Source organism: Methylorubrum populi, from assembly GCA_036946625.1.
Classification (GTDB): domain Bacteria; phylum Pseudomonadota; class Alphaproteobacteria; order Rhizobiales; family Beijerinckiaceae; genus Methylobacterium; species Methylobacterium populi_C.
Genome location: JAQIIU010000002.1, coordinates 168,271 through 396,734 on the forward strand (window position 1 = coordinate 168,271; position 228,464 = coordinate 396,734).

The window sequence follows — 228,464 nt, forward strand, 5'->3', positions numbered from 1 at the left end:
CGCGGCGGAATCCTTCGGCGAAGCGCCCGACCCGGGGGCCGGCCTTGCGCCGGATCAGGTCGCCGGCGGCGCAGCGCCCAACCGAGAACACGATCGCCGCCCCCGCCGTTGCCGAGCCGATCGCCATCAGCGCGCCCGTGACCGGGCCGAACAGCAGCCCGGCCAGCACCGTGAGCACCAGGGTGGCGGGCAGCGAGACCACGACCGAGCCGACATAGGCGAGGCAGGCGAGCGCGATCGCCCGCACCCGGTCCTCGGCGATGAGCGCCTGGAGCCAGACCCGCGATTGGGACAGCCGGTCGAGGTCGAGCAAGCGGGCGCCGCCCGAGGCGAGGATGCCGATCGAGAGCGCGGCGAGCGCGAGCAGCGGCAGCCAGCGCAGCCAGGCGCGGCGCGGGGCCGGCGGCCCGGCCTCGCCCGGCCCCCCCTCCCCGCCCCCTGGCGTCATCGGTTCGCCTCCGCCAAGGTTGATCGTGATCCGTGATGGCGAACCGTCCCCGGGCCTTCTCGTCACGTCTTCTTGCGCATCCGCAGGATCTTGAAGAAGCCGCCGGGGAAGGTCGGCGACAGGCCGACGACCTCGACGCCGTTGCGCCGCGCCCAGGCTTCGATCCGGGTCGCCTTGAAATCCGAGGACCAGCCGATCTTGGTGCAGAGCGGCGCGACGATCTCCTCGACCCGGGCGACCGGGCCGTCGGACTGGCCGAAATGGTTGGCCAGCACGATGCCGCCGCCCGGCCGCACCACCCGCAGGAACTCGGAGAGCGCGGCTTCCGGGTTCGGCACCAGGGTGATGAGGAACTGCGCCACCACCGCGTCGAAGCTGGCATCGGCGTAGCCGAGGCGGCACACGTCCATGACCTGGAGGCCCATGACGTGGGTCAGCCCCCGGCGGCGCACCTTGCCGCGGGCGCGCCGGAGCATGTCCTCGGAGAGGTCGACGCCGCAGACGACGCTGTCGCGGGGATAGTAGCCGAGGGACAGGCCGGTCCCGACGCCGGCCTCCAGCACCCGCGGCCCGTGGGCGACGGCCGCCTCGACCGCGGCGCGGGCGGCGGGCTCGGTCAGCTTGTCGTAGACGACATCGTAGACCGGCGCCCAGCGGGCATAGGCCTTGCGCATCAGCTCGGTGGTCGGCCCGGCCTCGGGCGCCCGCTCTCTCAGCATGTAACCGTCACCCTCTCGATGTCTCCGGCCTCGAGCGCCGGCCGGGCGGCGCCATCGCTCTGCGAGCGACGACCCTGTCCGAGAACGCTGAAAATGAAATCCGCGCGGTGCGAGACATCCGTCAGGCCGCCTCGGCGGCGCCTGCCTGCAACGCGCCGATGCGCCGGATGGTGCCGCCGCCGAGCACCCGCGCCCGCGGGCCGTCGTCGGCGTAGATCACGCAGGCCTGACCCGGCGACACGCCGTCCTCGGGCGCGACCAGTTCGACCTCGGCGCAAGCCTCGGCCGCGTTCCACGACAGGCGCGCGGGCCGCGGCGCGCGGGTCGAGCGCACGCGCACGGCCACGGTCAGGTCGGCGAGGTCTTCCGGCGCGCCGTCGCCGAGCCAGTTGAGGCCGGTCAGGCGGATGCGCCGGGTGGCGAGCGCCGCGCGGGGGCCGACGACGACGCGGGCGGTCTCGGGCTCCAGCCGCACCACGTAGAGCGGCTCCCCGACCGAGAGCTTGAGGCCGCGGCGCTGGCCCACGGTGTAGTGGATGATGCCCTCGTGCTCGCCGAGGGGCCGGCCGTCGAGATCCACGATCTCGCCGGGCCGGGCCGCCTCGGGCCTGAGCTTGGCGATCACGTCGGCGTAGCCGCCTTGCGGCACGAAGCAGATGTCCTGGCTGTCGGCCTTGTCGGCCACCGCGAGGCCGAGGTCCCGGGCGAGCGCGCGGGTCTCGTCCTTGGGGCGTTCCCCCAAGGGAAAGCGCAGGTAGGCGAGCTGCTCGGGCGTGGTGGCGTAGAGGAAGTAGCTCTGGTCGCGGGCCGGATCGAGGGCGCGGTAGAGGCCGCGTCCGCCCGCCGGCAGGGCCCGGCTCGCCACGTAGTGTCCGGTCGCCAGCGCCTCGGCGCCGAGGTCGCGGGCCATCCCGAGCAGGTCGCGGAACTTGACCGAGCGGTTGCACTCGACGCACGGGATCGGCGTCTCGCCCGACAGGTAGCTCTCGGCGAAGCGGTCGATCACCGATTCGCGGAAGCGGTCCTCGTAGTCGAGCACGTAGTGCGGGATGCCGAGCGTCTCGGCCACGTTGCGCGCGTCGTGGATGTCGCGGCCGGCGCAGCAGGCGCCCTTGCGGTGGGTCGCCGCGCCATGGTCGTAGAGCTGGAGCGTGACGCCGACGACGTCGTAGCCCTCGCGCTTCAACAGTCCGGCCACCACCGACGAATCCACGCCGCCCGACATGGCGACGACGACGCGCGTCTCGTGCGGGGGCTTCGGGAGATCCAGCGAGTTCATGGCCGGTGTTCGGGGCCGGGTGCCGGCCGGTGGCGGGGCCTTTTCGGGGCGCGCAGGCCTGCGGAACGCGGGCGCATGCCCGTGTCTATAGCGATCCCGGTCTCGACTTTCCAGGGATCGACCCGACCGTCAGGGCTCCGAACCCGGGGCAGCCCAGCCGGCCTTCAGGATGCCGATCCGCCCCCTCCTGTCTTCATTCCGGGGTGCCGGAGGCGAACCCGGACCCGAAGGGGCGCGCGAAGCGTGCAGCCCATGACGGGCCGCGACGCCGGGCTGCGATCGCGCATCACGGGTGGATTTTCGGGTTTCGCTGCGCACCCCTCGGAATGACGGGCAAGTGCAAGAGGAGCGGGAGGCGACGGGCACGATGGGCAAAAGCCGTGAGCCCGCGTTCGGAGCCCCACCCGGACATCGGCCGGGCAAGGGACGGTGAACCGGCACCGCGGGGCCGGCAAATCCTGCCGGGGGCCCGGCAGATCCGTCCGGTCCGGCGGGGGGCGGCTTCCGGGCGCTCTGATTTTTTTGTTTTAGGACAATGGCTTGTCCAGGTGGTCCGGTTGGTGCGCGGCTTGCTCGGGCCGGGTCCGGCTTCGGCGCCGAGAGGACGGACGGCATGGCGGTTTCACGCGCGGATCTGGCGGAGGTGTTTCTGAGGCAGCCCGTGCGCGCCTCGTCCTCCGCGGCGCGGGGGAGCGAGGGCGCGGCGCGCTTCTCCCTGGAGAGCGCGGAGCGGAAACCGACGGCTCCGGCACGTCCGACGACCGCCCGCCGGGCGCAGACGGACGCCACCGCGACGGCCCGAGCCGGTTCCGGCGAGACGGACAAGGCGAAGGATACGGCCTCGGCCGAGCCCCGACGTTCCGGGACCGCGCGGGAGAACGCCGCGGCGACGAAGCCCGCGCAGAACAAGCCCATTCCCCCGAAACAGGCGCGCGACGGCACCGAGGCCGCCTCGGGCCGGACGCCGGGAGCCGCGGAAAAGCCCGCGGTGCCACGACCGGAGCACCCGCCCGTCGACGGTCCGGGCTCGGTACAGGAAGCCTCGGCGGAGGAGGCCGCCGCCGGGCAGGCCGGCGCCGTGCACGGTGCGGAGGCCGAGGATGGGACGGACGAGACGGAGGCTGCCTCGGAGGAGGCCGCGGCGAGCGCCGATCCGGGCGCGCTCCTCGCACCGCCCCCGGCTCCCTCCCCTCCCCCGGCTCCTTCCCCATCCCCCGCCGCGAGCGCCGCTTCAGGAACCGGAGAGGGCGGAGCCGTCGCAACGGGCGCCGAGGCGGGCCGTGCGGTGGCGTCGGCCGCCGAGGCAATCGCCGCCGCAGGCTCGGGCGAGGCCGGTTTCGAAGCGGTTGCCGCCGGGACGCAGGACGCGGCCCGGGCCCCGACCGGTGCCGATGTCGCGGCCGCGCTCGCGCCGCCGGGGGCCGCGACGGGCGGCACCGGGACGGCGGCCGTGCAAGCCGCGCAACCCGCCCAGCCGGCGAGCGCCGGGCCCGCGATCCCCCTGAGTGCCGTGCCGATGACGATCGGGCTGCGCTCGCTGTCGGGCATGAACCGCTTCGCGATCCGCCTCGACCCGGTCGAGCTCGGCCGGATCGACGTGTCGCTCGACCTCGACAAGGAGGGGGGCAAGGCCCGCGCGCATCTCGTCGTCGACCGCCCGGAGACCCTCGCCCTGCTCCAGCGCGATGCCGGCACCCTGCAGCAGGCCCTGGCCCAGGCCGGTTTCGACGTGGCCGCGGAGGCGGGCGGGGGCGGGATCGACCTGTCCCTGCGCAACGAGGCGGGCGGGGGCGGCCGCGACGGCGAGCCCGCCCGCGACCGTCGCGGCGCGGTGCCGGGCGGGCGCGACGACAGCCCCTCCCCCCTCGACCTCGCTCCCCTGCGGCCGATCCGTGCCGTCGGCGGCCTCGACATCCGAATCTAGGACGACACCATGGCCTCCGGGATCAGCAGCACCAGCACGACCAGCATCAGCAGCGCCAGCGCCGCCTCGACCACCGACACCCAGTCGATCGCCGGCAACTTCACGCAGTTCCTGACGCTGCTCACCACGCAGCTCAAGAACCAGAACCCGCTCGACCCGCTCGACACCAACCAGTTCACCCAGCAGCTCGTGCAGTTCGCGGGCGTCGAGCAGCAGCTCAAGACCAACGCCTCGCTCGACACGATCCTGACCAATTCCAAGACCTCGGCGGCGTCCTCCGCCTCCGGGCTGATCGGCAAGACGGTGACGGCGGACGGCGTCACCACCGATCTCACGGGAGGCAAGGCGACCTGGACGCTGACGCCGGAGCGGGCCGCCGCCAAGGCGGTCGTCACCATCAAGAACGCGAGCGGCACCGTGGTCGCCACCAAGACCACGACGCTCAAGGCCGGCGCGCAGTCCTTCGAATGGGACGGCACCTCGACCTCGGGCCTCAAGGCCGGCGACGGGCAATACACGATCACCGTCGATGCCCTCGACGCCACGGGCAAGCGGGTGAGCGTCGACACCAAGGTGTCCGGCAAAGTGGACGGCGTCGATCTCAGCGGCTCCGAACCGGTGCTGACGATCGGCGCGGCGCGCGTCCCCGCCTCGAGCGTGAAAACGCTTTCGTCCCCAACCACTTGATGCGCCGCGGCATCCGTGGGAGCACATTTGTCCACACCTGCCAACAACAATCGAGTCGCATTCGAGCGACCGACTTCAAGAACTTTTAAGCGGGTGCAAGTAGCTTGCCTCTCGACAGGTCAGTCGAGTGTAGAGCGTATCATGACCGAAACTCCCCGGCCCCGCGTGAAGTATGTGATCGGGCCCGACGGCAGCCCCCTGACGATCGCCGATCTCCCCCCCGTCACCACCCGCCGCTGGGTCATCCGCCGCAAGGCCGAGGTCGTGGCCGCCGTGCGCGGGGGCCTGCTCAGCCTGGAGGAGGCCTGCCAGCGCTACACGCTGACCACGGAAGAGTTCCTGAGCTGGCAGTACTCCATCGACCAGCACGGCCTCGCCGGCCTGCGCACCACGCGCATCCAGCATTACCGGCACTGATTTTTCATCAGCATCATCGATAAGTTACGCGTGATACCGTTTCGGATCGATCGCTTCGGGTTTCGCCCCACGCCGTCCTCGCGAGCGGCCGCGAAGCGATCCGGGGCGCGGGCATGTCCGGCAAGGTCGCGCCCTGGTTTGCCACGGCTTCGCCTCGCAAGGACGTGAGGACAGGCCGAACGCATCGACCGGATGGCGGATGATCTCTCGCGCGACGCATGAGGAGCCGCCTGCGGAGACAGGGGCGACTCCGGTCGTTTTCGAGCCGGTTCGGCGAACCGTGACCGCGGCGGATTCGTGAAGGGCCCGACCCCGGCGTTAACGCCGCGCTAACCACGCACCGGGCAATTCTTGCCGGGCGGACGCGCCTTCTCGCATCCGCTGTCCTCAGGCGTGCCCGGCCGTGAAACCCATCCTCGATCTGGTGACGAAGCTCGGGCCCGCGCGCATCGCCGCGATGGCGGCCGTGACGCTGACGCTGGTCGGCTTCTTCGCCTTCGTGATCCTGCGCGTCTCGCGGCCCGACATGGGCGTGCTGTTCTCCGACCTGTCGATGCAGGACTCGGCCGCGGTGATCCGCGAACTCGACGCGCGCGGCATCGTCTACGAGACCAAGGGCGAGATGGGCCAGACCGTGCTCGCGCCCCGCGCCGACCTGGCCAAGCTGCGCATGGATCTGGCCGGCAAGGGCCTGCCGACGCAGGGCGGCGTCGGCTACGAGATCTTCGACAAGGGCGACGCCTTCTCCTCGACGAGCTTCGTCCAGAACGTGAACCACCTGCGGGCGATGGAGGGCGAGCTCGCCCGCTCGATCCGCGCCATCGGCCGGGTCCAGGCGGCGCGCGTCCACCTCGTCATCCCCGAGCGGCGCCTGTTCGAGCGCGACCGCGAGGCGCCGTCCGCCGCCATCGTCGTCAAGCTGATGGGCGATCTCGATCCGGGGCAGGTGCGGGCGATCCGGCATCTGGCGGCCTCCGCGGTCGAGGGGCTGAAGCCCGAGCGCGTCTCGATCGTCGACGAGCGCGGCCGTCTGCTCGCCGACGGCGCCCGGGGCGCCGAGGCCGAGGGGGCGGGGGCCCTGGAGGAGCGGCAGGCCGGCATCGAGCGGCGGATGCGCTCGCAGATCGAGGAGATCGTGGCCGGCATCGTCGGCCAGGGCCGCGCCCGGGTGCAGGTCGCCGCCGAACTCGACCTCAACCGGGTCGAGAGCCGCTCCGAGAGCTTCGACCCCGAGAGCCGCGTCGTCCGCTCCACCCAGACCCGGACCGAGAATTCCCTCACCGGCGGCGCCGAGGGGCAGGTCAGCGTCGGCAACGAGCTGCCCGGCGCCAACCAGAACCAGGCGCCGCCCGCGCAGAAGGATTCCTCGCAGAAGAACGAGGAGACCACGAACTACGAAATCTCCCGCGTCACCAAGGTCGAGACCCTGGAGGGCGGGCGCCTCAAGCGGCTCTCCGTGGCGGTGCTGGTCGACGGCGTCTACGCGCCCGGCGCGGACGGCAAGCCCGTCTACCAGCCGCGCTCGGATGCCGAGATCGCACGCATCGCCGCCCTGGTGCGCACCGCGGTCGGCTACGACAAGGCCCGCGGCGATCAGGTCGAGGTGGTCAACCTGCGCTTCGCCGAGAGCCCGACCGCCCCCGAATTCGCCGAGCCCGGCCTGATCCCGTCGCTCCTCAGCCCGACCAAGGAGGACGTGATGCGCCTCGTGGAACTCGCGGTCTTGAGCCTGCTCACCCTGATCGTGCTGATGGCGGTGGTGCGCCCGCTCCTGCGCCGCGTGCTCGAATCCGACGCCCCGGTGGCGGCGCTGGCGGGCCCGGCGGGCGCGCTGGCGCTCGCCGGCGCGGCGGGGGGCGAGATTCCGGTCGAGACGGTGATCCGCGAGAACAGCACCAACAAGTTCCTCGAATCGGCGAAGATCAACGGCCAGATCCAGGCCGAGACCGTCGAGCGCGTGGTCGACATGGTGCGGGCGAGCCCGACCGAGACGGTCGAGGTGCTGCGCAACTGGATCCACGATTCCTGAGGCGCCCGAGATGATCCGCAGCCGGGAGAAGAGAGGAGGACATTCGTGTCCGCGGGCGTGAACTTCACCGCCGCCATGCAGAGCGTCGACGCCTCGCAGGCCTTCGCGCAGATGCCGGGCCCGCAGCGCGCCGCCGCCCTGCTGCTGCTGCTCGGCGAGGACGAGGGCGCGCCGATCTGGCAGCGCCTCGACGAGGACGAGGTCAAGCTCGTCAGCCACGCGATGGTGCAGCTCGGCTCGCTGGAGGCCGGCACCGTCGAGCGGCTGATCGTCGATTTCGTCTCGCGCCTGTCCTCGGGCGGCGGCATGACCTCGAATTTCGAGCGCACCGAGTCGCTGCTGCTCAAGATCTTCCCGCCCGAGCAGGTCTCCTCGATCATGGCGGAGATCAAGGGCGCGAGCGGAAAGCGCGTCTGGGCGAGCCTGACCCAGATCGACCCCGAGATCCTCGCCAACTTCCTGCGCAACGAGTACCCGCAGACCGTGGCGGTGGTGCTCTCGAAGGTGCGCGCCGACTACGCCGCCAAGGTGCTGACCATCCTGCCCGAGGAGTTCGCCATCGACGTGCTCAACCGGATGCTGCGCATGGAGACCGTCCAGAAGGAGGCCCTGCGCCACATCGAGGAGACGCTGCGCACCGAGTTCGTCTCGACCATCGCCCAGACCACCCGCCGGGACGCCCACGAACTCATGGCCGAGGTGTTCAACGCCTTCGACCGCCAGACCGAGACCCGCTTCCTCGCGGCGATCGACCAGGCCAATCGCGGCTCGGCCAAGAAGATCCGCCAGCTCATGTTCACCTTCGAGGACCTGCTCAAGCTCGATCCGGGCTCGGTCCAGACCCTGATGCGCAAGGTCGACAACGACACCCTGTGCCGGGCGCTCAAGGGCGCGGACGAGCGGGTGCGCGGCTTCTTCATGCGTCAGATGTCGACCCGCGCGGCCAAGAACCTCAACGACGAGATGGGCTCGATGGGACCGATCCGCCTCAAGGAGGTCGATGAGGCGCAGGCCAAGATGACGGAACTCGCCAAGGAACTGGCCGAGAAGGGCGAGATCATGATCGCCAAGAACGGCGGCGAGGAGGAACTGGTCTATTGAGCGCGAAAGCTTCCCGCCCCTTCCTGTTCGACACCGATTTCGGCCGCCCGCGCGGGCCCTCGCCCGCCGACGCGGAAGCCTCCGCCCGGGCCGAGGCCGAGCGCGCGGCGGGCGAGGCGGCGGCCTATGCGAACGGCCTGCAGGACGGCCGGGCCGAGGCCGCCCTACAGGCTCAGGGACGGCTCGCCGACGCCCTGACCCGGGTCGGCCTCGCCGCGGCCGGCCTGCTGAACCAAGCCGACGAGCGCGACCGTGAGCGCGAGGCGCAGGCCCTGGCCTTCGCCGGAGCGCTGGCGCGGAAGATCGCCGGCGAGGCCCTCGCTGCGCGCCCGCTCGCGGCGGTCGAGGAGGCGGCCCGCTCGGCGCTCCGGCAGCTGCGCGGCGTGCCCCATCTCGTGCTCCGCGTGAACGAGGCGCTGGTCGACGAGGCGGAGACGCTGATGCGGCACCTCTCGCGCGAGCACGGCTTCGAGGGCCGCCTCGTGGTGCTGGGCGAGCCCGACATGGAAGCGGGCGACGCCCGCCTCGAATGGGCCGACGGCGGCGTCGTGCGCGAGCGCGCCCGCATCGAGGCCGCGCTCGACGCCGTTCTCTCCCCCGATTTCGCAACCGCCGAGGCCTGAGCCCGATGTCGAGCGACGATTTCAGCCTGCCCCAGCTCAGCGAGGGCGACCTGCCCTACGACGAGGGCGGTTCGGGTTCCGTGCGCGACGCGCCGACGAGCCCGAAGAGCGCGGCCGACCTCGAACAGGTCTTCGACGTGCCCGTGGTCGTCTCGGCGGTGCTGGGCTCGTCCCGCATGCCGATCGGCGACCTCCTGCGCCTCGGTCCCGGCGCCGTGCTCGAACTCGACCGCAAGGTCGGCGAGGCCATCGACGTGTTCGTCAACAACCGCCTCGTCGCCCGCGGCGAGGTCGTGCTGGTCGAGGAGCGCCTCGGCGTCACCATGACCGAGATCATCAAGAACGACCATTAAGGCCTCGTCCCACACTCGCCCTCATCCTGAGGCGGCGGGTGGGAGGCCTCCTATCGGGTCAGTACATCGTTTTCGGAGAAACCACGCCATGCGGCTGCTCATCGTCGGACGGCTCTCGGGCGAACTCGTCACCGCCTCCAAGATCGCCATGAACCGGGGGGCCTCGGTCACCCATGCGGACGGGATCGATCAGGGCCTCGCGGCCCTGCGCGCCAAGGGCGGCGACCTCGTCATGGTCGATGTCGGCCTCGACATCCGCCGGCTGGTGCAGGCGCTGTCCGACGAGCGCATCCGCACGCCGGTGGTGGCCTGCGGCATCGCCTCCGACGCCCGCGCGGCGGTGGCGGCGATCCAGGCGGGGGCCAAGGAGTACATCCCCCTTCCCCCCGATCCGGACATGATCGCGGCGGTGCTGGAGGCGGTGGCGGCGGATGCCCGCAGCTTCGTCTGGCGCGACCCCTCGATGGAGCGGGTGGTGCGGCTCGCCGAGCAGGTCGCCCGCTCGGAGGCCTCGGTGCTCATCACCGGCGAGAGCGGCACCGGCAAGGAGGTGCTGGCCCGCCACGTCCACGCCAAGTCGGGCCGGGCGAACCGCCCCTTCGTCTCGGTCAACTGCGCGGCGATCCCCGAGGCCCTGCTCGAATCCGAGCTGTTCGGCCACGAGAAGGGCGCCTTCACCGGTGCGGTCGCCCGGCGCGTCGGCCGATTCGAGGAGGCCAACGGCGGCACGCTGCTCCTCGACGAGATCTCCGAGATGGACGTGCGGCTGCAATCGAAGCTCCTGCGCGCCCTGCAGGAGCGGGTGATCGACCGGGTCGGCGGCGCCGCGCCCGTCAAGGTCGATATCCGCGTGCTCGCCACCTCGAACCGCAACCTCGCCGAGGAGGTGAGGAAGGGCACGTTCCGCGAGGATCTGTTCTACCGCCTCAACGTCGTGCACCTGCGCCTGCCGCCCCTGCGCGAGCGGCTGGCCGACATCCTCGAACTCGCCGCCCATTTCGCCCGCAAATACGCCGAGCTGAACGGGCTGCCGCTGCGGCCGCTCGCCCGGGAGGCGCAGGCGCTGGTCGCCCGCAACCCCTGGCGCGGCAACGTGCGCGAGCTGGAGAACACGCTCCACCGCGCGGTGCTGCTGGCGCATGGCGCCGAGATCGGCCCGGAGGCGATCCTGAGCCCGGAGGGCGAGTCGCTCGCCGCCCCACCGTCCTCGGGACCGGCCGAGCGGGCGGCGAGCGCCGCGGAGGCCGCCACCCGCGGGCTGGTCGGGCGCACCGTCGCCGAGGTGGAGCGCGACCTGATCCTCGACACCCTCGACCATTGCCTGGGCAACCGCACGCACGCGGCGCGCATCCTCGGCATCTCGATCCGGACGCTGCGCAACAAGCTCAACGACTATGTCGAGGCGGGCGTCACGGTTGCCGAGCCCGGCGGCGTGCGGGCGGTGGCGGCCTACGGTTGAGCCGCCCTCACCGCTTCTTGGCGAACTGCGCCTCGTACTCGGCGTTCTGGGCGCTGCGCGCCTGCTCGATCCTGCGCAGGGTCAGGAACCGGGCGATGTCGAACTCGACGTCGCGGATCGTCTCCTCGATCAGGTGGCGCTGGAGCAGGATGCGCGGATCGTCCGGGCCGAGGTTCTCGCGGTCCTGAAGCCGCTGCACCGCCTGCCGGACCACGGTGTAGACCTGCTCGCGCTCCTCCCGGCTCATGGACGGGGTGACGGCGCGGGCGATGAGGTCGGTGAAATCCGCCATGGGAGCCGGTCTTCGTCCCGGGCTCAGAGCCGGTTGTCGTTGATCGCCGCCGTCACCAGCGAGACCGAACTCCAGATCACGGTGAAGCAGAACAGCGCCGCGAACAGCGCGTAGAAGGGCGCCGGGTACTCGGAGTAGGTCGGCAGCAGCGGGGGCACGAAGGTCGCGAGGTAGATCTGCTGCTTGGCCGCCGCGATCCGGGCCCGGTCGAGGATCAGGCTCATCGAGGCGTTCAGCTTCTCCGCGACCGTCTGCTCGACCATCAGCCCCTCGTATTCGAGCAGGGCCTGGGTGAGGTTGTGCTCGGAATTGGTGACGATGCCGTCGGTGGTGAGGCGGCTCTGCAGATCCTTGATCTGGCCGTCGAGGGCGCCGACGGTGGCCACGAGCACCTGGATGCCGCGGGTCTTCTCGTCGAGCTTGGAGTCGCGCAGGACGCGCAGGTCGTTCTCCGCCTTGATCTTGTCCTTGCGCAGCAGCTCGATCGTGGTCATCGCCGTCTCGGCCGACTTCACCGGATCGATGATGCCCCAGCGGTTGCGGAATTCCTGCAGCGCGATCCGCGCCTGCTTGAGCCGCTCGGCCGACTGCTCCACCTCCCGCTTCGACTGGGCGATCATGTCGGCCTGGGCGCGGCGCGAGATGTCGTTGATCAGGGTCTCGGACCGGGCGATCACCTCCTTCGAGATGGCGACCGCATCCTCGGGCCTGAAGGCGCGCACGCGCAGGTGGATCACGCCCGAGACCACGTCGATGTGCGGAACCACGTGCTTGTGCCAGTAGCGCACCAGCTTCTCGATCGGCTGGCCCTCGCGGTAGCGGGCCCAGAAGTCGATCCCGTCCCGCGAGAACATCTTCTCGACGCCGAGCTCGGCATCGACGCCCTCGACCATCGGCCGGCTGGCGATGTAGTCGCGCAGGATGAAGCTGTCCTGGCTGTTGTGCTTGTGGATCAGGTCGGTGTGCAGGCCGAGATCGGCGCTGGCCATCGGCTCGACGTTGCCGCGCACCGCGAACTGCGACTCGACCATGTATTGCGGCGAGGCGATCACGAAGACGTAGAGCCCGATCACCGCCGTCGGCGCCAGCACGAACAGGGCGTAGCTGCGGAACAGCCGCTTCGCCATCCGCTCGGGCGGCCGGGCCTCCCGCGGCCGCAGGCCGGGCAGGCGGGTCCAGTCGAGGGTGCGGCGCGCCCGCTCCAGCGCGCCGCCGACGAGGGCGCGGCCCCGCCGCGGGGAGAGCGGCTCGATCGTCTCGGCATGGCGCCGCAGATCCGGCACGGAGCGCCGGGCCAGGTCCATGAGCGACTGAACGCTCGGGTTCGGCCGGACCCGGGTCTCCTGCTTGACCTCGTCGGACTTCATCGAATGGGGGCCCTCACGGATCCGCCGAAGCGCGCCCCTTCGACACCCAGGCCCGCGCGAAACAGGCTCGGGCAGGGCGCTCGGGGCGCGCTATCCCGTCTGCCGGTTCAGGTCACGTTCTTTTCGGCCCTTTTTAAGGCGCGGCGATCGGTCGGGATTGCGCCCCGGGCGGCGTGGCTGCGATACCGCCCCGGACACGGGGGGCGGCCCGAATCGATGCGGGCCGGTACGGGAGGCGTCTTGGGACGGCGGCAGGATCCGGGTGGGGCGCCTCGCACGGCCAAGGCGGGGTTTTCCGACCTCGTTCTGGTCTGCGGCAAGTGTGCCAAGCGACAGGGCGTGGCGCGCAAGCGGCTCGGCCGGGCCCTGAAGCGGGCCCTCGAGACGGATTCGGGCGGCAAGGGTCAGGCCAAGGATAAGGCCAAGGGCAAGGTGCGGGTGCTGGAGACGGGCTGCCTCGGCCCCTGCCCCAAGCGGATGCTGACGCTGGCCACGCCGCAATCCCTGGCGCGCCGCCGCGTCCTCCTGGTCGATCCGGCGCTCGACGCCCTCGGCCCCGGGGCGCTGGGCCTCGACCGCACGCCCTCGCCTCTCTCCGGCCCCGCCGCGGTGGCCGACCTGCCGGCCGGGCTTCCGCCCGACGGAGGGCGGGATGGCTGAGGCGCCGACCCGGAGCGGGAACGGGTGCGAAACGCCTCCCGCCGACCGGCCGCCGCGGCGCATCCTGAGCGCGCTGCTGCGCCGGCTGCCCCTCCTCGGCACGCTCGCCGGGCTGGGGCTCGGCGTCTGGCTCGTCGCCACCAACGACCTGACGGCGATCGGGGCGGCCTTCGGGCGGATCGGGCCGGCGGGACTCGCGGGCATCGTGCTGGCGCGGGCCCTCATCGTCGGGCTGTGCGGCCTCGCCTGGGCGCGCGTGCTCGCCGGCCTTCCGCCGGCGGGCCGCGCGGACGACGCGCCCGCGCGGCCCGTCGAGACCGGCGCCTTCGTGATCCTGCGCTTCGTGCGCGAGGGCGTGAACGTGCTGCTGCCGGTCGCCTCGGTCGGCGGCGAGGTGGTGGGCGGGCGCCTGCTGACCTTCTGGGGCGTCGCGGGCAGCCTCGCGGCGGCTTCGCTCCTGGCCGACATGCTGATCCAGGTCGCGACGCAGGTGGCCTTCACCGGGCTCGGCGCCGCTCTCCTCTGGCGGCTGCCGGGCGAGGCCGCGGCCTCGCTCGCCCGCTGGACGACCCAGGCCGCCGCGGTGGCGGTGGCGGCGGTGATCGCCTTCTTCGCCCTGCAGACCCTCGGGGCCGCCCGGGGGCTGGAACGGCGCCTCGCCGGCCTCGGGCGCCGCTTCCTGCGCTCGGCGGCGCCGGACGGGACGGGAGCGGAGGCGCCCGCGGCGCGTGCTCCCTCCGTGCAGGAGGCCCTCGACGCGGTCTGGGCGCGGGGCCGCCGCGGGCGCATCGCCCAGTCGGTCGCCCTGCACGCCGCCGCCTGGGCCCTCGGCGCGGCCGAGATCTGGATCGTGCTCGCCTGCATCGGGATCGAGGTCGGCCTGACCGAGGTGCTGGTGCTGGAATCGCTCTCCCAGGCGATCAAGTCGGCGGCCTTCCCGGTTCCGAGCGGGCTCGGGGTGCAGGAGGGCGGCTTCGTGGTGGTCGGCGCCCTGTTCGGGCTCGACGCGGGCACCGCCATCGCCCTGTCGCTCGCCAAGCGCGTCCCCGACGTGGCGCTCGGCCTGCCCTCGCTGATCGTCTGGCAGACCCTGGAGGCGAAGCGCGCGCAGGTGCTGGCACCGCGGTGAATCCGGGTTTCGAAAGGACGGGTCCTTTCGCGGGTCCAGGGCGGAGCCCTGGAGGAAGGCCGCCGCTCAGCCTTCGCCCGACACGAGCCAGCCCCGCATCGCCTCGAAGGCGCCGATGCCGGCGGCGAAGGCCGCCCGTCCCTCCGCTTCGGCCAGGCCGTCCAGCCGCTCCCGGAAGGCGCGCCAGAGCGGACCGGTCGCCGGCCCGCGGCCGGCATAGTAGGCGAGCGGCGCGGCCTGCCCGTGCAGCCGGGCGACGCGGCGGCCGATCACCGCGCCGCCGAGGGTCGAGCCTTCCAGCACGTAGAGCGCGCCGAGCGCCGCCCCCGCACCGTCGAGGCGGGGCGCGGCGGGCGCCGGCAGGGTGTCGAGGGCCGTCCCGTCGGGCGCGAGGGCGCAAAGGTCCGCGTCGAGGGCCGCGAGCCGCCTTCGGGGATCGAAGAAGGCCGGGTCGGCGAGCGCGGCGGCGATCGCCGGCTCGTAGGCGGCGTGGAAGCCGCGCAGGCGGGTCAGCAGATCCCGGTAGCCGGGCAGCGTCGCCACCCGCGCCTCCCAGTCGAGGTCGCGCTCCAGCGCCGCGTGCGCCGCGGCCGTGGCCTCCCGCAGGCGGGCGTGCAGGCTGTCGGTCAAGCAGGGCTCAGGCGTGGACGGTGAAGCAGGCGCCGTCGGCGTTCTCGACGTCGAGGCGGGCGCCGATCTGGTCGAGCATGGCGCGGATCAGCTTCATGCCGAGGCCGGTGCCCTGCGCCTTGGCGTTCTCCCAGCCCGGCGGCATGCCGATACCGTCGTCGCAGACCTTGAGGCGCACGGCGCCCTCCCCGGCCGCCACGGTGATGCTGACGCGCGCGCCCTTGTCGGGCCGCCCGGCATACTTGAACGCGTTGGTGACGAGTTCGGTGGTGATCAGCGAGAGCGCCACCGCGTGGCGGTAGGGCACCATCAGGCCGGGCTCGGCGGTCAGCTCCACGCTGTGTTCGTCGCCGGCCATGCCGGCGAGGTCGTTGCACAGGGCCTGGATGGTCTGGCCGAGATCGACCTGCTCCATGCTCTCGCCCTGGTAGAGGCTGTCGTGCACCCGCGCGACGCTCATCACCCGGGCCGAGGTCTCCGAGAAGGCCTGCCGGGCGCTCGGGTCGGAGATCTGGCGGCGCTGCATGTGCAGGAAGGCCGTGACGATCTGGAGCGAGTTCTTGACCCGGTGGTCGATCTCGCGGGTCAGCAGATCCTTCTGCTCCAGCAGGCGTTCCTTGTCGGCGAGCAGCCCCGTCAGCTCGTCGATCTTGCGGCGCTGGCGCAGCACCACGCCGTCGACGGCGTCGGCGAGCTGCGCGGCGAGTGCCACCTTCCAGGTCGCCCAGGGGGTGGAATGGCCGCGCCGCTCCTCGATCCAGCGCTCGAAGGAGCGCCGGGGCAGCACCGCCACCGGGCCGCTGCCCGGCAGGACGGGCTTGCGCGGGTCGCCGCCCCAGGTCACGGTGCTCGGCACTTCCGGCTTGAACCACAGCAGCAGGTGCTGGCGCGAGGTGCCGACGAAGGCGGCGAGCACGCCGCTGGCGATCTCGGTATAGGCGGCGGCCGGCGCGTGGTGCATCACCAGCGTGTCCGTCACGAAGGTGGTCTCGCCCGGCGGCAGCTCCGCCCGCAGCCAGCCGGTCAGCGCCCGCACCGCGTCTTCCGCGGGGGGCGTGCCGACGAGGCAGATGGCCTCGTCCGAGACGATGCCGGCGCCCGACGCCCCGAACAGGTCGAGCAGGGTCGGGTTGCCCTGGGTCAGCGCGGCCACGAAGTCGTCGGAACGGGTCAGGCCGCGCACCATCCGGCCCTGCACGTCGAGATGGCGCTGCCGCTCGCTCCACAGCGCCTTGCCCTCGATCTCCTGCACCCGCATGGCGAAGGCGTCGGTGAGCACGGTCGCCGCGGCCCGGGTCTCCGGCGCGACGTAGTGCGGCCGGCGATGGTGGCCGATCATCAGGCCCCAGAGCCGGTTCTCGACCATGATCGAGATCGACATCGAGCCGTCGACGCCGAGATTGCGCTGATATTCGAGGTGGATCGGCGAGAGCGTGCGGTTCTGGGCGAAGGTGAGGTCGATGGGGGCGTTGCCCGCGGCGCGGTCGGCCACCAGCGGCACCGGCACGCAGTCCCGGTCGATCACGAAGCGGCTCTTGGCCTTGGTGTAGAGGGCGCGGGCCTGGGCCGGGATGTCGGAGGCGGGGAAGCGCAGTCCGATCAGCGGGCGCTGCCAATCCGGCACCATGTCCTCGGCGATGGCCTCGCCGTTCCACTCCGCGTCGAAGCGGTAGACCAGCACGGATTCGAAGCCGGTCATCGCCCGGATCTCGAGGGCGGCGATCTGTGCCGCCTCCGTGAGGGTCTCGGCGGCCCGCAGCCGCATCATGGCGAGTTCGGTGTCGAGGGGGCTCGCCGCGAGGAAGTCCTCGGGCCGCTCCGGCGCCAGTTCCAGCTCGACGACGACCCGGCCGAGATGGGCGTGCGCCACCAGATGAAAGTGCTCGCCTCGCGGCGGCAAGGTGAGGGCGCGGCGCATGAGCCGCCCGTCGGTCAGGGTGTGGGCGGCCAGCCCGTCGCGGATCGCCGCGACGATCTCGGGCGGGAGCACCGCCTCCAGGCTGAGCCCGTTGGGCGGGAACTGCTCGGGCGCCAGCACGTCGGCGGCGTTGGCGCTGAAGGCCAGGATCTCGAGGCTCGCCGCATCGGCGGCGAGCATCACCGCGTTCGGCTGGATCGAGCCGGGGATGTGGATCGGCTCGCGCTCGCACAGGCTCGGATCGACCGGCTCGGCGCGGCTGCGCTGCGCGATCGCGGCGAGGACGGCCTCGCGTGAAGGGCCGCCGACGATCTGCTCCAGGGGGCTGATCGTCAGCCAGACGCGCCCGCCCGCGCCGGTGCGCAGGCCGATGCGCGCCCGCACGGGGGCGGGGATGCGGCCGAACACGAACTCGAACGTCTGGTCGCCCGAGCCCCGGCGTACGGTCCCGAGGAAGCGCCCGTAGAAGCCGGGCACGTTGGTGCTCGGCACGAGGTCGCGGAAGAAGTTGCGCCCGATCATCGCTTCGGACGGCAGACCGCACAGCACCTCCGCCGCACGATTGAAGGAGAGCACCTGCCCGGCGCCGTCGAGGGCGAGAATGCCCGCGCCGCATTCGTCCCGCTGCTCGGGCGACAGCGCATCGAGATCGACCGAGGGGTCGATCGGGGCGTCCTTCCGCCCCTCGGCGTGCATCTGCGACGGATCGACCATTACGGAAGCCGGTATGCCTGCCGCGGCCCGGTTGTGCAATGCCACGGCGGCCTTTGTCCCCGATTCGGATTGCGGAAAAGACGGGCCAAGTCCCTGTCAGATCCACACTTTGTCTGAAACCATACAATCCCCGCGACACGGTGCGCAGCCTCCGCCGCCCCGTTCGGGGCAGCGGCGGTCGGGCTCCCGCGCAGGGGCCGGGACGTGCTCGGCGGGTCATGCCCGGGGCAGCCGGCCCGCGAGATCGGAGAGCGCGGTTCCGAGCCCTTCCTCCAGGGCCGGGTGGTAGAACGGGCGGTCGCGCAGGCGCCGCAGGTCGAGCCCGTCCTGCACCGCGTAGGCGAGGATGTGGCCGAGATGCTCCGCCTCCGGGCCGATCAGTTCGGCGCCGGCGAGGCGCCCGTCGGCTTCCGCGTAGAGGCGGATGCCGCCCTGGGCCCGGTCCATCACCTGCGCCCGGCCCTGGTCGCAGAAGTCGGCACGGCCGACGACGTGGCCGGCATCCGGATCGAAACCATTGCCGATCACGGCGATCTGCGGCTGGCTGAACACCATGGCGAGCGCGACCCAGCGCTCCGGCCGCTCGGCGCCCTCCCCTTTCGCGATCCGTGCGGCGTTGCGGCCGGCGATGCGGCCCTGCCGGTTCGCCTCGTGCAGCACCGGGCGGTCGGCGTTGGCGTCCCCGGCGATCAGGATGCGGGTTCCCTCGCACAGGAGCGAGCGGGCGTCGTAGGCGGGGCTTCCCCGGTCGTCGAGCCGGGCGCCGGTCCGATCGAGGCCGATCCCGTGCAGGTTCGGCGGGCGGCCCGCGGCGGCGAGCACCCGGGCGAAGGTCTTTTCTTCCTCGCCCCCGGCGCCACGCCAGCCGAGATGGACGCCCTCGCCGTCCGGCGCGCCGGATTCCACCTTGGCGCCGAGATGCAGGTCGAAGCTCCGCGAAAAGATCGCGCGGGCCGCCGCCTTCAGGTCGGGGTCGCTCAGGCCCCCGAGGCTGTCGCCGGGATCGAACACGCTCGTCGCCACCCCGAGCCGGGCCATTCCCTGCGCGAGTTCCAGCCCGACCGGGCCGGCGCCGAGCACGGCGAGCGAGGGCGGCAGGTCCTCGATCTCGAACACGGTGTCGGTGGTGAGCACCCGGGCGCCGAGGCCCTGCAGCGGCTCGGGCACGCTCGGGCTGGAGCCGGTCGCCAGCACCGCCGCCTTGAAGCGCAGGCGGGTGTGGTCGTCGATGCGCAGGAGGTCCGGTCCCTCGAAGACCGCCCGGCCCGTCAGGCGCGATTCCTCCGGCAGCGTGTCCAGCCCCTCGAAGACGGAGGCCACGAAGCGGTCGCGCAGGTGCCGCATCCGGCCGAGCACCGCGCGGCCGTCGACGCGCACCGGGCCGGCATGGATGCCGAGACGGTGCGCCTCGCGGGCGTCCTGCGCGGCCTCGGCCGCGGTGATCAGGAGCTTCGAGGGCATGCAGCCGACCCGGGCGCAGGTGGTGCCGCCGGGGCCCTGCTCGATCAGCACGGCCTTCGCGCCCCCAGCGAGCGCGGCCCGGTGGGCGGCGATGCCGGCGGTGCCGGCACCGATCACCGCGACGTCGCAGGCGATGTCCCGCATCGCCTCAGGCCGCCATGGTGAGGACGGCGCCGCCGTCGACGCGCAGGTTCTCGCCGGTGACGAAGCTCGCCTGCTCCGAGCAGAGGAAGGCCACCGCCGCGGCGACCTCGTCCGCCCGGCCGCGGCGCCTGGCCACCATGCCGGGGCGCTTCTCCGCGAGGAAGCTCTCGATCGCCTCGTCGAAGGAGACGCCGAGGTCCTCGGCGCGCTTCTCCATCATCGCGTCGGTCATCGGCGTGGCCACGAAGGCGGGCGCCACCGAGTTCACCAGCACGCCGTCCGGCCCGTAGGCCTTGGACAGGCCCTTGGTCAGGTTCATCAGGCCGGCCTTGGCGGCGCAGTAGGGCAGTTCCTCGACATAGGGCTGCACCGCGTCCTCGGAGGTGAAGAACACGATCCGCCCCCATTTCTGCGCGCGCATGCCGGGAATGAAGGCGCGGGCGACGCGGACCGAGGCCATCAGGTCGGCCTGGATGGTCGACATCCAGCCCGCGTCGTCGATGTCGAGGAAGTCGCCGGTGGCGCCGGTGACGCCGGCGGCGTTGACGAGGATGGCGGGCTGTTGGCCGAAGGCCGCGTCGGCGAAGTCGCGCAGCTTGCGCGCGCCCGCGTCGCCGGCGAGGTCCGCTTGGCAGGCCTTCACCGCGCCGAGGGGGCTGAGCCGGCCGGCCGCCTCTTCGAGTTCCTTCTCCTTCACGTCGGAAAGGACGACCTTCACGCCCTCGCGCAGCAGGTACTCCGCGCTCGCGTAGCCCATGCCGGAAGCGCCGCCGGTGATCACCGCGACGCGACCGCTGATGCCGAGATCCATGAATCGCCCTTTTTCGGTTGTCGGCGTCCGGTTCGACCGTCCGGTGTCGGCGCGGCGACCTTTCGATAAAGCCGCGTGCCAACGGAGGGCATGGGGGATCGTTCCCCTCCGGTCCGGGCCTGCGGCGATCCGACCGGTTTCGGGCGGGATCGGCGGCGGGCGCCGCACGTCGCGAGGTGGTCGCCCCCGAGAAAACCTTTGCGCGGACCGTCGCCGCGCGGCACGGGCCCGCCACTGGACGATGGAGGATCGCCGAGCCCACGAGGCGATGGGGTTCGCGGAGGGCTGGGGCTCTGCGCCGATCAGCTCACGGAGGTGGTGAAGGGGTTAGGCTGACGGCTTCCGGAAAACCCTCCCCCCTCTTCCGCAGAGGGGAGAGGGGGGGATGCGCGGTGATTGTCGCGTCATACCATCCGGTCGATGCGTTCGGCCTGTCCTCACGTCCTTGCGAGGCGAAGCCGTGGCCATCCAGGGCGCGGCCTTTCCGGATCTGTCGCACCCTGGATCGCTTCGCGGCCGCGCGCGAGGACGGCGTGGGGCCAAACCCGAAGCGATCGATCGGAAACGGTATGATCTGTCCTCAGGCGGCCTCGCCCAGGCACCACGCCAAAATCCCCTTCTGCGCGTGCAGACGGTTCTCGGCCTCGTCGAACACGACCGATCGCGGGCCGTCGATCACCTCGGCCGTGACCTCCTCGCCGCGATGCGCCGGCAGGCAGTGCATGAAGATCGCGTCCTTGGCCGCCGCTTTCATCAGGGCCGCGTCGACCCGGTAGGGCGAGAGCAGGTTGTGGCGGAAATGCTCGTCGTCGTCGCCCATGGAGACCCAGCAGTCGGTGACCACCGCGTCCGCCCCCTCGACCGCCGCGTAGGCGTCGGTGGTGGCGTTGACGCGCGCGCCCTCGCGCTCGGCCCAGGCGACGAGCGCCGGCGGCATCGCCAGCTCGTTCGGCGCGGCGACGTTGAGGGTGAAGTCGAACCGGGCGGCGGCGTGGACCCAGCTCGCCAGCACGTTGTTGGCGTCGCCCGACCACGCGACGGTGCGGCCCCTGATCGGCCCGCGATGCTCCTCGAAGGTCAGCACGTCGGCCATGATCTGGCAGGGATGCGAGACCTTGGTCAGGGCGTTGATCACCGGCACGGTGGCGTGCTCGGCCAGTTCCACCATCAGGGTGTGGTCGAGGGTGCGGATCACGATCGCGTCGACGAAACGCGAGAGGACGCGGGCGGTGTCGGCCACCGTCTCGCCGCGGCCGAGCTGCATCTCCTTGCCCGTCAGCATCAGGGTGTCGCCGCCGAGTTCGCGCATGGCCACGTCGAAGGAGACGCGGGTGCGGGTCGAGGGCCGGTCGAACACCATCGCCAGCATCTTGCCGGTGAGCGGTCGCTCCGCCGCACGCCGGCCCTTCACCCGTGCGCGCTTCATCGCGGCGGAGGCGTCGAGGACGCCGCGCAGGGTCTGCGCGGAAAAGTCCTTCAGGTCGAGGAAGTGGCGGACATGCGGGCCGCTGCCGTTCAGAGTGGTGGTCATCTCGATATCTTCGCTCGCGGTGCTGCCTCAAGCAGCGCCGCGCATCTGCGCCTCCAGATCGGTCGCCGCGGCTTCGAGTCGGGCCACGGCCTCGTCCACTTCCGCTTCGCCGACGATCAGCGGCGGAAGCAGGCGGACCACGTTGTCGCCGGCCGGGATCACCAGCAGGTGCCGCGCGCGGGCGGCCGCCGTGAACGCGGCGTTCGGCAGGTTGAGCTTCAGGCCCCGCATCAGCCCCTGCCCGCGCAACTCGGCGAAGACGTGGGGATGGCGGTCGATCAGGCCCGCGAGTTTCTGGGTCAGCAGCAGGCCCATGCGCTCGACATGGGCGAGGAAGCCGTCGCCCAGCACCACGTCGAGCACGGCGTTGCCCACCGCCATGGCGAGCGGGTTGCCGCCGAAGGTGGTGCCGTGGGTGCCGGCCGTCATGCCGCGGGCGGCCTCGGCGGTGGCGAGGCAGACGCCGAGCGGGAAGCCGCCGCCGATGCCCTTGGCCGCGCTCATGATATCGGGGGTGACCCCCGACCATTCGTGGGCGAAGAACTTTCCGGTGCGCCCGACGCCGGTCTGCACCTCGTCCATGACGAGGAGCAGGCCGTGCGCGTCGCACAGGGAGCGCAGGCGGCGCAGCATCTCGCCGGGAATCACCCGCAGGCCGCCCTCCCCCTGGATCGGCTCGATCATCAGGGCGGCGGTCTCCGGCCCGATCGCGGCCTCGAGGGCCGTGAAGTCGCCGACCGGCACCTGATCGAAGCCCTCCACCTTCGGGCCGAAGCCCTCGATGTATTTCTGCTGGCCGCCGGCCGCGATGGTCGCGAGCGTGCGGCCGTGAAAGGCGCCCTCGAAGGTGACGATGCGGTAGCGCTCGGGGTGGCCGCCGGCCGCGTGATACTTGCGCGCCGTCTTGATGGCGGCCTCGTTGGCCTCGGCGCCGGAATTGGCGAAGAAGGCGACGTCGGCGAACGTCGCGTCCACGAGCCGCCGGCCGAGCCGTTCGCCCTCCGGGATCTGGAACAGGTTCGAGGTGTGCCAGAGCTTTTGCGCCTGCGTCGTCAGCGCCTCGACGAGGTGCGGATGCGCGTGGCCGAGGGCGTTGACGGCGATGCCGGCGCCGAAATCGAGGTAGCGGTCGCCGTCCTCGGCGACCAGCCATGCGCCCGCGCCTCGCTCGAAGGCGATCGGGGCGCGGGCGTAGGTCGGCAGCAGGGCGGAGGTCACGCGGGTCCGTCTCCTCGGGCTCGATCCAGGGGAAGTCGCCAAAAGAAAGTGCCGCCTCGGGGGACGGGCGGCACGCGCGCGATTACTAAGAAAAGGGGCGCTCCTGTCAATCTCGGGAGCGGAGGCGACAGGGCCATCGCTCGAAGCCGCGTCCGTGGCTTCGCGGCGCGAAGAGCATCGAGCGGAGCGAGAGCCCAAGGGGCCGAGATGTCCGCGGAAGCCGGCGCCGGCGACCGAGGCCTGCAAAAAATCGGGGCGAGCGCTTCAAGCGATCGCCCTGCGGAGGCGACGGCATTGATTCGCAACGCGCCGGTGCCGTCCGGCACAAGGCTTTTCGGGGTCAGGCCCGCTGCAGCCGCGCCGATCCCGTCGGCGAGCGGCCGATGATCTTGCGGAAGGTCCGGCCCATCCGCCGCGCATCCGGGAAGCCCGCGCGGGTGGCCGCCTCGCTGAGCGAGACCGTGCCGGAGCGGATCAGCGACTGGGCCAGGGTCACGCGCTCGCGCAGCACGTACTGGTAGGGCGTCACGCCGAAGCTGCCCTTGAAGGCGCGCACGAAGTAGCCCTCGCTCAAGCCCGCCGTCTCGGCCATCTCGCGCAGCGAGAGCGGCGTGCCGATGCGCGCGGCGACGAGGTCGCGCACGCGCCGCGCCTGCCGGTGGCTCAGCACCGCGCTCCTGCGCGGGGCCAGGGCCGACAGAGCGCCGGAGGCGCGCAGAACCGCGAGCGCCACGCTGTCGACCAGGAGCGCGTCCGCGGCGCTGTCGTGGCCGCTCGCCTCCTGCCCCAGGGCGGCCAGCAGGTGGGACACGGTCATCCGCTCGGCGAGGTCGCAGGTGACCGCATCGATGGGGAGGTGAGAGAGCGACGCCTCGGTCATCCGCTCCACCGCCGCCGGCATGAAGGCGAGGTAGCGCCCGCGGCACGGCCCGCTCCAGCGCGTCGAGCCGGCATAGCCGGGCCCGCGCAGCACGAAGGCCTCGCCGGTGTGCTCGTCGCGCCTCCCGTTCCCGGTGGGGGCGCCGCCGCTGAAGGTGAGCGTGGTCCGGCGCAGGCCGTGCCAGCCGCCGTGCCACGTGCCGACGAGGAGGCCGTCGATCCGGTGCGTGCTGCGGCCCGCCGCCTCGTAGGCGAAATCGAGGAAGGCGATGCCGTCGAGACCGCTGGCCGGGATCTGTCCGAGGATCGCGTCGGGCGGGGCGCTGAGTTCACCCTGCACGGAGGCGTTGACGAACGGAACGCTCATCGGCCGCTTCGGTCTCCTCGGTCGTTCGCGCTTGCGTTGCGCGCATCGTCATCCCTGCCGTGCTCCCGCTCCCGGGGCGCGCGGCCATGCCGAAAGGTCGGCCCATCGAAACAGTTCATCGGCCGCTCCTGTTCCCTCGGGTCCACGGTGGACGGCGAACGGGGCAGGGCGGCACGGGAGGACGAGGCTCGGCCGGCGCAGGGCCGGAGAGCCCCGCGGAAGCGGTGGGGTCGGGCGCTTCCGCGGGAGGGCGAAGCCTTTGCGAAGGCTTACTTGCCGAGGAGGCCGCCGAGCAGGCCGCCCACCGCGCCGAGCACGGTGTCGAGCGTGCCGCCGACGAGGCCGCCCACCTGATCGATCACGCCGGACACGGCGCCGAGTTCCTGGCTGAGGTCGAGTTCCACGCCGACGCCGAGAGACAGACCGCCGCCGACCTGATCCAGCTCCGCGGCGTTCAGCTCACGGATGGTGCCAATGTTCTGCTGCATGTTATTCTCCTCTTCGTCCATGCGATATTGGAAGATCGTTCTATATTTGTGTCTTCCTGTGGAATAAGAGCGGCGTTGCTGCGCTGCTCTGCTGGATAAGGTACGGATATTATTCCGGCAGGCAACCCGGCCTGCACTTACGGTTTCGGAACCGATCGGGATGGAAACGCGCGGATGGCCATATCTTGCTCTCCAAAACCGCTGCCGGTGGCCGTGGAAGCGTTGCAGCAATCGCCCGTGGGTGATTTCATGCGTTCGCTCTACGCCTTTCGGCGGTCCCGTGAGGCTGGCCGAGCGGACCGCCCGACCGGCGCCGGGCTGGGGAGCAAAAATTGACCTGGCCCGTCCCGGGAAGGTCCTTCGATCTTGGGCATCGGGTAAAAAGTTGAAATTATTGCGGATTATGACATCCATGCGTCAGAATATCGCACATCGCCGGATTGTCGCAGGCCCGGGGGAGGCTCGGCTTTGAACGCGCCGCTGTTCCGTCACGAGGTCGTCGAGGCGCGCCGGAGCGCGTGGCTCGGCGAGGCCCAGGTGATGCAGCCGCTGCCCGTTCGCGTGGTGGTCGGGCTCTGCCTCGCCTTCGTCGTCCTGGTCGGCCTCTACGCCTGGCTCGGCAGCTACACCCGCCGCGTCCATGCCGAGGGGATGCTCGCCCCCGATATCGGCCTCATCACCGTGGCGAGCCCGCTCGCCGGGCGGGTCAGCGCGTCGGGCGTCAAGGAGGGCGACCGGGTCGAGCGCGGGCAGCTTCTCTTCTCGATCGATCTCGACGCGGTCTCGGCGAGCGGGCCGACCCAGGAGCGGGTGATCGCCCAGCTCGGCCGGCAGAGGGAGAGCGTCGAGCGACAGCGCGCCGCCCGCGCCGCCATGGCCGAGGCCGAGAAGGAGGGGCTGAGGGAGCAGATCGCCAACCTGGAAGCGCAGCGCGCCAAGATCGAGGAGCAGCTCGCGCTCCAGGAGAAGCTCGTGCCCCCGCTCAAGACCCGCGCCGACGAACTCGCCGACCTCGTGACGCGGGGCTTCGCCCGCGCGGCCGACTTCCAGAGCCAGAACTACCTCTACCTCCAGGCCACCTCGCAGCTCGCGCAGTTCCGCCAGGGCGGGCTCCAGGTCGAGGGCAAGCTCGGGGATCTGAAGGCCAAGCTCTCGACCTTCGACGAGACGCTGGCGCGCGACCTGGCCGAACTCGACCGCAGCGCCGCCCAGCTCGAACAGCAGCGGGCCGAGAGCGAGGCGCGCCGCGCCATCGAGGTGCGCTCCCCTGAGCGCGGCATCCTCACCTCGATCCGCGCCCAGGCCGGGCAGACGGTGGCGGCGGGCGCGAGCCTGCTCACCCTGCTGCCGAGCGACGGGCGGATGCAGGCCAACCTGTTCGTCGATTCCTCGGCCATCGGCTTCATCGAACCCGGCGCCAGCGTGATGCTGCGCTACGCCGCCTTCCCGTTCCAGCGCTTCGGCCTGCACCGGGGCACGGTGACCGAGGTGACCCGCGCGCCGCTCGAAGGCGACGGCAGCGCCCAGCCGGAGGCGGCGAGGGACGCGGCCAAGAATGCGGGGAACGGCGGGGTCTACCGCATCATCGTGCGGCCGGACGAGAACAGCGTGACGGCCTACGGCGAGCAGCGCCGGCTCGAGGCCGGCATGCGGGTCGAGGCCGACATCGCGCTCGAAAAGCGCGCGCTCTACCGATGGCTCCTCGACCCCCTCTACCACGTCAAGCGCAGCGTCGATCTCGTCACGCAAGGAGGGGAGCGTTGAGCCTGCTGTCGGATCTTCAGTTCGGGTTCCGGCGGCGCCTGCCGGTCCTGCTCCAGGCCGAAGCCGCCGAGTGCGGCATGGCCTGCCTCGCCATGGTGCTGGGCTATCACGGCCGTCAGGTCGATCTCGGCACCCTTCGCGCCCGCCATGCCCTCTCGCTGAAGGGCATGACGCTGCGCAACCTGATGGACCTGTCGGGGACCCTGGGGCTCACGACCCGGGCGCTGCGGGTGGAACTCACCGATCTCGGTCGCCTGCGCCTGCCCTGCATCCTGCATTGGGGGCTCAACCACTTCGTCGTGCTGGCGCGTGTCGGGCGCCGGGAGATCGTGATCCACGATCCCGCCCGCGGGCGCCGGACCTTGAGTCTCGCGGAGGCCTCGCGGGAGTTCACCGGCGTCGCCCTGGAGGTGGCGCCGAACCAGAGCTTCGTGCGGGAGAAGGCGGCGCGGGGGCTCGCCCTGTCCGACCTGTTCCGGGGCATGGCCGGCATCCGCTCGGCCATGGCGCAGATCCTGGTCCTGTCCTTCGGGATCGAACTCGTGGCGATCCTGATGCCGATCGCCTCGCAGATCGTCATCGACGAGGTGATCGTCAACGGCGATCTCGACCTGCTGCTGGTGGTGGCGATCGGCCTCGCCCTGCTGCTGGCGCTGCAACTGGGGCTGGGCATCGCCCGAAGCTGGGCGATCATGCTCACCGGGACGGGGCTGAACTACCAATGGTCGGGCTCGCTGTTCGACCACCTCTCCCGTCTGCCGCTCGACTACTTCCAGAAGCGGCATGTCGGCGACGTGATCTCGCGCTTCGGCACGCTCGCCACGATCCAGAAGGGCATCACCACCGACCTCGTCCAGGCGCTGCTCGACGGGCTGATGTCGATCGGCATGCTGATCATGCTGTTCCTCTACGGCGGCTGGCTCGCTTTTGTGGCGCTGGCCGCCACCGCGCTCAACGCCGGACTGCGGATCGCCGCCTACAAGGCCTACCGCGAGGGCACCGAGGAAGCGATCGTCGCGGAGGCGCGCCAGCAGAGCCACTTCATCGAGACCGTGCGCGGCATGGCGAGCGTCAAGCTCCTGAACCTGCGCGAGCGCCGCCGCGGCACCTGGATGAACCAGTTCGTCCAGGCGCTGAACGCCCGGCTGCGGCTGCAAAGGCTCGACCTCGTGTTCGGGCGCGGCAACGAGTTCCTGTTCGGCGCCGACCGGCTGATCCTGCTGGTGCTCGGGGCCCGCGCCGTGATCGACCAGTCGATGACGCTCGGCATGCTGGTGGCCTTCCTGGCCTATCGCGACCAGTTCTCGACCCGCATCGGCAACCTGATCCAGTCGGGCTTCCAGTTGCGGATGCTCAACGTGCAGACCGACCGCCTCTCGGACATCGTGATGACCGAGCCGGAGGAGGCCGCCGCACCGAGCCCCGCGGCCGTGACGCCGGTGGCGGCACCCGCCCTCCTCCCCGCCGGGGAACGGCCGCCGGCGCGTGGCGCGGCCTTGCGTGCGGTCGGGCTGTCCCTGCGCTACGGCGACGACGAGCCCTGGGTGTTCCGCAACCTCGGCCTGGAGGTGCCGCCGGGCCTGAGCCTGGCCGTCACCGGCCCCTCGGGCTGCGGCAAGAGTTCGATGATGAAGATCCTGATGGGCTTGGTTGCGCCGAGCGAGGGGGCGGTGCTGGTCGACGGGCGCGACATCCGCGCCGGCGGCCTGGCCGCCTACCGCGCCCGCATCGCCGGCGTCATGCAGGACGACGGCCTGTTCGCCGGCTCGATCGCCGAGAACATCGCCTGCTTCGACGAGCGGCCCGATCCCGGCTGGATCCGCGAATGCGCCGCCCGCGCCGCGATCCTCGACGACATCGCCCGCACGCCGATGGGCTTCGAAACGCTGGTCGGCGACATGGGCTCGACCCTCTCCGGCGGCCAGCGCCAGCGGGTGATCCTGGCCCGCGCCCTCTACCGGCGCCCGGAGATTCTCTTTCTGGACGAGGCGACGAGCGCGCTCGACGAGCCGACGGAAGCGGTCATCGCCGCTTCCCTGCGCGACCTGAAGATGACCCGGGTCATCGTCGCCCACCGCCCTGCCACCGTGGCCCATGCCGACCTGCGCTACGATTTCGCCGCCGACGCGCCGCGGGTCGTGGCGCAGGCGGCGGAGACCGCCGGTTGAGGCGGGCTCCGTTGCCTCTCCCCCCTTGCGAGTCGCCCCGCGCCCGTGCTCAGAGCCCCGCAGCATCATGCGGGAGACGGCGATGAACTCGGTCAAGGAACGTCTGGAGGCGCTCGGCCTGAAGTTGCCGAAGGCCGCGGCGCCGGTCGCGAACTACGTGCCCTACGTCCGCACCGGCAACCTCGTCGTCATCTCCGGCCAGATCTGCTTCGGGCCGGACGGCACCCTCGATCCCGCCCACAAGGGCAAGCTCGGCGCCGAGGTCTCGGCCGAGCAGGGCGTGGCGGCGGCCCGGCTCTGCGCCCTCAACGTGCTCGCCCAGGTCCAGGCGGCGGTGGGCGATCTCGACCACGGCGTGGTGCAATGCGTGCGGCTCGGCGGCTTCATCAACGCGGTGCCGAGCTTTGCCGGCCTCGCCCCGATCATGAACGGCGCCTCCGACCTGATGGTCGAGATCCTCGGCGATCGCGGCCGTCACGCCCGCTCGACGGTGGGCGTGGCCGAACTTCCCCTCGACGCGGCGGTCGAGGTCGAGGCGATGTTCGAGGTCGCGTGAGCGCGCCGGCGACCCCGCGGGCGCCGGACTGGCTCACCGCCCGTCCGATCGCCCATCGCGGCCTGCACGACCGCGCGAACGCCATCCCCGAGAACACGCTGGCCGCGGCCGAGGCCGCGGCGGCGGGCGGCTACGCCATCGAGTGCGACGTGCAGCTCAGCGCCGACGGCGAGGCGATGGTGTTCCACGACGAGGCGCTGGGCCGCCTCACGGAGGCCACCGAATCCGTGGGGTCGCGCACGGCGGCACAACTCGGCACGCTCGCCGTCGCCGGCACGCCGGAGCGCATCCCGACCCTGCCGGATTTCCTTCGAAGAATCGCCGGGCGGGTTCCCGTGATCGTCGAGATCAAGTCGCGCTTCGACGGCGACCGGCGCCTTACCCGCCGCACCGCCGAGATCGTCGCCGGCCTCGACGCGCCGGTGGCGCTGAAATCCTTCGATCCCGGCATCGTCGCGACGCTCGCCGAAATCGCCCCGAACATCCCCCGCGGCATCGTCGCGGAGGCGAGCCAGGACGATCCGGAATACGCGAAGCTGACGCCCTCGGCCCGGGCCGAGTTGTCGGGCCTGCTCCATCTGCATGTGAGCCGCCCGCACTTCCTGTCCTGGCGCGTCGACGACCTGCCGGGGCCGGTGCCCTATCTCTGCCGCCGGCTCGGCGACATGCCGGTGATGGCCTGGACCGTGCGCACCGACGCGCAGCGGGCGCTCGCCCGCGCGCACGCCGACCAGATGGTGTTCGAGGGGTTTCGCCCCTGACCGGGATTTCGAAAGGGCGAGCCCTTGTCGGAGCCTGTTTGACTGCGGTGATCCCATCTCGCCCCTCATCCTGAGGTGCCGCGCAGCGGCCTCGAAGGGTGTTCCAGCTCCCGCGCGATTCCTGGAGCACCCTTCGAGGCCTCCGCTGTGCTCCGGCCCTGTGTTTGTGGGATGATTCGAGTTGGGGATGTCGACCCGTGCTCTGCCCTCGGCCGCGGACTTTGAACATTACTTGACTTGAATTTCATACGGCATCCGCTTGATCGCTTCGGGTTTGGCCACCCTCCGTCCTCGCGAGCGGCCGCGAAGCGATCCAGGGCGCGACAGGTCCGGAAAGGGCGCGCCCTGGATCGCCACGGCTTCGCCTCGCGATGACGCAGGAGAGGCCGAACTCATCAACCGGAGTATCGTATCAACCGGATACTGTATCATTCGATTTTTGCAAAAATGCACATCGCCCCGGTGGCTTCGGCTGCCTTTCGCCGAACGGAAGCTGTCTGCCGACCGCTCGGCATATCGTGCCGGGGAAGCCGAGCGGGCACTTCCGCGCCGTCGCGATTGCTTCGGCTTCGCCTCGCACGATGACGGCAAGCGTGACCCGCATCGTCATGGCGAACCCTGGCGCCTCTACCGCGTACCCTCCGGCCGTTCCGACGAGTCCTTCTTTTCCGTCGTCGCCTCGGGCTTCCCCAGAAACTCGGCGAGGTAGCCCTTCCACAGGCCGGCGAAGCGTAAGGATTGGTGGCCATGGGTTTCGGGCGAGGTCGGCACCAGCACGAAGCGGCCGTCCTTCACCCGGGCCATGGCGCCGTTCATCACGTCGAGCTGGGGTGGGTTCAATTCGTCGTCGGCGAAGTTCACCGCGAGTACCTTGGCGGTGATCTTCTCGAGGTTCGGCGAGGGGTCGTAGTCGTAGGAGGAGTCGAACCAGTACATCCAGTCGTTGGCGTCGGCCTTGTTGTCGTAGCCGGCGATCATCCGGTCGTAGGCCTTGTCGGCCGCCGCGCGGGTCGGGGCCTGCTTCTGCAGGCCGAGCACGCTCTCGGTCATGATGTCGAAGATCGGCAGGATGCGCCCGAAATGGCGCGGCTGCTCGGTGTACGCGCCGCCCTTCCAGTCGGGATCGGTGCGGATGCCCTCGATCAGCAGGCGCCGCCACAGGGCGTTGCGCCCGCTCACCGGAATCGGCTGGCTCGCCACCGCCATCAGCAGGTCCATGCTGCCGGGATAGCGCTCGCCCCACATCCAGGCCTGCATCCCGCCCATGGAGGTGCCGAGGACGAGGCGCAGGTGCTTGACCCCGAGCGCCTCGGTGACGACCCGGTGCTGGCCCTCGACGACGTCACCGTACCCGTAGCGGGGAAAGCGCGCCCTCAGCCCGTCGGAGGGCTTCGAGGACCCGCCGCGGCCGAGCCCGTCGGGCAGGATCACGTACCAGCTTTTGGCGTCGAGCGGCGCGCCCTCGCCGAACAGCTCCGGCCCGAGCGTCGGGATCAGGAAGCTCCTGCCCGTGCCGGTGGTGCCGTGCAGGACGAGCACCGCGTTGTCGATCTCGCCGTCGGCGCCGCGATGGGGCGTGCCGAGGGTGGTGTAGTGCAGCTTGACCTTGTCCAGCTTCTCGCCGCTGGCGAACGTGAAGGTCTCGACGACGTGGTCGCCCTCCCGCTGCTCGGGATAGACGGCCGGTGCGGCGATCGCCGGCGCCGGGGCGAGGCCGGCGGCGAGCGGCGTCAGGGTCATCGCGGCGGCCAGCGACGCCGTGCGGAGCGTGGGGATCCGGCCACCTGTCCAACCGCCCATCAAGCGTTCTCCTCGATCCATCCGAACGAGCGTTCCACCGCCCGGCCCCAGCCGGCGAAGAGGGTGCGCCGTTCTTCCGCCTCGATCCGCGGATGCCAGCGTCTGTCCACGGCCCAGTTGTCGCGAAGATCTTCGAGCGTTCGCCAGAAGCCCGTGGCGAGGCCTGCGGCGTAGGCCGCGCCCAGGGCCGTCGTCTCCGAAACCTTCGGGCGCAGGGTCGGCCGGTCGAGGATGTCGGCCTGGAACTGCATCAGCAGGTCGTTGACGGTCATGCCCCCGTCGCAGCGCAGTTCGGCGAGGGAAAAACCGGAATCGCGCTCCATCGCCTCCAGCACCTCGCGGGTCTGGTAGGCGGTGGCCTCCAGGCAGGCGCGGGCGATGTGGGCCCGGTTGGCGTAGCGGGTCAGGCCGATGATCAGGCCGCGGGCGTCGTCGCGCCAGTGCGGCGCGTAGAGGCCGGAGAACGCCGGTACCACGTAGACGCCGCCATTGTCCTCGACGCTGCGGGCGAGCCCCTCGATCTCGCCCGACGCGCGGATCAGGCCGAGATTGTCGCGCAGCCACTGCACCAGGGCGCCGGTGATGGCGATGGAACCTTCCAGCGCGTAGGCCGGGGGGCGCCCGTCGAGCCTGTAGGCCACGGTGGTGACGAGCCCGGCCGAGGAGGCGACGGGCTCGGGGCCGGTGTTCATCAGCGCGAAGCAGCCGGTGCCGTAGGTGTTCTTGGCCTCGCCCGCGTCGAAGCAGGTCTGCCCGAACAGGGCGGCCTGCTGGTCGCCGAGGATGCCGCCGAGCGGCACGCCGGGGAACGGGTCGCGGGTCTCGCCGAGCACGGCGCTGGACGAGACGATCTTCGGGAGCACCGCGCGCGGAATCCGGAACACGCCGAGCATGGCCTCGTCCCAGTCGAGGCTTTCGAGCGACATCAACTGGGTGCGGCTGGCATTGGTCGCGTCGGTGACGTGCAGGCCGCCCTGCGGACCGCCGGTGAGGTTCCAGACGAGCCAGGAATCGACCGTGCCGAACAGGGCGCCGCCGTCCTCCGCCTTGGCGCGGGCGCCCTCGGCATGGTCGAGCAGCCACGCGAGCTTGGAGGCGGAAAAATAGCTCGCCAGCGGCAGGCCGGTGACCGCGCGGAAGCGGTCGCGCCCGCCGTCGCGGGCGAGCGCCGCCACGTGCCGGTCGGTGCGGGTGTCCTGCCAGACCAGGGCGTTGTGCAGCGGTTCGCCGGTGGCCCGGTCCCACAGCAGCGCCGTCTCGCGCTGGTTGGTGAGGCCGATGGCGGCGAGATCCCGCGGCGCCAGCCCGGCCCGGGCCAATCCCTCGCGCATCACCGCGTGGGTGTTGCGCCAGATCTCCCGCGGGTCGTGCTCGACCCAGCCGGGACGGGGAAAGATCTGCTCGTGCTCGCGCTGGGCCTGTGCCAGGATCGTGCCCCGGCGGTCGAACACGATGAAGCGCGTGCTCGTGGTGCCCTGGTCGATCGCCCCGACCGCATCCGGCATGGCGTCCCTCCCGGCCTGTCTCGCCGCCCGGGTCTCGCGGGGGCCCGGCTCGGTGCCGATCCTACACGAGGCGGGGCGTGCCGGAACCGGTCAGCCGGCTTGCGCCCGTTCCAATCGGGCCGGGGTGTTTTGGGCCCCCATCTGCCGGGCCATGTCGGCCGCGCTCAGCCCCGCGGCGTCGCGCAGGCCTGCGTCGGCGCCGTGGGCGAGCAGCAGGTCCACGATCTCGGTGCGGTCGAACATCGCCGCCACCATCAGCGCCGTGCGGGTGCCGTCGCCGGCTCCGTCGACCGGCGCGCCGTGCTCCAGAAGCAGCCGGACGATGCCGGCCTCGCCCTTGAAGGCGGCCCCGGCGAGCGGGGTCTGGCCGCGGTCGTTGGCGAGCGCGGGGTCGCCTCCGGCCTCCAGGATGACGCGGGCCGCCGCCTCCTGCCCGTTATAGGCGGCGAGCATCAGGAGGCTGTCGCCCTTGTCGTTGCGCAGGTTCGCCGGCAGGCCCTGGCCGAACAGCTCGGCCAGCGCCTCCGCATGGCCCATCCGGGCGTACTGGAAGACGCGGGCCGCGAAGGCGAGGGTCTCGTCGTCGAGGGCGGGGCGCGCGGCGTTCGGATCGGCCTGCATCGGGATCTTTTGAGGCTTCGTGACGGGATCGGACCCGTGCATGTGGGATTGTCGGGCCGTTCGTCCAGCGGCTCGGGTCAGGCCGCTTCCGGCACCGCGGCCGGGTTCAGCCCGCCGAACCGCCGGTCGCGGGCGGAGAAGTCGGCCACCGCGGCGGCGAGGTCGGCGGCCGCGAAATCCGGCCACATCCGGTCGGTGAAGTGGAGCTCCGCGTAGGCCGCCTCCCAGAGCAGGAAGTCGGAGAGCCGCTTCTCGCCGCCGGTGCGGATCAGGAGATCGACATCGCCCTGCCCGCACAGCGCGCCGCTCATCCCCTCGCGGCTCAGGCCCTCCGGCCCGAGCCGGGCGGCGGCGGCGAGGATCGCGTCGCGGGAGGAGTAGTCGACGGCGATGCGCAGGTTCAGGCGCGTGCCCGCCGCGGTCGCGGCCTCGGCCCGCGCGATCGCCTCGGGGATGCCCGCGGGCAGCCGGTCGCGGCGGCCGATCACCGTGAGCCGCGTGCCGGTGCGGGCGAGGCGCTCGGTCTCGCCGCGCAGATAGGCCCGCAGCAGCCGCATCAGCCCGCCGACCTCCTCGGCCGGGCGGCGCCAGTTGTCGCTGGAGAAGGCGTAGAGGGTGAGCGTGCCGATGCCGAGGTCGGGCGCGGCCTCCGCCACCCGCTGGATCGTCTTGACACCGGCCCGGTGGCCGGCCCCCCGCGGCAGGCCGCGGGCGCGGGCCCAGCGGCCGTTGCCGTCCATGATGACCGCCGCGTGCAGACGGGATCTGCGGTCGGGAGGGCTTTGCATCGTAAAGTCTCCGGGCAGCGTTCGGGACGAGGCGAGGGGGCGGGGTTCGAGGGAGGCGGGGTGAGCCGCCCTCAGGCGGGTTCGGCGAGGCCGGACCGGTCGTGGCCGGCGGGGTGGTCGCCCTCGGCTGCCGTGGACCGGCCGGCGGCGCCATTTGGCCTGCCCGCCGCTTGCGCGGCATCGCGCACCACCTGCTCCAGCACCCCGAGATAGTCGAGGAAGCGGGCACGCCCCGGGGGGGTCAGGCGGCAGAGGGTCTGCGGCCGGTTCTGGTCGTAGCCCTTTTCCAGGCTGACGAGGTCGGCCTCCTGCAGCACCGCGAGGTGGCGGCTGAGATTGCCGTCGGTGAGCCCGCACAGGCGCTTCAGGTCGGGGAAGGCGAGGCCGCGGGGATGCGAGACCAGCGAGGTCAGCACCGAGAGCCGGGCCCGCTCGTGGATGATCCGGTCGAGCCCCTCGTAGGAGAAGCGGGCGTCGGCGCGGTCAGAGGTCGGCATCGGCGTCTCCGTGACCCGACTGGCGGTGGATGATGACGGCGAGCAGTCCCTGGCCGACGGCGAAGGGCAGGCCCATCAGCCAGGGCGAGAGGTGGCGCGTCTCGCTGGCCAGCGCCAGCACGGCGAGCCCGGCGAGCAGGTACCACGCGCCCGCGAGGGGCACGGTGCGGGGCAGGATGCGGGCGGAGGCGAACAGGCCGAGCCCGACCAGCACCTGCCACAGGCCCGGCAGCATCCAGAGCTGGTCCGGCGCGAAGCGGGCGAAGACGAGCCCGAGGCACAACCCCGCCCCGCCTGCGGGCAGGAAACCTTCGATGGCGCTGAACACCATCGCGTCGGCGAGCCCCGAATGGACCCGGCGCGAGCGGCGCACCGCCTCGAAGCCGATCAGGGCGCAGGCGGTGACGGCGGCGCCGATCCACAGGCCGAAGAAGGCGACGGGCCGGGCGGTCGGGTCGGTCAGGAACAAGGCCTGCCCGCCCGCGACGGCGAGGGCGATGAGGCCGGTCGCGGCCAGCGTCGCGGTGCCGAGGCCGCGGAAGGCGGTGTCCCGCGCGATCTGCATCCGGATCGCGACGATGTCGGCGAGCGCCTTGTCGAGGTCGCCGTGGCTGTCACGCATGGGGCTCGCCTTCCCGCGTCGAGACATGCTTTGCATTGTAAAGTACACGCGGGTGCAGAGCCGTCAAGCGGCATTCGACCGGCCGGCATGACTTCGGACAGTGCTCCGGCACGGGGACGGCAGCGCCGAGGGGCGAGCGATAGGCCGGCGGTATTCGAAGAAGGATCGATTACACCCGCTGGATCGGCCCCGGATAGCGGGCGAGGAGGTCATCGGCAGTCAGGAGCGTCATCCCCTCCACCGTTGCCTGGGCGAGGAGGAGACGGTCGAAGGGGTCCTTGTGGAGTAGGGGAAGGTTCGCGACGGCGATGGCATGGGCACCGATGATGACGAGTTCCTCATACCCGTCTCGAAGCAGGGTACTCCGAACGAGATCTGCATCGATCGCGCCCTTCGTGCGCGCCAAGCTCTGTTTGATCGCGAGTTCCCAAATACTCGCTGTGCTGAATACAGGAACATGTGCTGGGTCATCGATGAGCTGGCGAGCTGTGTTCGACAATCGCTGCGGCGCGCCGAGAGCCCAGATCAGAAGGTGTGTGTCGAGGAGGAGCCTCAAGGTTCCGCTCGGCCCTTGTACTCACCTTCGAACATCCGGATGATCTCATCCTGGAACATCGTGTCGAAGTCGTCGGGCACCGAGATCTGGCCGACGAGGCTGCCGATCCGCCGGGTGCGTGGAGCTTCCGCCTCGGCCGGAACGACCCTGACCAGCGGGCGGCCGTCTCGCGTGATCACGAAGGGTTGGCCTTGGGCGGCTTCCTCGATCAGTCGGGACAGATCGGCTTCGGCTTCGCGGAGGCTGACCGTTTTCATGCCGGTCTCCTGAGGTGGGAGCGATCAGGGTAATCGGCGCGACAACGTGCGGCAAGCGCGCGGCAATCCGATCGCGCGGCCGTCTTCCGCCCGCGGCCTGCCCGGCCCATATTGGCGCCATGCCCGCACCGAAAAAGCCCCGCCCCTCCACGGGAAAGGCAGAGAAGCCCGAGCTGAAGCCGCTCGACGAGCATCTCGCCGCCCTGCTCAACCCCGCCCTCAACCGCAACCGGCCGAAGGCGGTCGAGCCCGTGCCCCCGCCGGAGCCGGTCCGGAAGGGACGCACTCGGAAGGGCGAGGCGAAAGCCTACAAGAAAATCGCGCAGGACGGCTTCGCCGAGGCGCCGCAGGCGGGCTTCGCCATCGGCGACGCGGCCGACGTCGATCCCCGGCTCGCCCAGGCGCTCGGCCTCGTTCCCCCTGATGACGGCCCAGCGCCGGAGACCGTGCCCGAGGCGGGGGCGCCCTCTCTCGCGACGGAGGGCGTCTCGGCCACCGTCGAGGCGCTGGAGAAGCTGCTGACCGAGGGCAACCCGCTGTTCAAGAACGGCGAGGCCTGGGTGCCGCACCGCCCGGAGCGGCCGGCGAAATCGGAAGGCGGCGTGACGTTCACGCTCAGATCCGACTTCACGCCGGCCGGCGACCAGCCGACCGCCATCGCCGAACTGGTCGAGGGCGTGAGGACTGCCGAGCGCGATCAGGTGCTGCTCGGCGTCACAGGCTCCGGCAAGACCTTCACGATGGCCAAGGTGATCGAGGAGACGCAGCGCCCCGCCCTCATCCTCGCGCCGAACAAGACGCTTGCCGCACAGCTCTACGGCGAGTTCAAGAGCTTTTTCCCGGATAATGCCGTAGAATACTTTGTCTCGTACTACGACTATTACCAGCCGGAGGCGTACGTCCCGAGGTCCGATACGTTCATCGAAAAGGAATCGTCGATCAACGAGCAGATCGACCGGATGCGCCACGCCGCCACCCGCGCCCTGCTGGAGCGGGACGACGTGATCATCGTCGCCTCGGTCTCCTGCATCTACGGCATCGGCTCGGTCGAGACCTACACGGCGATGTCGTTCACCGTGTCGCTGGGCGAGCGGATCGAGCAGCGCCAGCTCATCGCCGACCTCGTGGCGCTCCAGTACAGGCGCATCCAGTCGGACTTCGCCCGCGGCACTTTTCGCGTGCGCGGCGATGTCATCGAACTCTGGCCGGCCCACTTGGAGGATCGCGGCTGGCGCATCGGCCTGTTCGGCGACGAGATCGAGTCCATCGTCGAATTCGATCCCCTGACCGGCAGGAAGATCAACGAGCTGAGATTCGTCAAGGTCTACGCGAACTCGCACTACGTCACGCCGCGCCCGACGCTCCAGCAGGCGATCAAGGGCATCAAGACCGAGCTGAAGGGCCGGGTCGAGGAACTGACGCGAATGGGCCGGCTGATCGAGGCGCAGAGGCTCGAACAGCGCTGCACCTTCGACGTCGAGATGATCGAGGCGACCGGCGCCTGCAACGGCATCGAGAACTATTCGCGATACTTGACGGGGCGCAAGCCTGGGGAGCCGCCGCCGACCCTGTTCGAGTACCTGCCCGACAACGCCCTCGTCTTCACCGACGAGAGCCACGTCACCGTGCCGCAGATCGGCGGCATGTATCGCGGCGACTTCCGGCGCAAGGCGACGCTGGCCGAGTACGGCTTCCGCCTGCCCTCCTGCCTCGACAACCGCCCCTTGCGGTTCGAGGAATGGGACGCGATGCGCCCGCAATCGGTCCACGTCTCGGCCACGCCCGGCAAGTGGGAGATGGAGCGCACGGCCGGCGTCTTCGCCGAGCAGGTGATCCGCCCCACCGGCCTCGTCGATCCGGTGATCGAGATCCGGCCCGCCCGAAGCCAGGTGGACGACCTGCTGGGCGAGGTCCGCGCCGTCGCGCAGGCCGGCTACCGCACGCTGGTGACGACGCTCACCAAGCGCATGGCCGAGGACCTGACCGAGTACCTGCACGAGAACGCGGTGCGGGTGCGCTACATGCACTCGGACATCGACACCCTGGAGCGGATCGAGATCATCCGCGACCTGCGGCTCGGCGCCTTCGACGTCCTGATCGGCATCAACCTGCTGCGCGAGGGCCTCGACATCCCCGAATGCGCCCTCGTCGCCATCCTCGATGCCGACAAGGAGGGCTTCTTGCGTTCCGAGACCTCGCTGATCCAGACCATCGGCCGCGCCGCCCGCAACGCGGAGGCCCGCTGCATCCTCTACGCGGATTCGCGGACCGGCTCCATGGACCGGGCCATCGCCGAGACCGAGCGTCGCCGCCAGAAGCAGCTCGCCTACAACGAAGAGCACGGCATCACGCCGCAATCGGTCAAGCGCGGCATCAGCGACATCCTGGAAAGCGTGTATGAGCGCGACCATGTCCGCGTCGATACGGGGCTCGCCAAGGACGCGATCACCGTCGGCCACAACCTCAAGGCCGTGATGGCCGATCTGGACAAGCGGATGCGCGCGGCCGCCGCCGATCTCGACTTCGAGGAGGCGGCGCGGCTTCGCGACGAGCTGAAGCGCCTTCAGGCGACCGAGCTGATGGTCTCCGACGATCCCATGGCCCGGCAAGGGGACGTGGAGCGCGAGGCCGGGCGCTACGGGCAGAAGGGCAGCCGCATCGCGAAGCCCACCCTCGACAACATGGGTCCGGGCACCGACCGCGAATTGCCGGTCGGCGCCGTGCCCTGGCAGGAGCGGCCGAAGGCGCGCTCGACGCAAGGCCTGGGCGGCCAGAAGCCTCGCTACAAGGGCGGCGGCGGGCGCAGGCGCGGCTGAGGGGGCGGTCGGCCCGTGTCCGACGCCGGTGCCGGCAGCGGAACCTGAGCCGTGGGCCGCGGATTGGCCCCGCAGAACCCGCCCTTGCCCCCGCCCTTGCCCCCGCCCTTGCCGCACGCCGGAGCCGACCCATGCGCCCCTCTCCCCGCCGATCCGCCGCGGTGACCGTTGCCTGCCTCGCCGGCGCCCTGCTGGTGGGCCTGCCCGGTCCGACGCCGGCGCTCGCCCGGAGCGCGGCCAACCCCGACGATCAGCCGACCGCCGGCACCCTGCCCCCCGGCACCGACACCGTGCGGACCGACGACCGCGCGCACGACCGGCCGAGCGGCGACGTGTCGTCGCCGAGCGCGATCCGCTCCTCCACCTCCGTGGTGCCCGACGGCAAGAGCACCCGAACCAACCCGATGGATCACCTCTCCAAGCCGTTCCGTTCGAGCCGGGAGAACTGACAGGACACGCGAGCCGCAACCGATCCCGGCCCTCGCCGTTGCTCCGGCACGGTCAGCGAACGGCAGGAAAAGCGGGAGGAGGCTCATGGGGCTGCTCGATCAGGTCATCGGCGGTGTCGTCGGACAGGTTCTGGGAGGCGGGCGCGGCGGCGCGCTGGCCTCGCCGGTGGTGAAGGCGCTGCTGATGCTGCTTCTCAGCAAGGGCGCGGGCGGCCTCGGCGACATCTTCGGCCGCGGGCATGCGGAATCCGGCGGACGTCCCCTCCCCGGGCCGGGCACCGGCGACGGCGATCTCGGCGGGTTCGATCAGGGCCGTCGCAGTGGGCCGCCGACGCAAGGGCATGATGCCGGCAACGACCTCGGCGGCGATTTCGGCGACCTCGCCGGCATGCTCGATGGCCCCGGCGATGGCCCGTCCGGCAGCCGGTCCCCCGGCGGAGGCCCCTCTGCCGGCCTCGACCGCGAGCCGCAGGACGGCGGTGCGGCGGCCGACGGGCTCGACGGGCTGATCCACGGCTTCGAGAGGAGCGGCCTCGGCGACGTGATCGGCTCCTGGATCGGCCACGGCGCCAACCGCGAGATCGCCCCGAATCGTCTGGCCGAGGCGCTCGGCCCCGACACCGTCGACAGCCTGAGCCGTGAGACCGGCCTCTCGCGCTCGGATCTGCTCGCGCAACTGGCGCAGGCGCTGCCCGGCGTCATCGACGCCCTGACGCCCCAGGGCCGGGCGCCGAGCCGCGCGGAGCGCGGCGGCTGGTAGGAGGAGGCCAGGCGGATCCTGCCATGCCGTTTCCGCTTGATCGCTTCGGGTTTCGCCCCACGCCGTCATCGCGAGCGGCCCCGAAGCGATCCAGGGCGCGACAGGTCCGGAAAGGGCGCGCCCTGGATGGGCCACGGCTTCGCCTCGCAAGGACGCAGGACAGGCCGAAGTCATCGACCGGATGGCGTATCATGCCCTACGAACGGCATGACGGGCCGATGATCCCCGGCCGCGGCGCGCCCTCGAACGGAGGCCCCGCATCGTCGCCCATGCGGGTCGGATCGGACGGCTGCCCGCGAATCGCCGCCGATCTCGCCAGCGACCGGCGCCTCCCGTTCGACGGGCAGGGCATCTTCCGGCGCTGCCACGAGTTCGATCCGGCCTGACTTCAGGTCTGCCGGACATCGATTCTTGAGGTTGTCCGAGGCATCGTTTATCGGCCAAACGGTCGCGCTTGTGCCGCCCGGTGGCGTGCTACAAGAACCTCCGTGAGCATGACCGAGAGCCCGCTCCCCGTCGAGCCGCCGGACACCGAACCGGCCCCCATCCCGACCGCGGATCCCTTGCGCGCGGCGCAGGATCCCCTCGCCCGGGCGCAGGACGCGGCCGGGATCGGCGTGTTCACCCTCGACCTGCACGAGGGCGTGCTGCATCCGAGCCCCGCCTTCTGCCGCCTGCACGGGCTGGAGGTGCGCGAGCGCTATGCCCTCGCCGCCCTCGCCGAGCGGTTCGCGGCGGAGGACGAGGCGGCCCTGCCCTCGGGCGATGCCGCGCCCGGCGAGACGGTCTACCGCGTCCGCGACCCGCAAACCGGCACGCCGCGCTGGATCGCCCGCACGCTGGACGTCGAGCGCGCCGCGGACGGCCGGCCGATCCGGCTCTCGGGCGTGGTGCGCGACGTCAGCGAGCAACGGGCCCAGAGCACGGCGCTCGCCGAGAGCGAGCAGCATTACCGCACGCTGTTCGAGCAGATGGACGAGGGCTACTGCGTCATCGAGTTCATCGACGGCCCGCACGGCCCCCTGAGCGACTACGTCCACGTCACCGCCAACCGCGCCTACGCGCAGCATGCCGGTATCGAGAACGTCGTCGGCCAGCGCGTGCGCGACATGGTGGGCGCGGAGGCCGACGGCTGGGTCGCGCTCTACGGCGAGGTTCTGCACACCGGCCGGCCGATCCGCTTCCAGCGCGAACTGGTCGCCACCGGGCGCTACCTCGAACTCGCCGCCTTCCGCATCGAGCCGCCCGCGCGCCGGCAGGTGGCGGTGCTGTTCCAGGACATCACCGCCCGGCGCAACCTCGAGCACCTGCTCCATTCCAAGGCCGCCGACCTGGAGGCGGAGGTGGTGGCGCAACGGCGCGACCGCGACCGGGTCTGGGCGCTCTCGCCGGTGCTCAAGGTCGTGGCCTCCCCCGAGGGGCGGATCGAGGCGGTGAACCCGTCGTGGAGCCGCACCCTCGGCTGGTCGCCGACGGAGACGGTGGGCCGCCACGTGCCCGATTTCTGCGCGCCCGACGAGCGCGCCGCGGCGGCGGCGGCGCTGGAGCGGCTCGCGGCCGGCGCCTCGACCGATCTCGAACTGACCTGCCTGACCAAGGACGGCGGCACCCGCCGGGTGCTCTGGACCGTGGTCCCCGCCGACGACCTGCTCTACGGCTTCGGCCGCGACATCACCGAGCAGCGCCAGGCGGAGGAGGCCCTGCGCCAGTCGCAGAAGCTGGAGGCCGTGGGTCAGCTCACCGGGGGCGTCGCCCACGACTTCAACAACCTGCTCACCATCATCCGCTCCTCGGTCGAGTTCCTGCGACGGCCCGACCTCGCGCCCGAGCGCAAGCGCCGCTACCTCGACGCGGTCTCCGACACGGTCGACCGCGCGGCGAAGCTGACGGGTCAGCTCCTCGCCTTCGCCCGGCGCCAGGCGCTCAAGCCCGAGACCTTCGACGTGTGCGAGCGGCTGCGCGGCATCTCGGAGATGCTCGACTCGGTGACCGGCGCGCGCATCCGCGTGGTGACCGACCTGCCCGGCGAACCCTGCTACATCCGCGCGGACGCGAGCCAGTTCGAGACGGCTCTGGTCAACATGGCGGTCAACGCCCGCGACGCCATGGACGGCGAGGGCCGCCTGACCCTCCACCTCGACGGCGGCGCGCCGATGCCGCCGATCCGCGGCCATGCCGGCGCGGCGGGCCCCTTCGTCGCGGTCTCCGTGGTCGATACCGGCACCGGCATCGCCGTGGCGGATCTGGGCCGCATCTTCGAGCCGTTCTTCACCACGAAGGAGGTCGGCAAGGGCACCGGTCTCGGTCTCTCCCAGGTGATCGGCTTCGCCAAGCAGTCGGGCGGCGACGTGGACGTGAGGAGCAGCGCCGGCGAGGGCACCCGCTTCACCCTCTACCTGCCAGAGGTCGCCGCCCCGGCGCAGGCACCCGTTCCCGTCTGCCCGACGTCGCAGGCGGGGGGCGAGACGCGCCTGCGCGTTCTCGTGGTCGAGGACAACATCGAGGTCGGCCGCTTCTGCACGCAGATCCTCGAAGAGCTCGGCCACCACCCGGTCTGGGCCGAGAACGCCGAGGCCGCCCTGGTCGAACTGGAGCGCGCCGACACGCCCTTCGACGCGGTGTTCTCCGACGTGGTGATGCCCGGCATGGGCGGGATCGCGCTGGCCCGCATCCTGCGCGAGCGCTTGCCCGATCTTCCGGTGGTGCTCACCTCGGGCTACAGCCACGTGCTGGCGCAGGACGACGCACACGGGTTCGAGCTGTTGCGCAAGCCGTACTCGGCGGAGGAACTGGGGCGGGTGCTGCGGGCGATGGCGGCGCGGCGGGCCGAGGGCGAGGCGCTGCCGCGCTGAGCATCGCTGCGAAAGACGAAGACCGGCTCCCGCAAAGAAGACGATGCGCCGAAGCCGCGTCCGGCGGACGCCCGCCCCCTCGCCGTCGCGAGGGCAGCCGACGATGCGTGGCCCTCATCGCCGGCCGGTATCATACCGTTTCCGCTTGATCGCTTCGGGTTTCGCCCCACGCCGTCATCGCGAGCGGCCGCGAAGCGATCCAGGGCGCGACAGGTCCGGAAAGGGCGCGCCCTGGTTTGCCACGGCTTCGCCTCGCAAGGACGCAGGAGAGGCCGAAGTCATCAACCGGCGTCGTATCGGAGCCTGTTCGACCGGCCTGCTCTGGCGCCCCTGACGGTCCTCATCGAGGCACGGCGCCAGCAGCCTCGAAGCACGCCGCGACGCGGACCGTTCGGCGATGCGACGTCGTCATCGCCGAACGGTCCGACGGGTTCAGGCCGCGTTGCTGCCCAGGCGATCCAGTCCGGCGCTGATGCTGGCGATCTCCTCGGCCGCCGCCTGCATGCTGACGGAAATGTCCCGCGTGACCGCGGTCTGCTCCTCGATGGCGCTCGCGATCCCGGTCACGTAGGCCTCGACCTCCGTGACATTGGAGCCGATGGCGCCGAGCATCTCCGCGACTTCGTCCGACACGGCCTGCATGCCGGCGATCTGGTTCGAGATCTCGATGGTCGCGGCGGTCGTCTGACCCGCCAGCGCCTTGACCTCGGCCGCGACCACGGCGAAGCCCTTCCCGGCCGCTCCGGCCCGCGCGGCCTCGATCGTCGCGTTGAGGGCCAGCAGGTTGATCTGATCCGCGATCTTCGAGATCACGCGCACGACGTTGTCCATCGCCCGCGCCGAGTCGCGCAGTTGCCCGGTCGAGTGGTCGGCGGCCCGGGCGCGGCCGCTGATGCCGTCGACCGCTTCCTTGGAGCGGGCCATGTTGCCGCTGATTTCGAGGATGGAGGTGCTCATCTCCTCCGCGGCCGCGGCCACGGCCTGAACGTTCGCGAGCGTCTGGCGGCTGGCTTCGGTGGCCGACAGCCTGGCATCCGTCTGGACGGTGATGTCGGTGGCATGCTTCAGCACACGCTCGACCCGGCCGCTCCGATCGAGGATCGGCGCGTAGAGACCCTGTACCCAGATCGTGCGCCCGCCTTTGGCGATGCGCCGGAAAACGGCGCTCTGCTGCTGCCCACGGCCGAGGGACGCCCAGAACTGAGCATAGGCATCGGTTCCCGCCTCGCTCGGATCGACGAACAGGCGGTGGTGCTGACCGACGATCTCGGCGGCCGTGTACCCCATCACGGCCAGGAAGTTGGCATTCGCCGTGACGATCGTTCCATCGGGCATGAACTCGATGGCAGCCAACGATTGTTCGAGCGCGGTCAGCTTTGCGACCGCTGAAACCTGCGACCGAGACAAACGTATCATGGCGGTGTCCTCTGATCCTTGCCCGATCGAACGCGCCTTGCGCGGATTTTGGCTTGACCTACCTTTGCACTTCAGTCGGTTATTGTGTGGAATGATTAAATTTCCTCTAAAATTGCCTACAGTCATATGAAATGTTGTTCACCTGCCGATCGATCGAGGTGAATGTGCAATCGTAAATGAACATGGGTCGATTACTGTGATTTCAGTCCTATTTTCGCCGATTCATCAGTATTTTGCATGGATCAGAGTCTGTTTGACCGGCCGCCGTGTCTTCGTCAGGCAACGGCAAGGCAAGAGGAAAGCCATAACTCCCATCCCCACCCTCATCCTGAGGTGCCGCGAAGCGGCCTCGAAGGGTGTTCCAGATCCCGCGCGATCCCTGGAGCACCCTTCGAGGCCTCCGCTGCGCTCCGGCACCTCAGGATGAGGGGCGAGATGGGATCACCGCTGTCAAACAGGCTCTCACCGAAATGTTGTCTCGCGCAGAGAGAGTTCTGCGCGTGATCGAAAGGCTCGCGGCGCGCGCTGAGCGATGCCTCGCGACGGGTTTGCCGAGGGTGGGGCCGAACGTTCGTCGACGGGCTGCGCAGGATCGGCCGATGCCCGCCGCTGCGTGAACTGGCTGTCGATTTCGGTGCGCAGGCGCTGGCCGCCAAGGAGCTGAAGCAGGCCTTCGCCGCCGACCGCGGCACCGGCTCGGTGAAGAAGGCGCGGTAAGCGCCGACGCTCCGTCGCGCGTAAAAAAGAGGCCCGCCGGAAGGCGGACCTCTCTCGTTTTCGCTCGCGCCGGCCGGCCGCCGGACGCGCTTTCGCGATCCGAAGGACTTACGGCTGCCCGGCGGGCTTGTTCGCGGCCGGCGGCGCGGCGGGCGAGTTGGTCGGGGCCGTGGTCTGGCCGGCGGCCGGAGGCGTCGCGGGCGGCGCGGTGGTCGTGCTGTTGGCCGGCGGCGACGTCGTGCCCGTGGTGTCCTTCTTCTCGTCCTTGCAGGCCGCGAGGCCGAGCGCGAGCAGGCCGAGAACCGGAAGCAGCTTGATGGCGCGCATGTGTTCCTCCGTGGGGTTCGTTCCTCCGGGAGGGAGCCGCGGGCGGCCCTCCTCGAGCCGGAGATCGGGAACGGGCTCTGCCGTCCTGTGGCGAAGCTGAGAACGCGGCAGGGCCCGGACCCGTTCAACGTTCCGAGAGCGGCAGGCCCGGAAAGCGGGGGATCGCCGGCGAATTTCAACGAGAAATAAGGGGGATGAAACCGGCGGATCTCGAATGTCGGGTCTCAGCGCGCCGGCAGGACCTGGCAGGTCTCGCAGAAGAAGGTCGAGCGCCCGCCCTGGACGATCCGGCCGACCCGGCCCGTGCAGCCCTTGGTCGGGCAGGCATGTCCCGCCCGGTCGTAGACCCGGAACCCGTGCTGGAAGGCGCCGCGCTCGCCGTCCGGCCGGGCGTAGTCGCGCAAGGTCGAGCCCCCGGCGGCGACCGCCTCGGTCAGCACCGCCTTGATCGCCCCGACGAGTTTCTTCGCCTTGGGCGTCGGTGTCCCGTCCGGCTTGGCCAGGGCGCCGGCCGGCAGGGCCGGGTGCAGGCCCGACCGATGCAGCGCCTCGCAGACGTAGATGTTGCCGAGGCCCGCGATCAGGCGCTGGTCGAGCAGGGCGGCCTTCAAGGGCGTGATCCTTCCGGCAAACAGGCGCGCCAGCACCGCCGCATCGAGCGCGTCGGACAGCGGCTCGACGCCCATCCCCGAAAAATGGCGGCAGGTCTCGAGGCCGCGCGTGGCCACGAGGTCCATGAAGCCGAAGCGGCGGGTGTCGTTGTAGGTGACGGTGGCGCCGTTCGCGAACGCCATCACCACGTGGTCGTGCCTGGGCACGCCGAGGCTGCCTTCGAGGTAGAAGTCGCCCGGCGAGAGGTTGGAGCCGTCGGGCAGCTTCACGTCGAAGCGCCCACTCATGCCGAGATGCAGGATCAGGCTCTCGCCGGAATCGAGGGGCGCCGTGAGGTATTTGGCCCGGCGCGCGAGATCGAGCACGGTGGTGCCCTCCAGCCGCTCGGCGAAGCGCTCCGGGAAGGGGAAGCGCAGGTTCGGCCGGCGCAAGGTCACGCGGGTGAAGCGCGCACCGACCATCGCGGGGGCCAGCCCCCGGCGCACGGTCTCGACTTCGGGCAGTTCGGGCATGGTCGTCGGCAACGGAAGCGGCGGTTGACGCGAAACGCTGTAGCGCCCTCCCCCGCCCCGGCGCGAGCCCCGCCGGCCGGCAACGGGCGGCCACGGTGTCGCGCCGGGGGCTGGGCAAGGGGCTGGGCAAGGCCTCGCGCATGACGCCCGATATGACGCCCAAGCCGTCCGGGAACCCTTGCCCGCGCTGACGGCTTGCTCACCGCCCGGATTCATTCGACGCGCCCTTGTTCGCCGGGTCGGCGTTCACTGCGCCGGAGAGCGGTCCGGCCGGTTCTCGGAGACGCACGGGATGAACGCCCACCCCTACCGGTTCGGGATCGAGGAGGAATACTTCCTCGCCGATGCCGAGACCCGCGGCACGCCGCGCCGTTCGGTCAAGCCGTTCCACCAAGCGGCCGGCGAGCGGCTGCCCGAGATCGGGCGCGAGTTGCTCCAGTGCCAGGTCGAGGTCTGCACGCCGCCCGCGACGGCGTTTGCCGCCGCCCGCGACGCGCTGCTGCGGCAGCGGCGGGAACTGGCCGCGCTGGGGCGGGAGCACGGGCTCCTCGTCTTCGCCGCCGGCACCCACCCCATCGCCGATTGGGCGCGCCAACTGCCGACCAAGGGCGATCGCTACCGCGGCATCCTGCGCGATGTCGGGCTCGCCGGGCGGCGCAGCCTGATCTGCGGCATGCACGTCCATGTCGAGGTGTCCGACCCCGACCGGCGCGTGGCGCTGATGGACCGGCTGCTGCCGTTCCAGCCGCTGCTGTTCGCCCTCTCGGCCTCCTCGCCGTTCTGGCAGGGCAAACCGACGGGGCTGTCCGCCTACCGCCTCAGCGCCTTCGGCGAGCTGCCCCGCACCGGTCTGCCCGACCTGATGGGCGACGCGGCCTCCTACGAGCGCTACGTTCGGATCATGACCAATGCCGGCTCGATCCAGGATGCGAGCTTCCTGTGGTGGTCCCTGCGCCCCTCGATCAAGTTCCCGACGCTCGAACTGCGCATCGCCGATTCCTGCACGCGGCTCTCCGACGCCCTCGCGGTCGCGGCCCTGTTCCGCTGCCTCGTGCGGCTGGTCGAGCGCCGGCCGGACATCAACGCCGGCCTGACCGGCGTCTCGCGGGCGATCGCGGCCGAGAACCTGTGGCGGGCCCAGCGCAGCGGCACGGAGGCCGAACTGATCGACGAATCCGCCGAGCAGGCTTTCTCCTTCGCCGCCGCCCTCGACACCCTGCTCTCGCTGATCGCCGAGGATGCCGAGGCGCTGGGCTGCGAGGCGGAGGTGGCGGATGCCCGCCGGATCCTGCGGGACGGCACCAGCGCCGAGCGCCAGATCGCCGCTTTCGAAGCCACCCGCGGCGGCGACACCAGCAACCGACAGGCCCTCAACGCGGTGGTGGACTGGCTCGCCGAGACGACGCGGGAGGGCTGATCCGGTCTCCGGTCGATCGCTTCGGGTTCTACCGCCGTCATCGCGAGCGTCGGCGAAGCGATCCGGCAGCGCGGCCTCTCCGGTTATGGCGGCGCCCTGGATGGCTTGCGCCGAGCCTCGCGATGACGGAGGCAAAAGAGACGGAAGCGATCGAGCGGAGAATCGCCCGGCTCAAGGTCCGGCGGCGCCGGACCGGCAGACGGGAGAAAGGGTGGACACCCCCTCTGTCGGGGCTGCCCTGCGGCCAAGGCCGAGGCTCGCCGGGTCCTTCGGCAGGAGATTCAGCACCGCGAGCCCGCCGGGATCGCCGGTCGCCGTGCTGCGGGGAATGCGCGTCCCGTTCCAATCGACCATGCAGAGTTCCGGCTCGGAGACGGTTTCGTCCGGCAGCTTGCGCACGAAGGGCTCCCAGAGTGCCCAGATCGCCGGATCGGCCGCGCGATAGGTCGCGGCGATGGCCGGCAGCGCGGCGACGAGGTTGACGGGACGGTAGGGGGCCGGCCGGTTCTCCCCTTCGAAGAGGATGCCGTCCGTGCGGTTCAGAAGGTGCAGCGCGCTGACGTGGACCGCCTCTTCGATCGGATCGGCATGCGGCATCGTCCCGACGGATCTGGTGCGCTTCGCGGGCAGCGGCGGAATCTGGTTGATGCAGCGGGCCGCCCGCCGGAACTGCGTGAGGCCGCGCCAGGGTCGGTGGATCGGCGCCCCGACGGCCGCGGGCAGGTCGAGCCGCAGGGGCCGGCGTCCCTCGTCTTCGAAGGGGGCGAAGTGCAGGCCCGGCGTCAGCGCGTTGACCCGGGCGATCATCCAGGCGAGGGCGAGTTCCTCACGGCCCGTCCGGATGTCTCCGTCGCGGGTCCAGTCGGCGTAGCCGCCGCCGATATCGGCGTGGGCGCCGGGAAACCAGACCTGCTCGACCTTGGCCTGCGGATAGCGCTTGAACTTCGGTCTCTGCCAGAGTGCGGCTTCGAAGGGGCGGCGGCGCTCGTCGATGGCGACGGCGTGCAGGCTGACATCGACGATGGAGGACAGTTCGGTGCTGTGGAACGCGTATTTTTCCGCGTTCCAGCGCCGGAAGCCGTCCAGGGGGACGCCGAGGGCGCCGACGGTGTCGAACACGCCGAGGCACGTCACGCGGAGCGTCGCGCGGTCGAACACGTGCGGTTCGAGGGCGAACCACTCGGCGCAGTAGCGGTCCTGCGGTGTCCGGCGATAGTGGCGCCAGGCGCGGCGCTCGTTCTCGGGCGTGCAGGAACGCGGTTTCAGAAGTCCGACCGCGAAGAGGTAGCCCACCAGGCTCCGCGCCGTGAAGGCGCCCCGCGAGAAACCGAAGACGTAGATTTCGTCGCCGTCGGCATAGTGTTCGCTCAGGAAGCGATAGGCTTGCCGGATGTTGCGGCTGAGCCCGCTTCCGAAGACGCCGCCCCTGATGGCATCGAGTCCTGCTCCCGTGCCGACGCCTCGGTCGTAATAGACGATGTATTCGATGAGCTGGCCGTTCGTCTCGATGAACGATCCGGTCGCCTTCGGAGCGATGGCGTCGTCCGTGGACGAAGTGTGCTCGGTCAGTGCCTCATCGACGCCGATCTTCAGGATTTCGCGCATCCGCACGATATTCGTAGGCGGATGATCGTCTTCGTCCTCGTTCCAGGTTCCATCCAAGAACAGAACGAGACGGCGCTGAGGTCGCGGAATCATTGCTGCACCCCTTCGGCGCGATGGCCGAATACTGCTATCGGCAGCTTGAGGTTGCAAGGGAAATCGAACGCGCCGACGGGAACGGTGCTGGCCGGCCGGAGAGGACGATTGCTGTTGAAACGAGCGGGCGGACGGCTCGACCGAACGTCCCGGCCCGGGCCGTCACCCCTTCTCGAACGGGTTCTTCGTCGTGCGCAGGGACAGCCGGATCGGCGTGCCGGGCAGGTCGAAGGCCTCGCGCAGGCCGTTGACGAGGTAGCGGGTGTAGGATTTCGGCAGGGCGTCGAGCTGGTTGCCGAACAGGGCGAAGTGCGGCGGGCGGCTCTTCACCTGGGTGGCGTAGCGGATCTTGATGCGCCGCCCCGAGACGGCCGGCGGCGGGTTGCGCTGGAGCGCGTCGGTGAGCCACGCGTTGATCCGCGCCGTGGAGACGCGCCGGCTCCACACCTCGGAGGCGTCGGCCACCGCCTGCATCAGCCGGTCGATCCCCTCCCCGGCCAGCCCCGAGAGCGGCACCACGGAGACGCCGCGCACCTGCGGCAGCAGGCGGGTGCAGTCCTCGCGCAGGCTCTTGAGCAGCCCCGGCCGGTCGGCGACGAGATCCCACTTGTTGAGGCCGATCACCAGCGACCGCCCCTCGCCCTCGACGAGGTCGACGATGGTCAGATCCTGCTTCTCGAACGGAATCGTCGCGTCGAGGAGCACGACCACGACCTCGGCGAAGCGCACGGCGCGCAACCCGTCGGAGACCGCGAGCTTTTCCAGCTTGTCGTCGATGCGCGCCCGGCGGCGCATGCCGGCGGTGTCGTGCAGCTTGATCCGGCGCCCGCGCCATTCCCAGTCGAGGGAGATCGAATCGCGGGTGATGCCGGCCTCGGGACCGACCAGCAGGCGGTCCTCGCCGATCATCCGGTTGATGAGCGTCGACTTGCCGGCGTTGGGCCGGCCGACGATGGCGACGCGCAGGCCCTTGCCGCCCTCCGCGTCCTCGTCCGCCTCGTCGGGCTCGGGCAGGACCTCGCGCAGCGCGTCCTGGAGCGAGCCCAGGCCCTCGCCGTGCTCGGCGGAGAAGGGGATCGGGTCGCCCAGGCCCAGCGAGAAGGCCTCGTAGGCGCCGGCCATCCCGGCGCCGCCCTCCGCCTTGTTGGCGATGAGGATGACGGGGCAGCCGGAGCGGCGCACCAGTTCGGCGAAGGGCCGGTCGGCCGGCAGCACCCCGGCGCGGGCGTCGATCACGAACAGCACCGCGTCGGCTTCGAGGATGGCGGCTTCCGTCTGCGCGCGCATCCGGCCGAGCAGCGAATCGGCGTCCGCCTCCTCCAGGCCGGCGGTGTCGATGACGCGGAAGGCGACGTCGCCGATGAAGCCGTCGCCCTCGCGGCGGTCGCGGGTCACGCCGGGACGGTCGTCGACCAGGGCGAGCTTGCGCCCGACCAGCCGGTTGAACAGGGTCGACTTGCCGACATTCGGGCGTCCGACGATCGCGACGGTCGGCAGATCCATGGGAAACAACAGTCTCGTCAGGCGCGCGGACCGAAGGCCCGACGCGCGATATCCGTCTGGAGAATAGGCGGTTCCGGCCGTGCCGTCAGCGGGTGATCGGCGGCGGCGGGGCGGCGTTCTCGGGCTCGGCCTCCGTCACCGTGACGGGCCCGCCGGCCACCAGCGCCTCGTAGACCTCGACGCGCTGGCGCAGGCCCTGCGGCGTCTCGGCATCGGCGCCGATCTGGTCGAACCAGCGGCCGGCGCCCTCGACGTCGCCGCGCTTGAGCGCCGTCAGGCCGAGCGTCTCGCGGGCGGTGTGGCGGAAGGCGTTGGTCGGCGTCGCGAGTCCCTGGAGGCTGGTCAGCGCCGCGTTCGGATCGGCGCTGTCGAGGCGCAGCAGCGCCGCGCGCAGGCGGGCGAGGTCGCGCAGGGAATCGCCGATGCCGGGATCGTCGGCAAGCCCGTCGTAGGCCTTCGCGCCCGCCGCGCCGTCGCGCTTGGCGGTCTCGGCGGCGACGCGGAAGCGGGCGAGCAGGGCGTAGCCCCCCGGACCGCCGGTCCGGATCGCGGCGAAGTCGCGGTCCGCCTCCTCCGTCTTGCCGTCCTTGGCGAGGCGGTTGGCGAGATCGTAGCGCTCGGAGGCGGCCTCGGCGCGGGTGCGCTCGGCGTGGCGCCAGTAGTTGTAGCCGCCGACGCCGGCCACGAGGAGGATCGCCAGGGTGATGATCAGCGCGTTGTAGCGCTTCCAGATCCTGGCGATCTGATCGCGGCGGTAATCCTCGTCGACCTCGCGGATGAACTCGTTGTTCTCGACCATCTTAAACTTCCGGGCGCCCCCTCGCGGAGGGCGCACTCGCCTTGCCTGTCGTCGTGTCGGGCGCGCCTAGCACAACACCCCCGCTTTGGCGACTGCGGAGCGCGGATCCTCAGAGCCATGCCTTTTAAGGTGTTTTCTTAGCCATTAGCTTGGCCTTTTCGAGGACCCTGGCGGTGGCGACGTGTTTTCGGGCCGTAGCCGCCGCTACATAGGGCTTGTCGACCTTGCGCTTGGGACCACGCGGGCTGGTTGCAATCCGCCCTGGGTCGACCCGCTCCGCCAAGGCGAGCAAGCGGGCCGCGACGCTCGCCGCATCCTCCTGGCCCGTCAACACAGAGCCGTGTCCGAGCGCCACCATCAGCCCCTCGTAGCCGGCACCGATCTGACGGCTCAGGTGGAACACCGAGACCCGCGGCTCGGGCCCGTGCACCTGCTCGATGCACGCGCTCAGCAGGCTCAGCACGTTGTGGGCCAGAACGGCAGCGGCAAACCCCAGCAGGGCCGCCCGCGGACGACCCAGGCGACCGGCCTCGCTGTGCAGCACCCGTTCCATCTGCAGGAACAGACCCTCGATCCGCCAGCGTCGCCGATACACCTGCGCGATCTGCGCCGCACTGACGCTCGCCGGCAGGTTGCTCCACAGCCAGATCGTCCGGTCTCCCTCCGTCGTTGGCGCCGTCAAGCTCAGCGCGATGCGCCGCCACGCATCGCCGCTCCCCTCCAGCGTAATGCTCTGCTCACACAGTGTGCCGGTCTCGCAGGAGCCGCACGCCTGCCAATCCCCCTGCGCGCCCAGGCGGGGATGGTTGCCGTGCCGACGCACCACGAAGTGGCTGCCTGCCTCAACCAGACCCTGCAGCCAGGTCCGGACACAGAAGTGCCGATCGGCGACCCAGACCTGACCGGGCGCGGCAGCGTCCAGGAGGGCCCGGGCCAGCGCCCGTTCGTCGGCATAAGCATCTTCGGCCGCCACCAGATCGACGGCCAGGCCGGTATCGGGATCGTAGACGACCAGGGTCTGCCCCGGCAGGGCGGCGCCGCGATGCGCGCGCAGAGGCTTCAGGCGCTTGTCGCTGCCGGGCAGATGGTTGCCGTCCAGCACGCGCAGTGCGTAGCCCGGCAGGCTCGGATGGCCGGTGCCCGCCGCGGTCATCACCGGGGCCAGTCGGGTCGCGCTGCCGCGCACGAGGGCGCGCAGCAGGTCGGGCTCGGTGCGGTTGACCTTGTCGTAGAGGGCGGGCAGCGAGACGGTCAGGTCTTCGGCTTCGCGCGCAGCGGCGTGCAACGACGAGCGCAGGCCGAGAGCGACGAGCATCGTCAGCCTGACGACAGTGGAGAACAGCAACTCCCGCGTGTATTGCCGCTGGCGATGCTGCTCGAACACCTCGTCGATCCAGCCGGCCGGCAGCGCGTGTTCCAAGGCCGTGCGGGCCATCAGGCTCGTCGGCGCATAGTTCTCGAACCGTTCAATGACGGCAGACCAGACTGGATCGGATCCTTGCAATGCTTCGCTCATTGCAAGGATATAGTTAATATAAACGAACCTTAAAAGGCATAATCCTCAGAGCCTGTTTGACCGGCCGCCGTGTCTTCGTCGGGCAACGGCAAGGCGAGAGGAAGGTCCTACTCCCATCCTGAACCCTCATCCTGAGGTGCCGGAGCGCAGCGGAGGCCTCGAAGGGTGCTCCAGGAATCGCGCGGGATCTGGAGCACCCTTCGAGGCCGCTCACGCGGCACCTCAGGATGAGGGGCGAGATGGGATCACTGCAGTCAGACAGGCTCTCAGGCCTGACCCGGCCAGGCGGCGACGCCGATCAGCAGCGGGTGCAGATACTTGCCGAACACGAACCACGCCACGACGCCGACGACGACGGCGATGGCGTCGTTGCGCCAGCCGGCCGGGGCGGCCTGCCCGCCGTGCTGCCGGGCCACCGGCCCCGCCGTCAGCGTCCGGCGCTTGGCGCTGATGCGCGCGGCCACCGCCCAGGCGAGGAAGGCGCCGAACAGCAGGATCGAGCCGAGATCGCCGTTGGCCAGGAGATGGGCGGTCGCCCAGATCTTCACGCCGAGCAGCATCGGGTGCTTGAGCCGGGTGCGGAGGTGGCCCGGCAGGTAGGTCGCGGCGAGGCTGACGAAGGCGAACAGCGTCAGCAGCACCGCCAGATGCCGGGTCCAGAGCGGCGGCGACCAGACCGGGATCATGCCGTTCTGCCGGTAGAGCCCGTAGCCGTACACGGTGAGCACGAGGCCGAGGGCGGACAGAAGCGCGTAGCCGAGCTTGAACCGACCCTCGCCGATCCGGCCGATCACCTCGGCGCGCTTGGCCCGGGCCATGGAGAAGGCGTGCGTGCCGAGGAACAGCACGAGTCCGAGGATGAGAACCGGCATGGGGCAGCCTGTGGACGGCGCTCGCTCCGGCGGATGCGGACAAGCTCCCTGTAACGGTTCAAAACGCAATCTTTGCGGGATGTCCAGATCGTCCCGTCCCCTTGCCCGCCTCCTCGGCGTGACGCTCGCGCTCTCGTGCGGCCCCGTGCCGCCGGCCCGCGCCGCCTCGGAGCCGCCGCTTTCCGCCCTCACCCTGACCGGGCCGGAGCGGACGCTGTTCTCCGCGACCCGCGACGCCTGCGACGGCGCCGACGTGCCCGACGCCCCGGCCCGCGCCTTCCGCGACGCGACGGGCGGAATCGCCCTCTACGGCCTGCACTACCGCAACCGGGCCCTGCGCGGCCCCGACCTCGACAGCCTGAAGCTCGATTGCCGCGTGGTGCTCGATTCGGGCGAAAAGTCCGATCCGGCGCTCTACGACGACCGCTCGTGGATCACCGCCACCTGGACCGAGGACGGGGCCCACGTCGCCGCCCTCATCCACCACGAGTACCAGGCCAACGAGCATCCCGGACGCTGCCGCTCCAAGGTCTACAGGGAGTGCTGGTACAACACGGTCACGGCGGCCTTCTCCCGAGACGGCGGGCTCACCTTCACCCGGGCGGCGCCGCCCGCCGTGGTGGCGGGCGCCCCGTTCCGGCAGGAGGAGGGCCAGGGCCGGCACCGGGGCTTCTTCAACCCGTCGAACATCTTCGGCGAGGGGCGCTTCCGCTACTTCCTCGCCTCGACCACCGGCTGGGACCGGCCCGGCAGCGATCAGGAGGCGGGTGTCTGCCTGTTCCGCACCGAGCGGCCTGAGGACCCGACGAGTTGGCGCGCCTGGACCGGCACCGGCTTCACCGCGGCCTTCCCCGACCCTTACCGCAAGCCGGTCAGGATCGCCGATACCTGCAAGCCGGTCGGGCCGTTCCCCGCCCCCGTCGGCGCGGTGGTGCGCCACCGCGGCACCGGCGCGTGGATCGCGGTGTTCATGGCGGCCGCGGGCGGAGCCTTCCCGGAATCGGGCTTCTACTGGAGCACCTCGCGCGACCTGCTGGCCTGGGACGTGCCGCGGCTGCTGCTCGCGGGCGCCACGCTCTACGACGATCCGTGCAAGGCCGAAGGGCGGCTGATCGCCTACCCGTCCCTGCTCGACCCGGGCGCGAAGGGGCGCAATTTCGACGATGTCGGCGAGGGGGCGCTCCTCACCTTCGCCACCCTGCGCACCGAGGGCTGCGCCATCACCTCCGACCGCGACCTCGTGCGCCGGCCGGCGGCGATCAAGGTGTGGCCTTGACGCCGATGCGTGAGGGGCGGCCCACGCACGCCCTCATCCTGAGGTGCCCGCGCCAGCGGGCCTCGAAGGATCGTCCAGATCCCGCGCGATCCCTGGAGCCCCCTTCGAGGCTTCCGCTGCGCGGAGGCACCTCAGGATGAGGGGGAGGATGGGATCGGCCGTTCTCCCACCGAGGGGACGTGCCGGTCACGTCTCGGCACATGGTGACGTGCAGGCGAGGGGCGCTCACCCGATCCCGAGCGCCGCCTTCTCCTCCAGATAGGCCGCGCGCACGGCCTCCCTGCCGTAGGCGCGCTCCAGCCGCCGCACGGTGAAGTGGGCGCGGGCGGTGGATTGGAAATGGTCCATGAAGGCGGTGTTGACCGCCGCGCCGCCCAGCGCCCCGATCACCGGCACGGCCTGGGCCGCGACCTTCTGCGAGACGACGAGGCCGAAGCGGGCGGCGATCTGCGCGGTGAGCCGCACCAGCGGCGGGGCGCCGGCATCGAGCAGCGAGCGGTGGGCGGCGTAGCGGGCGGCCTCCGACATCGTCTTGGCGAGCGCCGCGCGCACCGCGAAGTAGCCGCTGTCGGCCACCGCGGCCTCGGCACCGCCCCGTCCGCCGAGGGCGAAGACCTGCACGCAGGCGAGCGCGCTTTCGGGATCGCTCGGATCCTCGCCCTCCTCCCGGGCGATCGCGGCGATGGAGCGCAGCATGAGCGTGGTGGAGATCGGCAGCTCGACCGCCACCGTCGCGAGGCCGAACACGCCGCCGACCGCGCCGGTCACCGCGGCCAGCGCCTTGTGGCGGGTCTCGCTCGATCCGAGCAGCCGGCTCAGGCGCCCGCCGGCCTCCGTCTCGACGCGTTCCAGCGCCGTGCCGGCGGGCTTCACGTCCTTGTCGGGCAGGGTGGCCAGCGCCACCCGCAGGGCCGTGCGCATCGCCCCTTCCGCGGCGCTGGCCACCGTCTCCGTGACCGGCGCGGGAAGCGACCGGCCGATCATGTCGAGGGGCGCGCCGGCCGCCGCCGAGAGCCGCGCGGCGAGCCCCGGCTTCTCCAGCACGGCCACTGCCCGGTTCAGGGCCGCGCGGTCGGCTTCCGACAGGGGCCGCGCGGCCGGCGGGTCGATCGGGACCGGCAGGGTTTCTCCGGCAACGGCAAGGTCGTTCACGTCTGCGCCCTCGCGGCTTTTGGCGAAATTTCGGGGCTGGCTTCGGCTGAGGCAAGACCGACGGGGCGGGTTGAGTTCCCCGGCGCGGTTTCGGGCGCGGCCTCTGCCGGCGCCGTGCGCTGCGGGATGCGGCCGACGGCGAAGCACAGGGCGACCACGGGAATGCCGACCGCCGCGGTCATCGCGAAGAAGGTCGGGAAGCCGTAGGCGGCGACGACGAAGCCGGAGGTGCCGGCCACGAGCTTGCCCGGCAGGGCGTAGAGCGAGGAGAACAGCGCGTATTGCGTGGCGGCGAAGCCCGGCGTGGTCAGGCTCGACATGTAGGCGATCAGCGCGATGCCGGCGAAGGAGCCGCACAGGCTCTCGATCGAGACCGCGACGGCGAGCCGCCACGGCTCGGGCGCGCCCAGCGCCAGCCACGCGAGCGAGAGGTGGGAGGCGGCGGCGATGAAGGCGCCGATCACCAGCGTCGGGAACAGGCCGAGCCGGGCGATCGACCAGCCGCCCGCGAAGCCGCCGGCGATGCCGACCCAGATGCCGAACAGCTTGACGATGGTGGCGATCTCCGCCTTGCCGTAGCCGAGCGTGATGTAGAGCGGGTTGGCCATCACGCCGGAGACGAAATCCGGCATCCGGTAGAGCGCGACCAGGGCGAGCACCGCGAACAGGGCGTTGCCCATCCGGGCATGGAGGTTGGTCAGCGGCTCCAGCACGGCCCGGCGCACGGCGGTCGGCAGGTCGCGCTTGCCCGCCGCCTCCCGCGGCCGGTCGTAGGGCGTGGCGAGCAGCGCCGCGATCAGGCCGACCCCCATCAGCGCGGCCATCGCGAGATAGGCGAGCGTCCAGCCGCCATAGGCGGCGACGTAGAGCGCGCCGGCGCCGGCCAGGATCAGGCCGAAGCGGTAGCCGAGGTTCGAGGTGGCGGCCATGATGCCCTGCAGGTCGGTGCCGGCCGCCTCGATGCGCCAGCCGTCGATCACCACGTCCTGCGTTGCGGCGCAGAAGGCGACGAGGAAGGCGCCGAGCCCGAGCAGGGCGAGCTGCTCCTTCGGGTCGGCGAAGGCCATCAGCACCAGCGCCAGGGCGGTGGCGATCTGCGTCGTCACCATCCAGGCGCGCTTGCGCCCGAGACGCCGGGCGAGGAACGGCACGTCGACCCGGTCGATCGAGGGCGCCCAGAGGAACTTCAGCGAGTAGGGCAGCGCGACGTAGCTGAACAGGCCGATCGTCTTGATGTCGATGCCGGAATCGGCGAGCCGCAGGGTGAAGGTGCCGAGCACGAGCAGCAGCGGCAGGCCGGAGGAGAAGCCGAGCGCCAGCATCTGCGCGACGCGCCGGTCCTCGGTGATGTCGCGCAGGCGCAGCTTGCGCGGCTGCACCTTCGATGCCGCTGCATCCGCCGCCATCGCGAAAAACTCCCTCATGGCCCCGGCCCGGACGGCGGGTGCGGGGTGTCGTGGACCGGGGCGCCGCGAGGCGCTGCTCGGGCGCTCGCGCATCTTCGGCGCGGAAACCGTAGAAAACATGGCGGATTTGTCTCCGCCAGCCCCGGTCGCCCCCTTGCGACGGGGCCGTGCCGTCGGAATCCTGACCCCTCTATGGGGTATGCACGGTTGACGGAAACGTAAGCGCAGGCCTCCATGGCCCGTCGCGTCCGCGGCGCGCTCCGTGCCGCGCCGCACGGAACGGTGAGGGGGCGGGCTCGTTGGAGTGGCGGGCCCGGGCGCTGCGGAGCGCGTCGGGTGACTTCGGATCGCGCCCCGCTTCTTCCCGCGGCGCGCCTGTGTCGGCGTAGAGATGACGGGTTTTCCCACAGGAGCGAGTCTGCCCTCGGGCGTCACGGTCGAGGTCTTCGCGGCGGCCTTCGAGGCGAGCCCGACGCCGATGGTCGTCACCGATCCCCGGCGCCCCGACAATCCGATCGTCTGGGCGAACGGTGCCTTCCTCGCGCTGACGGGCTTCGCGCGCGAGGAACTCTACGGCCGCAATTGCCGCCTGCTGCAGGGCCCCCTCACCGATGCGGCGGTGCTGCGGACGATGCGGGAGGCGCTGGCCGCCGGCCGGCCCTTCGAGGGCGAGGTGCTCAACTACCGCAAGGACGGCACGTCGTTCTGGAACGGCATGACGATCAACCCGGTGTGCGACGATGCGGGCGAGGTGCTGTTCTTCTTCTCGGCCCAGGCCGACATGACCGACAAGCACCGCCTGGAACTGGCGATGCGCGATGCCAACGACGCGCTGGAGCGCGAGGTCGGCGAGCGCACCGCCGATCTCCGCTCGGCCCTGGAGCAGAAGACGGCCCTGCTCCACGAGGTCGACCATCGGGTCAAGAACAACCTCCAGGTCATCTCCTCGCTGATGCTGCTGAAGGCCCGGCGCACGCCCGAGGGCGAGGCCCGCGACGCGCTCCAGGCCATGGCCGACCGGATCGGCGCGCTCTCGACCGCCCACCGGATGCTCTACTCGGCCGGCGACGTCTCCCGCTTCGACTTCAAGGAATTCACCGCCGACCTGATCGCCGACCTCGCCGCGGGGCTCGACGAGGACCGGACCCGGATCGAGACCGAGATCGAGGCGCTGGCGCTGTCGGCCGCCATGGCCGCGCCGCTGGCGCTGCTGATCCACGAACTGGCCACCAACGCCTTGCATCACGCCTTCCCCGGCGAGCGCTCCGGTCGGGTCGTGATCGAGGCGCGCCGTCGCGAGGCGAGCATGCAGCTCGTGATCCAGGACGACGGGATCGGCATGGAGGCGGCCGAGCCCAACCCCGCCGGTTTCGGGCGGACCCTGGTGGAGATGGTGGTGCGCCAACTGCGCGGGAGGATCGACTGGGCGGATGCCGGCCCCGGCACCCGGATCGCGATCACCATTCCGCTGACCGCGGCGGACGCGCCGTGACGGGCGCCGCCGACTCTTTTCGCCGTTGCGAGGCTCGGCGCAAGCAATCCAGGGCTCCGCAGGAGCCGGAGAGGTCGCGCCGCCGGATCGCTTCGCCGACGCTCGCAGTGACGGCGCGGGGTGGAACCCGAGGCGATCGATCCGAAGCCGTATCGGGGAGAGGGATGCCGCCGGGGGGCCTGCCGTGTCCGAGGTGAGGGAGGGGCCGCTGCGCATCCTCGTCGTCGAGGACGAGGTGCTGATCGCCCTCGAACTCGAATGTCTCCTGGAGGATCTCGGCCATGTCAGCGTCGGCGTGGCGGGGTGTTCGACGGACGCCATCGCGCTCGGCCGCAGCACGGCCCCGGACGTGGCGCTCGTCGACATCCATCTCGTGGACGGGCCGACCGGCGTCGAGGTGGCCCGCCAGCTCAGCGCCGACCCGCGCACCACCGTGCTGTTCATGACCGCCAACGCCAAGCGGATCCCGCCCGACTTCGCGGGCGCGCTCGGCGTGATCGCCAAGCCCTATTCCGAGCGCGCGGTGGCAAGCGCCCTCGCCTACGTCGCCCGGTGCCGCGCCGGCCGGCCCCCTTCGGCCGAGACGCTCGACGGATTCCGCCTCTCGCCCGCCGCGGGAGGCGGGGAATGGGCCGGCGGGGTGTGGTGATACGATAATCCGATTGATGCGTTGGGCCTGTCCTGCGTCCTTGCGAGGCGAAGCCGTGGCAATCCAGGGCGCGCCCTTTCCGGACCTGTCGCGCCCTGGATCGCTTCGCGGCCGCTCGCGATGACGGAGGGGGGCCAAACCCGAAGCGATCAATCGGAAACGGTATGAGACGGTGTCCGCTTCGAAGGAACGGAGCGCGGATCACGCCGAGGCCCGCTCCTGCTTCAGCCGGTAGAGCGCGTCGAGCGCCTCCCGCGGCGTCAGCGCGTCCGGATCGATGGCGTCGAGCAGGCGGCCGAGCCTGTCGTCGGGCTCGGGCCTGGCCGGTTCCGGCGGCGGAGGCGGCGCCGCGGCGAGGCTGGCGAAGAGCGGCAGGTCGTCGATCCGGCGTCGGGCGGGGCGCTCGCGCTCCGAGCTTTCGAGGCCTTTGAGGATCGCGCCGGCCCGCGCCACCACGCCCGGCGGCAGGCCGGCGAGGCGGGCGACCTGAAGCCCGTAGGAGCGCTCGGCCACCCCCGGCACGACCTCGTGCAGGAACACCACCTCGCCGCGGTCCTCGGCCACCTTCAGCGTCGCGTTGTCGAGGCGGGGCAGGCGCTGGCTCAGCGCCGTCAACTCGTGGAAGTGGGTCGCGAACAGCGCGCGGCAGCCGTTCTTCTCGTGGAGGTGCTCCAGGCAGGCCCAGGCGATGGAGAGGCCGTCGAAGGTCGCGGTGCCGCGCCCGATCTCGTCGAGCACCACCAGGGAGCGGCGGGTCGCCTGATTGAGGATCGCGGCGGTCTCGACCATCTCGACCATGAAGGTCGAATGGCCCCGCGCCAGGTCGTCCGCCGCGCCGACCCGGGAGAACAGGCGATCGACCACGCCGAGCCGGACGGAGGAAGCCGGCACGAACGCCCCCATCTGGGCCAGCACCGCGATCAGCGCGTTCTGGCGCAGGAAGGTCGACTTGCCGCCCATGTTCGGGCCGGTGACGAGGCGGATGCGCCCGGCCTCGTCGCCCGACAGGTCGCAGGCATTGGCGATGAAGGGCTCGCCCGCCTTGATCAGCGCCGCCTCCACCACCGGATGGCGCCCGCCCCGGATCTCGAAGGCGAGGCTGTCGTCGATCACGGGCCGGGTCCAGGCGAGTTCGACCGCGAGTTCGGCGTGAGCGGCCGCCACGTCGAGGCCGGAGAGCGCTTCGGCGATGTCGGCAAGGGTTTCGGACGCTTCGTTCACCCGGGCGCTCAAGGCGTCGAACACCGCCGATTCGAGCGCCAGCACCCGGTCGGAGGCGCCGGCGATCTTCGATTCCAGCTCGCCGAGCTCGACGCTGGTGAAGCGCATCGCGTCGACCATGGTCTGGCGATGCACGAAGTCCTGCATCAGGCCCTTGAGGCAGGCCTCGCCCACCGCCTGCGGCACCTCGATGTAGTAGCCCAGCACGTTGTTGTGCTTGATCCGCAAGGTCCGGCAGCCGGTGGCCTCCGCGTAGCGGGCCTGGAGCGCGGCGATGACTTTTCGCGAGTCCTGGCCGAGCCCGCGGGCCTCGTCGATCTCGGCGTGGTAGCCCGCGCGGACGAAGTTGCCGTCGCGCCGGTTGAGCGGCAGGTCGTCGGCGAGCGCGGCGGCGAGTTCCCCGGCCAGCGCCCGGTCGGCCTTGTCGAGGCGGCGGGCGAGGCGGGCGAGCCCGTCCGGCAGATCCGCGGCCGACAGCCGCTCGCCGATCGTCGCGGCGGCGTCGAGCCCGTCGCGCAGGGCGGCGAGGTCGCGCGGACCGGCGCGGTTCAGGCCGACGCGGGAGAGCGCGCGGGCGATGTCCGGCGCGGCGTGCAGCGCGTCGCGCAGGTGCGCGCGCAGCGCCCCGTCCCGGTGGAGGAAGGCGACGGCGTCGTGCCGCCGGGCGATCTTCGTCAGGTCCGTCAGCGGGCCGGCGAGGTGTTCGGCCAGCAGCCGGGCGCCGCCGGCCGAGACCGTGCGGTCGATGGCGTCGAGCAGGCTGCCCTTGCGCTCGCCCGAGAGGGTGCGGGTGAGTTCGAGATTGGCGCGGGTGGCCGCGTCGATGGCCAGCGTCGCCCCGGTCGCCTCCCGGCTCGGCGCGGAGAGCGGCACCCGCGTGCCGAGCTGCGTGCGTTCGAGATAGAGCAAGGCCGCCCCGGCCGCCGCGATCTCCGCCCGGCTGAAACTCCCGAAGCCGTCGAGGGTCTTCACCCCGAACTGCTCGCGCATGCGCCGCTCGGCCGAGGCCGGCTCCAGCTCGCCCTGCGCCAGGGGCACCACCGCCGCGCGGGTCTCGCGCCACAGCCTGGCCAGCGCCGGGTCGGCGTGGATGGCTTCCGAGAGCACGATCTCCCGCGGCTCGTGCCGGGCGATCGCCGCGGCGAGTTCCGAGCCGTCCACCTCGCTCAGGGAGAAGCGGCCGGTCGAGATGTCGAGGGCGGCAAGTCCGTAGGCCTCGCGGCTGTCCGACACCTTCCGCCGGCCGATGGCGAGCAGCAGGTTGGCGCGGGTCGGGTCGAGCAGGCGATCCTCGGTGAGCGTGCCCGGGGTGACGAGGCGGATCACCTCGCGCCGCACCACCGATTTCGGGCCCCGCTTCTTGGCCTCGGCCGCGTCCTCGGTCTGCTGGCAGACCGCGACGCGGTGGCCGAGCGCGATCAGCCGGTGCAGGTAGTCGTCGGCCCGCTCCAGGGGTACGCCGCACATCGGGATGTCGGCGCCCCCGTGCTTGCCCCGCTTGGTCAGCACGATGCCCAGCGCCCGGGAGGCGATCTCCGCATCCTCGAAGAACAGCTCGTAGAAATCCCCCATCCGGTAGAACAGCAGGCAGTCCGGATTGGCGGCCTTGATCTCGATGTACTGCGCCATCATCGGCGTGGCGCCGGGGATGTCGAGGGGCGAAGAGGTCACCGCATCCGCCGCCTGGGCACGCCGTTCGAGGGGTTGGGAACGCTGGGGTCTGGACATGCCGCAGAGGCTAGCAGCCCCGCCCCGGGCCGGCACCGCCGGCCCATCGTGAAGTCCGTGGACAAGTGGGCGCTCTCCCCAGCCGTCGCAAGCGCGGCCGGAAAACGGCGAGGGGCCCGCCCGGTGTCGTGCCGGGCGGGCCCCTCGAAGGCTGTGGGCGATCGCGAAAAAAATCAGTAGCGCGGGCCGCCCGTGGTGTTGCCGAGCTGCTGCTGGTAGCCGGGGCGCTCCGGGTTGCGGGCGTTCGGGTTGCCGTGGTGGTGGGTGTTCATGCGGCGGCGATGGCGCTCGGCCTTGGTCGAATGGTGGTGGCCGAGGACGCTCCGATGGGGGCGGTGCCAGTGGTGGTGATCGCGCACGGTCTCCATCGTGTCGCCGGCCACCACGCCGGCGGCCGGCATCGCGGGGGCGGCGGAGGCCGACACGGCTCCCAGGCCGAAGCTGCCGAGCAGCACGCCGGCTGCGAGTGTCAGGGCAATGCGCATCGTCGTCTCTCCGTCGCGTGCAAGAGCCGCGTGCAAGGGCGGCACGTCGAGCCCTCAAGTCGCGATCGCTCCGCGCGTTCCGCGAAAAAATCCGAATATGTTAACAAATCCTCTTGAACGTCGCGGGAGGCGCCGAGACCCGGCGCCGACCGTTGCGCCGGCGCCCGAACCGCGGCACCTGCGGGCGATGTCCGTCCCTCCCGCACCGCTTCCGATCGAGGCCGCTCTTCCGGCCCTGCGCACGGCCTTGTCCGCGGGCGCGTCGGCGGTGCTGGTCGCCCCGCCGGGCGCCGGCAAGACCACCCGGGTGCCGCTGGCGCTGCTCGACGAAGCGTGGCTGGGGAGCCGAAGGATCATCCTGCTGGAGCCCCGGCGGTTGGCGGCGCGGGGCGCGGCCGAGCGCATGGCCGCCACCCTCGGCGAGCGGGTCGGCGACACGGTGGGCCTGCGGGTGCGGCTCGGCTCCAGGGTCTCGGGCCGCACCCGGATCGAGGTCGTGACCGAAGGCGTGTTCACCCGGATGATCCTCGACGATCCGGAACTGGCCGGCATCGGCGCGGTGCTGTTCGACGAGTTCCACGAGCGCTCGCTCGACGCCGATCTCGGCCTCGCCTTCGCCCTCGACGCGCAAGGGGCGCTGCGGGAGGATCTGCGCATCCTCGCGATGTCGGCGACCCTCGACGGCGCCCGGGTGGCGGGGCTCCTCGGCAACGCGCCCGTCGTGGCGTCGGAAGGCCGCGCCCATCCGGTCGAGACCCGCCATCTCGACCGCGACGCGGGCGAGGAGCGGATCGAGGACGCGATGGCCGCCGCGATCCTGCGGGCGCTGCGGGCCGATCCCGGCTCGGTGCTGGCCTTCCTGCCGGGGCAGGCGGAGATCCGCCGCACCGCCGAGCGGCTGGAGGGCCGCCTGCCCGACGATACCGACCTCGCCCCGCTCTACGGCGCGCTGACCCAGGGCGAGCAGGACCGGGCGGTCGCCCCCGCCCCGGCGGGCCGGCGCAAGGTGGTGCTGGCCACCGCCATCGCCGAGACCTCGCTGACGATCCAGGGCGTGCGCATCGTCGTCGATTCCGGGCTGGCCCGGGTGCCCGTCTACGAACCTGGCAACGGCATGACCCGGCTCGTCACGGCCCGGGCCTCGCGCGCCTCGGTCGATCAGCGCCGGGGCCGGGCCGGGCGCACCGAGCCGGGCGTGTGCTGGCGGCTCTGGCCCGAGGCGGCGACCGCCGCGCTCGAACCCTTCGCCCGGCCCGAGATTCTTTCGGCCGATCTCGCCGGGCTGACCCTCGACTGCGCCGCCTGGGGCGTGACCGACCCGATCGCCCTGCCCTTCCTCGATCCCCCGCCGGCCCCGGCGCTGGCCGAGGCGCGGGCGATGCTGACCGATCTCGGCGCCCTCGAGGCCGACGGCCGGCTCACCGCCGTCGGAAAGACCCTGCGCGGCCTGCCGCTGCCGCCCCGGCTCGCCCGGATGGTCGCCCGCGCCGCCGAATCCGGCCAAGCCCGCGCCGCCGCCGATCTCGCCGCCGTGCTGGTCGAGCGCGGGCTCGGAGGCGATGCGGTCGATCTCGCCGAGCGCCTCGACCGCTTCGCCCGCGACCGGGGCGGGCGCGCCGGAGACATGCGCCGCCTCGCCGAGGGCTGGGCGCGCCAAGCCGCGAAGGCGGCCGGCGGGACGGCCGGCGGGACGGCGGAGCCCGATCCGAGGCTCGCCGGGCCCGGCGCCCTGCTGGCCTTGGCCTATCCCGACCGGGTGGCGCGGGCGCGGGGCCGCGAGGGCGCCTTCCTGATGGCGAACGGCCGCGCCGGCCTCCTCGACCCGGCGAGCCCGCTCGTCCGCGAGCCGTTCATCGTCGTCGCCGACCTGACCGGCACGGCGGCCTCCGCCCGCATCCTCTCCGCCGCCGCGATCTCCGCCGCCGCGATCGAGGCCCTGTTCGCGGACCGCATCACGTTCGCGCGCAGCGTGAGCTTCGACAGGCAAGCGCGGGCCCTGCGCGCCCGCGAGGGCCGCCGGCTCGGCGCCGTGACGCTCGACGAGTGCACCCTCTCCGTCCCGGCCGACGCGGACGCCGCGCGGGTGCTCGCCCGCGGCGTTGCCGGGCTCGGCCTCGATCGCCTGCCCTGGACGCCGGCCCTGGCGCAGTGGCGCGCCCGGGTCCGCTTCCTGCACGGGGCCGAGGGCGGGGAATGGCCGGATCTCTCCGACGCGGCCCTGGCGGAGACCGTGGAGGCGTGGCTCGCCCCGGCCATCGTCGGGCGCGCCTCGCTCGCGGCGGTCACCGCGGACGATCTCGGTCAGGCCGTCCAGGGCCTTCTGCCCTGGACCCTGCGCGCCCGCCTGGAGACGGAGGCGCCGAGCCATGTCGAGGTGCCGACGGGCTCGCGCATCCCGGTCGATTACGAGGCGGGGCCCGAACCGGTGCTGGCGGTGCGGGTGCAGGAACTGTTCGGCCTCGACCGGCATCCGACCCTCGGCGGCGGGCGCGTGCCGCTGGTGCTCCACCTGCTCTCGCCCGCCCACCGGCCGATCCAGATCACCCGCGACCTGCCGGGCTTCTGGCGCGGCTCCTGGGCGGCGGTGCGCTCGGAGATGCGCGGCCGCTATCCCCGCCATCCCTGGCCGGAAGACCCGCTGGCGGAGGCACCGACCCGGCGGGCCAAGCCGCGGGGCACGTGACGCGGACGTCTTCGATGAAAATCCGTCCACGAGCGCATGCTGGCGGCGCTCACGCAAGGAGCGCCACGCCCTGGCGCCGGACGACGCGATGCGGCGGGAGACGAGTCTGCCGGCGCCCTCTCAAGCCGCTTGCGAGAAGGCGCTGGCCGCTCTCGAACGGCTTGAACAGATGTTCTGGGGATTTCTCGGGGATCGGAAGCCGCTGGATTTCGAGTGTATTGCAGGACTGGGATCGAATCATCTACATTCTCCGCATTGCGCGGAGGGGCCGGGTGATGGAGATTGCTTTCGGTAGGCACAAGAACATCGATCAGGCCTTCAAGGCGAAGGTCATTGGTATCGCTTCAAATCTGAAATGCGATCCCAGTCATCTCATGGCGGCAATGGCTTTCGAGACGGGCGAACGCTTCAAGGCGAATACGCGAAACTCCGTCAGCGGAGCGACGGGCTTGATCCAATTCATGCCTTCGACGGCGAAGGCTCTCGGAACGACGACGGACAAGCTGGCTCAGATGACCGAGCTCGACCAGCTCGATTACGTCGAAACGTACCTCAAGCCTTACACAGGCAAGATGGGGACGGTCTCGGACGTCTACATGACGATTCTCTACCCGGCCGCCGTCGGGAAGGATGCCGCCCATGTCCTGTTCGCCGAGGGAAGCAAGGCCTACGGGCAGAACAGGGGGCTCGACGTCAACAGGGACGGGACCGTCACCAAGGCCGAGGCGGCCGCGAAGGTCTATGCGAAGCTCATCCGCGGGTTGCGGGACGACCTGCGCGGTTGATCCTCGCGGGCCGGGGGAGTGCGGTTACGCGAAGCGGCCGCCCTTCTGGATCACCTCGATCTTGTAGCCGTCCGGATCGGTGGCGAAGAAGAAGGTCGCCAGTGCCGTCTCGCCGTGCTCGAGCGTCTTGAGCGGGGTGACCGGAAAGCCCTCGCGCTCGAACCGGGCGCGCTCGGCGGCCGCATCCTCCACCACGAAGGCGAGGTGGCCGTAGCCGTCGCCGGGATCGTAAGGCTCCGACCGGTCCTTGTTGACCGTCAGTTCCAGTTCGAACGGCGAGGACGGGTCGCGCAGGTAGAGCAGCGTGAAGTCGGGGAAGTCGAAGCGGTCGGACGGTTCCAGGCCGAAGGCGCGGGCGTAGTAGTCGCGCGCGCGCGCCTCGTCGCGGACGCGGATCATGGTGTGGACGGGCTTGGCCATCGGCCCTCTCTCCCGGTTGCGGATGAGGGCCCATCTGGCGCATCCTCGGGTGAGCGGAAAGGCCTCGGCGGCTTAACGCTTCGTCAACCTTGCGAGCCGCTTGCTGCCGACGATGATGCGAGCCGCGCCCCGAGACGTCGCAGAAGATACGGACGCTCTGCCGCCGGGCGATGCGGCCCTGCGCGCGGCGATGCGCGGCTGGCGCGAGGCGCTGGTCCGCGAGCGGCGCATGGCCGCCAACACGGTCGCGGCCTACGAGCGCGACCTGCGCCAGTTCCTGATCCATCGCGCCGCCCGCGCCGGCACGCCGACCCTCCCGGGGCTGATCGCGCTCAAACCCCGCGACCTGCGCGCCTTCATGGCCGCGCGCCGGGCCGAGGGCGTCGGCGGGCGCAGCCTGATGCGGATGCTGGCGGGCCTGCGCTCCTTCGCCCGTTTCCTCGAACGGGAGGGGCACGGCAGCGTGGCGGCGCTGGGCGCGGTGCGCTCGCCCAGGATCGAGCGGCGCCTGCCGCGCCCCCTGCCCGTCCCCGCCGCGGTGGCGATGACCGTGCCGGAATCCCGCCCCGACGACGACCGCGCGCCCTGGGTCCTCGCCCGCGACGCGGCGGTGATCGCGCTGCTCTACGGCTCGGGCCTGCGCATCTCCGAGGCGCTGGGGATCGCCGCCCGCGACGCGCCGGTGCCGGGCATCGACGCGGTGCGGGTGACGGGCAAGGGCGGCAAGGTTCGCGACGTGCCGGTGCTGCCGGCGGTCGCCGAGGCGGTGGCCGCCTATCTCACCCGGTGCCCGCATCCCCTCGATCCGCAGGGGCCGCTCTTCGTCGGCGTGAAGGGGGGGGCGCTGTCGCCGCGGGTCGTCCAGTACGCGGTCGCCGCCCTGCGCGGCGCCCTCGGCCTGCCCGAGAGCGCGACCCCGCACGCCCTGCGCCACTCCTTCGCGACGCATCTGCTCGCCCGCCGGGGCGAATTGCGGGCGATCCAGGAACTGCTGGGCCACGCCTCGCTCTCGACCACGCAGATCTACACCAAGGTCGATGCCGCACGCCTGATGAGCGCCTTCGAGGACGCCCATCCCCGCGCCGGCCGGGTCCGGCCGCTCGATCGGAGGCCGGAGAGAGCCGCCGGTTCGGTGAAACCGCCGGTGCGAAGCGGCGGCGTGGATCTCAACGCCGGGCATGCTGTCGGCGACGACGTCTCCGCGGGCGTATAGAAATGCGCCCGCCCGCCCGGTTCACCTTGGTCTTGCCGCGATTGGGTGGCGGATTGTCCTCGACACGGCGGCGCGAATCCGCCGATTCAGCAGCTTCAAGGAGTGTCCGATGCGCGTGAGCGGAATCTGCCTCGCGATCCTGCCGGTCCTCGCGGTCCTCGCCGTCACGGCCACGGTGAAAACGCTGCTCCTGCCCGTGACCGCCGTGCGGCTCCTGGCCCGCGGACGCGTCGCGCGGGCCTGACGAGGCCTCCGCCCCGTTCGGGCGGAGGCCGGATCACCCCGCCCCGGAGCCGTGCAGCACGGCCGGCACCGGATCGTCGCCGTCGAGGGTGCGCGCGACCGCGCGGGCGACGTTGACCAGGGCCGTCACCATCGGCGTGGCGGGATCGCGGCGCGGGGCGACCAGGCCGATGGCGTGGCGCAGGTCCGGCTCGACGATCGGGATCGCCCGCAGGCCTTCGGTCGGCCCCAGCGCGTCGGCGAGGATCGCCGGCATCACGCTCGCCCATTGCAGCGTGCGCACATGCGTCATCAGCACGACCATCGAGTTGGATTCGAGCGTCGGCGCCGGCTCGCCGCCCGCCGCCCGTAGCTGCTGGTCGATGATCCGGCGGTTCTGCATGTTGGGCGTCAGCAGGCAGAGCGGAATCCTGGCCAGCTCCGCCCAGGTCACGCTGGCGCGGTCGTCGTAGGGGCCGCCCGCCGCGGTCAGGAGCTGATAGTGCTCGGTGTAGAGCGGCACCGCCGTGACGCGGCCGAGCGGCTCGTTGTCGAGATAGGTCAGCCCCGCATCGGCCTCGAGATCGTCGATCAGCGAGAAGATGTCCTCCGACGTCGTGGAGAGCACGCTGAAACGCACGTTGGGGTAGCGCGCCCGGTAGGGCGTGGTGAGCGCGGCCACCATCGGCAGGGCGGTTGGCACCGCGGCGATGCGCAGGTGGCCCGACAGGCCGCGGCGCAGGGCCGCCACGTCGTCCTGCATGGCGCGGGCGTCGCCGACGATGCGGCGGCCCCAGGCCAGCACCCGGTCGCCCTCCGGCGTGAACCCCTGGAAGCGCGAGCCGCGCTGGACGAGGCGCACGCCGAAGCGATCCTCCAGGCTCTTCACCCCCGCCGACAGCGTCTGCTGGGTCACGCCGCAGGCTTCCGCCGCGCGCCCGAAATGCTGCTCGCGGGCGAGCGCCAGGAGGAATTCGAGCTTGTCGATCATGGGTTCCGGCCCACCCGCGAGGGGCGGGCGGGTCCGACGGTAGGCCGGGGGGCCGGCGTGCTCAAGCGACCGCCCGAGACGCCCTGCCCTACCGGAACAGGATCAGCGCCTTGGCCAGGGTGATCCAGATGCCCCACAGGATCGGCAGCCCGACCACCGCCCAGGCCAGGAGGGCGGCGGGCGTCACGCCGCCCCGGCCGATGCCTTGGCTGCCGCCGTGCGTCGCGGCCACGGCGGCGTCCGGCTTGGCGCCGACGGTCTTGAGCCGTGCCTCGTCCATGAACCAGTGCCGGGCGAGCGGCCGGATCAGGAGATTGCAGAGGAAGCCGGCGGCGAGGAAGGCGGCGAGCACCAGCATCGTGCGGGCGTAGAGATCGAGGCCCTGCACCCCCGCATCGACCTGATGCTGGCGGATCGCGGTGACGACGAGGGGGCCGACGACGCCGGCGGTCGACCACGCGGTCAGCAGGCGGCCGTGGATCGCGCCGACGAACTGCGTGCCGAACACGTCGGCGAGATAGGCTGGAATGGTGGCGAAGCCCCCGCCGTACATCGACAGGATGATGCAGAACATCCCGACGAACAGGGCGGTCGAGCCGAGCCCGGCGGCCCAGGGCGCGGCGGCGTAGAGCACCAGCCCGACCCCGAAGAAGATCGCGTAGGTCGTCTTGCGCCCGATCCGGTCGGACATCGAGGCCCAGAAGAAGCGCCCGAGGATATTGAACAGCGACAGCAATCCGACGAAGCCGGCCGCGATCGCCGCCACCTGACCCTTCTCCGCGGCGTCGAGCTGCGCCAGGCCGAGGCCCGGGCGGCCGATCAACTGGCCGCCGAAGATCTCCTGCAGCATCGGCGAGGCGAGCGCCAGCACGCCGATCCCGGCCGAGACGTTGAGGCACAGCACCAGCCACAGCAGCCAGAATTGCGGGGTCTTGTGGGCCCGGTCGAGATGGACGTGGCCGGCCGCGATCATCGCGTTGCGGCGGGCCGGCGCGGTCCAGCCCTCCGGCTGCCATCCGGCCGGCGGCACGCGGTAGCCGAGGGCGCCGCTGACCATGAACACGAGATAGCCGACGCCCATCACCGCCAGCGCCTGCCACACCCCGGCCGAGTCGGGCGTGCGGAAGGTCTTGATCAGGGTGTCGGCCAGGGGCGAGCCGATCATCGCGCCGCCGCCGAAGCCCATGATCGCCATGCCGGTGGCCATGCCGCGCCGGTCGGGGAACCACTTGATCAGCGTCGAGACCGGGGAGATGTAGCCGAGCCCGAGCCCGATGCCGCCGATCAGGCCCATGCCGAGCCAGATCAGCCAGAGCTGGTGCAGATAGACGCCGAGCGCCCCGATCAGGAAGCCGCCGCTCCAGCAGAGCGCGGCGGCAAGGCCCGCCTTGCGCGGCCCGGCCCGCTCCAGCCAGCCGCCGAACAGGGCGGCCGAGATGCCGAGCATCACGATGCCGATGGAGAACACGATGACGAGATCGCTCACCCGCCAGTCGCAGGTCGTGGTGACCAGCGCCGTGACGAGGCTCATGTCCGGGCAGGCGGCCGGCGCCGGCGCCCCGACGCTGAGCGCCCGCGACAGCGGCAGCCAGAACACCGACAGGCCGTAGGCCATGCCGATGCACAGATGGATGGCGAGGGCGGCCGGCGGCACCAGCCAGCGGTTGAAGCCCGGCTTGGCGACGGTTCGTTCCCGGGAGAGGAATCCGGGCGGGGACGAATCGAAAGCGGCGGCCGGCGCGGCACTCTGGCTCATGAAGGTTTTCCCATGCGGCGACCCTGTCCGATCGGGCCGTCCGACTGCCGGGGTGTTAAGTTCGCGATGCGCGAAAACCTATCCCGCCAAATCGACCGGGGGACCTTTCCCGTGACAGATGCCGCGAGACCTTTCGCCGCATCGGCCCTTTGGCGGAGCGGGCGAGCGGCGGCCTCCCGATGCCGCCGAACGAGAGGCCGCCGAGGAGGCCGGTCCTCAGCCGGCGTCGCTGGCGCCCTCGCCCACGAGCTGCGGGTTGCGGGTGGCGGGCCGCACCGGGCTCTCGGCGGCCGGCTCGCTCTCCAGCGCCCGGCGCACCAGCGCGTCGAGCCGCGCGCCGGCCTCGTCGGCGTAGCCTTCGAGGTCGCGGCGCATCTTCGGCGTCCAGAACGCCACGATGTGCTTGTGGATGCCGGCCACCGCCTCCTCTTCCGGATAGGACCGGAAGAACAGGGCGATCTGGTTGGCCATCCGCACCAGCTTGTCGTTCGGATTCGTCGCGCTCATCGGCTGATGACTCGGCTTCGTCTGGTGGGGCGCGTTCCAACCCACGCCCTCATCCTGAGGTGCCGCGCAGCGGCCTCGAAGGAGGGCTCCAAGGATCGCGCGTGGTCTGGAGCCCTCCTTCGAGGCCTCCGCTTCGCTCCGGCACCTCAGGATGAGGGACGGGATCGGAAGCCCGGGAGCGAGACGATGCACGGCTCCCGAACTCCCGCAGAACTACTCCGCGGCTTCCGCGATGCGGGTCAGCGAAAAGTCCTCCTCGTAGAACTTCGCCTGCCAGTCGGAGGGCCGGTTCGTGCGCCGCACCTGCACCGCCGTCACCTTGTATTCGGGGCAGTTGGTGGCCCAGTCCGAATAGTCGGTGGTGATGACGTTGGCGCCGGTCTTGGCGTGGTGGAAGGTCGTGTAGACGATCCCCGGCTGCATCCGCTCGGTGACCTTGGCCTTCAGCGCGATGTCGCCCGAGCGGCTCTCCAGCGACACGAGGTCGCCGTCGACGATGCCGCGGACTTCCGCGTCGAAGGGGTGGATCTCCAGCACGTCCTCCTCGTGCCAGCGGGAGTTCTCGGTGCGCCGGGTCTGCGCGCCGACATTGTACTGCGAGAGGATGCGGCCGGTGGTGAGGATCAGCGGGAACTTGGCCCCGGTCCGCTCGTCGGTCGCCACGTATTCCGTGATCATGAAGCGGCCCTTGCCGCGCACGAACCGGTCGACGTGCATCATCGGGGTGCCGAGCGGCGCCTTCTCGTTGCACGGCCACTGGATCGAGCCGAGTTCCTCCAGCTTCCGGTAGGACACGCCGGCGAAGCTCGGGGTGAGCCGGGCGATCTCGTCCATGATCTCGGAGGGGTGGTCGTAGTTCATCTCGTAGCCGAGCGCACGAGCGAGCAGGATGGTGCCCTCCCAGTCGCCGTAGCCGCCGAGCGGGGCCATCACCTTGCGCACGCGGCTGATGCGCCGCTCGGCGTTGGTGAAGGTGCCGTCCTTCTCCAGGAACGAGGCGCCCGGCAGGAAGACGTGGGCGTACTTGGCCGTCTCGTTCAGGAAGATGTCCTGGATCACGATGCACTCCATGGCCTTGAGGCCGGAGGTGACGTGATGGGTGTCGGGGTCGGACTGCGCGATGTCCTCGCCCTGGATGTACATGCCCTTGAACGAGCCGCCGACGGCCTCGTCCAGCATGTTGGTGATGCGCAGGCCCGGGGCGTTGTCGAGCTTGGCCCCCCAGATCGCCTCGAAGCTCTCGCGGGTGGCGTCGTCCGAGACGTGGCGGTAGCCGGTGAGCTCGTGCGGGAACGAGCCCATGTCGCAGGAGCCCTGCACGTTGTTCTGGCCGCGCAGCGGGTTCACGCCCGCGCCCACCTTGCCGATGTTGCCGGTGGCCATGGCGATGTTGGCCATGCCCATGACCATGGTCGAGCCCTGGCTGTGCTCGGTCACGCCGAGCCCGTAGTAGATCGCCGCGTTGCCGCCCGTGGCGTAGAGGCGGGCCGCCTTGCGGATCTCCTGCGGATCGACGCCGGTGATCGCCTGCGCCGCTTCCGGCGCGTTGCGCTCCTCGGCGATGAACCGGGCCCAGGACTCGAACTCGGCGAGGTCGCAGCGCTCGCGCACGTAGTCCTCGGCGATCAGCCCCTCGGTGACGATGACGTGGGCGAAGGCGTTGATGAAGGCGACGTTGGAGCCGGGCTTGAGCGGCAGGTGATGGTCGGCCCGGATGTGGGGCGACTTCACCAGATCGATTTTTCTCGGATCCGCGACGATCAGCCTTGCGCCTTCCCGGAGGCGCTTCTTCATCCGCGAGCCGAAGACCGGGTGGCCGTCGGTCGGGTTGGCGCCGATGACGAGGATCACGTCGGAGTCCTCGACCGACTTGAAGTCCTGCGTGCCGGCCGAGGTGCCGAGCGTCGACATCAGGCCGTAGCCGGTCGGCGAGTGGCAGACGCGGGCGCAGGTGTCGACGTTGTTGTTGCCGAAGGCGGCGCGCACGAGCTTCTGGACGAGGTAGGCCTCCTCGTTGGTGCAGCGGGACGAGGTGATGCCGCCGACCGAATCCTTTCCGTACTTGGCCTGGATGCGCTTGAACTCGGAAGCGGCGTGGTCGATCGCCTCCTCCCAGGAAACCTCGCGCCACGGGTCCGTGATCGTCTCGCGGATCATCGGCTTGGTGATGCGGTCCTTGTGGGTGGCGTAGCCGTAGGCGAAGCGGCCCTTGACGCAGGAATGGCCCTCGTTGGCCTTGCCGCCCTTGTAGGGCACCATGCGGATGACCCGGTCACCCTGCATCTCGGCCTTGAAGGCGCAGCCGACGCCGCAATAGGCGCAGGTCGTCACCTCGGAATGCTCGGGCTGGCCGTACTGATGGACGGTCTTTTCCTGGAGCGTCGCGGTCGGGCAGGCCTGGACGCAGGCGCCGCAGGACACGCATTCGGACTGCATGAAGTCGGTCGGGCCGGCCGCCACGCGGCTGTCGAAGCCGCGGCCTTGAATCGTCAGCGCGAAGGTGCCCTGCGTCTCCTCGCAGGCGCGCACGCAGCGGTTGCAGACGATGCACTTCGACGGGTCGTAGGTGAAGTAGGGATTCGACTCGTCCTTGGGCAGGTAGCGGTCGGAGGACGGCTTGACGTGGTTGTCGCCGTCATAGCCGTAGCGCACGTCGCGCAGGCCCACCTGACCGGCCGTGTCCTGCAACTCGCAATCGCCGTTGGCGGCGCAGGTCAGGCAATCGAGCGGGTGGTCGGAGATGTAGAGTTCCATCACGCCCTTGCGCAGGCGGTGCAGCTTGTCCGACTGCGTGTGCACGACCATGCCGTTCTCGGCCGGCGTGGTGCAGGAGGCCGGCGTGCCGCGCCGGCCCTCGATCTCCACGAGGCACATGCGGCAGGAGCCGAACGGCTCCAGCGAGTCGGTGGCGCAGAGCTTCGGGATCTTGGTGCCCATGTGCATCGCGGCGGCCATGACCGAGGTGCCGGCAGGCACCGTCACGCTCTCGCCGTCGATGGTCAGCGTCACCGTCTGCTCGTCGAGCCGGATCGGGGTGCCGTAGTCGATTTCCTTGATGAGGGTCATCGGCTGCCTCCTCATTCCGCTGCGGCGGGCAGCGTGCCCGTGCGGGAAAAGTCTTCCGGGAAATGGGTGATCGCGCTCATCACGGGCATCGGCGTCAGGCCGCCCATGGCGCAGAGCGAGCCGTCGGTCATGATCTCGCAGAGATCCTCGACGAGCTCGAGATTGGCCTCCGGGCGGATGCCGGAGATGACCTTGTCCATGGTCTCGACGCCCCGGGTGGCGCCGATGCGGCAGGGGGTGCACTTGCCGCAGGACTCGGCGGCGCAGAACTCGAAGGCGAAGCGCGCCTGACGCGCCATGTCCACGGTGTCGTCGAACACCACGATGCCGCCGTGGCCGACGAGACCCTTCCTGGCCGCCATCGCCTCGTAATCGAGGGGCGTGTCGAGCAGCGCGTCGGGGAAGTACGCGCCGAGCGGGCCGCCGACCTGCACCGCGCGCACCGGCCGGCCCGAGGCCGTGCCGCCGCCGAACTCCTCGATCACCTGCCGGATGGTGATGCCGAAGGCGTACTCGATCAGGCCGCCGTGCTTGATATTGCCGGCGAGCTGGATCGGCAGGGTGCCGAGCGAGCGGCCCATGCCGTAATCGGCGTAAGATCGGGCGCCGTGCTCCATGATCCACGGCACCGCCGTGAAGGTCATCACGTTGTTGACCAGCGTCGGCTTGCCGAGGAAGCCCTTCAGCGCCGGGATCGGCGGCTTGGCCCGGACGATGCCGCGCTTGCCCTCCAGGCTCTCCAGCAGCGAGGTCTCCTCGCCGCAGATGTAGGCGCCGGCGCCCAGCCGCACTTCGAGATGGAAGCTCTTGCCGGAGCCCAGAATGTCGTCGCCGAGCACGCCCGCCTTGACGCCGTTGGCGATCGCGTCGCGGAGCGTCCGGAACGACTGCGGGTACTCGGAGCGGCAGTAGATGTAGCCGCGGGTGGCCCCCGTCGCGACCGCGGCGATGGTCATGCCCTCGATCAGGTTGAAGGGATCGCCCTCCATCATGATCCGGTCGGCGAAAGTGCCGGAATCGCCCTCGTCCGCGTTGCAGACCACGTATTTCTGATCCGATCGGGCCAGCATCACCGTGTTCCACTTGATGCCCGCCGGGAAGCCGGCGCCGCCGCGCCCGCGCAGACCCGAATCGCGCACCTGGGCGACCACGCCCTCGGCATCGAGCTTCAGCGCCGCTTCCAGGCCGCGATAGCCGCCATGGGCCCGGTAATCCTCGACCGAGACCGGATCGACCACGCCGCAGCGGTGGAAGGTCAGGCGATGCTGACGCGCCAGGAACGGGATCTTTTCGGGATCGCCGAGGCGGAGCGCGTGCTCGCCGCCCTCGACAAGGTTCGCGTCGAGCAGGCTCTCGACGTCGGCCGGGGTCACCGGGCCGTAGGCGATGCGGCCCTCGGGGGTCGCGACCTCGACCATCGGCTCCAGCCAGAGCAGGCCGCGGGTGCCGGTGCGGACGATGCGCACGTCGAGGCCACGCCGCTCGGCGCCGGAAAAGATCGCGCGGGCGACGCGGTTGGCGCCGAGGCCCAGGGCGACGGCATCCTGCGGGACGGTGATGGTGATGCTCACGCGCGGACCTCCTTGAGGGCGGCGTCGAGGGATTCGGCGGAGAGGCGGGCGAGCGGCTCGTCATCGACCAGGGCGGCCGGGCCGTTGGCGCACAGGCCGAGGCAGTAGACCGGCTCGACGGTGACGCCGTCGGCGCTGGTGCCGTGCCAGCCGCAGCCCATCCGCGACAGGATCTCGCCGTGGAGGCGGTCGGAGCCCATCGCCTGGCAGGCCTCGGCGCGGCACAGCTTGACGTGGTGACGGCCGGTCGGCGGCTCGCGCCGGAAGTCGTGGTAGAACGTCAGGCAGCCGTGCACCTCGGCCCGGGACAGATTCAGCGCCTCGGCGATCATCGGCACCGCTTCCGCGTCGATATAGCCGAACGTCTCCTGCAGAGCATGCAGTATAGGGAGAGTCGCACCTTCCAGAGACTGCAGCTCGGCGACGATCCCGGCGGCGCGCGTGGCGTTCCAAGGCTCGGCATTCGCCATGTTTTCCTGCCCAACTTGGTTTTGTTCTAAGGCTTGATCCAATCAGGGCCGGCACTAAAGTTCAATCAAGCTGTCTCGTGGCTCGACAAAAAATTTCGATCGAAATGAGTGGTTTGCGCTGCATCAACCGCTCAACGCGGGGCTAAAATTTTTTGAGACAGCGCCCATGCTTTTCTTGAGACGGGTGGAAGGTGGCGTGAAGCCGTCCCGCGTCGCGTTGCCGGATGAAGCCATCGCATCGAAGCCGCATCCGACAGCCGGCGCGAGCCCGTGTGCTGTCATTCGCGGCGGACGCGAGAGGACCGGCCGGGGCCGGCCTTCAGGCTTCCAGCGCGGCGTAGGTCAGCACCCGCAACTCGCGGCGCAGGGGCAGCGCCGAGGACGGGACGAGCTGCGTGAGCAGCAGCACCGCCATGTCCTCGTCGGGATCGATCCAGAACGAGGTGCTCGCCACCCCGCCCCAGGACACCTCGCCCGGGGTGCCGAGGATCTGGGCCCGGGCCGGATCGAGCATCACCGACAGGCCGAGCCCGAAGCCGATGCCGGCATAGGAGGACTCGGCGAAGCGCGGCTGGCCCATCGCGGCGAGGTCGCCGGGCAGGTGGTTCGTCAGCATCAGCTCGACGGTCTTGCGGCCGAGAAGCCGCACGCCGTCGCATTCGCCGAGGTTGAGGATCAGCCGGCAGAAGCGCAGGTAGTCGGCCGCCGTGGAGACGAGCCCGCCCCCGCCCGAGGCCAGGGGCGGCGGCGTCAGGAACCGGCTGCCGACGCCGTCGTCGTAGAGGCGCAGTTTCCCCGCGCGGTCGAAGGCGTAGTTGGCGGCAAGGCGCGCCCGCTTCTCCTCCGGCACGAAGAAGTCGGTGTCGGTCATGCCGAGCGGGCGCAGGATGCGCGCGCGCATGAACTCGGCGAAGTCGACGCCTGAGACCACCGCCACGAAATGGCCGAGCACGTCGGTGGCCACCGAGTAGTTCCACTCGGCGCCCGGCTGGGCCAGCAGCGGCTGCTGCGCGAGCCTTGCCACCAGATCGCCGAGCGGCAGGGTCGAGGTCTGGAAGTCGATCTCGTGCTGGCGATAGAGCGCGTCGACCAGCGTCGCCTCCATGAAGCCGTAGGTCAGGCCGCTCGTGTGGGTGAGGAGGTCGCGGATCGTGATGGGGCGGAGCGCCGGCTCGGTCTCGAGCCTCGCCCGGTTGCCGCCGGTCATCACCCGCATCTCGGCGAACTCGGGCAGGAAGCGGGCGACGGGATCGTCGAGCTGGAAGCGGCCCTCCTCGTAGAGCATCAGCACCGCGAGCGAGGTCAGCGGCTTCGTCATCGAGTAGATGCGGGTGATGGTGTCGGCGGCAAACGGCTTCTCCCGCGCGAGGTCGGCATGGCCGTGGGCGCGGAAGAACGCGGTCCGGCCGCCGCGGATCACGCCGACCGAGAGGCCGGCGAGGCGCCCGGTCTCGACGTAGCCGCGCATCCAGGCATCGACCCGCTCCAGGCGCTTCGGGCACAGCCCGACCTCCCGCGGATCCGTATCGACCTCGACCTGCATGCCCGGCTCCTCGCCTCGTCGTCCGCCGCCGGTGTAGCGAGACGGGCCCGGGCATCACAACCCGCCCCCGGCGCCATCGTCGCCGGTTTGTCGCGCGGGCGGCCCATGCTAGCCGGGGCGTTCCCGCCGGCTCGGCGGCGGGGACGCCCCGATTCGAACGCCCGGCGATGTCGAGCGTTCGTGTCGGGCCATTCGGGAGGAGGACGCCATGAGCGCAAGCGCAGGCCAAGATGCGGGCGACCAAGCGAATTACGCCCTGTTCCTCGATTTCGACGGCACCCTGGTCGAGATCGCCCCGCGTCCCGACGCGGTGCAGGTCGATCCCGGTCTCGTGCCCGCCCTGGAACGCCTGCGCGAGCGGCTCGGCGGGGCGCTCGCCGTGGTGACGGGACGGCCGGTCGCGGTGATCGACGCGTTCCTCGGGCCCGCCCGCTTCGACGTGGCCGGCCTGCACGGGGTCGAGCGCCGGGTCGACGGCCGGCTCAGCGGCGGCCGGCCGGAGGATCACCCGGACCTGCGCGCCGGCGTCGAGCGGCTCCACGCGGAGACGGCGCGCTACGAGGCCGTGCTGATCGAGGACAAGGGGGCCTCGGTCGCGGTGCACTGGCGGCTCGCCGCGCCGGGCGACGCGCGGGCGGCCGAAGACATCGTCAAGGCGGTGGCGGCCGATCTCGGGGCCGCCTACCGGCTCCAGCTCGGCAAGGCGGTCGGCGAGATCGTGCCGGCGAGCGCCACCAAGGGCCACGCCATCCGCGCCTTCCTGGAGACCGGCCCCTATGCCGGCCGCCGGGCGATCTTCCTGGGCGACGACCGCACCGACGAGATCGCCTTCGCCTCCGTCAACGAGGATGGCGGGATCAGCGTGCGCATCGGCGACGGGGATACCGTGGCAGCCCGCCGCCTCGCCGGCCCGGCCGAGGTGCGCGCCCTGATCGCGGCCTGGGCCGACGGCGCACCGATCGACCCCGGGGCGCTGCCCGCCGCCTGAAAGGTCGTCCGGCGCTTGCCGAGCGACGGCCGGGCCCTCTGTTAAGATCGCGGCAAAGGCTTGCGAGAAGCGAGAGGCGGATGTTCGAATTCCCGGTGCTGATCGGCGATGTCGGCGGAACGAATGCCCGCTTCGGCCTGATCGAGACGAAGGGCGCGGCGCCCCGGATCCTCTCCCGCGAAGCGACGGCTGGCCATTCCGACCCGAGCGCTGCGATCCGCGCTTCGCTCGGTGCGTGCGATGCGCCCGCGCCGCGCTCGGCGATCCTGGCGATCGCCGGCCGGGTCGATGCGCCGGCCGTGCAACTCACCAACGCCGACTGGCGGGTGGACGCGGCCGCGATCGGGCGGGATTTCGGGCTCGCACGGGTCGCCCTGGTCAACGATTACGTGCCGGTCGCGGCGGGCGCCGCCGGCATCGAACCCGACGACCTCACCCCGATCGGCCCGGAGACGAGCGACACGCGCGGGCCCCGCCTCGTGCTCGGGCCCGGCACCGGCTTCGGCGCCGCCGCCCTGATCCCCTACGAGGACCGCCTCGCCGTCGTCTCGACCGAGGCCGGCCACACCGATCTCGGCCCGACCGACGCGGAGGAGGCCGAGATCTGGCCGGCGGTCGAGCGCGTCGGGGGCCGCGTGACCGTGGAGACGCTGCTCTCCGGCTCGGGGCTGGCGCGGCTGCACGCGGCGGTCCGCGCGGTGCGGGCGGGCGGCGACGGCACCCTGCACGACCCGGCCGAGATCACCGAGGCCGGCCTGTCGGGCGAGGACCCGCACGCGCGGGCCGCGCTCGCCCTGTTCGGCAAGCTTCTGGGCCGCGTCTGCGGGGATCTGGCGCTGACCTTCCTCGCCACCGGCGGCGTCTATATCGGCGGCGGCATCGCCCCGCGGATCGTCCCGCTGCTGCGGGAGGGCGCGTTCCGCGAGGCCTTCGAGCGCAAGGCGCCCTTCGCGGCGCAGATGCGGACCATCCCCACCAGCGTCATCACCGTGAAGGACCCCGCCTTCAGCGGCCTCGCCGCGCTCGCCGGCGAGGGGAGGCGCTTCGTCTATCACGGACAGGCCTGGACGCCGGAGAGCTGACGGGACGGCACCGGCGGGAGACCCTGGCGCCCGCCGAACGGTCTGTTAACCATGGGTCGCGATAAGCTCGCGCGTCCGGCAGGCCTCGTCCCGAGGCGGGCCGGAGCGTGGAGCCGACCAGAGTCCCGACCATGCGCGCCAAGCCCCTCCTTCGCGCCCGCTTCCTCCTCATCGCCGGGGCGATCGCGCTCCCGGCCGGCGTCCAGGCCGCGCCCCGGGCCCACAGGGCCAAGGCGGCGCCCGCGGGCGTGGCGGTCGATTACAGCGTCAACCTCGCCGGCATCCCGATCGGCAACGCCCAGCTCACCGGCGCCTTCGACGGCGCGCGCTACCGCATGGACGTCTCGGCGGTGCTGACCGGCCTCGTCGGCGCGGTCACCGGCGGCCAGGGCTCGGCCCGCTCCTCGGGCAGCATCGCCGCCGCGCCGCTGCCGAGCGCCTTCGCCATCGCCACCCGCACCAGCAGTTCCGGCATCGCCGTGCGCATGGCGCTCGCGAACGGCAACGTCACCCAGGCCGAGATCACCCCGCCGCTGCTCGACACCGGCGACCGGGTGCCGGTCACGGCCGCCGCCAAGCGCGGCGTGATCGATCCGGCGAGCGCCCTGATGATGCCGGCCCGCGCCCGCGCGGACCTCACCGATCCGGAGAACTGCAACCGCACGCTTCCCGTCTTCGACGGCGCCACCCGCTTCAACGTGGTGCTCAGCTACGGCGAGACCCGGCAGGTGGAGAAGCCCGGCTACAGCGGCCCGGTGCTGGTCTGCAACGCCCGCTACGTCGCCATCGCCGGCCACCGGCCCGACCGGCCGGGGGTGAAGTTCATGGAGGAGAACCGCGACATGTCGGTCTGGCTCGCCCCCGTGGAGGGCGCGCGGGTGCTGGTGCCGATGCGGATCTCGGTGCGCACCACGCTCGGCACCAACATCATCGAGGCGACGCGCTGGACGCGGACCGGCACGGCGACCGCCACCGGCGGCGAGGCGCAGCCCGCCGCCGCGACCGTCGCCGAGGCGCGCCTGTCCCCGCGCTAGCTGTTCCCCGGAACCCGTTCGGCCCGGCAATCCCGCGCTCGCCCTCATCCTGAGGTGTCGACGCGCGGCGGCGGCCTCGAAGGGTGTTCCAGGGAGCGCGCGGGACTTGGAAGATCCTTCGAGGCCGCTTCGCAGCACCTCAGGATGAGGGATTCGGGTTGGATACGCGAAATCGAACGGGGTCCGAGGCGGTCAGGAAGATTGCCATGTCCCGCGCCACCATTGCCTCGATCGGACGATACTGCTGGCGAATGGTGTCGGATCGCTCAGAACCCTCGTCCGGCTCGCGTCGCGTTGCTGGATTGCTTCGCCTGACGGCTCGCAATGACGGTGTGAGCGATCCTCTTCGTCATTGCGAGGGGGAGCCGAAGCAATCCAGTGCGCGACGCGAGCCGGATGAGACACGCGCATCATCCGAAACCTGTTCGCCAGCCGTATCGATCAGACGGAAAAATCTCCGGATCGCCTGCCTGGCCCTGCCGCTCCTCGCGGGTACGGCCCGCGCCGGCGGCCCCCTGGAAGCCGGGCCGGATTGCGGCCCCGACGCCTTCTCCTCCGCGCAGGTGATCGAGCGCCGCCCGCCGCGCCGCGGCCCGGTGACGGTGATGCCCGACACGCTCTGCACCGACCTGACGCCGCAGCCACCGCAGCCGCGGATCGACATCTACGTCGATCCCGGCCTCGGCGCCCCGGCTGGCGTGCCGGGCGCGAGCGCCCCATATGAGGGCAGGTCGCCGCGAATCGCCCCGTCCCGCTAGCGGCCGTTCTCCGTCGCAGGGCTTGCCGGCCCGGCTGTCCTCCGCTCCTCCGACGGCCCTTGGTGCCGCAGGGATCGCCGCCCCTCGCATGACGCTCCGCACCCTTCACCGCGAGGCCCGCGCGCGCGGGGTCACGGCGGTGCTCGGCCCGACCAACACGGGCAAGACCCACATGGCGATCGAGCGGATGCTCCAGCATCCGACCGGCATGATCGGCCTGCCCCTTCGGCTCCTGGCCCGCGAGGTCTACCTGCGCGTCGTCGCCAAGGTCGGGGCGGAGAACGTCGCCCTCGTCACCGGCGAGGAGAAGATCAAGCCGGACCGGCCGCGCTACTGGATCTGCACCATCGAGGCGATGCCGCGCGACCTCGAAGTCGCATACGTCGCGATCGACGAGATCCAGCTCGCCGCCGACATGGATCGCGGCCACGTCTTCACCGACCGCCTGCTCTACCGGCGCGGGCGCGAGGAGACGCTGCTGATCGGCTCCTCGACCATGCTGCCGCCGGTCCAGGCGCTGATCCCCGGCGTGCAGACCACGACCCGCCCCCGCCTCTCGCAACTCACCTTCGCGGGCGAGAAGAAGATCTCGCGGCTGCCGCACCGCACGGCGATCGTCGCCTTCTCGGCCGAGGAGGTCTACGCCATCGCCGAGCTGATCCGGCGCCAGCGCGGCGGCGCGGCCGTGGTGCTCGGCGCGCTCTCGCCGCGCACCCGCAACGCCCAGGTCGAGCTCTATCAGTCCGGCGAGGTCGATTACCTCGTCGCCACCGACGCGGTCGGCATGGGGCTCAACCTCGACGTCGACCACGTGGCCTTCGCCGCCAACTGGAAATACGACGGCACCCGTTTCCGCAAGCTGACCCCGGCCGAGATGGGCCAGATCGCGGGCCGCGCCGGACGCCACACCTCGGACGGCACCTTCGGCTCCACCGGCCGCTGCCCGCCCTTCGAGCCGGAGATGGTCGAGGCGCTGGAGAACCACGACTTCGATCCGGTGCGCATGCTGCAATGGCGCAACCCGGACCTCGACTTCGCCTCGCTCGAAACGCTTCGGGCGAGCCTCGACGCGCACCCGCACGAACAGGGCCTGACCCGCGCGCCCATGGGGGAGGACCAGCAGGCGCTGGAAATCCTGATGCGCGAGGAGGACATCGCAGACATGGCGCGGAGCCGGTCCGCGGTGCGGCGCCTGTGGGACACCTGCGGCGTGCCGGACTACCGCAAGGTCCATCCCCAGACTCACGCCGACCTCGTGGCGCAGCTCTACCGCTTCCTGATGCGCGGCATGGCGGGGCGCATCCCCAACGACTGGTTCGCCCGCCACGTGGCGATGATCGATCGCACCGACGGCGACATCGACGCCCTGTCCCAGCGCATCGCGCAAGGCAGAACCTGGACCTTCGTGGCGAACAGGCCCGACTGGTTGCTCGATCCTCTGCATTGGCAGGGCGAGACGCGTCGGGTAGAGGACAGACTGTCCGACGCCCTGCACGAGCGCCTCGCGAGCCGCTTCGTCGACAGGCGCACCAGCGTCCTGATGCGGCGCTTGAGAGAGAAGACGATGCTGGAAGCCGAAATCACCTCCGGCGGTGACGTCACCGTCGAGGGTCAACATGTGGGCCGTCTTCACGGCTTCCAATTCGTGCCCGACCCCCAGGCCGAGGGCCAGGAAGCCAAGACGCTGCGCTCCGCCGCCGAGAAGGCGCTGGCCGGCGAGATCGAGGCGCGGGCCGACCGCTTCGCCTCGGCGGCCGACGCCGCGCTGGTGCTCTCGCATGACGGCATCGTCCGCTGGACCGGAGAGCCGGTCGCCAAGCTGACCTCCGGCGACAAGCTGTTCGAGCCGGGGCTGCGCCTCGTCGCCGACGACAGCCTGGGCGGCGCGTCCCGCGAGAAGGTCGAGGCGCGGCTCTCCGCGTGGCTGCGCGCCCACGTCGTGCGCCTGCTGGGACCGCTGATGGAGATCGAGTCGGCGGCCGACCTCACCGGGCTCGCCCGCGGCATCGGCTATCAGGTGGTCGAGGCCCTGGGCGTGCTGGAGCGGGCGAAGGTCGCCCACGAGATGCGCAGCCTGGATCAGGACGGGCGCGCCAACCTGCGCCGCCACGGCGTGCGCTTCGGCGCCTACCACATCTTCCTGCCGGCGCTCCTGAAGCCGGCCCCGCGCACGCTCGCCGCCCAGCTCTGGGCGCTCAAGAGCGGCGGCCTCGACCAGCCCGGCCTCGACGAGATCGCGCATCTGGCCGGCTCGGGGCGCACCTCGATCAAGGTCGATCCGGCCATCGCCAAGGGTCTCTACCGCGCCGCCGGCTTCCGGGTCTGCGGCGAGCGGGCGGTGCGCGTCGACATCCTGGAGCGGCTCGCCGACCTGATCCGCCCGGCCATCGCCTACCGCCCCGGCACCACCCCGGGCGAGCCCCCGGCCGGCACCGCCGACGGCGACGGCTTCGTCGCCACCGTCAACATGACCTCGCTGGTCGGCTGTTCGGGCGAGGATTTCGCCTCGATCCTGAAGTCGCTCGGCTACGTCGCGCAGGTACGCCCCGGCCCGGCCATCACCGTGCCGCTGGTGGCCGCCGCGCCGACCGTGCCCGCCGCACGGCCCGCCGAGGCCGCGCCGCAGGAAACGGTGACCGCGCAACCGTCGCAGGACACGGCTGCCGAGGCCGCGGAGCCGGCCACCGCCGAGGTCACGCTCGACGAGAGCGCCGAGGCGTCGGCGGAGGCTTCTGCCTCCGAGGCCGAACCCGCGGCGGCGGAGCCGACCGAGGCTCCCGCGGAAGCGGCGGACGTGGCCGAGGAGCTGGCGCCTCCCGAAGCCGTGACGGAGACGGGCCGCGAGGCCGCCTCTCCGATGCCGGCCGAGACCGCGGCCGCCGCGGGCGAAGCCGCGGCGGCCGGTGAGGTCGAGGCGGTGGATGCCGCGGATTCGGCCCTTCCCGCGGAGGAAGCCGCCGCGGAAGCGGCGACTGCCGAAGCCGGCGCCGAGCCGGCCGCACCGGCGGCTCCCGAGACCGTCGAGGTCTGGCACCTGCATCGTCCGCAGCGCCATACCGGACCGCGGCCCGGCCGTGGCCAGGGACGCCAGGACGGGCGTCAGGACGGCAGGCAGGATGGCCGTCACGGCGAGCGGCGGGGCGATGGTCCGCGCCGTCCCCGCGAGGATCGGCCCGAGGGCGGCCGTGCCGAGGGCAGGGGCGACGGGCGCCGGGAAGGCGAGGGCGGCCCGCGCCGCGACCACCCCGGCGGGCGCAGCCGGCCCGACCGCCGCGACGAGAACCGCCGCCCCAACGCCGAGCCGCGCCCGCCGCGCCGCGAGCGCCAGCCCGATCCCGATTCGCCCTTCGCCGCGCTGGCCGCGTTGAAGGCGAAGCTCGAATCCGACGGGGGCAAGCGCTGAGGGCGCGTCCTCCGGGACCGGAATGAGCGCGGGGCGCCAGCGCCTCGACAAGTGGCTGTGGTTCGCGCGCTTCGCGCGGACCCGCGCGATGGCGGCCCGGCTCGTCACCGACGGCCATGTCCGCGTCAACGGCACCCGCGCCGACGCGCCGGCCAAGGCGGTCCATTGCGGCGACGTGCTCACCGTCGCCGCGCCGCACGGCACGATGCTGGTGCGGGTGCTCGATCTCGGCGAGCGCCGCGGCGGCGCCCCGGAGGCGCAGCGGCTCTACGAACCGGTCGGCGAGGCTTCGTCCTGAGGCGCTGGTTTCGAGGCGTGCGTCGGCCCGCGCGGAGCGTGATCAGACGGCGTGGCGGCACTGGATTGCTTCGCTCCGCTCGCAATGACGGAGAGGGTTTCCCGCACCGTCATCGCGAGGCTTCAGCCGAAGCCATCCGGCACCGCGACGGTGGCCGGAGGCGCGCTGCACCTGACGTCGAACCTCCGCCGCACGGAGCAATCTTCCTTCCCGGCAAACCTGCCGCTTGATCATCGCCGCGCAAGCCTCTAAGCGGACCGCGCCTTTAGTGTCTCTCACAAAACTCCCGCTGCGCCGTCGCGCCCAGAGAGAGGGCTCCCGAGACCCGGGAGTTTTGCGAGGCACTCTTACGCCCGGCTCACGGCCGGTCCCGCGGTAGGATTGCACGATGGCCAAGGAAAAGTTCACCCGTTCGAAGCCGCACTGCAACATCGGCACGATCGGACACGTGGATCACGGGAAGACGTCGCTGACGGCGGCGATCACGAAGGTTCTGGCGGAGTCGGGCGGGGCGACGTTCACGGCCTACGACCAGATCGACAAGGCGCCGGAGGAGAAGGCGCGCGGCATCACGATCTCGACGGCGCACGTCGAGTACGAGACGACGAACCGTCACTACGCGCACGTCGACTGCCCTGGCCACGCGGACTACGTGAAGAACATGATCACCGGCGCCGCGCAGATGGACGGCGCGATCCTTGTGGTGTCGGCGGCCGACGGCCCGATGCCGCAGACGCGCGAGCACATCCTGCTGGCGCGTCAGGTCGGCGTGCCGGCGCTGGTGGTGTTCCTCAACAAGGTCGACATGGTCGACGACGAGGAGCTTCTGGAGCTGGTCGAGCTGGAGGTGCGCGAACTGCTCTCGAAGTACGACTTCCCCGGCGACGACATCCCGATCACCAAGGGCTCGGCCCTGATGGCGCTCGAGGACAAGGAGCCGAAGATCGGCCGCGAGGCGGTCCTGGCGCTGATGGCGACGGTGGACGCCTACATCCCGCAGCCGGAGCGTCCGATCGACATGCCGTTCCTGATGCCGATCGAGGACGTGTTCTCGATCTCGGGGCGCGGGACGGTGGTGACGGGCCGGGTCGAGCGCGGCATCGTCAAGGTGGGCGAGGAAGTCGAGATCGTCGGCATCCGCCCGACGACGAAGACGACGGTGACCGGCGTCGAGATGTTCCGCAAGCTGCTCGACCAGGGCCAGGCGGGCGACAACGTCGGCGTGCTTCTGCGCGGCACCAAGCGCGAGGACGTGGAGCGCGGCCAGGTGGTGTGCAAGCCGGGTTCGGTGAAGCCGCACGCGAAGTTCAAGGCCGAGGCCTACATCCTGACGAAGGAGGAGGGCGGACGCCACACGCCGTTCTTCACCAACTACCGCCCGCAGTTCTACTTCCGCACGACGGACGTGACCGGGGTGTGCACGCTGCCGGAGGGCACCGAGATGGTGATGCCGGGCGACAACGTGACGATGGACGTGGTGCTGATCGTGCCGGTGGCCATGGAGGAGAAGCTGCGCTTCGCCATCCGCGAGGGCGGCCGCACCGTCGGCGCCGGCGTCGTCGCAGCCATCAACGACTGATTTCTTGGGATTGGGCGCACGGCTTCGCGCGTGCGCCTTCCCGTCGCGATATGAAAAAGGGCCGGCGTTTTCGCCGGCCCTTTTTCGTTCGTTCGTTTGGTTGGGCTCGGGGCGATGCCGGTCGATACGGCATCCGCTTCATCGCTCCGGTCCCTCCTCCGTCATCGCGAGGCGAAGCAATCCAGTCCGCGCCCTGTCCGGAGATGTCGCGCCCCTGGATCGCTCCGCTCGCGATGACGGCGTGTGGCAAGAGGCGTGACGACGCTCCGGCCGAAGCGGCTCAGGGGTGCCAGGGCTCGGCCGGCGCCGCCTCGTCCGAGGCCTCCTGCCCGTCGAGCTGGGCCTGGATCGCGCGCAATGCCTCCTGCACGCCCTGGCCCGAGGCCGCCGAGAGCACGAGCGGCTTGCCGCCGGCCGCCCGCTTCAGCCGGGCGAGCTGCTGCTTGAGGGTCTCGGGATCGAGCGCGTCGGCCTTGGACAAAGCCACGACCTCCGGCTTGGCCGCGAGATCCTCGCCATAGGCTTCGAGTTCGCGCCGCACCAGCTTGTAGGCCTTGCCGGCGTGCTCGCTGGTGCCCTCCACGAGGTGGAGCAGCACCCGGCAGCGCTCGACATGGGCGAGGAACTTGTCGCCGAGGCCGACGCCCTCGTGCGCGCCCTCGATCAGGCCGGGAATGTCGGCGAGCACGAACTCGCGGGCGTCCGAGCGCACCACGCCGAGGCCCGGATGCAATGTGGTGAAGGGATAGTCGGCGATCTTCGGCTTGGCGGCGGTGACGGTCGCCAGGAAGGTCGACTTGCCGGCGTTGGGCAGCCCGACGAGGCCGGCATCGGCGATGAGCTTGAGGCGCAGCCACAGCCACATCTCCTGGCCCGCCTGGCCGGGATTGGCGTGGCGCGGGGCGCGGTTGGTCGAGGTGGTGAAGTAGGCGTTGCCGAAGCCGCCGTTGCCGCCCTTGGCGAGCCGCACCCGCTGGCCGACCTCGGTCATGTCGGCGATCATCGTCTCGCCGTCCTCGGCGAAGACCTGCGTGCCGGCGGGCACGGCGAGCACCGCGTCGTCGCCCTTGGCGCCGTGGCAGTTCGAGCCCATGCCATGCTCGCCCTTGCGCGCCTTGAAGTGCTGGCGGTAGCGGTAGTCGATCAGGGTGTTGAGGCCCTGCACGCACTCGATCCAGACATCGCCGCCCCGGCCGCCGTCGCCGCCGTTGGGCCCGCCGAACTCGATGAACTTCTCCCGCCGGAACGAGACGCAGCCGGGACCGCCGTCGCCGGAGCGGACGTAGACCTTGGCTTCGTCGAGGAATTTCACGGTGCTTCTCTCAGGTTCGGGACACGGTTGGGCGGTCACCGCGATGGGCGATGATCCCGATCATCGCCCATCGCCCGCGCGGCGGCGGTCGTCCGCCGGACGCAGGCAGTCCGACCACCGGTCGGGCTGCCTGCACCTCTCTTAACTCTCCGTGCGACGGCACTGGCCGTCGAGGTTGAGGTATTTGATGCTGCGCAGACCCGCCTCGAACCAACCGCCACTGTCCGGCCGGCGCCCGTTGGCGCCGCCGTCGCCGTAGAGGTTGATCTGGATCGCTCCGTCCGGCGAGCGCAGGGTCGGCGCTTCGCCGGTCCGGTCGTAGGTCCAGGTCGGCCGCTCGTCGAACAGGGTCTGCGATCCGTCCGCCTCCCGCTGGAACAACTGGCCGTATTCGGTTCCGCCCCCCGGAGGCCCGGCGAAGTAGAACCCGACCTTCGGCGTGCGGCCCGCGAAATTGTAGAACTCGCAGTAGAGGCGGGTTTCTCCCGAAGGTTTGGGCGCGGGCGCCGCCACGGGTTCGATCGGCGCGGGCGACACCTCGCGGGTGATCGCGACGATCAAAGCACCCAGCGCCACCGCTGTCAGACTCGCGCCGAGGCCGGCGAGCAGGCGTGTCCTCATGTCGAGCGTGCCTCCGATGCGCTCCCGCGTTGGTCGAGCCATCCCGACCGGTCGAGGCGGAAGAGGTGGCAGGGAACCTCACGCCCCCGCGCCTCGAAGAAGCGGGGTGCCTCCCCGGTCAGGTGGAACCCGCTCTTCTCCAGCACGCGCCGCGAGCCCTCGTTCCCGGCCATCGCGGACGAGGCCAGGGCCTGGCCGCCCGCATAGGCGAAATAGGCGTCGATCAGCGCTGACGTTGCCTCCGTCATCAGCCCGGCGCCCCAGTACGGCTGCCCGAGCCAGTAGCCGAGGGTGGGGCCGGCCGAGCGGTTCTCGACCGAGACGATGCCGATCAGATGACCGGGGCTCGCCCGGCGGCAGAGTGCCATCACCAGGGCCTCCCCGGCGGTGTTGAGGGCCCGGGAACGGAGGACGAATTCCTCCGCCCGATGCAGGGGCAGCGGCGTCGGAATGCGCGCCATCCACTCCGCCACCGCCGGATCGCCCGCGAGCCGCGACACGGCTTCGGCGTCGCGGGCCGTGGGCCAGCGCAGCCAGAGCCGCCGGGTCTCGATGCGGAAGACGTCGTCGCGGGTGAGGTCGGGGAACATGGCGTCCGCTCAGAATGTCGGCGCCGCGGGCGCCGTCCGGGACGACGAAGGGGGAGGATGGTGCCCCATCCTCCCCCGTGTTCCGATCCGCCGGGCTTCCCTGGAGGAGCCTTGCGCGACCGTCCGCCGGTTCGGTGCAGGACACCGGCGGGACGCTCGCTTCGTCGTCAGCGACAAGCCGTCCGCCGTTACTCCGCGGCCTGGGCCAGCGGGACCACGGTTACGAACGCGCGGCCGCGCCGGGTCTCGAACTGCACCTTGCCCTCGATCAGGGCGAACAGGGTGTGGTCCTTGCCCATGCCGACATTGGTGCCGGGGTGCCACTTCGTGCCGCGCTGGCGCACGATGATGTTGCCCGGAATGACGGCTTCGGAGCCGAACTTCTTGACGCCGAGGCGCCGGCCGGCGGAGTCGCGGCCGTTGCGGGACGAGCCGCCTGCTTTTTTGTGTGCCATGGGATTGCTCCGGAATTCTTTTCAGATCTGCGTTCGAGGCTTGCGGCCAGCCTTACTCGGCGGCGGCCGGGGCGGACTCGGCGGCCTTCCGGGCCTTGCGCGGCTCGGCCTTCGAGGACTTGCCGCCGGCGCTGATCTCGGTGATGCGCACGACCGTGAAGTCCTGGCGGTGACCCCGGCGGCGGCGCGAGTTCTGGCGGCGGCGCTTCTTGAAGGCGATGACCTTCCGCGTGCGGCCGTGCTGGACGATCTCGCCGGTGACGCCGATGCCCGACAGCAGCGGGGCGCCGACCTGGGTGGACTCGCCGTCACCGAACAGCAGCACGTCGCCGAAGGTGACGGAGGCGCCGGCCTCGCCCTCGAGGGTGGCCACGGTGATGACGTCGTTGGCGGCGACGCGGTACTGCTTGCCGCCGGTCTTGATGACTGCGAACATCGTTGTCTCTCGTGTTCTCTGCCGGCCTCCGGCGCCATCGGCGCCTGGGCCGTCTTCTTGTTCAGGTCATCCGCGCGGGGTCGGGCTTGGCCGTGAGCTGCGCGAACGCGAAACGCGCGGACTTCGTCGAGGAAGCCGCGCGGTGCCGGCCGGATAGTCGGTGACGGCCGTTGTGTCAATCCGCGTGGCCGCGCTGCCGGCCGGCCGGGGACGGTCGGGCCTCGGTCATGACGGCATCGACCAGAGCCGGATCGCGGTCGATCACCGCCAGCAGCACCCGCGTCGCCGGATCGGGCACATGTCGTCCCTGATCCCAGTTCTGGACCGTATCGAGTTCGAAGCCGAAGCGGACGGCGAAGTCAGCCTGGGACAGGTTGAGGCGGCTGCGGATCGCCTTCGTATCGACATCGGGCACCATCAACGGCTTCGCTTCGACACCGAGCGAGTGGAACCGGACGACCAACTCTTCCGGCGTTTCACTCCGAAGGCGGATTGCGACGGCTTCACCATCCGCAATCCGATTCAGGATGGCATGCGACCGCTTCAGCGACAGGCCGTGCGCGTTCAACAGGCGTGCCAGATCGATGGGCCGGTCAATCTCACCGGTCATCTTCAGGCGAAGACGGATGGGGGAACCGGAAGGGGCGCTGTCGGCGACCGCGTGTGCGCCCCGTCGTGCGAGTGCCTCCTTCAACGACAAGCCCTTGGACATCGGCTTCCACCATCATCTTCCGGGCGACCGTGTTGAGCCCGTGCCGGCCGAGGGCGCCGGGCCGCAGTCCCTGGATGTGCGCGTTCTCGACCACGAGGATCCCGGCGCGGATGCCGACGTCCCCGATCCGTTCGAAGCTGCCGACCGGGGTCGAGACGGCAATGAGCATGACGTCACGATCGACGGACGAGATCTCGATTTCGACGCTTTCGATCGTCCGCAGATACGCTTCACGCGTATGGATTGGAAGGGTTCACGACAAAATCCTACCGCTTCGTCAGCCCGCCGAGCACGTTGCGCAGGATCGCGTCGCCCACCTCCGTGCCGACCTTGCGCGCCATCGAGCGGGCGGCGTTGCCGATGACCTGCTCGGCGAGGCTCGGCGGCGGGCGGCGGGTGCGGCCCTTGCCGTTGCCCTTGCCGTTGCCCTTGGGCGCCGCCTCTTCGCCGCCTCCAAAAATGCCGCCGAGCCAGCCGCCCAGCATGCCCGGGAGCTCGCCCTCGCTCCGGCCCGCCGCCTCCGCCGGGGCCGCATCCAGATGCTTGCGCTTGGCCAGCATCTCGTAGGCGCTCTCGTTGTCGACCGCCTCGTCGTATTTTCCGCGCAACGGGCTTTTGGCGATGAGTTCGGCGCGCTCCGCCGGCGTCAGCGGCCCGACCCGCCCCTGCGGCGGGGCGATCAGCGCCCGCTCGACCACGGAGGGCGTGCCCTTGGCCTCCAGAAAACTCACCAGCGCCTCGCCGACGGCGAGTTCGGTGATCGCCGATGCGACGTCGAAGCCGGGGTTCCGGCGAAACGTCTCGGCGGCGGCGCGTACGGCGCGCTGGTCACGCGGGGTGAAGGCGCGCAGGGCGTGCTGCACCCGGTTGCCGAGCTGGCCGAGCACGGTCTCCGGCACGTCCAGCGGGTTCTGCGTCACGAAGTAGACCCCGACGCCCTTCGAGCGGATCAGGCGCACCACCTGCTCCACCGCGTCGAGGAGGGCCTTGGGCGCGTCGTCGAACAGCAGGTGCGCCTCGTCGAAGAAGAACACGAGCTTCGGCTTGTCGAGGTCGCCCACTTCGGGGAGCTGCTCGAACAGCTCGGAGAGCATCCAGAGCAGGAACGAGGCGTAGAGGCGCGGCCGCTGCATCAGCCGGTCAGCGGCCAGGATGTTGACGTAACCCCTGCCCTCCCGGTCGGTGCGCATGAAATCGTGGAGGTCGAGCGCCGGCTCGCCGAGAAACGCGTCCGCGCCCTGGTTCTCCAGCACGAGGAGCGCGCGCTGGATCGCGCCGATCGAGGCGGCCGAGACGTTGCCGTAGGTGGCCGACAGCGCCTTGGCGTTCTCCGACAGGAAGGTCAGGAGCGCGCGCAGGTCCTTGAGGTCGATCAGCGGCCACTGGTTCTCGTCGGCCACGCGGAAGGCGATGTTGAGCACGCCCTCCTGCGTGTCGTTGAGATCGAGGAGACGGGCGAGCAGCAGCGGGCCCATCTCGGTCACCGTGCAGCGGATCGGGTGGCCCTGCTCGCCGAACAGGTCCCAGAACATCGTGGGGAAGCGGTCGGGCTCGTACGCGATTCCGAGTTCTTCCGCCCGCTTGACGAAATGCGGCTTCGCCTCGCCCGCGGCGGCCAACCCGGAAAGATCGCCCTTGATGTCGGCGGCGAAGACCGGAACGCCCGCGTTGGAAAACCCTTCCGCCAGCACCTGCAGCGTCACGGTCTTGCCGGTGCCGGTGGCGCCCGCCACGAGGCCGTGGCGGTTGGCGAGCCGCAGCGCCAGCACCTCGGGCTTCGGCTGCGGCCCCGTGCTCCGGCCGACCAGAATCGTTTCCCCGTTCGCCGCCATCCCGCCGTTCCTCGCTCGAACCGTGACCGTTGTGGCTGACAGGGTATGGCGCCCCGTGCGCCCGATCCAGCGCCTCGGGCGGCGGCGGCCCTTGATTTCGCCGCCGCCGCGTCGGACAGACGAAAAACCTGCCAGAGAGGAAGCATTTCATGGACGAGCTGATTACCCGCGTCACCAACCGCACGGGCCTCGACGCGGCGACCGCCAAGACCGCGATCGGTCACATCCTGGCCTTCCTGCAGAAGGAGGGGCCGGCGACCGAGGTGAGCCAGTTGCTGGCCGCGCTTCCGGGCTCCGAGGCGGCGATCGCCGAGGCTGATGCCGGGGAAGGCGGCGGGCTGACGGGCATGCTCGGCGGCATGATGGGCGGCGGCGTGATGGCGCTCGGTCAGAAGCTGATCTCGGCCGGCGTGCCGATGAACCAGATGCAGCCGCTCGGCCAGGAACTCTTCGCCTACGGCCGCGAGACCGCCGGCGAGGACGTGATGGGCCCGATCGTCGGCTCGATTCCCGGCCTGAACCAGTTCGTCTGAGACGGCAGGATCATCGGATAAGCCGTTGCGATCGTTAGCCGGTTTTCATTCGCCGGCTAGCAGGGGAGCTTTGCGCGGAGCCTGGCCACGGCTTCGCGCAAGTCTCTGTCAAAGCAGGAAGATTTCCGTCATAAAAGCGTGCGGCCTTCGTGATGTTGTCGCCGCGCAAGAGGACGCATCGCGCGGCCTCCGCCGCGACGGGATCGTGTCGACCATGCTGCCGAATTTTTCCCCGCGCGAGGCCACGGCGGCGTGGAAGGCCGGCTGGGAGACCAAGGTCCAGGCCCCCTTCGCACGCTTCCGCCAGACCTTCGAGGGCGGCGACCTCGCCCTGGCCGGCGGCGCGCCGATCCTCCTGAAATCCCGGGCGAAGCGGGTGCTGCCGGAGCCGGGGCTCGATCCCAGCCTCGGCCGGATCGGCTCGCTCGAAGTGCGCCTCGCCACCACCAGGTCGGAGATCCGCCGGGCCCAGCGCCTGCGCTTCGGCGTGTTCTACGAGGAGATGTCGGCGGTGCCCTCCGGCCTCGCCGCGCTCAAGCGCCGGGACATCGACGCCTACGACACGGTCTGCGACCACCTCCTGGTGATCGACCACGCCGCGACGGAAGCCAAACCGTTCCGCAAGGCCCGGCCGAAGGTGGTCGGCACCTACCGGCTGCTGCGCCAGGACCGGGCGGAATCGCATTTCGGCTTCTACTCGGCCGGCGAGTACGACCTCGCACCGCTGCTGGAGCGCCATCCCGGCAAGCGCTTCCTCGAACTCGGCCGCTCCTGCGTGCTCAAGCCCTACCGCACCAAGCGCACGGTCGAGCTCCTTTGGCACGGCATCTGGACCTACGTCCTGCATCACCGCATCGACGCGATGCTCGGCTGCGCCAGCCTGGAAGGCACCGATCCGGACCGTCTGGCCCTGCCTCTGAGCTTCCTCCACCACCATGCCCGCGCCCCCGAGGCGTGGCGCGCCCGCGCCCTGCCGGAGCGCTACGTGGCGATGGACCGGCTGTCCAAGGAAGCCGTCGATCCGAAGGCGGCGCTGATGGCGCTGCCGCCGCTGGTGAAGGGCTATCTGAGGGTCGGCGCGACCTTCGGCGACGGGGCGGTGGTGGACCGCCAGTTCGGGACCACCGACGTGCTCGTGGTGCTGCCGGTCTCAGGCATCGCGGCCCGCTACATCGGCCATTTCGGCGCGGGTGCGGATCGGCACGCCGCCTGACCCGGGCGGGTTGCGGGGGAAGGGCGAAGCCTGCTCAGGCAGGCCCCCTCGACCCTCCCACGCCGCACGAAGGCCATGTCCACCGTCTCCACCCGCGACCGTCTGTCCGCGATGGCCGCCGCGATCACCTGCGTGGCGGTGGTCGGCACGGGGCTCGGCCTGTCGATCCCGCTGCTGTCGCTGGAGATGGAGCGGATGGGGGCGTCGAGCGTCGTCATCGGCCTCAACACGGCGCTGGCCGGGTTCGCGGCGATTCTCACGGTGCCGTTCGTGCCGCGGCTCGCCGCCCGCGTCGGCGTGGTGCGCCTGCTGATCCTGGCGATCGTGCTCGGCGGCCTGTGCCTCACCGCCTTCAGGCTGTTTCCCCACCTCGTCCTGTGGTTCCCCTTACGCTTCGTCTTCTCGACGACGATGGGCGTGCTGTTCGTCCTGTCCGAGTTCTGGATCAACGATGCGGCCCCGCCCGGCCGGCGCGGGCTGGTGATGGGCGTCTACGCCACGGTGCTGGCGATCGGCTTCGCCGTCGGGCCGACGCTGCTGACGCTGATCGGCACGCAGGGCCTCGCGCCGTATCTGGCCGGCTCCGCCCTGTTCTTCCTCGGGCTCACGCCCCTCGTTCTCGCCCGCAACCTCTCGCCCTCCCTCGGGCAAGATCGGGGCGCCGGGATCGTCGCCTATCTGCGCCTCGCGCCGCTGGCGGTGCTGGCCGCCGCCCTCTACGGAGCGGTGGAGGCGGGCGCCTTCGCCATCCTGCCGCTCTACGGCTTGCGCATCGGCCTCGACGCACAGGTCGCCGCCGCCTTGGTCAGCGCCGTGGCGCTCGGCAACGTGGTGTTCCAGATCCCCGTCGGCCTGCTCGCCGACCGGGTGGACCGGCGCCTCGTCCTGCTCGGCGGCAGCCTCGCCGGTGCGCTCGGTGCGGCCCTGATCCCCGCCGCCTCCGGCTCGCTGCCGCTGCTGGCCGCCCTGCTCTTCGCCTGGGGCGGCATCGTCGGCACGCTCTACACGGTCGGGCTCGCCCATCTCGGCGCGACCCTGCGGGGGCCGGATCTGGCGGGCGCCAACGCCGCCTTCGTGATGCTCTACAATGCCGGGCTGATGCTCGGGCCGCCCGTGATCGGCGGCGGCATGGACCTGCACCCGCCGCAGGGCTTCGCCGTGGCCCTCGCGGTCCTGTTCGCCGCCTATGCGGTGCCGGTGCTGCGCAGCCTCGCCCGGACGCGGGCCGGCTGACGGATCGGCCGCGCGGGCGAACGGAACGGGACCGCGGGGCCGTCCGTTATCGATATCGAAGCTGCACCGTTCCCCTCTCCCACGACCCGAAGGAGCTGGCCCCATGAGCCTCATCGGACGCATCGTCACCAAGATCCTCGGCACTGACGACCGCGCGGTCGCCCGCGACGACCGCAACGCCGGATCGAGCAGCCCGATCGGCCGCCTCGTCACCAAGATCCTGCGCAAGTAGCCGCCGCATCCGAAAAACCGATCGCGTCAACCTGGGTCCGCAGCCGCGAGGCGGCCTTCCGCTCCGCGGCCAGCGAGATCGGGCGTCGCGCGGGCGCGATGTGCCTCTCCTCCGAGCCGCTGCGCTTCGCGCTCCAAGCGGGGGGCGAAGGGGCGCTCAGCGCCCCGCCACCGCCTCCTGCACCACGCGCTTGACCAGGGGTTCGGCCGGCACGCTCGGCTGCCAGAACCGGCCGCTCCGGGCGGTCTCGTAACCGAACTGGTAGAGACTGCGCATGTAGCCGGTGTCGAAGCCGCGGGCCGCCGTGGTCTGCGGGGCGCTCTCGTCGATGTAGGTCAGGTTGAAGCCGACCCCGTTGCGGTGGGCGAAGGCGTCGGTGGCCACCAGCGACGCGCGCGAGCGGGCGCGGCTCGCGGTGGTGAACGACTTCTCCACGATCGAGAGCGTGTCGTTCTTCGTCACCTCGAATTCGGGCTCCAGCCGCCCGTTGATGACGACGTAGATGTCGGCCTTGCCGGCGTTGCGGAAGCGCCCGTCGCGCACCAGGAAGGATTGCGGCAGGGTGAAGACCGGCGTCACCACCGAGCCGTCGACATGCATCTCCTGGAAGGCGCGCCCCTCCGCCTGCACGTCGAGGAGCTGGGGCGGGAACACCGCCGGGATGCTGGCCGATGCGGTCAGCACGTCGGTGAACAGGGCCACCGCGTTCGGCGCGCCGCTGGCGGCGATGGCGCCCATGTTCCAGATCACCGCGCGCTGGGTGTCGAGGTTGGTCGTCACCACGAGGAGGCGGCGGCCCTTGGCGTGCTCCTCGGCGATGGCCTGGAGCAGGTCCGGCGTGACGTAGCGGGCGATCAGATTGCGCAGCCGACCGTCGCCGAACAGGCCGGAGCCGAACAGCACGTTGGCGAGACTCGGGCTCTGCACCAGGGTTTCGGCGATGCCGCTGGTGTAGATGTCGGTGAGGTAGCCGTCGTAGGCCGGCCCGAGGAAGGCGAAGGGCGCGATCAGCGCCCCCGTCGAGACGCCGGAGACGATGGTGAATTCGGGCCGCTTGCCCGAGGCCGTCCAGCCGTTGAGCACGCCCGCGCCGTAGGCGCCGTCGCCGCCGCCGCCCGAGAGCGCGAGATAGCCGAAGGCCTGGCGCTTCTTCTGCGGGCCCGCGGCCATCGCCACGAAATCGGCGGCGCTGGCATCGGCATAGGCCCGCACCCCGACCATGCCCGGCACCGTGGCCGCATCGGCCTCGGCCTCGGTGTAGCTCGTGCGCGGAAGCGAGGAGCAGGCCGCCGCCTGCCCCGCCAGCGCCGCGGCGAGGAGCAGGCGCGACCAGCGGAAACCCTTTGACATCGACATGACCCGAAAAGCCCGGACGCGTGCTCAAGCTTACACCAAACGAGCTTGGCCGTATTGCGTTCCCGCACGTCGCGCCCGCTCGAACGGTCCGTGGTGCCGCCCGGTCACACCGTGCTTGGGCTCCGCTTCGACGGGCCGGCGCGGCGCGGCGCTCTTGGCAGCGCTCTTGGCAGCGCTCTTGGAAAACCCTGGAGCATCGTCCCGAACGGCGGTTGCCGGCTTTCGGAAAAAAGACGATGCAAAACCGGAAGCCGAGCGCGTCGTCGGGGCGACAGACAGGCCGGACGCCCGTCCGATCTCTCGGATTTGTCATGTGTTCGGGACGGCGCGGCGCCCTAGGATGTGACCGGGAAACCGGAGTTCCCTTCGAGGTTTACCCCTGCCGCCGCAAGGCGGGCCGGGATGCGCGCGGGTGCCGACGTGGGGGCAGCGGCCGGGATCAGGGGAAAGGCGCCCATGCTGAGCGGACCGGCGATCCTGCGGGTTCTTCTGGTGATCGTGGCGGCGGCGGGCATCGCCGGGATCGTCCAGCACGTCTGGCTGCGCGGCCCGGCGCCGAGCCCGGCCGTTTCCGACGCGCCGGCGGCACCGGCCGTGCCGCCGCCCAATCCGGTCCGGGTCGTTCGGCCGTCCGAGCCGGCCCGGCCCGAGCCCCCTGCGCCCGCTCCCGCGGCTCCGGTCCCCGCCGACCCTCCTCCCGTGCCGGCTCCGGCACGGATCGCGCCGCCGGCGCCCTCCCCGCCCACCCGGCCCGCGCCGGACCCGGTCGCCGAGGCGGAGGAGAACGCCCCGCCCGCCGCGGTCGCGCTGATCGATCTCAACACCGCCTCGCTGGCCGAGCTGAACGGGCTCAAGGGCGGCGGCGCCATCGGCCGGACGATCGTCCAGCACCGACCCTACGCCTCGGTCGAGCAGCTCCTGTCGAAGCGCGTCCTCAACCGCGCCACATACCAGCGCATCAAGGATCAGGTGATCGTGCCGTGAGGCCGCGCCCCAGCCGACTGCCCGGAGACACTCGGCGCGAAGCGAAACCGGCGGCGCGCTTTCCGGTTGCCCCATCCTGCGCCGGACCCTGGCATAGCGCGCGCGCAAGCCCTAAACAGGGCGGACGTTTTCCGTAACGCGAGGCCGAGGCCGATCCATGCAGACGACATCCGGCGCACCGATCCTCCGCCGGGATCTGGGTGTCGAGGAGACGACGGAATCCGACAACATCGTCCGCTGGGACGGTGAGCGGCTCTACGTCGAGCAGGACATCTACCACAACGGCCAGCTCGTCCACCGCAAGTACCGGCGCACCATCACCGAGCCGGTCGCCCGCGCCCTGCAGGCGATCATCAAGCGCTCGCAGCAATGAGGCGGGCGGCGCTCGCCCTGCTCGCGCTCTTGCTGGCGCTCCTGGCCGCCTCGCCCGCGGCGGCGCAGGTGCGGGTTAGCTTCGTCGCGCCCGAGCGCTATACCGATGCCGAGAATCGCTTCGGCTCGGGCCTGCCGCTCCGGGTCGTTCTGGGCGAGATGCGCCGCCTGTTCGAGACCCTGGGCGCCCGCTACCTCGCGCCGGGCCAGACCCTCGACGTCGCGGTGCTCGACATCGACCTCGCCGGGCTCGACCGGCCGAATTTCGGCGCGGCGCAGGGCCTGCGGGTGGTGACCGACATCACGCCGCCGCGCCTGCGCCTGCGCTACGCCCTGAAGGAGCGCGGCCGCACGGTGCTGGCGGCGGAGGAGACCGTCACCGACATCAACGTCCTGCTGCGCGCCAATCGCCTCTCCTCGGGGGAGCCGCTGTTCTACGAGCGCGAGGTGCTGCGGGACTGGTTCCAGGCGCGCATCGTGCAGCGCCGGCCGCCACGGGGCTGACCGGTCCCGTCACGCGCGCGATGCCCGCCTCCGTCATGTCCTCGTGGCCACAAGCCGGACCACGCGGAATCCGAAAAAGATGCGGATCGTCCTCGTCGCCAACGCCGCGTCGGGCCGCTTCGCGGACGGGCTGACCCCGGCCGCGATCCGGGAGCGGCGCGGCGCTCGGCATCCTGCCCTTCGGCACCATGAACCTGCTCGCGGTCGTCGACAACGACTGCGCGGAGGGTTTGGGAAAGGTTCTGGAGCGGACCCGGGTCGATGGCGGCGGGTTGACGCTCTACATCGCCCGCCGGCTGCCCCGTGGCGCCTCGCCCGGCTGGCGCTCGGGTTCGGGTTGGGCCGATGGCGCGATCTGCCGGGCCTGGAGCGCCGCTTCGCCGTCTCGGCGCGGCGGCGGGCGCTGCGGGTGATGAACGATGGAGAGATCCGCTTGATCGCCCCGCCCCTGCGCTGCCGCCCGATACCGACCGGCGATGATCCCGCCTCATCGCCGGTCGCCCGCGCGAAGGTGCGGCGGCGGGCGTCCGCCGGACGCAAGGGATACGACCATCGGTCGGCGTCCATGCCGCTTGGTATGATGCCCCGCGCGCTCGCCGTGATCGTGCCGGAGGCGGTCCGGTGAGACGGCTCGCCCACATCTCCGACCTGCATTTCGGCCGCACCGATCCGGCCGTGGTCGAGGGGCTGGCCGCCGAACTGAACCGCGAGCCGCCCGACCTGATCGTGGCGTCGGGCGACTTCACCATGCGGGCGCGGCGCAAGGAATACGCCCAGGCCCGTGCCTTCCTCGACCGGCTCGCCGCGCCCTGGATCGCGGTGCCGGGCAATCACGACATCGCCTATTTCAAGCTGTTCACCCGCTTCTTCCATCCGTTCCGCCGCTACCGGCGCTTCATCGCGCAGGACACCGAGCCGACCTTCCTCGACGACGAGATCGGCGTGGTCTGCCTCAACACGGTGCGGACCTGGGCGCCGGAGACGGACTGGTCTCAAGGAAAGATCACCCGGGCGCAGATCGCCCGCACCGAGGAGCGGCTGGCGGCACTGCCGCCCCACGTCTTCCGGATCGTGGTCGGCCACCATCCCTTCATGCCGCCGCCCTGGGACGCGGAGGCGCGCTTGGTCGGGCGTGCCGACGAGGCGCTCGACGCCTTCCGCCGCCACGGCGTCGGCCTGACGCTCGCCGGCCATCTCCACCGCCACTACAGCCGCTTCGCCGAGGCCCCGGAGACCGGCGCCGAGCCCGACGCGGTCGCCGTCGACCGGGGCACGGCGCGGGCGAGCGGCACGCGGCTGCTCGCGGTGCAGGCGGGCTCGGCCACCTCGACCCGGCTGCGCGGCAACGAGCCCAACGCCTACAACCGCATCGTCGTCGCGGACGGGCAGGCCGCCGTCACCGTGCGGATCTGGACCGGCGCGGCCTTCGAGGATGCGCGGGCGGATGATTCCGTGCCCGCTGTGGCGCAGGAGCGGACAGGCGAGGCGGCGGGGCGCTGACCGTCCGGCCCCTCCCCCTATCCGCTTGACGATCGGGGCAGGACCGTCCGACGCGCTCCCTTGCCCGCAAGGCTGACCGCGAAGGCCACCGCGAGGTTGAGCGCCAGCGCCACCACGCCGATGTTGAGATCCTGCACCGGCCCCGGCAGGCCGGGGAACAGCTTGGCCAGCGTGTAGCCGCCGACCACGGTGACCGCGACCGCGGCGATGCCGGCCAGGATGCCCGCCATCGCCCCGCCGCGGGTGAGCGGGTTGTTCGGCCACAGGCTGAAGAAGAAGGCGGGAAAAAGCTGCGTGACGACCGCGTAGCCGATCAGCAGCAACTGCACGATGGTCTCGCCGCCGTACAGGGTGAAGCCGACGCAGGCGAGCGCCAGCAGCGGCGCGATCGCCTTGGCCAGCCGACCCGTGGAGGCGTCGGTCGCGCCTCGCGCCAGAGGCCGGCAGAGGTTCTGCGCGATCAGGGTCGAGCCCGCGATCAGGATCATCGAACCCGGCACCAGGGCGGTCAGCACGCCGGTGGCGCCGACCACCCCGACGAACCACGGCGGGAAGGTCTGGAGCACGATCCGGAACAGGGCGAGATCGACATCCGCCCCCGTCAGCCCCGGCACCTGCAGCACGGCGGCGAAACCGGCGAAGAACACGAACAGCAGCATCAGTTGGTAGAGCGGCAGGAACACCGCGTTGCGCCGAAAGACCTTCGGGTCGCGGGCGGTGTAGATCGAGGCGAAGATGTGCGGGAACATCCAGCCGCCGAGCGCCGTGAGCAGCGTGGTCGAGGCGAACCACGTCGCGCTCTGGCCCCGCTCCGGCAGGGCGAGGAAGCCGGGCCTGGCGGTGTCGATCGCCGCGAACATCGCACCGATGCCGCCGTAATAGTGATACGGCAGGTAGACGCCCAGGAACACCACGACGAACAGGATCATGACGTCCTTGAGCACGGCGGTCCAGGCCGAGCCGCGCACGCCCGAGACCATGACGTAGACGGTGAGGGTGGCCGCCCCGATCCAGATCGCCGGCGTCGGCGGGATCGCTCCGTAGGAGGCGGTGGCGACGATGATGCCGAGCCCCTTGAGCTGGAGCACCATGTAGGGCACGAGCGCCACGATCCCGACCAGGGCGACCACGATGCCGAGGCTCCGGCTGTCGTAGCGCGCCGCGAAATAATCGGGCTGCGAGAACAGGTTGCGCTCCTTGGCGAAGCGCCAGGCCGGCGGCAGGATCCAGTAGGAGATGACGTAGATCAGCGTCAGGTAGCAGAGGATGTAGTAGGTCGGCCCGCCCTTGCCGTAGGCCCAGCCCGAGCCGCCGAGGAAGGTGAAGGTGGTGTAGATCTCGCCCGCCATCAGCAGGAAGACGAGCAGCGTGCCGAAGCCGCGCTTGCCCACGCTCCACTGCTCCATGTCCATGTCGTGGCCGGACCGCGCCCGCAGGCCGAGACCGAGGGCCGCCACGACGGCGAGCGCGATGACCGGCAGCGCCGCGTTCATCCCCCCGCTCATGGTCCCTCCTCCGGTTCCCGGTTGGCGGGATCGGTGAGGTAGATCAGCCCCATGATCGCCGAGGTCGCGATCGTGCAGCCGACGAGCCACGCCAGCAGCAGCGGCATGCCGAGCACCCATGGCTCGACCCGGTTGAGGACGAACGGCCCGGCCAGCATCCCGAGGAAGGGCAGGGCGGCGAGCCATCGAAGCGGCTTCATCGACGGGCCCTCCCCGGCGATGGCTTGCGGAAACGTCCTCGCGGTCCGGTCATGCGCGCCCCGTCGGTTCGGCGCAGGAGCATGAGGCAGAATCCGCGCCGGGGCGAGGGGATGAATTCCTCTTTTCCGTTCAGGCCGTCTCCCATACGGCATCCGCTTGATGGCTTCGGATTTGCCATCCTCCGTCATCGCGAGGCGAAGCCGAAGCGATCCAGGGCGCGACCTCTCCGGATCGTGCGGAGCCCTGGATTGCCACGGCTTCGCCTCGCAATGACGGATAAGACACCAAAGCCATCACGGAAGCCGTGTTCAGGCCGCCTCGGCGCGGCGCTCCAGAAGTCCCGGAAGCGCGCGCAGGTTGAGCGGCTTGGGCAGGAAGCCGTCGAAGCCCGCCGCGAAGGCGGCGGCGGCGTCCTCGCGGCCGGTATTGGCGGTGAGCGCCACGAGGTGGAGTGGCGCGGCGCCGGTCTCGGCCTCGCGGGCGCGGATGCGGCGGGCGACCTCCAGGCCGTCGAGGCCGGGCATGCGGATGTCGATCAGCGCGAGGTCGAACGGCCCCTGCCCCGCCGCCAGCACCAGCGCTTCGAGCCCGTCGCGGGCGAGGCTCACCTGCGCGCCCAGCCGCTCCAGGGCCTTGGTGGCGAGCAGCGCGTTGATCGGGTTGTCCTCCGCCAGCAGCACCCGGCGGGCCGGAACCGCGGTTTTCTCCTGTGACGACGGCGGCGCGGCGGACAGGGGCGCGGCAACCGGGATCGGCCGCGGTTCCAGCAGGCGGTCGAACAGGGAGCGGGCGCGCACCGGCTTGATCAGGTAGCTGTCGAAGCCCGCCGCGTTCGGCGCGCCGAACTCCCGCCGGTCGAAGGGCGAGAGCAGGATCAGGCTGCAGCGCACGCCGCTGCGGGCGGCCTCCGCCGCGAGGGCCCGGACGGGGCCGTCGCCGAGGCTTCGGTCGGCGATCAGCGCGTCGAAGGCGACGCCCGAGAGCGCGTCGAGGCCGGCCTCCGCGCTGCCGACCACCACGGCGGCGGCGCCGGAGCGGGCCAGCCGCCGGGCGAGGAACGGCGCCTGGAACGCCGAATCCGCCACGATCAGGATTTTTCGCGGGGCGAGGGCGGGTGGCGGCGCCGGAGCGTCCGCGCCCTCGGCGACCGGCAGCGGCAGCACGACCCGGAAGGTCGAGCCGCGCCCGAGCGCCGAGCGGGCCTCGATCGTGCCGTTCATCCGCTCGACGAGGCGGCGGGTGATGGCGAGCCCCAACCCCGTGCCCTCGTGGCTGGCGCTGTCGTCGCCCTGCTCGAACTCCTCGAACAGCACCGGGATACGGTCCTCCGCCATGCCCGGGCCGGTATCCTCGACGGTGAGCGAGAACCCCTCGCCCTCCCGGGCGAGGCTCACCCCGACGCCGCCGTTCTGCGTGAACTTGATGGCGTTGCCGGCCAGATTCACGAGGATCTGCCGCACCCGGTCGGCGTCGCCGAGGCGCAGGGCCGTCAGGTCGTCGGCGACGTCGAGGGCGATCTCCAGGCCCTTGTCCTGGGCGCGCGGCGCCAGCAGCTCGACCACGCCCTCGACCAGGGCGGCGACGTCGAAGGGCGCGGCGGCGAGATCGAGGCGGCCGGCCTCGATGCGGGAGAAGTCGAGGATGCCGTCGACGAGGCCGAGCAGCGCCTTGCCGCTGGTGCGGAAGGCTTCGACATAGGTGCGCTGCTCCGGGTCGAGGGGCGTGTCGAGCAGGAGGTCGGCCATCCCGAGGATGCCGTTCAGGGGCGTGCGCAGCTCGTGGCTGACGGTGGCGAGGAAGCGGGACTTGGCGACGTTGGCGGCCTCCGCCCGGCTCTTGGCCTCGTCGAGGGAGCGCGCCGCCTCGACCCGCTCGGTCACGTCCTTGCCCGCCCGCAGCCAGTTCGGCCCGCCCTCGCCGCCGGCCGCCGGCATCTCGACGAACGAGAACCAGCGCGGCACCCCGTCCACCGGCACCAGCCGCTCCTCGACCACCCGCACGCCGTCGGGGCGCTGCTCGACCGCGCCGCGCTCGATCACCTGCGGCGTCAGCGTCGAGCCGATCAGCTCCAGCGGCTCGACCCCGAGCAGCGCGGCGAAGCCCTCGCTGGCGAAGGTGATCCGCCCCTGCCCGTCCCGCTGCACCACCGCCTGGGTCGTGGCCTCCACCAGCACCCGGTAGCGCTCCTCGCTCTCGGCGATCTGCCAGAGTCGATCCTGCAGCGCCTCCGTCACGTCGGAATCGTGGGCGAGCGGCTCGCGGCGGCGCAGTCGGACCAGGATCAGCGCCAGCATCGCTGCCGCGATGCCCAGGCCCAGCACGGTCACCGCAAGGGTCATCGGTTCCACACAGTCCCCCAATGCCGGCCGATGCCGGAAGCCCGGCTCGTCAGGGGAGCGACAGTGCCAGCCGCGCGTGAAGCGCCGCTTGAGAAAGAGGCTTAAGGGTGCGTGAGCGGGATCCGTGCGTTTGTGCCGGTCGGGCAGCGCAGGGCTTCCCCTCTTCCCCGCGCGCGGGGCGCCCCGACAACGGGGGCGCCGCTCAGAGGATCCGCGCGCTGTCCCGCACCCGCGCCTCGGCGGCCTGGATCGCCTCCGGCGTGCCGACATGGAGCCACTGCCCGTCGAGGCGCAGGCCCTGGAGGCGGTTGCGCCGGATCGCCCGGTCGAACAGCCGGGTCAGGGAGAAGGGACCCTCCGGGGTGTCGGCGAACAGCTCCGGCTTCAGGATCGCCACGCCGGCGTAGATGAAGGGCGCGACCTCGCGCTCGCCCCGCCACGACAGGCGGCCGTCCGGGTCCATGGAGAAGTCCCCCGCCCCCTCGTAGCCGAGGCTGGTGGCGGTGGGGGCGACCAGCAGCAGGATGTCCGTGTCCCGCGGGTTCCACGCCTCGATCAGCCGGCCGAGATTGGGCCGCGGCCCTTCGAGCCAGAAGGAGTCGGAGTTGAACACCACGAAGGGCTCGCCCTCGAACCGTTCGAGCGCCTTCTTCACGCCGCCGCCGGTCTCCAGGAGCGCGTCCCGCTCGTCGGAGACCACGATGGCCGGCGCGCCCGTGCGGTGGGCGAGATGGCCCTCCATCAGGTCGGCGAGCCAGTGGACGTTGACCACCGCGGTCTCGATGCCGCCCGCCGCCGCCCGGTCGAGGGCGTGGTCGATCAGCGCCTTGCCGGCGACCTCGACCAGGGGTTTCGGCACGGTCGCGGTGATCGGGCGCATGCGCTTGCCCAGTCCCGCCGCGAGCACGAAGGCACGGCGGATTCCTTTGGAGTTCTGCTCGTCGCTCATGACGCGTTCACGGGCCGGTTCGGGAAGGAGCGCTCGCGGCGGGGCCGGCATCCGGCCCCTGCACGACGAGGCTCGGCAGGTGGGTCTCGTGCCATGCCCGAAGGCCCGCCAGCGCCGGATGGGCGAGGTTGCGGGCGAGGTAGCCCTCGATCCGCGGCAGGTGGGCGAGGTAGCCGGGCTTGCCGTCGCGCTTGTCGAGGCGCGCGAAGATGCCGAGGATCTTGGTGGCGCGCTGGGCCGCCAGCACCGCGTAGGCGCGGGCGAAGGCCTGCATGTCGAAGCCGATGTCGCGGGCGCGGCGCTCGCGGATGTAGAGGCCGAGCAGGCGCAGCTCGAAATCCGCGCTGGCATCGACCCGGGCGTCCTGCAGCAGCGAGGCCACGTCGTAGGCCGGGTGGCCCATCACCGCGTCCTGGAAGTCGATCACGCCGACCCGCTCCAGCCCGGTCCGGTCGGGCAGCCAGATCAGGTTGGGCGAGTGGTAGTCGCGCAAGCACCAGGTCGCGGCCTCGGCGAGCAGTTCCTTCAGGGCCCCGGTCCAGAGGTCGAGGAAGGCGCTGCGCGCCGGCGGCGGCAGGGTCGTGCCGCGGATCGCGGGGGCGTACCATTCGGGCATCAGCTCGGCCTCGAACAGCAGCGCTTCGAGGTCGTAGGGCGGGATGACGTGCTCGATCCCTTCGCTCACCGGCACGGCCTCGGGCAGGTCGGTGGCGTGCAGCTTGGCCAGCAGCCGCACGGCCTCGGCGTAGCGCTCGGGCCGCGGGACGCCGTTCTCGATCACCGGCTCGGCGCCGAGATCCTCGAGGATCAGCAGGCCGGCCTCGAGGTTCTCGCCCAGGATCTTCGGGGCGGAGAAGCCGATCGCCCGCAGCGCCCGGTCCATGCCGGCGAAGGCGTGGACGCTCTCGGCGAGCTTGACCACGGCGCTGTAGGGCTTGCCGTCCTTGACCGGCGGCCCGTCGGGGCGCGGCGGGGCGATCATCAGCACGGCGGTCTCGCCGCCGGGCTTCACCAGGCGTTCGTAGGCGCGCGAGGAGGCGTCGCCCTGCATCGGCACCCGCTCGGCCTCGTCCCAGCCGCTGCGGGCGAGCAGGCCGCGGATGGCGCGGGCTCGCTCCAGGCGCGCGCGCATCTCGTCCGTGCCGTCGATCCGGACGAGGCGGGCCTCCTCGCCGTACTCCGCCCTGAGCGACAGCTCGACGGTGAGGACCGGGTTGTCGCGCGCGCCCAGGCGCTCGGGCCACTCGACCAGGGTGATCGCGGTCTCGGAGAGTTCGTCGAAGCCGAGTTCCACCAGTTCGTCCGGCCCGCGCAGGCGGTAGAGGTCGGCATGGATCACCGTGCGGCCCGAGCGGGTCTCGTAGGGCTGCATCAGGGTGAAGGTCGGGCTCGGCACTTCGAGGCGGGGATCGCCGGCCAGTTCCCGGATCATCGCGCGCGCGAGCGTGGTCTTGCCCGCGCCGAGTCCGCCGGAGAGGGCCACGAGGTCGCCGGGCTTGAGGAAGCCCGCGAGGAAGGCGGCCATGTCCTCGGTGGCGTCCTCCTCGGGCAGCAGCACCTCCCAGGCCGCGCGCCGCGGCGGCGGTTTCGGCTGAGCCTCGCCGTCCCGATCGTCGCTCAACGCCCCAATCCTCCGCAACCTCGCGACTGGCCGCCCCGCTCGGGGGGCCGGCCTCGGCAATCCTAGCGAGGGATGTTTAACCATTTCCGGCACCGGCGTGAGTCCCGGCGCCGCGGCCGAGGCCCCGCCCGATCCCGGATCGGCGCCCGCCCCTACTCCGCGGCGGCCTTCGCGCCCGAGCCGGGCAGCCCGCGTCCGCCCTCCCCGGCTCGCTCGGAGCCCGGGAGACGGCCGTCGCCCGGTGACGGCTCGACCGGGAACAGGCAGGTGACGTGCGTGCCGGTTCCCGGCGCCGAGCGGATCTCGACCCGGCCCCCGTGCAGTTCGACGAAGGAGCGCACGATCGACAGGCCGAGGCCGACGCCGCGGTGCTTGGTGCCCAGCGTGTTGCTCTCGAAGCGGTCGAACACCCGGTCGATGACTTCCGGCGGGATGCCGCGGCCGCGGTCGATCACCGTCAGCCTCAGCTCGCCCCCCTCGCGACGCGCCTCGACGCGCACCTGCTGGCCCGGGGCGGAGAAGCCGACCGCGTTGGAGAGCAGGTTGAACAGGATCTGGCGCACCCGCTTGCCGTCGGCGAACACGCTGCCGATGCCGTCCGGCACGTCGAGGTCGAGGCCGATGTCGGATTCCGCCAGCCGGTCCTCGATGCCGCGGGCGGCGGCCTCGACGGTGGCGCGCACGTCGATGGTCTCGCGCTGGAGTTCGAGCGAGCCGGCATCGATCGAGGCGAGGTCGAGGATGTCGTTGATGATGACGAGGAGCGCGGCCGACGAGCGCATGATGTGCTCGGAATATTCGCGCTGGCGCTCGTTGAGCGCGCCCACCGTCTCGTCGCCGAGAAGCTGGGTGAAGCCGATGATGTTGGTGAGCGGCGAGCGCAGCTCGTAGGAGACGTGGTGGACGAAGGTGTCGCGCAGTTGCGAGGCGCGCTCCAGGGCGTCGTTCTTCTCGGTCAGTGCCCGCTCGACGTTGGCGCTGGCGGTGACGTCGATGAAGGTCAGCAGCGTCGCGCCGAGCGGCAGCGGCTGGGCCGAGCAGTCGAGCACCGTGCCGTCGGCCATGTCGAGGCGGCAGCCGTGGCCGCTGCGGGTCTCGTTGAGGCCGGTGATCGCCTGCCGGATGCCGGCCCAGGGGCCCTGCTCCGCCGTGAGCGCCCGGCAGGCGGCGATGACGGCGTCGACGTGGGGCTTGCCCGCGAGCGTCGCGGGGTCGAGGCGCCAGGTCGCGGCGAAGGCGCGGTTGGCCACGGTCAGGCGTCCGTCGGCGCCGAACACCGCCACCGGCTCCTTCAGGGCCTCCAGGGTCTCGGCCTGCTCCTTCATCAGCGCGTCGTAGCGCGAGGCGAGCTTCATGCTCTCCGAGACGTCGTGGTAGAGGTAGGTCAGGCCGCCCTGCGGATTGGGATCGGCGACGACGCGCAGGGTGCGCCCGTCGGGCAGGTACCAGGGCGTGTCGGTGGCCTCGACGGCGCGGTAGGCTGCCAGGACATCGGCCTTCCACGAGCGGAAATCGGCCTGCTCGGGCAGCTTGCGGGCGGCGCGCAGGCGGTCGAGGATCTCGCCGTCGAGCGGGCGGCCTTCGAGGAAGGCGGGGTCGAGATCCCACAGGCGCTGGTAGGCGGCGTTGTGGAAGATCAGGCGCTGGCGCGCATCGAACATCGCCACCGCGGTCGGCAACTGGTCGAGGGTGCGCACGTTGGCGTCCATCTGCCGCTGCAGGTCGGCCCGCACGCTCTCCAGTTCCGAGACGTCGACGGCGATGCCGGCGCGGCCGGTCTCCAGGGCGTTCTCGGTCACGTCGAGGGTGCGGCGCGCACCCGCCACCACCGCCGAGAGGCGCGAGGGGGAGGCGGTCAGGCCGGGCCGGCCCGCCTGCCGGGCGATCTGGTCGCGGGCGCTCCGGTCGAGCAGTTCGAGCCCGCGGCTCAAAACGGCCTCGCGGCCCGGGGCCTCGACGGCGGCGGCGTAGGCCGCGTTGACGAAGGTCAGCGCCCCGTCGGGGCTCCGATGCCAGACCGGCTGCGGGATCGCGTCGAGCAGCCCGGCCAGGGCCGACAGGCCGCGCTTGGCCTCGTCCAGCCTGTGGCGCAGCTCGATCAGCTCGCGGCGCTCCTCCGTGGTCTCGCGCAGGCGCAGCAGCGCCCGCCCGCTCACCGCCTGACCCTGCGCCTCGACGTAGCGCCCGGCGAGGCTGCGCAGGTTCATCCGGAAGCCGGAGCCGCGTTCGCGCAGCGTCGCCGCGGCGGCGTCGAGCAGGTGCGCGTCCTGGGGGGCGAGCCAGCTCCCGAAGGCGAGCAGGCGGCGGACGCCGCCCTCGGCTCCGCGGTCGTGGAAATCCGAACCGCGAAGATCCTGATGACGAAGATCCTGATGACGAAGATCGTGGGCGAAGCCGGCATCGCCGACCACGAGCGGTTCGCCGCGCCCGGCCCAGATCACCAGCGCCTGCCGCTCGGAATGGAGCAGCATCTCCGCCCGGTCGTGCGCGCCGCCGAGATGGGCGAGTTCGTCCTGAAGCGCCCGCTCCCGGGCGGTCCAGCCGACGCGTTCGCGCAGATAGACCAGCGACAGGATGGTCGCGAACAGGATCAGGCCGAGGATGACGGCGAGGCCGGCGACGTTGTGCGCGTGCATCGGTCCCAGCATCGGCCCCGCTTCGATGGTCGGACCGCCCTCGGCCGCTGCCGCGACCGGTGCCGCGACGACGAGGACGCCGACACGCGACAGGACGCGCGCCGCACGCTCCAGACCCATGTCCCGCCCCCAACCCAGACCTGGTGTTCCGCGGACCCCGGAGGTTCGCGTTCCCGAATGTTTCCGCTCGAAGGTTCCCGGCATGCACCGGGCAAACACCCACCGCCGCGTTCGGCCGGCCGCCGCCGCGCGAGCACCTGCTTCGAAGATTCGAGCCACTGTAACGCGGGGTCGATTCCGGCTGGAAGCGTCTTTGTGCCCTTGAGGGCGCCGCCCCTGCATTCCGGCGCCGTACAGCACCCAAAAGCCACACCTCCCGAATCGGGACTTGACGGCGTTTCCGGGGGCCGGGCGGGCCCGGATGCGTCGGCGCGAGCCGGCTTTCGCGCGGCCGGTGCGTCGCCGGAAAACGGTTTTGCGGCAGGGGCCGCGGGCGCGCCGCGTGGCCGGAACACTGCCCGCGCACGAAAAAAGCCCGGCCGGGAGGCCGGGCTTCCGCCCGCTTCGGCATCGCCGAAGCGGGGCCCGGCCCCTTAAGCGGAAGCCGGACCGGGAAGGCGGATCAGTAGCGGTAGTGCTCCGGCTTGAACGGACCGGCCTGCGGCACGCCGATATAGGCGGCCTGATCGGGGCGCAGCTTGGAGAGCTTCACGCCGATCTTCTCGAGATGCAGCGCCGCGACCTTCTCGTCGAGGGTCTTGGGCAGGGTGTAGACCTGCTTCTCGTACTTGCCGGGGTTGGTCCAGAGCTCGATCTGGGCGAGCGTCTGGTTGGTGAAGGAGGCCGACATCACGAAGGACGGGTGGCCGGTCGCGTTGCCGAGATTCACCAGGCGGCCCTCCGACAGGAGGATGATGCGGTGGCCGTCGGCGAACTCGATCTCGTCGACCTGCGGCTTGATGTTCTGCCACTTGAGGTTCTTCAGGCCGGCGACCTGGATCTCGTTGTCGAAGTGGCCGATGTTGCACACGATGGCGCGGTCCTTCATCGCCCGCATGTGCTCGATGGTGATGATGTCCTTGTTGCCCGTCGCCGTCACGAAGATGTCGGCGCGCGGCGCCGCGTCCTCCATGGTGACGACCTCGTAGCCCTCCATCGCCGCCTGGAGCGCGCAGATCGGGTCGATCTCGGAGACCATCACGCGGCAGCCGGCGTTGCGCAGGCTGGCGGCCGAGCCCTTGCCCACGTCGCCGAAGCCCGCGACCATGGCGACCTTGCCGGCCATCATCACGTCGGTGCCGCGGCGGATGCCGTCGACCAGCGACTCCTTGCAGCCGTAGAGGTTGTCGAACTTCGACTTGGTGACCGAGTCGTTCACGTTGATCGCCGGGAAGAGCAGCTTGCCCTCGCGCGCGAGGTTGTAGAGGCGGTGCACGCCCGTGGTGGTCTCTTCGGAGACGCCCTTGATCGCGTCGGCCAGCCCCGCGAACCAGCCCTTCGGCTTCTCGGCGAGCTTCTTCTTCAGGAGCGCGAAGAAGATCTCCTCTTCCTCGGATTCCGGCTTGTCGAGGAAGGCGGTGTCGCCGTTCTCGGCGCGCAGGCCGAGATGGACGAACATGGTGGCGTCGCCGCCGTCGTCGAGGATCATGTTCGGCATGCCGCCGTCATGCCAGTCGAACAGCTTCGAGGTGTAGTCCCAGTACTCGGCCAGCGTCTCGCCCTTCACGGCGAAGACCGGGATGCCGGCGGCGGCGATGGCCGCGGCGGCATGGTCCTGGGTCGAGTAGATGTTGCACGACACCCAGCGGATGTCGGCGCCGAGCGCCTTCAGCGTCTCGATCAGCACCGCGGTCTGGATCGTCATGTGCAGCGAGCCGGCGATCCTGGCGCCCTTGAGCGGCTGGCTCGCGCCGTACTCGGCGCGGGTCGCCATCAGGCCCGGCATCTCGGTCTCGGCGATCGAGATCTCCTTGCGGCCGTAATCGGCCAGCCCGATGTCGCGGACGATGTAATCGTTGGCTTGAGCCATGTCGGTGTCCTTCTTCGATCGCGGCCGGCCCGAAACGCACGCCGGCCCGGCGCATCGGCCAGTTCGCCCAGCCGGGTCGGCCATCCCTGTAGCAGGACCGGAGCTAGGGAGCAATCAAGACATAAAGATGTCTTTATGCGTTTAATTCCAGGCTGGGCCGGGCGGTGCGACGGCGGGGTGGCGCCGCTTCATCCCCCGTCCCGCAACTGTCGGCGGATGATCTTGCCGCTCGTCGTCATCGGCAGGGTTTCGCGAAAAGCGAGGGCGCGCGGCACTTCGTGGGCGGACAGCCGGGCCTTGGCGAAGGCGAGGATCTCGGCGGCGAGCGCCTCGGAGGGCGAGAAACCGGCACGCAAGGTGACGAAGGCCTTCACGACCTCGGTGCGCAGCGGGTCGGGCATGCCGACGGCGGCGGCCAGCGCCACCGCCGGATGGGCGCAGAGGCAGGACTCGATCTCCGCCGGGCCGATCCGGTAGGCCGCCGAGGTGATGAGGTCGTCCTCGCGGCCGACGAAGCGGACGTAGCCCTCGGCGTCGCGCCGCGCCCGGTCGCCGGTCATCCACCAGCCGTCGCGAAATTTTTTCTCGGTCGCCTCCGGCTGGCGCCAGTAGCCGAGGAACAGCACCGGGTCGGGCGCGCGCACGGCGATCTCGCCGGTCTCGTCCGTGGCCGCCTCGGTCCCGTCCTCGCGCAGCACCGCGACCCGGTGACCCGGCACCGGCCTGCCCGTGGCACCGGCCTTCGCGCCGAGCCGCCCGCAGGAGGCGAGGACGAGGTTGCACTCGGTCTGGCCGTAGGCCTCGCCGATGGTGAGGCCGAGCGCCTCCCTTGCCCATTCGAAGGTCTCCGCTCCGAGCGCCTCGCCGGCCGAGGCGACGTTGCGCAGGCGCGAGAGATCGAACCTTTCGCGCGGGTCGGCGATTCCGCGCAGCATCCGCAGGGCGGTCGGCGGCAGGAAGGCGTGGGTGATGCCGAGATCCGCCATCCGCCGGAACGCCGTCTCCGGCTCGAACCGGCCCGGACCCTGCGCCACCACGGGCATGCCGAGGCGCAGGGACGGCATCAGCACGTTGAGCAGGCCGCCGGCCCAGGCCCAGTCGGCCGGCGTCCACATCAGCCCGGTTCCTTGCGCGGGAAAGCCGTGCATCAGGGTCCAGCCCGGCAGATGACCGAGCAGCACCCGGTGGCCGTGCAGCGCCCCCTTGGCGAGGCCGGTGGTGCCGGAGGTGTAGATCATCAGCGCCGGATCGTCGGGCCCGGTCGCCCGCGTCGCGAATTCTTCCGCCTCGGAGGCGAGCACCGCGAAGAAATCCTCCGCCGGGCCGGAGGCGCCGTCGACCGACAGGATCGTGACGAGGTCCGGCAGGTCGGCGCGCAGCCGCTCCAGCTTGGCCAAACCCGCCGCATCGGTGACGACGGCCCGGGTCCCGGAATCGACGAGGCGGTGGCGCAGGGCCGCCTCGCCGAACAGGCCGGCGAGCGGGAGCGCGATCGCGCCGAGCCGGTAGGCGGCGAAGTGGGTGACCGCCGCCGCCGCCGATTGCGGCAGCAGCAGGGCCACCCGGTCGCCCGGCCCGATGCCGCGGGCGAGGAGCGCCGCGGCGAGCCGCAGCGAGTCCGCCCGCAGGCGGCCGTAGCTCACCGGCTCGGGACGGTCGTCCGGCCCGAGCACCAGCAGCGCCGTGCGATCGGGCTCGGTGAGCGCCCAGCGGTCGCAGACGTCGGCCGCGATGTTGTAGCGCTCCGGGATCTCCCAGCGGAAATCCGCGAGGTCGGCTTCGTAGCTGTCGGCCGGCTCCGGCACGGCGATGTCCTCGAACCTTGAGGCGGCCCCGTCATCCGCGTGCGGCGGGGCCGGCGAATTCCGCCGTTCGACCTCAGCCTTCGCGCTGCGGAAACCCGCCGCGGAAGGCGAAATCGGTGATCGGGTGGCGGGCGTTCGGCCGCTCCTTGGCCCTCTGCTCCTCGCCCAGTTCCGCCCAGGGCGTGGCGCGCCCCACCCCGTAGGCGGCCTCGACCCGGTGATGCTCGGGCACGTCGAGCACGGCGGCCGCACGCTCCCGGTCGAAGCCGGTCATGCCGTGGACGTGCCAGCCCTGCCGGTTGGCCTGGAGCGCGAAGGCGAGCGAGGCGGCGCCGGCATCGAGCGAGTGGCTGATGGACGGCTTCAGGTCGTCGCCGACCTTCATCCGCTCGTTCGACACGAGGATGACCAGCGCACCGGTGTCCTTGGCCCATTTCTGGTTGCCCGGCACCAGAAGGTCGAAGAAGGTCTGCCATTCGGCCGTGTCGCGCAGGGCGTAGAGGAAGCGCCAGGGCTGGGAGTTGTAGGCCGAGGGCGACCAGCGCGCCGCCTCGACCATCCGCAGCAGTTCGGTCTCCGGTACGGCCTCCCCGGTGAAGGCGCGGGGCGACCAGCGCTCGGCGAAGATCGGGTCGATGGCGTGGTCGGGGGTGCGGGTGGTCGGGCGGGTCGTCTCGTCGGTCACCGGGGGCGGTCTCCACTCTCTGCGGTCGATCGTGCGGCGCACGTTATGGCAGTGCACAAGAGCGGGCTAGGGGGTGGCGTTGCGGAGGGCGGCTCGATGGGCCGTAGCCTTGAAGCCAAAATCCGAGCCGACCGTGGCCATCCCGAACGCGCGATCCTGACGGGTGTGCTCGGGGCGCTCGGGCTGCAACCGAGCGTGCGGCCTCGCACCGCATGACCGGTGTCCCTGGCCGGCCGTTCTCGCTACCGTTTCCTGCCTTTGCGGCAAGGGAGCGCATCATGGGAGCGCATCATGACCGGGTCCGATCGTCACCTGCGGGATCTCCTGCTGCTGCGCGAGGATCGCGACGGCGTCGCCACCCTGACGCTCAATCGGCCGGGCGCCCGCAACGCTCTCTCCTTCGATCTTCTCGAAACCCTGCGCGGCGCCTTCGCGGACCTGTCGGGCGACGAGAGCGTGCGCGCCGTCGTGCTGGCGGCCGCGGGACCGGTCTTCTGCGCCGGCCACGACCTCAAGGAGATGACCGGCTATCGGGCACGGAGCGACCGCGGCGCGGAAAAGTTCGAGGCGCTGTTCGCGCTGTGCTCGGCCGTGATGATGGCGATCCCCGCGCTGCCCCAGCCGGTGATCGCGGCGGTGGAGGGCGTCGCGACCGCGGCGGGCTGCCAACTCGTGGCCTCCTGCGACCTCGCGGTGGCGGGCGCGGCCGCGCGCTTCGCCACGCCCGGCGTGCAGATCGGCCTGTTCTGCTCGACGCCGATGGTGGCGCTCTCGCGCAACCTCTCGCGCAAGGCGGCGATGCGGATGCTGCTCACCGCCGAGATGGCCGATGCCGAGGAGGCCCGGCGCCTGGGCCTCGTCAACGACGTGGCGGCGGCCGGCGGGGCGCTGGCCGCCGCGCAGGCGCTCGCCGCAGGCATCGCCGCGCGCAGCCCCGACACCGTGCGCGTCGGCAAGCGGGCCTTCTACGAGCAGTTGGAGATGCCGCTGGCCGAGGCCTACGCCCATGCCGGCCGGGTGATGACGCGGAACATGCTGGCGCGGGCGGCGGAAGAAGGCATCGACGCCTTCCTTCATCGCAAGGGGCATCGCAAGGGGCGTTGAGGCGAACCGATCGGCGGCCCGCGCATTGCCCCCGCGCCGCCCCGAAGCCGACACGAGCGCCGGGCAAATGGACCCGCATGCTCCTCCGACGTCCTCCTCCGGTCACCGCCGAACCGGGCCCGAACACGAAGAAGATCGTGAGCTGGAACCTGCTGCGCCGCACCGGCGCGGCGGTCGACTGCCTCGTGGCGCTGATCGAGCGGGAGCGGCCCGACCTGCTGCTGATGCAGGAGGCCACCAGGGACATCGCCGCGCTGACGGAACGGGTCGGCGGCGTCTACGCCTGGGCGCAACTGCCCGGCCGCATCCACGGGCCGGCGATGTGGAGCCCGACGCCCTGGCGCAAGCCCCCCGAGACCGTCGCCCTCCCCCCGGGTGTGCTGATCGACCGGGTCTGCCAGGTGCTCGATACCGGCGATTTCGGCGTCGCCAACGTCCATCTCTCGCATGGACAGGTCCTGAACCGGCGCCAGCTCCGGCGGATCGAGGGCCACCTGCCGGCCCGCGCGGCGGTGCTCGGCGACTACAACATCGTCGGTCCCGCCCTGCTGCCGGGCTTTCGCGATGTCGGCCCGCGGCGACCGACCCATGCCATGGTCGACGTGCTGCCGCTGCGGCTCGACCGCTGCCTCGTACGCGGGCTCGTCTGCCACGCGCGCGCGGTGCTGCCCCGCGGCCTGTCGGACCATCACCCGATCGTGGTGCATCTCTCGCCGGCGCCGGGGGGCGCCGCGGTCGGCCGGCTCAGAGGTATGGCAGAAGCAGTCGGACGGCTGCGTCGCGCAGGCGCTGCGCGAGCGAGCGGGCGTCGAGGTCGCCCAGCGTCAGACGGGTCTGCCGCTTCCCCGTGATGAAGCCCTCGAGCGTCCGGGCGAGGTCCGTGTCGTAGACCTCGACGTTCAACTCGAAGTTCAGGCGGAAGCTGCGCGAATCCCAGTTCGCGCTGCCGATGAGGCACCATTGGCCGTCGACCACCATCGCCTTCGAATGATCGAAGGGCGGCGTGTCGATCCAGATCCGCACGCCGCTCTTCAGGAGCGGGTCGATATGCCCGCGCGTCGCCCAGTCGACGAAGCGGTGATCGCTTTTGGCGGGGATGATCACGTCGATCTCGATGCCCCGCGTCGCCGCGAGGCAGAGCGCGTTCACGACGAGGTCGTTGGGCAGGAAGTAGGGCGTCGTCAGCCGGATCGATTCCCTCGCGCAGGCGATGACCTGGAGGATCACGGTGGCGATCTTCTCGATATCGGCATCCGGCCCGGAGGTGACGACGCGGGCGATGACGTCGCCGGCCGGCGCCAGCGGCGGCAGCCACGCCTCCCCCTCCAGTTCCTCGTCGCTGACGAACAGCCAGTCGGCGATGAAGGCCTGGGTCAGGTGCTCGACCACCGGCCCCTCGATCCGGAAATGCGTGTCGCGGATCGGGAAGTCCGGTTTCTGCGACACGCGGTTGCCGTCGGAGATGTTGACGCCGCCGGTGAAGGCGGTGCGGCCGTCGAGGATCAGCAGCTTCTTGTGGGTGCGCAGGTTCAGGAACGGCATCCGCCAGGGCAGCGCGGAATGCATGAACAGCCCGGCCGGCACGCCGAGCCGGCGCAGGCGCCGCCACGCCGCCGGGAAGAAATAGCCGCTGCCGATGCCGTCGAGGATCACCCGCACCTCGGCGCCCCGATCCTGCGCCGCCTTCAATGCCGCGCAGAACGCCCGGCCGATCGCGTCGTCGCGGAAGATGTAGCTCGACAGGGCGACGCTCCGGCGCGCTTCGCCGATCGCCGCCAGCATCGCCGGATAGGCCTCGTCGCCGTTGCGGAAGACCTCGATCCGGTTGCCCGCCACCGTCGGCAGGCCGGTGATCGCCTGCACCGCCCGGTCGAGGGCGTGGTAGGTCTCGGGCACGTGGGCGGAGGGCTGCGGCGTGTCGTCGATCGCCTGCGAGGGGCGCCGCTTCAGACGCCGGGCGCGCCGCTCGACCCGGTTGATGCCGAAGGTGACGTAGAGGAGGCTGCCGAAGACCGGGGCGAGCCAGGCGAGGCCGATCCAGCCGATCGCCGCGCCCACCACCCGCTTGCGCAGCAGCACGTGCACGCTGACGCCGAGCGAGATCACGAGGCCGATGGCCGCGACGATCTCGGTCCGCAGGGAGGCCGTCGTGCCGAGCCATCGGGTGAGGACTTCTTCCACCGGTCCGCCTGCCGCCCTGTCCTGTCGAGAACGGCCGAGGAGATAGGCCAAGCCGGGGCCGGCGAACAGGCGGGAAAGGCTCGGATCCGAGGAAGGCGGCCGAACTGGTTTCACTCCGGGGGAGCCGGAAGCGATGTCCGGTCAGGCGGCCGTCCAGGCGGCGGTGTCGTCCCAGGCGCAGGCGGCGTTCAGGGTGCCGGCGAAGACGGCGGCCAGCCGCGCCCGCTCGGCCTCGACGATGGGGCCGTCCACGGCGACCGGGCGGCAGCGGCCCGGCATCCCCGGCGCGACGAAATCCGGATCGACCAGGGTGCCGTCCGCCCCCGTGAACCACGAGCGCGTGCCGAGATCGATGTAGCTCTCCGCCGGAAGACCTTCCGCGAGCAGGATGTCGTGAACGTCGAGCTCGACGTGCCAGTAGGTGACGGTGGCGAGATCGGTGCGGGCGATGCTCGTGCCGTTGATCAGGCACATGACGGGCACGAGAACGCCGCCTTCGTTGTCGGCATCGGCACCGACGAGGACGGGATGTCCGGGCGAGAGGCAGAGGTCGCGGACGGGCAGGCCGTGTCCGAAGGCGCCGGCGCGGACGCGGACGGGAGCGTGCTCGGCGGCGGGTTGCCGATCGCCGCCGAGGCGGCGCTGCCCGATCCAGGTGATCGGGCGGTGCTCGCCGGAGGCGGTGACGGCGGTGTCGCCGACGCGCAGGCCTTCGACCGGAATGTCGGCCTCGATGCCGTCGCGGATGATACGGATGGCCGTACCATCCGCAAAGCAGAGCGGGGCGTAGTCTCCGAGATTCGTTTCGTTGAATATTATGATCTCACCTAAGCTCAAGGGAACGCTCGAGAGAATATAGCTATTCCCGTCCTGGCCGGTGAATACGATACTTTCGTTGTCGTCGAACGAAGTGGCCGTGAATGTTTGGAGAGGGGTTCCGTCTGCCGCAATTGTAACAGAAACTGTATCGCCAGGGTCTGAAACGGACCCACTCACGATTATATCAAATGGAGACAGGGAGTCTATTTGGAATCCGTTCGCCGCTCTCTGTGAGGCTTGAGAAAAGTATCCAGCCGGATAGACAACATTGTTGAATGTGATTGCCATGGTCGCTTCCTTTCGATGGGCGTGTCGTCAACTTTATTGTATTAATAAGTCGCGTTGAAATCGAAATTCAGTCTATCTTAAAGATAAGGGCAAGGATACCGGGCGAGATAGTGCTGAATTGCAACATTCGACCCTTTCGTCGCCGTGATGCCGGCGTCGGGCTGGTGCGGCGAGCCGGCCCGAACCTCACGGTCCGCAGGCCGGCGCGGAGCGCGGGTACGGCGCCGCTGGTCCCGGCTCGGGAGGAATGGAGAGGCATCCGGTCGAGCCAGCCGTGAACGGACGGCTCGCCACGGATCCGTACGGCGTGCTAGAACAAACCTCGAACGGTGGGCGGCTCGGCAGCCGCCTTCCGAAAGCCTTCACCCTCTTGCCCTCTGGTGGTTGGGCACGATCCCCGGGCGTCAGGTTCCAAGCCGTCGAGCATGTCCGCGAGCGCCGCTTCCCGCGTCTTCACGATTCCCCCCGGCGCGCCGTTCCTGCCGACGCTGGCGGAAGCCCTCGTCTCGGGACGCCTCGTCGGCGCGGTCGGCCACGATCCCTTCGCACTGGCTTCCGTCACCCTCTACCTGCCGACGCAGCGGGCGGTGCGGGCGCTCTCGACCGTGCTCGCGCAACGGCTCGGCGGGGCGGCGCTGCTGCCGCGGATGATCCCGCTGGGCGAGGCCGACGAGGCGGAACTCGACCTCTCCGCCAATTCCCTGCTGGAGACGCCGGAAGCGCTGCTGCACCCCTCGATTCCCGCGCTGGAGCGCCGGCTGATCCTCGCCCGCCTCGTTCAGAAATGGGCCGAGACCGTCGATCGCGAACTCTTGCCGATCGACGACGAGGTGCCCTTCCTCGTCCCCTCCTCGCCCGCCGACGCGGTGGCGCTCGCCGCCGACCTCGAAGGGCTGATGGACGCGCTCACCGTCGAGGGCCTGCCCTGGAGCGAGATCGCCTCCGCCGTCGAGGCCGAGCATTCGCGCTACTTCCGCCTCACCCTCGACTTCCTGAAGATCGCCGCCGAGCACTGGCCCGGCATCCTCGCCGCCCGCTCGCTGGCCGACCCGACCGCCCGCGCCCGCCGCCTCGTCCTGGCCGAGGCCGACCGGCTCGATCGCGACCGGCCGGGCGATCCGGTGATCGTGGCCGGCTCCACCGGCTCCGTGCCCGCCACCGCCCGGCTGATCGCCGCGGTCGCCCGCCTGCCCCGCGGCGCCGTGGTGCTGCCGGGGCTCGACCTGCATCTCGATGCGGAGGGCTGGGAGGCGATCGACGGCGCGGAGGCTCGGCGCGAAGCCATCGCCCACGGCCATCCGCAGGCGATCCTGCACGCGCTGACCGGCCCGAAGGGGCTCGCGGTCGCGCGCGGGGAGGTCGAGACCCTCGGCGACCTGCCGCCCGAGGCCGTCGCCCGCGAAAGGCTCCTGTCGCACGCCCTGCGTCCGGCCGAGACCACCGACGCCTGGGCCCGGCTCGACACGCGGGAGCGCTTGGCCCTGGCGGGCGAAGGCATGGCCGGCCTCGCCGTGGTCGAGGCGGCGGACGAGCGCGAGGAGGCGCTGGTCGCCGCGCTGGCGCTCCGCGAGACTTTGGAGACGCCCGGCGCCACCGCCGCCCTGGTCACGCCCGATCGGGGGCTGGCGCTGCGGGTCTCGGCCGAACTCGCCCGCTGGGGCATCGCCGCGGAGGATTCGGCGGGCCTGAGCCTCGCCCGCGCGCAAGGGGGGCGCTTCGCCCGTCTCGTGGCGGAACTCGCCGCCGAGGTGGCGCCGGCCCGGGTCATCGCGCTGCTGGCCCACCCCTTCGTGCGGCTGGGGCTCGCCCGCGGCGAGGTGGTGCGGGCCGCCGCCGCCCTGGAGATCGGGGCCCTGCGCGGCCCCGCCCCGATCCCGAAGAACAGTTTTGACGGGATGCGCGCCGCCGTGGCCTTGCAGCGCAACGCCACCGACCGGGTGCCGCGCGCCAGGAAGCGCCTGACGCCCGTCGACTGGGATCTGGCGGAAGACATCCTCGACCGGCTGGAGATCGCACTGGATGACTTCCGCACCGATCTCCGGCCCGCGACCGGCAACCTCGTGGCGCTGGCGGCCGGGCACCGGCAGGCCTGCGAGCGGATGATGGGCGGAGCGGAGGACGAGGACGAGGACGAGGCGATCGACGATCCCTCGCTCGACACCCTCGACGCTCTGTTCGACGATCTCGAATCCGCCGCCCTGGAGGAACTGCCGGGCCGCTTCTCCGACTACGCCGCCTTCTTCACCGCGCTCGCCCGCGACCGCACCGTCGCCTGCGCGCAGAAGGACGCCCATCCGCGCCTGCGCATCCTCGGGCCGCTCGAAGCGCGGCTCCTCTCCGTCGACCGGATCGTGCTCGGCGGGCTCGACGAGGCGGTCTGGCCGGCGCGCCAGACCACGGACGCCTTCCTCAACCGGCCGATGCGCGGACAGGTGGGCCTGAGCCCGCCGGAGCGCCGGATCGGCCAGGCCGCCCACGACTTCGTGCAGGGACTCGGAACGCAGGACGCCGTGGTGACCCGCGCGGCCAAGCGCGAGGGCTCGCCGACCGTGCCCTCGCGCTTCCTCCAGCGCCTGCGCGCCTTCGGCGGCGATGCGGTCTGGGCCGGAGCGATCGCCCGCGGCCGGCGCCTGCGCGGCCTCGCCGCCTTGCTCGACCGCGGCCGGGAGGCGCCGCCGCCGCGCCTGACCCGGCCGGCGCCGAAGCCCGACCCGGCGCTGTTCCCGGAGCGCCTCAGCGTGACCGAGATCGAGACGCTGGTGCGCGACCCGTACTCGATCTTTGCGCATCATATCCTGGGATTGGAGGCGCTGGAGCCGATCGCCGTGGTGCCGGGCGCGGCCGAGCGCGGCAGTCTCGTGCACGAAGCCGTCGCGCGATTCGTCCAAGTCTATCCAAGGCAGATCGAGGACCCCGTGCTTGCGCGTGAGCGCATGGCGGATTTGGCGGCCAACGTCTTCGCGCGCATCGAAAACGAGTATCCTGAACTCTACGCCGAATGGTCTCCCCGCTTCGGTCGGATGGCGACCGAGTTCCTTGAATGGGAATTCGAGCGTCGCCCGACACTGAGCGCGATCTACGCAGAGCGCTCCGGCACGCTCGTCATCCCGCTCGGCAAAAAGACCTTCACCCTCTCGGCCCGGGCCGACCGGATCGAGGCGCGGGCCGACGGCGGCTTCTGCATCGTCGACTTCAAGACCGGCGCGCCGCCGAGCAACCGCACGGTCTTCGCCGGCTTCTCGCCGCAACTGACCCTGGAGGCGGCGATGCTGATGCGCGGCGCCTTCGAAGGCTTGAAGGCGGAGGCGCCGCCCGACCTCCTCTACGTCCACGCCTCGGGCGGGCGCGAGCCGTTCCGGCCGATCCCCGTGAAGGCGCCGCCGGGCGATGCGCGGGCGGTGGCGGCGATCGTCGAGGAGCACCTCGAGCGCCTGCGCGGTCTCGTCGCCCGCTACATGGCCGGCGAGGCGGCCTACCTGTCGCGTCCCTATCCGCAATACGTGCGCGCCTACAACGCGTACGATCACCTCGCCCGCGTCCGCGAATGGTCGCTGGCGGGCGAAGGAGAGGCCGCGTGAACGCCCCCCCGACCGGCTTCGCCGTCGACGACCTGACGAGGCGCGCCCAGCGCCGTGCCGCCGATCCGCGCCTCTCGGCCTGGGTCTCGGCCAATGCCGGGGCGGGCAAGACCAAGGTGCTGACCGACCGGGTGCTGCGCCTGCTCCTCGACGGCGCGCCGCCCGGCCGCATCCTCTGCCTCACCTTCACCAAGGCGGCCGCCGCCAACATGTCGATCCGCGTGTTCCAGCGCCTCGGCCGCTGGGTGACGCTGGACGACGCGACCCTCGCCCTCGAACTCGCCGAACTCACCGGCGAGCGGCCCGCCCGCGACACCCTGCGGCTCGCCCGCCGCCTGTTCGCCCGCGCCGTCGAGACGCCGGGGGGCCTCAAGATCGAGACCCTGCATGCGCTCTGCGAGCGGCTGCTGCACATGTTCCCGTTCGAGGCCAACGTTCCGGCCCGCTTCGTCGTGCTCGACGACGACCGGTCGCGCGAGGCCTTCGAGATCGAGACCGACAACGTGCTCGCCGACGCGATCCTCGGCGGCAACCAAGCCCTGTCGGACGCCCTCGCCGTGGTCGGCGCGGAAGCCTCCGGCGACACCCTGCGCGAGGCGATCCGCGCCGCCATGCGCAGGCGGGCCCTGTTCTCCGATCACCGCGCCCTGGAGCCGGCGCTGGCCCGCCTGCCCGGTGCGCTGGCGCTGCGGGACGGCGCCGATGTCGAGACCGTCGAGGCGGAGATTTTGGGCGGTGGCAGCCTCGGTGATTGGCTGGAAGTCGCCGGCAGGCTGCGGACCGGCAAGAGTACGGACGAGAGACTCGCGGACGGGCTGACGGAGGCCCACGCCGCCCTCGGCACGCCCAAGGCGCTCGGTCCCTACCGCTCGGTCTTCTTCACCGACAAGGACGAACCGCGTTCGGAAAAATCCTTCGGCACCAAGGCGGTGCCGCCGGAGGTGAGGCAGGCGCTGCGCGACGAGCAGGCCCGGCTGATCCCGCTGTTCGACGCCCTGCGCGCCGCCCGGGCGCTCGCCCGCACCCGCGGCCTATTCCGGCTCGCCGCCGAGATCCACCGCCGGGTCGAGGCGCAGAAGACGCGGCTCGGCGCCCTCGATTTCGACGACCTGATCCACAAGACCCTCGACCTGCTCTCGCGGGTCGGCGCCTCCTGGGTCCTGTACAAGCTCGACCGCGGTGTCGATCACGTCCTCGTGGACGAGGCGCAGGACACCAACCCGCAGCAATGGGAGATCCTGCGCACGCTCACCGCCGAGTTCGCGGCGGGCGCAGGGGCGCGGGGCCTCACCCGCACGCGCTTCGCCGTGGGTGACCCGAAGCAGTCGATCTACAGTTTCCAGGGCGCCGACCCGCGCGAGTTCGAGCTCACCCGCCGTGCCTGGACCCGCGCGGCGCAAGGAGCCGGCCTCGACTTCGCCGATGTCAGCCTGCGGCTGTCCTTCCGCACCGCGAGCCACGTGCTGGCGGCGGTCGATGCGGTGTTCGGCGTGCCGGAGCACTTCGCCGGCCTGTCCTTCGAGGCCGGGGCGCCGGGCACCGTCCACGCCTCCGCCCGCGCCGGCGTGCCCGGCGCGGTCGAGCTGTGGGGCATCGAGGAGCCGGCGGAGACGCAAGAGCCCGACGCCTGGGCCGCGCCGGTCGATGCGCCGGAGGCCAACGCCCCGGCCATCGTCACCGCCCGCCGCATCGCCCGCGCGGTGAAGACCTGGACGACCAGGGGCGATGCCTGCGGCCGAATCCGGCGGCCGGGCGACGTGCTGATCCTCGTGCGCAAGCGCTCGGCGGCGTTCGAGGAGGTGATCCGGGCGCTGAAAGGTCTCGGCGTGCCGGTGGCGGGCCAGGACCGGCTGGAGGTGGCCGGCCACATCGCCGTGCTCGATCTCGTCGCGGTCGGCCGCGCCGGGCGCCTGCCCGCCGACGACCTGACGCTCGCCACCGCCCTGAAGGCGCCGCTGGTCGGGCTCACCGACGACGACCTGACCCGCATCGCGGCGCGCCGCCCCTTCGCCGAGACGCTGGAGGACGCGCTGGCCCGCCATGCCGAGGCCGGCGACGCGGCGGCGATCCGCGGCCGGGCGGCGCTGCGGCTCTGGATGCGCCTGGCGGCGGAGAACGGCCCGTTCGGCTTCTACGCCGCCCTGCTCGGGCCGCAGGGCGGACGCAGCCGGCTGGTGGCGCGGCTCGGCGGCGAGGCGGGCGATGCCATCGACGTCTTCCTCGCGCAGGCCGCCGATGCCGAGAACGGCACCGACGCCCCCTGCCTCGACGCCTTCCTGGCCGACTACGTGGTGCGGCCCGGCCGCGGCAAGTCCGGCCTCTCGGTCAAGCGCGACCTCGAATCCGGCCGCGACGAGGTGCGGGTGATGACGGTGCACGGCGCCAAGGGCCTGGAAGCGCCGGTCGTCGTCGTCATCGACGGCTGCGAGCCGCTCGGCCGCAACGACCCGCCCCTGCTCGCCCTCGACCATGCCGCCGACGGCCCGCTGCCGCCGGTCTGGACCGGGGGACGCACCCAGGATTGCGCGGCGACGCTCGAAGCCCGCTCGGCGCTCCAGGCCCGGGCGCGCGAGGAGCACAACCGCCTGCTCTACGTCGCCATGACGCGGGCGGCCGACCACCTCGTGATCGCGCCCTATCGCGGCGCGACCCGGGAGACGCCGGCCTCGTGGTGCGAGATGGTCCGCATCGGTTTGGAGCGGAGGCTCGGGGCCGGCGAGGCGATCGGGACCGATCACGGGCCGATCACGATCTGGCGCGACGGTTCCACCGCCTCGCTCGCCGCCGCGGCGGAGACGGCCGCTTCGCTCGAGCCGGAGGCGGTGCCGGATTGGCTGTTCTCCGCCGTCGCGCCGGAGGCCGAGGCCGCGCCGCCGCTCAGCCCATCCGGCGCCCTCGGCGCGGCGGACGGGCAACGCCGGCCGCAGCGTCGCCAGGGCGACGCCGAGGCACGGCGCCGGGGTGCGCTGGTCCATTCCCTGCTCGAACATCTGCCGCGTATCGAGCCCGCCCGCCGGGCCGAGGCCGCCGAGCGCTTCGCCCGCGCCCGGGCGCCGGCCCTGGACGAAGGCAGGCGCAGGGAACTGGTCCGCTCCGTGCTGCGGCTGCTCGGTGAGCCCGACCTCGCGCCCCTGTTCTCGGCGTCGGCGCGGGCCGAGGTGGCGCTCTCGGGCCGGATCGTGGTGGACGGCGTGGAGCGCGACGTCACCGGCCGCATCGACCGCCTCGTCGTGGAGGAGGGCCGGGTGACGCTCTGCGACTTCAAGACCGGCCGCCCGCCCGCGGACGGCGCCCCGCTGCCCGAGCGCGAGGCGGCGCAGGTCGCGCTCTATGCGCGGCTGGCCGCGGCGATCTGGCCCGGCCACGCCATCGTCGCCCTGCTGGTCTGGACCTCGGGGCCGGTGGTGCGGCGGGTGGAGGGGGGCACTGATACCGGCCGGCGATGAGGATCATATCGTTTCCGCTTGATCGCTTCGGGTTTCGCCACAACTCCGTCCTCGCGAGCGGCCGCGAAGCGATCCAGGGCGCGACCTGTCCGGAACGGTCGCGCCCTGGATGGCCACGGCTTCGCCTCGCAAGGACGCGAGGACAGGCCGAACTCATCGACCGGATGTCGTATCACGCATCGTCGGCTGCCCCCGCGACCGCGGGGCGGCGGTCATGCGCCGCTTGGTACGAGTCCCCTGTCCGTCATCGCGAGGCGCAGCCGAAGCGATCGGACAGGGGGCGGGTCGAAATGGAGCGCCGCCTCAACGGCTCTTCTTCGGCGTCAGCTTGACGATCTGGCCGTCATCCTCCGTCACCGCGTAGACGGCGCCGTCGGGGCCGACCTTCACGTCGCGGACGCGGTGCTCCAGCGGAATCCGCTCCTCCGTGACCACCTTGTCGCCGTCGAGCTTGAGCACCACCAGACCCTGGCTGACGAGGCCGCCGATCAGGAACTGGTCCTTCCAGGCCGGGAACAGGGCCTTGTCGTAGAGCGCGAGCCCCGAGGGGCCGATCACCGGGTCCCAGTAATAGACCGGCTGCACCGTGCCGCCGGCCTGGGTCTGGCCGTCGCCGATCTTCTCGCCGGAATACTCGATGCCGTAGGTCACCACCGGCCAGCCGTAGTTGAGGCCGGGGCGCGGGCGGTTCAGCTCGTCGCCGCCGCGGGGGCCGTGCTCCACGGTCCAGAGCCGGCCCTGGCCGTCGAGGGCCGCGGCCTGCACGTTGCGGTGGCCGTAGGACCAGATCTCGGGCTTGGCCTTCTCGCCGCCGGTGAAGGGGTTGTCCTTCGGCGCGTTGCCGTCGGTGTCGATGCGGAAGACCTTGCCGAGCCCGCTGGTCAGATCCTGCGCCTGCCCGCGGGTCTGCTTGTCGGAGCGCTCGCCCACCGTGACGAACAGCTTGCCGTCGGGGGCGAAGACGAGGCGCGAGCCGAAATGCTTGTCGCCGTCGTAGGTCGGCATCTGGCGGAAGATGACCTTGAGGTCGTCGAGCCGCGCCTTGCCGTCGCCCTCCACCAGCTTGGCCTTGGCCACCGTGGTGCCGTTGCCCTTGTCGCGCGGCTCGCTGTAGCTGAAGTAGACCGTGCGGTCGCTGGCGAAGCCCGGGCTCAGGGCGATGTCGAGCAGGCCGCCCTGCCCCTTCGCGTCGACCTTCGGCACGCCCGCCACCGGCTGGCCCACCGTGCCGTCCTTGGCGACGATGCGGATCCTGCCGGCCTTCTCGGTCACGATCATCCGTCCGTCGGGCAGGAACTCCATCGCCCAGGGGCTCTCCAGGCCCTTCACCGCGACGGTCTTCTCGACCTCTGTCTTCTGCGCCGGCTCGGGCGCCCGGGTCTGGTTGGGCAGGAGCGGCTTGTACTCGGTGTTCGGCGGCGCCTTCTCGGCGAGGGTCGAGCCGGCGCTCGGCGCGGCCGGCGCCTGGAAGGATTCGCCCTCGATGCGCGGCGAGCGGGTCTCCTGAGCGGACGGCTGCTGCGCGAAGGCCGGTGCATCGAGGCCGAGGGCCGCGACGGTGGCGAGCAGGAGGGGAAGAGTGCGCGTCACGTCGTTTGATCCTTGTCCGGGTCGCCGATCCTGCCCGCCAAATGGGGCGCCGACGGCGTACGGCGAGGGTCGAGCCGCCGCAGCGGGCGAGAAGACGGGATCCATGCGGGTCCGGCCTGCCAGACCCGTGGCGCGGGAGGCATGCCTTGACCGGAGCCGGGGGCGTTGCCAAGTCTCGCCTCACCGTGAGGCGCCGACCCCGCTCCCCGGTGCCTTGGAGCGCTCGCCACCGAAGTGGATACCGGTTCGGTGAACGGGGAGCGCGTTCAGATAAGGGCTCGGGGCAAGCTCCGAGGACCGCGTGTCGAAAGGACCTACGATGGCGACCGTGAAAGTGACCGATGCGAGCTTCGAGCAGGACGTTCTGCAGTCCGCCGAGCCCGTCGTGGTGGATTTCTGGGCGGAGTGGTGCGGCCCCTGCCGGCAGATCGGCCCGGCCCTCGAAGAGATCTCGGTCGATCTGCAGGGCAAGGTGAAGATCGCCAAGGTCAATGTCGACGAGAATCCCGGCATCGCCTCGACCTACGGCATCCGCTCGATCCCGACCCTGATGATCTTCAAGGACGGCAAGCTCGCGAGCCAGAAGGTCGGCGCCGCCCCGAAGGGCGATCTGTCCCGCTGGATTCAGGCGAGCGCCTGACCCGCCTTCTTCGGACCCGACCGTCCGAAGCAGCCCGGCCGCGAGGCCGGGCTTTTTCATGCCCGCTATCGGGTTTCGGGCCTGCTGCCCGGCCCGGCGGCAGCCTGAAAGCCTGTTCGGCCGGCCGACGTGTCTTCGTCAGGCCACGGCAAGGCGAGATGGGATCGCCGCAGCCGAACAGGCTCTGATACCGTTTCCGATTGATCGCTTCGGGTTTTGCCACCCTCCGTCATCGCCACGGCTTCGCCTCGCGATGACACAGGAGAGGCCGAAGTCATCAACCGGTGTCGTATGAAACGCAAGAAGCCCGGCCTTGCGGCCGGGCTTCCTGGTTTCGAGACCCTTTGTTTTGGACGATTCGGCTTAGTAGCTGCCGAACTTGTAGTTCAGGCCGGCGCGCACGACGGCGAACTCGGTGTCGTTGCGGCGCAGGGCGCCCGAGGCGACGACCACGCCCGGGGAGGTCGTGGTGATGACCGTGCCGGCATTGTTCACCGCGAAGGCGCCGTTGAGGGCACCGCCGCCGCGATCGAGATTCACGTACAGGCCTTCGACCTTCAGCGTCACCGCCGAGGAGCGGAAGAAGTTCAGGAACGAGTCGGTCGGGAGAGCGTACTCGACGCCGCCGCCGGCGGTGTAGCCGGTGCGGAAGTCGTCGGTCGAGCTGTTCGGCAGGCCGAACTGACGGCCGCCGCCGGCGCCGTAGGCGAAGCCGCCGGTGCCGTAGAACAGGACGCGGTCGAAGGCGTAGCCGATGCGGCCGCGGACGGTGCCGAAGAAGTCGAGGCTGGACAGGCCGTTCGGGTTGAACACCTGCTGAGCGGCGACGCCGTTGATGCCCGCCACGCTGTTGACGACCGAGAACCGGTTCCGGTCGCGGCCGAAATCGACGTACTGGGCGTCAGCCTCGATGCCGACGACGACGCCGGAGCCCGGGGTGAACTGATAGTTGTAGCCGATCTGGCCACCGCCGACGAAGCCGTCGTTGCGGTTGTTGCCGCCGAAGGCGATGACCGCGGTGGTGCCGGCCGGCACGAGGCCCGTGGCGGCGTTCACGCCGACGACCGGCGGCAGAGAATCTTCCTGCACGCCGAAGCCGTAACCGGCGTTGAAACCGGCGTAGAAACCGGTCCAGGTGAACACCGGAACGGGGGTGAAGACCGGCGGCGCGGCGCGGCGCGGCAGGTCGGCGGCGGAGGCCGCGGCGGTCAGCGCCGTGAAGGCGGCGAGCGATGTCAGAAGCTTTTTCATCTGTTGATCCCCAGCAGAAACCCGATCGCCCGCAAGCTAGACCATTTCCTCTCCCTGAGATGTAGCGGGCAGGACACACCTGTTGCGCGACAATCGGCCCGGAGGCCGGGGGCCAAGCCGCCCGATGCAACATCGGAATCGGACTTTTCCGGAAGCGATTGGTGAGGTGGGGCCGCCCGTCTCGGCGCTATGCCGGGTCGACGGGCGGCGACGGGCCGAGGTCGGACTTCGATCATCCGGCAGGCCGCATCGAACCCGCCGATCCGGTGCCCGCCCGGATCCATGGCGGGTTCGGCGCAATCGATGGAATGTCCCGCGATTGAGCCTCGGGCCGTCCGGCGCGGCGGGCGTTCCATGGAAAAAGGCTCAGACCGGAATCGTGCCGTTGGCTTCGAGCACGGCGCCGGCGAGATAGAGCGAGCCGCAGATCAGCACCCGGGGCGGACGCTCGAAGATCGTGTCGGACAGGGCTGACACCGCCGCCTCGACGCTCGGGGCGATTTCGGCCGAGAGACCGACCGCGCGGGCGATGCCCGCCACCTCCTCGGCGGGCCGCGCCGCCATCTGTCCGGTGATCGGCACCGCGATCAGCGAGCGGGCCAGCCCGACGAAGTTCTTCAGGAAGCCTTCCGCATCCTTGGTGCCGAGCAGGCCGGCGATCAGGATCAGCGGCGCGTCGCTGCGCTCGCCGAGATCGGCCATGGCGGCGGCGAGGATGCGCCCGCCATCGGCGTTGTGGCCGCCGTCGAGCCACAATTCGGCATCCTTCGGCATCCGCTCGGCGAGCGCCCCGCGCACGAGGCGCTGGAGCCGGCCCGGCCAGTCGACGTTGCGCAGGCCCGCCTCGAAGGCCGCCGTACCGAGGTCGCCGAAGCCCGACGCGCGCAGAGCCGCGATGGCGGTGCCCGCATTGGCGAACTGGTGGCGCCCGGTGAGCCGGGGGCGCGGCAGGTCGAACAGGTCGGTCTCGTCCTGATAGACCAGCCGCCCGCTCTCCTCGTGGACGGAAAAGTCCTGGTTGCCGACCCGCAGCGGCACCGCGCCGACCCGCTCCGCCTCACGGCAGAGGACCGCATCGGCTCCCGCATAGTCCTGCGCGGCGATCACCGCCGGACAGCCGCGCTTGAAGATGCCGGCCTTCTCCCGCGCCACCGCCTCGACGGTGTCGCCGAGATACTCGGCATGGTCGCGGCCGATCGGGGTGACGACGGCGCAGGCCGGATGGTCGATCACGTTGGTGGCGTCGACCCGTCCGCCGAGGCCGACTTCCAGCAGCAGCACGTCGGCGGGGCTCTCGGAAAACAGCAGCAGCGCCGCGGCGGTGGTGATCTCGAACACGGTGATCGGATCGCCCTTGTTGGCCGCCTCGCACCGGGCGAAGGCGTCGGCGAGCCGATCCTCGGCGACGTAGTGGCCCCCGCCGATGGCACCGAGCCGGATGCGCTCGTGGAAGCGCACGAGATGGGGCGAGGTGTAGACGTGGGCGGCCAAGCCTCCGGCTTCGAGGATCGCCCGCATGAAGGCGATGGTCGAGCCCTTGCCGTTGGTGCCGGCGACGTGAATCACCGGCGGCAGGCGCCGCTCGGGATGGTTGAGGCGGCCGAGCAGGCGCTCGATGCGCCCGAGCGACAGGTCGATCGTGCGCGGATGCAGGGCCAGGAAGCGCGCCATCAGCGCGTCGGAGGATTCCATCTCGCGCGGAGACCTTCTATCGCCGATTCGAATCAGGCCGCGTCGGGCAGCGGCTCGGGGGCGGGCGGGGCGGGTGGCGTCCCGGTCTCGGGCGCGTGGCGCACATCCATCAGCAGGCCGCAGAGACGGCTGATCGTCTCCTTGAGCCGATGCCGGTGCACGACCTGATCGACCATGCCGTGCTCGCGCAGGTACTCCGCCCGCTGGAAGCCGTCGGGCAGTTTCTCGCGGATCGTCTGCTCGATGACGCGGGGGCCGGCGAAGCAGATCAGCGCGCCGGGCTCGGCCAGATGCACGTCGCCGAGCATGGCGTAGGAGGCGGTGACGCCGCCCGTGGTCGGGTTGGTCAGCACCACGATGTAGGGCAGCCGCGCGGCGTTGAGGCGGCGCACGGCGACCGTGGTGCGCGGCATCTGCATCAGCGAGAGGATGCCCTCCTGCATCCGCGCTCCGCCGGAGGCGGCGAACAGCACGTAGGGGGTGCGCTTCTCCAGGGCGGTCTCGGCGCCGCGGACGAAGGCCTCGCCGCCGGCCATGCCGAGGGAGCCGGCCATGAAGCCGAACTCCTGGGCGGCGATCGTCGTCGGCAGGCCGCCGACCCGGCCGAAGCCGATCTTGAACGCGTCCGCCATGCCGGTCTTGGCCCGCGCCTCCTTGAGGCGGTCGACGTAGCGCTTCTCGTCGCGGAACTTGAGCGGATCGGCCGGCACCTCGGGCAGGGGCACGTCGATCCAGGTGCCCTCGTCGAACATCATCCGCAGGCGCGCCGCCGCACCCATCTTGAGGTGGTGCTCGGAGCCGGGAATGACCCAGTGGTTCTGCTCGACTTCCTTATGGAAGACCATCTGGCCGGTGTCGGGGCACTTGACCCAGAGGTTTTCCGGCGTCTCGCGCTTGAACAGCGTCTTGATCCTGGGGCGCACGACCTCCGAGATCCAGTTCATCGCCTCGACCATGGCGTCAGACTCCCCTGTCTCGCCGCGCTGATATCGGACCGACGCCGCCGCGATGCCAAGGGATCTTCGAAGGGATCTTCGAGAAGAGCGCCCGGGTGGCCGGTTGCGGCGGGGTTCAAAAACGATCAGGCTTTTACGGGCGCCCCGGCGACGCCGCGCACGCCCTCGGCCAGTTCGCGCACCAGGGCGGCCACCGCCTCCACCGTGCCGCCTGCCGCCCGGTCCCCGGCCTCCAGGCTGCGGGCCAGCGCCTCGACCAGCGCCGAGCCCACCACCACGCCGTCGGCGCCGCGGGCGATCTCGGCGGCGTGCGCGCCGGTCTTCACGCCGAAGCCGACGACCACGGGCAGGTCCGTATGCGCCCCGATCCGGGCGACCGCCTGCGACACCCGGCCGAAATCGGGGGTCGCGGTGCCGGTCACGCCGGTGATCGACACGTAGTAGACGAAGCCCGCCGTGTTCGCGAGCACCGCCGGCAGGCGGGCCTCGTCGGTGGTCGGGGTGGCGAGCCGGATGAAGGCGAGGCCCTTTTCGAGCGCCGGCAGGCAGAGTTCCCCGTCCTCCTCCGGCGGCAGGTCGACGACGATCAGCCCGTCGATCCCGGCGGCCTGCGCGTCCTCCAGGAAGCGGGGGACGCCGTAGGTATGGATCGGGTTGTAGTAGCCCATCAGCACCACGGGCGTGTCCGCGTCGTTCCCGCGGAAGCGTCGGACCAGGGCGAGGGTGCCGCGCAGGTCCTGGCCGGCTTTCAGCGCCCGCAGGCCCGCGGCCTGGATCGCCGGCCCGTCGGCCATGGGATCGGTGAACGGCAGGCCGAACTCGACGATGTCGGCCCCGGCCTTCGGCAGGGCTTCCAGCACCTTCAGCGAGGTTTCCGGATCGGGATCGCCCGCCATGACGTAGGTGACGAGCGCGGCCCGCCCTTCCGCGCGACAGCGGGCGAAGGCGGCATCGATGCGGGCGGTCATGGTTCTCGCTCCCGGCGGCACTTCCGGCCCGATGACCCGGGCGGTGGATTCCCGGGACAGGGCGACGGGGCCGCGCAGCGGCGCCCGGCTTCCCGGCCAGGGCGCGCGCCTACACCATCCGCCGGCCCGCGTGAAGCGCGGGGTGTCGGCCGGGCTCCGCGCGCGTCAGCCGAAGGCGTCGTCCACCCAGTCGCGCAGCAGCAGGTGGGCGATGGCCGTGGCCGGCGGAACGGTGAGGCCCTCGGCATGGGTGCCGGCGATCATCCGCGCCACCGCGTCCCGGGTGAACCAGCGGGCGTCCTCCAACTCGTCGGGATCGGTCGTGATCGCGTCCGAGAGCGCTTCGGCCACGCAGCCGATCATCAGCGAGGCCGGGAACGGCCAGGGCTGCGAGGCGTGGTAGGCGACGGCACCGACCGCGACGCCGGTCTCCTCCCGGGTCTCGCGGCGCACCGCGTCCTCGACGGTTTCGCCGGGCTCGATGAAGCCGGCGAGGCAGGAATACATCCCCGGCCTGAAGTGCCGGCCGCGGCCGAGCAGGCAGGCGCCGCCCCGGCGCACCAGCATGATCGCCACCGGGTCGGTGCGCGGGAAGTGGTGCTGGCCGCAAGCACCGCATTCCCGGCGGAAGCCGCCGGCGGCGATGGCGGTCGGCTGGCCGCAATGGGCGCAGAAGCGATGGCGCGCGTGCCAGGCGAGCAGCGACTTGGCGGTGGCGAGCAGCCCCTGCTCCTCGCGCGCGACCGCGCCCTCCGCGGCCAGCGTGCGCAGGTCCAGGGCGCGGTAGCCGGGTGCGGGAAAGCAGGCCGCCGCCTCGTTCGGAACGGCACCGGCGAAGACCGGCCGCCCGTCGACCCGGCCGAGGAAGACCTCGACCGTGGGCGCGCCCGCCCGCGCGCCCTCCTCCGGTTCGAGCAGGGCCGTCGCCGGACCCGGCTCCGGTTCGGCGCGCAGGATCACCGCCCCGCCCGCGATCAGGACGAGGCCGGCCTCCGGCCCGGCCTCGGCGAGGGAGGGCGCGGGGCCGAGCTCGGCGGAATGGCGCACGAGGCGGCTCGCGACGTAGGCGAGCGCATCGCGTCCGGTCGGGGCTGGCGGGCGCGTCACGGGGCAAGCCCTCACGCTGCGGCGAACAGGGCGGCCGCCCGTTCGAGCAGGGCGGCGCGGGCATGCGGCGGGTAGGGCCTGCGCGCGCCGACGCCCCAGACCGGACCCGGCCAGGCCGGATCCGAGCGGAAGCGGGCGACGACGTGGACGTGGAGCTGCGGCACCACGTTGCCGAGCGCCGCGACGTTCACCTTGTCCGGCCGGGCGAGCGCTTGTATCACCCTGACGGCGATACGGATTTCTTCGAAGATGGCCGGCGCGTCCTCCGGCGTCAGGTCGGTGAGTTCGCTCAAGCCCTCCCGTCGCGGTACCAGGATCAGCCAGGGAAACCGCGCGTCGTCCATGAGCAGGACGGAGCAGAGGGCGAGATCGCCGACCGGGTGGGTCTCGGCGGCGAGCCGTGGATCGAGGGTGAAGGCGTCGGTCATGCCGGGGATCTAGCGCGTCGCCCCGAAAAGGGGCGCCCGGTTTTCGGGGTCACCGATGCGGCGGCGCAGCCGCCACCGGTCCGGACATGCGTTGCCGGGGTTCGAACTCGCGGAAGACTTGCGGAAAGACACCGGCCGTTCGGGGATCGTTCAGATGATGTCAGGGTCGGTTAACCGTGTTCTGTCACGCCTTCACGCAGTGATCGAGAGTCGGCGGGCGGCGGGCCGTGCCGGGATCATCCTGGATGAGACGATGACGGGCGGCGCGGAAGGAAGCGGCAGCGCGGTCGTCGCCGTCGTGGCGGCCCGAACCCCGGCGCCCCTCGTCCTGACCCTGCGCGGGTTGCCCTGCACCACCTGCATCGTCGCCGTCTCGGGGCAGGTCGCCGAGGATCTTTTGGCCCAGGCCCCCGACGTGATCCTGGTCGAGGCCGAGCCCGAGCGCTACGACGCCCCGGCCCTGATCCGCGCCCTGCGGGCGCAGGAGAGCCTCGCGCGCACGCCGGTCCTGCTGGTCGCGCGGGGCGAGGCGCGGGCCCTGCGCCGGATCGGCCACGAGGCCGGGGCCACCGACGTGCTGCCCAAACCCTTCGACGCGCTGGAACTGCGTGACCGGCTCGGGGTGCTGATCGAGCTGGCCCTGACGCGCCGGGAGAACGACCGTCAGGCCCTCGCCATGCGCCGCGACGCGGCGCGGGCGGTGGCCGACGCCTCGGCGCGGGAGCGCGAACTCGTCCGCCGCCTGATGCTCGCCGCCGAGTTCCGCGACGACCAGGCCGGCGACCACCTCACCCGCGTCGCCGGCTGCGTGATCGCGGTGGCCGAGGGGCTCGGCCTGTCCTCCGCGGAGGCCGATGACGTGGCGCTCGCCTCGACCATGCACGACATCGGCAAGATCGGCGTGCCCGACCACATCCTGATGAAGGCCGGCCCGCTCACGCCCGGGGAGTGGGACGAGATGCGCCAGCACGCCCTGCGCGGCTATCACATGCTGCACGACAGCCCCTCGCGCCTGCTCCAGATCGCCGCCGAGATCGCGCTGACCCACCACGAGCGCTGGGACGGCACCGGCTATCCCCGCGGTCTCAGGGGCGAGGAGATTCCCCGCTCCGGCCGGATCGTCGCGGTGGCCGACGTGTTCGATGCGTTGATCTCGACCCGCAGCTACAAGCCCGCGTGGCCGCTGGAGAAGGCCCGCGCCCATCTGGAGACGGAGGCCGGCCGGCATTTCGACCCGGCCTGCGTCGCCGCCTTCCTCTCGCGCTGGGAGGACATCGTCGCGCTCGTGCAGGAGCGCGCGGCCTAGAACCTGTTTGACCGGGACCGTCCCGGGGCTCTGTCATGTCTCGACCGTGGGGTAGAATCTGCGCCGCAGGCTCCAGCGCCCGCGCCCTGCGGCGGGCTCGAACAGGCCAGCGCGACCAGCCGCGCCTCGCCGCCCCGTCCAGCTTGCACGCGGAGACACGGCTCGACGGCTTCGAATGCAGGGTGGCCTCAAGCCCTTCCTCGGCGAAGCGGCGCGCACCCGCTCGCTGCCCGCCCCCCGTTCACCGCACCCGGCCTTCGCCAACCGTGCCGGGAGGTTTGTGAGACGCTCCAAAAGCCCTTGCGGAAGCTGCCCAGATAGTGTCATCTACAATCATTGATATGGACTGCGATCATCGTGCCCTGTCCGATGGCGACGGCTCTTCCCCGCATCGCACGGACGAGCCGGTCGGGCAGCCGGCGCTTCGAAGGAGACCCGTATGGACGGCGTTCACGACCTTGGAGGGAAAGACGGCATGGGGCCGGTCGGCCCGACCCTGTGGGAACCCGTCTTTCACGCCGATTGGGAGAAGGCCGCATGGGCCCTGTTTCCGTTCTGTGCGAGGGCGGGCCTGTTCGGTTTGGACGAATTTCGTTGTCACCTCGAAAAGCTGCATCCGATTCACTATTTCACGGCTTATTACTACGAACATTGGCTACATGCGACGGAGGAGATCGGAATCGAGAAAGGGTTCTGGTCGAAAGACGACCTGGACAAGCGAACGGCCTACTATCTTACGTATCCGAATGCGAAGATGCCACCGAACGACGATCCCGGATTGGTCGCCTTCGCTGAATGGGCGGTTCAGAACGGCTTCTCCACCTCCCGAACGCTCGACACGCAGCCAAAGTACAAGGTGGGCGATGTCGTCGTCGTCGACAGAAGCGCTCCCAAGAAGCATACGCGCCGCGCCGGTTACGTCCGCGGGCGTACGGGCGAGATCGTCGGATATCATGGTCCGCACGTCTACCCGGACACGACGGGCAACGGAATGGCCGAGACCTCACAACACCTCTACGCCGTTCGGTTCACCAACGCCGAACTCTTCGGAGAAGAAGCGGCCGAGCCGAACGGCACTGTCGTGACCGATTTTTGGGAACCCTACATCACTCTTGCGGCGCAGTGAGGGAAGCAGCCCCATGTCCAGAGTCAATATGGTCTATACGCCGAAGACCGAAGACGAGATCGCGGCCCGCGTGAAGGCGATCGAGGCGATCCTGATCGAGAAGGGCCTCATGTCCCAGGCCGGTGTCGACAAGTTCGCCGACCTCTACGAACATGAAATCGGCCCGCATCTGGGAGCCAAGGTTGTCGCCAAGGCTTGGACCGATCCGGCCTTCAAGGCCCGGCTCTTGGAGGATGCCACGGCTGCCTGCAAGGAGTTGGGGGTCGGCGGGCTGCAGGGCGAGCATATGGTCGCCCTCGAATGTACCGACAGTGTCCACCACGTTATCGTTTGCACGCTCTGCTCATGCTATCCCTGGCCCGTGCTTGGGCTGCCGCCGAACTGGTATAAGTCGATGCCCTACCGGGCCCGCATCGTCCGTGAGCCGCGCCAAGTGCTGCGCGACGACTTCAAGTTCGATGTTCCGCTCTCGACCGAGATTCGAGTATGGGACTCGAATTCGGAGATTCGATACTGGGTGTTCCCGAAGCGTCCAGCCGGATCCGACGGGTTGGACGAGGAGGCGCTCGCTCAGTTGGTGACGCGCGACTCGCTCATTGGCACGGCTCCGGCGGCCTCTGCACAATAGAATCCGGAGATCGGCGATGATCGCATCCACTCTCGATATCGACGATCCCCAACTCGCGAACGCCCTCAGCCGCAGCGATGGTCAAGCTCCGTTCTGCAAGCCCTGGGAGTTGCGAGTTTTCGCTGTGGCCGTGTCTGCCTGTGAGGCGGGCGAGTTTCAATGGTCGGAGTTCCAAGAAGCCCTGACCGATGCGATCGGGAATTGGGAGGCTGCCAATCCCGGCCATACGCAGGCTCAGTGGAGATATTACGAGCACTTCGTCACGGCGCTCGAAGTGGTTCTGGCGCGCCGGACCACGTTGTCGAACGACGGACTTGATGAACGGACTCGTATCATCCTGAACACGCCGCCGCATCATCATCATGTCGCGAGACATGACCCGATTGCAATCGATCCAGCTCGGGTATGATTAACACTGCAATTGCGTTTTCATTAAGGATCCGGCTCTCTGTGTCGCCATGCTTCGCTCATCATGGCCGTGTCAGGCACTCCGATCGAGGCGACCCTGGACCTGTGCCACGTCTCTGCGGGAGGTGAAGCCTGTTCGAGCCCCTCAGCCGGCCGCCCCCATCTGTCTCGTGTCCCAACACAAATTCCGCCTGGCGGGCGGGAGACGAAGAAACGGAGAACTACATCTACTCTATAGCCCTCGATGGCCTCCTAAATAAAGCGACCGAGAGATGCGAAGATGCTTGTCGTCCCGGTTCAGCCCTGAATGATTTTGCTCTTAGAGGCGTTGAAATTTAGGGTTCCAGCAGCCGGTGGGGTGTCGGCAAAGAGGTGCGATGTTCCCTTATATTGAAGGAAAAGTCGTCGCGCTTCTTCCTTTCTCGTAGCATCCTGCTCATTGAGCACATTGCCGATGTGCATAAGAATCCATGAACACAAATTGGCATCGCTCATCGCAGCGTGGAGGTCAGCACTGGCTACGATTTTCACGCTCCGAATATACCGAACGGTGGCGTCGAAAACCTCTTGGGGGGTCGCATTCTCCGCGTGCCAGATCCGACCAGAGACCATCAACAACCTGGCTTCTTCGTCCAAGCTGGAGAAAATGACGGCATCGTCATAAACGTCGCTAGATGCCCAAACCTCGTGCGACAGGATGTTCCTGAGTTCGTATATGTCCCGGAACAGAAGTCGCGCATGGTCAAATACGGACAAAACGACCGGATCAGCTCCGCTGTATGGAAACGAACATAGGAAATCTATTCTCGCCTTAGGGTTCGGAAACTCCTTCAGTGTGCGCTTCGCCGCAAGAAGCTCAGCTCCGTGCGTGACGAAGATTATCTGCTGGAGAAGACTCTGCAGGAATGTGCATGTCGAGACTATAGAAGCACTCAGGTTTCTGAAGCCTGCGGGAATGACAGCGCCCGCTCCCGATCGTCGGGCGAGGTTCGTACTCTCGGTTATCAACTGGTAATACTTTGGCACCTTCTTATTCCCATCGTCGTAAAAGGAGGAAGCACTGGTCGAGTCTCTATAGAGTCGAAAGTTGCCGCCCGCTGGCCTTCAAGATTTATCGGGATGTAGCGTAGAACCGGCGGTTTTGTATGCTGATTGGTGGGTGTGCGGTGATCGGCGGCCGTATCGCACTATAGAGGGCAATCGGCGGGAATGGCGGAGCAGCGCCTGCGTGCGGCGGACGTTCTGCTGGAGCTGCTGGAGCGACGAATATGGCAGGCTGGCGAGGTTGCGCGCCTGGTTGACCAGCATCGTCGCCTCGTTCTGGAGCGAGGTGATCTGCTGGTTCACCTGCTGGAGCGTCCGCGCGGCCTGGAGGACGTTCTGCGCGTAGTTCGACGGATCGAACACCGTCCATTGCGCGGCGGCGGGTGTCGCCAGCATCGGCGACAGGGCGAGCGGCACGGACAGGATGGTCGCGGCGACGAGCGCCGCGCACGGACGGCGCAGGATCATGATGGTGTCTCCAGGTTAGTGAGGTCGGGGATGAGGTCGGCGGCCCAGCCGACGCCGCGGTGGCGCAGCCAGGCGGACAGGAAGCCATCGCGGCCATGCTCTGCGACGAGTGCGGCGATGGCCTGCTGGTCGGTGCGCGACGACGCGGCGCACAGCGCCAGCGCCACCTCGGACAGCCCCAGCTCGAACAGCCGGTTGCCGCGACGCGACTGGCAGTAATAATCTCGCTTGGGCGTCGCCCGCGCGAGGATCTCGATCTGGCGGTCGTTGAGGCCGAACCGCCGGTAGATGGCGGTGATCTGCGGCTCGATCGCGCGCTCGTTGGGGAGCAGCAGCCGGGTCTGGCAGCTCTCGATGATCGCGGGCGCGATGGCCGATCCGTCGATGTCGCTGAGCGACTGCGTGGCGAAGACGACGGAGGCGTTCTTCTTCCGCAGCGTCTTCAGCCACTCGCGGAGCTGCCCGGCGAAGCCCTCGTCGTCGAGCGCCAGCCAGCCCTCGTCGACGATGATGAGCGTCGGCGCGCCGTCGAGCCGGTCCTCGATCCGGTGGAACAGGTAGGCGAGCACGGCCGGCGCGGCTTCGGTGCCGATCAGCCCCTCGGTCTCGAACGCCTGGACGGTCGCGCTTCCGAGATGCTCGGCTTCCGCGTCCAGCAGCCGGCCCCACGCGCCGCCGACGCAGTACGGGCGCAGCGCCTGCTTCAGGTCGTTCGACTGGAGCAGCACGGCGAGGCCGGTGATCGTCCGCTCCTCGACCGGCGCGGAGGCGAGCGACGACAGCGCGGTCCAGAGATGCTCCTTCACGTCCGGCGTGATCGGCACGCCCTCGCGCGTGAGGATCGCCACCAGCCAGTCGGCCGCCCAGGCGCGTTCGGCGGTCTGCTCGATGCGAGCGAGCGGCTGGAGCGAGACGCTGGTATACCCCTAAGCGGATAGAATCCCGGTCTCGGTCTGCCCGATGAGGTGGAAGCGGTCCGTGATGAGGCTGGCCAGGTCGGCCTCATGCTCATGCAGGCGCTCGAAGAAGTCGTCGAAGGCCTGCTTGAACAGCGCGAACTTGGCATACGCCTTGTTGAACAGCACCTTGCGCTTCATGAAGTGCCAGAAGCGCTCGATCAGGTTCAGGTTGGGCGCGTAGGACGGCAGATAGACCAGCCGCAGGCGACCGTCAGGCTGGTCGCGCCCCGTCCTCAGTTCGCGCGAGCGATTGTAGCGGGCGTTGTCGAGCACGACCGTGACGCTCTCGGCCGCCGGATGGCGGGCCGCGAGGGTCTCGAACAGGCGGATCATCGCCGCGCTGGTGATCTTCTCCTCCTGATGGTGGATCAGGCTGCGATCCGGCCAGGAGAGAGCGCCGTTGAGGTTGAGCCGGGTGCGGCCATGGTTGGATTTCAGTTCGACGGTGGCGCCCCGCCGGATCCAGCCGTGAGCGGGCCGCCCCGTATAGGAGGGATGGCAGCCGTCCACGAAGTCGAGCGGCGCGTCCGGCCCGGCCGCTTGCATCAGCGGGGTCAGCGTAGCGTCGAGGAAGGCCTGCTGGATGCGAGCATCCGCCTTGGCCGGCACGCATTTGGGCTTCTTGAACACGAATCCGATCGGCCCGAGAAGCCGGGCCATCGCGTGCGGTCCATAGGACAAGTCGAACATCGCTTGCACCTGGGCGCACACGGCCTTGGCTGTCTGAGGCACCTCGGCGGCGACCCAGTCCGACAAGGCCGTGCGCTCAGCGGCCGACAGGCGCGAGACCCGTCCCGTGTAGCTCAAGCTTTCCACGCCGGCCCGGCCGCGCTCCCGGTAGAGCGTGCGGTGCTCGGCCACCGTGCTCTCGTCGAGGTAGAGCGCCGCGGCGATCCGGGCCGGCGTCCAGCCGTCGTCGAGCAACAGAAGCACGTTCAAGCGCCGATGCACCGCGCTGTTGAGCTGGCCCCGCATCAGCACCAGGAAATGCGCCCGGTCGGCGGGAGACAGAATCAGTCCTGCCATCCCCGTAGGGAATCATGCAAACCCGCGGCCGAAAACCCAAAAACGGGATTCCTTCCGAGTCGCGGTATATCACCGGGATGGGAAGCCCGTTCGTTATGCCGGCGATCTCGATCTTCCACGTCTAATCATCACGCCGGGCTTGAACAAATTCCGCAACGGATATGAAATGTTTGGTCCCGGCATTTGGTGGAGCGGGTTTGACCTGAAGCGGCCGGGCTCAGCGGACCATGCCTTGCAGATGGCTTCGTAGGGCGTGAGGCCGCGCAGGGTCTTCAAACGGCGTGCGAAGTTGTAGGCGCTGACAAAGTCGGCCAAGTGCGCACGGAGTTGCGCGTGGCTGTCGTAATGGTAGCGCTTGACCGTCGCGTCCTTGATCGTGCGGTTCATCCGCTCGACCTGACCGTTCGTCCAGGGGTGGCGCGGTTTGGTCAGCCGATGGTCGATATCGTTGCGGGCGCAGGCAAGTTCGAAGCTGTGGGCTCGGAAGGTCTCGCCGGCTACAATCGCCTCCTTGATGACGGAAGCGGCCGAGGCGACGTTGCCGGGCGTGGTGAAGTGGGTGCCGTTGTCGGTGAGCACCGTGTGCACCTTGTAAGGCACGGCCTCGATGAGATGGCGGAGGAAGTCACCTGCGACCCGCCGCGTGGCCTTCTCGTGGAGCTCAACGAAGGCGAACTTGGTCGTGCGGTCGATAGCGACGAGCAGGTAGAGTCGCCCTTCGGCTGTGTGAACCTCGGCCAGATCGATGTGGAAATAGCCGAGCGGGCAGGTCTTGAAGCGTGACCGCTTGGGCTTGTCACCGTCGACCTCCGGCAGTCGGCTGATGCCGTGGCGCTGCAGGCACCGATGCAGCGACGAACGGGTCAGGTGCGGGATCGTCGCCTGGAGCGCGTAGAGGCAGTCGTCCAACGGCAGGAGCGTATGGCGGCGAAAGGCGACGACGACCGCCTCGTCCTCCTGTGACAGCACCGTCGAGCGGGGATCCTTCGGACCCGTGCGCTGATCGGCGACCGAGGTCCGCTGCCGCCACTTGGCGACCGTCTTCCGGTTGATCCCGTAGCGCTTCGAGAGCGCCCTCAGGCTCGCTTGACTATGCTGGATCGCTCGACGGACTGCCTCCGTCGTGGTGGCGCTGCCGTGAAGAACTTGGCCCATAGCGCGTCCCTCCACTCCAACGTGAAGAGTGCACCATCAAACCCTGGGATCAAACACTATAGACTGTCGGACAACGCGGTGAAGCTGGTTGCCGAGTGTCCCAATGTCATTGCCATTCAACATACCGAACAGGGCAGCACTTCCGGCTCCAGCGTTTTCGTCGCCGGTACCGAATCCTTTTATCCGGGTCTGAATCTTTGGGATCTAGGCTCCTTCGTTTCCGAGGTGCTCGAACCATGAATGAAGCCGCGCTCCAGTTCGCCGACGAGGACAAGATCGGGCGCGTCGCATCGGTCGATACGAGCCGCGTCGCGATCGACGTGACGAACTCCGTGCTGCTCACGCGGATCGGCATTGGACAGCTCGTTGCCATTCGCGGTGCGACGGAGCGCGAGTATCTCATCGCCATGACCGAGCGCGTGACGCGCAGCATCCGTGAAGAGCTGCCCGGACCCGACGAAGACGATGCAGATGGTGCATTGTTGGCGGCGGTCCCGACCGATCTGATCCAGGGGGTGTTGATCGGGACATTCAGGACGGTTGAGGGTGATCGTCGCAACACCTTCAAGCGCGGTGCCGACAGTTTCCCGCAGATCGACCGCGACTGTTTCGTGATCGAAGGCGGCAACCTCCAGCGCTTCATGGGTATCTTGGGTGCCGGGTTCTCGGCCAACGAACGGCTCAAGCTCGGCACGTTCGTCGCCGATCGCACGGCTGATGCGATTGCCAGCGGCGACAAGTTCTTCCAGCGGCATGCCGCTATCCTCGGGAGCACCGGTTCGGGCAAAAGTTGGGCCGTCGCGCTGATTCTTGAGCGAGCCGCCAAGCTGAAATTCCCGAACATCATCGTGTTCGACATGCACGGCGAATATGCGCCGCTTGCCGACAAGGCGGCGGGTGGCTTCGCCGAGCGTTTTCGTATTGCCGGTCCCGGTGATCTCGAAAGGCCGGGCGACGACACGCTGTTCCTCCCCTATTGGCTGCTCAACCGCGACGAGATGCTGTCGATGATTCTCGATCGCAGCGACCAGAACGCACCCAATCAGGCGTCGCGGTTCACGTTGCATGTGCGCTCGCTTAAAGGGCAGGCGCTCGATGCCGAGGGCAAGGTGGACGTCAAGAAGACCTTCACCGTCGACTCGCCCATTCCTTACGACGTGAAGAAGCTGGTCGGACTGCTCCACACCGACAACACGACGAAGGGCGTCGGCAAGACCGGCCCCGTGAAGGGAGAATGGGAAGACAAGTTGACACGCTTCCTGTCGCGCCTCGAAGCGAAGCTTGATGATCGCCGCTATGGCTTCATGTTCGCGCCGCCTCCCGCAGCGATGCAATATAACTGGCTCGCGTCGCAGGTGTTGAAGCTCCTGCGGTCCGGCGACGGAACGGGCATCAAGGTGATCGATTTCTCGGAGGTTCCGGCGGACGTTCTGCCGGTCGTCACGGGCACGCTGGCGCGCTTGCTCTATGACGTGCAGTTCTGGATGGGCGGAAAGTCACGAACTCCGGTTACGCTCTTGTGCGACGAGGCGCATCTCTACCTTCCGGTTCGTGACGACGCCGATGCCGTGCAGCGGCAGGCGCTCGGTTCGTTCGAGCGGATCGCCAAGGAAGGACGCAAATACGGCTTTTCCCTGCTGGTCGTGAGCCAACGTCCCTCGGATGTCAGCCGGACCATCCTCAGCCAGTGTAACAATTTCCTCGCACTGCGTCTTACCAACGAGACCGATCAGGGGGTCATCAAGCGCTTGATGCCGGATTCGCTGGCCGGGCTGACCAGCATCCTGCCGCTGCTCGACACGGGCGAGGCGCTGTTGCTGGGCGACGCCGTGCTGCTGCCGACGAGGATCAGGCTCGACGTGCCCAAAATCCCGCCGGACAGCGCGACGCGAGATTTCTGGAAAGAATGGGGATCGGCCAAGCCGGATGACGCCGCCATTACCTCCGCGATCGAATGTCTGCGCGGGCAATCTCGCAATACTTGATGGATTCCTTCAATCTGCTTTCTGGAGATTCAGATCAGCGGCATCATAGTTCCATTAAACGATTGATTCATTTCGGCCCTCTTTTGCCCGCGTTCAGGAACATCGGGAAGAAGCTGCGTTGGTTCTTAAGCTTAATGATGTCGTTCACCGCAATCGTGTTGGCCTTGCGGCGCTCGCCGCCAGCCGGTGTAACCACCTCAAGGTCCGGGTTCTCAATGATCGCCGCATGAACGTCGTCGGCGTGCGCCGGGGTGACGTTGTATATGCTTTCGTAGAACTCCATCACCGATATTGCGTCCCCTGCCTCGGTCACGAGACGGGGAATGTCGTCCAGCAATTGGGTCTTCGCCGACGCCCGGCCACTGTCGTCGAAGAGGTACAGCATCCCCTCGCCATGTCGGGGATCGTAGGACAGCATGTTGAGGCCCGGCCTGCCGACGTGGGCCTGCAAGCTCGCATTGTCGTGTAGGATGTTGTTGTAGACCTGTCGCGCCCGATAGGCGTTGGCGAAGTGGATCAGCCAGTATCGCCACCCGCCGGGATTGTTGATCGAGAACGGGCTGACATACGGAGCACAAAGGCGGAAGGCGTCGAAGACGATCTTCTCGGCCGTGCCGAGCCAGTCCTTCCGGCTCATCAGCCCGTCAAGCGCCTGCATGTCGTTGGCGGGAATGCCGAGGTGTTCGAGTTGCGCGCGCAGGCGCTCAGGCTCGTCCTTCTGGAGAAACGCCAGCAGAGACGTGATGACGAAGGTGTAGAAGATCTCCGCTGCGGGCCAGGAATGCATGATGTCGAGAATCGTACCGCGTTCGACATGGCTATGGCCGCACTGGTCGAGGTTGAAGATCACGCTCCGATAGCGTCCCTGACCGAGCAGTGCCTTGATCTTTGGATAGGCGACCTCGAAGAACTCGTTCAAATACTCCACCTTAAGGTGAAGCTTGGGGCAGGCCAGCGCGATGTCAGCCTGCATCGGGGCAACATGCGTTTTCAGTAGCTCGATCGCGTCGCGGCTGGCATCGTTGAAGACGAGCAAGCACTCGACCTCGATCGCGCCGAGTCCCTGAACGACCCGCTGCGTGTTCACGGCTTCAACAGCCCGCTTCAGTTCCTCGATGAAGATCAGTGGTGAGCCAGCCGCCCCGCATTGATAACGACCACCACCGGCAAAGCCATCGACGATGGCGAGCCGGAACCGTTCCTGCTGGGGAAGCTTGCAGCGGACGGTGAGATAATCGAATACATACTCGCGAAGGATTTTGTGCTTTCGGCGCGAATGTTCTTCGAGGACTGCGCCGTCCGCCCATTCATATCGCTTCTCGACCACACTGCCTCCCCTGTACCCAGCCCCGTTACGCGACAGCGTGTGTCACGGCCGGCATCTCATCCCAAGTCTGCCCACGATACTCGCGACCGTTCGCCTTCTTCGAGCGCTTCTTGTTGTCCTTGCCCCACGTTCCCCATTGCTTGAAGAAGAATGCGGTGCCGGCCGACAGGCATCGGGCATGGATTTCATCGATCCATTCCTCTCGGATCGGCCGGGCGGACTTGCCGCTTTCGCCGCCGACAATCGCCCAATGAATGCCGCTGAGATCGACGGCACCGACTGCTCCGATCAGCGGCTCGAACGAGATGAAGCGAATCGCGGCGGGCGCTTTGCGGAGATGCTCAATGCGATCCACGACAGCGGTGTCCTCAATGCTGGTGCCGAGCCAGACATTGGGCAGGACTTCACCGATCTGGCCGGAAACCAGCGCTGCCATGCGTTCGGGCCGCTTGGTGAGAATCTGATAATTGTGCCGCGGCGTGTCGCGCATCACCTGCCAGACATCGAGGATGAAGGCGTCGGTCACCCGTTCATGGAATAGATCGCTCATCGAGTTGACGAAGATCTTGCGCGGCTTGCGCCAGCGATGTGGGATCGACAGCGCCTCGCGATCTTCGCGCACCACGCCGTTCCAGACGGTCCGCTTGCCGGTCTTTCGGGTTAGCCCGGCATATTTGTCGACGCCCATCGCTTCGAGACGCTTCGCCATCTCCATCGCGTAGCAATGCGTGCAGCCGGCGGTAACGATCGAACACCCCGCGACGGGATTCCAGGTGGAGTCGGTCCACTCGATCTGGGTTTCAGCCATGCCGCCCTCCCGAGCGATCCCAATCGGTAATCGCCATCAGACCGCTCCACGCAGCGGATTGACGAATTCAAGCCCGGCGAAGTCCTTCTCGTTGTCGGTAACGACGACGCAATTGTTGGCATCGGCGACCGCCGCGACGATCATGTCGAGACCGCTGCGTGGGCGGCCGGCAATCTTCCCGTCCGCCATCAGCCGCGCCCAGATCAGTCCGGCCCGGTCGTCGAAGGGCAGGATGCGCCCCGCGAACAAGGCCTGCGGCCCTTCGGGACCGGCGAACCAGGCGTCCAGCGCCTCGCGCTTCTTGCCTGCCGGCTTTTCCAAAACGCCCCGCCGGATTTCGGCGACCGTCAAAGATGCGATGAACAGCGCATCGTCGCGCTGCTCCGCCATCCAGTCGAGCAGGGAAGCGGAAGGCGTCGGCTTGACGACGTTGCTGATGATGTTGGTATCGAGCAGGTATCGCGTCACAGATCGACCCTGCGCCCTTCCTCGCGGACGCGACCAAGATCGAGATCGGCGCCGACCAGCGGCGACCGGCGCAATGCCTGGAGGATGCCACCTTGATGCGGCGGCTCCCCGGATACGATCTGCTGAACCATCGTGCGCGCCTGCGTCGCCTCGGGTCCGTCATCGGCAAGCCGACGAGCGAGGGCGCGGATCAGTTCACGGTCGGCGTCGAGCGCCTGAACCTCGAAGCGTGCGATGCCGCGTTGCGCCTGACGCGACCGGTAATTGCGGATGGCGCGCTTCTGTGCGGCATTGGTCATCGCGAGCCTCCCATGATATGGCTGGATATATATCCTATTCCTGCCTTTCAAACAATGGCCTTATGGAGTGTCGTCGACCCTGTCGGCGCATCCCGCGCTCGTTGGCGTAGGATGGTTGGGCGGTAGAAGATCGGCACGTCGCTTCCTATCTGATCGGCAGCAAAGCCGGGGCAACGAACACGATGTCGATCGATGACTACTTTCGGGAACAGCGCCGGCTCAAGGAACTAATGGGGATCGGTCAGACCGCATCCGCCATCGCCGAGGCGCATCGGGCGATCCAGCCGCTGGGCGGTCTGCTCGGCAGTGGATATCGGTCGGCAGTGGAGGAAATTGCGCTTGGCTTGCGGGGACACGCTTCAGGTAGCGTCGGCGCCTATTTGCGCGAACAGCAAAGCTTCAGTACCCGCATCTCCAGCGAGTTTCTGGTCGGGCGCGATGCGGCGACGACGGCCACTGCGCTGGCAAGGCAATATGGCGACCAGATTGGGGCGCTGAACGACAGGATTCAGCGGGATTATCTCGGCGGCGGCTACGCTGAGTCGCTGCGAAAGGAATTGACCGGCACGGCCATCGCGCGACGCGCCGAGGTCGGCGCCATTGCCCGCGCTACGAATTGGTCATCCGGCTTGCTGGCGCGTGACGAGGGCGCATTGTCCCATGTCCTGAAAGCGTCCAGGACCGCGAATGAAGAGATGGCGAGGCTCCAGCGGATGGCGACGGGGATCGTCGATGCGGGCGATCTGGTGGCGCGAGCGAGCCGCGGGGTCGAGTTGGCCGGCATTCGCGACGCCACGACATTGCGGATGTCCGCCTTCGCCGGCGCGCTCGACACGTTCGGGCCACGCGCGTCGCTGGGTCAGGCGGCGTTCGATGCGCTACTCGGCACCTGGCACACCCACCCCGATCTTCCGCCTGCCTTCTGGCGCGATCGGCCGACGCGGGCACGGTTCTATCGCGATGCCGATGTCGATCCCGGATTGGTGGATGCCGACAGCGCGGCGATTGTCGAGGTGTTGGTCGATAGCGGTGTCGTCGAAGGCAAGCGAACGCGGACCGGGATCAAGGCCGTGGTCGAGGTCGGCCCGCTGCGGATGTCGATCACCACCGGCCGCACCCGACACGATGCCTATCGCGCGATAGACGCCTTCGAGGTCGCATTGCGCGCCTATATCGCGACGAAGCTGCAGGCGCACCTTGCCGCCAAAGGTGAGGACGGCGCCAAGTGGTTCACGGCGCGCGTGCCGGGGAACATCGTCGGCGAAGCCAAGCGGACGCGGCGCGATGCCTACAAGGCGGGCGAGGACCGCCAGCCGCTCATCAACTTCACCAATCTCGGCGACCTGATCTCTGTGATCTCCACCCGGCAAAACTGGGATGAGGTATTCGGGGCGGTGTTCGGTGACCGCGACGGAATCAAGGTCGATCTGCAACGCCTCAATGCACACCGACGCCCGACGATGCACGCGCGTCCGATCGACGGCCCGCGCCTCGCCGAGATCGTGCTGACGATCCGGCGCCTGATGGCGACGATGCAGGTGGATGGAGCGTGGGACGATGGCTGGGACGAGGATATCTGACATGACAGACACCTCGTCAGGGATGGTGCTGTCCCTCGAGCCTTGCCGCCGCTAGGCGCCCGACGCAGATTGAACGCATGGTAAAATCAGCCTCTATGAAGATTGTCTATCTGGGCCGGCAAAGCCGACGCAACACGCCGGAGCCAAAGCATGAAGGCGATGTACTCGAACTACTAGCAAATAATTGGGATGATTTCGGTAATAAGACCACCTTCGCTACGACCTGTCGTATAGCGGGGGAATTGGTTGATCTCGGCCACCTGAAGCTGATGATCGAAGGTGCCTCTGTCAGCGAAACCTACCTCGACCGTCTTCTGAAGGAGGGCTGGGATGGCGTCTTTCCAATTCCGAACGCAAACTATCTCTCGCTTCCGGGCGAAATCGCATTCTACGAACAGTTGCGTGATCGACTGAGCTTGGATGCCGCGCGGGACGCCGCCATCAAGCTGCGCGACGCCAGCTACCTCATGCACCTTCAGCAAGAACCGGCGGCCCTCAGCCTTGTTGACAGTCAACCTTTTCAGAAATCGCTTCTGCGTGAACGAAGCGAGACTAAGTCATATCTCGACGGCTGGAAACTGTTTTCGGCCGAGGCCATGTCCGTCTTGGATCTCGGTTTTCAGTTTAAGGATGTTTTCAGCGAAACGTCCACTCTCAGCCTAAAGTTCAGACAAGCCAGCATTCTTCCACACAACGTCAATGTCCTCATTGGCCCGAATGGTGTCGGAAAGTCTCAGATACTACATCAGATGGTTCAGGACTGGCTCGGCGCTCCTCCTGAAAAGCGTGGGCGCAAGGTTGGGTTTGTCGAGAAGCCCAACCTCAGCCAGATGGTAGTCGTTTCCTACAGCCCGTTCGAGCGGTTTCCCGTCGATCTCGAAACTCAGGAACTACAGGACAAGGACATCTATCGATATTTCGGCTTTCGCGGCCGTTCTGTCAGTCGGACCGCTGGGCGTCTGGGTGGGATTTCCTTGAGCCATCAGGCACCGAAGAAAAACGCCGCGGCGTCGCTGCTCGATTGCCTGGTGGACGATCTCCGTTACAAAGGGCTTCGCAGTTGGGCGAACAAGTTAGCGACAGTTGAACGTGTGCTCCGAACTGCCTTCGCTTTCGACCACGCTGCAATCAACGTGGGCGAAGCGTCCGGTTCAGCAAAGCGCTTCTACGACGACACCTCGTTAATCGATGACCTTGTGTTCGACGTCGATAATGCGCGCTATGTTCCGATTGGTTCCGACAGAATTGACGAACTCAATGTCGATAAGGTGAGGGCTTCTCTTAACGCCGCAGATGGTGTGACTTTTTTCGCGATGGTGAAATCGTCCAGCTAAGCTCGGGGCAGAAACTATTCTCTTTTATTGTTATTAATATCTTAGGAGCGATCCGGTGAGATAGCCTGATACTAATCGATGAGCCTGAACTATTTCTCCACCCGACCTTGGAGATTCAATTCATCGACATGCTGAAGGCGATCCTTGATCGCTTCAACTCGAAGGCTCTGCTGGCGACGCATTCACTCGTCACAGTACGAGAAGTGCCGAGTGACTGCGTTCACGTCTTGGCGCGAACTAAGGATGGTCTCTCAATCCGAACACCACCCTTCCAAACCTTCGGCGGCGATATGCAGCGCATCAGTTCCTATGTCTTTGGCGACAGCGAAGCATCCAAACCTTTCGAGCGCTGGATCGAAGACAAGCTGGAGGAACTCGGCTCGGCTGAGGCGCTCATTGAGGCGCTTGGCGACGACATCAACGAAGAACTCGCTATTCAGATTCAGGGCATGGAGCGCGAAGGATGGTGATGCCTTTGCCCCTGCCGATGGTCGCTGCCGATCACCGCATTCTCATCGATAATATCGTCGCAGAACGAACCCACGAACCTAACAAGACTTTCTTCAACTCTATCGCCGATGAGTGGAAGCAGCGCGTCGATGACTATCTGACTCACGGCGGATCGCCGGCGCATATTGCCGAGTGGCCGGCGATCATGAATAAGGCAAAATCGTTCAAGACACTCTATAGCCACCCCGCCGATGGATCGGCGCAGGGCATAATGCTGCAAGATTTGCGGGATCACGATCTGGATATTTGTCCGTCGTGCGGTAGCCCTGCGGTAACGGAAACCCTCGACCACTATCTGCCGAAGGGGAAATATCCTCATTTCGCGGTTACGCCTGCCAATCTGACACCGATGTGCGATCCGTGCCAACGGCGCAAGGGAGAGGGAACAGGCGACGCGGCGACGCCCCGCTTTTTCATCCATCCCTATTTCGACACCTTTTCCTCCGACCAGATCATGCAGCTCACCATCAACGCACCGTTTACGACGCCGACGTTCACGCTTGCTCCGCACCCCAGCCTGTCGGCTGCCGAGACGCAGCTAATTACGACCCACTTGCGTGAACTCCAGATTGCCCGGCGCTATATCCGTTTCTTCCGCAACGAACACCGCCGGCTACTCCGCAACGTGACGAAGTTGCGCACGAATGGGCTGGATGTCGTCGAGAATATTAGTGCTTGGCAGGAGGGTCATGCCGATCCGACGCGAAACAGTTGGCAGCATCTGTTCTACGACGCGGTCATACGAAATGCGGCATATCTCGCTCATATCGTCAGCGGGCCACTGCCGACGCTGCCATAGCTTTGCATCCAATAAAATTGATATTTCAATCGGCGTTATGAGTTCGCGCACGGCAGCGCTCTGGACGTGAGTAGAGTTCAACGATCGCAAGGAGGGATTTAGAGGGCTATAGCGTAGACGTAGTGCTCATCCGGGTCTGGCGCGGCCCGCCGCGCTTTCGCGAACGCGCGATCGGTCGCCATGAACCGCTCCAACATCGGCGCGATCAGACGCGTGGGGTCGGCAGCCGGCTGACCGGCATCTCGTGCGAGCACCTCGGCATATGCAGCCAGATCGCGGTGCAGGTCTGCCGGCAGTTCCAGCGTGACCTTCACGGGCTTGTCGTCGGCGATCGGGCCGAGTTTCAGCTTCGTCATGTGTCAGTTCCGATAGGGTTCGAGGACGAGATCGCGGGTGACGATCACGCGGACCGGGAAGCCGGGGCGGATGGTGAGCGTCGGAGCGATGTCGAGCTGGCGGCCGACCACCTGCCGGCCGGTCTGGGAGATGTCGTCCGACGCGCCCTGGCGTAGTGCGCGGACGAGGTCGCCCTGCTCGCCCGACGAGCCGGCCTGCGCGCCGACCGACAAGAGCGTCGACAGCCCGGCGGCCTTGGCGAGATCCCACCAGTGATGGTCGACGCCGTCCTCAAGCCCGGCATAGCCTTGCGCGTCGGCGCCGCGCTGGCGCTCCAGCACGATCGAGCGGCCGTTGGGGAAGATCAGCCGTACGCATCCGGCGAAGGCCACCTTGTGAGCTGGCCCGTTGAGGCTGAGGTCATAGGAGTAATCCTAGGACCTTGAGCATGACCCAGGCGGGTATCGAACTGGTGAGAGCCGAGCGGCGTCGACGCTGGACGCGGGCGGAGAAGGAGCGGTTGGTTGCCGCTTCGTTTGAACCGGGTGTGTCGACCTCGGATGTCGCCCGCCGGGCCGGTCTCCACGTCAGTCAGCTGTTCCGCTGGCGCAAGTTGCTGTGCGAGCGTGTCGGTGCTCCCACGCCAGCGCTAGTCCCCGTCGTGATCGCTCCCACGCCCGCCGCGATGACGGTCGAGCCTGGTCGAGAGCCCAACCGCGGCCGTCGCTCCGGCGGGGTGATCGAGATCGATCTCGGCAGAGGCCGGCGCGTTCGGGTCGGCTCCGACGTCGATGCCGCGGCGCTTCGGCGGGTGCTCGACGCCCTGGAGGGCCGATGATCCCGCTGCCGGCCAACGTGCGGGTTTGGCTGGCCACTGGCCACACCGACATGCGCAAAGGCTTTTCCAGTTTGGGCCTGATCGTCCAGGAGACGCTCAAGCGCGATCCCCATGGCGGGCATCTGTTCGTGTTCCGCGGACGGCGCGGCGACCTGATCAAGGTGATCTGGCACGATGGCCAGGGCGCGTGTCTCTACACAAAGCGGCTCGACCGCGGCCGTTTCCTGTGGCCCTCGGTGGCGGATGGAGCCGTGACGATCTCGACGGCGCAACTCGGCTACCTGCTCTCGGGTATCGACTGGCGGATGCCGCAGGAGAGCTGGCGTCCGAGCGCTCTCGGCTGAGGATAACGCGTTACAGCGCTTGAAGAATATGCTCTTCTCTCAAGCGTGCCGAACGCGCCCGAGCCCCCGCCGCTTCCCACGGATCTTGCCGCCGCCCACGCCATGATCCTGGCCGAGCGGGCGGCCCGGCTTGCCTCGGAGATCGCGGTCGAACGGCTGAAGCTGGAGGTCGCCCGGCTGCGGCGAGAACGGTTCGGGACCTCCTCGGAGCGCAGCGCCCGGATCGACCAGCTCGAACTCGTCCTGGAGGATCTGGAGGAGACGCTGGCCGAGACCCAAGCGCAGGCGGCCGCCGAGCCCGAAGCACTCTCCGGTGCGGCTTCCTCGCGGCGCAAGCCCGCCCGCCGGCCTCTGCCCGAGCACCTGCCGCGCGAGCGCGTCGTCCATCCCGGCCCGACGACCTGCGCGTGTTGCGGCGGAACGCGCCTTCGTCACCTCGGCGAGGACGTCACCGAGACCCTGGAGCGGATCCCGGCGCGCTGGGTCGTGATCCAGCACGTACGCGAGCGCTTCTCGTGCAGCGACTGCGAGACGATCGCGCAGGCTCCGGCCCCGTTCCATCCGATCCCGCGCGGACGAGCGGGCCCGAACCTCCTCGCCGAGGTGATGATGGCCAAGTTCGGCCTGCACCTGCCGCTGCATCGCCAGAGCCAGCGCTTCGCCCACGAGGGCGTACCGATCGACGTCTCGACGCTGGCCGGCTGGGTCGGAGCGGTGACGACCGCCCTGTCGCCCCTGGTCACCCGGATCGAGGCCCATGTTCGAGGGGCTGAGCGCCTGCATCTCGACGACACGCCCGTACCGGTCCTGGCCAAGGGCAAGACCCGCACGGGGCGGCTCTGGACGGTGGTGCGTGACGACCGACCCTTCGGCGGTCCCGAGCCGCCGGCTGTGGCCTACTTCTACTCCCCCGACCGCTCTGGCGCGCATGCCGAGACCTGGCTGGGCGATTTCCACGGCATCGTGCAGGCGGATGCCTTCTCCGGGTTCGGTCGGCTGTACGAGCCCGGTCGCAAACCAGGCCCGCTCCGCGAGGCGGCTTGCTGGGCGCATGCCCGGCGCAAGTTCTTCGAGCTGGCTGACCTGAGGAAGGCTCCGATCGCCATCGAAGCGGTGGCGCGGATCGACGCGATCTTCGCGCTCGAGCGCACCATCATTGGCCTCGGACCGGACGACCGCCGTGCGCATCGAAGCGCCCGCTCGGCCGCCCTCGTCGCCGAGTTGAAGGCGTGGCTGCTGGCCAACCGTGCCAAGCTCTCGGCCAAGGCTCCGGTGGCGCAAGCGATCGACTACATGCTCAAGCGCTGGAGCGCCTTCATCCTCTTCCTCGACGACGGGCGCGCCTGCCTCTCAAACAACGCCGCCGAACGGGCGATCCGGCCGATCGCGGTAGGCCGCCGCAACTGGACCTTCGCCGGCTCAGACGCGGGCGGCCATCGCGCTGCGGCACTCTACACGCTGATCGAGACCGCCAAGCTCAATGGTGCCGACCCACAAGCCTGGCTTGCCGACATCCTCAGCCGTCTGCCCGGCCATCCGACCCGGCACATCGACGATCTGCTGCCCTGGAACTGGACCCCGCCTCAACCCAAGCAGGTCGCCGCCTGACACACCACCTCAGAGGACAACGCGGCCTTCACCGGAAGCGTACGATCAGCCGCGTCCATGCGAGCAACACCCGCCGCTGGCCGAAGCCGACGCCGCTGTCGTACTGGCCGATCAGCCGCGTGCCCTGCGGGATCAGCAAGAGGCGACCGGTCGGGCTGTCGTAGACGTTCTCGGTCACCTGCGCGACGATCTGGCCGGGCAGGTCCGAGCGGATGCCGGTGATGAGCGCAGCGGGGATCACCGCGCCGGCCTGCACGACGAACGGCGACGACGGTGCCGTCACGCGGTCGGGCGCCACGATACGCCGGTCGGCGGCCTGGTTGAGGAAGGCGAGCTGCCGGTCCTGCGCGGTGGGCGTGCCGCTCTGGCCGGGCGTGCCCATGCCGGCGAGACTCGGCATCCCGTCACCGGGCACGCCGCTCGCCGCTGCGGTCTGCGCACCGGACTGGAAGAACACCCGACTGGTCCGGGCCGCCTCCAGCTCCTGCCGCCGCCGTTCCAGCTCCTGGCGGCGGCGCTCGACCTCGGGATCGGTCGCGGCAGGTCCAGCCGGTGCATTGATCGCCGACACCGGAACGGGCTGGCCGCGGTTCTGTGCGTCGAGGATCGGGCGGCCGAGATCGCCGGGCAGCGGCGGTCCGAGCACCGGGCCGGTATAGTCCTTCGGCAGCGCGTTGAGGCCGTCCGGCGTCGAGCGGCCATCGGTCGCGTAGACCTCCTCGGCTGGCTTGCCGCCCTGCTGGACCTGGAGCGCGTAGATCAGCGCGCCGCCGAGGCCGACGCTTGCCACGCCGCCGAGCACCGCCAGCGCCTTGCGCGACAGGCGGGTGACGCGCGGCGGCTCGGGGCGCAGCCGCATCGGCGCGACCGGCTCGCCGGTCAGCGGCCGGGCATCGTCGTCGGCGTCCAGCTGGCTCGACGCGCTTTTCTCGGGGTTGATGCCGCTCATGACGAAGGCCTCCCATCGGTGCGGAGAATGCGGACGGTCTGCTGACGGTCGGCCTTGCCGAGCCGCAGTTCGGCGGCGGCGAACAGGCGGTCGACGATGAGGACGTTGCCGTGGACCCGGCTGTTGACGATCTCCGGCTCGCCCTCGGGACCGACGACGAACAGCGGCGGCATCTCGCCCTGGACGATGCCGCGCGGGAACTCGACGTAGACGCGCCGCCCGTCGTCGTAGACCGATACGGGCCGCCACGGCGGCGCATCGCCGGTCAGGGCATAGCGATAGGTATGCTCGGCGGTGGCCGGGATGAACGGCATCGCCGGCATTACCGGTTGCAGCGACGGCGGAGGAGCCGGATAGCTCCACGCGACCGAGGGCATGTAGGGCCGCTCGCCCGCGTGCAGCTCGATCAGATAGAGCCGCCGGTCGGTGGTGATGACGAGGTTGGTGGAAAGGTCCGCCCGCGTCGGCTTCACCAGCACATGGACGCGGCGGGTGTCACCCGATCCGCTCTCGGTATCGCCGATGATCCAGCGGGCGGTATCGCCCGCGGCGATCGGCCCGGCGCCGGTCAGGCTCTCGCCGGGTTCGAGCGCGATGTCGGTGATCTGCCCGACCGCCGCATAGACCTGATAGAGCGCGCCTTCCGACCAGGGATAGACCTGGATGGCGTTGTAATAGCCATCCCGGCGCGGCTGGACGCGGGCGGCGGCGTTGGCGCTCTCGACGCGCGCGGTCGAGGTGCCGGCGGGCTGACCGCCCCGCGCCGGCGTCCACGGCGGCGGCACATGCAGCGGCCGGGGCCGAGTGTCGACCGCGACCACCGGCACGGGTGGCAGCGGCGGCACCTCGGCGTCGTAGCGGATCTCCGGTGGCTTTTGCGTGGTCGCGCAGCCGGAGAGCATGGTCGCGGCAAGCAGCGCCGCCAGAGCGGGCGTGCGGAGCGGCGTCACTGCCCCATCTCCTTCGACCAGTTGATCGCGTTGACGTAGATGCCGAGCGGGTTCTTCCTGAGCGCCTCGGCATCGCGCGGCGGCTGGACCACGACGGTGAGAATTGCGGTCCAGCGCGAGGTCTCGGCGAGGCTGCCGTCCTGATAGCGGCGCTCGGTCCAGGCGACGCGGAACGAGTCCGGCGACGCACGGATGACCGACGACACGTCGACAGCGACCTGCTGCTTGCCGACCTTCGCGAACGGGTCGTTGGCGCGGGCATAGTCGTTGAGCGTCTGCGCGCCTGATGCGGTCGTGAAGTCGTAGGCGCGCAGCCAGTTCTAGCGCACGATGATCGCGTCGGCCGGGATGCTGCGGACCTCCTCGACGAAGCGCGCGAGGTGGAACGCGATCTGTGGATCGGTCGGGCGGTAGCCGGCGGTGGCCGGCTCGACCGCCTGCGCTTGGCCGAGCCGGTCGACCTGCACTACCCACGGCACGATCGAGCCGCTCGCCGACTGCCAGACCAGCGCGGCCGACAGGCTGGCGGAGAGCGCGAGCGAGCCGAACGCCATCAGCCGCCAGTTGCGTGCCTGTACGCGGGCGGAGCCGACGCGGTCGTCCCAGACCTGCGCGGCGCGCTGGTACGGCGTCTCGGGCTGCGGGGTCTTGCCGTAATGCGCGGCAGGTCGTTTGAAGATGCTCATGCGCGGTCGCCTTGGTCGAGGGAGATGGAGGAGCCGCCGCCATGCGCGTCGCCGGATCGCACGGCATGCGCCGCGGCCTGGACGCCGTGGGTGAGCTGTTGCGAGCGCTTCATGCGCTTCGCCCATGCGGGCTGGCCTCCCGCCGCTGGAGCTGCTGGAGCCGGGCCATCACCGTCCGGCGCGGCATCGCCGCCGACGGCACGGCTGCCGGCCTGGAAGCTGGAGCGGAGGCTGTCGGCCGCATGGTCGGCGGCGCGCTTCAACGGCGAGACGGCCGCCTTTCCGCCCGCGCTGGCGACGTTGCCGAGGCCGGAAGCAACGCCGGCCATGCCGGACTGTCCGGCGATACCGGCCTGATAGGAGGTGGACGCGCCACCGGCGAGCGCCGCTCCACCGCGGGCGGTAGCGGCGGCACCACCAGCCAGCGCGGCCCCGCCGGACGCGACCGCGCCGATCGCGGCACCGCCGGCGGCCACCATGCCGCCGGCCGCCAGCCCGGTGCCGATCGCCGCGCCAGCGCCGAGCTGCGGCCCGCCGGAGACGAGGCCATTGGCGATGCCGGGACCGAAGATGCCCAAGCCCAGCAGCGACAGCGCGGCGAGCACGATCGCCATCGCGTCGTCGATGGTCGGCGTCCGGCCGCCGAAGCCGGCCGTGAACTGCGAGAACAGCGTCGAGCCGATCCCGACGATGACGGCGAGGACGAGAACCTTGATGCCCGACGAGATGACGTTGCCGAGCACGCGCTCGGCCATGAAGGCGGTCTTGCCGAACAGGCCGAACGGGATGAGCACGAAGCCGGCGAGCGTGGTCAGCTTGAACTCGATCAGCGTGACGAAGAGCTGGACGGCGAGGATGAAGAAGGCGAGCAGGATCAGCGCCCAGGCGAACAGCAGGCAGGTGATCTGGATGAAGTTCTCGAAGAACGACCAGTAGCCCATCAATCCGGAGATCGAGTCGAGCAGTGGGCGACCGGCATCGAGGCCGGTCTGCGCGACCTTGCCCGGCCGCATCAGGTCGGCGGCGGAGAAGCCGGTGCCGGACGCCTTCAGGCCAAGGCCGGCAAAGCTCTCGAAGACGATCTTCGCGAGGTTGTTCCAGTTGCCGATGATGTAGGCGAACACGCCGACGAACAGCGTCTTCCTGATGAGGCGGCCGATGATGTCGTCGCCGCCGCCCATCGACCAGAACAGCGCGGCGAGCGTCACGTCGATGACGATCAGCGTCGTCGCGATGAACGCGACCTCGCCGCCGAGCAGGCCGAACCCGCTGTCGATGTAGCGGGTGAAGACGCCGAGGAAGCTGTCGATGACGCCGGTGCCCTGCATCTCAGCGTTCCCCGTTCGGCTGCGGGGCGGGGGCAGGTTCCAGCCCGAGGAAGCGAGCGCGGTTGTCCGCCCACGTCTTCAGGCACGTCGCATCGCGCGTCGCGGCCGCGCCCATGAACCGGCAGCGGGCGAGCGCCTCGCGCATCGGATCGGCCGGCGCGGTCGATACCTCGACCGTGACCGGCACGACCGGCTTCTCCTCGCGCGTCATCTCGATCGCGGCGGCAGCGATGGCGATGCCGGCGAACGCGGCGGCACCGATGCGGGCGAGCGTCTTCCCCTCCATGACGTGCCTCAGTTGCCGCCGTTGAACATGCGCGCGTTGCCCGGCTGGTAGCCTGCGCCCGGCGCGAGGAAGCGGCGGCGCTGTTCGCGACCCTGTTCGGCCGCCGCCGCCCGCTCGGCATCCGACAGCGCCTGCGCACGCCCGTTCGCCGCCATCATGGCGGTGAGGTCGGCGAGCTGCTGCGCTTGGAGCGCGAGCAGCTGGTTGCCGGCCTGCGTCGCCTGCAAGGCGCCGGTGGCGCCCTGGCTGCGGGAGACGAGGTTCGCCATCTCGGCACGGTTGCTGTCGATGTTGCCGACGACGCCCGCCTGCACGCGCATCGCGTCCTGCAACCCGCCGACCGTGTTCTGCCAGCGGCTCCGCGCGTCGATGACGAGCTGCCGGTCCGTCGCCGACATCGACGCGCTGCCGTACTGGCGCTGGAACGCCTGGTCGATCGAGCGCACGTCGAAGGCGATGTTCTGGGCCTGCTGGGCCGCGCCAGACCCGGATGAGCACTATGTCTACGCTATACCCCTCTAAACCCCGATGAAGTCGACCTCCCCCGCCAAGCTGATGATCGATAGCCATCATGGGATCTATGCGTAGCCACCTCTGCAGGTCCAATGCTGGCGATATCGGCTATCGCTCCCAGCGTGTCTCAGTCGCGAGATATTCCCAAATAACGGTTTTCACCGTCACGGCGTCGGACCAATCGATGGAGTAGCGGTAGCGGCCAGGCTCCACCGTGACCCATCCGCCGACCATCGCATCTTCGTCGAGTAACTGGACGGTCATGCGGCTGCCGACCTCCGGCCATACGGCGACGTCGCCGCCGGTGCCGGCGGCTTCAAAGGCATCGCGCTGCTCGGCGTTCAGCTGCTCCAGCGGGACGAAGGCGACATGGTCCGGATCGGCAAGCAGCGGCTCGCCGATCTCGTGATAGGCATGACCGCGTGCATTTTTGACAATGACACGCCGCACCTTATCGCGGTCCGGGAAGAGCGTGAACGGCTTCAGGTCATCGAAAAGTAGAAGCTGCCCGTCAGGCCCATTCTTAAGTGATCGAACCACATGCCGATTGCTCCGCAGGATGGTGGCCGCATCGGGGTGCTTCGCCTGATCGGGATAAAGGCTGCCGGCCATGACTGCGTGTAGGACGCAAAGAAAATAGTTCTCATCGGGCGAAAAGCTGGAATTGCAACGTCGGCAGACGACTACCTGCGGCAGGTAATCGAGCTCGTCACCGAAACCCCGATCATACTTCGCGCCGCGCTCACGAAGCAACTTCGTCAGGAGCGACTTGGTCGGGACGTGGTCACGGTTGCTTTCGATATTTGCGATGACGTCACCGCAGTGGATGCACCACGCTTTCAGCCGACCATCGGTAAAGTCTTCAATCTCCAGCATTAATGACCAGTCCGCCATTGCGAGGCTCGCTTGCAGCACAGGCAACTTCGTTCTGCTTTTCAGGTTTAAGAGGCCTTGCCCCGGTATCAGAGAAATCATGATCCGCGGCTAGCCTTCGGCTTTCCAGCATTTCGATTGCCGAGCGCCACAAAGCCTTGACTTCTGTGGCAATGGCAGCAGGATCTTCATATACCTGATGCTCCCAGTATCGAAGCACCTGCCAACCCTCCGCGACAAGGCTGGCAGTGACAGCGAGATCACGTTCGCGGTTGCGATCGAGTTTGGCATTCCAGTAGGCTGCATTTGACTTCGGTCTGGTGCCATGCGCCGGGCAACCATGCCAAAAGCAGCCGTCGATAAACACAGCCATCTTCGCGCGCGTAAAGACGATATCAGGCCTGCCCGGCAGCTTTAACTTGGTCCGAAAACGAAGGCCGCTTGCGAACAACAGCCGTCGCAGCGCGATTTCGGGCTTCGTGTTTGCCGAGCGAATGCGTGACATGCAGCGACTGCGCTGCATAGGCGTCATCAGGTCAGTCATGCATTTTCTGGCAGATCGTTCTGGCGAATCCGCATTTTGTGAGCTACCCTCCCGCACGCGGAGTGCTGGCTTCAGGAGCAAGGGATGCGTACGTGCTGCTGAGCCTTTTTTGTGGCGCTGGCGGACTGGATTTAGGTTTTGAACGGGCAGGCTTCAAGATCGGGCTCGCGTTCGACAAGAAGGCGGACAGCGTTCTCTCCTACAATCATAACCGTCCGAAGCCGTCACACGGTCATTGCATTGATGTAAACGACATTTCGCTGGAGTCGCTTGACCGGCTGTGGGGTGGGACGTGCGCGCCCGAGGGTGTCATCGGCGGCCCTCCATGCCAGAGCTTCAGTCAGGCGAACCGCTCAATAACGGAAGCTGATCCCCGGCACCAGCTTCCACTTGTATATGCCCGCCTTCTCAAAGCGCTTAACAGCCGAAATCCGGTAAAATTCTTTGTGATGGAGAATGTCAAGGGGCTTCGTAGCGGGCTGCACGCTCACCGGCTCGTATTGTTTAAGAAAGCTCTTGCTGACGCGGGATTCCATGTGTCGGAACAACTTCTAAATGCGGCAGACTATGATACGCCACAGAACCGGGAGCGGTTATTCATCGTTGGCTTGAATAAGCAATTGTTCGGAAAAACAAATTGGCGCCGACCTGCGAAGGCTCCGGTGTCGCGCAGAAGTCGTCCACTTAGCTCTGTTCTCGGCGGACTGCCTGAACCCGTTCATTTTACGAAGACCGCCGATCCAGAAACTTTCCCGTTTCATCGCAATCGTTGGTGCATGGCGCCCAAGTCGTCACGCTTTACCAATGGCGGCCTTGTTGAGGGCGATAGCAGCTACAGAAGTTTTAAGGTGCTCGCGTGGGACAGGCCGAGCGTAACCGTGGCGTATGGACACCGAGAAGTCCACGTTCATCCTAATTGCCACCGTCGACTGAGTGTTTACGAGGCGATGCTGCTTCAGGGCTTCCCGCATTCCTACGAGTTGCGGGGATCGCTGTCGTCGCAAATCGATCAGGTCAGTGAAGCCGTTCCGCCCACTATGGCAGAGGCGGTCGCCCGATCCGTCTATTCGCTGCTTGCACGTCTGGAAGAGTCAGATGCCGCCTGACGCGCTTGGCTTGGCTCTCATAACAACTGCGGATGAACATGGTGGCTGACGAGCCAGACGCAGACGAAGCGCGCGCGGCTGCCGTGGGGGCAGACGAGCAGCGCTTTACGGCAGAAATGCGGGCATCCCGCACGTCGGGCAACCCTGCGGAAGCGGTTCTGCGAACCGATGACCGAGTGCTGGCGAGGATCACCGAATGGCATCTATCGCCAGCCATCTTCCGCGCTTCGAGAGCTTATCTCCAACGCCTACGATGCAGACGCCACCGAGGTGTACATTGACACCGATGCTCCGCGGTACAACCGCATTGAGGTTCGGGATAATGGGCGTAGGATGGACGAAGAGGCCCTCTCTCGCCTGATTCATCATATCGGCGGAAGTTCCAAGCGAACAAGCTTTGGGAAGAACGTTGGCACTACGTCACAGGATGATGCTACCCTGTCTCCCGGAGGCCGGCGGCTGATCGGCAAGATTGGCATTGGACTATTCTCCGTCAGCCAACTGACTTCGCATTTTCAAATTATCACGAAAATTGAGGGTCGTGATTATCGTCTTGTCGCCGATGTGATATTGAGAACATATGTAGAGGATGACGCGAGCGAAGCCGAGACTTTTGAAACAGGAAAGGTCAGGGTTCTCGCGGTAGCGGCGGACGATGTTCAGTCTCATGGCACTCAGATAATTCTTCGTCAGCTTCATCCACGCGCGCGGAATATTCTGCGCAGCAAGGAGCGCTGGGATCGCTACTATGAGCAGCAGGCGCTGGATGAAAGCGAGCGTGACCCAGCGGTTTCGCGTCCAGCTTACCACATTGGTGTTCTGGAGAAGGAGCCCGATCCCGCAGATGGCGCCCTAGTATTCAAGGAGCAGCCCGCCCTTCCGTGGAAGGATGGGGACGCGCCCTTAGCCAAGTTTGAGAAGCTGCGTGATGCGCTTTCGGAGCAGGTCGGAACGGCGACGGAGCGGCCGGAGCTGGCTATAACGCTTGATACTTACCTGACCATGCTCTGGGCACTGAGTCTGGCTGCGCCGCTTGAGTATCTCGGGAAGCACCCATTCGATCTGACGCAGGATGATGATCCTGCTCCCTATCTCCTGACGAATGCTCGCGGTCGCGCAGCAAAAATAGAGCTAAAGCACGGAGAGCGCATCCGTGATGCAACCGGGTTAACGGCGAGGGCAGAGGCGGCAGCGGGCGGTTTCAAGGTTTTTGTTGATGGCGTTGAGCTTCGTCGCCCTGTCACGTTCGGCTGGTGGCCGTCAGAGCGGCAGGCAATCAAGAATCCGCTGATCTTCGTTGGGCGTTATGCGCCCGACCTTTCGAAGATACCCGCATCAGTCCGCGGTGGCGAGCTCGAATTCGAGGCTTATTTATTCTGGAACTCGAAGGTGGTTCCGAAAGAGAATAACGGCGTCCTCGTTCGGATTAATGGGGCGAGTGGAGCCTTGTTCGACGACACATTCATGAAATATCAAGTGTCAGAACAAACACGGCTTCGTCAGACCACAGCCGAGATTTTTGTAACGAAGGGTCTTGATGCTGCTCTAAACATAGATCGTGAGTCGTTTAACTTCGCTCATCCACACTATGTCTTGCTAAGTAACTGGCTTCACCGCGCTCTCCGGCAGCTCGCAAACACGCAAAAGGCACTGGCAGAAGCCATCCGGGTTGAACAATCCCAAGAGCGCAAGGCGGAGGATACGGATCGACTGAACCGCTTCGTAGAGCAGTCGTGGCATTCGGCGAGGAAAGATAGCACTGAACGCCCGCCTTCGGTTGAAGTGGTAACCAGTCTGGAAGCAGCGGCAATTCGGCGTCAGCAAGGCATTATCGCCTTGGACCGTACAAAGCTGCCCGCAGCAAATCCGGCTGGAAAGAACGCGGCTAAAGAAACCGTGGAACGCGAACAGAAACTTAGGGCTGTGGCAACCATTCTGGATGGCTTTGGTGTGTTGGGTGATATGCCATACGATGAACAGCATCGGCTGCTTGATGCCATCTTGACCGTATTCTTCAATGACGCTCAGCCATGACCGAAGAGGTGGAGGGCGGCAACGACGCCGATAATGATCTGGAGGAAATCAACCAGTCCGAGGCGGTGCACGCCTTGGAGCCAGCGAAGAAGTTCGCTGCATGGCATCATCCACGCAAGCAATTTGTTCGCATTCAGCAATGGTGCGCAGAAGTTCGAAAGCTTATTCCGCAACTAGGCCTTCGTCAGGGGGAGTCATTTAGGTATCTGACGCTTCCTGGAAATGAACTTTTTGATGTACGTGCATTACATGGTGTTTGTGCAGCGCTTGACGTCAAACTCCGCTATCTCGGCTTCAACAGCGTCGGAGTGAACACGCCGGACCAGCTCGAACTTGCCCTGTCGCAGAGTGAGGTAAGGGCGCTGTCCTCGATAGATGAGTTCTCTGCTGTGATCGAGGACCGGTTGGAAACGGTTGCTAACGATCGCAGTCCCGGGTTGCTTCGTGCGAAGCAGGACGGGCCGTTTCACGCAATCAATTTGGATCTTTGTGAGTCGATTGCGTTCCGCGAGATCGGGCACTCGAAAGGAAGCCCCCTTAAAGCAACGGGCAAGCTGCTGGAGCTTCAGTTAAAATCAGCAAATCCGTGGCTGCTGTTCATCACTACCAAGGCTCAACCAGCACTTGTGGGCGACTTCGCACGTGAGGGATTCATGCGCGCGGTTAACTCAAATGTCGAAGCAAGTGGTGAGTTTCGGAGCAAGCTAGCCGAGTTGATCTCCAGCGATTTGGATAATCTTGATGCCGAGCTTGCGGCAGCATGGGCCACTCAAGACGCAGATTTCTTGAGGCTGTTCTGCACGGGGTTGGGGAAATGGCTGCTTGGTATTCTTGCCAATGCCGCTCCGCCTCGTGCTCTCAGTCTATTAAGCGCCTGCTATTATCAGTCAGGTCCTGATGGCCCTGATATGCTGTCGCTGGCTTTTCTTTGTGGCGGCGCTGCTCAGCCGGTGATCGATCCAACTGTCATTCTCCCGGCCGCCGCCTTGCCTGCCGCGCCATCCGAAGTGGAGTCAGCACTTCAACTTGCTGCGCAGATCGGCGTGATGTTCGATCTCGATGCGAAGCTTTTGGCTGACGAGCAGCTTCGTGAAAAGCTCATCAACCAAGCTGGCCGGTTGATGTCGACAGCGCGTTATTCAGAGGAAGCTTACGGCGAGTGGGCGCGTGCAAGCTTCGCCTGAGCTAGGAGAGCCATCAAATCAACCGAGGTCCGTAGCCATACTACGCAACTCGTTTATCGGAGGCGCACGTCGCACCATGCGGCGGGCAACTGATTTAATTGGGTTTGTGCTGTTTGCCTTGGCCATCCTTCTTACGGGAGTGGCCGGCTGGGCTGCGGTCGAAAGTGTAGTGAGATCTGGTTGGAGTTCTGATGCTGCGGCTTGGACTCAAGCGGCGGGATCAATCGCTGCCATTGCTGGTGCCGCTTGGCTGGCCCAGAGCGAAGCGCGCCGGTCGCGAAAACTTCGGCGTGCTCATCACGAGGAAGCAGCATGGTACGTTCGATTTGCCGTACAACAGGCTCAATTTGAAAGTCATATAATAGCGGCCGAACTTGTAAACCGAAATACGCCCGTGACCAAGGCAGACATTCGCGATTGGCGTCAGCGTGCGATGACTTCGGCCCTTAGTTTGGAAGCGCTCGGTTCTAAAATCGAGCATATCCATCCCGCAGTCACACAGGTGATTTCCAACGCGAAGATCCTGATAGATGACTTGGTGACCGATTTGAAATCCGCTGCCGTCGCCTTAGACAGCGGAGACCAGCCGGACGATGATTTGAAGGGGCATCTGGTTGGGCCCCACCGTGCTCTCTTGGATTTACTTGAGCTGTACGATGCTCGAATGCGTGGTGTTCGAGCCGTGCTTGATGACGAAAACGACGCTCTACCCATTCGCTCCTGGACAGGTTGGAATACTGAGAATCCTGTCGGAAGGTAAACGGCTGACCCGAAGCGCGTCAGACGCGATACAATCGTGTTTGGACGGAAAACCGGTCAATTCACCTGGTTTCCAGTGCTTAGGGCTCTGCCCTCGGCGCCCTTCGGATCATCTTCCGCCCAGCTTCCTTCGCCTTCGGCTTCGTGCAGCAGGGTCCCCGCGAAGACGCCCCTCCGGTTGCACACCCGGTCTCGCCGACGGGCAGGAGGTCAGACGCGGCGCTGCGCTGACCTCCAGACCGAAGGACAAGGCTATGACCGCCACCGCCCAGGCTCCCCGCAACACGATCTTCAACGGCGATTGCATTGACGTGATGCAGGCGTTCGACACCGGCAGCATCGACTTCATCCTGACCGATCCGCCCTACGTCACCAACTATCGCGACCGGCAGGGCCGCAGCGTCGCCAACGACGACAACGGGCGCTGGCTCAAGCCCGCCTTCGCCGAGATGCACCGGGTGTTGAAGGACGGCGGGTTCGCGGTCAGCTTCTACGGCTGGAACAAGGTGGACCTGTTCATGGAGGCGTGGCGCGCGGCGGGCTTCCGCATCGTCGGGCATCTGGTGTTCCGCAAGCGGTATGCGTCGTCGTCGCGGTTCCTGCGCTACGAGCACGAGCAGGCGTATCTTCTCGCCAAGGGCAATCCCCGGATGCCGGCACGTGTCATCCCCGACGTGATCGACTTCCCCTACAGCGGCAACAAGCTCCACCCGACGCAGAAGCCGGTCGAAGCGTTGCGCCCCTTGATCGAGGCGTTCACCCGACCGGGCGAACTGGTGCTGGACCCGTTCAGCGGATCGGGATCGACGCTGGCGGCGGCGCAGGCGCTGGGCCGCGACTGGGTCGGGATCGAACTGGACAATGGTCACTATCACACCGCGTCCCGCCGGCTGGCGGAGGCGAACCGCAGGGCAGCCGCATAGGCTGCCTCACATCGTCATCAGTGCCGCCGGCTCAAGCCGGCGGCGGCCATGCCTCCCAGAGGTCGGCATGGCCGCATGTGGCGCGCTCGCCGGGCTGCGCCCGGCTCGCCAAGACTTGATTAAATACATCCGATATGGAAGAAGTTGTTTACCAATATCGATCGCGCAACGCGATCTACATTTCTGCAAAGACCATCTGCAAATCTCGACCCAAGTAAATGACGCTTCCTCTTTCCAGCGATGCTGCGCTGGCAGGAAAGAGGGGACGCCATGCCGAATACCGATTGGCGCACGCCGGCCACCTACGCCCATGCTCGGAACATCTCGACAGCCGGCTTCGCGTGGGAGTTTCTCCGCCGCGATCCCAACTATCGTCGCGACTGTCGGCGCGTGAAGGCGTCGCCGCGCGGGGCGGTCGAGGCGCAGGCGGCGTTCACCGACCGATGGGGGTTGCGATTTCCCGGCGGACCCGGACCGGTCCGCCGACGAGGCATCACCGTTCTGGTCGCCCGCGCTGCTGCCTGACGCCTTCGAGCTGCGGCACACCGGCACGCCAACGGACGACCCCGCGCTGCCAATCCGCCTGTCCGAGTTACCCGGCCTCGACTTACGCGTATCCGCAGACGGAACGTGGCATGGCGTCTGGCGCACGATTGGCGCCGGCCACCGCTTTCAGCTCGCCATTCCGCCACCAGACGAGGCCGCCACCTACATCGTCGTCCTGCCGCTGGACCGGCTGCTCGAACTGCGCGCCGACGCCGTGATCCGCTTCTGGCTCGCCCTGCAAGGCCGCCCGCCCGGCGACCGGCACCACGACCTGCCGGCGCAGACCCGCGCCCGCCTGATCCTCGTCCTGCGCGCGCTGGACGGCCGGCTGACCGGCGCCAGCTACCGCGACATCGCGAGGGTGCTGCTCGGCTTTCGCGGCGGTAAGGCCGATTGGGACAGCGATCCGCGCAAGAACCAGGCGCGCCGCCTCGTCGCCGATGGCCTGCGCCTCATGCGCGGCGGCTATCGCGACCTGCTCGTCTATCCCGTGCGGCTGCCCCACCGCCGCTGACCGGACCCACGCCAGGGTGCCGGAATCGCACCCCGCCGATTCCGGCACGCTGCACGCCGCCGGTTCTCCGCCACGGTTCGCCATAGCCCGCTGCCGCCCACCGGCAGCCCGCCATGCACCGCCGGAGACCCGACCATGCTCGATCCCAAGACGGGGTTGCCGCCCCGCTACCTGCGCGCGCCAGATGCCGCGCGCTTCCTCGGCATCTCAATCCGCACGCTGGAGAAGCACCGGACCTACGGCACCGGCCCGACCTATCGCAAGGTCGGCGGGCGCGTCCTCTACTCGGTCGAAGACCTTCAGGCGTGGACCGCGATCGGTGCGCGCAAGTCCGCCTCCGAGCAGACCGCCACCCGCGTCTTTCCCGCCCGTCCGCTGACCGCGGCCGAGAAGGCTTCGCTCTGAATGCCGGGCGATGAGACCAGGAGCGAGCGCCGGCAGCTCGACCCGTTCGTCGTCGCGGTCGGCGATGCCGCCCCACGCGACCAGCGCGACCTGATGGAGCGGCCGTTCTTCTCGCTCGCCAAGGCGAAGCGCACCACGCCGATCCTCTACCAAGCCGGCGGGCAGCGCGTCGAAGTCCACGCCATGCCCGAGCACGGCATGGCGACGATCTGGGACGCCGACGTGCTGATCTGGGCAGCGAGCCAGATCGTCGACGCCGCCAATCACAGCCTGCGCACCTCGCGCTTCCTGCGCTTCACGCCCTACCAGATGCTGATGGCGATCGACCGCGCGACCGGCGCGCGCGAGTACCGGCTGCTGAAGGGCGCGCTCGCCCGCCTGCAATCGACCGTGATCCGCACCACGATCCGCCACGGCGAGCATTGGCGGCGGCACCAGTTCTCCTGGATCAACGAATGGGAGGAGCTGACCACCCGCGACGGCCGCGTCGAGGGCATGGAGTTCGTCCTGCCCGACTGGTTCTACCGCGGCGTCGTCGACCGCTCGCTCGTGCTGACGATCGACCCTGCATACTTCCGGCTGACCGGCGGCATCGAACGCTGGCTCTACCGCGTCGCGCGCAAGCACGCCGGCCACCAGCCGCACGGCTGGACGTTCGAGGTCGCGCACCTGCACGCCAAGTCCGGCAGCCTCGCGCGCGTCTCCGACTTCGCGCTCGACTTGCGCCGCATCGTCGGGCGGCAGCCGCTGCCCGGCTACCAGCTCGACATGGGGCGCGACGGGCGGCGCGAGTTGCTCCGCATCCGGCCCGTTTCGCCGTCCACAGTGCCTGTTGATGGACCTGTGGAAACGCTCGTGACTTCGGGCGCAGACGGTATCGGGATTTCGGGCGCAGCCCTATCGGGACTTCGGGCGCACGAACCGCAGCTAAGCCTCTGGCCGCGAACGCCGAATCCGGTCCGTAACTTAGGTCGCGGTGAGGAATGTAAGGGAGTCAGTCTGGGGCAAGTTTGGAATGGGAGGGTTGGCCGATTGAGGAGATCGGCGATGTCAGTTGAGGTAGACGCGCTTCGGGACGATCAGTGGGAGCGCGTGAAGGGCTTCGTGCCCGGCGGGACGAAAGGGAAGCGTGGTCCCCGCACGGACAACCGGCGGTTCCTCGATGCGCTGCTGTGGATGGCCCGCTCAGGCGGGCGCTGGAAGGACTTGCCGAAGCGTTTGGGCGACTACCCGACGGTGAAGCGGCGCTACTACGATTGGATCGCGCGCGGCGTTCTGGATCAGATGCTGGCGGACTTGGCGCGCGAAGCCGATCTGGAATGGCTGATGATCGACTCGACCATCGTGCGCGCGCATCAGCACGCGGCTGGCGCGCGCAGGGAACTGGCGCGCGCAGGGAAAAAGGGGGCCGGATGCCCAGGGCCTGGGTCGGTCGCGCGGCGGGCTGAGTACCAAGATCCATGCGGCCGGCGATGCACTGGGCAACCCGGTGCGCCTGCTTGCCAGTCCGGGCCAGCGCAACGACATCACGCTCGCTCACGATCTGATCGCGGGCTTCGAACCTGACGCTGTTCTGGGCGACAAGGGCTACGATGCCGATCCCCTGGCGGAGGCGATCGAGGCGAGCGGAGCCGAGGCGGTCATCCCGCCCAAGCGCAACCGCAAGAGCCCGCGCGCCTACGACCGCGACCTGTACAAGGAGCGCAACAAGATCGAGCGCTTCTTCAACAAGCTCAAGCAGTTCCGCCGCGTCGCCACCCGTTACGACAAGCTGCTCGTCAACTTCATGGGCTTCGTCAAACTCGCCGCCATCGCCATCTGGCTCAGATAGTTAATTCCTCACCACACTCTAGAGTCTAACAGAGAATCTAACTCTATTGCTGTCGCGCGCACGCGAGGCGGGCACGGTGCCGGTGCCACCCGCCGGGGTGCGCCATGATCGTCGCGCAGCACTTCGGCAGCATCTCGGGCGGCAAGGACAGCCAGGCGGTCTTGTGCCTGATGGTCGAGCGGATCGAGCGCAAGGGGCTGGCGGCGTTCGGCAACCGCGCACCTCGCTTCCTCGCCGCCGACAACGGCCACGAGAACCCGATCACGCTCGACCACATCGGCTATCTCGACGACTGGCTGCGCCAGCGCCTCGGCCTGCACATCGAGATCGTCTCGGCCAACGACGTGCCCGGCCTCACCGACGAGACCGCCTTCGGCCGCAAGCGCGCGATGCTGCGCGACGAATGGTCGAAGGAGAAGCGGCGGACCCGCCACCGCGGCGCGTGCAACCTTCGGCGGGCGACGTGGCAGTCCGGCGAGATCGGCAGGGCGGAGTGGCTCGCCGGATGCGACTGCCCGGTGCTGGTCTCGCCGCCGGTGCCCGATCCGCTGATCGAGCAGGCGCTGGCGCTGCTGCATCCGACCGGCATCCCGTTCCTCGACATGGCGATGCTGCACGGGCGCTTCCCCTGCACCAAGACGCGCTTCTGCACCGACGAGACCAAGCTCATCCCGATGATGCACCGCAAGCGCCCGCTGCTCGACGCGGGCGTGCCGGTGATCGACTGGATCGGCGAGCGTGCCGACGAAAGCCCGGCGCGGGCGAAGAAGCCGCCCGTCCAGTCGTCTCGCCATCCCTCCGGCGTCCGGCAGGTGCTCTACCGGCCGATCTTCCGCTGGTCGGCCGCTGACGCCTTCGCCATCTCCGCGCGCCACGGCCTCCGGCATAACCCGCTCTACACGATGGGGATGAGCCGGGTCGGCTGCTCGACCTGCATCATGGTCAGGAAGCGCGAGCTGTGCGCTTGGGCGATGCGCTTCCCCGCTGAGGTGGACCGGGTGCGCGAGTGGGAGCGGCTGGTCAGCCTCGTCTCGCGCCGCACCGCGGTCGCGGGCACACCGGCCTCGCTGCTGCCCGCACCGACCGTCCCCGGCGACCGCGACGATCATGGCCGGGCGACGATCGACCGCGCGATCGAATGGTCGCGGACCGGACGGGGCGGACGCAACTACGACCTGTTCGTCGATCTGGATCGGTGTGAAGCCGACGAGCACGGCCTGCTCTGCGACAGCGAATACGGGCTGTGCGAGTGATGCGCGCGCTGGACCTGTTCAGCGCGGCGGCCGGCGGCTGGACGCTCGGCCTGCACCGCGCCGGCTTCGTCACGGTGGCGGCCTGCGAGATCGTCGAATGGCGCCGCATCCTCTACGCGGAGAACAATCCCGATGTCCGCCTCTACGAGGACGTGCGCTTCCTCACGGCAGCTCGACTTGTTTCCGACCTCGGATACCTGCCCGACATCGTCGTCGGCAGCCCGCCCTGCCAGGACATCTCGGTCGCCAACACGCGCGGGCGCGGGATCGACGGCGAGCGGTCGCGGCTCTACCTCGAAGCCGTCCGGCTGGTCGGAGACTGCCGTCCTCGCTGGTTCGCTTTTGAGAACAGCGCTCATCTCCGAACTCGCGGCGCGGACCGGCTGCTCGATGCGCTGGCGGCGCTCGGCTACGCCTGCGAACCATGCGTGGTGGGTGCTGGCGACCTCGGCGCCAACCACGAGCGCAAGCGATCCTGGCTCGTCGGCTTCGACCCCGACCAGCTCGCCGCCCGTGCTGCTGGCGACGCCGCGGCGTTCGGATGCGGACCGCGGTGGCCGGGGCGACGTGCTCAGCCAGATCATGGGCCATGCCAGCCGCCACGCCGGGATGCTGCCGACGCCGGTGAAGCCGAAAGGCGGTCGCCGGTTGAGCCGGCAGGAGATCGAAACCGGCAAGCGTTCGAACGGCGCGAAGGCGCAGATCGACACGCCGAACCTGCTCCGCCACGCGGCGGAGATGCTGCCGACGCCGACCAAGCGCGACCGGCGGATGGACGCATGGTCGCCGGCCTACGACCGTCGCAAGTCGCCGACGATGGACGCGGTGCTCGACGGCGCGATGACCGGCCGCGCGCCGGACCGATGGACCTACGCCCGGTCGATCGCGGCGTTGCTGAAGGACCACGGGCTGACTGGAGCCTCGCGGACCTTGCCCGTCACCTACGGCTGGATGATGGGCTATCCGCCGGGCTGGCTGACGCGCGCGTTAAGCTCGGCGATGGACGCCGGCCGGCTGCCGCCGGCCTGATCGTCGAGGCGTTCGGCGACGCCGTCCTGCCGCAGATTCCCGAAGCCATCGGCCGCGCCATCCTGCGCACCGAAGCTGCGCTCGCCGCCGTGCTGGCGCGCGACTTCCACCATCGAGGAGACAGACCATGACCGCCGCAGCGTTGCGCGCGGGCACGTTCGCCGTACCGTCCGACAGCCTGACCCATGTCGAACTGACGCACATCGAGAAGCGGGTCGAGAACTGGATCAGGTTCGGCCGGTACGTCGGCGAGCGGATCATCGACCGCCGCCGCCGCGTCCTGTCGTTCCGGCCGAGCAGCGTCTTCGCCTTCGTCCGCTGGGCGGCCAACGACTACGGTACGGTTGCCTCGCGCATTGACATCGTGCGCGCGGTCGATCCGGGCGAGCCGTATCAGACGCTGCCGTTCGTGCGCCCCGGCGGCGAGATACTGTTGCACGTCGAGGGCTGGCCGAAGGTCGAACGGGTACTCCACCATATCGACACGGTGGAGGCCGCCGGCGTCGATCCCTGTGACGCCGCGCCCGATCATTGGCGGCACGTCGGCAACCGGATCGCGACCGGCGAAGAGCCGCGCGCCTACACCGCCGAGCGCCACCGGGCTTGGCTCAAGCGCCGGGAGATCGAGCGATGAGCCGCCGCGCCTATGTCGCCACGGCGGTCGCCGCCAGTCTGTCGCTCGTCGTGATGGGTGCGATCGAGGTGACGCCGCGCCTGCTGTGGAACGCCTCCGCCAGCGTGCCGGTCGGGCTTTACGCGCTGCGTCCCACCGGGCGGCTGTCGACCGGCGATCTGGTCGCGGTGACGCCGCCCAAGCCGCTCGCCTGGTTCCTCGCCACGCGACATTATCTGCCGCTCGACACGCCGCTGATGAAGCGGGTGATGGGGCTTCCCGGCCAGCGCGTGTGCCGCGTCGGCGGCGCCATCACCGTCGATGCCGTGCCGCTCGGCGACGCGCTCGACCGCGACCGGCATGGCCGTCCGCTACCGGTCTGGCGGGGCTGCCGCCGCATCGCATCGGGCGAGGTCTTCCTGATGAACCCGGCGGTGCCGGACAGCCTGGACGGCCGCTACTTCGGCCCGCTGCCCGCCGCCACGGTCATCGGCACGGCGACGCCGCTCTACACCGACGAGGCCGGCGACGGCCGCTTCGTCTGGCGCGCGGCGGCGCGCTGACGGCCGTCCCTTCACCATCCCAGCAACGATCAGGAGGCTTTCCCATGCCGCAGATCGGCACCTTCACACGCACATCCACCGGCTTCGCAGGCCGCATCCGCACGCTGTCCTTCGACACCGAGTTCGCCATCGTGCCTGCCGACCAATCCGACACCGAGAACGCGCCCGACTACCGCATTCACCTCGGCGGCGCGGACGGCCCGGAGGTGGGCACCGGCTGGACCCGCACCGGCGAGCGTGCGGGCGAGTTCGTCGCGATCGTGCTCGACGATCCCGTTTTCCTCGCACCGATCCGCGCGCGACTGTTCCGCGACGCCGACGAAAATACCGCGTGGTCGCTGCACTGGACGCGGCTGCCGCGACGCGGCGAGCGGGACTGATCCGATGCGCGCAATCGTCCTCCGCACCGCAACTGCGCTGCTCACCGGCATCGCCGTGGGAGCGCCGACCCTCCCGGCTGGCGCGCAGACTTCACGGTCCGTCCGCGCAATACCGGTCGACCCCTATGCCGGGCACATCGCGGAGGCGTCGCGGCGCTTCGGCATCCCCGTGGCATGGATCAGGGCTGTGATGCGCGCAGAGAGCGCAGGCGATCCGCGAGCGGTATCGAACGCCGGGGCGATCGGTCTGATGCAGGTGATGCCGGCGACATGGGCGGACCTACGTGTCCGTCACCGCCTCGGTGCCGACCCCTACGATCCGCGCGACAACATCATCGCCGGCACCGCCTATCTCCGCGAGCTGCACGACCGTTACGGCAGCATCGTCGCCATGCTTGCCGCCTACAATGCCGGCCCCGGTCGCTACGAGGCGTCGCTCGCCGGCCGTCCTTTGCCGAGCGAAACGCGCGCCTACATCGCCGCCATCGCGCCAGACATCGACGGCGGTGACGACGCGGGCAGACCGATTGTCGTCGTGGCGGCCGATCCGTTCGCCTGGACGCGCGCGCCGCTGTTCGTTGCGCCATCGTCGCGCATATCCGCTGTCGATCCGGCGCCGGGTGAGAGCGACGATGCTCCCAGCGCAGCGTCGCAAAATGGGAGCCTGTTCGTCGCATCGGAAGCGCGGGTGCGGAGGCCATGACGGGCACGATCGGCAGTGTCGCGGGCGCCTCGGGGTCGGACAGTCGACAGGTGGGAATGGCAGCAGGAGAGGCAGGAAGGGGGAAGCAGGCGGAGGGGGCAAGATTAAACGAACCGGCACCCTAGGGGTCCGGTTCTGGGGCCAAGCCCTTGTCTGCACACTGTTCGGGGCGGCACCGCCCCCGGGCCGTCATGGTGCCGCGAGGCGCGGCAAACCCAGCATCTGTCCGGTTTCGCGTGGCACCATGCGGCGATACCGGCAGCTTCGGGCGGATCGGCGGCCATGAGCGGCGACGATGACGGCCGCTTCCGCCCGAGACCCGGCCGCGTTCGCTCGGACGCGCCGAAGATCGGTCAGGCGAAGAGCTTCCTCAGCCAAGTCCGCAAGGTTACGCGCCAGCAGCAGGTGGCTTCCAGCCGAGGTCGACCGGCGAAGGGCGGCAGTTCCCATCGTAGCCCGAACGGCAAGAGCCTCGTCGTTTCCGGCCGAGGCGTTCAGCGCGGACGTGGCGCCGCCTTCGTCCGCGCCCGCAACCTGTCGGACTGTTGGAGCCATCGCCAGTCCGGCAGCCGCCGCGTCGTCGTGAAGGTGCGCCACGTCCGGGGTGCCGGACGGAACGGCAAGGGCGCCGCGCATCTCCGCTACATTCAGCGCGACGGTACGTCCCGCGACGGCGAGCGCGGCCGGCTCTATTCGGCTGGCGAAGACCGCGCCGATGGCGACGCCTTCCTCGACCGCGGTAAGGACGATCGGCACCAGTTCCGCTTCATCGTCTCGCCGGAGGACGCCGCCGACCTCGCGGACCTGACCGGCTACACCCGCGAGCTGATGGCGCAGGTTGAGATCGATCTCGGCACGAAGCTCGACTGGGTTGCGGTCAACCACCACAACACCGGCCATCCGCACGTCCACGTCATCGTCAATGGCCGCGACGAGCACGGGCAGGATCTCGTTATCAACGGAGACTATCTGTCGGCCGGCATCCGCGAACGCGCGGGCGAGCTGGCGACGCTGGATCTCGGCCCCGTCACCGAGATCGAGCAGCGCCGCAAGCTGACCGCCGAGATCGACCAGGACCGGTTCACCCGTATCGACCGCGCGATGATCGCCGAGGCCAAGGACCGCGTCGTCGACCTGCGCCGCGAGCCGGACGAGCTGCGCGGCCATTCCGATCGCACCCTGCGCCTCCGCCGGCTTGGCAAGCTCGGCGATATGGGCCTCGCCACCGAGCAGGCGCCCGGCGTCTGGGAATTGAGCGAACGGCTGGAGCCGACGCTGCGTGATATGGGCGAGCGCGGCGACATCGTCCGCACCATGCAGAAGGCGCTGCGGGCCGGGGGCGCCGAGCGCGACCCGATGACGTTCGCGATCCACGACGCCGCGCCCGCGACGGCGATCGTCGGCCGCGTGCTCGACAAGCACCTCACCGACGAGCTGGGCGAGAACCTGACGCTGGTGATCGACGGGATCGACGGGCGAACGCACCATGTCTCCGGCATTGAGCCGGCCCGTGTCGAGGACGCCCGCATCGGCAGCATCGTCGAGATCGGGCCGGCAAAGAAGACGGTCCGTCCGGCAGATCGCACCATCGCCGGCATGGCCGAAGAGGGCATCTATCGGCCGAGCCGTCATCTGGAGCAGGCGCGGTTCGACGGCCGGGTGCCGGGCGGCGACTACGAAGCCTTCGTCGATGCGCACGTTCGCCGCCTGGAAGCGCTGCGCGGTGCTGGCACCGCCGAGCGGATCGACGCCGACCAATGGCGCATCCCCGGCGACTTCGAAGCCCGTGCCGCCGCGCACGACGCCGAAGGTAACGGCCGGGCCAACATCCGCATCCTCTCGACCTTCGACCTCGAACGGCAGATCGGCTCGGACGGCGCCACCTGGCTTGATCGTCGGCTGATCGGCACCGGCGCCTCGGACCTATCACCGGCTGGGTTCGGCGATCAGGTCCGCGAAGCGATGGTACGGCGGCGCGAGACTTTGATCGACCGGGGTGACGCTGCCCGGCAGCCGGACGGTCGCGTGACCTACCGGCGCAACCTGATCGCCTCGCTTCAGGAACGCGAGGTCGCCGGCGCGGGTGCGGCGCTGGCCGCCAAGAAAGCAATCCCGTTCCGCGCCGCAGCCGATGGCGAGACGGTCACCGGCACGTTCACCGGAACCGCTCAGCTATCGAGCGGCAAGTTCGCTGTCGTCGAGAAAAGCCACGAGTTCACGCTCGTCCCGTGGCGGCCGGTCATCGACCGCCAGCTCGGCCGCGAGATGTCCGGCATCGTGCAAGGCGGATCGGTGTCGTGGCAGATAGGGCGGCAGCGAGGTGTCGCCCTATGATTACGTCGCCGCTCGTAGGGCCGCGAAGCTGATCTGCTTGTTGCTCGACCTTCGGTGTTCGCTTGACGCCGCCGCGATAGCGCGGATCATCTCTCTGATCGCCGTATCTGTCACCATCGCTACAGACAGCCGGATCGATGGCGGCACGACGATTCCGCTTGTTGCTGAGAAGATGTATTCTCGCCGCAGGTTCCGAGGAAAGAGGGCATAACCTCGCGGTCCCGCCGCTTCTCAGGCTTCAACACGCCGGAACTGCTTGCGATAGAGGTTCGGCGGAATGCCGAACTTCGATGTGAAGTGTAGCCGGAGATTGGTGGCTGTTCCCATGCCCGCCCCATCTGCAATGTGTTCCATCGACAGGCTCGTCGTTTCAAGAAGATCGCGCGCCAGTGCCAGCCGCTGCGTGGTCAGCCATGCCAGCGGGCTTTCCCCTGTCTCTTCCCGGAAGCGTCGCGCCAGTGTGCGCTCGCTCATGGCGGCTGCGCTCGCCATCCGTTCGATCGTCCACGGTTCCGCCGGATCGCTCCGGAGCCGGTCGAGCAAAGTCCCCAGCGAACTGTCCGATCGCGCGAGGACCGGACGTTCGATGAACTGCGCCTGCCCGCCGCTGCGATGCGCGGCGACCACCAAGCGCCGCGCGACGCTGTTCGCTGCGTCCGGACCGAAATCGAGACGCACCAGATGAAGCAGCAGGTCGATCCCGGCTGCCGAGCCGGCCGACGTGAAGACGCGATCGTCTCCGGCGTACAACGTATCGGCATCCACGAGGACGGCGGGATAGGCCGTTTGCAGACGTTCGGCATAGCGCCAATGCGTTGTTGCCCGCCGACCATCCAAAATCCCCGTCGCCGCAAGCAGGAAGGCACCCGAACAGATCGAGACGAGGCGCGCGCCGCGCGCATGGGCGGCAAGCAGGGCGCCACGGACGGCATCGGACGGAGCCTCTCTCTCCGACCGCCAACCAGGGATGACGATCGTCCCGGCCTCGCCCAGCACCTCGAGACCCTTATCGACCTCGACCGCCAAACCCGCGTTCGTCGCCAGTCGGCCCGGACGCTCGGTACAGGCAGCGAACCTGTACCAGTCCGCCCCCATCTCCGGGCGCGAGAGACCAAACACCTCGGCTGTTATGCCGAATTCGAACGCGCAAAGCCCCTCATAGGCAAGGGCGACGACGAGGCGATTGGGTGTGGCGGAAACCTTTGGCACGATTCTTACGATAAACGGCAATCGAGCCGCTGGCGAGGGAGCACCGCGTAACGGCACAAAGCGTCATCAGTAGGAGACGCTTCATGGCCAACGCCGTTATCGACATACCCGCAGCCTCCGCCACGGAGGCCGAGGCTCGCTTCGCCGACAGCTTCCGTTTCGAGACGGACTGCTGGGACGTGCATGAGGCGCTGTCGCGTCCCGATCCCAATTTCGTGTTGCTCGACGTGCGCGGACCCGAGATGTTCGCTAAAGGCCATGTGCCCGGCGCGATCAATCTGCCGCATGGCAAGATTATCGCATCCAAGATGGCGGCGTGGCCAGCCGATACACTGTTCGTCACCTACTGCGCCGGTCCGCATTGCAACGGCGCGGCACGGGGAGCGCTTCGCCTCGCGAAGCTGGCGCGCCCTGTGAAGATCATGACAGGCGGCGTGACTGGCTGGATCGACGAGGGTTTCCCGCTGGAAAGCGGTCATCCGAGTGCCTGATCGGCTCACCAACGCCGACGACGGCAGCAACGACATCTGCATCCGTCCCGCCCGCGGGGTGGATGCAGAGGCCATGCTTCCGTTGATCCACAACCATGCCGCCTATGAGGGCGGACATGCCAGCGTTACCGAAGAGACCGTTCGATCCGCTTTGGATGGAGTGCCAGCCGTCTTGGCTGCTTGGGTGGCGACACAGGCCGGCGCGATGGTCGGGTATGCCTCCGCGACGGTGGATTTCTCGACATGGGCCGGTCGGTCCTTCCTCCATCTCGACTGCCTGTTCGTAGAGGGTCACTGCCGGGGCCTTGGTATTGGCGCGAAGCTGTTGGCTGCGGTGCGCGCGCACGCGGCCACGCATGATCTCGCGGAGATCCAATGGCAGACACCGGCTTGGAATGAAGACGCGATCCGTTTCTACAGTCGCGAAGGGGCATCTTTCATGCCGAAAGCCCGCTTTATCCTCCCGACGAGATAAACGCACGTCGGTATCGGCATGACATCGTTCTCGGGACCGCCCGACGAAGCTGCGACGCCGGAAAGATGAAGCATTCCCGCTTGGAACGGCGAGTTAGGTCGCCTGTGAACCAACAGACTGGAAGAGGCATCCGCTTATGAACATGCCAGATCATCTGACAAATAGGCGCCTGTGAGATGCGTCGGACACGCGGCGCCTCCAATAAACCGGGCATCGCGAGCGGGCGGATACCGATGGTCTCCCTCGTGCATGTTCTCGCCGTTGCGGAGTACCTGAATTTCCATCACGCGGCGAACGTCCTCGGCACCACCCAATCGAGCGTCAGCACCAGGATCAAGGCGCTCGAAGAAGTGCTCGGCATCTTGCTTTTCGAGCGGAGGCATCGCGGCGTCCGGCTTACCGAAGCTGGGCGACGGTTCGTCGCCGAGGTGTCGACCGGCATCGGCTATCTCGACCATGCGGTTCGCACAGCGGGAGCTGCCTCCTCCGGCTCAAGTGGCCGACTCGCCATCGGCCTTATCTCCTCCATAGCTGGCGGCTTCGTCGCCGATCTGCGCTGCCGGTTCCGCGAAGCCTATCCCGATGTTGAGCAGGTCGTGATTGAAGGCCCGTCCGCACGGACGGTCACGCTTGTGCGCGACGGAAAACTCGACGTGGCGCTTGTGCTCGATCCCGTCGAGGCACCCGACTGCCGCTCGCGGCCGTTGTGGGCCGAACCCTTCATGATCGCGTTGACCGAGCGGCACGCGCTCGCGAACGACGATACCGTCTCGTGGGCGGGCGTCGCACCGGAAACCTTCCTGATACGAGTCGGCGGCACAGGCTCACAGCTCTTCGAGCATGTGGTGCGCCGTCTGGCCGAGCGCGGACGATCTCCCCATGTCCGGCGCTGCGACGTGGGACGCGACACGCTGATGCACATGGTCGCGAATGGCGAAGGCATCACGCTCGTCAACGAGACCGTGCGGCAAATGCACTGTCCGGGCGTCACGTTCCGTTCGGTAGCCGACGAAACCGAACAGGCCCGGTTCAGCGCGATCTGGTCGCCACACAATCGCAATCCGCAACTCCGAAATCTTCTCGACCTCGCCGCAGAAATGCGAGCATCAGCGCAATCCGTTTGACGACTTAAGAAGCTCGCCCGGTTCAATGCTGAGTGCATCTGCGATCTGGCCGAGTACGGTGACGCTGGCCGACACGTCGGCGCGTTCGATCGCGCCGATGTAGCGGGCACTCAGGCCAGCGCGGTCGGCCAACTCCTCCTGCGTCATATCCCGATCATGACGCATCCGACGCAGGTTGATCGCCATGACCTCCTTGAGGTCCATAAGCGACGAGGAACCAGCGCAGGAACGATCGTTCTAGGAATGATCGTTCCGATTCGTTGGCTTGTGCTATACATAGTCATCTCCGAGCAGTGGTTGCGAGGTGGACTATGCGGGCGCGGCCCGAACTCGACCCGGATGTGGACGATCTGGCGCCGGCAGCGCCGGAGATCACGGACTATGACGAGACGCACTTCGTCACCTACATGCGCCTGCTCGACGCCGAGGCGGATCGGGCCGACTGGATGGAGGTGGCGCGGGTCGTCTTGCATCGCGATCCGGCCGCACCGCGAACCCGGACCTGTTGGGAGAGCCATCTCGCGCGGGCGCGGTGGATGACGCACACCGGCTACCGCCATCTGCTCGAACGTGCCGCCTCCGAAATCCGGTCCCGGCCGCACTGACCGTCCCTTTTCTTCGCCAAGGTATCCGGCAGCCCGATCGCCAGCGATTTCCGTTGTCCGCGCCGCAGACGTGCATTCTCTGATCGGCTCCCTTTCGACGGAGCCGGTATGCGCGGAGGCCAGATACTCTGGGGGCAGGTCACCCTCGTTCTCGCGATCGTGGTCGCCACCACCTGGGGGGCGACGCAATGGACCGCTTGGCGCCTCGGTTTCCAGCCCCAGCTCGGAACGCCGTGGTTCGAGGTGGCAGGCTGGCCGGTCTATCATCCGCCGCTCTTCTTCTGGTGGTGGTACTTCTACGACGCCTATGCGCCCGCGATCTTCGTCGAAGGCGCGCTCATCGCCGCATCCGGCGGCTTCGTCTCGATCGCGGTGGCGATCGGTATGTCGATGTGGCGAGCGCGAGAAGCGAAGAACGTCGCGACCTACGGCTCAGCTCGCTGGGCATCGCCCGACGAGGTGAAGGCCGCCGGACTGCTCGGCTCGGATGGCGTGCTGCTGGGGCGGCTCGACCGCGACTATCTCCGTCATGACGGCCCCGAGCATGTCCTGTGCTTCGCACCAACGCGATCGGGCAAGGGCGTCGGCCTCGTCGTGCCGACGCTGCTCACCTGGCCGGGCAGCGTCATCGTCCACGACATCAAGGGCGAGAACTGGACGCTGACCGCCGGCTTTCGCGCCCAGCATGGCCGCGTGCTACTGTTCGATCCGACCGATGCGGCGTCCTCGGCGTACAATCCGCTGCTGGAGGTGCGGCGCGGCGATATGGAGGTCCGCGATGTCCAGAACATCGCCGACATCCTCGTCGATCCCGAAGGCGCGCTCGACAAGCGCAATCATTGGGAAAAGACCAGCCATTCGCTGCTGGTCGGCGCGATCCTTCACGTCCTCTACGCCGAACCCGACAAAACGCTGGCCGGCGTCGCCAGCTTCCTGTCCGATCCGAAGCGCCCGGTGGAAGCGACGCTGCGCGCGATGATGTCGACGCCGCATCTCGGCGAGGCCGGCGTCCATCCCGTCATCGCCTCGTCGGCGCGCGAGTTGCTGAACAAATCCGACAACGAGCGATCGGGCGTGCTGTCGACCGCCATGTCGTTCCTCGGCCTGTACCGAGACCCCGTCGTGGCCAAGGTGACGGCGCGGTGCGACTGGCGCATCGCCGATCTGGTCTCGTGCAGGCGCCCGGTCAGCCTCTACCTCGTCGTGCCGCCCTCCGACATCGCCCGCACGAAGCCGCTGATCCGCCTGATCCTCAACCAAGTCGGGCGGCGGCTGACCGAGGAACTGAACGGATCGGCGAAGCGCCACCGCCTGCTGCTGATGCTCGACGAGTTTCCGGCGCTCGGCCGGCTCGACTTCTTCGAGAGCGCGCTCGCCTTCATGGCCGGCTACGGCATCAAGTCGTTCCTGATCGCGCAGAGCCTCAACCAGATCGAGAAGGCATACGGCGCGAACAACAGCGTGCTCGACAACTGCCACGTCCGCGTCGCCTTCGCGACCAACGACGAACGCACCGCCAAGCGCGTGTCGGACGCGCTCGGCACCGCGACCGAGATGCGCGACTCCACCAACTATGCCGGGCACCGGCTGTCGCCGTGGCTCGGCCATCTCATGGTGTCGCGGCAGGAGACGGCCCGGCCGCTGCTGACGCCCGGCGAGGTAATGCAGCTTCCGCCCGCCGACGAGCTGCTGCTGGTCGCGGGTGTGCCGCCGGTTCGGGCGAAGAAGGCGCGCTACTACGAGGATGCCCGCTTCCGCGAACGGCTGCTGCCCCCACCCAAGCCGGCCGAAGCGAGACGCCTGCCGACACCGCCCGTAGACGACTGGTCGACGCTGGCGATCCCCACGCCAGCAGCAGGACCGGTGCAGAGCAGCGCCGATGGTAGCGTCGACGATCCGGCAAATGCTGGCATCCGCCGCGAGCCGGAGCTGCCCGAGCAGGAGGACATCGCGCCGCCCGAGCGCCCCGCCGTCAACGAGTTCGACGTGCTCGACGACGACCCGGATGTGGACGCCGCCAAGGCGCGCAGTCTGCGCAGCCAGATCACGTCGGTCGCCCGGCAGGCGTCGATGGACCCGGCCGATGGCATTGAGCTTTGAGGAGGGACGGCCAATGCCGACCAAGACCCGCATGAACGTCTACTTCGACCCCGACCTCCTGAAAAAGGTCGAGGCGCTGGGGCTCCGTCGCAACGTATCGAAATCCGCCATCGTCGAAGCCGCCGTCGCGTCCTTCCTGTCGGCGGATGCGTCGGAGCGGCTGGAGGCGGTGTTCGCCCGCCGCATGGACCGGATCGGCAGGCAGATCGACGGGATGGACGAAGACCTCGCCATCGTCGGCGAGACGCTGTCGCTCTTCATCCGCTTCTGGATGACCGTCACGCCGCCGCTGCCCGACAGCGCGCAGGCGTCGGCGCGAGCGAAGGGCAGCGAACGGTTCGAGGGCTTCCTGCAAACGCTAGGGCGGAGATTGGCGAAAGGTGACCGGGTGCTGGTGGATTTGGCACACGATGTTCGCAATTCACAATATCTAGATCAGCACTCGAATGAAAAGGAATATGTTTAGCGCATCCCGGCCAGAGTTATCGCTCAATCGGTCATTGTTGTCAGATGATCGTGCCATTGTCACTGAATGGGTAAAGTTTTTCAGGATTTCGCATGATATAGACTGTCGATATGGAAGGATATTCATTTGTTTCGAACCAGATTCTCGCGAATACATTTGGGCCATCTAAAAGCGCTATGCCATACCCGGTCGCGAGCGCCTCAAAAATCCAGTTATAACGTCGCCACCAGCCACGCGCCCTCGCGAGATATTCGAGAACTTGGGCACGACCTTGCAATGGTTCGATGATCGCCGAAGCTTTCCCGCCACCATCAGCGACGAGTCTAACGTCCTCAGCCAGAACCTTGGAAAATTCTGCTGCATCGTCCGTAAGTATCGCGCTTTGAAACGCCAATAGTAGTTCGCGGTGTTTGTCGACATCCATTCTCTCATGATTCTCACCGCATGCGATTTTGCGCCCCGCGCGCGAGACAAGTTTGCGACTCGCGTCTACCGTTACGCTAAGGATTTCTGCAACTTCGACATGTGAGAGTCCGAAGACTTTGTTCAGAAGGAATGCGGCACGTTCCTTGGGCGTCGCCCGCTCTAGGATCATCAGAAATGCGGTTTCGAGCGCATACGAGAGTTCTTGCGGTTGATGAGCATACTCCCCTCCGAGCGGTTCGGGGAGCCATGACCCGATATAGTCCGTTCGAGATCTCGCGACGGAGCGGAGGATATCGATCGAACGGTGCGTGCAGGCAGTCATCATCCACGCTGCGGGATCACGGATGCCGGCTTGATCGGCACCAGCCCAGCGCAGGAAAACGTCTTGAACCACATCCTCAGCATCCGCGCGGATGCCGAGCATGCGATACGCCATCCCGAACAGGGTGGGCCGGACGCGTAGGAACGCCGCAACTCCGTCCTGATCGTCATGTGAAGTCATCGAATGCTTTTGCTCCAGCGCGGTTCGAGCACGGTAATCTCCGGTTCCTGAGCGAGAAGTGGTCGCGACTCTCCGATGTATGCCAGATATTCCGGCGATCTGACGAAGGCGTCGGCGTCTTCCCGCGATCGATAGATCTGAAATGCTGCAACCACATCGGGCTCGCCCCCGAAGCTGTAGGTATAGGCCAGATGTGCGGGGTTGCTCTCGATCGCTGGGGGCATATGGCGGCGCCAGACTGCTTCGAGGTCGTTACGACGCCCTGGAAGGGCCTTATGCTTGAGAAACAGCGCGTACATGGAAAATGCTCCGGTCAACGAGAACATGGCGTTCCCACTCGTGTGACGGATCAGCCAAGCCGCCTGTGACAGGCACACCTGAGTCGTCATGATTGCGATGGCATCCCGCCGATTACCGCCGTTCCTTCGCCATGCCCGCATGGCGTTCGATACTTGTTGAAACGGCCGAGTTTCAGGCTCTCTTACTCGACCCCGTTCGGGACTGCTGATGCCGCCCCGGTAAAAACGGGGATCGGATGGCGAGTTCGCAGCACAATTCGGAAGGTCTGGCACGCGGGGCGCGGATGCTGCGCACGGCGCTCGGCCCCGCCATAGCGCGATTGCTGGAAGACCCCGCCGTCGTCGAGGTGATGCTCAACCCGGACGGGCGCATATGGGTCGACCGGCTGTTGGAAGGGCTGTCGGATATCGGCGAGCGGCTGTCGCCGGCTGACGGCGAGCGCATCGTCCGGCTCGTCGCGCATCATGTCGGAGCGGAGGTCCATGCCGGAGCGCCGCGCGTTTCGGCCGAACTGCCCGAGACCGGCGAGCGGTTCGAGGGGTTGCTGCCGCCGGTCGTCGCCGCGCCCGCCTTCGCCATCCGCAAGCCGGCGGTCGCGGTGTTCACGCTGGACGACTACGTCGCGGCGGGCATCATGTCCGCCGCTCAGGCCGAGGTGCTGCGCGAGGGCGTCGCGTTCCGCGGCAATATCCTCGTCGCGGGCGGCACCTCGACGGGCAAGACGACGCTGACCAACGCGCTGCTCGCCGAGGTGGCGAAGTCCGCCGATCGCGTCGTCATCATCGAGGACACGCGCGAACTGCAATGCGCCGCGCCCAACCTCGTCGCCATGCGCACGAAGGACGGCGTCGCATCGCTCTCCGATCTCGTCCGCTCCAGCTTGCGCCTGCGCCCCGACCGCATCCCGATCGGCGAGGTGCGGGGGCCGGAGGCGCTCGACCTCTTGAAGGCATGGGGCACCGGCCACCCCGGCGGGATCGGCACGATCCACGCCGGTAGCGCCATCGGCGCGCTGCGGCGGATGGAGCAGCTCATCCAGGAAACCGTCGTCACCGTGCCCCGCGCGCTCATCGCCGAGACGATCGACCTCGTCGCGGTGCTCGCCGGGCGCGGCTCGATGCGCCGCCTCTCCGAACTCGCCCGCGTCGAAGGGCTCGGCCCGAACGGCGACTACCGCGTCGTGCCCGCCGATCGACCGGCGGCCTCGCTCACCCCCACCAGCACAGGAGACCATTCATGACCTCTCGACTTCGCCTTGCCCGTCACCGCTTCGAAACCGCGATGGCGGTCGCCGTCATCAGCGTGATGACCGCGCCCGCCGCCCACGCCTCCGGCTCGTCGATGCCGTGGGAAGCGCCGCTCCAGTCGATCCTGAAGTCGATCGAAGGGCCGGTCGCCAAGATCGTCGCGGTCATCGTCATCATCTCGACCGGCCTCGCGCTGGCGTTCGGGGATACGTCGGGCGGCTTCCGCCGTCTCATCCAGATCGTCTTCGGCCTGTCGATCGCGTTCGCCGCGTCGAGCTTCTTCCTGTCGTTCTTCTCCTTCGGCGGCGGGGCGCTGGTCTGATGGCCGGCGATCCTGCCGGCGAGGTGCCGGGCTTCGCCGTGCCGGTCCACCGCGCGCTGACCGAGCATATCCTGCTCGGCGTGTACGAGGGCCGCGAGACGAAGGGCATCGACCCGCACGAGGTGGTCGCCGGGTTCGTCGATCGCACCGACCGCGTGATGCGGCTGGTCGAGACCTTCATGCCGGCGTGCCGCTGGCTGGATGACGCGGAGACGCTGACCTACCTGCATGCCTGCGTCTCGACGCACCGGCACCGCGTCCGCGTGCCGGAGACGCCGATGTATCTCGACGCGCTGCTCGCCGACCAGCCGTTGACCGGCGGGCTGGAGCCGATGTTGGGCGACCAGCACCTGCGCATCCTGACCATCACCGGCTTTCCGACCGCGACGACGCCGGGGCTGCTCGACGATTTGAACCGGCTCGCGTTCCCCTACCGCTGGTCCACCCGAGCGATCCTGCTCGACAAGACGGACGCCACGAAGCTGCTGACGAAGATACGGCGGCAGTGGTTCGCCAAGCGCAAGTCGGTCGCCGCGATCCTCAAGGAGGTGATGACGAACGAGGCGTCGGTGCTGGTCGATACGGATGCGTCGAACAAGGCGGCCGACGCCGATCTGGCGTTGCAGGAGCTGGGCGCGGACTATGCCGGCATCGCCTACGTCACCGCGACGGTGACTGTCTGGGACGCCGATCCCCTTATCGCCGACGAGAAGCTGCGGCTGGTCGAGAAGGTCGTGCAGGGCCGCGACTTCACCGCGATGGCCGAGACGATCAATGCGGTCGACGCCTGGCTCGGTTCGCTGCCGGGTCACGTCTACGCCAACGTCCGGCAGCCGCCGGTCTCGACGCTCAACCTCGCGCATATGATCCCGCTCTCGGCGGTGTGGGCGGGGCCGGAGCGGGACGAGCATTTCGACGCGCCGCCCTTGCTCTACGGCCGCACCGAAGGCTCGACACCGTTCCGGCTCTCGCTCCACGTCGGCGACGTCGGCCACACGCTCGTCGTCGGCCCGACCGGCGCGGGCAAGTCGGTGCTGCTCGCGCTGATGGCCTTGCAGTTCCGGCGCTACCACCGCGCGCAGGTGTTCGCCTTCGACTTCGGCGGCTCGATACGTGCCGCCGCCTTGGCGATGGGTGGCGACTGGCACGACCTCGGCGGCGGGCTGACCGAAGGGAGCGATACCAGCGTGTCGCTGCAACCGCTCGCCGGCATCGAACAGACCGCAGAACGCGCGTGGGCGGCGGACTGGCTCGTCGCGATCCTGACCCGCGAAGGCGTGGCGATCACGCCGGATGTGAAGGAGCATCTCTGGACGGCGCTGACCTCGCTCGCCTCGGCGCCGGTCGAAGAACGCACCATCACCGGCCTCGCCGTGCTGCTCCAGTCCAACGACCTGAAGCAGGCGCTGCGACCCTATTGCGTCGGCGGCGCGTGGGGCCGGCTGCTCGATGCCGAGCACGAGCATCTCGGCACCGCGACCGTTCAGGCGTTCGAGACCGAGGGGCTGATCGGCACCGATGCCGCGCCGGCCGTGCTCGCCTATCTGTTCCACCGCATCGAGGACCGGCTCGACGGATCGCCGACGGTCATCATCGTCGACGAGGGCTGGCTGGCGCTCGACGACGAGGGTTTCGCCGGTCAGCTCCGCGAGTGGCTGAAGACGCTGCGCAAGAAGAACGCCTCGGTCGTCTTCGCCACGCAGAGCCTGTCGGACATAGACGGGTCCGCCATCGCGCCCGCGATCATCGAGAGTTGCCCGACCCGGCTGCTGCTGCCGAACGAGCGCGCGATCGAGCCGCAGATCACCGCCATCTATCGGCGGTTCGGCCTCAACGACCGCCAGATCGAGATCCTCGCGCGGGCGACGCCCAAGCGAGATTATTACTGCCAGTCGCGGCGCGGCAACCGGCTGTTCGAGCTGGGGCTGTCCGAGGTTGCGCTGGCGCTGTGCGCCGCATCCTCGCGCACCGACCAGCAGGCCATCGCCGCGATCGTCGCCGAGCACGGCCGCAGTGGCTTCCTGTCTGCCTGGCTGCGCCACCGCGGTATCGGCTGGGCCGCCGATCTCATCCCCGACCTTACCAATCTGGAGACACCATCATGATCCTGCGCCGTAGCCGCGCGGCGCTCGTCGCCGCGTCCATCCTGTCCATGCCGCTCGCGCTGTCGCCGATGCTGGCGACGCCCGCCGCGGCGCAGTGGACCGTGTTCGACCCGTCGAACTACGCGCAGAACGTCCTTCAGGCGGCGCGCACGCTCCAGCAGGTCAATCAGCAGATCACGTCGCTCCAGAACGAGGCGACGATGCTGGTCAACCAGGCGCGCAACCTCGCCAGCCTGCCGTACTCGTCGCTCCAGCAGCTCCAGCAGAACGTCCGCCGCACCCAGTCGCTGCTGCAACAGGCGCAGAACATCGCCTTCGACGTGCGGTCGATCGACCAGGCGTTCCAGCGCCAGTACGGCAGCGCGTCGATGACGGCGTCCGACCGGCAGCTCGTCACCGACGCCCGCGCGCGCTGGCAGAACACCGTCGGCGGCTTGCAGGACGCGATGAAGGTGCAGGCCGGCGTCGTCGGCAACATCGACACGAACCGCGCCGAGATGGCGACCCTCGTCACCCGGAGCCAAGGCGCGACCGGCGCGCTCCAGGCGACGCAGGCCGGCAACCAGCTCCTTGCGCTCCAGGCGCAGCAGCTCGCCGACCTCACCGCCATGATGGCGGCGAACGGCCGCGCGCAGGCGCTGTCCGACGCCGAGCGGGCGGCGGCGGCCGAGCAAGGTCGCGAGCAGCGCCGCCGCTTCCTCGCGCCGGGCGCGGGCTACCAGCCCGGCAACGCCCGCATGTTCAACCCCGGCAACTGAGGCGCGCGATGGAGGGGAAGACGCTCGCCCGCATCGGCGCCGCCGCGTTCGCCGGGATCGCCATTGCCGCCGCCGCAATCGAGATGACGCGCGAGGAGAAGCCGGTCGTGCCCGTCACGGTCGAAGTATCCACCGCGCCGGCCGATCCGATGCGCGAGGCGCTCGCTCGCTGCCGGTTCATGGGCGAGGCCGCGACGCGCGATCCCGACTGCCTGAAGACGTGGGCCGACAACCGTGCGCGCTTCCTCGGCCAGTCCACCGCTGCGGAAGGACGCTGAGATGCAGGGCACCGGCGTCATCGACAGCTTCCTCGGCGTCTTCACCCGCTACATCGACAGCGGGTTCGGCCTGCTCGGCGGCGAGGTCGCGTTCATCGCGACGACGCTGATCGTCATCGACGTGACGCTCGCCGCGCTGTTCTGGTCGATGGGCGGCGAGGACGACATCGTCGGCCGCCTCATCAAGAAGACGCTGTTCGTCGGCGTGTTCGCGTACATCATCGGCAACTGGAACAACCTCGCCCGGATCGTCTTCGATAGCTTCGCCGGGCTGGGGCTGAAGGCGTCGGGCACCGGCTTCTCCGCCGCCGACCTGATGCGGCCCGGCAAGGTGGCGCAGACCGGCCTCGACGCCGGGCGCCCGCTGCTCGACTCGATCTCCGGGCTGATGGGCTATTGGTCGTTCTTCGAGAACTTCATCCAGATCGCCTGCCTGCTGTTCGCCTGGGCGCTGATCCTGCTCGCCTTCTTCATCCTCGCCGTCCAGCTCTTCGTCACGCTGATCGAGTTCAAGCTGACCACGCTCGCCGGCTTCGTGCTGATCCCCTTCGGCCTGTTCGGCAAGACCGCCTTCATGGCCGAGCGCGTCCTCGGCAACGTCATCTCGTCCGGCATCAAGGTGCTGGTGCTCGCCGTCATCGTCGGGATCGGCTCGACGCTGTTCTCGCAGTTCACGGCCGGCTTCGGTGGCCGGACGCCGACCATCGACGACGCGATGGCGATCGTGCTCGCAGCGCTATCGCTGCTCGGCCTCGGCATCTTCGGTCCCGGCATCGCCAACGGCCTCGTCTCCGGCGGACCGCAGCTCGGCGCGGGCGCCGCGATCGGGACCGGGCTGGCAGCCGGCGGTATGGTCGCCGCCGGTGGAGCGGCGATCGGGGCGGTCGCGTCCGGCGGTGCTGCATTGGTCGGAGGTGCCGCTGCCGCAGCACGCGGCGGGGCCGCGCTCGCCGGTGTCGTGTCCACCGCCTATCAGGCCGGTGCGGCCGGACAGTCCGGAATGGCAGGTGTCGCCTCCGGTCTCGGCAACGTCGCCAGCGCGGGCGGAAAGGCCTCCGTCTCACCGCTGAAGCGTGCCGCCGGCCGCGCAGCCGACAGCCTCCGCTCCAGCTTCCAGGCCGGCAGCCGTGCCGTCGGCGGCGATGCCGCGCCGGACGGTGACGGCCCGGCTCCCGCTGCTCCAGCGTCGGGAAGCCAGCCCGCATGGGCGAAGCGCATGAAGCGCTCGCAGCAGCTCACCCACGGCGTCCAGGCCGCCGCGCACGCCGTCCGCTCCGGCGACGCGCATGGCGGCGGCTCCTCCATCTCCCTCGACCAAGGCGACCGCCGATGAGCCTCTTCAAACGACCCGCCGCGCATTACGGCAAGACTCCGCAGCCCGAGACCCCGTACCAGCGCGCCGCCCAGGTCTGGGACGACCGCATCGGCTCCGCCCGCGTGCAGGCGCGGAACTGGCGGCTCATGGCGTTCGGCTCTTTGGCGCTCTCCGCCGGCCTGTCGGCCGCGCTGGTCTGGCAATCGGCGAGCGGCTCGATCGTGCCGTGGGTGGTGCAGGTCGATCGGCTCGGACAGGCGCAGGCGGTGGCGCCGGCCACCGCCGGCTACCGCCCGACCGATCCGCAGATCGCCTTCCATCTCGCGCGCTTCGTCGAAGAGGTCCGCTCGATCCCCGCCGACGCGATCATCGTGCGGCAGAACTGGCTGCGCGCCTACGACTTCACCACGGCTGCCGGCGCGCAGTCGCTCAACGATTACGCGCGCACCAACGACCCGTTCGCGAAGGTCGGCAAGCAGCAGATCGCCGTCGACGTGTCCTCGGTCATCCGCGCGTCGCCGGACTCGTTCCGCGTCGCCTGGACCGAGCGGCGCTATCAGGATGGCAGCCTCGCCGAGACTTCCCGCTGGACCGCTATCCTCGCCGTCATCGTCCAGCCGCCGCGCGATCCCGAGGCGCTCAGGAAGAACTCGCTCGGCATCTACGTCAACGCGATCAACTGGTCGAAGGAGATGGGTCAGTGAGCGCGCATCTCCGCAGGATCGCTGCGCCCGCCGTGCTGCTCGCGGCAACGATGCTCGCCGGCTGCGCCACGACGCAGAAGCCGCCCGAGATCGCTTACGACGCCGAGGTGCCGCCGCTGCCGCCCTTTCCGGTGGTCGCGGCGCCGGCACGACCCCGGCCGCTCCATGTCCCGCCGCCGTGGACACCGGCGCGGGGCGGACAGCCGGCCGCCACCTCGACCGCCCGCGTCGAGAACGCCAACGGCGCCGCCCGCGTCCAGCCGCGGCGCGAAGGCTACTACAACGCCATCCAGGTCTATCCCTGGTCGGAAGGGGCGCTCTACCAAGTCTATGCCGCGGTCGGGCAGATCACCGACATCGCGCTCGAACCCGGCGAGAGCCTGACCGGTGCCGGTCCGATCGCGGCCGGCGACACCGCCCGCTGGATCATCGGCGACACCGAGAGCGGATCGGGCGACACGCGCCGCGTCCACGTCCTCGTCAAGCCGACGCGGGCCGACCTTTCCACCAACCTCGTCATCACCACCGACCGGCGGCTCTACATGATCGAGCTGCACGCGGGCGAGCGGCCCTACATGCCCTCCGTTGCCTGGAGCTATCCGGCACCGCCGCCCTCGCCGCAGCCAATGGTGCCGGCGATGCCGTTCATCCCGGCCACCGCCGAGCATACCTATCGCTATGCCCTGACCGGCGATGCGCCGCCGTGGCGGCCCGTGTCGGTCTACGACGACGGTCGGCGCGTCTACGTCGAGTTCCCGCGCGGCATCGTCCAGGGCGAGATGCCGCCGCTGTTCGTCATCGGTCCGGAGGGCGAGCCGGAGATCGTCAACAGCCGCGTCCACGGCAACGTCCTCATCGTCGACCGCCTGTTCGGCGCGGCCGAGCTGCGGCTCGGCAAGGCCGACCGTCAGCAGACCGTCCGCATCCTTCGCACCGATGGGAGGCCCTCGTCATGAGCGGTATCGATCCAGAGAAGATCACGTCGAGCCAGCCGGATGCCGACGACGACGCCCGGCCGCTGACCGGCGAACCGGTCGCGCCGATGCGGCTGCGCCCCGAGCCACCGCGCGTCACCCGGCTGTCGCGCAAGGCGCTGGCGGTGCTCGGCAGCGTCGCCGGCGTCGGTCTCGGCGGCGCGCTGATCTATGCGCTCCAGGTCCAGCAGGGCAACAAACCGGCCGAGGAGGTCTACGCGACCGATGGCCGCTCGACGCCGGACGGCCTCAACGCGCTGCCGAAGGACTATACCGGCCCGGTGCTCGGACCACCGCTGCCTGGCGATCTCGGCCGCCCCATCCTCGACGCGCAGAACCGCGGCCAGCCAGTGCCCGTACCGGGAATCGACGCGCCTGCATCTCTCGCCGCGCCTGATCCCGAGGCCGAGCGCCGCCGACAGGAACTGGAACGTCGCAGACAGGAGCTGGAGGCGGCGCGCACCAGCCGCGTGTTCTTCCAATCCGGCGCGCAGACCCCGACGGCGAGCGGCGTACCCGGCGACGGGATGCCGAACCTCGCCGGCATGGGAGCGCCCGGCCAGACGGCCACGCCCACCGCGCAGGAGCGTCAGCTCGCCTTCCTCAACCAGGCCGCCGACCGGCGCACCGTCGCACCCGACCGCGTGACGGCACCGCCGTCGCCTTACGTCGTGCAGGCCGGTGCGGTGATCCCCGCCGCGCTCGTCACCGGCATCCATTCGGACCTGCCCGGCCAGATCGTCGCGCAGGTGACGGAGAACGTCTACGACAGCCCGACCGGTCGCCTCTTGCTGATCCCGCAGGGGACGCGGCTGATCGGCCAGTACGACAGCGGCGTCGGTTTCGGCCAGCGCCGCGTCCTGCTCGCCTGGACCCGCCTCATCTTTCCCAACGGCCGTTCGATCGTGCTGGAGCGCCAGCCCGGCGCCGATGCGCAAGGCTATGCCGGGCTGGAGGACGGCGTCGACCACCACTGGTGGGATCTCGCCAAGGCCGCCGGTCTCTCGACGCTGCTGTCGGTCGGCGCGCAGGCCGGCAGCTCGGGCGAGCAGGGCGACCTCGCCCGTGCTCTCCGCCAGGGAACGTCGGACGGGATCAGCCAAACCGGTCGGCAGGTCGTCGGCCGCCAGCTCGACATCGCACCGACGCTGACGATCCGACCGGGCTTCCCGGTCCGCGTGATCGTCACCCGCGACCTCATCCTCGAACCCTTTAGGGGCTGACGTTATGACGAAGCTGAAGCTCGGCCCCATCGCCGATGACAAGCCGGTGAAGGTCACGCTGGAACTGCCGGCGGACCTCCACCGCGATCTCACCGCTTACGCGGAGGTGCTCGCCCGCGACACCGGGCAGCCGGCTGCCGACCCCGTGCGGCTGATCGCGCCGATGCTGGAGCGGTTCATGGCTACCGATCGCGCGTTCGCCAAGGCGCGGCGCGCGGGCCGCACATCCGGCGCTGCGATCGGCTGACGCGATCGAGGTATCGCACGATGCCCACTTCACCACGAGGAACGAGGCGGCAGGATCGCGGGGCGGGACCGTGCCGCAACGAACCACAGGATACTTCATCGACATCCGTGATGGGGTGGACGCCCCTCGACGGCATCGGTGTGCCAGGATGGTGGTGTTTGACAGCCACCACGAGAGGAGCGTCCACGATGGAAGTTAGCACGATCGGTCTGGATTTGGCCAAGAACGTCTATCAGGTGCATGGGGCGGATGCGTCCGGCGCCGTTGTGTTCCGTCGGCAGCTGCGGCGCGACAAGGTGCTTTCGTTCTTTGCCGGGTTGCCGCCCTGCACGGTTGCGATGGAAGCCTGCGGCGGTGCCCATCATTGGGCACGCGAGATCGCCCGGGTCGGTCATACGGTTCGCCTGATCCCGGCCGCTTATGTGAAGCCGTTCGTGAAGCGCCAGAAGAACGACGCGGCCGACGCCGAGGCGATCTGCGAGGCGGCGCAGCGGCCGACGATGCGGTTCGTGGCCGTGAAGGGCGCGGAGCAGCAGGCGAGCGCCGTGGTGTTCCGCGCGCGCGATCTTCTGGTTCGCCAGCGGACCCAGACGATCAACGCGCTGCGCGGCCACCTGGCCGAGTATGGGTATGTCGTCGCCCAGGGCCCCTCGCACGTCGCAAAGCTGATCGATCGCATCGAGGATCCCGCAAGCGACCTGCCCGAGGCCGCTCGAATGACCCTTGCCATCCTGGTCGACACCTTGCGCCTGCTCGAGGACAGGATCGCGCAGCTGGACGCGGAGATCGCGCGTCGAGCTCGCGAGGACGCGGATGTGCGCCGGCTGCGGACGATCCCCGGCGTCGGACCGATCACGGCGACGGCTCTGGTCGCTCTGGCGCCGAATGCCGGGGCGTTCGCGAAGGGGCGGGACTTCGCCGCTTGGCTCGGCCTGACACCGCTTCAGCGATCGACTGGAGGAAAGCAGAGGCTCGGCGCGACATCGAAGATGGGCGAGCGAACCTTGCGCCGCCTCCTGATCATCGGCGCCAGCGCCGTTGTGCGCCATGCCGCGCGACGCGGGGCTCCGGAAGGTTCGTGGCTCGGGGGCATGCTGGCCCGCAAGCCGCGCATGCTCGTGACCGTGGCTCTCGCCAACAAGATGGCCCGCATCGTCTGGGCCCTCATGGCGAGAGGCGGTCACTACAAGGCTCCGGTCGTGGCGGCGTAGCCGTCCGCGGCAGGAGGTCGTCGAGAACGTAGGACGGTCGAAGGAAGGTATGGCGCAACGGTCGACGAGACGGGATCGGACAGCCAGTTATTGGGCGAGCGCCTCGAGCGCGCATCTGTGTTTTGGCTCCGGTCCGCGAACTCCCATACGGGCCCGCGACGTTTGAACGGTCGCATCAGAGGCCGGACAGATGTCAGCACCCGACTACGCGCCGCAATGCCATCCCAAAATCCCTCTTGCGTTTGCCGGGGCGTCCACAGATGCCCTACCGTCACCCTCGCTCCACCCGCCGCGCAGGCGATGCCGCCGGCATCCTGCCCGACGATCTCTACGACTACTACACCGTCGAGCCGGACCCACGGCGGGGGCCAGTGCCCGCCACCAATGCCAAGACGTGCCGCGTTACCGATGACTGGCCCGAGCGCGTGCCGATCACCGAGGCCGAGATTGAGGTGTTCGAGCGCTGGTTCGCCGACCTCTTCGACGAGCTGTTCGGGCCGACCGGCCGATAGAATCATACGACGAGTACGGGTCGCTCCCCTTCATTTCCCTGGATGATGTTGTCTATTGATGATAATGATCGTGGAGAGTATCCGGTCCGCCTGACGCTCGCGCCCGGCCGGCCGCTGCCAGGACGGGAGACACGCGCATCGTGACGACGCTGACGATCGGCATCGCCGACACCGACGAGATGAAGGCGCGCGCCAGGCGCATCATGCAGGGCGGGGAGCGGCCAGCACCGGGCGAGCCAGCGGTTTGGTTCGGCTCGACCGAATCCTTCGCGCGCATTCTCTCCGCCGCCAACCGCGACATGCTCCGCCTCATCGCCGAGCGCGAGCCGGAGTCGCTCGACGCGCTGGTCGCGCTGACCGGCCGCGCCAAGCCCAACCTCTCGCGCACGCTGAAGGCGATGATCGCTCACGGCATCGTCCGCATGGAGCGCAGCGGGCGCAAGCTCGCGCCCAAGGTCATCCCCGATCGCGTCGTGCTGGCGCTGGAGCTGATCCCGACATCCGACAAGCAAGGAGACCGGCCGTGAACGCCGAGACAACCATCATCGCGCAGCGCGCCGCGCTCTACCTGCGCGTCTCCACCGTGCGGCAGGCCGAGCACGACGTGTCGATCCCTGACCAGAAGCGGCAGGGCGAGGCGTACTGCACGTCGCGTGGCTACCAGCTCGTCGACACGTTCGTCGAAGCCGGTGCCTCGGCCACCAACGACCGCCGGCCCGAGTTCCAGCGCATGATCGAGGCCGGAACGTCGAAGCCCGCTCCGTTCGACGTGGTCGTGGTCCACTCGTTCAGCCGCTTCTTCCGCGACCATTTCGAGCTGGAGTTTTACGTCCGCAAGCTGGCGAAGAACGGCGTCAAGCTCGTCTCGATCACGCACAAGATGCCACTGGCGGCATAACTTTGCTGGGGCGCTTGGCCTCCTTCGTGGTGGCGAAGGCGAGGATACCCATGAGCTCACCGCGCAGCTCGGCATGGACCTCGCCGCGCTTCGGGCCGGGCGTCAGCACGATCTCGCCGATCAGCGAGCGCAGCGCCTCGGCCGCCTCCCGCCCGCCGTCCGGGTCGTTCAGCGCCTCGGTGAACCGCTCGGCGTTCCGGCGATAGAGGTCGGCGACGTTGGGATGCACGTCCGGCAGGGGGGCGGGCGCCTCGGTGAGACGGCGGCCGATCTCCGCTTTCTCCCGCTCAAGCTCGCCCATCCGCGCCTTCATGGAGGGCTGATACAAGCCGTCCTCGATCGCCGTCATGATGCCGGCGATGGCACGGTCGATCTTCTGAAGCGCTTTGTGGTCGGCGTCCGCCTGCGACCGCCGATCACGGTTCAGCCGGTTCGTCTCCTGTGCATAGGCGCGCACGGCCTCCGCGACCGCCTCGGTCGACACCAGCTTCTCCTTCAGGCCCGCCAGCACCCGCGCCTCGATGTCGTCGCGTCGGATGGTCCGGTCGTTGTCGCAGGTGCCCTTGCGCAGGTGGTTACGGCAGGCGTAGCGGTCGGTCATCACCATGCTGATCCTCCCGCCGCAGCAGCCGCAGGTGAGCAGGCCCGACAGGAGGGTCACGGGCCGGTTGGTCAGATGCAACCGCTTGGCTCGTTCCTCGCGGCTGCCGGCGATGTTCGGAGCGTAGAAGGCCGCAATGCCGCGCTGACGCTCCTTCGCCGCCTGCCAGAGCGCATCGTCCACGATGCGCAGATGCGGGGCGTCCGCCCTGATCCGCGCGCTCTCCGGATTGATGCGGGAGACGCGCGTGCCAGTCTCGGGGTTCTTGGCGAAACGCTGGCGGTTCCAGACCAGCGCCCCGGCATAGAGTTCGTTGTTGAGGATGCCGGTGCCGGCCGCCGCATTGCCCCGGATGGTGGCGTCGATCCACGGGCGGTTGCGGGGGCCGGCGATGCCCTCCCGGTTCAACTGGAAGGCGATCTCCTTCGGGCTTCTGCCGCTCGCGTAGTCGCGGAAGATGCGGCGCACCACCTCGGCCTCGTCCTCGACGATCGCGCGCTCGCCCCGCACCGGCTCGCCGTCCTCGCCGAGCCGGCGGACGACGCGGTAGCCGTAGGCGGCGCGCCCGCTGCCGATCTTGCCGGCCTCCACACGCCCGCGCTGGCCGCGATGGGTCTTGATGGCGAGGTCTTTCAAGAACAGCGCGTTCATCGTCCCCTTGAGACCGACGTGAAGCTCGTTGATCTCGCCCTCGGACAGGGTGACGATGGTGACGCCCGCAAAGCGCAGGCGCTTGAACACGGCGGCGACATCCTCCTGGTCGCGGCTGATCCGGTCCAGCGCCTCGGACAGCACCATGTCAAAGCGCTCGGCCTGCGCGTCGGCGAGCAGCGCCTGGATGCCGGTGCGGACCATGGACGCGCCGGAGACCGCCCGGTCGGAATAGGTCTCCACCACGATCCAGCCCTCGCGCGCCGCCCGCTCCCGGCACTGACGCAACTGGTCCTCGATCGAGGCGTCGCGCTGGTTCTCGGACGAGTAACGGGCATAGAGGGCAATGCGGGGCATGGGCTGGCTCCTATCGTTGGGGAGGACCGCGCTACAGGGCGTAAGGTTCGCGTATCCCCGGATCGTCGGTCGGGAAGTCCCTGGTATTGCGGGTCACGAGAAGGCGCTCTGTGGTCTGCGCCGTCGCCCAGATCACAGCGTCGGGTAACTTGATGCGATGCGCGCGCCGCAACGCCACCGCACGGTTGGCAATCTCGTCATCCAGCGCGATGACATCGAAGCCTTCGAGGAAGCGCCGGGTCGGCTCGACCAGATCGGCACTCGCTCCGACCATCACTTCCATCCAGGTGACGATGCTGATGGCAGGGCTTTCGAAGCGCTCGATCTCCGCGCGAGCCTCGGGAATGGCGTTCAGATGATCGATGAGGATGTTCGTGTCGAAGAGCGCGCCTACCATTCGCCGCGAACCTTTTCCTGATAGGCCCGGCCATCGACCTTGCGCCGACCCCACAGGCCAAAACCGTCCTCGACCTGTTCGCGGTGATGGCGATGGAGATAATCGTCAATCGCCGCGCGGATCAGGGCAGCGCGGGACCGGCGCACCCGTTTGGCAAGGGTGTCGAGGGCCTCGACCTGGGCGTCGTTCATATCGACCAAGGCTCGCATCGTATGCTCCTCTGATATGCAGCACAGATATCATAAAGGGCGATGCAATGGAAGGGGGCATGCCGCAACCCGATGGAGGATCAGCCGCGACGTGCCGGCCACGGCTTTCTCGCAAGGGATGACATTGTGGAATTGCGGGCTTGGGCGAAGCTTACTCCCTGCGCTTTTGCAATTCCCTGCGCCGGATTTGGTCGATAGGCTCCTGTTAGGGAGGAGCTATGTTCGACGCTCAAAAATCCTTTGAGGACAACCTTGCCACCTTCAGGGCCGCTTGCGAGGGGATCGATGCCGATTGCGCAAAAGTCCTCTTCGACAACATCGGCCTACTCATCAAACACGGCGCCGATCGTGACGCTAGAACGCTCTTCAACTCAAAGGTGAAGACCACGCTGGACGCGCTGCCGCCCAAGGAGGAAGCCAAATGATCCGGTACTTCCTCTCGCAGATCGCAGTTGAGGGGTTCCGTGGAATCAACAATAGCGGTAATCCGCTCACCCTGAAGTTCAAACCCGACTGTGTGAACTCGGTCTACGCCAACAACGGCGTCGGCAAGACATCGGTGTTCGAGGCGCTCCAGTTCGCCATCCACGGCGAAATTCCCCGGCTCACCGCCCTTCAGGGTGCCGAGCAAGGTGACAGCTACGTTATCAATCGCTTTCATCCCAACAAGAAAGCGACGATCGAGCTGAAGCTGAAGCCGGACGACGGTAGCGACGACGTAAGGGTATTGGTGACACGCGACGCGAGCGGCGCCCGCATTGTAACTTCACCCTCCGGCCACGCGACCCCCGAAGATCTATTGCGAGCGCTTCAGGAAGACTTTGTCCTGGTGGACTACAAGACCTTTGCAGGGTTTATCGATAACACGGCCTTGCTGCGTGGCCGATCCTTCTCCGCACTCATCGGCCTCAGCCAGTATTCCAACCTACGTCAGGCCATCGAGGGAGCCAACAACACGGCGACCCTTCGCAACGATCTCGGCATCAAAGTGCTGAACGTCAACATTGCGACCCATAAGGCGGGCGTCGCCGAGGCGAAGCGTAAGGTGATCGAAGCCTATGCTGCGCTCACCGGACAGACCATCGACAAGCCAGACGATCGCACCGCGCTTGAAGCCACAGTGACCAAAGTGCTGACCGACATCGGTGCGCTTAAAGAGGTGATGGCCGGCAAGACGGTCGCGGACTTCGATCACAAAGCGGCGGTCACCGCCTTGGAAGACAGCTCCGACAGCGCCAATCGGCTCAAACTGCAAAAGATGCAGGAGGACCGCACGGCCGTCAGGGAACTGACCTTCTCGGACGAGCATGCCATCCAGCTTACCGCGCTGGAAATCGCGGCGAAGGAGCGGGACGAGGCTCTGGCAAAGGTCGGCCATGCCGATTTGCTATCGTTGCTCAAAGGCGCGTCCAAAGTGCTGGGCACCGCCGCCTGGCCCCATGACGATAGCTGCCCGGTGTGCGACCTTCCGCAGGATCAGTCGCTGAAGGCGAGGTTGAACGACAAGATTGCCGCTTACGATGCCGTAAAGGACTTGGAAGCCGAACTGGCGAAATTGTGCCTCGGTTGCTCCGCGCTAGAGCTGCTGAGCAAGCTCGAAAGCGCCGCCGCGCTGTCTGTCCCGGCCGACGAGCACATCGCCGCCGAGCTTATCAAGGCAGCGAAAGCGGGCAGCGTGAAGACCGCTGACATCGCGCAGGTAAAAGCTCGTATCGAAACCCTGGCCAAATCCCGGGACGAGAAGGTCGCCACACTTGAAGGCGAAATCCACGATCTTGAAAAGAGCTTGCCACCCTCAGTCGCGGCAGCCGCTCGCGCCATCGAGAACGCCAAAAGTTTCCGAGACGAGTTCGCCACGCTGGATAGCGTCAGCGAAAAGCTCGCCGAGACCGAAGGTGCCATGGCGAAGATCGACCGATGGCTAAAATTCATAAAGGCCGCCGACAAGGTGTTTGCCGACGCGGAGACCAAGCTATCCGGCGAACGCCTCAAGGATATCGAGACCTCGTACAAGACGCTGTTCCCGAAGATCATGCGCGGCGGACCCGACCTCAAGCCCCACCTCGCGCGTGCCGAGAAGAGCGAAAACATCGACCTCACCCTGTCGGATTTCCATGGCGAAACTAACGTCAACGCCCGCGCGGTGCTCTCCGAGAGCTATCGCAACGCGGTTGCCGCCTCAATCTTCCTCTCAGCAGCGGTCAAACATTCGCGACCACCACGGTTTATGGTGCTCGACGACATTACTTCCAGCTTCGATGGCGGCCACCAGTTCAATTTGATGGATGTCCTGCTCCGTGATCTGCGATTCGGAGCCCATGCAGACGGAATCCAGTTCATTCTCTTGAGCCACGACAGTGCGCTGGAAAAGTATTTCGACCGGCTCGGCGGTACCAAGGAGTGGCATCACCAAAAGCTTCAAGGCATGCCGCCCACTGGTGCGGTTCAGACCAGTGCAAATGGGGCCGACAGGCTGAAGGCCCGCGCCGTCGATTTGCTCAATCAGGGCAGCGTCGATATCGGCGCGCCGCTCGTGCGACAGTACCTAGAGTACAAGCTGGGCTACATCATTTCCAAGCTGGAGATACCGGTGCCGCCTGATTACGCGACGCGGCCCGACAATCGAACGCTTTCGACTTATTTCGATGCAATTACCCGCGCTACTGCTCTGTACGACAAGGCGGGAGAGTGCGTGCTGGACGCTGCTCAAAAGACCGCGATCAAGCAGACCCATGCCACGTCAATCATCGCAAACTGCATTGCCCATTATGAAACATCGGCGGGCCAGCCGTTTACGGCATACATACTGCTCGGGCTGCTTCAAGACATCGACGCTTACGTAGAGAACTTCAAACAGGCCGATCCAAAAAATCCAAGGCAGCGCATCTTTTGTCGTCGGCTCGACAAGTTGTACGTTTAACAGGGTGTGTTTTCGCTTTGGTTCGCTTAGGGTGGCGGGGCATAGAGATGCCTCTATCACTCCCTATCGGCTTCGCCGTCCGATTCGTTGGTGGATTTCGGTGTGTTGTCATTGGCGGCTACGGCGATGCGTGCGGCGAAGTCCCTGCGCGCCATGCGACGACCTATCAGGCGCGCGATCTGAAGGACCACATCGTCGATCTTGTGCAACGCTTCGGGATCGAGGGTAGGCGCATCGCCGTTGTCGTTGGCCGCGACAGGACGCCTTGCGGAGTCGGGCGGGTCAGCCGGCATCACGGCTGCCCGCCTTTTCACCGGAGGGCGCGTTGTCGTTGACGGGTCGCCATCCGGCTGGGTCGGCGACCCAGCGATCGATGTCGGACTCGTGCCAGCCCGCGCCGTTGCTGCTGATCTTGAGCTTGGCGGGGAAGGTGCCCTCTTTCATCTTGCGATAGATGGTCGATCGGGACAGTCCGGTACGAGCCTCCACGGTCTTCCGGCGGATGATACGCTCTGGCTGGCGCATGGCCTCGATACCTCCTGCTGGCTCGTTCTGAATACGTCAGAACCAGTCAGGGCAGAATTTTTGCTATGCGCAAGAGTGCTTTATGTGTCGTAGCAGTATAGCGAAGAGTAGAGGGTTATAGCGTAGAACTAAATTCCGATGCCTCTGCCACGCCCGAGGTCGATGCCAGCATGGAAGGCGATCTCGTCGCCGAGTCGGCGGCCCGAGTCGAATGCGATGCCGAGTTCGCGCTTCCTGTTGGCGAGCAGGGATTCGAGCTGCGGATCGCGGTGGAGGCCGTCGAGCATCTCGCCCATCTGCCGGCGCGTCGCCTTGGATTCCATAATGTCACCGGCCTGATACTGGCGTTGACTGGTTCGATCGAGACTCTGCCAGCGCTCGATGAACCTGTCGGCGAGGATGGCAGGGTTGTTGTGGATTTCGGTTTCGAGCTGGAGGGCGCGGATGGCGCGATTGACCCGGCCCGATCCCGCCTCATGGGCGAGGTCGGTGTCCTTCTTGTAGGCGGCTTCGGCGTCGCGCCAGCCGTAGGGCCGCACCTCCTCGAAGGCGTCGCGCGCCCGGTTCAGCTTCGTCGCCTGCTCAGGGCTCCACTTGCCGCCTTCATTCTGCGCCGTGACGATCGCGTCGAAAGCCCTGGCATGGCGGACCAGCGCCCGCGTGCGGGTGGCTTTCAGGGCTTCCTCGGGATCGAGGGTCGCCGCCTTCTCCGGCGCTGCGGGTTCTCGCCGTACGATCTCCCCACCCACGCCCTCCTATTCCGGCCCCTGCACCCCGCCGGCACCGGACATGGGGGTCAGCGAGAGGCGCAGCCCGTCGAACATGCCGCGTACCTTCTCAGGCACCTTCTTCGCGATCTCGAAGACACGCTCGCGGAACGTGATGCCGCGCCGCTCGGCATAAAGCTGCGCCGGGTCGGCGGGCTCGTAGTCGGATGCCATGTCCTTGGCGCGCTCGCGCGACAAAGTGCGGACGAGCCGGTCGCGGTCGGGGAAGTCGTCGCGGCCGTAATGCAGGTCGGTGCCGTCCCGGTGCCGGGACAGGGCGACGTAGCTGCTATGGGCATCAAGCCCCGGCGTCGCCAGCACATGGGTGCGGTCCACCGTCATGCCCTGCGCCTTGTGGATGGTCGCGGCGTAGCCGTGGTCGATGCGGTCGTAGTCCTTGAGGTCGAAGGCGACAGATCGGCCATCGTCGGTACGCACGGTCATGCTCTGCGGGCTGACCTCGATGGCGGTGCCGAGCGTGCCGTTCTTCACGCCGAGGCTGCGTTCGTTGCGCAGGAACATGATGCGGTCGCCTGGGGCGAAGCTGCGCTCGCCGCGCTCGACGGTGACGCGCACGCCCTCGCCGAGGTCGCCGGCCTCACGCATCCGGTCGCGGGCGGCCTCGTTCAGAGAACGCACCTCGGCGTTGGTGTGGGTGAGGATGATGCGGGTCCGGTCGGGCGTGGCCTGCCGGTCGCGATCCCAGCGTTCGATCAGCTCGCCCCGTGCCTCGTCGCGCGTCGCTGCCGCATGCACCATGCCGTGTGCGTTATAGCGATGGATCGCCCGGCCGGCGCCGCCGGTGGCGAGATCGCGGGTGGCGTCGCGCTGCCAGTCCTCGCGCTGGCGACGGACTTCCCCGATCTCCGCCCCGCCATGCCGCTCATGGAGCGACCGGAAGGCCGCACCCGCCTCGATCGACTGCAACTGCTGCGGATCGCCGACCAGCACGACCTTGGCGCCGGCCTCCGCCGCATGGGACAGCACGCGCTCCAACTGCCTCGTGCCGACCATGCCGGCTTCGTCGATCACCAGCACGTCGCGGGACGTGAGCAGATCGCGGCCCTGCGCCCAGCCATGCTCCAGACTGGCGATGGTGCGGGACGCGATGCCCGATCCGCCCTCCAGGTTCTCGGCCGCGATACCGGACAGAGCCGCGCCCCGGACCGCGTAGCCTGCCGCCTCCCAAGCCTCCCGCGCCACGCCCAACATCGCGCTCTTTCCCGTCCCGGCATAGCTGACGACGATGCCGAGATCGTGCCCGTCCGTGACATGTGCCAGCGCGTCGGCCTGTTCGCCGGATAGCACAAGGCCGCGCGCTTCCGCCCGCGCCAGCGCCGCGTTGCGATGGGCGTCGTTCACCTCATGACGGTCCCGCTCTACCATCAACGCGGCGGCGCGATGCAGGCGCTGCTCCGCCTCGATCATCGCCTGCGTCGTGAAGCGATCCTCGCCGCGTCCGTCACGGCCAAGCTCCACCACGTCGGGCGCGCCGCGCATCGCACCCATCACGCTGTTGAACTGGTCGAGGCCATCGCTGTGTCGGTGCGCGAACAGCGCCATGTCGCGCCGTGTAAAGGTCGATTGCTGATGCGTGATGGCGTCGAGCGCCACACCCGGATCGGCGATGATGCGCGCGCCGTTGCCGCACGCGATCTCGCGATGCAGTTCGGCACGGTCGGCGGCTTCGAGTCCTTCACCTTCGATGCGCTGCGCAGGCGCGCCGATCTGACTTTGCGGCTCCAGCGCGATGCCCTGCGCCTCAAGGGTGCGGTGATCGATGCGCGCGTCGATGTCGAGTTCGGCCAGCCGCTCGTTGGCCAGCTCGGCCCAGCGTTGGCGCCAGCGCTCGACCATCTCCGTACGGTTCCAGTCGCGCACCTTCGCGCCGAAGCCGGGCTCGTCGCCATCGACGCTGATCTCGCGCATCGTCAGCATGACATGCGCGTGCGGTTTCGGCATCCCGTCCGCGCCGATGTCCCAATGCACGTTGAGGTCGGCGATCATGCCCCGATCGACGAACTCGGCCTGGACGAAGTCGCGGGCCAGTGCGATGCCCTGCGTCTGTGTCATCTCGCGGGGCAGGGCGAACTCCACCTCGCGGGCAAGCTGCGCGTCCTTCCTGACCTCGCACGCCTCGACATCGTTCCACAGACGCTCGCGGTCGCTCCAGGCTTCAGACGCGCCGTCCGGCAGCAGCACCTCGGAATGGACGACGCCGCGCTTGGCGGAGAAGTCGTGGCTGCGTTCCAACCGCTCGTCGCGCAGCCGCGAGGCCGAGCGGTAGGCGGCGGACGCCACCGCGCTGGAGCCGGCCTTGCGGCCGATGACTTTGACGTGCAGGTGGTAGATCGCCATCGCGATCGAAGCAGTGGCACGGCCAAGCGCACGTCGGAACGACGTATAAGCGCGCCCTCGAAATGAATTTCTCGGGACACGTCACGCTGGTTCAAGCCGTTCCAGCAACATAGAGGCGTTCCCCGCGACGCTCAACTATCCTGCCGCTATCAACATTGGCGGAGGACATGATGCGAAAGCCACGGGACTATGACGCCGAACTGAAGGCGCTCGAACACAAGGCGCGCGACTTGAAGACGCGCAAGGTTCAGCAACTTGGCGAACTGGTGATCGCCTCCGGTGCCGACACGCTCACGCCTGACGAACTGGCGGGCGCGCTGATCGCGCTGGCAGAAACAAAGGAGACGAACAAGAGGGAGGCCTGGGCCAAGCGCGGCGCGGCGTTCTTTCAAGGCCGATCGCGGCGAACTACACCGGCGAATGACCGCTACAGCGGCGGCGCTCAAACGCAACCAGGCGGCGCGCAACCGGCATCTGGCGATGCGGGCGCGGCATGACATGCGAGACTGGCAGGTCGAGCGTCGCAAGCGCACCCGGCACCTGATCGAACTCGGCGGCCTCGTGGTCAAGGCGTGCGTCGTGGACCTGACCGGCGACGACCGCGCCGTGATCTACGGCGCGTTACTCTGGATGGCCGACAAGCTCAAAAGCGACGATGCAGAACACGCCCGCGCGCTCTGGGCCGGAAAGGGGAAAGAGGCATTCGCGACGGAAGGTTATGAACTCACGTGAACGATCACCCCGAATACACCGGCTGATGGGCTGTGACCGATGGCGGACGGTGCGGAGACCTCACATATCGCAGCGCCGCCCGCCATCGCGCGGCAACGCCGCGCAAAGACATCTGGACGCTTAACCCGACTGTTCGTCAGGCTTCCGCAGGTTTCGATTTTTGCGCATAGACGACGAGGCGCAGATGCTGTCCGCCATCGACGGTGAGCGAGGTGTGTTCGAACGCGACGTGCCGCCCCTCGACACGGATCATGCGCGTGCCTGTGCAAGGCGCATGGACGTCCTGACTGCGCCACCAGCCTTTGAACTCGGGCGAAACCGCCTCCAGCTCCGCAACCAGCCCTTTGGCATCGGCATCTTCCCGCGCGGCGGCGAAGTCACGGCGGAAGCTGGCGAGCATGGCGGGCGCCTGATTTTCCCAGTCGACGATCGTCTGGCGCAAGGCAGGGTCGGTGAAGAGCAACCGCAGCAAATTGCGGCGGCTTGGCTCCTGGCTGCCGAAACGGAAGAGACCGTCGGCGGGCGGATTGAAGGCGAGCACGTCCCAACGCAGGTTGATGATGTAGGCGGCGTGCGGCGCGAGGTCCGCGACCAGCCGCGCCACCAGCGACGGCACGGTGCAGAAGGTCTTGCCCGGCTCGATCGGCGGGCGTTCGTGCGCGAGCAGGAACAGATGCCGCCGCTCGGCCGCGTCGAGCTTGAGGACGCGGGCGAGATTGTCGAGGAAATCGGCGGAGACGCCGATCTCGCGTCCCTGTTCGAGCCATGTGTACCAGGTGAGCCCGACGCCTGAGAGCGCGGCGACTTCTTCGCGCCTGAGACCCGGTGTGCGCCTGCGCCTTCCAACGGGCAGACCGACATCCTCCGGCGTCATTCGCTCACGGCGGGAGCGCAGGAAATCGGCCAGCTCCGATCGGGAGCGTTCAAGCGTGCGCATCGTTCAGCCCATTACAAAAAGCAACAGCATAAGAGGTTAAATTGTAACCGGATCAAGCTCGTGGAATGCGTATCGCGTCGCCGCCGAAGGACGCAAGATGAAATCAGACGCCCGCACCGCCGAACCGATCCTTTCCCCGATTGCCGACACACCCCGGCGTCCGCCCTGGATGGGCCTTTCGATCCTGCTGCTCGCGGGCTTCGTGACCATCTTCGACCTGTTCGTCGTCAACGTCGCGATCCCTTCAATGCAGGCGGAGCTAGGTGCGAACTTGTCGCAGATCGGCTTCATCGTGGCAGGTTACGAGCTGGCCTTCGGCGTCCTGCTCGTGACCGGCGGGCGATTGGGAGACCTCTACGGGCGGCGGCGGCTTTTCGTCTTCGGCATGGCGGATTTCACCCTCGCGTCGCTGTTGTGCGGCATCGCCCCCAACGTGGAGGTGCTGATCGGCGCGCGCGTGGCCCAGGGGCTGACGGCGGCGCTGCTCTTCCCGCAGGTCTATGCCTCGATCCGGGTGAATTTCTCCGGCGAGGATAGCCGCCGCGCCTTTGGATATCTCGGCATGACGCTGGGACTCGCCGCCATCGCCGGGCAGATACTCGGCGGGTTCCTGGTGGAAGCGGACGTCCTCGGTCTCGGCTGGCGCACGATCTTCCTCATCAACGTGCCGGTCGGGATCTTCGCGATCGCCATGGCGCGTTTCATTCCCGAGACGCGCGCGCCGGAGCCCGCGACGCTCGACTGGCCGGGGGTGGCGCTGGTCAGCCTCGGCCTGACGCTCCTGCTCGTGCCGTTGGTCGAAGCCCCGACCTATGGCTGGCATCCCTGGAGCTTCCTCGCGCTCGCCGGAGCGGCCGTCCTCCTCTTCGCCTTCTACCGCCAGCAGGAACGCCGCCGCAGGACCGGCTACCAGCCGCTCGTGGACATGGCCTTGATGCGCCAGCCGCGTTTCGCGCAAGGCGGGCTCCTGGTGCTGCTGATCTATTCGACGGCGTCCTCCTTCTTCCTTTGCTTCGCGCTTCTGGCGCAAACGGGCTTCGGCCTCAGCCCGTTCGAGGCCGGCAGCGTCTTCGTGCCGTGCTCGATCGCCTTCGTCATCCTCTCCTTGAGCGCCCCGCGCCTCGTCGCACGCTTTGGAACGCCTGCCATCGCCGTGGGGGCGCTGGTCTATGCGGTCTCGTTCGGCGTCCTGATCGGACAGGTCTGGATCGCCGGGGCCGATCTCGTCATCGCCCATCTGATCCCGGCGCTGATCGTGATCGGCGGGGCGCAGGCGATGATAATGACCCCGCTGCTCAACCTCGTGCTCGGCTTCGTGGAGGAGCGTCGGGCCGGCATGGCGTCGGGCGTCATTTCCACGCTCCAGCAGATCGGCGCGGCGCTCGGCGTCGCGGCGGTCGGCATTCTGTTCGGCGCCGCGCTCAAGGTGGATGCCGAGGACCAAGCCGGACTCTACGCATCCGCTTTCGTCAGCGGCATGACCTACAACGTGGTCGCCGCTGTGATCGCCGCCATTCTGCTGGCCCGCTTGGCGGCTTACGGACGCCCGGAAAGCTGATCGCGGTGACCTGACGATGCGGCGGCCATTGCATCTGGCACCTATGGTCGATCGTCGCTGGGGCGTGCCGACGCTGCTCGGCTCGCGCATTCCCCTCACTTCGCTGATCCAAATGCTCGCCGTCGCCGAATATCTCAACTTCCGTCACGCCCCAATGCGCTGGGCGTAGCGCAATCCAGCGTCAGCGCCCGTGTGAAGGCGCTGGAGGAAGACCTCGGCATCCTCTTGTTCGAGCGACATGCGCGCGGCGTGCGGTTGACCGAGGCGGGACGCCATTTCGTCGAGCGGATCGCGGCCGGGGTCGATCATCTCGACCATGCGGTGAAGACCGCAGGCATGGCGGCGACGGGGGAATGTGGCCGGCTGCGTATCGGCATCCATGCCCTGATCCCCGGCAGCTTCCTTGCCAAGTTGATCGGGCGGTATCGCGAGGACCATCGCGGCGTCGCGGTCGAGATCACCGAGAACGCGCCCCGCGATGCGGCGATGCAGCTTCGCGCCGGCCGGCTCGACATCCTGTTCATGGCGGGGACGTTTGATCTGCCGGACCTTCATTCCCGGCGCATCTGGACCGAACCGCTCATGGCCGTGCTGCCGGAGCGGCATCGGCTCGCCGGACGGCCGGGCGTCGTCTGGCACGATCTGGCGGGCGAGACTTTCCTCGTCCGCCACGGCGGCACCGGACCGCAGGTCTACGACCATATCCTGCTGCGCCTCGCAGGGCGTTGGCCGGTGCCATCGATCCTGCGCTTCGATGTCGGGCGTAGCACGCTGCTCTCGATGGTCGGCCAGGGCTTCGGCGTCACCATCGGCGGCGCGGCCATGGCGATGCTGCCGAGCGCGGGCGTCGCCTTTCTCCCGATCACGGACGAGCCGGAGCCGCTTGCCTTCTCGGCCGTCTGGTCGCCGCACAATCGCAGCACCGCGATCCGCAACCTGCTCGACCTCGCCGGCAGGACCGGCCGTGAAACCTCCGCCGATCCTGCCGCCTGATTTCGCCACGGCGGGATTACGAGGCCGCACGGAGAGAGTTCTGTCTCGCTGCTCAAACGGCGACGGTGATCGACTTATGCTGGAAGTGTGATCTGGCAGGAGATGGGCGACGATCCGATGCACGTCATGATGCGCCAGATCATGGCGCTGTTCGACGAGTACCAGTCGAAGGAGAACGCCAAGCACGTCCTGCGCGCGCTGAAGGAGAACGCCCGGCAGGGCTTCTGGAACGGCTCGCTGCCGCCGATCGGCTACTGGGTCGTTGCGGCCGAGCAGCGCGGTGCCAAGACCAAGAAGAAGCTGGAGATCGATCCGCTCCACGCCGACACGATCCGCCTGATCTACCGCCTCGCGCTCGGCGCCGAGGCGGACCACAGCCAGATGGGCGTCAAGGCGATCGTCAAGCACCTGAACGCCCGCGGCATCTTTACCCGAGATGGCGGGCGCTGGGGCATCGGCCAGGTCCACCGCATCCTGACGCGCCGCACCTATATCGGCGAACACGAGTTTAACCGCCGCACCAAGACCAAGGAGAAGAAGCCCGACGCCGAGGTCGTGACGGTGGAGGTGCCGCCGCTGATCGAACGTGCGACGTTCGACGCGGTGCAGGCGTTGATGAAGGCGCGCAACCAGAAGACCGCGCTGCCGCACCGCGTCGTGCTCGGCCCGACCCTGCTCACCGGCATCTGCTTCTGCGGCAATTGCGGGGGCGCGATGACCATCCGCACAGGCAAGGGCGGCCGCTACCGCTACTATGCCTGCTCGATCAAGGCACGGCAGGGCGAGACCGGCTGCAAGGGCCGGGCGATCCCGATGGACAAGCTTGACCATCTCGTCGCCGGCCATATCGAGGATCGGCTGCTCGACCCCGAGCGGCTGGAGGAACTGCTGGAAACCATCCTCGGTCGCCGCGAGGAGCAGTCCGAGCGCCGCCGCGTCCACATCGCCGAGCTGAACCGCCGTGCCACCGAATCGGAGCTGCGCCTGAAGCGCCTCTACGATGCGATCGAGGCGGGCGTCGCCGACCTCGACGACCCGGCGCTGAAGGAGCGGATCGCCGGCCTCAAGGTCATCCGCGACCAGTCGCGCGTCGACGCCGACCGGGCGCAGGCGATGCTGGAGAGCACCGGCGAGCGGGCGATCACGCCGGAAATGGTCGGGCGCCTGTCACAGGCCGCGCGCGAGCGGATGCGGCTCGACGGGGGCGGCTATCGGCGGGATCACCTGCGCGCGCTCGCCCAGCGCGTCGAGGTCGGCGACGACGAGGTCCGCATCATGGGATCGAAGAGCGACCTGCTCAGGACGCTCGTGGCTGCGCAGGGAGGGAAATCGGCGGCGATCGGCGTGCCCGCTCGGGTACTGAAGTGGCGGAAGAGGTGGGATTCGAACCCACGGTGGAGTTGCCCCCACGGCGGTTTTCAAGACCGCTGCCTTCAACCACTCGGCCACCCTTCCATGCCGTCTCGGGCCCGCGCGAACGAGGCGCGGCCTGCGACAGGGTTCTGTCTATGGCCGCGCGGGGATCGGCGTCAACGCTCAACCCGCCGCGGGGGCGGCGGGCGATCTCACCCCTCGCGGGTAATCGCTCCTCGGCTGACGCGTCGCAGGCTCAGGCTGCCCGCAGGCGGGTGAGCTGGTCGAGAAGGGCGCGGTCGTGGAGCAGGGCGAAGCATTCCTTCGGGGCAAGCCACGCTTGCGCTTCGGCCAAGGTCTCTGCCTCCACGATCTTGGCGCGGGCGAGCGTATGGTCGGTGTCGATGCGTCCGCGGGGGCGGGGTGTGCCCTCGGGCAGCATCGCCGCGTGGGTGTGGGCGAGGTCTGCGTCGGCGTGGAGCGCGGCGAGCGCGTCCGTGTCGTCGAAGCCGCGGGCGGCGTTGCGGCGGGCGAGCTCGCCCGCGCGCAGCGCGATGGCCGGCGGGGCCTGCTCCTCGGGCGTCACCAGCAGGCCGCGGGCCTTCAGGGCGAGGCCGAGCGCCAGTTGGCCGCTGGCCCAGGAGAGCGGGATCGCCAGGACGAGGCCGAGGATCGTCGGGGACATCCACAGGAACAGGGAGGTGGCGATGGCGAAGGCCGCGATGCCCGTGACGAGGCCGAGACCCGTGTGCCAGCGGTGGCGGCGCATGATGGCCGAGAGGGGGATCGAGCCGTCGTCGCGCCGCTGCGGGTTCCAGCCGGTGTCGCGCCCGGCCAGGATCTGGAACACCGAGCCCGACTGGACCAGCATCGCGATCGGCGCGATCAGCGCCGAGAGCAGGATCTCGATCAGGAAGGACAGCGTCAGCCGCCCGGCCCCGCCGCTCGCCCGCCGGGTATCGCCGTCCAGAAGTGCGAGGATCAATCCCAAAAACTTCGGGGCGAGCAGGATGCCCATGGTCAACGCGAACAGTTGGAGCGCGCGCACCGGATCGAAGCGCGGCCAGACCGGGTAGAGGCCGAACTCGGCGGAAAAATATTCCGGGCGCACCCAGGCGGTCTGCAGCACGATGACGATGCCGATCACGAGCTGGGCGAGCCAGAGCGGTGAGGCGACGTAGCCGGCGATGCCCGTGGCGAAGTGCTGGCGCGAGGCGGCCGCCAGCCCCGCCGCGCTGATGACGCGGGCGTGCTGGAGGTTGCCCTGCGCCCAGCGCCGGTCGCGCACGGCGAGATCGATCAGCGAGGGCGGGCTCTCCTCGTAGGAGCCCTCCAGCCGCGGCAGCATGGTCACGCCCCAGCCGGCGCGGCGGATCAGCGCCGCCTCGACGAAGTCGTGGCTGAGGATGTGGCCGCCGAAGGGCGGGCGGCCCTTCAGGTCCGGCAGGCCGGCGGCCTCGGCGAAGGCCCGCATCCGGATGATGGCGTTGTGGCCCCAGTAATTGCCGTCGCGGCCCGACCAGACCGAGAGGCCGGTGGCGATCACCGGCCCGTAGATGCGCGCGGCGAATTGCTGGAGGCGGGCGAACAGGGTGTTGCGGTTGATGATGAGCGGCAGGCTCTGGATGATGCCGGCCCGAGGGTCCGCCTCCATCGCGGCGGCGAGCCGGACGATGCAGCCGCCGGTGAGCAGACTGTCGGCGTCGAGCACCAGCATGTGGTCGTAGGCGGCGCCCCAGCCAGTGACGAAGTCGGCGATGTTGCCGGCCTTGCGGTGGTGGTTCTTTTCGCGGTGGCGGTAGTGGAGGCGGGCTCCGGGGCCGAGCTCTTCGCGCAAGGACAGGAAGGCGCGCTCCTCGGCGATCCAGGCGTCTCCTTGCGTCGAATCGGACAGCACGAACCAGTCGAAATGAGCGCCCAGGCCCGTGGCCGCGACGGCCTCGTGCATCGCCTGGAGCCCGGCGAAGACCCGGGCGCTGCCCTCGTTGTAGACGGGCATGACGATGGCGGTGCGGGTGGCGAGCCTCGCCGGAAGCGGTGCCGGCCGCTCGCGCCGCAGCAGGGTCGCGAAGCCGAGGAGCGCGGCGGTGAAGGCGAGCGCGATCCAGGAGAAGTTCAGGACGAACAGCACCAGCAGCACGTATTGCAGCCACGTCGCGCCGCCGGAGACCGAGATCACCTCGTACATCTGCACCGCGCCGTAGGCGGTGAGCGCGGCCGCGCCCCCGAACACGAACAGCCGCGCGAGCAGAGGCCCGCCGCCGCCGTCGCGCGCGGTGGCGGGTATCCGGTGCAGGTCCTGCACCGGCATCGCCAGGGGAGCCCGCGGCGGCATGGATCGGCGGTCCACGCCCTCGCTGCCCTCTTGCCGGACTCCCTGCCCGACGCCCTGGCCGACCGGACCCGGGCGGTCGGTGACGGGGACCGGGCCGAGGGTGGGGTCGGCGGCGATGTCGGCGGTCTCGGGCATCGGCGCTCCGGCGGGGAAAAGAGTCACGGGGTCCAGCGGTAGAGCCACGTTTCCGTGACCTGCCGCCCGCCGGTCTTGAGGGCGAGGCGCAGCTCGCACGCCCGCTCGCTGCCCGGATCGAGTTCGAAGGCGACGCGCACGGTGCGGGCCTGCGGGTGGGCGATCCAGCGGGTCGCGCCCTCCACGATCCGGCCTGGGCTGGCGATCAGCACGGTGTCGAGGGAGGCGACGGCACCTTCGGGCGTGAACAGGGGGTCGCCCGTGAAATCGACCAGGAACAGGCGCCGCGGATGGGTGCCGCCGCGCCCGCTGCGGGTCGCGGTGACCCGCGCGAGCGGCCCGACGGGCGGCTCGCCGCCCCAGCTCTGGCGGTAGTCGAGCCGAATCTCGCGGCCCGCCGGCAGGTTCGCCTTCGGTCGCCAGTAGACGATGACGTTCTCGTTGACCTCGGCGTCGCTCGGGATTTCGAGGAGGGTGACGGCGCCCTCCCCCCACAACCCCTCCGCGCCTGCGGCCTCGCCCGGCTCGACCCAGAGCGAGGGCGAGCGCTCCCAGGGATGCCCGTCGTCCTCGAAGGTCGAGAACGCACGGTCCCGCTGCGTCAGCCCGAACCCCTTCGGAGCGTCGTCGACGAAGCTCGAGATCTGCAGCGTCTCCGGGTTGCGCACCGGGCGCCAGATCGTCTCGCCGCCGCCGTTGCGGATCTGCAGGCCGCCCGCGGCGTAGACCGCGGCGCGGGCGTCGTCCGCCCCGCGCCGGTCGTGCGGGCCGAACAGGAACGGCGCCTGCATGCCGCCCAGGCCCAGATGGTCGATGCCCTTGCGGGTGACCAGGGTTGCGGTGACCGCGGCGGTCGAGGTCGCGCCGGGGCGCAGTTCCAGGCGCAGGGCGGCGGCGAGCGAATCGGAATCGATCAAGGCGTGGATCACGAGGGGGTCGTCGGGTGCGGCCGGGCGCTCCACGAACAGGGCGCGCCAGCGCGGAAATTCCTCGCCCCGCGGGTCGGCCGGGCGCAGCATCAGGGCGCGGCCGTCGACGCCGAACGCCTGGCCCTTTCCGACCATCCGGTAGAAGCAGGCGCCCTGGAACACCGCGAAGTCCTGATGCTCCTCGCCGAAGCGGGCGCGGATGCGCAGGCCGGAGAAGCCCGGCTCCCGGTCGGTCTCGGGCAGGGCCGCCATGCCCGCATCCGTGCCCCCCTCGTAGCGCGTTCGATCGTAGGTCACGGGGCGGACCACGCCGTTCTCGACGAGGAACAGGGCGACGCGGTCGGTGTAGTAGAAGCCGCGCACCAGCGGTTCGAGGGCGAAGCCGTGCGGCTCGCCGCCCCAGATCAGCCCTTCGGGACGGATGCGGATTGCCTCGTACTGCTCCCGCGACAGGTTCTTCAGAGCGTCGGGCACGTCGTTCGTGGCCTGCGCCGCGAACGGCCGGTTGCCGAGTGCACGGGCGAGATCGGGCACGGTGGCGCCGGAGAAGGGCGAGCCCGCGGCGGGGAGCGCCAGCGGCGCGGTCTGGGCTCCCGCCCCGCCGGGCAGGAGGGTCAGGGCCGCGCCCGCCGCGGCCCCTCCGATCAGCCGGCGACGGTCGAGGCGACGGTCGAGGAACCACGCATCGCGGGTCGAAGGATCGGTCGGATGCGTCATGCCCTCGCCGGTTCCCGGGGTGAAGAACGGTCGCAGATAGGATCTCAACGCCTGAACCGGACGTTAAGGTTGCCGGCTTTGCCCGGTCGTCGCAGCGTATCGGCCGCGGCTTCCGGACGACCGTGCCGCGTGACGGCGGCACCGAGCCCCGGTCACCGAAGGCCCGTGGACCTTCCGGGGCCGGCCGGCGTAAGAGGCTCGGATCTCGTACGCCGCGTCGGCGGTGCCCGCCGTCTCGCGTCCCGCGAGCCTCCTGTCCAGCCTTGAGCCGACGATTCTGGCGATGATTGTCACGCAGATCACCCATCACGACCTCGACGGCTACGGCGCCTCGACCGTTGCCGCCGCCTTCGCGGCCGTGTCGCGGGTGGTGCACGTCGCCCGCTATTCCGATGTCGGCCCGGTGGTGGAGGACGAACTGAAGCGCCTTCGCGGCGCATCCGCCTCCGAGACGCTGCTGATGACCGATCTCGGGCTGGAGGAACCGACCATCGCCTTCCTGCGCCGCTTCGCCGCGATGAACCGTGGCCGGTCGGAGGGCGCGCGCCACCGCCTCGTGGTGCTCGACCACCACGCCTCCTCGATCGATCAGCTCAAGCGCCAGAACCTGGAGCCCGGGCCCGATCCCGAGCGTGCGGGGCTGCTGCGGACGGATCTGGGCGATCCGGAGGTGTTCGTGCTGATCGACGAGGCGCATTGCGCCACGCGCATCGCCTACGACCAGCGCGCCCTCTACGCCCCCGAGCCGCAGGTGCCCGGCGAGACGGCGGCGGCGGACCTCGCCGCGCTGATCGAGGCGGTCGAGGCGCTCGACCTGTGGAAGAAAGGCGAACCGAGCTTCGCCGGCGGTCTCGCCCTCGACGAGCTGTTCTGGGACAGCGTCTCGACCCTGGTGCCGATGGGCCACCCCTGGCACGACCGCTTCGTCTCGGACCTGCTGATGGCGGCGGCGGGCCTGCTGCGGGCGGGCGCTACCCCGGCGGAGCTGGAGCGCCGCTCGGGCGAACTCCGCGCCGGCCTCGTCGACGGCCTCCTCGCCGGGGAGGCGGGCGACGATCCGACGCTGACCGCGCGCCAGCGGCTGGCCCGGGCGCTTGCCCGCTCGGACGCGCTGTTCCATCCCCTCTCGGACGGCACGCTGCTGTCCTTCGGCCTCGATTCCGGTACCTTCCAGCGGGTCTCCGACCAAGTGATGGAGGCGGGCCGGGCCAAGCGGGTCGTCAACGTGCAGCGGGCGGGCACGCTCTCGTTCCGCTCCATCGACGGCACGGCACTCGACGGTGCCCGCGCCTTCCGCGGCGGCGGCCACCGCGACGCGGCCGGCGGCAAGCTGCCGAACGGGAATGCCCACTCCCGGGAGGACGCGGTCGCGCAGGTCGAGCCGGTGCTCAACCCCCCGCCCCCGGACCTTTCGGCCAGCCCGTTCGCCGCGCTGAAGAACTGGAAGGGATGACCGCTTGGTCCCTTTCGGCGGCGTCGTGGTGCTGCGCCTGTCGGCTCGCGATACGGCGTGGGTCTCCCTCTCCGTCATTGCGAGGCTCGGCGCGAGCAATCCAAGTCGCAGTCATGACCGGAAAGGTCGCGCGGTCGGATCACTTCGCTCACGCTCGCGAGGGCTGGTGAGCGGATCGACCGCGAACCGTCTCATACCGTTTCCGCTTGATCGCTTCGGGTTTCGCCCCCCTCCGTCCTCGCGAGCGGCCGCGAAGCGATCCAGGGCGCGACAGGTCCGGAAAGGGCGCGCCCTGGATCGCCACGGCTTCGCCTCGCGATGACGCAGGAGAGGCCGAAGTCATCAACCGGATATCGTATCAGATCCCCAGATCGAACGGCAGTTCGAACAGCGTCGCGTGATCGACGTAGCTGACGCGCAGGGTGTGCTCGCGGGCGCCGTTCGGCAGGGTGTCGGCCTCGCGCAAGGTCCGGATCATGTCGCGGGCGGCGCGGAAGGCCATGCCGCAATCGGGGCAGTCGCGGGTTTCCGTCCGGCCGACGATGCGGCCGTTCCGGCACAGCTCGAAATGGAAGAGGGGCATCCGGCGCCGATCTCAGAGCAGGGTTCGGATCCGCTCGTGCAAGCCCTGCGCCGTGATGATGAACGCAATCCAGACGCGATTTGCCAGACGCGATTTGCCAGACGCGATTTGCCAGACGCGATTTGCCAGACGCGATTTGGGGGCCGGCCAGGGCGGCTCGGGCTGTCGGCCCAAACGGTGTCTTCGCCTGCGCGCGCATGGATTTTTAGATGAGACCGGGATCAATCGGCATGATCGTCATACGAATTTGCAATTTTATGGAAATATAAGAAACTGTCCTTCCAAATTTCATGAATGAATTGAACATGATCTTCCGCAGGAGGTTTCATCCGCACCTTCGAGACGGAGAAACACATGCGAATCCCAGCGATGCGAATCCCGGCGATGATTGCGGCAACGACGCTGTTCGCGGCGTTGTCAGGGCCTGCCTTCGCGCAAGGCACGTCCGGGGGGACTACCACGATGCCGCAGAACAGCGCGTCGCCCGCCAAGGAGGCCGACAAGATGAAGGCGGGCGACACGGCCGGTTCGGCCCCCAACTCCTCCAATCCCGGGACCAGTGCCGGTTCCGACGGCAACAAGACCCAGGACTCGCGCACGATGAAGAACAAGGAGCGCTGAGCGGCTCCCGCGATCGACGGCACGGCGACGCCCGGATGCGAGGTCCGGGCGTTCGTCCGTCCGTTCGAACCAAAGAGAAAGCCCGCCGGCTCGCGCCGACGGGCTTTGCAGGGGGTCACGCTCTCGCGCGCGGTGGGAGCTGCTGCCCCGTCCTCGGACCGGCGGGGGAACTCGACCTGCCGCAGCGTCTCGGGGAGCCACCATCCCTGCCGATCCTAGTGGGGTGGCGTGTCCTGGTCCGCATCGGCGGTGCGGGCGGGGGAGCCGTTGATGCCGTGATGTCTCATGGCCGACCTCCTTGTCTCGGGACGGCGCGGCAAGCGCCGATGGGGAGAGGCTAGGACGCTTTGCCCGCCGCGCGCAAGCCCCCTGCGCATCGTCCCGAAAGCCGGGAACCACCTTATCGGGACGATGCTCGATCCTTGCGCCCGGGAACCCGGCGCACGATCTGACCGCATCGGAGGGGGAAAGCCGGTTTGCGTCCGCACGGGCGCAGAGCGAAGGTGCGCCGCGCCCCCATGACCTCCCTGCCTCCCCTCTCGGTCCTCGATCTCGCCCCCGTGCCGGAAGGCGCCACGCCGGGGCGGGCGCTCGCCAACGGCCTCGATCTCGCCCGGCACGCGGAACGCCTCGGCTACCGCCGGTTCTGGCTCGCCGAGCACCACAACATGACCGGCATCGCCAGCGCCGCCACCGCGGTGGTGATCGGCCACGTGGCCCAGGGCACGCGCCGCATCCGGGTCGGCGCGGGCGGGATCATGCTGCCCAACCACGCGCCGCTGGTGATCGCCGAGCAGTTCGGCACGCTGGAAGCACTGTATCCCGGCCGGATCGACCTCGGGCTCGGCCGGGCGCCGGGCACGGACGGGCTGACGCTCCGGGCCCTGCGCCGCGACGACGCATCGGCCGAGCGGTTTCCCCACGACGTGCTCGAATTGCAGGCTCTGTTCGGTCCGGTGCGGGCGGGCCAGCCGGTGCAGGCGGTGCCCGGCGCGGGGCTCAAGGTGCCGCTGTGGATCCTCGGTTCGAGCCTGTTCGGGGCGGAACTTGCCGGCATGCTCGGCCTTCCCTACGCCTTCGCCTCGCACTTCGCCCCCGACGCGCTGCTGCCGGCGCTGGATGCCTACCGCGCCCGCTTCCAACCGTCCGAGCAGTTGCGGCGGCCCTACGCCATGGTCGGCGTCAACGTCGTGGCGGCGGAGACCGACGCGGAGGCGCGGCGCCTGTTCACCACGCCGCAGCAGCAGTTCACGCGGCTGGTGCGCGGCACCCGCGGCCTGCTGCCCCCGCCGGTCGACGACATCGAGGCCTATTGGAGCCCCGCGGAGAAGGCGCAGGCCTCGCGGATGCTGGCGCGCTCGCTCGTCGGCTCGCGGGAGACGGTTCGGGACGGGCTCGAACGGCTCGCGGCCGAGACCGGCGCCGACGAGGTGATGGTGGCGAGCGCCCTGCACGACCATGCGGCGCGGCTTGCCTCCTACGCGATCCTCGCCGAGGCGCACGGCGGGCTCGATGGCGGGGTTTCCGACGCGTCGGAACGGTCAGCGGCCTGAGCGTGGCGTCTCCTTCGCGGCCTTCCCGGGGGGCGGGAACTGGGTGATGTGGCGCAGGGCCGGCGGCCAGGGCTCCGCTTCCGCGACCGGACGGCCCCCCTTCTCCGTCACCCGCCCCAGCACCGTGCCCAGCGCGAAGCCGGTCAGGCCGAGGAGGATCGCGATGCCGGTGCGCTTGATCATGCCCATATCGTCGGGGCTCGGCGAAGGTGGCCGGTTCGATCGTGGAGCGAATTCGTTGACGGATCGTGCCATCGTTCGCTCAAAAGCCTTTCCCATACCAACCGGCGACGATCCCGACGCATCGCCGGTTGATCGATGGGCCGGGCGCCACGGCCGAGGCGTTGAGCAGCACGAGCGTCGTCGATGCCCTCTGCTCGCCGATCAAGCCGCGCGCAGGCGCTGCCGCTCGTCCTCGGTCAGCGCGAGGAGCGGCGGACAGAGACGGTTCCACGCTTCCTGGCCGGTCGCGTCCGCCAACATCGCCTTCAGGGAAGCCATCTGGGGGAGGATCGAGGCACGGTTGCGGGCGGCGATGACCCGCGCCTGTGCCGTGGTGACATCCTCCGCCCGCGCCGGGTCGGCGTGGTGGCGGTAGATGAGGGCGAGGTCGGCAGCCACGAGGTTCGAGGTGGCGGTGATGCAGCCGGCCCCGCCCTTGGCCAGCAGCGGCAGGAGCAGCGGGTCCGCGCCGGCCAGCACCGCGAAGCCTGGGAAGCGGGCGATCAGGGCCTCCATGTTCGCGAGGTCGCCCGAGGAATCCTTGATCCCGGTCACGACCTCCGGATAGCGGGTGCGCAGGCGCTCGATCAGGTCGTGGGAGATGCCGATCCCGGCGATCTGCGGGATGTGGTAGAGGACGAGGCGCAACCGCGCGTCGCCGACCCGCTCGATCACCGTGCTGTAGGCGGAGAACAGTCCCTCGTCGGTCACGGCCTTGTAGTAGAACGGCGGCAGCATCACCACGGTGGTGACGCCGAGCGAGACGGCGTGGCGGGTCAGCTCGACGGTCTCCGCCAGCGCGGCCACGCCGGTACCCGGCATCAGGCGCTCGGGGGCGATCCCACCGGCCAGAGCCGCCTCCAGCAGGGCCTTGCGCTGGCCCACGGAGAAGGCGTTGGCCTCGCCCGTGGTGCCGAGCAGCGCGATGCCGTCGCAGCCCTGGTCGAGCAGGCGGCGGGCATGCTCCACGAACGGGGCGTGGTCCGGGGCGTAGTCGGGGGTGAGCGGGGTCAAGGCGGCGCAGAAGACGCCGCGCGGGTGCAGGTTCGGCCGAGCCGGGTTCGACATGGATGGGTTCGACATGGACGGGTTCGACATGGACGGCCCTCAGTAGGCGGCGCGGTAGAGCGCGACGATGGCTTCGCGGGGGAGGTCGCGCGGGTTGTTGTCGAGGAGGCGGCGGATCGCGTGGGCTTCGCCCGCCATCGCGTCGAGGTCGTCCTCGGGCACGCCCATCCGGGACAGGCGCATCTCGACGCCGAGATCGGCGCAGAAGCGGTAGGCGTGCTCCAGCACGGCGTCCGCCTCGGCCGCGGCATCCGTCGCCCTTCCGGCGCCCAGCGCCTCCAGCACGCGGGCGGTCTTCTCCGGCACGGCCGGGGCGTTGAAGGCCAGCGTGTGCGGGAAGATGGCCGCGCAGGCGAGGCCGTGGGCGACGTGGTGGCGGGTGCCGAGCGGATAGGCCACCGCGTGGCCGGCGGTGGTGTTCACCGGGCCGAGGCAGAAGCCGCCGTAGAGCGAGGCCAGGGCGAGACCGGCCCGCGCCTCGCGGTCCGAGCCGTCGGCCACGGCGCGGGACAGGTGGCGGCCCACCAGCCGCACGCCCTCCAGGGCGTAGAGGTCGATCGCCGGATGCGCCCGCCGGCTGGTATAGGCCTCGACGCAGTGGGCCATCGCATCGATGCCGGTGGCGGCGGTGACGGCAGGCGGTACGCTCATGGTCAGATCGGGGTCGATCACCGCGAGATCGGCCAGCATGTGCCGGCTCTGCACCGCGAGCTTGGCCTGCGCCTCCGGGTCGGTCACGAGGGCGCGCGTCCCCGCCTCGCTGCCGGTGCCGGCGGTCGTCGGGACCTGGACGAGGCCGACCCGGCGCCCGGCGACGCGCTCCGGGCCGACCACGTCGGCCAGCCGCTGGCCGCTGCCCGGCAGCACCGCGACGAGCTTGGCCAGGTCCATCGCGCTGCCGCCGCCGAAGCCGACCACGAGGTCGGGCCGCACCCGCTCGGCCTCCGCCAGCGCCGCGTCGAGGTTCGGCACGTCGGGCTCGGGTCTCACGGTGCCGAACGCGGCGACCGTGCCGGGCAATCCCAAGCGGTCGATGCGGGCGGCGTTGAAGGCATCGGCCACCACGAGCGGGCGCCGGTAGCCGCGCTCGGCGGCGAAGCGGGCGACCTCCGCCAAGGTGCCGGCGCCGAAGGCGATTCGCTCCGGCCGGAGGAGGTCGATCGGGCTGTCGAGGCGCGCGTGGGCCGTCATCGTGTCTGCTCTCCCGGGGTTCTTCAGGCGGCGCGGCCGGCGGCGAGCCGCTCGGCGAACTCGATCGCCTCGATCAGGCTGCGCTCGTTGGCAATGCCGCGGCCGGCGATGTCGAAGGCGGTGCCGTGATCGACCGAGGTGCGGATGATCGGCAGGCCGAGGGTGACATTGACGCCCGAGAGGTCCATCCACTTGCCGGTGGCCGGGTCGATCTCGAAGCCGAGCAGCTTGACCGGGATGTGCCCCTGGTCGTGGTACATCGCGATCACGGCGTCGTACTGGCCGGCGCGCAGCTTCACGAACACCGTGTCGCCGGGCACCGGCCCCAGCACGTCGAGACCGTCCTCCACGGCCTGCGCGATGACGGGTGCGCTCACGTCGATGTCCTGGCGGCCGAACAGGCCTCCCTCCCCGGCATGCGGGTTCAGCGCGGCGACGGCGATCTTCGGCCGCGGCAGCCCGAGGCCCTTCAGCGCCCGGTCGGTGAGGTCGATGACGAGGCGCAGGCGCTCCGGGGTGAGGCGCTTCGGCACGTCCTCCAGGGCGACGTGGGTGGTGACGTGGCTCACCCGCATGGTGCCGTGGGCGAGCATCATCACCGAGCCGCGCATCCCGGTGAGTTCGGCCAGCATCTCGGTGTGGCCGGCATAGTGGTAGCCGGCCCGGTTCAGCGCCTCCTTGTTCAGGGGCGCCGTGACGATGCCGCCGACCCGGCCGGAGAGCGCCAGCCGCACACCGGCCTCCACCGCCTTGTAGGCGAAGCGGCCGCCGTCGGCCGAGAGCTGCCCGAAGCCGATCGGCTCGCCCTCCGCGTCCGCCTGGAGGCAGCAGAGCGCCGGCCAGTCCTCCTCATGCTCGGACACCTCCGGGATCGGCGCGTGGCCCAGCCCGAGCAGGTCCTCGGCCCGCCGCAGCGCCGGGGTGCTGCCGACGACGAGGAGGCGCAGGTCGCCTGCCGCGATGCGGTCCTTCAGCCGGGCGGCGGCCTTGACGATGATCTCCGGGCCGATGCCGGCCGGGTCACCCATGGTGATGGCGAGATGGGGGGTCATGCGTCCCTCCTGTCGGGGATGAAGCCGTTGTGGTGGAGCAGGTCGCGCCAGACGCCCGCGGTTCCGAAGGCGCCGGATTTCGAGACGACGGGCAGGCCGTCCCAGCGCCCGCCGCGCAGGGTCGAGCGGGGCAGCCCCGGGGCGACCTGCCCGGTGACGTCGAGCCCCCCCGCACCAAGGGCCAGGCAGAGGGCCTTCAGGGTCTCGCCGCCCGCGACCAAGAGGGTTCCCGGGCGGCCGAGCCCGGCGACGAGGCCGGAGAAGCGGGCGGCGATGCGCACGGCCGCCGCCTCGCGGGCGGTGCCGGGGGGCAGGTGGAGGCTGACCAGGGCGACGCCCCCGGCGGTCAGCCGCGCCGCGACCGGTGTCGCGTCGGCACCGTCGTGCGGGAGGAGCAGACGGTGGTCGCCGCAGGCCGCGAGCTGCGCCTCCGACTCGGCGCGGTCCGAGCCGAACAGGCCGAGCACCGGGCCGACAAGCCGCGCGTCGTCCGTCGGCGGCGTGCCTCGGGCGAGCGCCGCGGCGAGGCCGCCGCTGCCGCACCACAGCACGCGCCCCGGATCACCGCCGAGCGCGGCGATGCGATGAAGCTCGGCGTCGTCCGACGCGTCGTAGACGGCCACGCCCGGCACCGGCCCGTCCTCGACCGCGGCGTGGCGGGCCGGGAGCCCGACCTCCTGCAGGGCCCCGGCGATGTCGCCGCAGACCGGGGTCCAGGTTGCCCCGCTCCGGTCGACTTGGCGCCCGCCGACGGTGGCGCGGCCCTGGTAGGGGAAGGCCGGCGCGACGACGCAGCGCTCCCAGCCGCCCGCGCGGAGGACGGCGGCCAGCTCCGCCGCCCAGGGGCCGCGCAGCAGGCTGTCGACCTTCTTGAACGCGATATCCGCGCTGCCGAGCAGGGGGGCGAGCCCGCCCGCGATCGCGGCCGCCGCGTCCGCGTCCCGCTCGCGGGTCCCCGTATCGACCGCGAGGGACCCGGCCGCGGCGCCCGCCAGCCCCTCCGGCCACGCGACCGGGATCGGCCCGCACAGGCCGCTGAACCCGGCCGCCGCGTCGAGGGTGCCGGTCAGGTCGTCGGCGATGAGGCGCAGGCAGGTCATCGGACCGGCTCAGGCCTGCGCCGGGTTGGCGGCCAGGGCCTCGGACTCCTCCTCCCGGCTCTTCAGCGGCGCGATCTCGCCGACGATGAACAGGTAGGAGCAGGCGCCGACGACGCTGAGCGTGCCGGCCACCGCCAGCGGCACCACGAAGGAGCCCTTGGTGATCGAGACCATCACGCCGGTGAAGGTGGTGAGCGCGATGCCGGCGAGGTTCGAAGCGAAGTTCTGGATGCCCGAGATCGAGGCGACGTGGGCCGGCGTCGGCGCGACGTCGCCGGGCAGCGTCCAGATGTTGGCGCCGGCAAAGGCGAGGCCCGAGTAGGAGATCGACAGGAGCGCCAGCGCCGCCGCGTCGCCCGGCACGAGGGGCGCGAACGCCACCACCGAGGAGGAGAGCAAGCCACCCACGAGGCAGGTCTTGCGCGCGGCGGTGAGGCTCCAGCCGCCCTTGTAGAGGCGATCGGAGAGGTAGCCGCCGAACCAGCCCGCCGGGATCGCGACGAGGCCGGGCAGCAGGCCGAGGGTTCCGAGCTTGGACAGCGAGAAGCCGCGCGACTCGGTGAGGTAGGAGGGGAACCACGTCGTGTAGAAGTAGATCACGAAGTTGAGGCAGAAGAAGCCGATCATCATGCCCCAGATGGTGCGGTACCGGAACAGCTCCGCGTAGCGGATCTTCTTGGCGCCGGCCTTCACCGCATAGTCGGCCTCCAGCACGGCGAGCTGCTCGGCGCTCACCGCCGGATGCTTCCCGGGGTCGCGGTAGACGAGGTACCAGACCACCATCCACACGAGGCCGATCGTCCCGGTGACGAGGAAGGCCTCGCGCCAGCCGAAATTGGCGATGAGGAAGGCCACCAGCGGCAGCGTCATCGCCGAGCCGACGCGGGAGCCCGAGGCCCAGATGCCGGTGGCCAGCCCGCGCTCCGAGCGGCGGAACCACAGGGAGGTGACCTTGGCGTTCACCGGATAGCAGAACGCCTCGCCGATCCCGAGCATCAGCCGGCAGGCGATCATCGAGTAGATCCCGCCCGCGAAGGCGGTGGCCAGCGTGGCCACCGACATGATCAGCGTCGCCACCGTGTAGGTCAGGCGCGAGCCGAAGCGGTCGATCAGCCAGCCGCCCGGCAGTTGCATGAGGACATAGGACCAGAAGAAGGCCGACAGGATCAGGCCCATGAGGGCCGGGTCTATCCCGTATTCCTGGCGGATCATCGGCACGGCGACGCCGAGATTGGCCCGGTCGATGTAGTTGATCGCCACCGCGAGGAAGCACATCAGCACGATGAGCCAGCGCTGGCGCGGCAGTTGAACCATCGCCTGTCCGGTCATGGCGTCGCCCTCCGTTCTTTTATGGTCGTTCAGCGGCGGCCGGCCGGCCCGGCAAAGATCTTGCCGGGGTTCATCAGACCGTCCGGATCGAGCACGCCCTTGATCGCGCGCATCAGGTCGAGTTCGAGCGGGTCGGTGACGCGGGCGAGCCGGCCGCGGTTGGTCAGCCCGATGCCGTGCTCGGCGCTGATCGCGCCCCCCTGGAGGCGGGTCTCGTCGTCGACGATGCCGTTGATCTCGGCGGCGACCCGCTCCGCCTCCCGGGCGTCGGCGACGCGGGCGCGATCGAGCAGCGCGATGACGTGGATGTTGCCGTCCCCGATATGGCCGTGCATCACGACCCGGGCGTGCGGCACCGCCGCCAGGATGCGCGCCTCGACGTTGACCGCGAAGGCGGCCTGCCGGTCCAGCGGCACGGCGCTGTCGTGCGAGACCACGATCCCTGAGCGCTTGTTGCCCTCCGAGACGCTGTGCCGGACCTTCCAGATCGCCTTGGCCTGCGCCTCGCTTGCAGCCAGCAGCGCGTCGGTGATCAGGCCCCGCTCCAGCGCCTCGCCCAGCGCCTCCTCCAGCGGTGTCGCGAGGTCGGTCCCGGCCAGCGCGTCGGTCAGCTCGATGATCAGGTACCAGGGCGCGTCGAGGACGAACGGAATCGCGGTGTCCGGCACCGTGGCGCGGATCGCCTCGATCTGGCCCCGCGACATGATCTCCAGCGAGCCGAGCCGGTCGCCGACATGGCCGCGCAGCAGCGCCATCACGGCGAGCGCCTGCTCGACGCCCTCCAGCATCACCAGGGCGGTCGCCGAGACGCGGGGCTTGGCGAAGATCTTCAGCACCGCCGCGGTGACGATGCCGAGCGTTCCCTCCGAGCCGATGAAGAGCTGCTTGAGGTCGTAGCCGGTGTTGTCCTTGCGCAGCGCCCGCAGGCCGTCGAAGATCCGCCCGTCCGGCAGCACCGCCTCGATCCCGAGCACGAGTTCGCGCGTCGGGCCGTAGCGCAGCACCGCGGTGCCGCCGGCGTTGGTAGCGATGTTGCCGCCGATCTGGCAACTGCCCTCGGCGCCGAGGCTCAGGGGGAAGTGGCGGTCGGCGGCTTCGGCCGCGGCCTGGATCTCGGCCAGAACGCAGCCCGCCTCGACGGTGATCGTGTTGGCGAGCGGACTCACCGCGCGGACCGCCCGCATCCGGTCGAGACGGACCACGAGGTTCCGCCCCGGCTCCATCGGGGCCGCCCCGCCGCACAGACCCGTGTTGCCCCCTTGCGGCACCACCGTGACGCCCGAGGCGCGCGCCAGCGCCACCACCTGCGACACCTCAGCGACGCTGCCGGGCTTCACCACGGCCTCGGCCTGGCCGCGGTAGCGCTCGCGCCAG

General features: G+C 69.4%; 205 protein-coding genes, 1 tRNA gene and 12 pseudogenes (2 of these 218 only partly in view). 108 read left to right on the plus strand and 110 right to left on the minus strand.

Annotated features, from left to right (window positions below; translation table 11 throughout):
• The 3 genes from PGN25_02485 to mnmA all read right to left on the minus strand — a co-directional run.
• Positions 1–448, minus strand: partial view of a TVP38/TMEM64 family protein gene (locus PGN25_02485; protein ID MEH3116491.1) — the 5' portion only. Its footprint begins 362 nt before the window's first position; 448 of the gene's 810 nt are visible here — the first part of the coding sequence; the start codon lies at positions 446–448; the stop codon falls past the left edge of the window.
• A 62-nt stretch (positions 449–510) separates the two neighbouring features.
• Positions 511–1,167, minus strand: coding sequence for a class I SAM-dependent methyltransferase (locus tag PGN25_02490; protein MEH3116492.1), 657 nt, complete (start codon positions 1,165–1,167; stop codon positions 511–513).
• Positions 1,168–1,288: 121 nt separating this feature from the next.
• A complete protein-coding gene (mnmA, locus tag PGN25_02495) occupies positions 1,289–2,446 on the minus strand; it encodes a tRNA 2-thiouridine(34) synthase MnmA (GenBank protein MEH3116493.1) in 1,158 nt (385 codons plus the stop codon).
• A gap of 613 nt (positions 2,447–3,059) precedes the next feature.
• Here mnmA and PGN25_02500 point away from each other — a divergent pair.
• The 8 genes from PGN25_02500 (at position 3,060) to PGN25_02535 (ending at position 11,039) form a co-directional block, all read left to right on the plus strand.
• Positions 3,060–4,370, plus strand: coding sequence for a flagellar hook-length control protein FliK (locus tag PGN25_02500; protein MEH3116494.1), 1,311 nt, complete (start codon positions 3,060–3,062; stop codon positions 4,368–4,370).
• 9 nt (positions 4,371–4,379) lie between these two features.
• Positions 4,380–5,057: a flagellar hook assembly protein FlgD gene (locus tag PGN25_02505; protein ID MEH3116495.1), complete on the plus strand. Its 678-nt coding sequence runs from the start codon at positions 4,380–4,382 to the stop codon at positions 5,055–5,057.
• 141 nt (positions 5,058–5,198) lie between these two features.
• On the plus strand, positions 5,199–5,474 hold the full coding sequence (locus PGN25_02510; GenBank protein ID MEH3116496.1) for a DUF1153 domain-containing protein: 276 nt from the start codon (positions 5,199–5,201) through the stop codon (positions 5,472–5,474).
• A gap of 403 nt (positions 5,475–5,877) precedes the next feature.
• Entirely contained in the window at positions 5,878–7,503 is a 1,626-nt protein-coding gene (fliF, locus tag PGN25_02515) for a flagellar basal-body MS-ring/collar protein FliF (protein ID MEH3116497.1), read from the plus strand.
• A gap of 45 nt (positions 7,504–7,548) precedes the next feature.
• Positions 7,549–8,604, plus strand: coding sequence for a flagellar motor switch protein FliG (gene fliG / locus PGN25_02520; GenBank protein MEH3116498.1), 1,056 nt, complete (start codon positions 7,549–7,551; stop codon positions 8,602–8,604).
• Positions 8,601–9,227 carry a FliH/SctL family protein gene (locus tag PGN25_02525; GenBank protein ID MEH3116499.1) on the plus strand — a complete coding sequence of 209 codons (627 nt, stop codon included), beginning with the start codon at positions 8,601–8,603 and terminating at the stop codon, positions 9,225–9,227. Before fliG ends, PGN25_02525 begins: the two co-directional genes overlap by 4 nt.
• Positions 9,228–9,232: 5 nt before the next feature.
• Positions 9,233–9,580: a flagellar motor switch protein FliN gene (gene fliN / locus PGN25_02530; protein ID MEH3116500.1), complete on the plus strand. Its 348-nt coding sequence runs from the start codon at positions 9,233–9,235 to the stop codon at positions 9,578–9,580.
• Between the two features lie 88 nt (positions 9,581–9,668).
• On the plus strand, positions 9,669–11,039 hold the full coding sequence (locus tag PGN25_02535; protein ID MEH3116501.1) for a sigma-54 dependent transcriptional regulator: 1,371 nt from the start codon (positions 9,669–9,671) through the stop codon (positions 11,037–11,039).
• Between the two features lie 7 nt (positions 11,040–11,046).
• On the opposite strand, the gene PGN25_02540 is transcribed toward PGN25_02535, so the two are convergent.
• Both PGN25_02540 and PGN25_02545 read right to left on the minus strand, forming a co-directional pair.
• Positions 11,047–11,331: a hypothetical protein gene (locus PGN25_02540; GenBank protein MEH3116502.1), complete on the minus strand. Its 285-nt coding sequence runs from the start codon at positions 11,329–11,331 to the stop codon at positions 11,047–11,049.
• Between the two features lie 23 nt (positions 11,332–11,354).
• Complete coding sequence (locus tag PGN25_02545) at positions 11,355–12,698, minus strand: capsule biosynthesis protein (GenBank protein ID MEH3116503.1); 1,344 nt, start codon at positions 12,696–12,698, stop codon at positions 11,355–11,357.
• Between the two features lie 240 nt (positions 12,699–12,938).
• Here PGN25_02545 and PGN25_02550 point away from each other — a divergent pair, with 240 nt between their 5' ends.
• Both PGN25_02550 and PGN25_02555 read left to right on the plus strand, forming a co-directional pair.
• Complete coding sequence (locus tag PGN25_02550) at positions 12,939–13,358, plus strand: (2Fe-2S) ferredoxin domain-containing protein (GenBank protein MEH3116504.1); 420 nt, start codon at positions 12,939–12,941, stop codon at positions 13,356–13,358.
• The gene (locus tag PGN25_02555; protein ID MEH3116505.1) at positions 13,351–14,487 is read left to right on the plus strand and encodes a lysylphosphatidylglycerol synthase domain-containing protein; all 1,137 of its coding nucleotides are present in this window, start codon (positions 13,351–13,353) and stop codon (positions 14,485–14,487) included. The genes PGN25_02550 and PGN25_02555 overlap by 8 nt, the downstream gene beginning before the upstream one ends.
• 66 nt (positions 14,488–14,553) lie before the next feature.
• Here PGN25_02555 and PGN25_02560 read toward each other — a convergent pair whose 3' ends face one another.
• The 4 genes from PGN25_02560 to PGN25_02575 form a co-directional block, all read right to left on the minus strand.
• Complete coding sequence (locus PGN25_02560) at positions 14,554–15,117, minus strand: biliverdin-producing heme oxygenase (GenBank protein ID MEH3116506.1); 564 nt, start codon at positions 15,115–15,117, stop codon at positions 14,554–14,556.
• Between the two features lie 7 nt (positions 15,118–15,124).
• Positions 15,125–17,749 carry a GAF domain-containing protein gene (locus tag PGN25_02565; protein ID MEH3116507.1) on the minus strand — a complete coding sequence of 875 codons (2,625 nt, stop codon included), beginning with the start codon at positions 17,747–17,749 and terminating at the stop codon, positions 15,125–15,127.
• Positions 17,750–17,965: 216 nt separating this feature from the next.
• Positions 17,966–19,354: a dihydrolipoyl dehydrogenase gene (locus PGN25_02570; GenBank protein ID MEH3116508.1), complete on the minus strand. Its 1,389-nt coding sequence runs from the start codon at positions 19,352–19,354 to the stop codon at positions 17,966–17,968.
• A 4-nt stretch (positions 19,355–19,358) separates the two neighbouring features.
• Positions 19,359–20,165 carry an SDR family oxidoreductase gene (locus tag PGN25_02575; protein MEH3116509.1) on the minus strand — a complete coding sequence of 269 codons (807 nt, stop codon included), beginning with the start codon at positions 20,163–20,165 and terminating at the stop codon, positions 19,359–19,361.
• Positions 20,166–20,385: 220 nt separating this feature from the next.
• Between PGN25_02575 and PGN25_02580 the strand changes: the two are divergent.
• Positions 20,386–20,501 (plus strand): annotated as a pseudogene (locus PGN25_02580) (polyketide cyclase).
• Positions 20,502–20,745: 244 nt separating this feature from the next.
• On the opposite strand, the gene argF reads toward PGN25_02580, so the two are convergent.
• The 4 genes from argF to PGN25_02600 all read right to left on the minus strand — a co-directional run bounded on the left by argF (position 20,746) and on the right by PGN25_02600 (position 24,648).
• Positions 20,746–21,696, minus strand: a complete 951-nt coding sequence (gene argF / locus PGN25_02585) for an ornithine carbamoyltransferase (protein MEH3116510.1) — start codon at positions 21,694–21,696, stop codon at positions 20,746–20,748.
• Between the two features lie 27 nt (positions 21,697–21,723).
• Positions 21,724–22,914: an aspartate aminotransferase family protein gene (locus tag PGN25_02590; GenBank protein ID MEH3116511.1), complete on the minus strand. Its 1,191-nt coding sequence runs from the start codon at positions 22,912–22,914 to the stop codon at positions 21,724–21,726.
• Between the two features lie 340 nt (positions 22,915–23,254).
• Positions 23,255–24,160: an AraC family transcriptional regulator gene (locus PGN25_02595; protein MEH3116512.1), complete on the minus strand. Its 906-nt coding sequence runs from the start codon at positions 24,158–24,160 to the stop codon at positions 23,255–23,257.
• A 269-nt stretch (positions 24,161–24,429) separates the two neighbouring features.
• Positions 24,430–24,648: a hypothetical protein gene (locus PGN25_02600; protein ID MEH3116513.1), complete on the minus strand. Its 219-nt coding sequence runs from the start codon at positions 24,646–24,648 to the stop codon at positions 24,430–24,432.
• A 468-nt stretch (positions 24,649–25,116) separates the two neighbouring features.
• Here PGN25_02600 and PGN25_02605 point away from each other — a divergent pair, with 468 nt between their 5' ends.
• The 4 genes from PGN25_02605 (at position 25,117) to PGN25_02620 (ending at position 29,897) form a co-directional block, all read left to right on the plus strand.
• Positions 25,117–26,412, plus strand: coding sequence for an HlyD family efflux transporter periplasmic adaptor subunit (locus PGN25_02605; GenBank protein ID MEH3116514.1), 1,296 nt, complete (start codon positions 25,117–25,119; stop codon positions 26,410–26,412).
• A complete protein-coding gene (locus PGN25_02610; protein MEH3116515.1) occupies positions 26,409–28,580 on the plus strand; it encodes a peptidase domain-containing ABC transporter in 2,172 nt (723 codons plus the stop codon). Before PGN25_02605 ends, PGN25_02610 begins: the two co-directional genes overlap by 4 nt.
• Before the next feature lie 82 nt (positions 28,581–28,662).
• On the plus strand, positions 28,663–29,136 hold the full coding sequence (locus PGN25_02615) for a RidA family protein (protein MEH3116516.1): 474 nt from the start codon (positions 28,663–28,665) through the stop codon (positions 29,134–29,136).
• Positions 29,133–29,897: a glycerophosphodiester phosphodiesterase family protein gene (locus PGN25_02620; protein ID MEH3116517.1), complete on the plus strand. Its 765-nt coding sequence runs from the start codon at positions 29,133–29,135 to the stop codon at positions 29,895–29,897. The genes PGN25_02615 and PGN25_02620 overlap by 4 nt, the downstream gene beginning before the upstream one ends.
• Before the next feature lie 627 nt (positions 29,898–30,524).
• On the opposite strand, the gene PGN25_02625 is transcribed toward PGN25_02620, so the two are convergent.
• The 8 genes from PGN25_02625 to PGN25_02660 all read right to left on the minus strand — a co-directional run bounded on the left by PGN25_02625 (position 30,525) and on the right by PGN25_02660 (position 36,543).
• Positions 30,525–31,697 (minus strand): alpha/beta fold hydrolase, encoded by a 1,173-nt coding sequence (locus tag PGN25_02625; GenBank protein MEH3116518.1) that lies wholly within the window; start codon positions 31,695–31,697, stop codon positions 30,525–30,527.
• A complete protein-coding gene (gene glpK, locus PGN25_02630) occupies positions 31,697–33,202 on the minus strand; it encodes a glycerol kinase GlpK (GenBank protein ID MEH3116519.1) in 1,506 nt (501 codons plus the stop codon). The genes PGN25_02625 and glpK overlap by 1 nt, the downstream gene beginning before the upstream one ends.
• A 90-nt stretch (positions 33,203–33,292) precedes the next feature.
• A complete protein-coding gene (locus tag PGN25_02635; protein ID MEH3116520.1) occupies positions 33,293–33,823 on the minus strand; it encodes an ankyrin repeat domain-containing protein in 531 nt (176 codons plus the stop codon).
• Between the two features lie 77 nt (positions 33,824–33,900).
• Entirely contained in the window at positions 33,901–34,611 is a 711-nt protein-coding gene (locus PGN25_02640) for a di-trans,poly-cis-decaprenylcistransferase (GenBank protein MEH3116521.1), read from the minus strand.
• Positions 34,612–34,682: 71 nt separating this feature from the next.
• Entirely contained in the window at positions 34,683–35,108 is a 426-nt protein-coding gene (locus PGN25_02645; protein ID MEH3116522.1) for a transcriptional regulator, read from the minus strand.
• The gene (locus PGN25_02650) at positions 35,095–35,730 is read right to left on the minus strand and encodes a hypothetical protein (GenBank protein ID MEH3116523.1); all 636 of its coding nucleotides are present in this window, start codon (positions 35,728–35,730) and stop codon (positions 35,095–35,097) included. The genes PGN25_02645 and PGN25_02650 overlap by 14 nt, the downstream gene beginning before the upstream one ends.
• A 169-nt stretch (positions 35,731–35,899) precedes the next feature.
• On the minus strand, positions 35,900–36,286 hold the full coding sequence (locus tag PGN25_02655; GenBank protein MEH3116524.1) for a type II toxin-antitoxin system VapC family toxin: 387 nt from the start codon (positions 36,284–36,286) through the stop codon (positions 35,900–35,902).
• Positions 36,283–36,543 carry a type II toxin-antitoxin system prevent-host-death family antitoxin gene (locus PGN25_02660; protein ID MEH3116525.1) on the minus strand — a complete coding sequence of 87 codons (261 nt, stop codon included), beginning with the start codon at positions 36,541–36,543 and terminating at the stop codon, positions 36,283–36,285. The genes PGN25_02655 and PGN25_02660 overlap by 4 nt, the downstream gene beginning before the upstream one ends.
• 119 nt (positions 36,544–36,662) lie before the next feature.
• Between PGN25_02660 and uvrB the strand changes: the two genes are divergently transcribed.
• The 5 genes from uvrB to PGN25_02685 all read left to right on the plus strand — a co-directional run bounded on the left by uvrB (position 36,663) and on the right by PGN25_02685 (position 43,420).
• Entirely contained in the window at positions 36,663–39,359 is a 2,697-nt protein-coding gene (gene uvrB / locus PGN25_02665; GenBank protein MEH3116526.1) for an excinuclease ABC subunit UvrB, read from the plus strand.
• Between the two features lie 131 nt (positions 39,360–39,490).
• Complete coding sequence (locus PGN25_02670; GenBank protein MEH3116527.1) at positions 39,491–39,808, plus strand: hypothetical protein; 318 nt, start codon at positions 39,491–39,493, stop codon at positions 39,806–39,808.
• An 85-nt stretch (positions 39,809–39,893) separates the two neighbouring features.
• Positions 39,894–40,568 (plus strand): YidB family protein, encoded by a 675-nt coding sequence (locus PGN25_02675; protein ID MEH3116528.1) that lies wholly within the window; start codon positions 39,894–39,896, stop codon positions 40,566–40,568.
• Between the two features lie 191 nt (positions 40,569–40,759).
• Complete coding sequence (locus tag PGN25_02680; protein ID MEH3116529.1) at positions 40,760–40,954, plus strand: hypothetical protein; 195 nt, start codon at positions 40,760–40,762, stop codon at positions 40,952–40,954.
• A gap of 108 nt (positions 40,955–41,062) precedes the next feature.
• Positions 41,063–43,420, plus strand: coding sequence for a PAS domain-containing protein (locus PGN25_02685; GenBank protein MEH3116530.1), 2,358 nt, complete (start codon positions 41,063–41,065; stop codon positions 43,418–43,420).
• Positions 43,421–43,852: 432 nt separating this feature from the next.
• Here the strand turns inward: PGN25_02685 and PGN25_02690 are convergent, their stop codons facing one another.
• The 3 genes from PGN25_02690 to mutM form a co-directional block, all read right to left on the minus strand.
• Positions 43,853–44,836, minus strand: a complete 984-nt coding sequence (locus PGN25_02690; protein MEH3116531.1) for a methyl-accepting chemotaxis protein — start codon at positions 44,834–44,836, stop codon at positions 43,853–43,855.
• Between the two features lie 825 nt (positions 44,837–45,661).
• Complete coding sequence (locus PGN25_02695; GenBank protein ID MEH3116532.1) at positions 45,662–45,880, minus strand: hypothetical protein; 219 nt, start codon at positions 45,878–45,880, stop codon at positions 45,662–45,664.
• Positions 45,881–46,104: 224 nt separating this feature from the next.
• Positions 46,105–47,004, minus strand: a complete 900-nt coding sequence (gene mutM / locus PGN25_02700; GenBank protein ID MEH3116533.1) for a bifunctional DNA-formamidopyrimidine glycosylase/DNA-(apurinic or apyrimidinic site) lyase — start codon at positions 47,002–47,004, stop codon at positions 46,105–46,107.
• Positions 47,005–47,296: 292 nt separating this feature from the next.
• On the opposite strand from mutM, the gene PGN25_02705 reads away from it, so the two are divergent.
• Complete coding sequence (locus PGN25_02705; GenBank protein ID MEH3116534.1) at positions 47,297–48,421, plus strand: carboxylate-amine ligase; 1,125 nt, start codon at positions 47,297–47,299, stop codon at positions 48,419–48,421.
• 171 nt (positions 48,422–48,592) lie between these two features.
• Here the strand turns inward: PGN25_02705 and PGN25_02710 are convergent, their stop codons facing one another.
• The 5 genes from PGN25_02710 to PGN25_02730 form a co-directional block, all read right to left on the minus strand.
• Positions 48,593–50,119: a DUF2235 domain-containing protein gene (locus PGN25_02710; GenBank protein MEH3116535.1), complete on the minus strand. Its 1,527-nt coding sequence runs from the start codon at positions 50,117–50,119 to the stop codon at positions 48,593–48,595.
• A 162-nt stretch (positions 50,120–50,281) separates the two neighbouring features.
• Positions 50,282–51,622, minus strand: a complete 1,341-nt coding sequence (gene der, locus PGN25_02715; GenBank protein MEH3116536.1) for a ribosome biogenesis GTPase Der — start codon at positions 51,620–51,622, stop codon at positions 50,282–50,284.
• Between the two features lie 85 nt (positions 51,623–51,707).
• A complete protein-coding gene (locus PGN25_02720; GenBank protein ID MEH3116537.1) occupies positions 51,708–52,421 on the minus strand; it encodes a tetratricopeptide repeat protein in 714 nt (237 codons plus the stop codon).
• A 124-nt stretch (positions 52,422–52,545) separates the two neighbouring features.
• Positions 52,546–53,856 carry an IS4 family transposase gene (locus PGN25_02725; GenBank protein MEH3116538.1) on the minus strand — a complete coding sequence of 437 codons (1,311 nt, stop codon included), beginning with the start codon at positions 53,854–53,856 and terminating at the stop codon, positions 52,546–52,548.
• Positions 53,857–54,203: 347 nt separating this feature from the next.
• Positions 54,204–54,809 carry an NnrU family protein gene (locus PGN25_02730; protein ID MEH3116539.1) on the minus strand — a complete coding sequence of 202 codons (606 nt, stop codon included), beginning with the start codon at positions 54,807–54,809 and terminating at the stop codon, positions 54,204–54,206.
• Between the two features lie 79 nt (positions 54,810–54,888).
• Here PGN25_02730 and PGN25_02735 point away from each other — a divergent pair, with 79 nt between their 5' ends.
• The gene (locus PGN25_02735; protein MEH3116540.1) at positions 54,889–56,085 is read left to right on the plus strand and encodes a hypothetical protein; all 1,197 of its coding nucleotides are present in this window, start codon (positions 54,889–54,891) and stop codon (positions 56,083–56,085) included.
• Positions 56,086–56,310: 225 nt separating this feature from the next.
• Here PGN25_02735 and PGN25_02740 read toward each other — a convergent pair whose 3' ends face one another.
• Together PGN25_02740 and PGN25_02745 are read right to left on the minus strand one after the other, a co-directional pair.
• Complete coding sequence (locus PGN25_02740) at positions 56,311–57,237, minus strand: EcsC family protein (GenBank protein ID MEH3116541.1); 927 nt, start codon at positions 57,235–57,237, stop codon at positions 56,311–56,313.
• Entirely contained in the window at positions 57,234–58,643 is a 1,410-nt protein-coding gene (locus tag PGN25_02745; GenBank protein ID MEH3116542.1) for an AmpG family muropeptide MFS transporter, read from the minus strand. Before PGN25_02745 ends, PGN25_02740 begins: the two co-directional genes overlap by 4 nt.
• A 391-nt stretch (positions 58,644–59,034) precedes the next feature.
• Between PGN25_02745 and PGN25_02750 the strand changes: the two genes are divergently transcribed.
• Both PGN25_02750 and PGN25_02755 read left to right on the plus strand, forming a co-directional pair.
• The gene (locus PGN25_02750; protein MEH3116543.1) at positions 59,035–60,135 is read left to right on the plus strand and encodes a PAS domain-containing protein; all 1,101 of its coding nucleotides are present in this window, start codon (positions 59,035–59,037) and stop codon (positions 60,133–60,135) included.
• A 184-nt stretch (positions 60,136–60,319) separates the two neighbouring features.
• Positions 60,320–60,784: a response regulator gene (locus tag PGN25_02755; GenBank protein MEH3116544.1), complete on the plus strand. Its 465-nt coding sequence runs from the start codon at positions 60,320–60,322 to the stop codon at positions 60,782–60,784.
• A 201-nt stretch (positions 60,785–60,985) separates the two neighbouring features.
• Here PGN25_02755 and mutS read toward each other — a convergent pair whose 3' ends face one another.
• Both mutS and PGN25_02765 read right to left on the minus strand, forming a co-directional pair.
• Positions 60,986–63,733 carry a DNA mismatch repair protein MutS gene (gene mutS, locus PGN25_02760; GenBank protein ID MEH3116545.1) on the minus strand — a complete coding sequence of 916 codons (2,748 nt, stop codon included), beginning with the start codon at positions 63,731–63,733 and terminating at the stop codon, positions 60,986–60,988.
• 173 nt (positions 63,734–63,906) lie between these two features.
• Entirely contained in the window at positions 63,907–64,218 is a 312-nt protein-coding gene (locus tag PGN25_02765; protein ID MEH3116546.1) for a hypothetical protein, read from the minus strand.
• Between the two features lie 187 nt (positions 64,219–64,405).
• On the opposite strand from PGN25_02765, the gene hrpB reads away from it, so the two are divergent.
• Positions 64,406–66,901: an ATP-dependent helicase HrpB gene (gene hrpB, locus PGN25_02770; protein ID MEH3116547.1), complete on the plus strand. Its 2,496-nt coding sequence runs from the start codon at positions 64,406–64,408 to the stop codon at positions 66,899–66,901.
• A gap of 275 nt (positions 66,902–67,176) precedes the next feature.
• A complete protein-coding gene (locus tag PGN25_02775; GenBank protein MEH3116548.1) occupies positions 67,177–67,686 on the plus strand; it encodes a lytic transglycosylase in 510 nt (169 codons plus the stop codon).
• Positions 67,687–67,710: 24 nt separating this feature from the next.
• Here the strand turns inward: PGN25_02775 and PGN25_02780 are convergent, their stop codons facing one another.
• On the minus strand, positions 67,711–68,106 hold the full coding sequence (locus PGN25_02780; GenBank protein ID MEH3116549.1) for a VOC family protein: 396 nt from the start codon (positions 68,104–68,106) through the stop codon (positions 67,711–67,713).
• 115 nt (positions 68,107–68,221) lie between these two features.
• Here PGN25_02780 and PGN25_02785 point away from each other — a divergent pair, with 115 nt between their 5' ends.
• Positions 68,222–69,319, plus strand: a complete 1,098-nt coding sequence (locus tag PGN25_02785) for a tyrosine recombinase XerC (protein ID MEH3116550.1) — start codon at positions 68,222–68,224, stop codon at positions 69,317–69,319.
• 109 nt (positions 69,320–69,428) lie between these two features.
• Positions 69,429–69,563: a hypothetical protein gene (locus PGN25_02790; protein ID MEH3116551.1), complete on the plus strand. Its 135-nt coding sequence runs from the start codon at positions 69,429–69,431 to the stop codon at positions 69,561–69,563.
• A 33-nt stretch (positions 69,564–69,596) separates the two neighbouring features.
• Here PGN25_02790 and PGN25_02795 read toward each other — a convergent pair whose 3' ends face one another.
• The 7 genes from PGN25_02795 to PGN25_02825 form a co-directional block, all read right to left on the minus strand.
• Positions 69,597–70,532: a LysR family transcriptional regulator gene (locus PGN25_02795; protein MEH3116552.1), complete on the minus strand. Its 936-nt coding sequence runs from the start codon at positions 70,530–70,532 to the stop codon at positions 69,597–69,599.
• 88 nt (positions 70,533–70,620) lie between these two features.
• A complete protein-coding gene (locus PGN25_02800; protein ID MEH3116553.1) occupies positions 70,621–72,288 on the minus strand; it encodes an OFA family MFS transporter in 1,668 nt (555 codons plus the stop codon).
• 216 nt (positions 72,289–72,504) lie between these two features.
• Positions 72,505–72,795 (minus strand): formate dehydrogenase subunit delta, encoded by a 291-nt coding sequence (locus PGN25_02805; GenBank protein ID MEH3116554.1) that lies wholly within the window; start codon positions 72,793–72,795, stop codon positions 72,505–72,507.
• Between the two features lie 213 nt (positions 72,796–73,008).
• Positions 73,009–75,861, minus strand: a complete 2,853-nt coding sequence (gene fdhF, locus PGN25_02810; protein MEH3116555.1) for a formate dehydrogenase subunit alpha — start codon at positions 75,859–75,861, stop codon at positions 73,009–73,011.
• A gap of 11 nt (positions 75,862–75,872) precedes the next feature.
• A complete protein-coding gene (locus tag PGN25_02815; protein MEH3116556.1) occupies positions 75,873–77,432 on the minus strand; it encodes a formate dehydrogenase in 1,560 nt (519 codons plus the stop codon).
• On the minus strand, positions 77,429–77,902 hold the full coding sequence (locus tag PGN25_02820) for a formate dehydrogenase subunit gamma (protein ID MEH3116557.1): 474 nt from the start codon (positions 77,900–77,902) through the stop codon (positions 77,429–77,431). The genes PGN25_02815 and PGN25_02820 overlap by 4 nt, the downstream gene beginning before the upstream one ends.
• A 319-nt stretch (positions 77,903–78,221) precedes the next feature.
• On the minus strand, positions 78,222–79,445 hold the full coding sequence (locus PGN25_02825) for a serine hydrolase (protein ID MEH3116558.1): 1,224 nt from the start codon (positions 79,443–79,445) through the stop codon (positions 78,222–78,224).
• Between the two features lie 208 nt (positions 79,446–79,653).
• On the opposite strand from PGN25_02825, the gene otsB reads away from it, so the two are divergent.
• From otsB to tuf, 7 genes are all read left to right on the plus strand, one after another.
• The gene (gene otsB, locus PGN25_02830) at positions 79,654–80,433 is read left to right on the plus strand and encodes a trehalose-phosphatase (protein MEH3116559.1); all 780 of its coding nucleotides are present in this window, start codon (positions 79,654–79,656) and stop codon (positions 80,431–80,433) included.
• Between the two features lie 80 nt (positions 80,434–80,513).
• Positions 80,514–81,515, plus strand: coding sequence for a glucokinase (locus tag PGN25_02835; GenBank protein MEH3116560.1), 1,002 nt, complete (start codon positions 80,514–80,516; stop codon positions 81,513–81,515).
• Between the two features lie 131 nt (positions 81,516–81,646).
• Positions 81,647–82,549, plus strand: coding sequence for a DUF3108 domain-containing protein (locus PGN25_02840; protein MEH3116561.1), 903 nt, complete (start codon positions 81,647–81,649; stop codon positions 82,547–82,549).
• 440 nt (positions 82,550–82,989) lie between these two features.
• A complete protein-coding gene (locus PGN25_02845) occupies positions 82,990–83,307 on the plus strand; it encodes a hypothetical protein (protein ID MEH3116562.1) in 318 nt (105 codons plus the stop codon).
• A gap of 88 nt (positions 83,308–83,395) precedes the next feature.
• Complete coding sequence (locus PGN25_02850; protein ID MEH3116563.1) at positions 83,396–86,710, plus strand: helicase-related protein; 3,315 nt, start codon at positions 83,396–83,398, stop codon at positions 86,708–86,710.
• A gap of 22 nt (positions 86,711–86,732) precedes the next feature.
• Positions 86,733–87,008: an RNA-binding S4 domain-containing protein gene (locus PGN25_02855; protein ID MEH3116564.1), complete on the plus strand. Its 276-nt coding sequence runs from the start codon at positions 86,733–86,735 to the stop codon at positions 87,006–87,008.
• A gap of 388 nt (positions 87,009–87,396) precedes the next feature.
• Complete coding sequence (tuf, locus tag PGN25_02860) at positions 87,397–88,587, plus strand: elongation factor Tu (protein ID MEH3116565.1); 1,191 nt, start codon at positions 87,397–87,399, stop codon at positions 88,585–88,587.
• Between the two features lie 280 nt (positions 88,588–88,867).
• On the opposite strand, the gene obgE is transcribed toward tuf, so the two are convergent.
• The 8 genes and pseudogenes from obgE to PGN25_02900 all read right to left on the minus strand — a co-directional run bounded on the left by obgE (position 88,868) and on the right by PGN25_02900 (position 94,545).
• Positions 88,868–89,899 (minus strand): GTPase ObgE, encoded by a 1,032-nt coding sequence (gene obgE, locus PGN25_02865; protein ID MEH3116566.1) that lies wholly within the window; start codon positions 89,897–89,899, stop codon positions 88,868–88,870.
• A gap of 141 nt (positions 89,900–90,040) precedes the next feature.
• Positions 90,041–90,520: a hypothetical protein gene (locus PGN25_02870; GenBank protein ID MEH3116567.1), complete on the minus strand. Its 480-nt coding sequence runs from the start codon at positions 90,518–90,520 to the stop codon at positions 90,041–90,043.
• The gene (locus PGN25_02875) at positions 90,517–91,110 is read right to left on the minus strand and encodes a GNAT family N-acetyltransferase (protein MEH3116568.1); all 594 of its coding nucleotides are present in this window, start codon (positions 91,108–91,110) and stop codon (positions 90,517–90,519) included. The genes PGN25_02870 and PGN25_02875 overlap by 4 nt, the downstream gene beginning before the upstream one ends.
• A gap of 188 nt (positions 91,111–91,298) precedes the next feature.
• The gene (gene rpmA, locus PGN25_02880) at positions 91,299–91,565 is read right to left on the minus strand and encodes a 50S ribosomal protein L27 (protein ID MEH3116569.1); all 267 of its coding nucleotides are present in this window, start codon (positions 91,563–91,565) and stop codon (positions 91,299–91,301) included.
• A 127-nt stretch (positions 91,566–91,692) separates the two neighbouring features.
• Positions 91,693–92,001 (minus strand): annotated as a pseudogene (rplU, locus tag PGN25_02885) (50S ribosomal protein L21).
• A gap of 175 nt (positions 92,002–92,176) precedes the next feature.
• A complete protein-coding gene (locus PGN25_02890; GenBank protein MEH3116570.1) occupies positions 92,177–92,611 on the minus strand; it encodes a hypothetical protein in 435 nt (144 codons plus the stop codon).
• Positions 92,601–92,882 (minus strand): hypothetical protein, encoded by a 282-nt coding sequence (locus tag PGN25_02895; protein ID MEH3116571.1) that lies wholly within the window; start codon positions 92,880–92,882, stop codon positions 92,601–92,603. The genes PGN25_02890 and PGN25_02895 overlap by 11 nt, the downstream gene beginning before the upstream one ends.
• Before the next feature lie 97 nt (positions 92,883–92,979).
• Positions 92,980–94,545 carry a DUF853 family protein gene (locus tag PGN25_02900; protein ID MEH3116572.1) on the minus strand — a complete coding sequence of 522 codons (1,566 nt, stop codon included), beginning with the start codon at positions 94,543–94,545 and terminating at the stop codon, positions 92,980–92,982.
• Positions 94,546–94,694: 149 nt separating this feature from the next.
• Here PGN25_02900 and PGN25_02905 point away from each other — a divergent pair, with 149 nt between their 5' ends.
• The 4 genes from PGN25_02905 (at position 94,695) to PGN25_02920 (ending at position 97,756) form a co-directional block, all read left to right on the plus strand.
• Entirely contained in the window at positions 94,695–95,078 is a 384-nt protein-coding gene (locus PGN25_02905) for a DUF2267 domain-containing protein (GenBank protein MEH3116573.1), read from the plus strand.
• Between the two features lie 214 nt (positions 95,079–95,292).
• Positions 95,293–96,291, plus strand: coding sequence for a GNAT family N-acetyltransferase (locus PGN25_02910; protein ID MEH3116574.1), 999 nt, complete (start codon positions 95,293–95,295; stop codon positions 96,289–96,291).
• 75 nt (positions 96,292–96,366) lie between these two features.
• On the plus strand, positions 96,367–97,524 hold the full coding sequence (locus PGN25_02915; protein ID MEH3116575.1) for an MFS transporter: 1,158 nt from the start codon (positions 96,367–96,369) through the stop codon (positions 97,522–97,524).
• 103 nt (positions 97,525–97,627) lie between these two features.
• On the plus strand, positions 97,628–97,756 hold the full coding sequence (locus tag PGN25_02920; protein ID MEH3116576.1) for a TFIIS helical bundle-like domain containing protein: 129 nt from the start codon (positions 97,628–97,630) through the stop codon (positions 97,754–97,756).
• Between the two features lie 156 nt (positions 97,757–97,912).
• On the opposite strand, the gene PGN25_02925 is transcribed toward PGN25_02920, so the two are convergent.
• On the minus strand, positions 97,913–99,106 hold the full coding sequence (locus PGN25_02925) for a patatin-like phospholipase family protein (protein ID MEH3116577.1): 1,194 nt from the start codon (positions 99,104–99,106) through the stop codon (positions 97,913–97,915).
• 462 nt (positions 99,107–99,568) lie between these two features.
• On the opposite strand from PGN25_02925, the gene PGN25_02930 reads away from it, so the two are divergent.
• From PGN25_02930 to PGN25_02950, 5 genes are all read left to right on the plus strand, one after another.
• The gene (locus tag PGN25_02930) at positions 99,569–100,096 is read left to right on the plus strand and encodes a helix-hairpin-helix domain-containing protein (protein MEH3116578.1); all 528 of its coding nucleotides are present in this window, start codon (positions 99,569–99,571) and stop codon (positions 100,094–100,096) included.
• Positions 100,097–100,253: 157 nt separating this feature from the next.
• The gene (locus PGN25_02935) at positions 100,254–100,469 is read left to right on the plus strand and encodes a hypothetical protein (protein ID MEH3116579.1); all 216 of its coding nucleotides are present in this window, start codon (positions 100,254–100,256) and stop codon (positions 100,467–100,469) included.
• Positions 100,466–100,972: a DUF3016 domain-containing protein gene (locus PGN25_02940; protein MEH3116580.1), complete on the plus strand. Its 507-nt coding sequence runs from the start codon at positions 100,466–100,468 to the stop codon at positions 100,970–100,972. Before PGN25_02935 ends, PGN25_02940 begins: the two co-directional genes overlap by 4 nt.
• 79 nt (positions 100,973–101,051) lie before the next feature.
• Complete coding sequence (locus PGN25_02945; GenBank protein MEH3116581.1) at positions 101,052–101,597, plus strand: hypothetical protein; 546 nt, start codon at positions 101,052–101,054, stop codon at positions 101,595–101,597.
• Positions 101,594–102,472: a metallophosphoesterase gene (locus tag PGN25_02950; GenBank protein ID MEH3116582.1), complete on the plus strand. Its 879-nt coding sequence runs from the start codon at positions 101,594–101,596 to the stop codon at positions 102,470–102,472. Before PGN25_02945 ends, PGN25_02950 begins: the two co-directional genes overlap by 4 nt.
• A gap of 17 nt (positions 102,473–102,489) precedes the next feature.
• On the opposite strand, the gene PGN25_02955 is transcribed toward PGN25_02950, so the two are convergent.
• The 9 genes from PGN25_02955 to PGN25_02995 all read right to left on the minus strand — a co-directional run bounded on the left by PGN25_02955 (position 102,490) and on the right by PGN25_02995 (position 116,242).
• On the minus strand, positions 102,490–103,965 hold the full coding sequence (locus PGN25_02955) for a sodium:solute symporter (GenBank protein ID MEH3116583.1): 1,476 nt from the start codon (positions 103,963–103,965) through the stop codon (positions 102,490–102,492).
• Between the two features lie 8 nt (positions 103,966–103,973).
• Entirely contained in the window at positions 103,974–104,177 is a 204-nt protein-coding gene (locus tag PGN25_02960) for a DUF3311 domain-containing protein (GenBank protein ID MEH3116584.1), read from the minus strand.
• A 309-nt stretch (positions 104,178–104,486) separates the two neighbouring features.
• A complete protein-coding gene (locus PGN25_02965) occupies positions 104,487–106,517 on the minus strand; it encodes an ATP-binding protein (protein ID MEH3116585.1) in 2,031 nt (676 codons plus the stop codon).
• 202 nt (positions 106,518–106,719) lie between these two features.
• Entirely contained in the window at positions 106,720–107,466 is a 747-nt protein-coding gene (locus tag PGN25_02970) for a nucleotidyltransferase family protein (GenBank protein MEH3116586.1), read from the minus strand.
• A gap of 7 nt (positions 107,467–107,473) precedes the next feature.
• Positions 107,474–109,171 (minus strand): tRNA (adenosine(37)-N6)-threonylcarbamoyltransferase complex ATPase subunit type 1 TsaE, encoded by a 1,698-nt coding sequence (tsaE, locus tag PGN25_02975; GenBank protein MEH3116587.1) that lies wholly within the window; start codon positions 109,169–109,171, stop codon positions 107,474–107,476.
• Between the two features lie 68 nt (positions 109,172–109,239).
• On the minus strand, positions 109,240–111,843 hold the full coding sequence (locus PGN25_02980) for an ATP-binding protein (GenBank protein ID MEH3116588.1): 2,604 nt from the start codon (positions 111,841–111,843) through the stop codon (positions 109,240–109,242).
• A 502-nt stretch (positions 111,844–112,345) separates the two neighbouring features.
• Positions 112,346–113,752 carry an adenosylhomocysteinase gene (gene ahcY, locus PGN25_02985; GenBank protein MEH3116589.1) on the minus strand — a complete coding sequence of 469 codons (1,407 nt, stop codon included), beginning with the start codon at positions 113,750–113,752 and terminating at the stop codon, positions 112,346–112,348.
• 188 nt (positions 113,753–113,940) lie between these two features.
• The gene (locus PGN25_02990) at positions 113,941–115,557 is read right to left on the minus strand and encodes an AMP-binding protein (GenBank protein MEH3116590.1); all 1,617 of its coding nucleotides are present in this window, start codon (positions 115,555–115,557) and stop codon (positions 113,941–113,943) included.
• Between the two features lie 73 nt (positions 115,558–115,630).
• Positions 115,631–116,242: a nitroreductase family protein gene (locus tag PGN25_02995; protein MEH3116591.1), complete on the minus strand. Its 612-nt coding sequence runs from the start codon at positions 116,240–116,242 to the stop codon at positions 115,631–115,633.
• A gap of 291 nt (positions 116,243–116,533) precedes the next feature.
• On the opposite strand from PGN25_02995, the gene PGN25_03000 reads away from it, so the two are divergent.
• Positions 116,534–117,346 (plus strand): enoyl-CoA hydratase, encoded by an 813-nt coding sequence (locus tag PGN25_03000; GenBank protein ID MEH3116592.1) that lies wholly within the window; start codon positions 116,534–116,536, stop codon positions 117,344–117,346.
• A 77-nt stretch (positions 117,347–117,423) separates the two neighbouring features.
• Entirely contained in the window at positions 117,424–118,197 is a 774-nt protein-coding gene (locus PGN25_03005; GenBank protein MEH3116593.1) for an endonuclease/exonuclease/phosphatase family protein, read from the plus strand.
• Here PGN25_03005 and cls read toward each other — a convergent pair.
• Positions 118,091–119,527 carry a cardiolipin synthase gene (cls, locus tag PGN25_03010; protein MEH3116594.1) on the minus strand — a complete coding sequence of 479 codons (1,437 nt, stop codon included), beginning with the start codon at positions 119,525–119,527 and terminating at the stop codon, positions 118,091–118,093. The two genes, PGN25_03005 and cls, sit on opposite strands and share 107 nt — an antisense overlap.
• A gap of 141 nt (positions 119,528–119,668) precedes the next feature.
• Positions 119,669–120,634, minus strand: a complete 966-nt coding sequence (locus tag PGN25_03015) for a Hint domain-containing protein (GenBank protein MEH3116595.1) — start codon at positions 120,632–120,634, stop codon at positions 119,669–119,671.
• Positions 120,635–121,059: 425 nt separating this feature from the next.
• Here PGN25_03015 and addB point away from each other — a divergent pair, with 425 nt between their 5' ends.
• Positions 121,060–124,212 carry a double-strand break repair protein AddB gene (addB, locus tag PGN25_03020; GenBank protein MEH3116596.1) on the plus strand — a complete coding sequence of 1,051 codons (3,153 nt, stop codon included), beginning with the start codon at positions 121,060–121,062 and terminating at the stop codon, positions 124,210–124,212.
• Positions 124,209–127,658: a double-strand break repair helicase AddA gene (addA, locus tag PGN25_03025; GenBank protein ID MEH3116597.1), complete on the plus strand. Its 3,450-nt coding sequence runs from the start codon at positions 124,209–124,211 to the stop codon at positions 127,656–127,658. The genes addB and addA overlap by 4 nt, the downstream gene beginning before the upstream one ends.
• 303 nt (positions 127,659–127,961) lie before the next feature.
• Here the strand turns inward: addA and PGN25_03030 are convergent, their stop codons facing one another.
• Entirely contained in the window at positions 127,962–129,248 is a 1,287-nt protein-coding gene (locus PGN25_03030; GenBank protein MEH3116598.1) for a PQQ-dependent sugar dehydrogenase, read from the minus strand.
• A gap of 319 nt (positions 129,249–129,567) precedes the next feature.
• On the opposite strand from PGN25_03030, the gene trxA reads away from it, so the two are divergent.
• On the plus strand, positions 129,568–129,888 hold the full coding sequence (gene trxA / locus PGN25_03035) for a thioredoxin (protein MEH3116599.1): 321 nt from the start codon (positions 129,568–129,570) through the stop codon (positions 129,886–129,888).
• 363 nt (positions 129,889–130,251) lie between these two features.
• Here the strand turns inward: trxA and PGN25_03040 are convergent, their stop codons facing one another.
• From PGN25_03040 to PGN25_03065, 6 genes are all read right to left on the minus strand, one after another.
• On the minus strand, positions 130,252–131,139 hold the full coding sequence (locus PGN25_03040; protein MEH3116600.1) for a porin family protein: 888 nt from the start codon (positions 131,137–131,139) through the stop codon (positions 130,252–130,254).
• Positions 131,140–131,505: 366 nt separating this feature from the next.
• Complete coding sequence (locus PGN25_03045; GenBank protein ID MEH3116601.1) at positions 131,506–132,831, minus strand: bifunctional folylpolyglutamate synthase/dihydrofolate synthase; 1,326 nt, start codon at positions 132,829–132,831, stop codon at positions 131,506–131,508.
• A 32-nt stretch (positions 132,832–132,863) separates the two neighbouring features.
• Entirely contained in the window at positions 132,864–133,787 is a 924-nt protein-coding gene (gene accD, locus PGN25_03050) for an acetyl-CoA carboxylase, carboxyltransferase subunit beta (GenBank protein MEH3116602.1), read from the minus strand.
• 125 nt (positions 133,788–133,912) lie between these two features.
• The gene (gene trpA / locus PGN25_03055) at positions 133,913–134,755 is read right to left on the minus strand and encodes a tryptophan synthase subunit alpha (GenBank protein ID MEH3116603.1); all 843 of its coding nucleotides are present in this window, start codon (positions 134,753–134,755) and stop codon (positions 133,913–133,915) included.
• A gap of 165 nt (positions 134,756–134,920) precedes the next feature.
• A complete protein-coding gene (gene nudC / locus PGN25_03060; protein ID MEH3116604.1) occupies positions 134,921–135,862 on the minus strand; it encodes an NAD(+) diphosphatase in 942 nt (313 codons plus the stop codon).
• A gap of 11 nt (positions 135,863–135,873) precedes the next feature.
• Positions 135,874–136,290, minus strand: coding sequence for an HIT domain-containing protein (locus tag PGN25_03065; protein MEH3116605.1), 417 nt, complete (start codon positions 136,288–136,290; stop codon positions 135,874–135,876).
• A 253-nt stretch (positions 136,291–136,543) separates the two neighbouring features.
• Between PGN25_03065 and PGN25_03070 the strand changes: the two genes are divergently transcribed.
• The 4 genes from PGN25_03070 to PGN25_03085 all read left to right on the plus strand — a co-directional run bounded on the left by PGN25_03070 (position 136,544) and on the right by PGN25_03085 (position 139,759).
• Positions 136,544–137,596 carry an HD domain-containing protein gene (locus PGN25_03070; protein ID MEH3116606.1) on the plus strand — a complete coding sequence of 351 codons (1,053 nt, stop codon included), beginning with the start codon at positions 136,544–136,546 and terminating at the stop codon, positions 137,594–137,596.
• A gap of 439 nt (positions 137,597–138,035) precedes the next feature.
• On the plus strand, positions 138,036–138,722 hold the full coding sequence (nthB, locus tag PGN25_03075) for a nitrile hydratase subunit beta (GenBank protein ID MEH3116607.1): 687 nt from the start codon (positions 138,036–138,038) through the stop codon (positions 138,720–138,722).
• A 13-nt stretch (positions 138,723–138,735) separates the two neighbouring features.
• Positions 138,736–139,350 (plus strand): nitrile hydratase subunit alpha, encoded by a 615-nt coding sequence (gene nthA / locus PGN25_03080; GenBank protein ID MEH3116608.1) that lies wholly within the window; start codon positions 138,736–138,738, stop codon positions 139,348–139,350.
• 16 nt (positions 139,351–139,366) lie between these two features.
• A complete protein-coding gene (locus PGN25_03085; GenBank protein MEH3116609.1) occupies positions 139,367–139,759 on the plus strand; it encodes a nitrile hydratase accessory protein in 393 nt (130 codons plus the stop codon).
• Positions 139,760–140,055: 296 nt separating this feature from the next.
• On the opposite strand, the gene PGN25_03090 is transcribed toward PGN25_03085, so the two are convergent.
• The 5 genes and pseudogenes from PGN25_03090 to PGN25_03110 form a co-directional block, all read right to left on the minus strand.
• Positions 140,056–140,784 carry a hypothetical protein gene (locus PGN25_03090; GenBank protein ID MEH3116610.1) on the minus strand — a complete coding sequence of 243 codons (729 nt, stop codon included), beginning with the start codon at positions 140,782–140,784 and terminating at the stop codon, positions 140,056–140,058.
• A 171-nt stretch (positions 140,785–140,955) separates the two neighbouring features.
• Positions 140,956–141,270, minus strand: a pseudogene (locus tag PGN25_03095) (DUF4141 domain-containing protein).
• A pseudogene (locus PGN25_03100) lies at positions 141,267–142,187 on the minus strand (conjugal transfer protein TrbE). The pseudogenes PGN25_03095 and PGN25_03100 overlap by 4 nt, the downstream one beginning before the upstream one ends.
• A gap of 9 nt (positions 142,188–142,196) precedes the next feature.
• Positions 142,197–143,255, minus strand: coding sequence for an IS630 family transposase (locus tag PGN25_03105; GenBank protein MEH3116611.1), 1,059 nt, complete (start codon positions 143,253–143,255; stop codon positions 142,197–142,199).
• 93 nt (positions 143,256–143,348) lie between these two features.
• Complete coding sequence (locus PGN25_03110) at positions 143,349–144,410, minus strand: IS481 family transposase (GenBank protein ID MEH3116612.1); 1,062 nt, start codon at positions 144,408–144,410, stop codon at positions 143,349–143,351.
• Between the two features lie 78 nt (positions 144,411–144,488).
• Here PGN25_03110 and PGN25_03115 point away from each other — a divergent pair, with 78 nt between their 5' ends.
• Together PGN25_03115 and PGN25_03120 are read left to right on the plus strand one after the other, a co-directional pair.
• A complete protein-coding gene (locus PGN25_03115) occupies positions 144,489–144,650 on the plus strand; it encodes a hypothetical protein (protein MEH3116613.1) in 162 nt (53 codons plus the stop codon).
• Positions 144,647–146,395, plus strand: coding sequence for an ATP-binding protein (locus PGN25_03120; protein MEH3116614.1), 1,749 nt, complete (start codon positions 144,647–144,649; stop codon positions 146,393–146,395). The genes PGN25_03115 and PGN25_03120 overlap by 4 nt, the downstream gene beginning before the upstream one ends.
• A gap of 67 nt (positions 146,396–146,462) precedes the next feature.
• Here the strand turns inward: PGN25_03120 and PGN25_03125 are convergent, their stop codons facing one another.
• The 4 genes from PGN25_03125 to PGN25_03140 are packed head-to-tail and all read right to left on the minus strand — an operon-like array spanning position 146,463 to position 149,297.
• The gene (locus PGN25_03125; GenBank protein ID MEH3116615.1) at positions 146,463–147,722 is read right to left on the minus strand and encodes a three-Cys-motif partner protein TcmP; all 1,260 of its coding nucleotides are present in this window, start codon (positions 147,720–147,722) and stop codon (positions 146,463–146,465) included.
• Between the two features lie 25 nt (positions 147,723–147,747).
• Positions 147,748–148,530, minus strand: coding sequence for a DUF5131 family protein (locus PGN25_03130; GenBank protein MEH3116616.1), 783 nt, complete (start codon positions 148,528–148,530; stop codon positions 147,748–147,750).
• 36 nt (positions 148,531–148,566) lie between these two features.
• On the minus strand, positions 148,567–148,998 hold the full coding sequence (locus PGN25_03135; protein MEH3116617.1) for a PIN domain-containing protein: 432 nt from the start codon (positions 148,996–148,998) through the stop codon (positions 148,567–148,569).
• Positions 148,995–149,297 (minus strand): hypothetical protein, encoded by a 303-nt coding sequence (locus PGN25_03140; protein ID MEH3116618.1) that lies wholly within the window; start codon positions 149,295–149,297, stop codon positions 148,995–148,997. The genes PGN25_03135 and PGN25_03140 overlap by 4 nt, the downstream gene beginning before the upstream one ends.
• Positions 149,298–149,479: 182 nt before the next feature.
• Between PGN25_03140 and PGN25_03145 the strand changes: the two genes are divergently transcribed.
• The 4 genes from PGN25_03145 to PGN25_03160 all read left to right on the plus strand — a co-directional run bounded on the left by PGN25_03145 (position 149,480) and on the right by PGN25_03160 (position 153,520).
• The gene (locus tag PGN25_03145) at positions 149,480–150,877 is read left to right on the plus strand and encodes a hypothetical protein (protein ID MEH3116619.1); all 1,398 of its coding nucleotides are present in this window, start codon (positions 149,480–149,482) and stop codon (positions 150,875–150,877) included.
• A gap of 77 nt (positions 150,878–150,954) precedes the next feature.
• Positions 150,955–152,211 (plus strand): ATP-binding protein, encoded by a 1,257-nt coding sequence (locus PGN25_03150; GenBank protein ID MEH3116620.1) that lies wholly within the window; start codon positions 150,955–150,957, stop codon positions 152,209–152,211.
• A 107-nt stretch (positions 152,212–152,318) separates the two neighbouring features.
• Complete coding sequence (locus PGN25_03155) at positions 152,319–152,681, plus strand: hypothetical protein (protein ID MEH3116621.1); 363 nt, start codon at positions 152,319–152,321, stop codon at positions 152,679–152,681.
• Positions 152,681–153,520: a hypothetical protein gene (locus PGN25_03160; GenBank protein MEH3116622.1), complete on the plus strand. Its 840-nt coding sequence runs from the start codon at positions 152,681–152,683 to the stop codon at positions 153,518–153,520. The genes PGN25_03155 and PGN25_03160 overlap by 1 nt, the downstream gene beginning before the upstream one ends.
• 98 nt (positions 153,521–153,618) lie before the next feature.
• Here PGN25_03160 and PGN25_03165 read toward each other — a convergent pair whose 3' ends face one another.
• Both PGN25_03165 and PGN25_03170 read right to left on the minus strand, forming a co-directional pair.
• Positions 153,619–153,876: a DUF2274 domain-containing protein gene (locus tag PGN25_03165; protein MEH3116623.1), complete on the minus strand. Its 258-nt coding sequence runs from the start codon at positions 153,874–153,876 to the stop codon at positions 153,619–153,621.
• A gap of 3 nt (positions 153,877–153,879) precedes the next feature.
• Positions 153,880–154,248 carry a TrbI/VirB10 family protein gene (locus tag PGN25_03170; protein MEH3116624.1) on the minus strand — a complete coding sequence of 123 codons (369 nt, stop codon included), beginning with the start codon at positions 154,246–154,248 and terminating at the stop codon, positions 153,880–153,882.
• Positions 154,249–154,304: 56 nt separating this feature from the next.
• Here PGN25_03170 and PGN25_03175 point away from each other — a divergent pair, with 56 nt between their 5' ends.
• The 3 genes from PGN25_03175 to PGN25_03185 all read left to right on the plus strand — a co-directional run bounded on the left by PGN25_03175 (position 154,305) and on the right by PGN25_03185 (position 156,646).
• Positions 154,305–154,694, plus strand: coding sequence for a transposase (locus PGN25_03175; GenBank protein ID MEH3116625.1), 390 nt, complete (start codon positions 154,305–154,307; stop codon positions 154,692–154,694).
• Complete coding sequence (tnpB, locus tag PGN25_03180; protein ID MEH3116626.1) at positions 154,691–155,038, plus strand: IS66 family insertion sequence element accessory protein TnpB; 348 nt, start codon at positions 154,691–154,693, stop codon at positions 155,036–155,038. Before PGN25_03175 ends, tnpB begins: the two co-directional genes overlap by 4 nt.
• A gap of 102 nt (positions 155,039–155,140) precedes the next feature.
• The gene (locus tag PGN25_03185; protein MEH3116627.1) at positions 155,141–156,646 is read left to right on the plus strand and encodes an IS66 family transposase; all 1,506 of its coding nucleotides are present in this window, start codon (positions 155,141–155,143) and stop codon (positions 156,644–156,646) included.
• 43 nt (positions 156,647–156,689) lie between these two features.
• On the opposite strand, the pseudogene PGN25_03190 reads toward PGN25_03185, so the two are convergent.
• The 8 genes and pseudogenes from PGN25_03190 to PGN25_03225 form a co-directional block, all read right to left on the minus strand.
• A pseudogene (locus PGN25_03190) lies at positions 156,690–157,595 on the minus strand (conjugal transfer protein TraI).
• Complete coding sequence (gene trbG / locus PGN25_03195) at positions 157,592–158,497, minus strand: P-type conjugative transfer protein TrbG (protein MEH3116628.1); 906 nt, start codon at positions 158,495–158,497, stop codon at positions 157,592–157,594. Before trbG (PGN25_03195) ends, PGN25_03190 begins: the two are co-directional and overlap by 4 nt.
• Positions 158,498–158,541: 44 nt before the next feature.
• Positions 158,542–159,231: pseudogene (gene trbF / locus PGN25_03200) on the minus strand (conjugal transfer protein TrbF).
• Positions 159,228–160,559, minus strand: a complete 1,332-nt coding sequence (gene trbL, locus PGN25_03205) for a P-type conjugative transfer protein TrbL (protein ID MEH3116629.1) — start codon at positions 160,557–160,559, stop codon at positions 159,228–159,230. The pseudogene trbF (PGN25_03200) and the gene trbL (PGN25_03205) overlap by 4 nt, the downstream one beginning before the upstream one ends.
• 1 nt (position 160,560) lies before the next feature.
• A complete protein-coding gene (gene trbK-alt / locus PGN25_03210) occupies positions 160,561–160,845 on the minus strand; it encodes a putative entry exclusion protein TrbK-alt (GenBank protein ID MEH3116630.1) in 285 nt (94 codons plus the stop codon).
• Positions 160,846–160,853: 8 nt separating this feature from the next.
• Positions 160,854–161,315, minus strand: a pseudogene (gene trbJ / locus PGN25_03215) (P-type conjugative transfer protein TrbJ).
• 151 nt (positions 161,316–161,466) lie between these two features.
• Positions 161,467–162,273, minus strand: coding sequence for a hypothetical protein (locus PGN25_03220; protein ID MEH3116631.1), 807 nt, complete (start codon positions 162,271–162,273; stop codon positions 161,467–161,469).
• Complete coding sequence (locus PGN25_03225; GenBank protein MEH3116632.1) at positions 162,221–162,775, minus strand: very short patch repair endonuclease; 555 nt, start codon at positions 162,773–162,775, stop codon at positions 162,221–162,223. The genes PGN25_03220 and PGN25_03225 overlap by 53 nt, the downstream gene beginning before the upstream one ends.
• A 92-nt stretch (positions 162,776–162,867) precedes the next feature.
• Between PGN25_03225 and PGN25_03230 the strand changes: the two genes are divergently transcribed.
• The 17 genes and pseudogenes from PGN25_03230 (at position 162,868) to PGN25_03310 (ending at position 178,952) form a co-directional block, all read left to right on the plus strand.
• Positions 162,868–163,881: a DNA cytosine methyltransferase gene (locus tag PGN25_03230; protein ID MEH3116633.1), complete on the plus strand. Its 1,014-nt coding sequence runs from the start codon at positions 162,868–162,870 to the stop codon at positions 163,879–163,881.
• A 168-nt stretch (positions 163,882–164,049) separates the two neighbouring features.
• Positions 164,050–165,915: an ATP-binding protein gene (locus tag PGN25_03235; protein ID MEH3116634.1), complete on the plus strand. Its 1,866-nt coding sequence runs from the start codon at positions 164,050–164,052 to the stop codon at positions 165,913–165,915.
• Complete coding sequence (locus tag PGN25_03240) at positions 165,912–167,099, plus strand: hypothetical protein (protein MEH3116635.1); 1,188 nt, start codon at positions 165,912–165,914, stop codon at positions 167,097–167,099. The genes PGN25_03235 and PGN25_03240 overlap by 4 nt, the downstream gene beginning before the upstream one ends.
• Positions 167,100–167,493: 394 nt before the next feature.
• A complete protein-coding gene (locus PGN25_03245) occupies positions 167,494–167,859 on the plus strand; it encodes a hypothetical protein (protein MEH3116636.1) in 366 nt (121 codons plus the stop codon).
• Between the two features lie 253 nt (positions 167,860–168,112).
• The gene (locus tag PGN25_03250; protein ID MEH3116637.1) at positions 168,113–168,781 is read left to right on the plus strand and encodes a DNA methyltransferase; all 669 of its coding nucleotides are present in this window, start codon (positions 168,113–168,115) and stop codon (positions 168,779–168,781) included.
• Between the two features lie 270 nt (positions 168,782–169,051).
• Positions 169,052–169,306: a DUF6499 domain-containing protein gene (locus PGN25_03255; protein ID MEH3116638.1), complete on the plus strand. Its 255-nt coding sequence runs from the start codon at positions 169,052–169,054 to the stop codon at positions 169,304–169,306.
• 52 nt (positions 169,307–169,358) lie between these two features.
• Positions 169,359–169,841 carry a DUF2285 domain-containing protein gene (locus PGN25_03260; GenBank protein MEH3116639.1) on the plus strand — a complete coding sequence of 161 codons (483 nt, stop codon included), beginning with the start codon at positions 169,359–169,361 and terminating at the stop codon, positions 169,839–169,841.
• A 135-nt stretch (positions 169,842–169,976) separates the two neighbouring features.
• Entirely contained in the window at positions 169,977–170,246 is a 270-nt protein-coding gene (locus PGN25_03265) for a helix-turn-helix domain-containing protein (protein MEH3116640.1), read from the plus strand.
• Positions 170,247–171,194: pseudogene (locus PGN25_03270) on the plus strand (replication initiator protein A). It begins immediately after the preceding gene.
• Positions 171,195–171,293: 99 nt separating this feature from the next.
• Positions 171,294–172,077, plus strand: a pseudogene (locus tag PGN25_03275) (IS5 family transposase).
• 104 nt (positions 172,078–172,181) lie between these two features.
• Positions 172,182–173,330 (plus strand): phosphoadenosine phosphosulfate reductase family protein, encoded by a 1,149-nt coding sequence (locus PGN25_03280; protein MEH3116641.1) that lies wholly within the window; start codon positions 172,182–172,184, stop codon positions 173,328–173,330.
• The gene (locus tag PGN25_03285) at positions 173,330–174,490 is read left to right on the plus strand and encodes a DNA cytosine methyltransferase (GenBank protein ID MEH3116642.1); all 1,161 of its coding nucleotides are present in this window, start codon (positions 173,330–173,332) and stop codon (positions 174,488–174,490) included. Before PGN25_03280 ends, PGN25_03285 begins: the two co-directional genes overlap by 1 nt.
• Positions 174,487–174,993 (plus strand): DUF2840 domain-containing protein, encoded by a 507-nt coding sequence (locus tag PGN25_03290; protein MEH3116643.1) that lies wholly within the window; start codon positions 174,487–174,489, stop codon positions 174,991–174,993. The genes PGN25_03285 and PGN25_03290 overlap by 4 nt, the downstream gene beginning before the upstream one ends.
• Complete coding sequence (locus PGN25_03295; GenBank protein MEH3116644.1) at positions 174,990–175,535, plus strand: S26 family signal peptidase; 546 nt, start codon at positions 174,990–174,992, stop codon at positions 175,533–175,535. Before PGN25_03290 ends, PGN25_03295 begins: the two co-directional genes overlap by 4 nt.
• A 44-nt stretch (positions 175,536–175,579) precedes the next feature.
• The gene (locus PGN25_03300) at positions 175,580–175,915 is read left to right on the plus strand and encodes a DUF736 domain-containing protein (protein ID MEH3116645.1); all 336 of its coding nucleotides are present in this window, start codon (positions 175,580–175,582) and stop codon (positions 175,913–175,915) included.
• Between the two features lie 4 nt (positions 175,916–175,919).
• Positions 175,920–176,618, plus strand: a complete 699-nt coding sequence (locus PGN25_03305; protein ID MEH3116646.1) for a lytic transglycosylase domain-containing protein — start codon at positions 175,920–175,922, stop codon at positions 176,616–176,618.
• A 282-nt stretch (positions 176,619–176,900) separates the two neighbouring features.
• Entirely contained in the window at positions 176,901–178,952 is a 2,052-nt protein-coding gene (locus PGN25_03310; GenBank protein MEH3116647.1) for a DUF3363 domain-containing protein, read from the plus strand.
• Between the two features lie 231 nt (positions 178,953–179,183).
• Here PGN25_03310 and ftrA read toward each other — a convergent pair whose 3' ends face one another.
• The gene (gene ftrA / locus PGN25_03315; GenBank protein MEH3116648.1) at positions 179,184–180,161 is read right to left on the minus strand and encodes a transcriptional regulator FtrA; all 978 of its coding nucleotides are present in this window, start codon (positions 180,159–180,161) and stop codon (positions 179,184–179,186) included.
• 83 nt (positions 180,162–180,244) lie between these two features.
• Here ftrA and PGN25_03320 point away from each other — a divergent pair, with 83 nt between their 5' ends.
• The 3 genes from PGN25_03320 to PGN25_03330 all read left to right on the plus strand — a co-directional run bounded on the left by PGN25_03320 (position 180,245) and on the right by PGN25_03330 (position 182,251).
• A complete protein-coding gene (locus tag PGN25_03320) occupies positions 180,245–180,652 on the plus strand; it encodes a rhodanese-like domain-containing protein (protein ID MEH3116649.1) in 408 nt (135 codons plus the stop codon).
• The gene (locus PGN25_03325; protein ID MEH3116650.1) at positions 180,645–181,127 is read left to right on the plus strand and encodes a GNAT family N-acetyltransferase; all 483 of its coding nucleotides are present in this window, start codon (positions 180,645–180,647) and stop codon (positions 181,125–181,127) included. Before PGN25_03320 ends, PGN25_03325 begins: the two co-directional genes overlap by 8 nt.
• Before the next feature lie 233 nt (positions 181,128–181,360).
• Positions 181,361–182,251 (plus strand): LysR substrate-binding domain-containing protein, encoded by an 891-nt coding sequence (locus tag PGN25_03330; protein MEH3116651.1) that lies wholly within the window; start codon positions 181,361–181,363, stop codon positions 182,249–182,251.
• Here PGN25_03330 and PGN25_03335 read toward each other — a convergent pair.
• Positions 182,234–182,455 (minus strand): helix-turn-helix transcriptional regulator, encoded by a 222-nt coding sequence (locus tag PGN25_03335; GenBank protein ID MEH3116652.1) that lies wholly within the window; start codon positions 182,453–182,455, stop codon positions 182,234–182,236. The genes PGN25_03330 and PGN25_03335 overlap by 18 nt on opposite strands.
• 107 nt (positions 182,456–182,562) lie before the next feature.
• Here PGN25_03335 and PGN25_03340 point away from each other — a divergent pair, with 107 nt between their 5' ends.
• The 3 genes from PGN25_03340 to PGN25_03350 all read left to right on the plus strand — a co-directional run bounded on the left by PGN25_03340 (position 182,563) and on the right by PGN25_03350 (position 185,422).
• Positions 182,563–182,856, plus strand: coding sequence for a DUF2285 domain-containing protein (locus PGN25_03340; protein ID MEH3116653.1), 294 nt, complete (start codon positions 182,563–182,565; stop codon positions 182,854–182,856).
• 108 nt (positions 182,857–182,964) lie between these two features.
• Positions 182,965–184,956, plus strand: a complete 1,992-nt coding sequence (locus tag PGN25_03345) for a conjugal transfer protein TraG (GenBank protein MEH3116654.1) — start codon at positions 182,965–182,967, stop codon at positions 184,954–184,956.
• A 13-nt stretch (positions 184,957–184,969) separates the two neighbouring features.
• Positions 184,970–185,422 carry a ribbon-helix-helix domain-containing protein gene (locus PGN25_03350; GenBank protein MEH3116655.1) on the plus strand — a complete coding sequence of 151 codons (453 nt, stop codon included), beginning with the start codon at positions 184,970–184,972 and terminating at the stop codon, positions 185,420–185,422.
• Positions 185,423–185,462: 40 nt separating this feature from the next.
• Here PGN25_03350 and PGN25_03355 read toward each other — a convergent pair whose 3' ends face one another.
• Positions 185,463–186,350, minus strand: coding sequence for a sigma factor (locus PGN25_03355; protein ID MEH3116656.1), 888 nt, complete (start codon positions 186,348–186,350; stop codon positions 185,463–185,465).
• Positions 186,347–186,739: a hypothetical protein gene (locus PGN25_03360; protein ID MEH3116657.1), complete on the minus strand. Its 393-nt coding sequence runs from the start codon at positions 186,737–186,739 to the stop codon at positions 186,347–186,349. Before PGN25_03360 ends, PGN25_03355 begins: the two co-directional genes overlap by 4 nt.
• Before the next feature lie 146 nt (positions 186,740–186,885).
• Between PGN25_03360 and trbB the strand changes: the two genes are divergently transcribed.
• From trbB to PGN25_03430, 14 genes and pseudogenes are all read left to right on the plus strand, one after another.
• A complete protein-coding gene (gene trbB / locus PGN25_03365) occupies positions 186,886–187,890 on the plus strand; it encodes a P-type conjugative transfer ATPase TrbB (GenBank protein MEH3116658.1) in 1,005 nt (334 codons plus the stop codon).
• Entirely contained in the window at positions 187,887–188,219 is a 333-nt protein-coding gene (locus tag PGN25_03370) for a TrbC/VirB2 family protein (GenBank protein MEH3116659.1), read from the plus strand. Before trbB ends, PGN25_03370 begins: the two co-directional genes overlap by 4 nt.
• Positions 188,219–190,324 (plus strand): conjugal transfer protein TrbE, encoded by a 2,106-nt coding sequence (gene trbE, locus PGN25_03375; protein ID MEH3116660.1) that lies wholly within the window; start codon positions 188,219–188,221, stop codon positions 190,322–190,324. The genes PGN25_03370 and trbE overlap by 1 nt, the downstream gene beginning before the upstream one ends.
• A complete protein-coding gene (trbJ, locus tag PGN25_03380) occupies positions 190,321–191,082 on the plus strand; it encodes a P-type conjugative transfer protein TrbJ (protein ID MEH3116661.1) in 762 nt (253 codons plus the stop codon). Before trbE ends, trbJ (PGN25_03380) begins: the two co-directional genes overlap by 4 nt.
• 8 nt (positions 191,083–191,090) lie before the next feature.
• On the plus strand, positions 191,091–191,360 hold the full coding sequence (gene trbK-alt, locus PGN25_03385) for a putative entry exclusion protein TrbK-alt (protein ID MEH3116662.1): 270 nt from the start codon (positions 191,091–191,093) through the stop codon (positions 191,358–191,360).
• 1 nt (position 191,361) lies between these two features.
• The gene (gene trbL, locus PGN25_03390) at positions 191,362–192,693 is read left to right on the plus strand and encodes a P-type conjugative transfer protein TrbL (protein ID MEH3116663.1); all 1,332 of its coding nucleotides are present in this window, start codon (positions 191,362–191,364) and stop codon (positions 192,691–192,693) included.
• On the plus strand, positions 192,690–193,379 hold the full coding sequence (trbF, locus tag PGN25_03395) for a conjugal transfer protein TrbF (protein MEH3116664.1): 690 nt from the start codon (positions 192,690–192,692) through the stop codon (positions 193,377–193,379). The genes trbL (PGN25_03390) and trbF (PGN25_03395) overlap by 4 nt, the downstream gene beginning before the upstream one ends.
• Positions 193,376–194,335 (plus strand): P-type conjugative transfer protein TrbG, encoded by a 960-nt coding sequence (gene trbG, locus PGN25_03400; protein MEH3116665.1) that lies wholly within the window; start codon positions 193,376–193,378, stop codon positions 194,333–194,335. The genes trbF (PGN25_03395) and trbG (PGN25_03400) overlap by 4 nt, the downstream gene beginning before the upstream one ends.
• Positions 194,332–195,576: a TrbI/VirB10 family protein gene (locus tag PGN25_03405; GenBank protein ID MEH3116666.1), complete on the plus strand. Its 1,245-nt coding sequence runs from the start codon at positions 194,332–194,334 to the stop codon at positions 195,574–195,576. The genes trbG (PGN25_03400) and PGN25_03405 overlap by 4 nt, the downstream gene beginning before the upstream one ends.
• A gap of 4 nt (positions 195,577–195,580) precedes the next feature.
• Positions 195,581–195,823, plus strand: a complete 243-nt coding sequence (locus PGN25_03410; protein ID MEH3116667.1) for a DUF2274 domain-containing protein — start codon at positions 195,581–195,583, stop codon at positions 195,821–195,823.
• Positions 195,824–196,011: 188 nt separating this feature from the next.
• On the plus strand, positions 196,012–197,034 hold the full coding sequence (locus PGN25_03415; protein MEH3116668.1) for an IS110 family transposase: 1,023 nt from the start codon (positions 196,012–196,014) through the stop codon (positions 197,032–197,034).
• Between the two features lie 260 nt (positions 197,035–197,294).
• A complete protein-coding gene (locus PGN25_03420; GenBank protein ID MEH3116669.1) occupies positions 197,295–197,546 on the plus strand; it encodes a hypothetical protein in 252 nt (83 codons plus the stop codon).
• 140 nt (positions 197,547–197,686) lie between these two features.
• Complete coding sequence (locus PGN25_03425; GenBank protein ID MEH3116670.1) at positions 197,687–198,073, plus strand: transcriptional regulator; 387 nt, start codon at positions 197,687–197,689, stop codon at positions 198,071–198,073.
• Positions 198,070–198,429: pseudogene (locus tag PGN25_03430) on the plus strand (recombinase family protein). The gene PGN25_03425 and the pseudogene PGN25_03430 overlap by 4 nt, the downstream one beginning before the upstream one ends.
• Here PGN25_03430 and PGN25_03435 read toward each other — a convergent pair.
• The 3 genes from PGN25_03435 to PGN25_03445 are packed head-to-tail and all read right to left on the minus strand — an operon-like array spanning position 198,416 to position 200,659.
• A complete protein-coding gene (locus PGN25_03435; GenBank protein MEH3116671.1) occupies positions 198,416–200,053 on the minus strand; it encodes a recombinase family protein in 1,638 nt (545 codons plus the stop codon). The pseudogene PGN25_03430 and the gene PGN25_03435 sit on opposite strands and share 14 nt — an antisense overlap.
• Before the next feature lie 31 nt (positions 200,054–200,084).
• Entirely contained in the window at positions 200,085–200,450 is a 366-nt protein-coding gene (locus PGN25_03440) for a type II toxin-antitoxin system VapC family toxin (GenBank protein MEH3116672.1), read from the minus strand.
• A complete protein-coding gene (locus PGN25_03445) occupies positions 200,444–200,659 on the minus strand; it encodes a ribbon-helix-helix protein, CopG family (protein MEH3116673.1) in 216 nt (71 codons plus the stop codon). The genes PGN25_03440 and PGN25_03445 overlap by 7 nt, the downstream gene beginning before the upstream one ends.
• Before the next feature lie 218 nt (positions 200,660–200,877).
• Between PGN25_03445 and PGN25_03450 the strand changes: the two genes are divergently transcribed.
• Together PGN25_03450 and PGN25_03455 are read left to right on the plus strand one after the other, a co-directional pair.
• Complete coding sequence (locus PGN25_03450; protein MEH3116674.1) at positions 200,878–201,084, plus strand: hypothetical protein; 207 nt, start codon at positions 200,878–200,880, stop codon at positions 201,082–201,084.
• Positions 201,081–203,579, plus strand: a complete 2,499-nt coding sequence (locus PGN25_03455; GenBank protein MEH3116675.1) for an AAA family ATPase — start codon at positions 201,081–201,083, stop codon at positions 203,577–203,579. Before PGN25_03450 ends, PGN25_03455 begins: the two co-directional genes overlap by 4 nt.
• A 56-nt stretch (positions 203,580–203,635) precedes the next feature.
• Here the strand turns inward: PGN25_03455 and PGN25_03460 are convergent, their stop codons facing one another.
• The 3 genes and pseudogenes from PGN25_03460 to traA form a co-directional block, all read right to left on the minus strand.
• Positions 203,636–203,872, minus strand: a complete 237-nt coding sequence (locus PGN25_03460) for a hypothetical protein (GenBank protein MEH3116676.1) — start codon at positions 203,870–203,872, stop codon at positions 203,636–203,638.
• Positions 203,862–204,104: an AlpA family phage regulatory protein gene (locus PGN25_03465; protein ID MEH3116677.1), complete on the minus strand. Its 243-nt coding sequence runs from the start codon at positions 204,102–204,104 to the stop codon at positions 203,862–203,864. Before PGN25_03465 ends, PGN25_03460 begins: the two co-directional genes overlap by 11 nt.
• Before the next feature lie 128 nt (positions 204,105–204,232).
• A pseudogene (traA, locus tag PGN25_03470) lies at positions 204,233–207,229 on the minus strand (Ti-type conjugative transfer relaxase TraA).
• Positions 207,230–207,399: 170 nt separating this feature from the next.
• Here traA and PGN25_03475 point away from each other — a divergent pair.
• Complete coding sequence (locus PGN25_03475) at positions 207,400–207,726, plus strand: conjugal transfer protein TraD (protein ID MEH3116678.1); 327 nt, start codon at positions 207,400–207,402, stop codon at positions 207,724–207,726.
• Position 207,727: 1 nt separating this feature from the next.
• Positions 207,728–207,961 carry a conjugal transfer protein TraD gene (locus PGN25_03480; GenBank protein ID MEH3116679.1) on the plus strand — a complete coding sequence of 78 codons (234 nt, stop codon included), beginning with the start codon at positions 207,728–207,730 and terminating at the stop codon, positions 207,959–207,961.
• A gap of 136 nt (positions 207,962–208,097) precedes the next feature.
• Here PGN25_03480 and PGN25_03485 read toward each other — a convergent pair whose 3' ends face one another.
• On the minus strand, positions 208,098–208,898 hold the full coding sequence (locus tag PGN25_03485) for a helix-turn-helix transcriptional regulator (GenBank protein MEH3116680.1): 801 nt from the start codon (positions 208,896–208,898) through the stop codon (positions 208,098–208,100).
• Between the two features lie 97 nt (positions 208,899–208,995).
• On the opposite strand from PGN25_03485, the gene PGN25_03490 reads away from it, so the two are divergent.
• The 3 genes and pseudogenes from PGN25_03490 to PGN25_03500 all read left to right on the plus strand — a co-directional run bounded on the left by PGN25_03490 (position 208,996) and on the right by PGN25_03500 (position 212,238).
• Positions 208,996–210,456: an MFS transporter gene (locus PGN25_03490; GenBank protein ID MEH3116681.1), complete on the plus strand. Its 1,461-nt coding sequence runs from the start codon at positions 208,996–208,998 to the stop codon at positions 210,454–210,456.
• 192 nt (positions 210,457–210,648) lie between these two features.
• On the plus strand, positions 210,649–211,449 hold the full coding sequence (locus tag PGN25_03495) for a LysR substrate-binding domain-containing protein (GenBank protein ID MEH3116682.1): 801 nt from the start codon (positions 210,649–210,651) through the stop codon (positions 211,447–211,449).
• A gap of 141 nt (positions 211,450–211,590) precedes the next feature.
• Positions 211,591–212,238: pseudogene (locus PGN25_03500) on the plus strand (recombinase family protein).
• 576 nt (positions 212,239–212,814) lie between these two features.
• Here PGN25_03500 and PGN25_03505 read toward each other — a convergent pair.
• The 3 genes from PGN25_03505 to PGN25_03515 form a co-directional block, all read right to left on the minus strand.
• Positions 212,815–212,904: transfer RNA gene (locus PGN25_03505), tRNA-Ser, on the minus strand.
• A gap of 154 nt (positions 212,905–213,058) precedes the next feature.
• A complete protein-coding gene (gene mdoH, locus PGN25_03510) occupies positions 213,059–215,272 on the minus strand; it encodes a glucans biosynthesis glucosyltransferase MdoH (protein ID MEH3116683.1) in 2,214 nt (737 codons plus the stop codon).
• A gap of 23 nt (positions 215,273–215,295) precedes the next feature.
• Positions 215,296–216,918 carry a glucan biosynthesis protein D gene (locus PGN25_03515; protein MEH3116684.1) on the minus strand — a complete coding sequence of 541 codons (1,623 nt, stop codon included), beginning with the start codon at positions 216,916–216,918 and terminating at the stop codon, positions 215,296–215,298.
• A 283-nt stretch (positions 216,919–217,201) separates the two neighbouring features.
• Between PGN25_03515 and PGN25_03520 the strand changes: the two genes are divergently transcribed.
• A complete protein-coding gene (locus PGN25_03520; protein MEH3116685.1) occupies positions 217,202–218,371 on the plus strand; it encodes a dimethylmenaquinone methyltransferase in 1,170 nt (389 codons plus the stop codon).
• Between the two features lie 358 nt (positions 218,372–218,729).
• On the opposite strand, the gene PGN25_03525 is transcribed toward PGN25_03520, so the two are convergent.
• Positions 218,730–218,954, minus strand: a complete 225-nt coding sequence (locus tag PGN25_03525; protein MEH3116686.1) for a hypothetical protein — start codon at positions 218,952–218,954, stop codon at positions 218,730–218,732.
• 221 nt (positions 218,955–219,175) lie between these two features.
• The gene (locus tag PGN25_03530) at positions 219,176–219,694 is read right to left on the minus strand and encodes a hypothetical protein (GenBank protein MEH3116687.1); all 519 of its coding nucleotides are present in this window, start codon (positions 219,692–219,694) and stop codon (positions 219,176–219,178) included.
• Between the two features lie 399 nt (positions 219,695–220,093).
• Between PGN25_03530 and PGN25_03535 the strand changes: the two genes are divergently transcribed.
• Positions 220,094–221,128 (plus strand): LLM class flavin-dependent oxidoreductase, encoded by a 1,035-nt coding sequence (locus PGN25_03535; GenBank protein ID MEH3116688.1) that lies wholly within the window; start codon positions 220,094–220,096, stop codon positions 221,126–221,128.
• Here the strand turns inward: PGN25_03535 and PGN25_03540 are convergent.
• From PGN25_03540 to PGN25_03570, 7 genes are all read right to left on the minus strand, one after another.
• Entirely contained in the window at positions 221,117–221,311 is a 195-nt protein-coding gene (locus PGN25_03540) for a hypothetical protein (GenBank protein MEH3116689.1), read from the minus strand. The genes PGN25_03535 and PGN25_03540 overlap by 12 nt on opposite strands.
• A 201-nt stretch (positions 221,312–221,512) precedes the next feature.
• Complete coding sequence (locus PGN25_03545; protein MEH3116690.1) at positions 221,513–222,433, minus strand: dihydrodipicolinate synthase family protein; 921 nt, start codon at positions 222,431–222,433, stop codon at positions 221,513–221,515.
• A 24-nt stretch (positions 222,434–222,457) separates the two neighbouring features.
• Positions 222,458–223,609, minus strand: coding sequence for an iron-containing alcohol dehydrogenase (locus PGN25_03550; GenBank protein MEH3116691.1), 1,152 nt, complete (start codon positions 223,607–223,609; stop codon positions 222,458–222,460).
• 23 nt (positions 223,610–223,632) lie between these two features.
• On the minus strand, positions 223,633–224,661 hold the full coding sequence (pdxA, locus tag PGN25_03555; GenBank protein MEH3116692.1) for a 4-hydroxythreonine-4-phosphate dehydrogenase PdxA: 1,029 nt from the start codon (positions 224,659–224,661) through the stop codon (positions 223,633–223,635).
• Positions 224,658–225,761 carry an Hrp-dependent type III effector protein gene (locus PGN25_03560; protein MEH3116693.1) on the minus strand — a complete coding sequence of 368 codons (1,104 nt, stop codon included), beginning with the start codon at positions 225,759–225,761 and terminating at the stop codon, positions 224,658–224,660. The genes pdxA and PGN25_03560 overlap by 4 nt, the downstream gene beginning before the upstream one ends.
• Before the next feature lie 9 nt (positions 225,762–225,770).
• Positions 225,771–227,090, minus strand: a complete 1,320-nt coding sequence (locus PGN25_03565; GenBank protein MEH3116694.1) for an MFS transporter — start codon at positions 227,088–227,090, stop codon at positions 225,771–225,773.
• A gap of 29 nt (positions 227,091–227,119) precedes the next feature.
• Positions 227,120–228,464 carry the 3' portion of an FAD-binding oxidoreductase gene (locus tag PGN25_03570; GenBank protein ID MEH3116695.1) on the minus strand. 98 nt of this gene lie beyond the right edge of the window, so the window shows 1,345 of its 1,443 coding nt (coding positions 99–1,443); the start codon falls outside the window, past its right edge; its stop codon occupies positions 227,120–227,122.

Coding starts and splice junctions, on each gene's coding strand:
- PGN25_02490 (MEH3116492.1), bottom strand. CDS start 1,167: ATGCTGAGAGAGCGGGCGCCCGAGGCCGGGCCGACCACCGAGCTGATG.
- mnmA (MEH3116493.1), bottom strand. CDS start 2,446: ATGAACTCGCTGGATCTCCCGAAGCCCCCGCACGAGACGCGCGTCGTC.
- PGN25_02500 (MEH3116494.1), top strand. CDS start 3,060: ATGGCGGTTTCACGCGCGGATCTGGCGGAGGTGTTTCTGAGGCAGCCC.
- PGN25_02505 (MEH3116495.1), top strand. CDS start 4,380: ATGGCCTCCGGGATCAGCAGCACCAGCACGACCAGCATCAGCAGCGCC.
- PGN25_02510 (MEH3116496.1), top strand. CDS start 5,199: ATGACCGAAACTCCCCGGCCCCGCGTGAAGTATGTGATCGGGCCCGAC.
- fliN (MEH3116500.1), top strand. CDS start 9,233: ATGTCGAGCGACGATTTCAGCCTGCCCCAGCTCAGCGAGGGCGACCTG.
- PGN25_02535 (MEH3116501.1), top strand. CDS start 9,669: ATGCGGCTGCTCATCGTCGGACGGCTCTCGGGCGAACTCGTCACCGCC.
- PGN25_02540 (MEH3116502.1), bottom strand. CDS start 11,331: ATGGCGGATTTCACCGACCTCATCGCCCGCGCCGTCACCCCGTCCATG.
- PGN25_02545 (MEH3116503.1), bottom strand. CDS start 12,698: ATGAAGTCCGACGAGGTCAAGCAGGAGACCCGGGTCCGGCCGAACCCG.
- PGN25_02555 (MEH3116505.1), top strand. CDS start 13,351: ATGGCTGAGGCGCCGACCCGGAGCGGGAACGGGTGCGAAACGCCTCCC.
- PGN25_02565 (MEH3116507.1), bottom strand. CDS start 17,749: ATGGTCGATCCGTCGCAGATGCACGCCGAGGGGCGGAAGGACGCCCCG.
- PGN25_02570 (MEH3116508.1), bottom strand. CDS start 19,354: ATGCGGGACATCGCCTGCGACGTCGCGGTGATCGGTGCCGGCACCGCC.
- PGN25_02575 (MEH3116509.1), bottom strand. CDS start 20,165: ATGGATCTCGGCATCAGCGGTCGCGTCGCGGTGATCACCGGCGGCGCT.
- argF (MEH3116510.1), bottom strand. CDS start 21,696: ATGACCACCACTCTGAACGGCAGCGGCCCGCATGTCCGCCACTTCCTC.
- PGN25_02595 (MEH3116512.1), bottom strand. CDS start 24,160: ATGAGCGTTCCGTTCGTCAACGCCTCCGTGCAGGGTGAACTCAGCGCC.
- PGN25_02600 (MEH3116513.1), bottom strand. CDS start 24,648: ATGCAGCAGAACATTGGCACCATCCGTGAGCTGAACGCCGCGGAGCTG.
- PGN25_02615 (MEH3116516.1), top strand. CDS start 28,663: ATGAACTCGGTCAAGGAACGTCTGGAGGCGCTCGGCCTGAAGTTGCCG.
- PGN25_02625 (MEH3116518.1), bottom strand. CDS start 31,697: ATGGGCGGTTGGACAGGTGGCCGGATCCCCACGCTCCGCACGGCGTCG.
- glpK (MEH3116519.1), bottom strand. CDS start 33,202: ATGCCGGATGCGGTCGGGGCGATCGACCAGGGCACCACGAGCACGCGC.
- PGN25_02635 (MEH3116520.1), bottom strand. CDS start 33,823: ATGCAGGCCGATCCGAACGCCGCGCGCCCCGCCCTCGACGACGAGACC.
- PGN25_02640 (MEH3116521.1), bottom strand. CDS start 34,611: ATGCAAAGCCCTCCCGACCGCAGATCCCGTCTGCACGCGGCGGTCATC.
- PGN25_02645 (MEH3116522.1), bottom strand. CDS start 35,108: ATGCCGACCTCTGACCGCGCCGACGCCCGCTTCTCCTACGAGGGGCTC.
- PGN25_02650 (MEH3116523.1), bottom strand. CDS start 35,730: ATGCGTGACAGCCACGGCGACCTCGACAAGGCGCTCGCCGACATCGTC.
- PGN25_02660 (MEH3116525.1), bottom strand. CDS start 36,543: ATGAAAACGGTCAGCCTCCGCGAAGCCGAAGCCGATCTGTCCCGACTG.
- uvrB (MEH3116526.1), top strand. CDS start 36,663: ATGCCCGCACCGAAAAAGCCCCGCCCCTCCACGGGAAAGGCAGAGAAG.
- PGN25_02670 (MEH3116527.1), top strand. CDS start 39,491: ATGCGCCCCTCTCCCCGCCGATCCGCCGCGGTGACCGTTGCCTGCCTC.
- PGN25_02675 (MEH3116528.1), top strand. CDS start 39,894: ATGGGGCTGCTCGATCAGGTCATCGGCGGTGTCGTCGGACAGGTTCTG.
- PGN25_02680 (MEH3116529.1), top strand. CDS start 40,760: ATGCCCTACGAACGGCATGACGGGCCGATGATCCCCGGCCGCGGCGCG.
- PGN25_02685 (MEH3116530.1), top strand. CDS start 41,063: ATGACCGAGAGCCCGCTCCCCGTCGAGCCGCCGGACACCGAACCGGCC.
- PGN25_02690 (MEH3116531.1), bottom strand. CDS start 44,836: ATGATACGTTTGTCTCGGTCGCAGGTTTCAGCGGTCGCAAAGCTGACC.
- PGN25_02695 (MEH3116532.1), bottom strand. CDS start 45,880: ATGCGCGCCATCAAGCTGCTTCCGGTTCTCGGCCTGCTCGCGCTCGGC.
- mutM (MEH3116533.1), bottom strand. CDS start 47,004: ATGCCCGAACTGCCCGAAGTCGAGACCGTGCGCCGGGGGCTGGCCCCC.
- PGN25_02705 (MEH3116534.1), top strand. CDS start 47,297: ATGAACGCCCACCCCTACCGGTTCGGGATCGAGGAGGAATACTTCCTC.
- PGN25_02710 (MEH3116535.1), bottom strand. CDS start 50,119: ATGATTCCGCGACCTCAGCGCCGTCTCGTTCTGTTCTTGGATGGAACC.
- der (MEH3116536.1), bottom strand. CDS start 51,622: ATGGATCTGCCGACCGTCGCGATCGTCGGACGCCCGAATGTCGGCAAG.
- PGN25_02720 (MEH3116537.1), bottom strand. CDS start 52,421: ATGGTCGAGAACAACGAGTTCATCCGCGAGGTCGACGAGGATTACCGC.
- PGN25_02725 (MEH3116538.1), bottom strand. CDS start 53,856: ATGGCCCGCACGGCCTTGGAACACGCGCTGCCGGCCGGCTGGATCGAC.
- PGN25_02730 (MEH3116539.1), bottom strand. CDS start 54,809: ATGCCGGTTCTCATCCTCGGACTCGTGCTGTTCCTCGGCACGCACGCC.
- PGN25_02735 (MEH3116540.1), top strand. CDS start 54,889: ATGTCCAGATCGTCCCGTCCCCTTGCCCGCCTCCTCGGCGTGACGCTC.
- PGN25_02745 (MEH3116542.1), bottom strand. CDS start 58,643: ATGGCGGCGGATGCAGCGGCATCGAAGGTGCAGCCGCGCAAGCTGCGC.
- PGN25_02750 (MEH3116543.1), top strand. CDS start 59,035: ATGACGGGTTTTCCCACAGGAGCGAGTCTGCCCTCGGGCGTCACGGTC.
- mutS (MEH3116545.1), bottom strand. CDS start 63,733: ATGTCCAGACCCCAGCGTTCCCAACCCCTCGAACGGCGTGCCCAGGCG.
- PGN25_02765 (MEH3116546.1), bottom strand. CDS start 64,218: ATGCGCATTGCCCTGACACTCGCAGCCGGCGTGCTGCTCGGCAGCTTC.
- hrpB (MEH3116547.1), top strand. CDS start 64,406: ATGTCCGTCCCTCCCGCACCGCTTCCGATCGAGGCCGCTCTTCCGGCC.
- PGN25_02775 (MEH3116548.1), top strand. CDS start 67,177: ATGGAGATTGCTTTCGGTAGGCACAAGAACATCGATCAGGCCTTCAAG.
- PGN25_02780 (MEH3116549.1), bottom strand. CDS start 68,106: ATGGCCAAGCCCGTCCACACCATGATCCGCGTCCGCGACGAGGCGCGC.
- PGN25_02785 (MEH3116550.1), top strand. CDS start 68,222: ATGCGAGCCGCGCCCCGAGACGTCGCAGAAGATACGGACGCTCTGCCG.
- PGN25_02790 (MEH3116551.1), top strand. CDS start 69,429: ATGCGCGTGAGCGGAATCTGCCTCGCGATCCTGCCGGTCCTCGCGGTC.
- PGN25_02795 (MEH3116552.1), bottom strand. CDS start 70,532: ATGATCGACAAGCTCGAATTCCTCCTGGCGCTCGCCCGCGAGCAGCAT.
- PGN25_02800 (MEH3116553.1), bottom strand. CDS start 72,288: ATGAGCCAGAGTGCCGCGCCGGCCGCCGCTTTCGATTCGTCCCCGCCC.
- PGN25_02805 (MEH3116554.1), bottom strand. CDS start 72,795: ATGAGCGCGACGAATCCGAACGACAAGCTGGTGCGGATGGCCAACCAG.
- fdhF (MEH3116555.1), bottom strand. CDS start 75,861: ATGACCCTCATCAAGGAAATCGACTACGGCACCCCGATCCGGCTCGAC.
- PGN25_02820 (MEH3116557.1), bottom strand. CDS start 77,902: ATGGCGAATGCCGAGCCTTGGAACGCCACGCGCGCCGCCGGGATCGTC.
- PGN25_02825 (MEH3116558.1), bottom strand. CDS start 79,445: ATGCAGGTCGAGGTCGATACGGATCCGCGGGAGGTCGGGCTGTGCCCG.
- otsB (MEH3116559.1), top strand. CDS start 79,654: ATGAGCGCAAGCGCAGGCCAAGATGCGGGCGACCAAGCGAATTACGCC.
- PGN25_02835 (MEH3116560.1), top strand. CDS start 80,514: ATGTTCGAATTCCCGGTGCTGATCGGCGATGTCGGCGGAACGAATGCC.
- PGN25_02840 (MEH3116561.1), top strand. CDS start 81,647: ATGCGCGCCAAGCCCCTCCTTCGCGCCCGCTTCCTCCTCATCGCCGGG.
- PGN25_02850 (MEH3116563.1), top strand. CDS start 83,396: ATGACGCTCCGCACCCTTCACCGCGAGGCCCGCGCGCGCGGGGTCACG.
- PGN25_02855 (MEH3116564.1), top strand. CDS start 86,733: ATGAGCGCGGGGCGCCAGCGCCTCGACAAGTGGCTGTGGTTCGCGCGC.
- tuf (MEH3116565.1), top strand. CDS start 87,397: ATGGCCAAGGAAAAGTTCACCCGTTCGAAGCCGCACTGCAACATCGGC.
- PGN25_02870 (MEH3116567.1), bottom strand. CDS start 90,520: ATGAGGACACGCCTGCTCGCCGGCCTCGGCGCGAGTCTGACAGCGGTG.
- PGN25_02875 (MEH3116568.1), bottom strand. CDS start 91,110: ATGTTCCCCGACCTCACCCGCGACGACGTCTTCCGCATCGAGACCCGG.
- rpmA (MEH3116569.1), bottom strand. CDS start 91,565: ATGGCACACAAAAAAGCAGGCGGCTCGTCCCGCAACGGCCGCGACTCC.
- PGN25_02890 (MEH3116570.1), bottom strand. CDS start 92,611: ATGACCGGTGAGATTGACCGGCCCATCGATCTGGCACGCCTGTTGAAC.
- PGN25_02895 (MEH3116571.1), bottom strand. CDS start 92,882: ATGCTCATTGCCGTCTCGACCCCGGTCGGCAGCTTCGAACGGATCGGG.
- PGN25_02900 (MEH3116572.1), bottom strand. CDS start 94,545: ATGGCGGCGAACGGGGAAACGATTCTGGTCGGCCGGAGCACGGGGCCG.
- PGN25_02905 (MEH3116573.1), top strand. CDS start 94,695: ATGGACGAGCTGATTACCCGCGTCACCAACCGCACGGGCCTCGACGCG.
- PGN25_02910 (MEH3116574.1), top strand. CDS start 95,293: ATGCTGCCGAATTTTTCCCCGCGCGAGGCCACGGCGGCGTGGAAGGCC.
- PGN25_02915 (MEH3116575.1), top strand. CDS start 96,367: ATGTCCACCGTCTCCACCCGCGACCGTCTGTCCGCGATGGCCGCCGCG.
- PGN25_02920 (MEH3116576.1), top strand. CDS start 97,628: ATGAGCCTCATCGGACGCATCGTCACCAAGATCCTCGGCACTGACGAC.
- PGN25_02925 (MEH3116577.1), bottom strand. CDS start 99,106: ATGTCAAAGGGTTTCCGCTGGTCGCGCCTGCTCCTCGCCGCGGCGCTG.
- PGN25_02930 (MEH3116578.1), top strand. CDS start 99,569: ATGCTGAGCGGACCGGCGATCCTGCGGGTTCTTCTGGTGATCGTGGCG.
- PGN25_02935 (MEH3116579.1), top strand. CDS start 100,254: ATGCAGACGACATCCGGCGCACCGATCCTCCGCCGGGATCTGGGTGTC.
- PGN25_02940 (MEH3116580.1), top strand. CDS start 100,466: ATGAGGCGGGCGGCGCTCGCCCTGCTCGCGCTCTTGCTGGCGCTCCTG.
- PGN25_02945 (MEH3116581.1), top strand. CDS start 101,052: ATGCGGATCGTCCTCGTCGCCAACGCCGCGTCGGGCCGCTTCGCGGAC.
- PGN25_02955 (MEH3116583.1), bottom strand. CDS start 103,965: ATGAACGCGGCGCTGCCGGTCATCGCGCTCGCCGTCGTGGCGGCCCTC.
- PGN25_02960 (MEH3116584.1), bottom strand. CDS start 104,177: ATGAAGCCGCTTCGATGGCTCGCCGCCCTGCCCTTCCTCGGGATGCTG.
- PGN25_02965 (MEH3116585.1), bottom strand. CDS start 106,517: ATGACCCTTGCGGTGACCGTGCTGGGCCTGGGCATCGCGGCAGCGATG.
- PGN25_02970 (MEH3116586.1), bottom strand. CDS start 107,466: ATGAGCGACGAGCAGAACTCCAAAGGAATCCGCCGTGCCTTCGTGCTC.
- tsaE (MEH3116587.1), bottom strand. CDS start 109,171: ATGGTTAAACATCCCTCGCTAGGATTGCCGAGGCCGGCCCCCCGAGCG.
- PGN25_02980 (MEH3116588.1), bottom strand. CDS start 111,843: ATGGGTCTGGAGCGTGCGGCGCGCGTCCTGTCGCGTGTCGGCGTCCTC.
- ahcY (MEH3116589.1), bottom strand. CDS start 113,752: ATGGCTCAAGCCAACGATTACATCGTCCGCGACATCGGGCTGGCCGAT.
- PGN25_03000 (MEH3116592.1), top strand. CDS start 116,534: ATGACCGGGTCCGATCGTCACCTGCGGGATCTCCTGCTGCTGCGCGAG.
- PGN25_03005 (MEH3116593.1), top strand. CDS start 117,424: ATGCTCCTCCGACGTCCTCCTCCGGTCACCGCCGAACCGGGCCCGAAC.
- PGN25_03015 (MEH3116595.1), bottom strand. CDS start 120,634: ATGGCAATCACATTCAACAATGTTGTCTATCCGGCTGGATACTTTTCT.
- addB (MEH3116596.1), top strand. CDS start 121,060: ATGTCCGCGAGCGCCGCTTCCCGCGTCTTCACGATTCCCCCCGGCGCG.
- trxA (MEH3116599.1), top strand. CDS start 129,568: ATGGCGACCGTGAAAGTGACCGATGCGAGCTTCGAGCAGGACGTTCTG.
- PGN25_03040 (MEH3116600.1), bottom strand. CDS start 131,139: ATGAAAAAGCTTCTGACATCGCTCGCCGCCTTCACGGCGCTGACCGCC.
- PGN25_03045 (MEH3116601.1), bottom strand. CDS start 132,831: ATGGAATCCTCCGACGCGCTGATGGCGCGCTTCCTGGCCCTGCATCCG.
- accD (MEH3116602.1), bottom strand. CDS start 133,787: ATGGTCGAGGCGATGAACTGGATCTCGGAGGTCGTGCGCCCCAGGATC.
- trpA (MEH3116603.1), bottom strand. CDS start 134,755: ATGACCGCCCGCATCGATGCCGCCTTCGCCCGCTGTCGCGCGGAAGGG.
- PGN25_03065 (MEH3116605.1), bottom strand. CDS start 136,290: ATGACCGACGCCTTCACCCTCGATCCACGGCTCGCCGCCGAGACCCAC.
- PGN25_03070 (MEH3116606.1), top strand. CDS start 136,544: ATGACGGGCGGCGCGGAAGGAAGCGGCAGCGCGGTCGTCGCCGTCGTG.
- nthB (MEH3116607.1), top strand. CDS start 138,036: ATGGACGGCGTTCACGACCTTGGAGGGAAAGACGGCATGGGGCCGGTC.
- nthA (MEH3116608.1), top strand. CDS start 138,736: ATGTCCAGAGTCAATATGGTCTATACGCCGAAGACCGAAGACGAGATC.
- PGN25_03085 (MEH3116609.1), top strand. CDS start 139,367: ATGATCGCATCCACTCTCGATATCGACGATCCCCAACTCGCGAACGCC.
- PGN25_03105 (MEH3116611.1), bottom strand. CDS start 143,255: ATGGCAGGACTGATTCTGTCTCCCGCCGACCGGGCGCATTTCCTGGTG.
- PGN25_03110 (MEH3116612.1), bottom strand. CDS start 144,410: ATGGGCCAAGTTCTTCACGGCAGCGCCACCACGACGGAGGCAGTCCGT.
- PGN25_03120 (MEH3116614.1), top strand. CDS start 144,647: ATGAATGAAGCCGCGCTCCAGTTCGCCGACGAGGACAAGATCGGGCGC.
- PGN25_03130 (MEH3116616.1), bottom strand. CDS start 148,530: ATGGCTGAAACCCAGATCGAGTGGACCGACTCCACCTGGAATCCCGTC.
- PGN25_03140 (MEH3116618.1), bottom strand. CDS start 149,297: ATGACCAATGCCGCACAGAAGCGCGCCATCCGCAATTACCGGTCGCGT.
- PGN25_03145 (MEH3116619.1), top strand. CDS start 149,480: ATGTCGATCGATGACTACTTTCGGGAACAGCGCCGGCTCAAGGAACTA.
- PGN25_03150 (MEH3116620.1), top strand. CDS start 150,955: ATGGTAAAATCAGCCTCTATGAAGATTGTCTATCTGGGCCGGCAAAGC.
- PGN25_03160 (MEH3116622.1), top strand. CDS start 152,681: ATGCCTTTGCCCCTGCCGATGGTCGCTGCCGATCACCGCATTCTCATC.
- PGN25_03165 (MEH3116623.1), bottom strand. CDS start 153,876: ATGACGAAGCTGAAACTCGGCCCGATCGCCGACGACAAGCCCGTGAAG.
- PGN25_03175 (MEH3116625.1), top strand. CDS start 154,305: ATGACCCAGGCGGGTATCGAACTGGTGAGAGCCGAGCGGCGTCGACGC.
- tnpB (MEH3116626.1), top strand. CDS start 154,691: ATGATCCCGCTGCCGGCCAACGTGCGGGTTTGGCTGGCCACTGGCCAC.
- PGN25_03185 (MEH3116627.1), top strand. CDS start 155,141: ATGATCCTGGCCGAGCGGGCGGCCCGGCTTGCCTCGGAGATCGCGGTC.
- trbG (MEH3116628.1), bottom strand. CDS start 158,497: ATGCTCTCCGGCTGCGCGACCACGCAAAAGCCACCGGAGATCCGCTAC.
- trbL (MEH3116629.1), bottom strand. CDS start 160,559: ATGCAGGGCACCGGCGTCATCGACAGCTTCCTCGGCGTCTTCACCCGC.
- trbK-alt (MEH3116630.1), bottom strand. CDS start 160,845: ATGGAGGGGAAGACGCTCGCCCGCATCGGTGCCGCCGCGTTCGCCGGC.
- PGN25_03225 (MEH3116632.1), bottom strand. CDS start 162,775: ATGACTGACCTGATGACGCCTATGCAGCGCAGTCGCTGCATGTCACGC.
- PGN25_03235 (MEH3116634.1), top strand. CDS start 164,050: ATGACCGAGTGCTGGCGAGGATCACCGAATGGCATCTATCGCCAGCCA.
- PGN25_03240 (MEH3116635.1), top strand. CDS start 165,912: ATGACCGAAGAGGTGGAGGGCGGCAACGACGCCGATAATGATCTGGAG.
- PGN25_03250 (MEH3116637.1), top strand. CDS start 168,113: ATGACCGCCACCGCCCAGGCTCCCCGCAACACGATCTTCAACGGCGAT.
- PGN25_03255 (MEH3116638.1), top strand. CDS start 169,052: ATGCCGAATACCGATTGGCGCACGCCGGCCACCTACGCCCATGCTCGG.
- PGN25_03265 (MEH3116640.1), top strand. CDS start 169,977: ATGCTCGATCCCAAGACGGGGTTGCCGCCCCGCTACCTGCGCGCGCCA.
- PGN25_03280 (MEH3116641.1), top strand. CDS start 172,182: ATGATCGTCGCGCAGCACTTCGGCAGCATCTCGGGCGGCAAGGACAGC.
- PGN25_03285 (MEH3116642.1), top strand. CDS start 173,330: ATGCGCGCGCTGGACCTGTTCAGCGCGGCGGCCGGCGGCTGGACGCTC.
- PGN25_03290 (MEH3116643.1), top strand. CDS start 174,487: ATGACCGCCGCAGCGTTGCGCGCGGGCACGTTCGCCGTACCGTCCGAC.
- PGN25_03295 (MEH3116644.1), top strand. CDS start 174,990: ATGAGCCGCCGCGCCTATGTCGCCACGGCGGTCGCCGCCAGTCTGTCG.
- PGN25_03300 (MEH3116645.1), top strand. CDS start 175,580: ATGCCGCAGATCGGCACCTTCACACGCACATCCACCGGCTTCGCAGGC.
- PGN25_03305 (MEH3116646.1), top strand. CDS start 175,920: ATGCGCGCAATCGTCCTCCGCACCGCAACTGCGCTGCTCACCGGCATC.
- PGN25_03310 (MEH3116647.1), top strand. CDS start 176,901: ATGAGCGGCGACGATGACGGCCGCTTCCGCCCGAGACCCGGCCGCGTT.
- PGN25_03320 (MEH3116649.1), top strand. CDS start 180,245: ATGGCCAACGCCGTTATCGACATACCCGCAGCCTCCGCCACGGAGGCC.
- PGN25_03330 (MEH3116651.1), top strand. CDS start 181,361: ATGGTCTCCCTCGTGCATGTTCTCGCCGTTGCGGAGTACCTGAATTTC.
- PGN25_03335 (MEH3116652.1), bottom strand. CDS start 182,455: ATGGACCTCAAGGAGGTCATGGCGATCAACCTGCGTCGGATGCGTCAT.
- PGN25_03340 (MEH3116653.1), top strand. CDS start 182,563: ATGCGGGCGCGGCCCGAACTCGACCCGGATGTGGACGATCTGGCGCCG.
- PGN25_03345 (MEH3116654.1), top strand. CDS start 182,965: ATGCGCGGAGGCCAGATACTCTGGGGGCAGGTCACCCTCGTTCTCGCG.
- PGN25_03350 (MEH3116655.1), top strand. CDS start 184,970: ATGCCGACCAAGACCCGCATGAACGTCTACTTCGACCCCGACCTCCTG.
- PGN25_03355 (MEH3116656.1), bottom strand. CDS start 186,350: ATGACTTCACATGACGATCAGGACGGAGTTGCGGCGTTCCTACGCGTC.
- PGN25_03360 (MEH3116657.1), bottom strand. CDS start 186,739: ATGACGACTCAGGTGTGCCTGTCACAGGCGGCTTGGCTGATCCGTCAC.
- trbB (MEH3116658.1), top strand. CDS start 186,886: ATGGCGAGTTCGCAGCACAATTCGGAAGGTCTGGCACGCGGGGCGCGG.
- PGN25_03370 (MEH3116659.1), top strand. CDS start 187,887: ATGACCTCTCGACTTCGCCTTGCCCGTCACCGCTTCGAAACCGCGATG.
- trbE (MEH3116660.1), top strand. CDS start 188,219: ATGGCCGGCGATCCTGCCGGCGAGGTGCCGGGCTTCGCCGTGCCGGTC.
- trbJ (MEH3116661.1), top strand. CDS start 190,321: ATGATCCTGCGCCGTAGCCGCGCGGCGCTCGTCGCCGCGTCCATCCTG.
- trbK-alt (MEH3116662.1), top strand. CDS start 191,091: ATGGAGGGGAAGACGCTCGCCCGCATCGGCGCCGCCGCGTTCGCCGGG.
- trbL (MEH3116663.1), top strand. CDS start 191,362: ATGCAGGGCACCGGCGTCATCGACAGCTTCCTCGGCGTCTTCACCCGC.
- trbF (MEH3116664.1), top strand. CDS start 192,690: ATGAGCCTCTTCAAACGACCCGCCGCGCATTACGGCAAGACTCCGCAG.
- PGN25_03405 (MEH3116666.1), top strand. CDS start 194,332: ATGAGCGGTATCGATCCAGAGAAGATCACGTCGAGCCAGCCGGATGCC.
- PGN25_03410 (MEH3116667.1), top strand. CDS start 195,581: ATGACGAAGCTGAAGCTCGGCCCCATCGCCGATGACAAGCCGGTGAAG.
- PGN25_03415 (MEH3116668.1), top strand. CDS start 196,012: ATGGAAGTTAGCACGATCGGTCTGGATTTGGCCAAGAACGTCTATCAG.
- PGN25_03420 (MEH3116669.1), top strand. CDS start 197,295: ATGCCCTACCGTCACCCTCGCTCCACCCGCCGCGCAGGCGATGCCGCC.
- PGN25_03435 (MEH3116671.1), bottom strand. CDS start 200,053: ATGCCCCGCATTGCCCTCTATGCCCGTTACTCGTCCGAGAACCAGCGC.
- PGN25_03440 (MEH3116672.1), bottom strand. CDS start 200,450: ATGGTAGGCGCGCTCTTCGACACGAACATCCTCATCGATCATCTGAAC.
- PGN25_03445 (MEH3116673.1), bottom strand. CDS start 200,659: ATGCGAGCCTTGGTCGATATGAACGACGCCCAGGTCGAGGCCCTCGAC.
- PGN25_03450 (MEH3116674.1), top strand. CDS start 200,878: ATGTTCGACGCTCAAAAATCCTTTGAGGACAACCTTGCCACCTTCAGG.
- PGN25_03455 (MEH3116675.1), top strand. CDS start 201,081: ATGATCCGGTACTTCCTCTCGCAGATCGCAGTTGAGGGGTTCCGTGGA.
- PGN25_03460 (MEH3116676.1), bottom strand. CDS start 203,872: ATGCCGGCTGACCCGCCCGACTCCGCAAGGCGTCCTGTCGCGGCCAAC.
- PGN25_03465 (MEH3116677.1), bottom strand. CDS start 204,104: ATGCGCCAGCCAGAGCGTATCATCCGCCGGAAGACCGTGGAGGCTCGT.
- PGN25_03475 (MEH3116678.1), top strand. CDS start 207,400: ATGCGAAAGCCACGGGACTATGACGCCGAACTGAAGGCGCTCGAACAC.
- PGN25_03480 (MEH3116679.1), top strand. CDS start 207,728: ATGCGAGACTGGCAGGTCGAGCGTCGCAAGCGCACCCGGCACCTGATC.
- PGN25_03485 (MEH3116680.1), bottom strand. CDS start 208,898: ATGCGCACGCTTGAACGCTCCCGATCGGAGCTGGCCGATTTCCTGCGC.
- PGN25_03490 (MEH3116681.1), top strand. CDS start 208,996: ATGAAATCAGACGCCCGCACCGCCGAACCGATCCTTTCCCCGATTGCC.
- mdoH (MEH3116683.1), bottom strand. CDS start 215,272: ATGCCCGAGACCGCCGACATCGCCGCCGACCCCACCCTCGGCCCGGTC.
- PGN25_03515 (MEH3116684.1), bottom strand. CDS start 216,918: ATGACGCATCCGACCGATCCTTCGACCCGCGATGCGTGGTTCCTCGAC.
- PGN25_03520 (MEH3116685.1), top strand. CDS start 217,202: ATGATTGTCACGCAGATCACCCATCACGACCTCGACGGCTACGGCGCC.
- PGN25_03525 (MEH3116686.1), bottom strand. CDS start 218,954: ATGCCCCTCTTCCATTTCGAGCTGTGCCGGAACGGCCGCATCGTCGGC.
- PGN25_03535 (MEH3116688.1), top strand. CDS start 220,094: ATGACCTCCCTGCCTCCCCTCTCGGTCCTCGATCTCGCCCCCGTGCCG.
- PGN25_03540 (MEH3116689.1), bottom strand. CDS start 221,311: ATGATCAAGCGCACCGGCATCGCGATCCTCCTCGGCCTGACCGGCTTC.
- PGN25_03545 (MEH3116690.1), bottom strand. CDS start 222,433: ATGTCGAACCCATCCATGTCGAACCCGGCTCGGCCGAACCTGCACCCG.
- PGN25_03550 (MEH3116691.1), bottom strand. CDS start 223,609: ATGACGGCCCACGCGCGCCTCGACAGCCCGATCGACCTCCTCCGGCCG.
- pdxA (MEH3116692.1), bottom strand. CDS start 224,661: ATGACCCCCCATCTCGCCATCACCATGGGTGACCCGGCCGGCATCGGC.
- PGN25_03560 (MEH3116693.1), bottom strand. CDS start 225,761: ATGACCTGCCTGCGCCTCATCGCCGACGACCTGACCGGCACCCTCGAC.
- PGN25_03565 (MEH3116694.1), bottom strand. CDS start 227,090: ATGACCGGACAGGCGATGGTTCAACTGCCGCGCCAGCGCTGGCTCATC.